Here is a 201,770-nt window from a genome sequence, read left to right as displayed (position 1 = left end):
CCAAATCAGAAAAGTTAACAGGCCAGGAATTTAATTTCGCAACAGCTTCTAAGCCTACGGCTCCACGGCGGCCTAATCATGAATTCTCATCGCCTGGAGGCGCCGTCCGAATGGGTAGATTGCCGCGTATCCCGGTGGACTGTCGATCTAAGCGCACACAACTTGTTCATACGCCCGGAAGCATCGTGACAGGCTGCATGAAACGTGGGGATTCGCCGTATCGGCGCGCGAGCGCCCCGGCAAGCTGTCGGTCAACGTCGCAATTCCGTGAAGAATCGGAAGCCATCTCGACCTCGCGCTCTTGAGCCGAACGTGGACCGGCGCGCATCGATCGTGGATGGGTTTCCTGTCACGGGCAGCGCAAGAGACTATGGGATACCGTACAGGTGAAGCTTTACCGGATCGCGGTGTGCTGCGATCGGACGACGCTGTTGAATCGCACCCGGGACGTACATTTTCGACCGTGGAACCACTGACGCTTCAAGTGCCAACACCGGCCCGTCTATAATCGAAGGTTCACAATGATCGCATGGAGCCCTACTTTATGAGTCAATCCCGCGGGCGATATGCGGGATCTCGGGACAGCGGCCAACGTCAACCTCGCCACGTAAAAAAATCCCCGTCCAATCGGCAGGGACAACCGTATGTGAAGACGCCTCCTCGAGATGCCGCCCAGACTGCCTCCATTTTCAAAACACGATCGTTTCAGTTTCTTGTCGATGCGGTAGGCGCAGAAAATATCGCGATAGCGCTTGAATCGAACATGGCGCGAGTCGGCGAACTGATGAAGGGCGAGAGGTTCACACCCGAGACCGCCTTTCACATGGAAACCACGCTTGGGTTGCCGCATGGTTTTTTTGACCATCCCAATCCTGCGCTCGCGGCCGAGACCATCGCTCGTCTGAAGTCACCGCTCGACTTCATTCAAACGGACGACGGACAAGGCGCGGAGTCTGAAGCACTTAAGCCGTCTTCGGCCCTAAGCGTCGATCAACAATCAGTTCTTAAAGATAGTTTGTCCGAGGAAGCGAAAATGCCAAAGAAAGCAGCTGGACGAGCGTCCAGGGCCGTCAAGAACCGTCAAAGCGAAATGGTCGAACAGCCTACGCCCCAGGCGCCGCAAAAAACTTCGCCTTCGAAATACAAGCGTTCTCCTAAAACGCCCGAACAGCAATCGCTGGCATTGAGCGACAGCGCCGAGGTAGAAAACATCCGACGCGCTAACCTCCACGTTCTCACCAGTCGCAACGGATCGAAGGTACGACTTGGTGTAGTCATGGCGATGAGTGGATCCAACATGGCCCATCGGCTACATGGCAAGAAGCGCATGGACAGTGTGGAAGCAAACCGGTTCACGGAGCGACTTGGATTGCCAAGTGGCTGGTTGGACACCCCGCGCTCCGAAGCCGAGATTCCGGAGTCGGTGTCGCGTATGCTTACGCCTGCACCGCGCGGTCGCGTATCCGTTCAACACGAGCCGCCGGCAGTCGTAACAAGCGATGGCGTGCCAGGGACGCTCGCCGATGAGAAAGCGCACATGGGGCGCGCGCGGACGGGCGCCCTGGGCGATTCGGAAAGCCCCTCACCTGTTTCAGCGGACGTCACAGGAGAAAAAGAGACGGCCGTCGTCAGCCCGCAAGATCATATAAGCGATTTCTCCGACGACCTTGCCGGTCGCACACTTGAAGTAAGTGATGGCGAGGCGCCGGCTGCCACACCGGCAACCCTTGAGTCGCTCCCCGCCTCCGCAATACCGCAGCGAAACCCTGTACCGCCCCCCGTCCCTTCCGTGACCAGCCTGGACAATCTTGATGGTATTGCACCGATTGCGGAAGCATTGATCAAGACGCTAGCAGGTAAAGCCCGTACGGGTCGACTCGACGAATTGAAAGCGCTGGAGCTTTTGCAGCAAGCGGTCCTGTTGTGAGTCGGCGGTAGCGTGCCAAGCCCCCTCGTGCCATGACGAATAAGCGCAACGAGGTGGGCTGGGCCCGGCGCGCTATGCAACGTCCCAACACGATCGACCGCCCATGTGCCCGGGTGCATGATCCGGTGACGGAGGTTCGTGCGATCGCGCGCAGCTGCAGCTCAACTCCCTCGCAATCGCATCAATGCGGGTTCGCTGCAATATCGAGTTCGCGCCGCCACGCACCATACTCATATCCTCGCGCAGCATCGATACCGGAGGAATGCCATGCCGACCTACCAATACCGTTGCGAGAAGTGCGGCAAAACGTTCGGGAGCGTCGAGCATCTCGCCGAACATGCATCGGCTCATCCGCCTTGCCCTCATTGCGGAAGCGAACAGGTTCAACACGTACCGACGCCATTTTTCGCGAAGACGTCAAGAAAGAGTTGATCCAGGCTGTCGAGGCTATTTTCCCGTTCGCCAGGCGCTAACGCTGAAATCGCTTATGAGGCAGCGCGTCTGGTTCAACCAAGATTCTGAGGGGGTTGCATCGGCTATGCCGGCGTGGCTTACAAGAAATCTGGATTGTCAGTGACAGCCCCCTCGTGATACAAGGTAGCCGCTGTCTGGCGCACGCCAGGCGCATCATTTACAACCGATTTCCTTGGAGCGTTCAGAGTATGGCAACGGGTACCGTCAAATGGTTTAACGATACGAAGGGGTTTGGATTCATCACGCCGGATGACGGCGGCGAAGACCTGTTTGCGCACTTCTCCGAGGTTCAGGGAAGTGGCTTCAAATCGCTTCAGGAGGGCCAGAAGGTCAGCTTCGAGGTCAAGCAGGGCCCCAAGGGGAAGCAGGCTGCCAGCATCAAGCCGCTGTAAGTTTTCCCGCAGCGAACACGTCCGGTCAGGACAACGATCAGGCCGACGCGTGATCGCTGCCAGTCTGGAGTCGGGCGTCGAAGGGATACCACGCCCGGCTTGCCTCAGCGCTCGAGAAAGGGCCTGAGCTTGTCCGCACGGCTGGGATGCATCAGCTTGCGCATCGCCTTGCTCTCAATCTGACGGATCCGCTCGCGGGTCACGTCGAACTGCTTGCCGACCTCTTCAAGCGTGTGATCGGAGTTTGTGTCGAGCCCGAATCGCATCCGCAGAACCTTGGCCTCGCGCGGCGACAAACCGGCGAGTGCCTCGTCGATCGCCGCGCGCATGTTCGCGTGAATCGCCGCCTCAGCCGGCGAACTCGCCGAGACATCCTCGATCATGTCGCCGAGCGTTGCATCGGCGTCGTCACCCACCGGGGTTTCGAGCGAGACAGGTTGCTTGGCGATCTTGAGGATACTGAGCACTTTCTCCTCGGACATCTCCATGCGCTTTGCCAGCACGGCGGGATGCGCCTCCTGCCCTGTCTGTTGCAGGATTTCGCGTGATATCCGGTTCAGCTTGTTGATCGTCTCGATCATGTGGACCGGCACGCGAATGGTCCGCGCCTGATCGGCGAGCGCACGCGTGACAGCCTGCCGGACCCACCAGGTCGCGTAGGTCGAGAACTTCCAGCCGCGCCGGTATTCGAACTTGTCCACGGCCTTCATCAGGCCGATATTGCCCTCCTGGATCAAATCCAGGAACTGCATGCCGCGGTTCACGTATTTCTTGGCGATCGAAATGACAAGACGAAGGTTCGCCTCGATCATCTCGCGCTTGGCCTGCCGCATTTTCAGTTCCGCGGCACTCATCTGGCGGTTGATCTGCTTGAGCTGCTGGAGCGGCAACGAGACCCGGGACTCGATGTCGACGAGTTTCTGCTGCGCCGCCTGAATCGCCGGCTGATGTCGCTCGAGCGCCGCGCCAAACTGCTGCGAGCTCGCCGCCGTGCGGTTCGTCCATTCGAGGTCGGTCTCGTGACCCGGGAACGACTCGACAAACGCGTCGCGCGGCATGCCGCAACGGTCGACCGCAATCGCCAGGATGCTGCGCTCGATCGCGCGAACCTCAGTCACTTGCCCATGCACGATGGCGCACAGGCGGTCGATGGTCTTGGCGGTAAAGCGGATCGGCGCGAGTTCACGCTGGATCGCCGTGCGCACTTGCGCAGCGGCCGCGGAACGGGCATCGCCGGTGACAGGCACATCCGGCAACTGCTCGAACAGTGCACGCACGCGCGCGAAAATCACGAGACTGTCGTTGGTGAGCTCCTCGAGGCGTGCCGCGTTCACCTTCTCGGAATCCCCGTCGTCCGTTTCGACGTCGTCTTCGTCCACTTCATCGTCGGCGGCGACTGCTTCCGCCTCCTCTTCCTGGGACTCCGGCGTCATTTCGCTTTCATCGGCGTCGACACTGATGCCATCGACCAGTTCGTCGATGCGCAGTTCGCCGGCAACGATGCGGTCGACATCGGCAAGAATCGTGGACACGATCGACGGACACGCGGCAATCGCTTGAATCATGTCCTGCAGACCATCTTCGATCCGTTTCGCGACCTCGATTTCACCGGCGCGGGTCAGCAGTTCGCTGGCCCCCATCTCACGCATGTACATCCGAACCGGATCCGTGGTGCGGCCGAATTCGGAATCGACGGTCGATAACGCAGCTTCCGCCTCCTCGTCCGCCTGATCGTCGGATGCCACGGCCGGCGCGGCGTCGGTCAACAGGAGCGCTTCGGCGTCCGGCGCTTGTTCGTACACGGCCACGCCCATGTCGCTGAACGTGCTGACGATAGTGTCCATCGCCGCCGTTTGGGCAAAGTTGTCGGGCAGGTGATCGTTGATGTCCGCGTGGGCGAGATAGCCGCGCTCGCGACCGAGCGCGATCAACGCGCGCATCTGGTGCTGGCGCTCCTCATTCTGACGTGCCAGTGACGCGACGTCCGTCGGTGTCAGGGCCTGGGCCTTTCCCTTTGACACACGGCGGCCGGCTTTTGCCGTGGCTGTGATTTCAGGGGATGTGGAATCGTTCCGATCAGAAATTGCCAATACATGCTCCTCGACAGATGAGCCGACGATCGTCGCGAGCATGACGCCAGAATGGGTTGCCTGCCGGGATGCGAACGGAATCGTGTACGCACAGATAGTCGAGGGCGGGATGCCTCGTGCGAAATCCGTATGCGCAGCTTGTGGGGGGCGTGAATGGTACCGGAATGTATTGTGCGGTGCAACACGGGGGCTTGGATTTCCATTCTCTTTACCGGTGTAACCCGCTCCAGCCGTGACAAGGGCGTAGCAGTCGTCGCCCTATCTCTGCCAGTGAATGCGTGTGTCAACCCAAAACTGCCTTTCGATGCCGCGCCCCCGGAACGGTGGCTTCCAAGATTCAACGGCCGTTGCAGCAGTCATGTCGCTCGGCCAGTCCTCGCCCAATCAACAGTGGGACGGGTTGGTTTCTACGACAGGAATATGGCAGACTGCCGACGTAGTTGCATCGAGCAGGCAGACGGGATTTTGCTCGTTCAGCACAGTTACAGCCGCGGCGCATTGTTGCCGCTAAGTTTTTCGCAAGCACGACGACGGGCTCCACGGGAGTTGATCCGGCAGGTATCCCGGGAAGATCTCCAAGCACGAGAAGATTTTCGCAATAGCTGAGCGGCATGAGAAATCGCCTGTTCGAGTCACCGAAAAAGTGATGTCATATCTGCCGTCGATCGTTGGTTGGATCGCTTTACTGAAACGATCGACAATGACGCACATGTGAGGGCTACCTGTTTCGATAGGTCAGGCAACTAACAGAAGAATGACGGACCAACGGGGGCAAAATGAATGACACGGTGGAACGGGTTGTTCCAGAACCGCTCGCTGCGGATTACAGCGGAATACTGGTTCACCGCCGACCCGGCGATGCGAGATGGAAGGCGCTCTCAGAAACCGCATATCGAGTGATCCATCAGATCGAAAATTTGGAAACGGATGCGCGCACCCAGATTGCAGAAAACCGGCAGTCGGTGACCGATTTGTTGTCAGGAGCACTGCAGTACACCAATCTAGGCTTTTTCGCGGGAAGCGGCACTTCGCTTGGTGCGGCAAACGGCCCAAGCATGTGGAAATTGTGGACGAGCGCAATGTGCACCGATGCCAGTGGAAAACAGCTATCTGCGCAAGGGGAGCAGGTCTGCAGCAAGATCCGCTATGGTGAACGCGAGAACCCCAACATCGAGCATTTTCTGTCCCAGTGTGATGCCTATCTTTCATTCTCGGTCGATGCGGAGGTTCAGTCGTTCGTCACCGGCGTGAAGGCTCAGATACTCGAACTGTGCAGCGTGTTTCTCACCAAAGCGGGATCGGATATTTCGGCTTACCGGTATCTGTTGCAGAAGCTCGCGCGTCGGAGGGTACGTGATCCGCGCCTGAAAGTGTTCACGACCAACTACGACATGTGCTTCGAGGCGGCTGCCTCGGATCTCGGAATCACAGTCATAGATGGCTTCTCCTACACGCGCAATCGCCGATTCGACGGCCGGCACTTCAGTTATGACGTAGTGCGTCGCGACGCGGAGCGGCAGGACTTTGTGGAAGGAGTCTTTCATCTCCACAAGCTACACGGGTCTGTTAGCTGGCAGCGCGATGGCAATGAGGTCTTCGAAGTCGCCAGCCCGACGGCCGATAAGGCCTGCCTGATTTATCCGGCCAAGGGGAAATACCAGCAGGCGTTCTTGCAGCCGCATCTGGAGCTTTTATCGCGCTTCCTAGACTTTTTGCGCCAGCCGAACACTTGCCTGATTACCGCTGGGTTCGGCTTCAATGATGATCACCTTTCCGAGCCTATTTACTCGGCGGTGCAGGCAAACCCAAGCCTCAAACTGATTCTGACAGACCATCGCTGTATCGAACATGTCCATAACGAGGGGTATCACGGGTCGAGCCCTTACTGGCACCGGTTTGCGGATCTGGCCGCGCGTGGATTTGATATTCATTTCATTGGCGGCTCGTTCGCCGACGTCGTCGACATAATTCCGTCGCTTCGTGCCGTCTCGCCTGCCGAACAGCTTGCTGAGGCCGTTCGCAGAGTAGGAGTGCGTACATGACAGGCGACGATTTGGGGAAATACGGGGCGCTTCGCGCCGAACTGCGAGTGGGCGTTGTGTCGAGCGTGCAGGCTCAGTCGGTCAAAGTCAATCTCGCCCATGCCGGGGACGTCGGCGGCCAGTACATTCGTTCCCAGCGCTACGGCCGCGGAGAAGTTGGCGAACTGGTGTTGATTGAGGCACAGCAAGGGCTTCTCTTGGGCCGCCTCACGGAAGTCTCTCTTCCCGACCGTGATCGCACCGAGATAACGCAGGATTTCGAAGGATCACGTCACGTCGATGCGATCGGTTTTATCCGGCTTTTGGGCTCCGTGCACGCTGTTACGTTGAGAATTCAGGCGGGTATAGCTACATATCCGAGACTTGGCGATCGAGTCTTTTCCGCACCGGGTGCATTTGTCGCCCGAATCCCGGATCTGACCGACGCGGGACTCGATACGGATCCGCCCGCTGTTTCCTTGAATCTGGGGCTGGTGTCCGGAGAATCGGGATTTTCAATCGCTGTAACGCCGGAAAAATTGTTCGGGCGACACTGCGCGATCCTTGGATCTACTGGCGGTGGAAAAAGCTGGACCACTGCCCGAATTCTGGAGGAATGCCGCCGATACAAGTCCAAGGTAATCCTTCTGGACGCAACGAGTGAATATCGATCGCTTTTAGGCAACGACATGTTTCACTGTCACGTGGGAACGCCTATCCATATCGCAAATGGCTCCAGGGAGGTGAGCATCCCGCCCACGGATTTTTCGGAGGGCGATCTAATTGCTCTTTTTCAGCCCTCGGGAAAGACGCAGGGACCGAAGTTACGGGAGGCAATGAAAAGCCTTCGGCTCGCCCGCCTGGTCCCCACCATCGCCACAAACGGTATTGTCAGAAAAATCAATCAACCCAAGGCCGCGTATCGCCAAGCGCTGAACGAGGGGAACAACGCGGCTCTGGTGGACGATCCAAATCAGCCGTTCGACGTTACCGTCCTGCACCGCCAGATAGTGCAGGAATGTTGCTACCCGGATGCAACAAATGGCTCTGAGGCATGGGGCGCGCCTTCGAATGAACTGTCGTACTGTTCGTCGCTGCTGACCCGTATCATCGGGGTAGTTAACTCGTCGTCGATGGTCTGCGTGTTTCGTCCGTCACCGGGTACATTGATGCTTTCGGATGCACTCAACTCCTTCTTCTCGGACGAAAACAAAACGATCTTCCGGTTGTGCCTTAGTTCGATCGGTTACGAGTTCAGTGCGCGAGAGGTAATCACAAACGCGATTGGCCGTATGCTGCTTCTAAAGGCGCGACGTGAAGAGTTCCGTGAGCGTCCTATCCTTGTTGTCCTAGACGAAGCTCATAATTTCCTTGGCAAGTCAGTTGGCACTGAAGATTACGCGATGAACCTCGATGCGTTCGAGCTTATTGCAAAAGAAGGCCGGAAATACGGCCTCAACGTCTGCCTTGCGACGCAACGCCCCCGAGACATAACGGAAGGAGTCCTCAGCCAGATGGGAACGTTACTGGTTCATCGTCTGACTAACGATCGCGACAGAGAAGTCGTTGAGCGGGCATGTGGCGAAATCGACAGGTCCGCTGCCGCGTTTATCCCGAATCTCAAACAGGGGGAAGTAGCGCTCGTCGGTGTCGATTTCCCGATTCCTGTCACAGTTCAGATCATCCCGCCGTCTCAACCACCTAAGTCCGATGGCCCGAGTTTCCAGAGGCTTTGGAGTCGGGGCGCTTGAACACTTGGTATGACATGGCGATTCGGCGTGGCGTTCAACATGGCGCAATGTCGGACGATACGTGCGGGACCACGCTTTCGCTACCATCGGCTGCACGACAGATGCTCATTGAGACGCGACTGCCGATCAAACGCATCGCAGCGCGTTGCGGGTTTGGATCGGAAGAAACCATGCGACGGACGTTTGCACGCGTTCAGCAAGTCAGCCCGAGCGACTATCGGGAACGGTTCGGACCTGTGTCGTGAGCCAGCGGCCAGCATGGCGGCTGTGATCACGCGATTAGGATCTCGTGGTGTGCCGGGTTAGGGAGACCGCGTGTATGTGTTCATGGCGCCTCATCGCCGTACCTTTGAAGGAACGTCTGCTTCGGCCGTTGTTCAGCGGCCTCAACGAGTAGGCTCCCCGCACGTCAGCACGTTCGTGTTGCGATGGTCAACTCCGGTTGCCCATGGTCGATAGCCGACCCCGCAGCCAGCTGCTAGCGGCCACATACGCAGTTGCCGCCCATCGGCCCTCGCCCGCCTTAAGGACCCTGCGCTCGCCCTCGCGTTGTTCATCTTCTGCCTATGCGTGCGACCGCCGTCATCCTAGGATCGATGCCACAAAAGATGAGTCGTTTGATATCTATATTGATAACCCTTCTTATCACAATAGATCTGATATGTACCTAAACTCGATGCAGGCGAAATGCTTCCCGCGCCGTTTGGTCATGAGCTGGGTCGCTGCGACGTAAGTGCTAGATTTCGTAACCTAGCTTCCGCGTTCGAGAAGGTCCACGTTTGCGTCTGCAACCCGAATTTGCGGACGCAATCGATGACCGAGAGTGACCTCATCTGTCGCACATCACGGCGCGTTCGCGTAAGCCTCGTCGGGTGCCCGCAATCGATCGCAACGCAATGCCTGGCGGCGGACCGATATAGACCCGCGACACGGGTTGGGGACTGTCGGGAATGGGGCCTGGCTCGCTTGACAGGGGAATCTCCCGGCTAGAATACGGATCAGGTGAGCACATTCAACGAGGAACCATGACGCCGCACGACGGTTTCCCCCCGCGGAACTCACGAACAAACCCACTCTTTGGTAGAGAAGCCCTGATGCGGACCAGCTTGCCACCGGACTATCAAATTGACGCTCCTGAAACGCGTGACAGAGTGATGCAATTCCTCAACGAAATCGGCGTTCCAGCTCGATACGAAGACGGCGCGACCGGGTTCTCCAAAGGATGCCGTATCGCGCACGGTGAGCTATATGTCGATCCTGCATGCCGGATTTCGACGATTTTGCACGAGGCGGGACATCTCGCAATTACACCACGTAGCTTCCGATCACTTATGAACGGAAACCTCTACGCAAGTCAGGGCGAAATGCCGAAGATCGTCGACGAGGCAGGCGTGTATCCCGACGATCCTCTTTACCGTGCAGTCATCCAATGATCGGACCCAGAAGCCACTGCATGGGCTTGGGCAGCGGGTACCGAATTGGGTCTACCCGGCGAAGAGATCGTTCGAGACGACGAATACAGTGGCGATGGTGAGGCAATCCGGCTCGCGCTACAGATACGCGCCTACATTGGAGCACATGGGCTCGCTCAGGCCGGCTTCTGTGCGATCCGCGTGTTGCATGATCTACACCGTCATCGAAACCCCGGTCTTTTAGCGGTATGCAGATGAAATCTGGCGCAACGACGAGCGAGAGCATTCATCAACTGGCTCGCGGACAATCCTCTCGCGGCGATGTGATTCCCGGCACGTCGGGGCTGCGCAAAGTGCGCTGGTCGCGCGCCGGGATGGGGAAACGCGGCGGTTCGCGCGTCATCTACTACAACCTGCTCGATGACGGCGAAATTTGGCTACTGATCGCGTCCACGAAAGCGAAGTTCGACAACCTGTCGACGAGCTTTCTTAATCAACTTCGGAGGAAATCGATCGTGGATAAAGACATTGAACAGTTTCAAGCGGAACTGCTGGAATCAGTCCGCCAAATGAAGGCTGGCGTCGCTGGCCGCGTGACGCGCGTACAGCCGACGGAAGCCTCCAGTGCGCGCGCCAAAGTTGGCATGGCGCAGTCAGAGTTTGCCGGCCTGCTTGGTGTATCGGTGCGTACCTGCCAACAGTGGGAACAGGGCCGCCACAATCCGACCGGTGCAGCGCAGACGCTGCTGCGTGTCGCCGTGCAACATCCTGAAGCACTGAAGGATCTCCGGCCGGCCGGCTGACCTCTGCATCGTGCCGCGCAGGCAATCCGATCGGATACCGGACTCCAGCACATCGGTCCCATCCCGCGCCCGCCCGGAAACGGCGGGACCGTCTCCCATTAACCGCAGCGAATTGCATCGCCGCCCTTCCCCGGTCCATGTATCAGGCCATGTCCGCCGGCGCTTCGCACCATAACTTTACAAGATCAACGCCCTCGCTGGCTGGTTGCTGGTCGCTTGGGAAGCGTCCACCTGGATGACCATCGGAAGCTCAAAGGGGGTTCCCGTGACCACGCAGCGCCCCTGGGACAGCCCAGGGATGAGACTGCATGATAAAGAGTCCAACGTAGAGATGGTGTTGTCGACGAGGAAGAGGTCCTATCGTTCACCAAGCGATGGATGAAGAAGTTGAGCAGCTGCGAGCCTATGGCACCCCCCTTCATCACCATTGCGATTACACCGCGAACAGCGCTACCAACACGTTCGGCCGATTTTCTTCTGCGGGAATCGAGAATTCAATTGTGTCTGGCACCAGCCTTCCAAAGCACGTCCTCATACTGCGCGAGCGCGAGCTTGAACGGCTCGAGCTTTGCAACGAGATCCTGCAGCTTCCCGTCGTTGCCCGTTTGTAGAACTTCATGAGCTGCTTTTTGGAGTTCGTCCATCGTTTGGCTCAGGCGCGGCGCCCAGGATGACTGGCTACGCGCGGAAATCGCCGTGCGCGCCTTTGTGAGCATGGTCAACTGGGTCTCAAAGTACCGCCCCAAGTACTTCCAGCCAGCCGTATCCAGCGTCGCAGCCCGCTCTTCAATCGTTCGTGCGGAATTGCGGAGGCCAGCATAGGCCTCTTCGGCTCCACGCAGTGCGTCGTACTTGGCACTCGCGACGGGCCCTCGCATCGAGGTCTTCAATGCGGGGTTGTGCCTTCCCGCACGTCTGAGTTCGTTGTCAGCGGCGCGCGCCAGTTGCCCGTTCATCGTCACGTGCCGGGGCCGATACGGCGCGCCGCGAATTTCGAACAGGATGAGCCCGTTACGCTCGTCGACCCCCATCGCGCCCATCCCGTAGTCGGTAGACAGGTCTCCACTATGCAACGGATACCCGACCGGCGGCGACAGCAAATCCTTCTGCCAGGGTCCCTCCTGCCGCCCCTCTATGATCGACGTCAACCACGCCTTAATGGTCGGGCCAGCTTGCCGGGGCTTAGGGTTTCGGTCCGCCAGGTTATAGGGCTTTGCGAACACCAACTGATCCGGGTCGCTCATGTGCAGCGCTTCCATCATCATCGGAACTCTCGTAGACGAGTCCTTCGACGGCACAAGGAGGGTGCGCAAGGCCGCCTGCTCGTGAGGCGATAGCAGTTTGGAGAACGCGGCACAAAAGTCGCTGCGCGCCATTATGCGAAAGAAGATGTGTACCGTACCGTCCGCGGGGAGCTTCGCTTGTGCGCGCGCGAGGTACATACTGATGAGCCGGACGAAGGCGCACGCTTTGGATGGCAAGGGCTCACCGGTGCGCGCCGCGTAAAAGTCGGCAACCGCCTTCGTGTGCTCATGGATCCCCTCTGCCTGTTTCTTCGGCAACAGTTCATCGATGAGCATCCCCACATGATCCAGGCCGACGCCATACGTAGCTTGTAAGCGTCCGGGCATGTGCGGATCATTCAACTGCAAGACGGCGTCGACCTTGGCGTCGCTCACGACGTCTTGCAGTCGAACGGTCATATCGCCGGCGAGCGCCCGCGAGCGAATCGCTGCCGTTAGCGCGGTAATCTCTCGTACAGCTGCGCGCACATCGTCTTCGCTCGCAAGCGGATTCGTTACGAACTCCAGGTCGTACTTGCCGCCGCCGTTGTCATCGCACTCCAGTTTCCAATGAGGACGGTCCAGAAGAATGACGCCGCGGCGAAGCGCGTCACTGACGCCCGCCGACACGTCGACGCTCGGAATCTCGATTTCGAGGCCGAATTTCGCCTCCAGCGACGGACTGAGTCGGGCGGGCAGTTCGCTCCGTCGCGCGCTTGATCCGGGTAACTGCACGCGCGGGCGATTCGCCTCCCCTTGCACGGTCTCCAGCCTGGGAACACCGGCAAGCTCGAGCAACTGCAGGCTTCCCGACGCGAGGCGTCGCCGCTTCGGCGATGGCGGCGACGCGCTACGCTCCCTGTCTGGCGAGGGTGAATTTTCGCCGGCCGGTTCGGCATAGCTGGGAATGGTGAGTTTCATCGCAGTGGTAGTTCGCGCCGGAGCGCGCCGTTCTCGTGGTGCCGCTCGAGTGTGGGCCCCGGATGCATCTGCTGCGGCCGTATCCGGCGAAAGGGAATCCCCCGAGACGAACAAATAGAGCGTCCTCGGGTGCCTGCGGAATGCGGAAAACATTCGACGCCAGCAACCGGGAAGCACTCGTCTGTCTTGCTTCGGCCAGACTGTTGCCTTGGACCGCCTTTGGCCGAGCGCCTGGCTTGCAGGCCATTGATCTCATTGACTGCGCACCACGCCAGGCGCGCGATCAAGCGCTTCCAGGGCGTGTCACCTCGGGCAATCAGCCCGCGTGCAGGTCCTTCCGGCGATAAGCCTCTCCGAAAACATGTCGAACGAGTTCCGGCGAATAGCGGTAGTTCCACCGCAACTCGGCACCCAATTCGATATCTTCGGTCGCAAAGAACGCGCGGATGGAGAAGCATCGGCCGCAGCGAGATCTCGCATCGAACGATGCGGCTTCGAGGTTGTAGCCGTGCTCCGCCTGTGCGATGGGGATGCCGTCTGCATCGTAGGCGAGCGACGTGTTCGCCATCGCCAGCACGTTCTCTCCGTCGACAAAGGCAACCGAGTTGCCCGAGTTCGCGCAGATCACGAACGAGTCCTCCACGCAGGTGAAGAACATCGCGGCGCTCATGAGCCGTCCGCCATACACGCCGATGCACTCGCCACGATGGATGTGCCGCGCGGCAAATGCACCGCGCTCGCCCACCAGCACGTGTTCGCGTGGATCGCGCAGGTCGTCGGGCTCGATCGGTCGACAATGTAAGGTGTTTCGATAAGCGTCCCCACGGTTCTGCTCGCTCAATGCAGCGTCGACGTAAGGCATCACGGCCTCGATGCGTGATGTTGCCCGCTCACTTGACGCCTGTGTCGGATCGCGCAACTCGACGATGAAGACCGGATTCAACGTCTCGTCGCGATACGGATAACGCGCATCGAGCCGCGGCGAATAAGGCAGACGCGCAATCGCGTGGACCCGCTTGAACGCCTCGAAAACTTCGCGCAGGCACGCGGTGGCTTCCTGGGCGTCGGGGGCCCCGTCCGTGAATGCCCCGTCGATCCGTGCCTTCAGCGCGGGGACCACATCGAAGATCGCCTCGTGCCGTGCGGCGAGTCCCGGAACGCGGGCGGCATCGGCCACGCGCTGCCTGATTGTGTCGAGAAGCGCCTGTGCGCTCGGTTCGTTCGCTAATGTCATCGGAGCTCGCTTTACCGTGTCCGGCTGCAATCGGATCGCTGTGTCGATGAAGCGACGTTACCCACTCGCGTTCGTGTCCGCGCGCGAACGCCGCGAAGCCGCGGCGACCGCAGCGAAGTCATCGCGAAGTTTCGCTACAGGCGTCAGCGTATCGCCGCGCCCGCGACAGATCCTGCTCGTATGACTCTATGCTGCGCCTATCCGCGCGAGCCGGCGCAGGGCCGTCACGGCCTCGCACATGCGCGATCCTCCGGTACAGGAGCATCCGATGCCCGATAGAATCTCGTCCCATCCGTTCATTTCGCCCATCGAGCGGCCCGACAACCAGCCGGCGCACAATCACGTGGCCGCGCCCGATCGTCAGCCCGCGCGCCCTTCGCGCACGCTCGAAGCCGGCACGCAGCACGGTCCGGGCAGCACATCCGCTTTACACAGGCGCACCCATGGCACGCCCGTCAGCGCGCTGCTGCGACGCACGTCCTCGCGCAGCGATCTGACCGATCGCGTCGCGGCGTTTTCGCGGCGCTTCCAGGAAGACCAGGACGCGCCGCCCGTGCCGCGGGTTACGTCCTTGCTCGGCCGCGATGCGGCGGAGCGTCCGGCTCAAACGTCGCCGGCCGCGCACGTGGAGCAGACTGCACCCAATGGCGGGCACGGCGTCGCCCGACAACCCCAAAATAGCGCCGGCACCGCGCAACCGTATCGATATCCCTATCCGGCACCCCACTTCGGCCCGTATCTCGCGCCGGCCTACGCGCCCTATTCCTGTATGCCGCAATCGCATTGGAGCCCGCACCTGGCAGCGCCTTACTACACGCCATATCACTGGAGCGCGCAGCATACGTATCCGGCAGGCAGCCCTGTCTTCTCGCCTCAGGGCTATACGGCCTATACGCGGCCGAGGCCCTGGCAACCGCTTTTGCCGGATTGGCTGGCGCCTTCCTGTCAAAGCCGGGTTGTCGGCGCGAACAGCCGGATCGGCTTTACGTACGGTTTCGGCGACGGCCCTAACGGCAAGCAGATGCACGTCGGCTTCCATTTCAACGGACGTTTTCACACGCTGCACTTCGGTCTCTATCCAAGCGCGACGCGGCCATTCTTCGTCCAGTCGCACCGTGGCTACATGCAGGCGGCGCCGACATGGCTACCCGCCGCGCCGTGGCACGGAAGCGTGCATGCGTACGAACCGGCAGCCGTCAGCGGACACGCAGGTGCAACAGCGGCCCACCGTCCGTGGCATGCCGTACTTGAAATCCCGGAGGACCGCGCGACGCTGGAACTGGTGACGCTGCGCTACAGGCTCAAGAAGCGGCGCCTCGAAGCGAACGGGGCTGGTAGCCGGCCGGCGATTCTAGAACTGCAGGCCGCCTATGAAAGCGCGCTGCAGGCGCTGTCTGCGCGTGCCCGCGGATAAACCGGCTGCGGCTGCGAGCCGCGCCCGAACGTCGTCATCTCGAAGGGTCCGGCTTCGCTTCCGTACTAGAAAACCGCCGCAATGAACTGCACACCGAACGCTGGTTGCAAATCCAATCTTTGGCGTGCCTTTCATGGCGACGTACGACGAGACATTCAAGCGGGAAGGGGTGACGCATTCCATTTGCGACTTTCAGCAGCAATGTCTGCGGGGCTCGACGAATCGCCCAGGTGCGGTCGCCTCACCATCTGGTCGAGACGATCACGTGCCGCACCCGATAGAGTGGCGAAGTTCAGCACGAGCGCGGTATCCGTCGACGTGCGTGTCCACATCAGATCCGCGCGCTTTGCGATTTCCGCTGCGACGATGATTGTCGACCTCGTCCATCATCTGATCCACACCAGATGCCCCAGCGCTCACGCTTTCGAGCGCATCAGCTCGCGTTGCGCGAGCACGCTCTCCGATGCGACGCCGCCGATCGGCAGGCGCAAGCCCGGTGTGCTGCGCACACGCCCCGTCACTTCGCTCACGGCAATGCGTTCCGGCAGCCACGACGCGCGCTCGCGCAACATCGCGTCGAGCGGACGCGACCAGTCTTCGCCCTTGCCGGGCGCGGCGTGGGCGGCGGCGTCATGCATGCGTTCGAGCGCGCGATAGACGTCGCCGCGCCGCGCCTGCGCCGGCTTCAGCCGGCGGCGCACGAGGAAGGTGTGATTGACGCGTTGATGGGCCTTCATCATCGTGAGGTCATGTTTGAGCTTCGCAGCCGCCTCGGGATAGTCGCAGCCGTGCGTGTGACAATACATCTCGATCCATTCCTCGCGCGAACTCTCGACGGCCGCCGCAAACGCATTGAACGACGCAAACTGCTGGTCCGCGTAGCAGCCGCGATTCAGAAGCCGCCCTTCGCGCTCCGGCAGCATCACGCGCGCGGCCACGAGCCGCTCGGGCCGTGCGCCGCCGACACCCAGTGGCGACGCACCCGGCAGGCCGCCCGTCAGTTCGCCCTTGTGCCAGCCCGGACTCGCGCCTGCCGTGCCCTGCACGGAGACGCGCATGCTCTGCGTCACGGCGCGACGGTCGTAGCGGATCGAACCGGTGTCTTCGTTGACGGCCGTTTCGTTGCGGCTGTTCAGATCCACCGTCACATTGCCGTCAAGGCCGTAGGAGCCACGGACCGACGAACTCGGCGCGGTCACCGACGCGCCCGCCGATGCATGAATGCCCTGGCGCGTTGCCTTCGTCCGGCCGTCCTGCCAGCCGATCGAGATATCCGTGCGCTCGCCGATGCGTGCGGCAAGGCGCTCGAACAGGGGCGCTTCGGCCCCCTTGTCACGCACCGGTTCGCGCGCTTCCTCGAACAGAAAATCGACCATGTCGAGTACGGTTTCGGTGGTGCGCGCATCGTCGTACTTCATCGCGACCCAGTCGAGATTCTCGTCAGTGAGACGCTCGCGCGCGACGCGGATCAGCACGCCGCGCGGCTCGCGCTGCTCGCGATCGAAGGGCGTGAGGCGCAGCGAACCGCCCAGCCGCAAGCCGCCAAGCCAGCTCATGTGCTTGCTGTAGCCGATGCGCGCGCCAAGCCTCCCCACCGAGCGCTTGCCATGTTCGGTGCCGATAAAGATATCGAAGCCCACGTTATTGCGCTGCAGGGTCACGACGGCCCTGCGGGTGTGGTAATGGGCTAGCGTGAGTTCGCCCCCGACCGGCAGGTGCTGATGCGGCCCACGGTTGACCGACAGCGAAAGACCGCGCGTGCTGAAGCCGAAACGCCCGCCATCCGCGAAAGCCACCTGCGTCGACTGCTGCAGGTCGGTGATCACCTGGCGCATCACGCTTCTGATTTCCTCACGGCCCAGGCGCTCGGGCTTGATCGCCTTCGCCTCGCCGACCTTGTCGACGTGCTCTAGCGCGGCCTTTACCGCTTCCCATCGATGCACATGAAAGCGCTTCGCACATTCGCGCAATGCACCGGCATCGAGCAGTGCTGGCGCGTCGTCGTGTTGCGCGACGCTCATCTCCGGCTCGCGATTTTCCATCGCTGCCATCATTGCTTCGTCCAGTTCAAGGTCGCCAATATGCGTCGCCGGCCTGGCGGCAATCGCCTCCAGTGCAGCGGCCGCAGCTTCGCGCGCGCGCGTCTCTTCCCCATCCGGTGCGCCTGTCGCGAGACGCGGGCTGCGCAGCGATGCGGCCAAAGTCGCGCTGGCCGTCTTGAGCGCATCCGCATAACGGGCCGCCTCCTTCGTGTAGGACGCGAGCGCAGCGCCCGACGAACCGAGCATCAAGCCGCGCAACGCCGACTTCTTCTTGCCGAACATGCGCTGAAAGAACCAGTTGCCCTTGTCGAGCCGCAACATCCCGCGCGTCACGAAACGATGCAGCCGCGTCTGCGCCTGCTTTAACGGACTACCCGGCGCGTCGCTTCGAAAGCCCTGGCGCCACGCGAAAAGCGCAGCTGCGTCGCGCGGCTGCGCAGAGCCCGACACGGCACGCAGCACGCGCGCAGCGAGATTGCCTTTGTCGTCGGTCGTGGCGTGCGCGGCGGCGAGCGCCGCATCGAGATCGGCGTGCCCCTCGGGCAACGCGGTCCACGCTTGCAGCACCGCGAGTGCGGTCGCACTGTCGGCCGTCGATGCAGCGCTGCCCGTGAGTTTCTTCAGCATGTCGAAGCCCAGGTGCGTGTTCGCGAGCGCACGAGCGATGCGCCATGCATCCGCGTGCGCCTGGTTGACGGGAACGGTAGACGACGTGCGGTTGAGCTGGTCTGTCGCGCGAACGTTGCCGTCGGGCTCCGCCGTGATTTCGTCGACCGGCGATTCACTCCCGTTGCCTCCCTGAACGGGATCGCCATTCTGTTGCGGCTGCTCCGCCGTCGTCGTGACGGACGGACGCACGGCATTCAGGTCGAACGTCGCGGCCCGCTGCACGATCCCTTCGATGTTCACGATCTCCGGCAATGCCTGCAATGCCGCTACCGCGCGCGCCGGTTCGTTCGCGCCGAGCGCGGAGAGCACGGCATAGCCGAGCATGAGCGATGGCGCAAAGCGGTGCGTGCTGTCCATAGCGGATGGATCAACCTGCGCAGAGGAGGATTCGCCCGTGACTCCGCGCGCGGCATCCGTCGCCTGCACCACTTGCGCGAGCAACGCGGATAGCGCGGTGACTTGATCCGCGGACGACGTGTGTCGGTTGGAGGTGAGCGCTGGATTTGCGTCGTTGTCGGTGCTTTCCATCTCGCCGACAGGGCTTCCGCCGTTGGCTTCATTCACGTGCCCTGCGTCACTGGCGTCGTTGGCCTCGCTCGCACCGCCCGCCCCGCTTCTGCCGTCCGCACTGAAATACTCCCGCACCCAGCTATCCAGCCCTTCGCGATGGTCCAGCCAATGCTCGAGTTCGGCCGCATCGCGCGGCCGTCTCGTTGTGCGCGTCGAGGCCGCATCCGACGATTCGCCCTTGCGCTTCTCCGTGAACTTGCCGACCGCCTTCGCCAGCATCCGGTGCGCCTTCGCCGCGCGATTCTGGGCCGACGCGCTCGAACCCGGCGCTGGCCTGGTCCTGCCTGCCTCGCTCCAGTCACCGGGCGGATCGACGGGACGAGCTGGTGTCTGCGCGGCAATGCGCACGTCGTGCGCCGGAAACGGTCGGCCGAACTTGTTCGCGCGCGCAAACGGCAGACGCCATTCGGTTTCCACCAGCGCCCGGCGATCGGCCGGAGCATCGCGCGTCGCATACGGCGGACGGCCGAACCCGAGCATGCTTTTGAAACGCTCGCGCGTCGCCGCGAAGCCGGCCTTTGCACCCGCACGCGCGCCTGGAGACGATCGTTGCGATGGCTGCACGCCCGCTCCCGTCGATGCAGCGGGACTGGCCGCCGGCGCAACTGTCGTCGACGCGCGCGGCGTGCCGCGCAACATCGACGCCGTATTCCTGATCATGTTGGTGAGCCGCATGTATCCTCCTCCGATTCCACCGATTATCTGGACTGCGTATGACATGAACAGCCAGGCGACGAAGCCTTGTCGACCGCGGCGAAACCTCCGCTCCTGCGTGGAGTCATGGGCACGCGCGATACGTTCGTCGATGCGCGGCGTGTTTTTCTGCAACGAAAACGCGGCGGACGGACGACGTTGTGCCGTTCGACACCTGCGGATGCGCCGCGGGGGGACGCATCCCGATCACCGTCAAGTGCGGTTGGCTTCCGGCTCTTTGGCAGCGGAAAGCACGGCCATTTCGCGCACGCCGGCTACGCTCTGCGCGCTTTGCGCGTTGAGCATGAATGACAGCCCGACTGTGCGTTGGGTACCGAGCGCTTCGAGGACGTACAGCGACTGCCTGCGCCAGCTATTCTCGTTGCCCAGCACTTTTCGGATGTCGGTGTCGATCCTCGCGAGCTCACGCGCCTGAGCTGGCGTCGGCTTCGTCAGGCGTTCCAGACGTTGCTTGCGATGCATGAGGAAATCGAGATTCCGTGCGGCTCCCTCGTGCATATCCAAGCGCTCGCCCATGACGAGGTTGCCGGCCGTTGCCCCTTCCTTGACTTGCGCCATCCACTTGTCGAGCTTGTCGCGAGCCGCGGCGTCGCCGCCGAGCGAGGTCATCCATTCGGCGCGGTGGGTGTCGACGTATTGCTTCAACTCGTCGAAGGTCCCGAACTCCGTATCCTTGTACGTGTGCTTGCCAACGGTACGGTCACCCTCGCGGCCGATTCGAAGGGCCGCATTCGTATTGGTGGAGAGGAGCGTCGTTCCAACCCCGAAGTAGGGCTGCGACGGAAACGATAGCGTGGCCAGATGTCCACTGTGATGCGGCATCGAAGCACTGGGAAGCCCTTCGACGAGCGTGGCCGAGACGGACACACCCCGGCCGCTGTTGTTCGTGGCGACATTGATCGCATGCGTGCCCGCGATGTCCTTCGTCCTGCTGAGCGCCTTCGAGACTTTTCTCAGGCTCGCGCCGAGCGACGGCCCCCAACTCGTCGAAGGTGTGCGCGAGGTGCCGATACGCGCAGTGATACCGGCGGTTGCCGTGGTTGCGTGCGTCTTGTTTCGGCTGTCGGTCCAGTTGATCGAGACAGCGGGATCCTTCCAGAAACGCTGGGTCAACCCACCCCACATTTCCTCGGCATTGCGCGGCGCTTCGTCGTTGGGCCCGGCGCGTCGCGCCGTATTCAACACATCGTGCATCGTGCTGCGCCATGCATCGGGGCTACCCGCTTGTTCGTTGTCCGAACGGCGCGTCCGAATCGTCACGCCGCGAGCGTCACCCGTGTCGTAGCTACGCCGAAGGCCGAGCGAACCACCGACGCTGAAGACGGGCTTGTGCTTTTTGCCGAACGACCACCCGGCGAAGCCTCCCAGGCCGCCATACAGTGAATTGCGCGAGTCCGAGCCGATGAAAACGTGGCCGAAGTGCGAATTCGAGCCGACATCGATGACCGCGTGACGTCCGCGGATGTAGCCCACGTCCGGCAGCACCGACACGTGCGGCACGCCGAGATGGTGCGAAAACGCAGTCAAGGATTCCGAGGGTATGCTCGCCAGCCCAAACATTCCGCCGCTACTGAAGCGGATGTCATAAGCGTCCGGCATTTGCCGGACGAGATCGTTGATGGCGTCGAGCTGGGTATTGGCTTCCCCCCGCTGCGGGCGAATGTCGCCACCTGCAAGACGCGTCCGGAATACGTCGATTTTCTCCGTGACGGACGCCGGCACCTGCTCGGAGGCACCCCATGATTCCGCCGCCCAGGTCTCCAGTTGCGCCGGAGACATCTTGTCTAGTGCTTTCACTTCGGCACTGATCGCCGCGATGTTGCGATCGCGATTGTGATTGAAGTCGAGCATGTGTCCTTCCAGGTTCGGCGCGGGCACGTCATTTTCGCGATCTCGCGCGGGCTGACTGGGTAGTGCAGCGCGGGCCCGCACCTCGATGGCCTTGCGATCGGACGACGAAAACTTGAACTTGCTGCGCAGCCCTTTCGTCGCCATGCGCTGTTCCCACTGCTCCAGCGCGGCGAGCCGGACGGCGAAGCGGATTTTCGACTCATGCGACGTGGCCGGACTTTTCAGTCCCTCGACCAGTCGTTCTTTGACGGGAGCGAGCGCACCGGTGAAGTGGGCGAACTCCTGCTCCGGATGGCCGAGCAGCATACCGGCCGTGCCGAAGTTCTGCAGCGCTGACAGCGGGGACTTCTGTTTGCCCAGAAAGCCCGACACGGCGCGCCGAGCTATCCCGGTCCTGGCGGCCCGTTCCGCGTATGTGAAAAGCTTGAAGAAACGTTGCTGCGTGTTGGCCAGATCCGTGCCCGGCCCTTCCCGGTCGAATCCATTGCGCCACGCCATGTATGCGGCTGCCTGATGCGGCGGGCAGTTCGCGGCCGGGTTGGCTCTCAGCACGTTCGCCGCCTGCAGCGCCTTGATCGCCAGCGTATTGGCCGGGTTGGCGAGCCACGCGGGGGTGACTTCGGACGCCGCCGGCTCCGCCGCAATATCGCTCACGCTGTCCGTTCGCACGCGCTCGGCGACCGGCAGCGCCTTGTCGGCCAGCGCCGCGAGTTCTTCAAGGCTTGCCGGACCCGCCTCATCCGCAGGCTTGTTGCGCAGCAATTGATCGGCGGCGCGCAACCCGTGCCGGAATGCCTCGCGGAGAATTTCCGATGCGTTCGCGTCACCCGCTGCTCCGTGGTCGTGCAGGACGTGCGGCGCAATAGCGAGCAAAGTCTCCATGCCGATGCCCGTTGCCCCGAGCGCGATCTGCAGCGCAAACACGTCGGCGCGTACGCGGGGGCTCTCGTGCTGCGTGTTGTCGAGCAGTGCCTCCAAAGCAGCACGTGCGCGGACCGGATCCCCGCCGGTAGCTTGCGCAAGCGCGTCCGAAACCAGGATCGCATGCGAGGCAGCCTGCTGGCCGCCATCGGCCGCGGCTCCGGCCGGCGTCTCGAGCTGATGGGCGCTTTGCGTGGCAACCACGTTGTCGATGGAAAGCAGACGCTCGCTGATCATGCTGGCTAACCGGTCGATATCGGCCGCCGTGAATTGCCCATCGGTTTCGACCTGCCGCCATTGGGTGCCGATGTAACGCTTTGCACCTTCCGGCGTTCGCATGTCTTCGGGCAGACCAAACCGGACCTCCGCGCGTGCCGAGATCGACTTTGCCTGCGGCACGATCGCGTCAATATTGCGCTCGTGCTTGTGGCCGAGTGACGGCAGCTGGCCCATACGGCGCGGGCGCGGTGCCTCGACCCGAACGACCTTGGGCTCAGGTTTGGCTCGCGTCGGTGTCGTAGAAGTTTTCGTGTAGAACGGAAAGGCGACCGTCTTCGACGTGGCCCTCAGCGCTCGGTTCAAACCGCTCAACACGCCACCACTACCGCGACTGCGACTGCGTGTCGCGCTCGAGCCGGGCGCGCCCGTCGATGGCGGGGTGGCGTGCTCGGACTCGCTTCCGGGCGAAGCCGCGCTGCTCGATGCTACGGGGGACGACGTGATTTTGCGTGGCATTTTTTCGCTCCGTGCTTTCAACGAAGAAAAGGCAGCTCAATCGACTTGACTGGGCTCGCGGGCAATCCGGACCGCTGTGGAAATGTGCAACAACGCGTCGCGACAAGGCATTGCTTCGACGAAACAATGCGCTCCTCCCTTCTCAACCGTTTTCTTTTGTTTGGATTGCGATTTGCATTACCGAACGGCTTTCACAACAAAACGTTGCCTGCGTTCCGGGTGAATGTGCATGTCATTCTCGTGAATGCTTCAGCTCGCAACTGATGGATCCGGCGAAAGAGCGGCGACGAGAGCGAAAGGCGCGGCGTTGAAAGAAAACACGAGACGGGCGCTATCGATGGACGAACCCGGGGCTGGGCCGCAGCGGCCCAACGACTTTCCGTGTCGATCGGGATCGGCTTTCGCTTCCCTCCATGAGCCGGCGAATTTCTCGAGTACGACAAGGCAGCAAGCCTCGACGATGGATCACCGGCGCGTAGTCGAGCGCGCTCCGATCGCCATTCTCTGGCGACCGATATGGCCTCTGGCCGCCCGACCGACGGGGCCGCTCGACAAGCTCATTCGCCGTTACACCAGCTGTTTCGTTTCCGGACACAGGACGGTCTGTCGGCTCTCTTACGCTTGATTCCGGGACGGTCGTCGCCAGGCGGCCGTCGCGCGGCCAACAGGATGGACATCGACACGCAGCGAGCCCGACGCCGCTGCGCATATCTCATCGCGTACGTTAAGAGGCTATTCATGAGCAAGATCAGCAACGACATCGGCAACACCAACATCCAGGCCGACCTCCAGCAACTGGAATCGGACCTGAAGCGCGGCGGCAAACTCGGCAACAACGACGTCGAAAAGCTGCTCGAAATGATTCTCGCGATCATCGAACAGAAGCTAGGCGGCGGTTCGCAGGGCGGCGGCGCATCCGGCAACAACGGCGGCGCCTCGACGCAAGCGCCGGGTTCCACGCAAGGCCCGGACTCCACCCAGGCGCCGTCGACCGACAACACCACCGCCCCATCCGGCAGCTCGAACGATCTGCAAAGTCAGATCGCGTCCCTGCTCCAACAGATTCTGCATACGCTGCAACAATCGTCGCAAAGCGGCCAGGGTCTCGACAAGCAGACGGGCCAACTCATCGACGATCTGCTCAAGCTGCTCCAGCAGATGGAGGGTGCGCAAGGCGGCAACCAGGCCGGCGGCGACAGCAAGGGCGGCGCAAACGGCGGCGCTCAGGCGTCGCAGATCCAGGCGCTGCTGTCCGACATCATCCAGCTTTTGCAGCAGCTTCATGGCTCGCAGACCGACGGTTCGAACGATACGGGCAACGATCCGAGCAACAACCCCGGCAGCACGGACGGCGCGAACAGCACCAACGGATCCAATAACGCGAACGGTTCGACCGACCCGAATACGCTCACGAGCGACTTGCTGAAACTGCTTTCGCAATTGCTGTCCATGCTCAACAAGCCGTCGAGCGAGCACAAGACGAAGGCCTGAAGCACGCCATCAACATCGCCGCACGCTCAGCCTCGCGGCCGTCGGAATCGCGCGGCTCGGGGCGGATCGTGCGCACTGAGGAGCAAGTAATGAGTATATTTTCGAAGATAAAGCATGCGTTCCAGAGTGTCGGTCACGACCTCGAGAAAGCCGCTAAAGCCGTCGTGCACGGCGTCGAGCACGTGGCCCATACGCTGGAAAAGGACCTGAAGAAGGTGCTGCAGGACGCACTGGCCATGACAGAGGCGCTGATGCAGGGCAATATGAAGCTGGCCATGCAGGACCTGCTGAAGACGGCCGATGATGTCGGCAAGACTGCGACGGACGCGGCCACCGCGAGCGCGGACGCCACGCTCGCAGGCTTGCAGAACATGCATCTCGGCAAGGGTTTCGATAAGGTGCTGAACAAGGTCGACAAGGGCGTCCAGACCGTCGAGAACGACGTCAACAAGGGCGTCGATGCGGCCGCCCAGGACCTCGTGTCGTCGGCCGAAGGCGTGGTCTCGGGCTCGGTCAACGCAATCAAGGATCTCGCGCATGGCAACTTCAAGGGAATGGTGAACGACCTGGCGACGGTCGGGGAGGACGCGCTCGAAGTCGCCGCCGATCTCACGCCGGAAGGGCTCACCGCGACCGTGGCGGCATCGACGCTCGCGGCCGCGCATATCGGCAGCGAGGCGCTGGACAACACGATCGCCGCCGCAATGCATGGTGGCATCGGCAAGGTCGTCAAGTCGGTCACGGAGATGGAGGCCGGCCAGGGCGCGCAGAAGTTGGCCGGCAAGGTGCTTGGCGGCGCAGGGGCAGGGGGCGGTGCCGACACCGTGATGGCAGCGGGCGGCGACGGGCTGATGCTGGCATCGCTTGCCCCCGCCGGCACGGGACGCCGTGGCGGCCACCGTGGCGCCGAAGGGCCGCATGAAACGCGTTCGATGGAAACCGCAACGACGAAGAACGCGGGCCCCGAAGGACACGGGCACGGCGACGGAAAGACCGATGGGGATAGCAGCAAGGCGAACGGCTCGAAAGAGAAGGAGGCCAAGTCGAAAGACAAGAAAGACGAGAACGACAAGGACGGGAAGACCCAGCAGGCGGGGCCGCCTCCCGGCGTGCTCGATACGCTGCTTCTCAGCTATCTCGCCGACAATCGCCGGCGCGTTGCCTGAGGCTGTGGCGCAAACAGCCCATCGCCGTCTCGTCGCTTTTTGCCTTTGGCTTTGCTTGCGCCTTCTGCTTTCGTTTGATTCATGAACATACGGCCCGCACATCGTGCGGGCCGCATTTCGTCGCGCAGGCAGTGGAAGATGGCCGCAGGCACTGGGCCCCGCATGGTTTCAGGGTTTGTCGTCGATGGCCGAGGTCGTCGGTTGCCGTGGCTGGAGCTGCGGCATCGGCAAGGTGGAGATCTGCGCGACACGAGTCATCGCGGGCACGCGCGGAAAGTTCATTGCATCGGGCGGCAGCGCCGCGGGGCCCATGCCATCGCCCACGCCTATGTTTGGGACAGTCCTTGTCCCATTCATGCCGCCGCTGGTGCCACCATTCTCGCCACCACTCGCCCTGCCACCCGCGGCCGCCGACAGCACACGCGGCGTGAGCAGGAACAGGCGCTGAAACCGCTGCCCCTGATGCTTGCGATACTTGAACAGCTCGCCGATGAGCGGAATCTTCGACAACACAGGCACGGCGATCTGCGTATGGTCGTCCTGATCCACCGAATAACCCGCAATCAGCAGACTGTCGCCCTCATTGATCAGCGCCTGCGTGTCAATCGTGCTGTTGCTGACCACGGGCAACTGCCCGACCTGCTGGTCGGTCAACTTGCCGTCCTCGATATGCACGTCCATGCGAATCTGCTCACCGTTGCCCGAGTTCACGATGGACGGCAGCACCCGCAGCGACACGCCCGCCGACACGCTGTAAAGATCCGCCGACTGGTAACCCGCCACCTGCACGTAGAACGTCTGCTTGTTGTCCATCAGTGCTTCAACGTTATCCAGCGTCTCGACCTTCGGGCTCGCCGTGATACGTGCCTGATCGGTCTGCTGCATCGCGCTGATACGGGTCAGCAGATAGCGCCCCGCTCCGCCGACCACCGCCGTCAGCACGCCGCCCGCCGGTGTAGCGAGCACGCCCGCGCTGGCGACGTCGAATGGATTACTGAAACCCTGCGGATTGAGCGAGCCCGGGTTGCTTGTCTGAGACTGCTGGCCGTTGCCTGTCTGGATATCGACGTGACCTGAGTGCAGCCGCCAGTCGACGCCGAGTTCCTGCAATGCGTTATCGGTGATCTCGATGATGCTGGCGTCGATCTCGAGGATGCCTGGACGCGTGTCCAGCGATTCGATCAGAGAGCCGAACGCGGCCATGTTCTCCGCGCGGTCCCGCACGAGAATCGAATTGCTGCGCGAATCTGCTTCGATCGTCGGCGCCGCCTGCGCCGCATGCTGTCTCGCGCGTCCCGCTGCGGGCGCAGCACCGCCGTCACGGGCCTGATTCGAGTCCATGCTTGCGTCCACCATGCCGCCTGACGGCGGCGGCGCCATGCCGTCGTCGCGAGCGCCGTATGACGAGCCGGCGCCGAGGCCCGGCAGCGTCGGCAACGGCGGCGGATGTCCGCCCGCCGATCGGGTCGCGCCCGTCGTCATGCCGTCGTCCTGCATCTCGCGCACGCTCGGCACGCGGTAGGCGTCGCGCCGTGCCGGCGGCGCATCGCCCGATGCATCGCCGCCGGCGGCCGGTACGCCCTGACCATACAGGGTGCGCAACAGCGACGCGACACCGCGCACGTTGACGCTGCGGCCATTGATCGCAATGCTACGGTCGGTCGCCCATGCGTAGCGCAGCGGAAAACGTTGCACAACGACCTTCGCACCAGGAATCGATTCGTGATCGATCAGATGCGCGACATCCGTCACGAGGTCGACGAAGCGCGGTGGACCGGAGACGACCGCCGTGCGCGATACGCTGTCGTAGCGCACCGGGAAACGCGGGTCCTCGATCTGCAGGCGGCCGAGTGCGCGCCGCAGATCCTCGGTGCTCGCATGGGTCAGGCCGAGCGTCGCGCTGCGGGCTTCGTTCGCCCCATAAATGCGCAGCACCGAGCCGTCGAAATACCACAGCACGCCGAACGATCCCGCCATCTGGTCGAGAAAGCGCTGCGGCGCAGCGTCGAAGCGCCCCGTCACCGTGCCCTCGACATGCGGCGAGATCCACGTCATTACATGCTGGCTCGCACCGAAATCGCGCAGCACGTCCTTGAGATCCTTATGATCCGCGACGTATTCGAAGCGAGTGCCCTGCCATGTGACAGTTTCGGCATGGGCCGGCAATGCGGCGGCTGCCATGAGGGCTGCGCACAGCATGCGCACCCGGAAAGCCGCGCCACGGCGGCCGAAAACGATTGCATTCATGGCAAGCCCTTAGCGTTGGATCGTCTCGGACGGCGACTCATTGAACTCGCGGCGATAGCCCTTGGCCAGCGCGGAGCGGCTCTTCAGGCCCCAGCGGCTCGCGGTATCGAAAATCGAGCCCTGCACGCGATCGTCGTTCAGCAGGTCGTTACGGATGCTTTCGAGCCGCAGCTTGCGAATCAGCGCATGCGGCGACATGCCGATCGAACGCTTGAACGCGAGTTGCAGCGCGCGCTCCGTCACGTCGATCTGCGAGGCGATTTCGCGCGTATTCAGATCGGCGCGTTCGAGATTCTCGACAATGTACCGATACGCGCGGCGATATTTCACCGTGAGACGTGACGAAATATCGTCGGCCGGCAGCGCGCGACTCGCGGCGGATTGCGTCGCCCCGAGGCCATGCGTCTCGCAGCGCAGGCAACGCAGCGCCTCGGACGCGTAGTTCGCATAGAGCCTGAGTGCCTCGGCCGGATTGCCCCGCCGCACCGCGAGCTTCGATACGCAGTACAGGTAGTCGAAATTGCAGCGGCGCGTGCCCGTATCGGCTTCCGCGCGGCTGACTTTTTCGAGCACCGTGTCGGCAACGTCGTCGAGTCCGCCTGCCAGGCTCGCCAGCACGATATCGATTTTAGCGAGAAACGCCTGGCCCGCACCGCGAAAGTGTTTTGGATGGCTTATCAGCTCGACGAGCGGTGCCACGGCAATGCGTTCGCCGCGCGCGAGCATCGCAAGGCGCTCCAGATACTCGTGCCGCTGCGCAAGAAGCGCAGGCATCGGCGACATCAACACCTTCGTTTCGGTGAGCTTGCGCGTCAGATCGGCGCGATCGCCCGCACTCTGCGCGCGCGCCAGATGCGCAGAACTCCAGAACGCGTGGTCACTCAGCGTGGTCGCCGTACGGATGCCCAACTGCACGTCAAACTCGCGGGCGAGCAGCGCGATTACGAGACGCCAGCCTGGTTCTTCCTGCGTGTCGGCGAGTTCCGCAGCGCGAAGTAGCGCGTCGTCGGCATCGCGCTGACGTCCCACCTGATGATGCACGAGCGCCGCGGCGATCAGTGCTTCGAGGACATCGGCCGGCGACGCGGCGTCGTCATCGACGATGCGCGCAAAACATTTTGCGGTCGCGCCGTAGCGGTCGCGCATCATCAGTTGCCAGCCCGCATTGCGGCACGACAGCACGCGCAGGCGATTGTCGTCACCTACGTTCATCTTCTGAGCACGGCGGTACATTTCTTCCGCATCCTGCTCGTAGCCGAGCAGAAGCGATGCGTCGGCGACCGCAACCAGCCGCGCGTCGTCCGCTTCCACCAGTTTGTGCGCCGGCCGCTCGAGCACATCGTCGACCAGGCAGTAAGCGCGTTCGGATGCGCCGTCGAGCATCGACGTCGCATACGCGGGCAGACGGCGCTTCTGTGCAAGACCTGAAAGCAAAGCAAAATAGATCGTCGAGAACATGATGGTTCCACCTCAGGATGTGTCCGATGCGGCGAACCCTACGATTCGCCCTGCGAGACCTGTGGTCCCGGCGGATTGCCGGGCACGGAAACCATGGTAGAGACATCACGCTCACGAAAACTCAACAATCGGCACGACACTTCACAACAATATTCAGCGTCTTCAGTGTACTGGATTGGACAGCATTCCTTTCGCCAATACAGCAGACAGATCGCCGAGCCGCACGTCGGTGACGACCTGTGAAGCGAATACCGCGACGAGTGCGATCAGCATCAGCACGCCGATCACGCCGCGCAGCGGCTGGCTGAGCGAAGTCGGTTCGAGCCGGTCCGCGGCGCGCGCGACGATGCCGAGACCGAGATCGACCAGCACCAGCACCAGCATCACGGGCGTGCCGAGTTTCGCGAGCGCGGTCCAGATCGAGTCGCTGCGCTGGATCAGAAATGTCAGCGCGGTGTCGGCAAGCGACGGATAAAGCACATATGTCGGCCACCATTTGAACGACTGGAACAGCGCGCCGAGAACGAACAGCATGCCCCCGCCGACATAGAACAGCGTCACGACGAGTTGCAGCAGCAGCGTCGACACCGGCGTGCTCTGGTCGCCTCGTAGCGGGTTGGTCATCTGCACGTTGTTGAACCCCGCGAGGTCGTCGATCAGCGTGCCGAGCGACTGCGCAATCCAGAACACCGTCGCCGCGCTATAACCGAATGCCAGACCGAGAAACGCCTCCTTGCAGGCGAGCACCAGCAGCATCGCGCTGCTGATCGACTCGAACGCCTGTGGGGCCTGCCCCGCGGCGACGAACAGGGTCAGCACGTAGACGACGCCGTTGCGTGCGGTGCCAGGCAACACGGTGTCGCTCGTCGCGGGCAGCAGGAGGAACGTCACCATGATGCGAATGCCCGTGAGCACCATCATGACGATGAAGTCGTGATACGCCTCGAACCAGCCGAGCAATGCCTCGGCCCACGTGTGAAAGTCATGCGTCATGGCGATCTCTCATGGCTACCGCGCATGGCGGCGGGCCAGCAGGTTTTCGGCGGCTTCCTCGTCGGCAGCGAGTTCGGCGGCCACGGCCGCGGCGCGCAGCAGCGTGTCGAGCTTGCGACGGCATTCATCGAACGAACCTTGGGCTTTGGACAGTGCAGCCGCCTGTTCGACCACCTGCGCCTGCTGACGCTCGAGCGCGGTACGCTTCTTGCGCTCGGCCGCGCGCGCCTCGTCGAGCGCTTCCTTCAGCGGCCCGCGCCACGCGTCGTGAAGCAGATAGTGGGACGTGGGCAGACGCATTGCGCCATCGAGCAGGGATACGATGCGGGCCTCGTGCTCCACCTGATTGTTCTGTGCTGCAGTGCGCGCCTGCACGGCTTCGTCGAGCAACGTCTGACGCTCCGCGAGCGCTTGCCGCTCACGCGCGAGATCGGCCTCGATGCGCTCGCATCGCCGTGCCTTCGCCGCGACGATGGTGCGCCACTTGCGGATCGCGGACGCCGTCATGAGTCGCCGAACTGGGCGAATTCGGCAACGAACGCATGCGTCGCGTCGCCGTCGGCCCATTCGTCAGTACGTTGTCCGAGGAACGCATCGATCGTCTCGTGCTGCGCCACGGCGTCGTCGGCAAGCGGGTCCGCGCCCGGCTGATATTCGCCCATCTGCAGCAGCAGCTCGACATCGACGTACTTCGCGATCAGCTTGCGCATGCGCGCTGCGCCGTCGCAATGCCCGGGGCTCGCGACCAGCGTCATCACGCGACTCAGGCTGTGCAACACGTCGATCGCGGGATAACGGTTACGCGCCGCGATCGCACGCGACAGCACGAGGTGTCCGTCGAGAATCCCGCGTACTTCCTCGCTGATCGGATCGTTGCCCTCTTCGTCTTCGGCGAGCACGGTGTAGAACGCGGTGATGGAACCTTGCTTGCCCATCCCGGCACGTTCGAGCAGGCGCGGCAGCTCAGCGAAAATCGAGGGCGGAAAGCCGCGCCGCGTGGGCGGCTCGCCGGCGGACAGACCGATCTCGCGCTGCGCGCGCGCGAAACGCGTCAACGAGTCCATCATCAGCAGCACGCGCAGCCCGCAATCGCGGAAGTACTCGGCAATCGCGGTGCCGACGTAAGCCGCCTTCGCGCGTTCAATCGACGATCGGTCGGAAGTCGCGCACACCACCACGCTGCGCGCCATGCCGTCTTCGCCGAGTATCAACTCGATGAACTCGCGCACCTCGCGGCCGCGCTCGCCGATGAGCACGATCACGTTGACGTCGCACTGCGCACCACGCGCAAGCATGCCGAGTAACGTGCTCTTGCCGACGCCCGCGGGCGCGAAGATGCCAACGCGCTGACCTTCACCCACCGTCATGAGGCCGTCGATCACGCGAACGCCAGTGTGCAGCGGCGTATCGACCATGCGCCGCGTCAGCGGATCCGGCGCCGCGGACATCACCGGACGCGGCGCATCGCAATGGATGGGACCCGCACCGTCGATCGGCTCACCGAGTCCGTCGAGCACGCGTCCGAGCAGCGCGTCGCCGACCGGCACCGACAGCGGACGTCCAAGCCCCGTCACGCGGGTGGTGCGCGACAGGCCCGCCACGCTGCCGAACGGCGCGAGCAGCGCGAACTGGCGTGTGAAACCCACCACTTCCGCGCGTTGCAGCAGCATACCTCGCGCGTCGCGCAGTTCGCACTGCTCGCCCAGCGTCGCGTCAAGTCCGCCAACCTTCAGCAGGGTGCCGACAGCCTCTACGACTTTGCCCTGCCGCGTGGCACCGTCGGCGACCAGAAGCTCCTCGCTCAGCGCATCGATGAAAGCGGTGACCTCGGTCATCGCGGGGCTCCGGCGGGGCGGGACGGGCCGACGTGCAGTTCGGTTTGCCAGTCGGGTTCGGCGTCCGGCCGCATGCCGTCCCGGGCGTCGCACGGGAAGTCGGCAAGCGCATCGCCGCTCGCGTCGGGCATCGTGCGTTCGGCAAACAGCGGCGCATCCGCAACGACTCGACTGCTCTCTACTTCCGTGCGCGCGACGCGCCGGATCGCGGCGGCAAGCGCGCGCAGTTGCGAAGGCAAGCCGGCCTCGATCAGACCATGGTCCCACTCGCACACACAGCTGCCGGGTTCCACCGCGCCATCACTCACCACGTCCGGATTGACCGGCCAGCGGTGTTCCTCGGACGCGCGTCGAAATGCGCGTGTCGCGTCCTCGACATCGCATGCGGCGACGCGCACCGTCAGAAACGACGTATCTTCAAGGCTGCGCGAGATACTCGCGGCAATCTGAGCGAACAGCGCGTCGCGGTCCGCTTCGCCGAGCACTCGCGTGATCGTGCCCATCACGACATCGGCGATGCGCTCGCGCAATGCCATCAGGAGATCGCGCTCGGTGGCCGCGCCGCGCAGCATCGCCTCATGTGCTTCGCACAACGCGCGGCGCCGGCCCGCTTCGTAGCCGAGCCGCGCAGCGTTATCGTATTTCGTCTGCGCCGCTTGCAGCATGCGCTCGCCCTCTTCGACCGCCTCCTGCCGGATCGCGTCGGCATCGCGTTGCGCGCTCGCGAGCAGTTCATCCGCGCGGCGCTCGAAATGAGCGGATGCCCGATCGAGTTCGATCAGCTGCGCGAGTTCCGGCGCGCGCAGCACATCGCGATCGATGCCAATGCCGCCTTGCGGCCCTCTCAGCCAAATAACCATGTCAACTCCGGGAACAGCGCGCCACACGCGAGAAGAAAGTCCGCGGACCCGTGAGGATCGATCGATGCGTTTGCGAACGCACCTTCGTCACCGGCGGCGTGATCCAACGCGACGCTGATCAATGTCCGCGCGGGCGCAAGCGTAAACGCGCCGTCGCGCTCAAAGAGCGCATGACCGGCGCGCGCGAGTGCATCGACGGCGAGATCGGCGGGAAGCACGGTACAAGCCGAAGGGATATTCAGGCCCAGTTGCATGAGCACGGTCAACGCGTGTTCACCCAATGCATCGCGCAACACGCGGCGTCTCGCGCCCGAAACGATCCGGCGCAATAGCCCACGCGACGGCCAGATCGCCCGCCCGGCGAGCACCCGGCGCGACCACGCGCCGTCGAGCAACGCAAGCCGGTTCGCACGCGCGGCGAACGCACTGACGGGCACGGCCGGTCCAAGCCATATATCCCGCGCGACATACCACGCGCGGCTCGCACCGTCCGTGAACGGTACGTTCAGGCGACTACACTGCTCTTGGCCGGAACGCGACGCCGCTTCCGCGATGCGCGCTTCGTAAGCAGTGAGCCATTGAAGCAGGCGCGATGCGTCCGGTATCTCGGCATCCAAAAACGCAAGTTCTTCCGCTTCCGCCCGGGCCGGCGTGTGCTCATTGGCCCTGAACGCATCGGCTCCCGCTCGCGCCACGCTCACGTCGGGGCTCCGTCTGCCCGCCGGCGAAAGCGCATGCCCACGCTCATCAATCCCGAACCGAACCGGCGCGCGAGCCACGCAAGCATCGCGGCGAGCAGGCCCACTGCAACGATTGCGCCCGCCCACAACCACTCCGGCGGCACGCGCGGCGCAACGGCAGCTGGCGCCTCGGGCGCGGCCGTGCCCGGCACCATCGTCACGCTGACGTTGTCGTAAGTGAGGCCCTCGACCGCATGCACGACGAGGTTCTTCAGATTCGGCGTGAGCGTCGAGACGTCCGTGCCCGGCAGATACTTGATGAACACCGCGGCCGATGACGGCTTGACCGTCGCAGCGAGCGGATCGTTGTTCGGCAGCACGATCTGTACGTTCGCATATGCCACTCCATCGATTCGCGACAGCACTTCGGACAGTTGCTGCGAAACGCCGTAGATGAAGCGCACACGTTCCTCGGTCGGCGTGGAGATCAGCCCGTCCTTCTTGAACATGTCGCCCAGATTCTGGAAGCGCTGATGCGGCAACCCATGCGCGCGCAGCACGTCCATCGCGCGGGCGAACTGCTCGCTCTGCACCGCCACGCTCCAGGTCTTGCCACCGTCGTCCGTTTGCTTGCTCGCATCCACGCGCGCGTCGAGCAGCACCGCCAGCATGTCGTTCGCGTCGCTCTCGGACAGTTGCGCAAAGAGCTGCTTGCTGCAACCGGTCATCAACACCGCGACGAAACACAGCAGCACGGCCCTGCGTGCCAGCTTGAGGTAGGAAGCCATCTTGGTCCGTCCTGTCGTTCTGATTCGGCTACTGGTTCTTCATCAATGTCTGCACGGAGCCCTTGGTGCCCTGCGCGACCGCCTCGCCGACATAGAGCTTGCCGACCATCTCTGACACCTGCATCTGCACCTTGATGGACTGCGCCACGGCCTCCTGCGGCGTCATCAACGGGGCCTCGCCGGCAAAACGGTCGACGTCGCCACGCAGGCTCGCGACTGCGTGGTCCTCCTCGGTAACGACTTCCGTCAGTGCCGAAGGACCATGCGAGCGCGAAGCGCTCGGCGGCGCGAGGCGTGCAGCATCGAGCTTGCTGCGAAACAGATCGACGAGTGCCGAGCCGGGCTCGGACAACGTGTTTGCGCCCGCTGCGCCGCCTGCCGCGGGCCGGCTCACGGCTTCCTCGCGCGTGACGGCGGACGTGGCCTCAAGCGGCGGCAACGGTGGAATCATGGGGTTCATCGCGATTCTCCGAGCCTATGCGCGCAGATGGCGGCGCTGCATCAACTGCTGCAACGCGCCGCGATCGATTTGCACCTCGGCCGCCGGCGCGGCTTTGTGCTTGCCCATTAGCGTCATCACAAGTTCGACGGAATCCGGGTCTTCATTTTTGTCCGCCACTTCGTTGGCATAGATGCGCCACGCCGGGTCGTCGAGTCCGCACAGCGATACCGCCAGCAGTGCCGCCACGTAAGGGCCGAAGGAGCCGCGCAGAGGGCGCTGCTCGAGCGTGCGCAAAAGGCGCACGGCTTCCGCGAAGTCGCGCCTGCGAATCATCAGCCATGCGTCGTACGCGTGCAGTTCGACGAACTCGGGACGCAAGACGTGCAGCGCGGCCAGCAGCCGCTCGGACTGTGCGATATGGCCGTGCTTCGCACCAAACATCAGCGCCTCGATCAATGCCGACACTAGCCGGTTACTGCATTTCGTCAGGGACATGGAGCACTCCTCTTGAGATCAAACGCCTGTGCCTGCGTGTCTGCCGACGTGGCAAACGGCTGCGCGGTGGCCGACGCTGGGGTGAACCGTAACGCCCACGTTCCGCGTCGGCCGCCCGTTGCGGCGAAACGTGAGCGCACTGAACGAAAGGCGGGGTTCGGCAGCGCCTGGCTTCGGTACGGGCTGCGTGCGGGCCCGCCCGGGCTCGCTCGAATTCGTGGCCGGCTTCGGTGCCGGACCCAACGATTCGCCGCGCACGTGAGTCGCAGCGACGCATGCCGCCGACAATCGACCGCAATTCCCCTCCCCGACGACTTCGCGATGGCCGACGAAAAAACTGAAGAGCCAACCGACAAGAAGCTGCGCGATGCGCGCCGCGACGGCGAGACCGTGAAGAGCACGGACCTGCCGTTCGCCGCAATCCTGCTTGTGGCATCAGTCGGCTTTACCGTTGCCGGGCCTCACATGGCCGAACAGTTGCACGTACTGATGCACCGCAGCCTCGACGTCGCCCGAATGGAGTCGCCCGGGGTGCAGTTGCGCGACCTGCTCGTCGAGGCCGGCACGTGCGCATTGATGCTGGTACTCCCTGTCGCGCTCGCCGCGTCGATCACGGGCATCGCCGCGCTTGCGGCGCAGGTAGGCCTGCAGATCTCGACCAAGCCGCTCGAGCCGAAGTTCGATGCGATCAACCCCGCGTCGGGTCTCAAGCGCATCTTCTCGCTGCGCTCGCTGATCGACCTCGCGAAGACCGTGATCAAGGCGGTCGTGATTTCCGCGGTTCTGTGGAAGGCGATCGTCCTCCTTACACCGTTGATGATCGGCGTCGTATACGAGCCGCTCGACAGCATCGACGGCATCGCGTGGGGCACGCTGTGCAAGCTGTTCGGCATTGCGGGCACGCTCTATCTGGTGATCGGCGCCGCCGACTACGGTGTGCAGCGGTGGCTCTTCATTCGCGATCACCGGATGAGCAAGGACGAAGTGAAGCGCGAGAACAAGAATTCGGAAGGCGATCCACATATCAAAAGCGAGCGCCGCAAGCTCTCGCGCGAATTCGCGTCGTCGGCACCGCAACAGCCCGTGAAGCACGCCAATGTGGTCATCGTGAATCCGACCCACTACGCGGTCGCGCTGCGCTACGTCCCCGCCGAATGCGGACTGCCGCGTGTGATCGCGAAGGGCGTCGATGCGGAGGCGCGCGTGATCCGCGAAGAGGCGGCACGGCGCGGCATTCCGGTCATCGGCAATCCCCCGCTCGCGCGGGCGCTCTATCGCGTCACGCTGGACGACTCCATTCCCGAACCGCTGTTCGATGCGGTCGCCGCAGTGCTCGCGTGGGTCGAAAACATCGGCGGACGGCGCAGCGACGCCGAGGCCACTACCTGACATTCACGGAGAAGCTCATGTTCAAGACAGTCCGCCTCAACGAGTTCGGCGGCGAAGTCGCGATCGCATCGCTGATCGTCGCGGTAATCTCGCTGATGATCCTGCCGCTGCCGCCGTTTCTGATCGATGCGCTGCTCGGCCTGAACATCACGATCAGCGTACTGCTGCTGATGGTCACGATGTACATACCGAACGCGAGCTCTCTGTATTCATTTCCGTCGCTGCTGCTTTTCACGACCCTGTTCCGTCTGTCGTTGAACATTGCGTCCACCAAGTCGATCCTGCTGCATGCGGAGGCGGGCCACATCATCGAGAGCTTCGGCGAACTGGTGGTAGGCGGCAACCTCGTGGTCGGGCTCGTGGTGTTCCTGATCATCGCGACCGTGCAGTTCATCGTGATCGCGAAAGGATCGGAACGGGTCGCCGAAGTCGGCGCGCGCTTCACACTCGACGCGATGCCCGGCAAGCAGATGAGTATCGACGCCGACGTACGCGCCGGCAACATCACGGCCGAAGACGCGCAGCGCCGCCGCGGCATGCTGGCAATCGAAAGCCAGCTGCATGGCGGCATGGACGGCGCGATGAAGTTCGTCAAGGGCGACGCCATCGCAGGTCTGGTGATCACGCTCGTGAACATTCTCGCAGGCATCGTGATCGGCGTGAGCTATCACGGGATGACCGCAGGCGAAGCAGCGAACCGCTTTTCTGTACTGTCGATCGGCGACGCGATGGTCTCGCAGATTCCGTCACTGCTGATCTCGGTCGCAGCGGGCATCCTCATCACGCGCGTCGCCGACGAACACAGCAAACCCAGTTCGCTCGGCACCGAGATCGTGCGTCAGCTCTCGACCAGTTCGCGCGCGCTCTATGGCGCCGCCGTGCTGCTGGGTGGCTTCGCACTCGTGCCGGGCTTTCCGTCGGCGCTTTTCGTGCTGCTGGCCGCTGCGCTGTTCGGCGGCGGCCATGTGCTGCGTAAGCAGACGAAAAGCAAGGAGCCGAATGCCGGCCCGGAACTGTCGTCGCTGCGCACCGACGGCTACAAAGGGCACCCACCGACCATCGCCGCGCATCCGCCCGCCTTCGCCGCCCCGCTCTCGGTATGTCTCGCGCCGCAGCTCGCGGCGCAATTCGACACGGCCACCTTGAATCGCGCATTCGACACGACGCGCAGGGCGCTCGTCAACGATCTCGGGTTGCCGTTTCCGCGCACCGCCGTGTGGACCAGCGCCGCCGTGCCGAACCCTTCGTATCAGATCCTGTTGCACGACGTGCCGCAACCACCGGTCGAACTACCGGCCGCGAAAGCCGGCCGTGAACAGGCGCTTGCCGATGCGGTCGGCGACATCGTCCGCCAGCACGCACATCTCTTTCTCGGCCTGCAGGAAACGCAATGGATACTGGAACGCGTCGGCGTCGAGTATCCCGGGCTCGTCGCCGAAGTACAGAAGGTCGTGCCCGTGCTGCGTATCGCCGAAGTGCTCAAGCGGCTGCTCGAGGAACACGTGCCGATCCGCAACCTGCGCGCAATCTTCGAGAGCCTCGTGAACTGGGGCGCGAAAGAGAAAGATCTGCTGCTGCTTACCGAATACGTGCGAGGCGATCTCGGCCGCTACATCGCGCACCGGGCGACGGGCGGCACCAGGCGGTTGGCCGCGATCGTACTCGACGTCGAGGTTGAACAGACCATCCGCCAGTCGATCAAGCAGACGCCGGCAGGCAACTTCCTGACGCTGGAACCGCAGCAGGTCGAGCAGTTGCTCGAAGCCGTCGAAGAGCTGGTGGGCCCGCAGCCACCAGATGGTCTCGCGGTCGTCACCTCGATGGACATCCGCCGCTACTTCCGGCGCATGATCGAGCAACGGTTAAAGGGGTTGGAGGTGTATTCGTTCCAGGAACTGGGCGAAGACGTCGATCTGCAGCCAGTCGGCCGCGTCGCGTTCTGACGGCGCCCTGCCGGAGATTTGACGGAATAGCACGCGATGACACGCATTCGATCCACCCGCGAGATACGCATCACGCCGCCTGTGCCACCACGCACCGACACCGCACCGCATACGGCGGACAGGTGCGTCAGGTCGTCTGTCTCCAGCGAAACCGATCCCGACGTTCAACGTTTCGGCTTACTTTACGACGCCGCACGTCAACGAAGCAGCAACGGCGAAGAAGACCAGACGTCGGGTCATGGTTCGCCGGATGACAACGCGCGTGACGACGGTTTCCATCAAGACGCTCACGCCGACACATCGTCGCTGGATGGTGCTGCGGCGCTGGATACGCCACCCTCGCCTCTCCCCGTGATGCCCCCGCTGCCGCCGTTGCATCCGCTTTCGGGTGCACTCATGGCGCTGCGCAAAGGTCGCCGCGCGTCGGTGGCGGATTCAGGCGGCACTGCAAACGCATCCGGCCGCCGGATGACGAGGGAACACCCACCCGATTCGCACGACGCAATCCCCGACGAACTATTTGGCATCCAGATGGTTCGCCGCTGCGCTCGGGCGGCCGAAGGCGATCTGCTCGCCCAGCATCTCGCGGAACAGGTAGCCGGATTTTGCACGAGCCCCGCAGTCAGGCGCACGGGACAGTGGGAGATCGCTGTCGAACTGGATCCCTCCATTCTTCCGCGCACGCAGCTGCATCTGAGCCTTTCGGGCTCGGCCCTAACGCTTCGTTTCGATAGCCGCGACCCCCGCGCCCGGCAGCTAATCTGTGACAACGGCAACGAGTTGAAAACCCGGCTCCAGGCCCGTCTCGACAGCCGGATCGCGGTGGAAGTCACTGTACTCTAAAGGAATCCGAATCATGTCATTGCCCCAAGGCTGCACCCGCGTCGCGGACAGGCTGCGCCACTACACGCCGGCGCTCGCCGGCGTGTCGCGCACGCTGTTTGATGCGCGCAGCCGGCTTGCCGGCCTTGCCTTCCGATTAGCGGCCGCACCTGCCGTGGGCGCCCAGACGCGCAGCGCTGCGGGTGCCGCTCATGCCGTGCGACTGCGAATCGGCAGCGCACAAGGCGAGCTATGCGTGAGCGTCGACGTGAGCCGTCATGCGGCGCTGCAAGCGATCGGGCTCGAACCGGATGCCGAGCGCCGCACCGCGCTTGCCAACCTGTGGCTCGCTGGGCCGCTCGGCATGCTGGCCGGACACGGCGTCGCACTGCCGTCCGTGCAGGACGTTTCATTTGACGCCGAACCGCGCGGCAGCGCGCACAGCGCCGGCGCACTACCTATCGGATACGAGCATGCGGGCGTCGCCCACACGGTCACACTGCTCGAAGCACCCGCCGCGCTCGCTGCTGCACTGGAGCGCCGACTGACGTCCAACACGTCCACGCGAACACCCGACATCGCGCTGCCCGATGCGCTCGCCGGCCTCGCCGTGCCGACCCGCGTCCGGCTGCGCAGCCGCCGCTGCGGCGCGGCGCTGCTGGCGTCGCTGCGCACCGGCGACGTGCTGCTCGGCTGGCCGCGTGCGCGCGATTATGCGCATGGTGCGCCACTCGAGCACGCGATCCTGCTATGGGGCGCGGCAACTGGCCGCGCCGCGTGTGCGCACGCGCGCATCGACGGACGCAACCTCATTCTTGACACGATTCCAGAGATGATGAGCCACGACCACGACCTTTCCCTCGACAGTTTGTCCGAACCCTCTTCCGAGTCTTCCGGCGACGCCTCGGCCACCGGCCATCCCGTCGATCTGAGCGATGTCGAGCTGCCGGTTCATATCGAGGTGGTGACCGTCAATCTCACGTTCGCACAGATCGCCGCATTGCAACCGGGTTACATCCTGACCTTGCCGCTTGCGCTTGCCGACGCGGAAATCCGCCTCGTCGCGCATGGGCAAACGCTCGCGCTCGGCGAACTCGTCGCGGTCGGGGACAACCTCGGCATCCAGATCCAGCACATTGCGAACTCCGATGAACGGCACACCTGAAATCGCGTCCCTGCTCGTCGCCGCGCTCGCGCTCGCTGTCCTGCCGTTCGCCGCGATGGTCGTCACGTCCTACACGAAGATCGTGGTCGTGCTCGGGCTGCTGCGCAACGCGCTCGGTCTGCAACAGGTGCCGCCCACCTCCGTCCTGAACGGCGTCGCGATCATGGTTTCGTGCTTCATCATGGCGCCCGTTGGCATGGAAGCGATGCACCGCGCCCAGCTTTCCGGCGAGGGCGGATCCGGCATGCAGGTGATGCCGCTCCTCGACGCCGCGCGCGAGCCGTTTCGTGTGTTCCTGAAGCGTCATGCGTCTGAGCGGGAAAAAGCCTTCTTTCTGCGCTCGGCCCGCGAGATTTGGCCGCCCGAGCGTGCCGCCGAACTCAAACCCGACGACCTTATCGTGCTTGCGCCCGCCTTCACGCTGAGCGAGCTGACTGCCGCGTTCAAGATGGGCTTCCTGCTGTACCTCGCCTTCATCGTGATGGACCTCGTGATCGCCAACGTGCTGATGGCGCTCGGACTATCGCAGGTCAATCCGACCAACGTCGCGATTCCGTTCAAGCTGCTGCTGTTCGTTTCATTGGACGGTTGGTCGACGCTGATCCACGGACTCATCTCTACTTACAGGTGACGCCTTGGAATACGACGCGATAACCCATCTCACCACGCAGGCGCTCACGCTGTGCCTGATGGTGTCGTTGCCGCCGGTCGTGGTGGCCGCGGTGACCGGCCTGTTGATTGCCTTTTTTCAGGCTGTTACGTCGCTGCAGGACTCCAGCATTTCGCAGAGCGTGAAGCTCGTCGTCGTCACGGTCGTCATCGTGATTGCCGCGCCCTGGGGCGCTGCCGCGATCCAGAACTTCGCTCGAACGGTTATGCAGGTGATGTTTCCATGAGCATCCCACGTATCGGCATCGGCTACACGCCGCCCGACCTCTTCACCGAAGCCGAGGCGGACGCGGCGCAACAGCAGGCCGTGCTGGCCACGCCGCAACCGCATCACCGCCATGCGCTCTCACGCGCAAAACGGCAATCGCTGAAGAAGCGGCGCAGCGCCGAGAGCCCTGACGCGAACGATCCTGCCTCCGAAAGCGAAGAGCTGCTGATGATGCTCGATCAGCATCTTCGAAGGGATCAAACAGGTGTGCTCAAAGTCGACGCGCGCGATTCGCGCGGCAGCCAGCACGGCTTCGATCACGACGATCATTGCGCCAGCCCGGAGACGGCAGGCAAGCGCTCGACTCACGACGACGATCTGAACCTGCCCGCGCGCGAGTTGCCGATGCATCTCGTGATGCGCGATTCACGCGATGAATCGGTGCTGTCGAAGCACTGGCGCACGACCGCGAATGATAGCGGCGACGACTCGACGTTCGCGTCTGGCGCACGCGCCGAAGCGGCGCTGCTCGGCATACGTGCGTCGCGGGCAGGGCCAGCCGGAGCGATGACAGCCAGGCCGGCAGCGACCACGAACGTGCCCCCACCGCGAACCGCATCGACGCATAGGGCTCCGGCGCATGCAAATGCGATGGATCCTGCACGTCAGGAAGCCATGCGTGGCAGTTCGACCTATCAGGTGCTCGCGATCGTCCGCGAGTTTATGCGGATGCCCGACGACTCACGAACGTCGCGGGCGACGCTCGCCCAGGTGCGCGAACGCCTCGTCGCCGCGGCCACGCAAAGCGGGCGCGATACGCAGACGACGGATGCCCGCAGCGCGGCGCGGCGACCGCTCTCGCCGGCGGAGGAGTCGATGAATCTGCTGTTGCCTATCGCGCTGCTCAACCTCGGTCGCAGCCGCACGCGTGCCGGCCGCGCGATGGGCATGTCCGCGCTTTCAGCCCTGATCCGCCGCGGCCGCGGATGGTGACGGCGGGCGCTATCCCGTCATTCTCACAGACAAGAGGTTTCGTTCATGTCCAAAGAAATTCGCGTACTCACCGGCTTCCATGCCGGTGCTCAGATAGAGTTGAGTACAACAACGATGTCGATCGGAGCACAGGCCGATGCTGATATCGTGATCAATGACTGGAGCGAAGGCACCATGCAGCTGTCAATAGATGCTAAGGATAACATAATGATAGGCATACCCGGAGATCTTTCGTCCGCAACCGTGATGGAGAACTTCGTGGCGCAGCGTTTCGGCGAGGTGGTGCTGTGCGCGGGTCCGCTCGACGCGCCCTGGCCGTCCGACCTGCAACTGATGGAACGGCTGCTGGCCCCGCATCACGAAGGCCGCAAGTACGACGGCGAGCAGAGCGATGGCGTGTTTCCCGCCGCCCCGCCGTCGCCGGTCGTGATGAAGCGTCGGCACCGCGCGCCGTGGGTCCATGCGAGCGTCGCCGCCCTGCTGGTCGGCTCGATGGGCGCGGCGGCCTTGGTCCTACCCGCCGGCAAGACCTCACAGGCAGCAGACCGGTCGCAAGCCAGAGCCACGCTCGCCGATGTTCAGCAGGCACTCGCGCAATTGCATCAGCCGGACCTTACGGTGGCGCCGCAGGCCGACGGCTTCGTCGTGACGGGCATCGCATCGAATACGGCGGACGCTCGCACCGCCCTTCAGGCACTGGCCGGCAAGCGCCTCAGCTGGAACGTGAAGCCCGGTGACGAGATTGCGGGTGCACTCGCGGAATCGCTGCACGAGCCGAACGTGCAGGTACGTTACGTCGGCGCGCGGCGCTTCGAGGTCAGCGGCACGGCGCGCCGGCCCGCCACGGTGCACGAAGTGGTCGAGCGCTTTCGCGCCGACATCGGTCCGCTTGTCGCGGGCATCGACGTGAACGTGACGCGCACCGACGATCTGGGCGTGGCAGGCGACATGGACTCGGCGTTATCGGCAGATGGCGTGAAATACGTGGAATCGAGCGACGGCACGAAAAACTTCGTCGCCGACATTCCTGGCAACACTACCATTCATTGAGGATGACGAACATGTACGAAGCGATGACCGACAAACTGATCGACGTGCTGGCTGACTTGCCGCAAGCAGCGACGCAGCGCCATCGCCACGGCGAAGTGCGCGAGGTAGCGGAGGCGCTGGACACAGTGGCCGGCACCGTGGCCTCGCAATCGACGGACACGGCAAGCGCCGAAGCACAGGCAGGACGTGTCGCTGCCGACGGATTTCGCGCTGCGGCTGAACTCTGCCGCATCGCAACGGAGTAGTACCACCTGCATCGCTGCTCATGCAGCCGGTGTGCAGCGATGCAGGCGAACCGTGCGCAACCCGAAAAGGGCCGCACGCTTTCCAGTGGCCCGCATGACGCGGAACACTTCCACGCAGCACCACGTTCTATCTTTTAGGAGATTCAACATGCCCGGTAAAATCACCCCGCCTACCGACGCAGGCGCAACTGGCAGCTCGATCGCTGAGATCTATAAGGCGATGGCTGAAGAAAACGAAATCAACAAGGCCAACACGACCGCGAAGCTGGCGACGATGGGCCTGAAGGCCGCGAAGGATATCGTCGGCTAAGCGCTCCGGCGCGCCATCCGGCCGCGCATGGTGCGCCGGTTGGAAGCCGTTCGCGGTTTCCAACCGGTTTCTTTTTTTAACGCCTGCGTGGGCCCCCCCGTGTGGCGGACAGACGCTCGTGAACCGATCCGGCCATAGCAATGAGCATCGAACGACGTGATGAGCTGATTCGTGAAATCTGCGCGCTCCGCGATATGCCGGCACCGGACACCGCGCTCGAACGCGGCGTACTGGAGATCGACGGCTTCGACGCTGCGATCGATCACTTCGAGGAAGACCAGGACGCGCTGTATGTCACGTTCCAGTTTGGCATCGTCACGGCGGGGCGCACGTTGCGCGTGTTTCGCCTGCTGCTCGAGGCGAACCTCGCTGTCTATGCACAAGACCAGGCGCAACTCGGCCTGGAGACCGACACCGGCGGCATCGTGCTGATCGCGCGCGTGGCATTGAGCGACGAGATCACGGGCCAATGGATGCTGGAGCTGATCGAGCACTATGTCGAGCACGGCCGCTACTGGCGCGACAACATCTTCGTGGCACGCGACGATCTTTTCGAGAACCTCGCGCGCGGCGACTATGTGTGGATTCGCGCCTGAACCCCTTATTTGGAGAATCAGATGACATCACGCGTCGGCAGTCACGGCAATACGACGGATCATCCGTCGACTCACGAGACAGGAACCACCAGCAAGGACAAGAGCAAGGACAAGAACGGGGACCCGGGCGGTAGTCAGGCCGATCTGGATGCGGCGATCCAGGCGTTCGGCAGCCAGGTCATGATGCAAATCTTTCAGGACCAGCAGGAACGTCGCGCCGAAGAACGGGAGGAAGATCCGGACAGCGCGTAAGCGACGCGAACGCGATCGGCTGGCCGCATGAGTCGGCCACGCAGCCGATGCATGTGGCTCGCCGGGCGAACGTTGTCCCGGCGAGCCGCAGTTGTCATGCTCCGTCTGACGCGCTGTTTCATGCCGCTGACTTACCCCGCTCTATCAGGCCGCTCCGTTACGCCATCGTGGGTGCGAGCGTCATCCGCGTGGCGCCGCGCGAATAGTCCTCTTCACGCCTGCCGCTCCGGTCGGGGGAGTTCGGCAGCGTGGCGAAGCTCGGCCCGGCGCTGGCATCGAATTCCGCTTGCGCCGCCTGAGCGACCTCGAGCTTGTAGCCGAGCGCATACACGGTCTTCAGACTCAGCTCCGAAGTGCGCGACAGGTCCAGCTTCTTGCGCAGCTTGTAGATGTGCTGCTCGAGCGTGCGCGCGGCAATCTGCTCGGTGGCGCCCCAGATGCTCGCCGCGATCTGCGCGCGGCTGTAGAACTTTCCGGGGTTCGAGAAGAATAGCCAGGCGATCGCAAACTCGCGCGCGGTCAGCGCAATTTCGACACCGTCGATCGCCGCGCGGCCGGTGTCCTTTTGCAGCAGATAGCGGCCAATCTGGATCTCACGTGTCACGGTGTTGCAGATGCTCCGTTGCAACGCAAGGTGCGCGCGAAAACGGATCTGCTCCATGTCGTAGCGATTGGCGACGTCGGTCGCGCCAGTGTCGATCCAGCGCAACAGGCTCGTCCAGCTCGACTGGTTCGTCAGCACGATGAGCGGCGTGCAGATGTCGGCATTGCAACTGCGCCATGACAGCAAGGCGCTCGTTGCTGTCGGTTCGGTCTTCGAATCGATCAGCACCAGGTCGTAGCGATTCGCACGCATCGCGCGCAACAGGTCGAGCTCACACGAGAACGACTCGACAACGATGCCATCTCCTGCGAATGATTCTTCAAGATTGCGTCGAAGCACCCGATCGTCGGTCGCGATTGCAAAGAGCAGGTCATTATTCACGGCGGTTCGCATCCAGATAAGTGACAATCTTTCCCATTACTGGCCGGCCCCCTCCTGCGATGCCGGCGGCTATCCCCGATACAGCTTGTTGTCCTCTCACTCGCGATATGTTGTCCGTCGTGCTGTCGTGGATCGCGGCAACAGAGCACCGAAAGGCGCGCTTCGTTGCGCGATCGTCGTTGACGTTATCGAGTGAGATCTCTCTGTCCGTTAGTGCATCGGGAGGGCACGACGGATGCGCGTCGCGTATTTATTTTGTTGCGCAGTGCACAACCGCTGTTGCGCGAAGCAGCGCTTCTTCTTTCAATTTTCAGCTATTGAATGCCATCGCCTGGCAAACGTCGATGAACCTCGCGATGTAGCAGCGTGCCCCTGACAAACTGCCCTGCGCGCGCATGTGAACGATTCGTGTCGCACTTCTGACGGCCAGCTTACGAATGCCGGCGCGTGAGCCCACGTATGCGCATGACGCGTTGTGGGCGCGACCGCATTAACGCATGTCGACGCGACGGGTGAAGCGGTTGATCGCCGCGAGATACAGATCCGGGTCGGCATGATAGCCCATGCCGGGCGGGCCGCTCGGCTGCGGAGGCAACGTCTCGATGTCGCCGTCTGCCGAGCGCCTCTTCCCGTCATAGTCGCTCAACGCGAGCTTGAGTCGCACGAGGCCCGGCGACTTGAAACCGAGCCCCTTCATGCGCCCCATCAGCCCCTTGCGCGGATTCGCCGGATAGTCAAGCGTGACGGCGACGCCTCGCAACTTCTCGTAATCGTATTCGAGCGTGCCGCCCTTGACTGCATGCCGCAACTGCACGGTGTTGGGCAATTTCGGATCGAGCAACACGAGCGGCGGCTGCGTCTGCAACCTCACGCGGCTTTGTAGCGCCGCGGCGAAGAGTTGTGCAGTCGCACCCCCCATTGACGCGCCCGCAATGTGTTCGAACTCGACCCGATAACCTTCGCGTTGGGCGTGATCGATCTTTTGCGCGATGATTTCCGCCGCGTCGCGCGCTGCGCCGAACACCTTGCCGACGCCGCCTGTCCCGGTGACAAGCGCCTGCCTCACGTCGCGCCAGTTCTCCATGCCTCCGAAGAACACGCGCAGCTTCACGCAGCGCGTGCCGTCCGCCGCAGTGGATCGTCGTTCCTCAAACTGGAGATGCGTGACGTTCGCCGCATCCACGAGTTTCTCCTTCTGCTCGGCCGTGAGTGCCGTGAACAGCCACGCGTTGCGGATGTTGGTCTCATTGAGGTGCGCGGGGACCAGTTCGATGCGCGGCGGACTCACCTGCGTGTGCTTTGCGAAGTGCTCGGCGAATACCTGCGAACTGCCGCCCTCCGTCACCCTTGCCGCGACGGATTCAATTGAAAAGCGCTGTCCGTCCTCACGATGCCCGGGCGCCGTGAGTTCGACCATCAGTTCGGCCAGCGCTTCCACGGCCTTGAAATTAGCCGAATCCGGCTGCGACGCGAGGGGCTCGACGCCATAGTCCACGGACGGCTTGAAGTGCAACTGCAACAGGTTCTGCGTCTCGCCGTTCCTGCCTCGCTGCCGGCGCTCGGTCATGAAGCAGCCGGCCCGATTGGCGGCGGCGACGAGTTGCTCCCGACGTCCGGGCGGCAAGCCGCGGCCGAACTGCAGCTGTCCGATTGAAGCGGCGTCGGGCATGGGTGGCCCCTGATAGACCGCGCCGCGCAGGATGCGCGCAAGCGCGGCCCGTTGCAGATTGCGCATGTGTTCATCCGGATGCGCGGGCCCGAGGCCGAGTGCTTCGGTGATGGAAGAGAGCTGCTCGTCGCCGAGGTTGTAGGTCGACATCAGCACGTTGTCCATGCCGTCGATCTTCGGCCCCGACGGCAACGCGCGAACGGATCTCGGCCTCGCTGCGCGCATCTGGGCGGTAGTGGATTCGCTCGCGGATCGCGGCGTCTCGTCGGCGGCGGCGCCGGGCGATGCCGCGCGCGTCGATGCTGGCGCCCGCGTTTGCGGCTGCGAGGACAGATCCGCATCGACGCCACCTTGCGTTCGCATCGACGGCGATCCACGCGATGGCGAGCGCATGTCGATCATACTGCCGCCGCTGCTCAACGAACGTTCGTGCGGCGCGCGATCCAGTTGCAGGCGCGCCATGTGCGCGGTCGTTTCGGTCGTGGGGCGTTCGCGGTGCATCAGCTCGCCGAGCGTTGTGCCCGGCGCCACTTCCTCGATTTCGTCGCCAGCGCTCCAGCGATGCAATCGCTCGACCGATGCGCGTGACGCACGTCGGTCGCCGGCCGCGGCCGGTTCATGCGATGGCGAGGGTGATGAAGAACGCGCGCCGAACGTGAGCAACGCGGAGTTGGTTGAACGAACGCGCGCGCGACGGCCTGCGTCGTCGCGATGTGTCGCGGTCTCTGGCGTCGAGCCAGGACCGGAAATCGAGCGTGCGTCGATCGTTGAACGGGTTTTCATGGCGCCTCCTCTGCGCGACAGACGGTTAAGCGAACGGTCGCAGTCGCGCGGCACGATGCGCCCCGCATCGCTCGAGCACGTATTGAACATTTGCGCTCAAGCACGTCCACCGAAGCCCAGCGAAAACTTGAGCGCCGGCGCGAACCATGCATGACGCCGCGTACCGTCGTGCGACAGGCTTCGTTCGCGCCTTCATTTTTTCGGGCTGTCACGCGCACGGTCATACGCGCGACGATCACAATCGCGCCGTCCAGCAGGATTCGCAGGAGTTCGTCATGCAGCACAACATGCATTGTTCACGGCTCGCCATCGCCGTCAGCGTGACCATCGCGCTCATGATGCAATCCGCGCACGCAGATTGCTTCGACGACGCCGCAGCCTACCAGCACGTCAATCCGCTGATTCTGCGGGCCATCGCGTGGCAGGAGTCGCACAACCGACCCAACGCGACGCACCTCAATGCAAACGGCTCGCTCGACTACGGCCTCATGCAGATCAACTCGATTCATCTGCGGGAGCTTGCGCGCTATCACATCGATCGCGATGCGCTGATGCACCCGTGCAAGAACGTGTATATCGCTGCATGGCATCTGCGCGGGAAGATGGAAAAGTACGGCAATACATGGGCTGCGGTCGGCGCTTATCATTCGGAGACGCCGGCCGAGCGCGATTTTTACGCGCGGCATATTGCGGCCATCGTGAGGCAATGGCGCGATATGCCGAACCCGTTGCCGAATGCAGCGCCGACTTCATCACAGGATCCGACACGGATCGTCAAAAAAAAGAATGCGTCGTGAAATGCTCGATCTGGGGCCACGCGGCGCCCGTTGACTGAGACGGCCGGCGGCTGACGGGTTCGCTCTCCCGCATAATGTTTCGCCGCGACCGCCCTATCCCGTACACCCGTTGCCCACAATATCGACACTACGCAACATTACCGGTGTGCTCATGTTCAATTCCCGAATCCAGAACCAGTCGTCCAGTCCGCTGCCCGTATCGAGCGTCCCGCCCGAATCGCCGAGCCGAGCGACCGCTTCGACCGCGTCGCCATCGCGGCGTGCCTCGTCATCCGACGCGGCGTTGGAACCGCTTGCGCATGCGCCCGTCAGGTCTGCCGTCGCCGGACACGCGCAGCGTGGCCACGCGCTCGCGCGGCTCAGGCTGATCGGGACCGCCGCGCCCTCGCCGCCCCCCGTCAATCCGTGGAACATGCTGCTGCACGGACTGAAGGCTGGCGACGCCGCAGCGGCCTATGCCGGCGCGCTGGCAGGCGCCGAATCGCCTGGTCCGCTGCCCGCTCCACATCGGACCGTTCTGCGCGAGCTCAAGGCACTGCGCCACTCCCCCGCCTGGCAAGACGTGAGCGCACGGATTCGGTCCCACGAAGGCTTCGAGCATCTCAGCCTGCGCGGCGTCTCCCGGATGATCGAGATCGCCAAGTCGTTCGGCACTTCCAGATCATGGGTGTGCGAAGCGACGACCAAAGGCGTGTTCGACGCAGCGTTCGCCAGCACGATCTTCGGCAGCGCGGAGCGCTATGCGTCGGCTATCGAAGCGGATCCCGAATTGAGCCAGTTGCGAGCGACGCCGCCATCGCAGTGGAACGCACGGCAGCGTGAGCAGGCGATCAACGCATTGGGCCGGCACGTCAACGATGCGTTCGGCGTCCGGAGCAAGGTGCGGTACGCGGGCGAGCAATCGGTCGCGGACGAAGGCTCGCTGATGAAAACCTACGACCGAAGCGCGCGCGTTGACGTGTTCGATCCCGCCTTCCGCCACGGCTTCCTGACGCTGGCAGAAGGCGTGTTTCACGAGGCTGTCCACGTTCGACAGCACACGCAAAACTTCGACGCCGATACGCTGCAACTGCTCAAGCTGTCGCCGAATCCCGCGACGCGCTACGAAGCCACGGTTGGACTGATCGAAAGCATGGCTTATCGCTCGGGACTGATCGCCGCGCTGAGCCTGATCCGGCGCTCGGACGACGGCTCCTTCTTGGCTCATGTCGCGTCGCAACTCGAGGCGGTGCCGCAGGATCCTTGGGTACTTCTGCGCACTGAACTCGCAGCCAGGACGGGGCAAACCCTGCACGGACTGATTGCGATGCACGACGGCCGCATCACGACGCGCGGCGATACCGCAGACGTGCTACAGGCCATTCACGAAATCTGTTCGCAAGGCCAGCACGGTAACCACGGCCGCCTCATCGCAAAAGCCCTGTGGGGCGCGTGGCCCGACGCCGCGAAAATGCTGGGAGAAGACCACCGAGACGCGAACGCGCTCAAGGATTTCGAGCGCACGCTGGATGCCGCGTGCGGAGGCCGTTTGCATATGTCGGGCCTGCAACTGCTCGGCCGGCACGGGATATCAGAGCAGATGATCCGCCCCGCGCATGAGAAAGGCACCTTGACCACGGGCCTGAAACTGGTCGCGCAGGTCTCCACCTCGTTAGAAATGCTGCGAATCCGGCACGCCCTGCGATTCGTGCTCGGTGAGGCGGGCATTCGCGCCTATGTGACAGTGCTTGGGCTGCCGCCGTGCGCGCCAGACACGGCAGAGCCCAGCTCATCTGGAGCGCCGGCTTGAGCAGCCCCTGCTGTGGTAGTGCAGACAGCGCGATCTCACCTGCGCTGTCCAGTTGCTCGACATGCCACCCGGAATTGATCGGCGAGCACGGATTGCTCAAGCGCCTGCAGGCGGCGATATCGCCCGCCCGGGGGAACGGCTGGTACGACGCCCAATTGCACCGGCATGGTGCTCGCCGTGTAGAGATTCAGGGCCCTTCGCGATCTGGCCAAGCATCATGGACTCATTGCTCCGCGACTTCCATCGCCGTGGCGAGCATGGTTTCGGACAACGCACGAGGACGACCACCGCCCTGGCCTGACAGCAGACCACACAAGCCAGCCCCAACGGCCGAGACCAGTTGTGGATCGACTGTGCGCTGACATTCGCGCCCGGCAACGGGCCTTGGGTGCACTCGATCCGCTGCCCAGCAGCAGGAGTCCCGCAGCTCGTGCGAAGATGTCGTTGCTTCAAGGACACTTGCTTCCAGGCATGCCTCTCTCTGCTTCGCTAAGCTTGATGATGCATTTCATCAGATATTATTTGAGTTGGACTCCTGAATCAAACGCACCAGCTTCAAAACCGTCTACCCAGAATACTTCCCCGCGATTCGGACGCCAATTAGGCGAATCATTCATCGCTGAGTCACATAGTTCCGATAAATGGGACAAGACGCTGCCGCCGCTCCCAACGGTCGCGCGATTCAATAATTTTCGTGCTGCCAGGCAGGTATGCTTGTAGCCGGGCAACGGTTTGAGGCACGGCTCACGCAACCTTCGCCAGCCGCATGGCTTAGCCGATCCGCGCCTCGCTTGTCCGTATGACCTGACGTGCCGCCGGCCTTGAGTTCGGTGTGCGAGTAATGTGGAGACCGTAAGGGAAGCGAATGGTGGCACATCCTGTCGACGAGACGCGCATTTTCTGGTCGAGTTCAGCCGGCCGTCCCGCGCCCGCAGTCATCAAGCGCCATGGAGCGCAAGCGCTGCAACAGCCGCATCGGATCGAGGACACGTCGCCGGCAGTCGTGTTCATCGATAGCGCGGGCACCGACGCGTGCGCCGAGATCGAGAAACTAAGGATCGAGAACGGCGATGAACATTATCTGATTCCCATGTTGCGCGAGTTCTCTGCCGAGCGTGTCGTCTCGCTCATCGCACGCGGCGCCAATGACGCCGTGCACGACGAAGACCTGCTGGACGCCGAGCCGGTCATTGCGCGTGCACGCGCGCAGACGAGGCTGCTGTCGGTCGCGCGCGGCGGCGTGGCCGAGTTCTCCGCATTGCAGAGTCACTCGGACGGCATGGTGTCGCCCGTTTTCTTCAAGGACGCGAACGGCCTCTACACCGGCTGCAACCGGGTCTTCGAGCACTTTCTGGGCATCGAGCGGGCCAGCATTCTCGGCAAAACCGTCTACGACGTGGCGCCTTCTGACCTCGCACTCACCTATCACAAGGCGGACCTGGATCTGGTGTTCGACGGCGGCGTCCAGACCTATACGGCCGGCGTGCGCAACGGGGCCGACGTCGTGCGCATGGTCCGCTTTTACAAAGGCGTCGTCTACGACCAATACGGCCGCATCACCGGCATTGTCGGCGCGATGCACGACATCGGCGATCTGCGCGGCCACGAGACCGCACGTCATGAAATCGACGAGGTCACGCGCCACATCTCCGGCAACCCTGGCACGCGCGAGGACTTCGCGTCGTCTGTCGATCACGACCGGCCATTGCTCGATCGCGTGGCGGTGGGCGACGCCTCCGCCCTCGCCGCCCTGTACCGGCTCTACCATCGGCGTCTCGCGCGCTTCCTGACCCGGCTCACGTGGAAAAATGAGGTGATCGAAGAAATCATCAACGACACCTTCATGGTGATCTGGAGGCGGGCCGGCGATTTCCGCGGCGAGGCCCGCGTCTCGACGTGGATCCTCGGCATTGCGTATCGCACGGCGCTGCGCGCGTTGCGCGATCTGCGCCGCGCGGAATTCGAGCCGCTCGATGTCGACCATATCGATATGATGGCCCAGTACTGGCATGATCATGAGCTGTCCGACCTGTTGTCGAAGGCGCTCGATCTGCTGCCCGTCGAGCAGCGTCTGGTGATGACGCTGGCATATGTGCTCGGACACTCCGCCGGAGAAATCGGGGAGATCACCGGGTGTCCGGTGACCACGGTCAAGGCGCGCATGCACCGGGCGCGCGGCAAGCTGCGTGAGACGCTGGCCGTGCTCGAACAGGCGAAGTGTGTTTGAAAGTGCTTCCAAGCGTTCTGAGGTACGCGTCAGGCGCACCGGCTTGAGTTGAGCTGTGGCGTTCGCGGCCGCTCGTGGGGCCGACATGGAGCCCATGAAGTGCGCCGCCCCTGCCCGCGATGTTGCCGCCAGATCCCGTCGCTCAACGCCACAGTTTTCGCGGCAGCTGGACTATACGGCCGAGCATCCTCGTGATACCGCCGCGGCGGGCTCGGTGAGCCGGCGCCGCTGTTGCTGCCGTCGTGGCAGAAGACGGGGACGATGCGCTTTCGCCCGGCTGCTCGCGGTGTGCCGTCGGCCGATCGGGCGTCGGCGCACCGGTCGCGCGTTGATTGACCTGCTTGCCGTCATCGTCGTCCCGGTCGACAGGCAACCTGCCGAATTCCTGAAGCACCTCGTTTTCTCTAGTCTTCGCCTGGATCTCGAGCAGCTCCGGGTCTGTCGTGCGGTGCCGTGGGCCGCCCTTTTCCTGTGCCGATGCGAATTTCGTGTCACGGACATCCGGGTGCCAGCTCACGCTGCGCCCATTGTCGCGGCGGGCCGCGTCCGGCTTGCGCAAGGTACTTTTCAACAAGGCTCGAGCCGCTGGGCCCGGCGCCCCCGCTGCGCGGGCGCCGACATCGATGCGCCCGCTACGCAGATCCACTTCGAACAGATCGTCGTCATCCACGCGAGCCGCCGCGATGTCTTGAGCTTGCATCCCGGCGGGTAAGTCTGAAGCGTGCTGAAAGGCGCGCTCTTCATCAAACAACTGAAGCAGCGTCTTTTGCGCCGCGCGCCGTGCGGCCGGTAGCGGCAGTTCGAACAGATCCTCGTCGGCGTCGATCACCGGATTAGCCGCAGTGTGCCCGGTCGAGCTCGTTTGCAGTTTCGCAGCGCCGTCACTCGTGTCCGACGGCGGCGGACGCCGATGATTGATCCACTGGACCGCGTCCGCGACAGGATTTTCCGTCGCCGCGACTTTCGCTGGCGCGGGCAAACGGTTCGCAACTGGCGCCAATGCGCTGCGGCGCGTCGCGGGACGCGAGCCGCCGATCGACTTCAACTGCGACAGAATGCCGTTTGCCGACCCGGAAAAGCGCGATTTTGTCCGTGACCGACCGACATTGCCGCTCGCCGGCCCGGGCGCGTGACGATCAGCAAGTTCGGTCGCGAGCGTGCTGGCTGTGCGTTGTGTGCGCATGACGTAGGGCTCCATTGGAACGTCGACGAGCCATCGAGTGTCGTTCGCTGGAATCGAACACGAGGCTTTCGGCTTTACTGGAGACAGCATGCGCCGACATCGGCGCGCGGTCTGGCCGAACATGCGAACCCGATCGTCCCGCAGCGAAAGCGGCAACAGCACTCGCCTGTCAGAACGCCCGGTCGGCGCACGGATGATGAAGCGCGGTGATCGCACGGCATGCATTGATAACGCGCGCATGCTGCCGGCTCGGGCCGCTCGTCTGGTCGAGCAGCGTCTGAATGGAATGCGCGTCGAGGTTCGGCTGCAAGCCGAGAAGCAACGCGATCGTGCCCGTCACATTCGCCGTCGCGTACGACGAGCCCGAAACGAAATCGTAGTGGCCACCCGGTGTGAGAGTGAGAATGTCGCGGCCCGGCGCATAAAGCACGTTAGAACCCGCCACGGATGGCGCGCTGCCCGTCGCGCGCGCCGAATCGACCGCAATCACGCCCGGCACGCCGACCGGAAATGCCTTCAGATCGCCATCCGGCAGTACTGCTCCGACCACGATCACACCTTTTTTCACTGACAGCTCGATCAGTTCTTTCAACAACGGATCGGCGGGGCCGCCCAGACTCATGTTGATGATCTGCGCATGCGCTTCGAGCGCCGCCTGCACCGCCTCGGCCAACGTGAACGAGTTGCACACCGAATGTCCGGTGTGATTGTCCCGCTGCCAGCATGCCTTGACCGCAATCAGTTTCGCATGCGGCGCGACGCCTTCGATGCCGCCTGGCTTGTCGTCCGCCGTGGCCGCGCGATCGGCTGCAATGACGCCGGCCACCGCCGTGCCGTGCAGATCGCGATTGAATTGCGTCCAGTCCTGGTCGACGAAATTGCGCGTCGCGACAATGCGGCCGTGCAGATCGGGATGGGTCGTATCAACGCCCGTGTCGATCACCGCCACGCGCACCGAATCGCCTCGCGAGACTTTTTGCGCGGCGTCCGCGCTGATTTCGCGAAAACCTTGCTGCAGGTCGGCGTAACCGTTGCCGTGCGGCGCGTCGCCAAGCAAATCGAAAGTCTGCAACGGCTGCGCGAGCCGCACGCGCGGATCGACGGCGAGCCGCGCGAGCACCTCGCTGCGGCGCGCGCCGTCGGCGATTTCGAGCATCGCGCAATGCACTTTCAGCGACGGGATCGGCCATGCCGACACCTCTCTCAGTCCATATTGCTTCGCGAGCGCGGCAACCTGAGCCCGGGCACTGCCGCCCGCCGAATAACCGCCCGGCGCGCCGTAGCCGCCCGCCGTCGTGCCCGCGCGCAGCATAAGCGTTTCCGGCGGATTCCTGACCGCCAACACGATCATCCGCTCGGGGTTCGCTTTCATTTGCTGGGTGGCGGCAACCGGGTCCGGCGTGGCGGGAACGAGCGCGCATCCGGACATGACCAGGGCCGCGCCCAACAGCAGCCGATGCGCGAGCCAGCGCACAAGTCGGCCCGCTCCGACCACGCGTGCCTTGCTGCGGTCGCTGCAATGCCGCACCGGAGCGGAGCTGGCGAGCTCATTGAAATGCCGGCGCTGCATGGGCTTCATGACAATCTGACTCAACATTGGGACAGCCGTAGGTGCGCGTCTGCGCAAGAAAAGTTGCCGCGCAACTCAGAAATGCCAGATCGCATCGGCAATCCACCGGTTTGACGCGCCCGGGCCAAGCGTCGTCTTCGCCTCGCTGTTCGTCGCGATATAGGACAGATCGAACTGCCACGCATTGAACTGCCAGGTCAACCCGACGTTGCCGTATACATAACCGATGCCGATCACCGAATGCAGATCGTAGTAGCCGATCCCCGCCGTCGCGGTCCAGCCGTGGACGAGCGGTAGGCGGCCCACCAGATCGTAGGAAATTGCGCGCGCGCTCGGCGACGGGCCAAACCCGGTATTCGGCGACAGCGCAACTGATGCGAACACCGAATCGCGCCAGCCCGCCGTCAGCACCAGTTCGTCGTAATTGAAACGGACCGCCGACGGCACGCGGGTGAACTGATAGTGCGACAGCATGGCCTGCGCAGTCCAGTCGCCCGACACGCGCCAGCCATACCCCGCGTTGGCGACGAATTCCACCCCCGTGGTCAGCGGGGCGCCCCATCTGATCGTGGAGGCCGACGCGCCCGCAAAGAAACCGTTGCCGGGATACCAGTTCCCCGCGAAGCTCGCCGACGGCTGGTGATAGCTGATGTCCATGCCACGCGTGACCTTGTCGGAAGCGATACCCGCCTCGAACTGCCAGTCTTCGCTCGCCGCCAGTGCGAGCCGCGGCGCAGCAATGAACCACGAGGCAAGTAGCGCGAACGACGCATACCATCGGACTCGACGCGCTGACGGGCGCGCCGCGCCGGCGCAAAGCGCGATTGAACGAAACCTCGACGCCATCTTGTCGTGCAGGAATCCGGGTGGGATGGAAAAGCAATGGCATTAATTCAAGCCATCCGGCGAGCCCGGGGCGCGCGAGCGCGACGACAGGGCTGCGCCGATCTTAACCGATAAACCCGAATGCAAAAAAATCGACAAGGAATTGTCAGGGACCGCTGGCGCCCTCCCCGACCGGCTCCGCGAAGCGCACCCCGGATGCGGCACGCAACACGCCTAGCTGTCTGGCGACGTCGCCCGCAACAACCGGCGTGAGCGGCGCAAGCGAGTAGACGCCGTTTTCGCTCGGCCCGCCGACGATCTGCAAATGTAGCTGCACCAGCAGCGCCTGCAGTCGGCCGACGGGCATGGCGGGATCGGCGACGAGCCGGATCGTCACGCGAGCGGCGCCCGCATTGACCTCAGACAGTGTGCGATAGTTTGCCGGCGTGCTGGCGCCACGGCTGAAGCCGAGCGTCGCCAGCGCGCCCGTCTCCAGCAGCGCGATGGCCGCGAGACCGCACGCGATCGCCGTCATGCGGCCGCGCCAGGGTGCCTTCGACGAGGTGCCGGTGCCAAGGGCCGGCTGCGCCGCTTCGTCAAAACGCTCCCACAGATGATCGAGACCGCGTTCGACGTCGGGGCCGGCCTCCTCGCGCGACGTCATCGCCGCGCACAGCTTGCGCTGCGACGCGAGTTCCGCCTGACATTGTTCGCAATCGCGCACATGCGCGTCGACCAGCTTGCGTTCAGCGTCGGACGCCCGGCCGTTGACGATCCACGGCAACAGCTCCCATACATGCAGATGAACGAGTTCGCTCTCAGGTGGATTGCTCATCGAGCGCTCCCATCAACGCCGGCAAGCGCCGGCAGCAGATTGCGCAGCTTGACCCGCGCATGAAACATTCTGGCCTTCACGGTACTGACAGGGCTTTCGGTTATCTCCGCAATTTCTTCGAGCGAGTGGCCCATCACATAGGCCAGCTCCATCACGATACGCTGCTCCGGGGAGAGCCTGGTCAGCCCCTTGGTCACCCAGTCGATCGTTTCGTGTTCGGCGAACGGCTCGACGCATGGCCCGTCGTACCCGTGCTGCTGCTCCGCCGGCAAGCCACCCTGGCGTAGCGCTTTCAACGTGACGCGATACGCAATGCCCATGAGCCACGTCGACACGCGTGATTGGCCGCGAAACTCGCCAGCTTTTTGCCAGACGATCATGAAAGTGTCGTTGATGACCTCTTCGATCACGTCGTCGCGCCGGGTGAAGCGACCGAGAAAACGGACCAGCCGCCGGTGATACGCGCGATAGAGCGCGGCCAGCGCAGACTTGTCCGCCGCTGAGATGCGCTGCAACAACGCGGCATCCTCCGCGTCGACGCTGCGCGCGGCATGACAGACGTTGCCTGAAACGATCGGTTCTGGTGACATGTCGCTGGAATCGCAATCCGCCAGATTGTGTGGATGACCGTAAGTGTCGCCGCCGGCACGAATAGTTGCGAGCGACGCAAAAAATTCTGGGCGCGCCGCGAGCGGTCAGGCGCGCCGCGGACGCACGGGACTCCCGCGTCCGGTGTCTTCGTCTCGTGGCGGTTCTACATTACGGTCAGCTTCCGCATGCATCCCGCAAGGCGGCGCAAAAGCCGCGCCGTCACGCCCGCACATTTCGAAGTACAGCATGCCGTGCGGATGGGCGTCGATGATCTGGAACGCGCCGGTACTGTTGAAAACGATCTCGTGCGCGATAAGGCAAACCTGCACCGAGCCGTCCGTGTAATGGACAGCGGATTCGCTGGTAAGTCCAGGCACGCGCCACGCGTCGAGATTCGCGCGCGCCATCGCCTTGATGATTTCGGCCCGCGCCTCGTCGATAGTGGACGGCGACGGACTGATCTTGCCCAGTTCTTGGCGCAGGCGATGCAGCCGCTCGCGCGTGAGCGGAGTGCGCATCATCGTCGGGCGATCCGTCGCAAGTTGCTTACCCTGCGCACCCGTTGACTTCAATTCCTCGAAGCCGCGACCTGACCTCGCGCTGGGATGCGCCGGCATTCGTATGATCTTTGCGGCACCGGTTGTGGACAATGTGAGATCAGGAAGCGCTTGGACACCGCTTTCCGCCGATACCTTCGACATGGTGGCTGATTCGGTTTCAACAGGAGGCACATACCGTACGCGAAGATTCGAGCCGCACGTCGCCGGATAATGAAGTCTCGAGTCCGAAACCGAAGGGTCGGCGCCAAATCGCCGACAACCGTCGGACGTCGTTCGTCCGGGACGGCCAGCAAAACCCGAGGGACTTGAATTACGCCGCAAGGCTCGATTTCCATGGCGGACACGGTTCTGTAGAGCATCACTCGCGAATCGTGGGCTGAGGTTGCGAAGCACGCGTGATCCACGAATTCCGACGGTGGCTCGGGAATAAAATTCTCGAGAGCGCGAACACAGGCACCGTACCAACCCATACAACCTGTAATCCTGCTTCGCATAATTAACACTAGAGCATCTTTAATGCAGTGTGTCGCTTTCACAGCCACCGCATACTGCGCAACCATCCCGAAAAGTGGCGATCGTCCGCTATCATCAGCCCTGATAATAAGAATTATCAGGGTTGTTTCAAAAGGCGGCACAACCTATATGCGCCGCGCGCAACCTTGCCACGTGTCCGTACCGATAGCCGGAGCCCGTGCGCAGCCTCCTGCAATACGGTCGCCGCAGATTCGTGCGCGCTGGCGCGGGCCGCCCCTGGCACCGTTGCCAGCGGAATTAATCGTCCGCCACGTGGACATTGCGCCGCGGCCGGCCGCTTACTTCTCCGCGGCCTCTCGGAAGCGCTTCGCCGATCGTGGCGGGCATCGTGTTCCGCAACCGCAGCATTAGGTAACCCATTGGGTGACGCAATCCGTCAAGCCATCGGCTATCGCCTGCCGTCGCTCGCCCCGTGCGGCACGATCAGCCGGCGCGCCTGGCGCTGTATCGCCTCGAACTGGCTGAGCTGGATCGATCGCGGTTTGGCTGGAAAACTGAAGGAGTGGATTGTTGGGGCTATCCGCCCCTTCGTTCGAGCACCGGAGGGAAATGGGAGTGCTTCGACGGTCGAGGCGCAGCGATCGCATGCCGCCCATCGTCCACGGTGCCAACATGAAGGGCATCGGCCAGGTCGAGCGATGCTTGCGCCGGTGCGCGAATTGGCGAGATACCCATGATTGGTCACGTGGAAGCTGCGTGGGAGCGCGTTCGAGCCGACGACGCGCGCCGCGTGGCACGCTCGAGGACGCAGGCGGTCACGGTCCGTCGCGGTTGTGCGGCGCCACCTCGTGTTCGTTCCGCCGAGAGGGTCCCGGATGTGCGCGATGAGAATATTGCGAAAAATGCGAATAATACGATACTTGAGAAAAATGAGAATTGTGCTATCGTTGCATATACCTGATTGAGGAGGACACCAATGTCCGGCCCATTGCATTACGTCTCGCTGTCCATCGATGATCTGGCACCGTCACGGTCACGTTCGACTACTGATCTGTCGGCCGCACCATATGGCGTGCGATCGACGCCTTCTCAACTGGCCGGAGAAATGTCGGCGGTCGAAAAATTCGTCCGCGAGTGGAAGCCAGTCGCGGAGAGGTTCACGGTTGACGAACTCGGCGCGAACTTCGAATTTTGCGACCCTGATCCGACGGCGACGACCGACGATGGTCTGCCGGAACTCTCATTGGGCGAGCGAGTACTCCTTGAGGAGCTGTCGCTCGATTCGATTTCGGCCTTGGAGCTGTGGCACCGGATCCTAGGAACGCCCGCGGCACTCACCCGCCGCGCCAACCGGACTGACCTGATGCTCGCGGTCGAGCAGTTCGCGGGTCGGCTGTTCAGGCAGCAGGTGACCTTTTATCCCAACGACGTGGTAATCACGTCGTCGCTCGTGCTTGTCAAGGAATTCGCCCGCGACACCTTGCGCGAAATGCTTGACCGGTGTCGTGACATCGCCAAGCAATGCGCGGCTGCGCGTGCATCGCTGCGTCGACGCATCATCAATCCCGCGCCGGAAACTGGCAGCGCGGCCGCGATCGCGAAGCGGTTGAATCCGCTTGGGGCGCCCCCGCAATTCGCCTGAAGGAGATTCACATGGCACAGGTTATTGACGAACGGAACAACGTGGCTGGCATCAAGATTCGTGCGGTACTAGCCGAAGGAAAGCCTCTCAGCTCGACACGCGCTGTGCGGGATGTGGCTGAGTTGTTTGCATCCGACATCGAAGGATCGCTCCGCGGGCGAGTTCCTCCGGAACTGGTGGACGAATCGTTTCATACACTCGTCCTCACCGTTCTGGAGCAGCGCCTGACCACGATGCTCGTCATCGAGGCGGGCGGCCCGGGAGCAACTTCCGAATCGTTGCCTGTTGCCAATCTGAAGCCTTCGGAGGTGATCGAGCAAGGATTGGTACAGCTTTCAATTGCGAGTTTGTACCGGTACGTGGACGCCAACAGGTTTTATTGTGTGAAGCCGCCTGGTCAGACCAACGGCCGCGCGTTCCCCGCATGGCAATTTGTCCAGCCCGTTCCGGAATTGCTGCCACGCATCCTTGAATTGCTCCGAGGTGCCCTGACAACGGAGGTTCACGCTTTCTTCGTGACGGCTCGCGACGAGTTGAACGAGCTTGCCCCAGCAGAGCTACTGGCCGGCAAGCCGTTCGCTGGCCGTGGCGAACTTCATGCAAGTCAGAAGCGACTTTTGCAACTGGCTGCGATGGAGCGTCAGCGTCTCATACTTGAGACGATTCCGCGCCGTGGAGAAAGCGTGGCTCATTGAGTGGCCACCGCAATGCATCAACAACTTAGTATCGAACCACCGGCCGGCATCGGCGAATTGCTGCCGTCGACTGCGCAACTGATTGCTGGCCTGTCCAACGAACTTGTCGTCATCGAAAGCGGCGCACCACTTTATCGCGCGGCCTATTCCCCGCTCGGTATCGTCCCGGATCGCGTGGCACGGGCGTATCGTTTCGGGCCGCCGAGCGCTCTGGTAGGGCCGGATGGAGTCATGCCCTTTTGGTGGCTCTATATGGCCTTTGAACCGGACACCACGGTCTGGGAGGCACGTTTTTGCCAAAACGATCTGACCCGTCCCGGGACGTTTTATATAGACCGAGACGCGGAGTGCCATGGCGTAATCGCGACGCTTCGCTTCCCGCGACCGCTGCGCCTCTGGAATTTGAACGGAGAGGCGTCGAGCCGGCTTGGCATCTTCGACATGCTGTCGAGTCCTGATTACCAATGGTGCCAATGGTTCGGGGCGCGAGTGCACGATGCCCTCAAAATGTGTTCACCAGCCTCACGTCCGGACGGTGTTGTGTATCCGTCGAGGCGGTATCGCGGCCAGGCGGCGATCATCCTTTCGTCGTCGGCGCTCGAGTCGATGCGAACGGACGTGCAGCGTGAACATGTGCGCTTTGTCGAGCACGCGGCGTATCGACGGCTCTTGGACGATCCGTTGCGCGTGCCACCCCCTCTGGCGACTGGCTAGGCGCCGGAGCAGACGGATGGCCCCGCTAACCCTAGGCGAAGTTTCCGTGGTCGCACGCGCTTAACGTGCGACCACGAAGCTCAGGATGGCCATCTCAACGGCGTTGCGTAAGCAGCCGCAGAAGCTCGTCACGTAGGTCCGAGACGTCGAGCAGATGCCTTGCGCGTGTCACCGCCACATACAGCAACCGCATTTCATCATCATCCAAGGTCAGGCACCCGTCGATCCGCTTGAAGCGGAAGTCGTTCGCGACCTTCACGCGTTTCCACTCGAGTCCTTTCGAGCGGTGGATGGTCGAGATCACGTAGTCAGCACCTGTCTCGGGCATGACACGTCGCGCCAGTGCGCGCAGATAACCGCAAATCGTGCGCTGCAGGATCGCGAGACCATCGCCTTCAGAGTCGATGGCGCAACCTGAACCATGTGTGAGTGCGACGACGCCATCGGACATTCGGGAACTCGGCCAATTCATCTGGATGAATGTCGCGGCGGAAATGATCCGCAATGGCTCGCGCAACCGTAGCCGAACAATTCACGGAGGTGAGGATGCCAATGTAGTTGCGTGTGGCGACACGGCCGTCTGCGCGGACAATTCCCTGGAATGTTGCGGGCTCGTTCGAGCGTACAGTGGGACGGGCAGCCTGACCAAATGCGTAGTCCCGCGCGAAATCACCCATCGCGAGGTTGTGAGTGTGCACGTGCTGCCCCGCGCGAATGGGCTGACTCGCAGAGCCGATCACCTGGCCGTAGCGGTGCACCGCCTCACCCTGAGCGATGTCACGTGTCGCCAGTTTGTGCCCGGGCGGAATCAGTCCCGAGACTGTCACCGCTTCCTTGTCGATCACTGTACCGGACACAAGCTGTTCAAGTGCGTTGACGACATCGTCGGCAGGATTGAGCCGTATGACACGAGCCGACATCGACGCGGTAGTTCGTGCAGACGTGTCGGCGATATTCAACGACATGGCATTACTCCTACGTTTCTTGGGGTAAGAGCCATGTGGGACTCGCGCGACGGGGCCGTCAAGCGGTACTTAGTCGCCTTATCCAGCGCTCCAGGGCGTCTTGCAGCGCGTGTACTCAAGTTGATAGAGACTCATATCTGGTGTTGTCGCGCCCGCTTCGGGCAATGCTGCAAGTCCCGAAACAAAACGGTCAGCCGCTGAACGGACATTGTCCGCCCGGCACCCTTCGACTAGCGCGATCCATGTCGGTACCTTGGTGCCTTCTGAACGCGCCTTCTTTTCCGCCGTTTCCACCTTGCTGATCGCTTCGTCGGCAAGACTCGGGGCACGCCCGTGATACCCAGTAGATCCATGAGGGGCGGCAGGACGCGCTGCGAGGGCTATCTGCTGAGACTTGCCGGATGAACTCACCATCTCAAGCCGCCTGGTTGACGTCCCTATCGACGCTCAGTCGCGGCCAGACCGCCCCCAGTTTCGCGGAGGCTTCGCGCAGTAACGCATGAAAGGAGCCGTAACGCTCCGGCGTTATGCGGAGGACCGGCCCGGCGATACTCAATGTTCCGACTACCGTTTTGTCAACCAACGAACGCACGGTCACGGCCATCGCGACCACACCTGGCTCGGCCTCCTCCACGACCAGACCATAGCCACGTTGCCTCGTCAGCTCGAGCTCCGGTATCAATCGGTCGACGCTGTTAATCGCCTTCGATGTCCCTGCGCGATTGGGCTGGCCGAGTCCGCCACGCAGTGCGAGACCGATGGCTTCGTCGTTTGACATGGCCGCCAACCACACCTTCCCGACCGATGTGGCGTGCAAGGCGATGGGGCTGTGCATGGACGGCGAATACATCAGCCCAGGCGCCGCGCCTTGAGACGCAGCGAACCAGGCGAGTGTCCCTTCGTTCACCACTGTTAGCCGCACGAGTTCATGGCACTGCGCTGCGACTTCATCGAGGATTGGCTGCACTAGGCCCGGCAATCCAAGTCCGTGCAGGTATCGCTGACCGAGTAAAGACAGTTTCAATGTCAAGCGGTACTGCGAAGTCTGCTCATCTTGCTCAGCCCAACCTTGCTCGCAAAGCTGCGCAAGCACTCGATGGGCGGGTCCTTTCTCGAGCTCGAGTTCAGCGGCGATATCGGACATTCGCATCCAGCGCGCCTCACGTGCGAGCAACTCGATCGCTTGAAGCGATCGGTCAACTGCTCCCTTGACAACTCTCATAATTTGCGTAATATGGTTCTTACTGGAACGTTGTTACAACTATAAACGATGACATCGAAAAGTCAATCTACTACGGAGACAAGTCATGAACGGAAGCACCCCGGCTGAGGCTGATCGTCAGCGCCAGTCCAGGATAGCCGCAGCTAGCGGCTGGATTGGCTCAGCGCTTGAGTACTACGACTTCTTCATTTATGCGACCGCAGCGTCGTTGCTCTTCCCGCAACTCTTCTTCCCCTCGGGGAACCCGACCGTTGCCATCATCGCATCACTGGCGACTTTCGGCGTTGGATACGTCGCCCGACCAATAGGCGCCATGGTACTCGGCCACGTCGGAGACCGGCACGGCCGGAAGACGGTGCTGATTTTCTGCATGTTCTTAATGGGTATTTCGACGATGGGCGTGGGACTCTTGCCTACCTATCAGCAGGTCGGCCTCTGGGCCCCCGTGATGCTCGTCGCCCTTCGGCTCATTCAAGGGTTCGCCGTCGCAGGAGAGGTTTCCGGCGCCAGCTCCATGATTCTTGAGCACGCACCGTTCGGTCGGCGTGGCTTCTTTGCAAGCTTCACCCTCCAAGGGGTGCAAGCCGGACAGCTGCTTGCGGCGGCGGTCTTCTTGCCGCTCGCGCATTTCATGTCGAAAGAACACTTCGCCTCCTGGGGATGGCGTATCCCGTTTCTCCTCAGCTTTGTCGTTATCGTCATGGGTTTCATCATTCGCCGTCAGGTCACCGAAACTCCCGCCTTCTCCAACGAGCAGGCTCACGGCGAAGTACCTTCTTCACCGGTTGTGGAGGTCCTCCGACAGAGTTGGGATGATGTCTTGCGCGTCATTTGCATGGCGCTCGTCGCGGTCATCGCGCTTCTTGCTACAGTGTTCGGCGCGGCGTATGCAGTGCAGCCGGCCTACGGTATCGGCTTTCCTGTTGGCGTCTTTCTTTGGATTCCGGTTCTTGGCAACATCTGCTCGGTCATACTGATTCCCTTCGTCGGCAATCTCTCTGACAAAATCGGTCGCCGGCCACCAGTTCTTGCCGGCGTGCTCAGCGCCGGGATGCTCTCTTTCGCATACCTGTACGCCATCAGCATCCATAACCTCTGGCTAACGGTTATTTTTTCGGTGCTGATGTGGGGCATCGCCTACCAAGGGTTCAACGGTGTGTTCCCGAGCCTTTTCCCAGAACTATTCCGCACGCGAGTCCGCGTGACGGGGATGGCCATCGGACAAAACGTTGGGACGACGCTTGCAGCATTGACGCCCACACTTTTTGTAGCCGTCGCGCCTCCCGGCACCGCCAACATTCCGCTGAAAATCGGCGCGCTCACGTTCAGCATCTGTCTTGTGGCTGCATTCGCCGCTTTCACAACGCGGGAAACGTATCGCATGCGCCTCAACGACCTTGGCGACCGCAATGCGATCCCGGTACCCAAAGCCGAATACGAGCGCTTGCGGGCCGAAGCGATAGCTGAATCAACCAAAACTGCCGATACGCAACATCTCGGAAATCAGGTTCGTTCCTAGCCGTTCCCGGCTTGGTGCAACGTGGCACCACCGAATAGAAACAATGCGCCCGCGGCGCTTGCGACTTCACTGACACGCAGACAGGAAATGCATATGCATAACGAAGACACACCCCGTTACGACGGCCCGCGCGAGCTCGCGCAATCTCTCAGCGCGTTTGCGCGCATCAGCGCGGCCGAGGCGCCCTGGAACCAGGAGGGTCTGCGCGCCGATTCCGAATATCGCGACCTCGGACTCGCCGCGGTGACCAACGGTCGCATTGGGGCGAAGCACATCCGCGCGTTGAAGCCGTTCACCGATCCTACTGGCTGGCACTGGCACGACATGACTGGGCACTACCTTTATGTGCTGCGCGGATCTGTGACGTTCCGCTTCGCGGGGGTTGAGGGCGACGTGACGCTCAGCGCAGGCGACGGCTTGTCGCAGCCTGCTGGTGTACCGCATAACGTGATGTGGCGCTCCGACGACCTCGAGGTTATCGAGATCAACGAGCCTGCTGTCTACGGGACTTGGGATCTTGAGGTACCCCCAGCACCCTGGAAGTGACTGTCACAACCATTTGCCGCTTTTATGACATAACGTGCTCCCGGCGCATCCGACCGTCGTGAATGGTCCAAAACCGCATGCAACGGATTGCATAAAAGAGATGCGGTACCCGTCGTCAAGTGGCTTACTACTTGAACGGACGTATCCGACACACCCGTAGTGCGCCACATTTCCGAGCAGTCAGGCAAGACTGCGCCATCAGCCAACATAGACGACCACGCAGCAATGGATCCACATATCACAGGAACAACGCGACTCTATGGGTTAGTGGGCGACCCACTGACGGTAGCTAAGTCGCCCCAATTGTTGAACCAACTCTTCACTGAACAGCGCGTGGATGCAGTTTGCGTTCCGTTCTGGGTGAAGGCCCAAAACCTTCCCGCCTTCGTTAGTGGTGCGCGAGCGACGGGTAATCTCTCGGGCATGCTGGTCACCATGCCTCATAAGCAACGGATGCTGGAATTTGTCGACGAGCTAGATTCAACTGCTCGTCAGGTCGGCGCACTCAACGTCATCCGGTGCGAGGCGGATGGACGTTGGGTTGGCGCGATATTCGATGGCGTTGGATGCGTTCTTGGAATGCACTGGGAAGGCAACCATCCTGCGAACAAGTCTGTGCTTCTCATCGGCTCGGGAGGCGCGGGAAGCGCCATTGCATTTGCAGTCGCGTCCGCAGGTGCGAGGAGGCTAACCATTTCCGATATCGATGAACATCGGGCGGCCGACCTCGCGGCAGCTGTTGCTGCCGAGACCGGCTGCGACGTACGTTCAGGGCCACCCGACCCGCAAGGATTCGAGGTCGTCATCAATGCCACGCCGCTTGGCATGAAAGTGGGTGATGCCATGCCGGTCGATCCGGAGCGGCTCGCGCCTGGCGCAATCGTCGTCGACATCATCAACGCGTGCGAGCCAACTCCGCTCCGACGCGCCGCGCAAGCACGCGGCTGCCGCACACAGGACGGAGGCCCGATGCATCGAGGGCAGGCTGTCTATGCACTTAAGTTTCTAGGATTCGATTACCGCCCCGAGGGACGATCAACACCGGATCCACGATGAATAGGTATTTCAAAGGAGAATACGCATGAGAGTTGCTTTGCTGGAGGTCAGCCATTGGCATGTCCCGCTCTATCTTGATGCGCTGGAAGCGCCCGGAATTCAAGTGGTCGCCGTGTCGGATGCGGAGCATGTCAAGGGCGAGGCGATTGCCGCACGATTCGGAAGCAAGCTGTACTCGTCGGCCTATGAATTGCTTGAGCGTGAAGAAGTCGATTTCGCATTTGTGTTCGGACGGCATTCTGAGATGCCGGCGCTCGCGGAGGCCGTGATCGCGCGTAACATTCCGTTCGCGCTCGAGAAACCTTGCGGCGTCAACATGTCGCAGGTCACCCGACTTCGCGAACTAACCGAGCAGGCCAATCTCTATTGCGCCGTGCCATTGATCTTTCGAATGAGCGAGTTGCTCAGGTCGCTCGAAGGTGCGGAGGGCCGCATACCGTCTGACTTCAACTACATGTCGTTTCGTTTCATTGTGGGGCCGCCCAACCGATACGAGGCGGCTGGCGCTGGCTGGGCGCTCGATCCCCTGTATTCGGGAGGCGGATCGACGATCAATGTGGCGACTCACTTCATCGACTTGTTTAGGTTGTTGACCGGGAAGGAGGTCGCGCGAGTCTCTGCCACGATGAACGCAAGGACGCATCGAGGGGCCGTTGAGGACTATTCGCTGCTGACCATGCAAACCGAAGATGGCGTGATCGGCCTGGTGGAAACGGGATATAGCTTTCCCAGTACCCCCGACGAGCAGCGCGAATTCTCGTTCACCCTTGCATCCGACCGCATTTACGCAAAATCCGGTCCGGACCGAATCGAGATTCGCGAAAGAAGCAACCTTTCCGCCGGCACGCGAAGCCGCCGCCTCCAGCTCGAGACGGACATTTACTATCCCTTGTTCGTGAAGCGGGTGCTCGCTGAATGCCAGACTGGCGCAAGGCCGATCGCGTCATTGCGCGACGCAGAGTTGATGATGCAAGTCATGGATGCCGCTTACGCCTCAGCTCGGCAGGGGGGAGCGCTTCAGTCTCTCGAGCCGATTTCCAAGTGACGGAACCGTCTGGATCACGCACTTATGCTGCAAACAAGCCATTGCAATGCGGCCGACTATCCTGCGCCGAAGGAAGGCGACTGGATCGCGCGAGATTTCCGTTTCAACACCGGTGAGGTGATGCCGACGGTACGGCTACATTACCGAACCATCGGCGACCCATCCGGTGAGCCGGTCCTAGTCCTACACGGCACGACGGGTACGGGCGCGAGCATGTTGACCCCTGGTTTCGCGGGAGAGTTGTTCGGCCCCGGGCAGCCGCTCGATGCCACGAAGTATTTCATCATCCTCCCGGACGCCCTAGGAGCCGGTGGATCATCCAAGCCGTCTGACGGGCTACGCACACGATTCCCGGCTTACAACTACGACGACATGGTGCTCGCGCAGCACCGACTACTGACCGAGCACCTGAATATCCGGCACTTGCGCCTGTTGATCGGTAATTCGATGGGCGGCATGCACGCATGGATTTGGGGTGTGCGGTATCCGGATTTCATGGATGCACTGGTGCCAATGGCGTCACAACCGACGGAAATGTCGGGCCGCAATTGGATGCTGCGCCGCATGCTCATTGAGATGATCCGAAACGACCCGGAGTACCAGACCGGCAATTACACGAGCCAGCCCAGTTCTTTGCGCCTTCTCAACGCGTTTTTTTCGCTGGCCACTAACGGCGGGACGCTGGCATGCCAAAAGGCGGCGTCTACGATGGAGCTAGCCGACAAGTACGTCGATGCCAAGTTGGTCCAGCCGTTCACGTTGGATGCCAACGATTATGTATATCAGTGGAATGCCGCGCGCGGCTATAACCCGGCACCAGGCCTGGAAGACATTGAAGCTGCCGTCCTCGCCATTAACGCCGCCGACGACGAACGCTATCCGCCGGAGACTGGCTTGATGGAGCGGGCAATGCAGCTTGTGCGCAACGGCCGGCTGTTTCTTATCGCTGCGAGCGAGGATACGTGCGGCCACGGCACCAATGGGCTCGCTCGGTTCTATAAGCGCGAGCTGCATGAATTGCTACGGACGGCCCCACGCACAGTCGAAGCATAACGCCTCTCCGACAGCAACACCGGCGGCGTCGCAACCGAAAGCCGTCGGATGCTTTCGCGCCCCGGCTTTCCATTCCACCACTGGCGTACTTGGTTTGAGTCAAAAAGCGTCCCGACTGAACTCTGCGTCGCAACGGACCGCAGTGGATTGGGCAGCGAGGCGGTACGTGGTTCTGAAGACAACCCAGCCTTTCTAACGGCTTCCGCCGAATGTCAGGTCCCAAACGACGCGTTGAGAACCGAGACGCAATCTCGAATGTAATGGTGTTCAACAACACGGTGCCGCCTAAGCGGCTGACGCACGCGCGTCAGGGGTTGCGCCAGCGCGTATCCCGGCGGAAATGAAAGTCACCAGATGCTCGGCCTTGCGCTTCAGGGCGCCGGCCTTGACCTTGCCGCCCGAGATACGCTCGATGCGGCTGTCAAACGCACTCATCACCAACGCGCCCACTGCGAACAAGTAGGCCCAGTGCGCATAGTTGGCGCTATGGCCCGGCAGCGTCTTCCTGATTGCGCTGATGAATTCCGCCGCGAACGGATCGAAATATTCAGCAACGATGCCGCGCTCGGCCTCGCGCGGATCGGAAGCTTCGCGCGCAACAAGTTTGGCATACGCAAGTCCGGACTCTGTATTCTGGATCTGCATCACCGGGAGCACGAAGGCGCGCACGATATGCTCGAGCGGGTCTTCCCCTGCAGCCACGGGCTCACGAAGCAAAGCCAACCGCGTGTCGAGCACGGTCTTGCGGCGCTCGAACAGGGCGCGGTACAGACCCATCTTGGTCTCGAAGTGATACACGATCAACGGTAAGCCGACCTCCGCCGCCGATGCAATATCCCGCATCGAAACGCCATCGAAACCGCCTTCGGCAAACAATCGCTCGGCCACGTCGAGCACCCGCTCACGCTTGCTCGTCTCGACCGTCCGTTGCGCTCCCTTCCCGCTCCGTACGCCGGCCGCCCTTACCGTGACTTCCTTCGCCTGCATGGTTTCTCCGCTGTCCTGTGGCTCGATTGCCCCGAATGCCATTCCGCTCATTACGCGGCGCCAGTTTACACCAACACAATACTGACTGTACGATCGTACAGTCTTAATAACGTGACCGCTGCTATGCGGCGTTGAAGGTAAGTCCCCAAATCAGGAGCAGCCGCACATGACACGACGCTTCATCGATCTATCAATCTATCTGGAAAACGACGTCATTTCCGATCCACCGGGTTACGGCCCCAAGATTCAGTATCTGACGCACCGGAATACGGCCAAAGCCGTTACGGCCTTCTTTCCCGGACTGCAGGAAACCGACCTGCCGGACAACGAAGGCTGGGCCATCGAACACATCCAGTTGAGCACACACAACGGGACGCACCTGGATGCGCCCTATCACTTCCACAGCACGATGAACGATTCGAATGGCGAGCGGGAGCGCTCGATCACCATCGACGAAGTGCCGCTCGATTGGTGCTTCCAGCCCGGCGTGAAGCTTGATTTCGCCGGTTTCGACGATGGCTACGTCGTGACTGCTGCCGACGTCGAAGTCGAGCTTGCGCGCATCGGCCACGAACTCAAGCCGCTTGAAATCGTCGTCATCAACACGCGTGCAGGCAAGCGCTACGGACAACCCGACTATGTTTCCTCGGGTTGCGGCATGGGCTTCGACGCGACCATGTACCTGCTCGAGCGAGGTGTTCGCCTGACTGGCACCGACGCGTGGAGCTGGGATGCGCCATTCGTACATACAGCGAAAAAATATGCCGAAACGCGTGATGCATCGCTGATCTGGGAAGGACACAAGGCCGGCCGCAAGATCGGTTATTGCCACCTGGAAAAACTCCACAATCTCGAGGTGCTGCCACCTCACGGCTTCTTCATCTCGTGCTTCCCGCACAAAATCCGGGGCGCCTCCGCCGGCTGGACTCGCGCAGTCGCGATTTTCGACGACGCCCTCAATGCAACAGCTTGCGACCCGCATCGCACCGCATAGGCAAGGAGCCTCGATGGAACTGAATCACACACACGACGTCACTCAACGCAGTTGGCTGGAAGCGGCCAACGTGGCAGGGACCGATTTTCCGTTGCAGAATCTGCCACTCAGCGTGTTTCGCCGCAGGGGCGTCGGCGAAACCTGGCGCGGCGGGATCGCGATCGGCGACCAGATCGTCGACCTCGCTGCGTTACAGCAGGCGGGCTGCATGGCCGGTCTGGCACTCGAGGCCGTGCGAGCGGCCACGGCAACCACACTGAATGCACTGCTCGATATGGGGCCGACTGCCTGGCGGGCACTGCGTCACGCACTTTTCGACCTGCTTCAAGCCGGCAGTCCGCATGAGCCGGGCGTACGGAAGACGCTGGTATCACAGGCGGAAGCCGAGTACGCCGTACCCGTGCGCATCGGCGACTACACCGACTTCTACACCTCTCTCGATCATGCGGTGAACTGCAGCCGCCCGCTCGGCATGGCGATCAGCCCGAATTTCGACTGGCTACCCATCGCTTATCATGGCCGCGTGTCGTCGATTGACGTCAGCGGTCAGCAGGTTTACCGGCCAATGGGGCAATACCGCCCGGATCCGTCCGCCCCGCCCGTTCACGACGCCTGTCGCCGGCTCGATTACGAGCTGGAACTGGGCGCCGTGATCGGGGTCGGCAATCCGCGCGGTCATTCGATCCCGTTGCGTGACGCTCAACAGCATATTTTCGGGCTCTGCCTGCTGAACGATTGGTCCGCGCGCGACGTCCAGTCGTGGGAAATGCAGCCGCTCGGGCCATTCCTCGCGAAGAATTTCGCGACGACGATATCGCCCTGGCTGGTCAGCCTCGAAGCATTGCTGCCGTACCGCACCACGTGGTCACGCGTCGCCGAACGCCCGCAGCCACTCGACTACCTGTCTTCACACGACAACAGCACGGTCGGTGCGTTCGACATCCAGCTCGAGGCGTCGATCCTCAGCGCGCGTCAACTCGCGCAAGGACGGCAACCGTGTACGTTGACGCGCACCAGTTTCCGGCACCAGTACTGGACGCTGGGGCAGATGATCGCGCACCACACAATGGGGGGCTGCAACCTTCAACCGGGTGACCTGCTGGGAAGCGGCACCATCTCCGGGCCGTCATCGGGAGAAGCCGGCGCGTTGATCGAACTCACGGCAGGCGGCGCGCAACCCGTGGATATCGGCAATGGTGAAAGCCGCACGTTCCTCGACGACGGCGATACCGTCATTTTCCGGGGCTGGTGCGAACGCGATGGTTTTGCTCGAATCGGTTTCGGCACCAACCACGGAACCGTTTTGCAGGTGCCGACCGCGGAAAGCGCTCATTGACCGCAAGTCATTTCGCAACCGGCCACTGATTCAATGCGAGGGCCGCGTTCGTGGTCCTCCGCTTTGAAGCGCCCCGCGGGTGGACTCGCGGTGTCCGCGCGCCGTGCTTGAACATCGCACCCCAAGGCCAGGACGCATTCGTGAAATCGCCGCCAGCAAATAGCGCTGGCGGCGATTTCACGGCATGTGTTTCGGGTGCGCTAGAAGAGGTGACGAACACCCACGACGATGCCCACACTGCTACCGGTTGGCTCATACAGCGCACCATTCACGGTGAACCCGGTGTGCATCAACCCGTGGTTGTTCACGCATGCCGCGGAGCCATACAAGGTCGTTCGTTTCGACAGAAAGTAGTCCAGCCCGACAGACGCCAGCAAAGAATGATTCCCGGAGTCGTTGCTGTCCCGCATGTACCAAACGCCTACGTCGGTGGACAGTACCGGCGTGATCAGATATTCGCCGCCCGCGGCGTACACTTTCTCGTTGAAGGAGCCTGCGATCTTGTAGCTTGTGTACGATCCCTTGAGTGTTGCGCCTCCCCAGCTATAGCTCGCGCCGACCGTTCGACCGCTGAATTCGATCGTTGACGGGAATGGTGTGGAAACGCTGGCTGAACCGCCGGGATTTCCACTGAAGAGGGCAGCGTTCACGACCAGGTCTTTCCATTCGTATCTCACGCGAGCCGCATACTGGCGCCCCGCCTGAAATCCCTTTGGATCGCCGCCCAGCGCAAGCAATGCACTCGCCTGCAAGCCGGCGATCGTCGGGCTCGTGTAGGACACGGCATTCGCGACGAAAATGCCGGTCGCAAAAAAATTGCCCATGTAGATTCCGGCCTGACTCCCGAAGAACGACGCATGCCGCGCGTCCGTGTCGACGATCGCAAGTCCGAACGGCGAGTACTGCAGGCCGGCCTTGACGGTACCGAAGTGTCCGGAGAGCCCGACGAAGGCTTGCCGCCCGAAGAGATTCCCGTTCGAGTTGCCCAGCGCCCCATTGTTCGTCGTAAAGCCGCTTTCGAGCGTAAAGATCGCCTTCGTACCTGCGCCCAAATCCTCGGCACCGGTGATACCGAAGTGAGAACCCGAGATCCCACCATCCGTTGCCGACACCTGATGCGGGCCGCTCGTACCCGTTGCGGCGTCGAAGGTACGGCTCGCGTACATCACGCCGGAGTCCAAGACACCATACAGCGTGACGTTACTTTGCGCATGCGCGATTGACGATAAGCCCGATACTGCGATCGAGAAAGGGATCAGCAGCATCGGAGGGATTTTTTGCATCTTGCTCACGTTTTAATGTCTCCTCCAGTCATGCAGTACTGCAAAATAATTGAATAAGAATCTGCCTCCGTGCGGCGTCCGACGTATGGCGATCAAATGAAGCCGGAAAGATGGCCGCTCCGGCTTCGGTCCTCGGTGTGCTGCCGGGCACGCACGCCGAAGCGTTGGTTTTTCTTGAACCGCCGCCGGCCAGGGAGTGATGTCCCTTGCGACGTTGCCGAGGGATCGGATCGCAAATTTGATCGCACATCCGCCGCAATCGGTTCACGGTATCGATGACGCGGCAAAGCGGTAGCGTGTTTCCGCTGCTGCTTTGCCGCTCCACCCAAGCGGCCCGCGCCGCACTGGCCCGCTCGAAGTACGCGAACCGATCGCGCGGTCATGTATTCACGGAAAGCGCCAACGGCATCAAGTCGCGTGCTTGCGTCCGCGAGAGGACGTACAGCTCGAACCAGTTGCACCACTCGACCATCAGGTGGTCCGAGTGGCCGTGAATGAGTTCTTCCGGCGCGGTCGATGGCCAGAAGATCTCCAGCCGCGCATCGAACCCCGGAAACGTGTCCCTGAATTGGTGCAGCAAGTAACCGACGATCACACCGTCAGGCGTCTCGACGCGCCCCATCATCCGGTTCGGCATATCGGGTGCCGGTTCGATCGGGATACCGCTCCAGTCATCCAGATGGCGGAGCTTCAGGAGGGCCGGCGACTTTGCATGGCCGGGTACTTCCAGAATGCCGACACGCCCGTCCGGGAGCGGTAGGGCACCGAGATGCTCAGGGTGAGCACGAAGCATTGCCGGGCTGTTCGGCCCGCCATATCCCTCCCAGAACCAGGCCACGAACTCCGCGCTGGTGCCCACCGCCACGTGCGCTTCGGCAACTGACGAACTGAAGCGGCCATTCGCACGCAGCGACCAATCCTTCTCGTTCGATTCGTGCTCCGCGATCTCCTGCGCGAATAGGCTGACCATGCCGTCTGCCCCCAGTTTTTCCATGAGCAAGGCCATCATGTAGCGCGCCCTTTTGACCTCCATTCTGAGGATGTCCTCGCAGGCCACCTCCGTACCTGACTTGAAAAACGTGACTGCTTTCACTTGAACCTCCGTCGCGCTGGTGAACGAGTTGCCATGTTTCCCGACTCGCGCCACTAACGCAAGTAAACTTGCGTTAGTGTTTACCGCATGCCTGTCGACCGTCGCTCATGGTCGGACAGCCGTGACGACGCGGGCAGTCGATGCAACGATGTGTAAAATCCGCTCATGCCAAAGTCAGCCGAACAAGAATCCCCGTCGCCTCGTCGCCGCCTGGGCGGTCGCAGCGCACGCGTCCGTGAAGCCGTGATCTCCGCAACGATTGCCCAATTGCAGGCAGCGGGTTTCGAGGGGCTCAACATCGGTGCCATCGCCGCGCTCGCGGGCGTGCATGAGAGTTCGATCTATCGCCGCTGGAAGAGCAAGGAAGGGCTGATGATGGAGGCCGTCTTCGAGCTTTTTGCCGAGCACATCGCGATACCGGATCGTGGTTCGCTGCACGCGGATCTCGTCGCACTGCTGTCGGCAACCGCGCGCTACTTGCGAACGGGCGTGGGCAGGTCTGCCATTCAGTTCGTGCTGGCGACGTACAACGATGCGACCTTGGCGGGCGAACTGCGCAGGTTGTGGGCGAACCGCTTTTCGGCGGTTCAGCAGATTTTCGATCGCGCCGCAAAAATGGGCGAGTGGCCGCAGGGGGCGGATCCAATGCCCCTGCTTCATTGCCTGATCGGTGCCGTTTATCTACGCACACTGATCCTGCACGAGCGCGTCACGACCGATCAGATTCGAGAACTGACGCGTTGGATGCTTCGCGGGCGAGACGCCTGAGCATCGGGCAATCTAAGAGATCAGACCATCGGGGCCGGCCAAGCGCTCGAAGAGACTCCGTCAATTGCGATTGGAACAGCCGATCGTGACATGGTGATAGGGTTCCTACGCCAACAGCCCTCAACCGAGCGCTTGGTGACCCTGAGAAACGGACGCGAGCACCGATGCTGGTTCATTGAGTTTGAGTGGTACTCGGGATGGAAGGTGAACCGCCCCGGGAATCGTGGAGGCTGGTTGATTTAAGTTGATGCGGGTTCAGCGGCAGCTGTTTCAAGTCGCCGATAGTAGCCTGCCTCAGCTTCGGCGGACGGGGTACAGCCGAGGGGTTCCGTCAACCGATGATGATTTACCCAAGTACTACTCGGATAGGCGTTGCCAATTCAACGGATAACTTCGTCAGGCAGCCCCACCGCGCATCTGCGAAACGGCCCGCGCGCGCGCCGTGAACGTCAGGATCACCGCACCGGCGAGCGCCGATGCGCCGGCGAGGGCGAACGCGCTCGCGTACCCGCCGCCATACTGAACAAGCCAGCCAGTCACGCTCGGCGACAGGATGCCCGCGAGATTTGCAAGCAGGTGAACGAACCCGCCCGCCGAGCCGACACGATCGCGCGGCACGATTTCCTGCAGCAGCGACCAGCACGCCTGCGGCGCCATGAACGCGAACAGGCTCGCGATCGCGATCAGCGTGACGGCCGCACCGAGCGAGCTCACGCGCGACGCCAGCAGCACGCAGGCCGCTGCCACCGCCAGCCCGACGACGATCACGATCTTGCGCGCGAACAGCACGTCGCCAGTGCGGCGGTAGATGCGGTCCGACACGGTGCCGCCAGCCACGAAGCCGACGGTCGCGCCAAGCCACGGAAGGATCCCGACGACGCTCATCTGCTTGATATTCAGATGCTGGTAGTCGGTCAGGTAGCTCGGCAGCCACGACAGGAAGAAGTACAGCACGTAGTTGAAGCTGAAGAACGCGAGCGCGACGCCGAGCACCGGCCGCGACAACAGATCGCGCAGTAGCGGACGCACGGCGTGGTCGTCCGCATGCGCATCGGGTGCGACGTCGATCATCCGGTCGGATGCGATCTCGCGCGCCTCTTCCGGCGACACGCGTGGATGGCTGGCCGGATCGTCGCGGAACAACGCCCACCACGCGGCGAGCCACACGAAGCCGAGCGCGGCGATCACGACGAACGACACGCGCCAGCCGAACTGCAGCGCGACCAGACCGACGATCGGCGCCGCGATCGCCGCGCCGAGCGGCTGCCCGGCATTGGTCCAGCCGACCGCGCGTCCCGCCTCACGGCGCGGGAACCAGTTCGAGATTGCCTTGTTGGTGGTCGTCCCCATCGGCCCTTCGCCGATCCCGAACGCGACACGTACCACGAGCAGGTGCGCGAACGATCCGGCCAGCGCGGTAGCGCCGCAGAACAGCGACCACACGCCGGCCGCACACGCGAACACGCGCCGGGGCCCGAACCGGTCCGCGGCCCAGCCGCCGACAAAGCAGAACACACAGTAGCCGATGAAGAAGCTGCTGAACAGGATGCCCATCTGCGCGTCGTCGATGCCGAGTTCACGCTTGATGATCGGCGCGACGACGGACAGCGCCGCGCGATCGAGATAATTCAGCATACCGGCGCCGAACAGCAGCGCGCCGATCCACCAGCGGTAACGCGTTTTCATGTTGTCTCCTGTCGAGCCGGGCAAGTGCCTGCGCATCCGCCCGGCTTCATGGTTTCCGATTGCGCCGCCACATCGGCGACGGCTTCAGATGCGTGCGCCATGCGCACGCTTCCTGCGTTCAACCGATGGTCGCGTGCGCGATCGTGTTGCGTGCCAGCACCGCTTCGTCTGGCAAGAAGCCAAGCCCGGGCACATCGGGCAAGCGCAGCCGCGCCCCGGGCCGCTGCGCGTCATGCAACCGCTCGGGCCAGTCGAGATAGGGAATTTCGAGCGCGACATCGTCGGGCAGCGCCGCGACCACGTGCGCGGTCGCCAGCAGCCCCGCTCCGTAGTAGAAACAGTGCGGCACAACGCGCACGCCGTGCTCCGCCGCAAGCGCGATCACTTCCGTGATGCCGGTCGGTCCGCCGATCTTCGCGATGCTTGGCTGCGCGACGTCGAGCGCCCCGTGTTCGAACAGGTCGCGAAAGCCCGCGACACCCGACGCGTTCTCGCCCGCCGCGACTGGCACGCCGGCGCCGCGCACGCGCGCGATGCCGCCCGCGTCGTCGCAAGGCCACACCGGTTCCTCGATCCAGCCGAGACGCAGGTCGGCCAGCTCGCTCACATGCCGCAGCGCGTCGCTCGCCGACCACGGGCAGTTCACGTCGACCATCAGTTCGCTGCCGGCCGGCAGTGCCGCGCGCGCGGCCGCGATGGCCGCACGTTGCGTCTCGTGCAGCTTGATGCGCCGGAACCCCTCGTCCGACGCCAGCCGCACGTGGCGCGCGACTTCGTCGGGGTCGTTGTCGTAGCTGACCAGGCTCGCATACACGTCGATCTCGTTGCGATGGCCGCCGAGCCAGCGATACAGCGGCACGCCGACCGCCTGCGCGGCGAGGTCGTGCAGCGCCGTGTCGATCGCGGACAACGCGTACAACACCGGTCCGGTGCGCCCGAACGCATGCAACGCGCGATCGGCCGCGTCACGCAATGCGGCGATCCCGTGCCGCGTAGGCTCGAATTCGGCGCCCTTGAACCAGCGGCCGACCGGGCCTTCGAGCGCGGCGAACGTGACGGGATTGACCATATGACCGAATGCTTCGCCCCAGCCGACGCGCCCTGCGACATCGGTGAGCCTGACCAGCAGCGACTCCATGCGGCGCAGCGAGCGGTCTGCGGCGTTATACGAGTCCGCGGCGGCCGGTTCAACTGCGGCGGCGGGACGGCGGCCCGCATCGAATGCGAGCGAAAGGCGAATGACTTCGATGGCGACGATTTTCACGAACGTATTCCCGGTGCGGAGGGTCGGGGGCATGGATGCGGCCGACGGCGGAAAATGCGATGTGACGGACGACGGCAGCAGTGCGAGACCGTTCGACTGCGTGCCGTCGGCCGCCAACATAGTCAGTCATCGTATAACTGTGGTCGTCGTTGTGCAACCTATCTCCAACTACTTTCCGCATGTTTACTAGGATGGCTCACATCCACATATTATGTGACATCTTATGACTTAATTCCAACGGGGAAGACGGAATTCAATGTTTCATGGAATCCAGAAGCGGAGGCGTGGAGTAGTCGCATCAGGCGAGTTCTAGGAGAAAGCACTGCAACCATCGACATTAGGGCGTCCGTCGTCCCTCCTCCCTTGACGAGACAAAAGCGACGCTCGTGCATGCGGCTGCTTATTCGGGCATTCCGCAGGGCCTCCGCCCGTTCAAGGCCGCGCACGAAGTGCTGATGGCGCAGCGATTGTTGAAGTAACGACGCGCCGACTGCCGGGGCTCCCGCGATCGGATACCCCGGCATGGACCGGCGCACGCGGCCGCCATCATCACAGCGCGTTCGGCGCTCTCCTCCCGTCAAGCACGGCCGCGACATTGTCGAGCGCGGTAAGCCCCATCTGGTCGCGCGTCTCGATGGTCGCACTCGCCATGTGCGGCGACAGAAACACATTGTCGAGTGTGGCAAAGCGCGGATCGATGTTGGGCTCGTTCCAATAAACATCAAGCCCCGCGGCGAACAGCCGATGCGAGGTCAACGCGTCGTAAAGCGCATCCTCGTCGACGAGACTTCCACGCGCCGCGTTGACGAACACCGCACCGTCGCGCATCAAACCGAACAAACCGAACTCGCGGCGCGTCATCAACGGCGTGCCGCCGCCCGGCACGTGCAGCGTGAGGATGTCGCACTGCGGCAGCAGCGTGTCGAGATCCCCGCAATAGCGCGCGCCGGCCTCGATCTCCGGCGGTGCCGGCCGCCGATCGGTATAGATGATCTTCATCCCGAACCCGCGTGCGCGCTGGGCGACCGCGCGGCCGATCCGGCCGAAACCGACGATCCCGAGCGTCTTGCCGTTCACGCGCGTGCCGAGCATGTCGGTCATGCCGAACGACTTGCCCCACCCCGCGCGCACGATGCGCTCGTATTCCGACGCACGCCGGCACGCGGCCAGAACGAGCAGCATCGTGAAATCGGCCGTGCAATCGGTCAGCGCGTCGGATGCGTTGCTGACCGTGATGCCGCGTGCGCGTGCGGCGGCGACATCCATGTGGTCGTACCCGGCGCTCGCATTCGCGATGATCTTCACGCTCGGCGGCAATGCCGCGATGTGCTCGGCTTGCAGCCCCGATTTCTTGCCGATCAGCACCGCCGGCGTCTCGTAGCGGTTGCAGAACTCGACGACGGACGGCGCGTCCATGTCGGCGTCCGTGACATACGCGTTGAATTCGGATTCGGCGCGTGCGGCCACCGCGGCGGGAACGCGTCGCGCAACCAGCAGGCGGGTGCGATTGTTGTCAGGCATGGTCTCGTCCTTGAGTCGGAAAACGGAACACAGCCTACGAACGGCAGTCGGCGCCGGTCAATATTGATTGATTCGATCAACATATCCGCGCGGCCGTGCGCGCCGCCGGATGACCCGAACGTCTCCGGGCATATCCCCGTCGTGCGAGGCCGCGGCAACACGCGCGCGGCACCGCTACGAACTCAGGAAAACCCTGACTTGCGCCCGTCAGGACGGGGCAGTTGATGTTGATTGAACGAATCAAGATTGCTGCGGCGTCGCCGCCGCGCAATGCTTTTCTCACGCTCAACGAACCGAACACGAGGTCGGGAAAATGCAGACAGGGAAGAAAATCGCGGCGGTGACGGGCGCAGGCACCGGCATCGGACAGACCGCTGCGGTAGCGCTCGCGCAAGCCGGTTTCAGCGTCGCGCTGCTCGGCCGGCGCATCGATCCGCTACTCGCGACGCAAGAGATCATCGAGCGGGCCGGGGGCGTGGCAGCGGCGATTCCGACCGACGTGTCCGACGAAGCATCGGTCGACGCGAGCTTCGCACAGATCGCGCATACGTTCGGGCGCCTCGACGTGCTGTTCAACAACGCGGGCCGCAACGCCGGCGCCGTGCCGATCGACGATTATACGGTGCAATTCTGGAACGACGTGGTCGCGACCAACCTGACTGGCGTGTTCCTGTGCGCACGCGCCGCGTGGCGCCAGATGAAGCGCCAGACGCCGCAAGGCGGGCGCATCATCAACAACGGCTCGATCTCCGCCCACACCCCGCGCCCGAACACGATCGCGTACACGGCCACGAAGCACGCCGTCCTCGGCATCACGCGCTCGCTTGCCCTCGATGGCCGGCCGTTCAACATCGCGTGCGGCCAGATCGATATCGGCAACGCCGCGACCTCGCTCACCGAACGCATGGACAGCGGCGTGCTGCAGGCCGACGGCCGCATCGCGCCCGAGCCGCGCGTCGACGTCGCGCATGTCGCGAGTGCGATCGTGCAGATGGCCAACCTGCCGCTTGAAGCCAACATTCTGAACATGACGATCATGGCGAGCGCGATGCCCTTCGTCGGACGCGGCTGACCGCACGCGCGCCCGAGCACGGCAAGTGCGCCGGCGCAACCCCCATAAAAATAGGAGACGACATTGAAAACCGCAGAAGAGCAGGTTTCGGCCATGCGCGAGTTCGACGCGCACGCGGGCATCGCAACACGATCCCGGGTGCGCTACGGCGTGCTGTCGATGTTGCTCGTGGCAACGATCCTCAACTACGTCGACCGCTCGGCGCTCGGCATCGTCGCGCCCGCGCTGTCGAAGGATCTCGCGCTCACCCGCGTGCAGATGGGCGAGCTGTTCGCGGTGTTCGGCCTCGCGTACTCAATCGCGCTGCTGCCGGCAGGCGTGCTCGCCGACCTGCTCGGCTCGCGCGTAGCGTATGCTCTGTCGCTCGTCGGCTGGTCGCTTGCGACGCTCACGCAAGGGCTCGCGCACGGCTATCACATGCTGCTCGGCTCGCGGCTCGCGATGGGCGCGCTCGAGGCGCCCGCGTTTCCGTCGAACGCGCGCGCGGTGACGATGTGGTTTCCGGTCCAGGAGCGCGGGTTTGCGACGAGTGTGTACGTGATGGGCCAGTACATCGGCACACCGCTCTTCACCGGCCTGCTGCTGTGGATCTCGTCGGCGTTCGGCTGGCGCACCGTGTTTTTCGCGACGGGCGCGTTCGGCGTTCTGTTCAGCGTCGTCTGGTACCGGCTCTATCGCGATCCGTCGCGCCATCGCGGAGTCAATGCGGCCGAGCTGCATTACATCACCGAAGGTCGCCCGGTGGTGACCGCGCGCGATCCATTCGACTGGCGCATGGCGCTGCGTCTGCTCGGCTACCGGCAGATCCTCGCGATCTGTCTCGGCAAGTTCTGCAACAACACGCTGCTGGTGTTCTTCACGACCTGGTTCATGACCTATCTGGTCGAGGATCGGCACATGTCGATGATCAAGGTCGGCTTCTTCCAGGCGATGCCGTTCATCGGCGCGACGCTGGGCATCCTGATCGCCGGCTATTTGTCCGATCTTTGCATCCGGCGCGGTGTGTCGATGTCGTCATCGCGCAAGGCGCCGCTCGTGATCGGCACCTTCCTCGGCGCATCGATCGTGCTCGTCAACTTCGTGCATTCGAACGCGCTGGTAATCGCGATCCTGACCGTCGCGTTCTTCGCGCAGGGAATCGGCTCGATGTCGTGGGCGGCCGTGTCCGAGATCGCGCCGAAACGCTATGTCGGGCTCACGAGCAGCATCACGAGCCTCGCCGCGAATATCGCCGCCGTGACCACGCCGCTGATGATCGGCTACGTGACACAGCACACCGGTAATTTTTTCTGGGCGCTGAACCTGATGGGTGCGATCTGCCTCGTCGGCACCCTGTCGTATTCGGTGCTGCTCGGCAAGCTGTCGCGTATCGAACTCTGAACTGCACTCCTGCTGCCACCTGCCCTTGCGCGGACTCCCCAACCTGACGCCCCACCATCATGATCGAATTCAAATGGGATCACCTGCAACTCTGCTCGGCCGATGTCGAAGCGACGGCCGCCTGGTTCGCGCGCTGTCTGAACGCCGAAATCGTGCGACGCCCCGGTCGCGTTGACCTGCGGATTGGTGACATCAACCTGTTCATCACGGCGCTGCCGCACGCGCATTCGGCGATCAAGCCGGACGGTGCCCGCGTGCAGGGGATCGATCACTTCGGTGTGCTGGTTGAGAACCTCGATGCGGCCTACGCCCACCTCGTCGACAACGGTGCCGAGATCGCCCAGCCCATCACGCGGGTCCGCGCCGGCGTGCGCTGCTGTTTCGTGCGCGCGCCTGGCGACATCCTCGTCGAAGTGCTCGAGCGGCGTCCGGCCGAGATGACATTCAACTGAACCCGGTCTATAGTCGGCGCACGCGGTCACGCACCAGCCGCATCCTCATCACGACCCCCATGCAGAACTGGATCACCCTGACGGAAGCGGCACGGCGGCTCGGCGTGCGGGCACAGACCGTCTATGCGTACGCGAGCCGCGGTAGCATCGCCGTGATGCAGGATCCGGACGATCCGCGCAGGAGCCTGTATCGCGCCGAGGACGTGGTCGCACTGTGCCGCAAGAAGCAAGTCGGCCGCAAACGTGCGGCGCTGGCGGCCGGCACGATCTTCGGCGCCGAGCCGTGCATCTATAGCGGCATCACCACGTTCTCGAAGGGTCGCGCGTGGTATCGCGGCCGCGACAGCATTCAGCTCGCGGATAGCGCCACGCTCGAGGAAACGGCTGCGCTGCTTTGGCAGGCCACCACGCCCGTGTCGTTCGATGCGCCGGCGATCGTACTGCCGGCCGGCGAGCGCGATCGGCAATGCGCGTTCACGACGCTCGCGACGCTCGCCGCACACGGCCATTCGACGCTCGGCCGGCTCGACAGCGCGCTCCACATCGAGGCCGGGCAGCTCGTCGCGATCGTGTCGCGCGCGTTCGGCGCACATGACGATGCCGGCGCAGGCACACTCTGCACCCATCAGCGGCTCGCAGCCGGCTGGACCCTCGACAGCCGTGGCGCAGACCTGCTGCGCCGCGCGATGGTGCTGGTCGCCGACCACGAGATCACGAGCTCGGCATTCGCCGCGCGCATCACGGCATCGACCGGTGCTTCCCTGGCCGGCTGCCTGCTGACAGGGCTCGCCACGCTGTCGGGCCCGCTGCACGGCGACGCGTCGGGACGCGTGCGAGCGATGTTCGACGACGTGCAACGATTGGGGGCCGAGCGCGTCGTCGATCATCACCTGAGGTCCGCGATCCCGCTTCCCGGTTTCGGTCATCATCTGTACCCCGACGGCGATCCGCGCGCGGCCGCGCTGCTCGCGCGACTCGACCCGCCGGCCGAGATCGCGCACTTCGTGGACAAGGTTACGGCGCTCACCGGCCTGCGGCCGACCATCGACGTAGCGCTTGCGATGCTGTCGGTGCAGCTTCGGTTGCCCCGCGATGCGGCGTTCGGGCTGTTCTCGATCGCGCGCAGCGTCGGGCTGCTCGCCCACTGCATCGAGCAGTTGCGCGTCGGCAAGGTGATCCGGCCGCGCAGCCGTTACACCGGGCCGGCGCTCGACGATCGGCATCTGCGGCCCGCCGCAGACGACGATGGCAAATTACCGAAAGCCGGCGTGATCGATAAGAATCGCGTGTTCAAGGTGGTGGAGTAACCCGCGTGACGCGCCGCAGACCAAATTGAACGTGTCACCGTTTGCGAGGCAAAGTTGTCATCTGCCGCGGCCTGCGAAGACCGGTGTCAACTCCCCTGCGACGCCGGCAGCGGCAATCACGCGTTGTGCGAAATCTGAGTTTGAACGGGCAATGACAGCATAGTGATAAGGTTCCCTATCCTGCTGTCGCGTGCAGTTCCCGACGACAAGATCGGCACGCGACAGCGAAAGGCGTTTCTGGGGCGACGCGAACGACGCTGAACGACCCGTCGCTGCCGGTCAAGCACTTGTCGTCAATGTCGCTTTTTCATCGATTGCTGCACCTCGGCCGACGTAGCGGGACTCTCGCTGTTGGCCGCTGACCTGTCGCTGGCACAGTCCGGCTCAGGAGCTGACGCGCGGCCGGTCTGAAGGGCGAATTGGCACCGTCCTGCAGCCAGCACGCTAAGGCATTTGCCATTCACGCACTAGCTTTGGCTCTGTGCCAAGGTTGCGTCGTACATCTTTCTAAGGAGCGGCGTCACTAGTGCCAGAGTGGCCTCCCAGTCTGTCTCGATGAGCATCCCATACTTCTGCGTGAGGATCACTTCGCGGTCGAAAGAGAAGTTGGTTGGCGTCTCTAGGCCGACGATGAGCTGCATGCCGGTAGGCAGATCCTTCGCGATGAAGCTTAGAACGGCCGGAAGGTTGAGATCGTCTTGAGCCTGCTGGTTGGGAGAATCAATAACCACCGGGACGTCGTACGTACCCGACTTTCCCTGCACGGTACGCCAGATGGCGGCGTAATAAGCCAGTATGGACCGCGGGCCGCCGCTGCCCGAAAGCGAAGGACGCGACGCCAGTTGCATGTTCTTGGTCGGCACGGGATGCAATTGCAATGCAATACGACTGGCTGCATAGTGCTCGCGGAAATCCGTAAGGATTGCCTTCGTTCGTTTGAGCGAGCGAAGCTCGTTCATCTTAGTCTCAAGCGCATCGATGGTGAGAACCACGGCATCGATGCCAGCTTGTATCTGCTTGCGCTCCTCTTCGAAGGCCGCGAATGCGGACTCGGCGCCAAGGCTGCCGACGACATCCTTGAATTTCAGCTCTCCCTTGCGCGAGTCCAACAGACGGGAAATGCGCAAGTAGTTCTCGTTCAGTGAATTCAGCTCAGAGAATGCCTTGTGCGTCCGAGTACGAACCTCCGCAGCATCCTCTCGGAGCCGTGCGGCAAGCTCCCGAAGCACCCGAGCATCCTCGGCGAACTCCAGCAGGTCAAGGAAGGGCTTCTCATGCTCGGCGTGGCACGTGGGGCAAATGAGTGGATCTGCGCCTTCCTTAAGAAGATACTTCGCATCGCTGTCGTATGCAGCCAAAGCTCTTTCGGCAAGATGTATCTGATGATCCAGACTCTTCACGAGCTCTTGCTCACGGACGATAATGCTCCTAAGGCGCTCCTGTCGAGTGTTGAGCTCATTGACCTCTTTGGTGAGTTGCTCGATCTCTGCAGCAAAGTTGTCGGCGTTGACTTTGGGGCCTGTCAGCGGGACAGACTTGCTGAAGCGCTCGATGGTGCGCTCTAGCAGTTTGTATTCCCGACGGTGCTCCTCGAGCGCCTTGGCATGTTGGGACTTCTCTGCGCTGGCTGCGTAGTATTCAGGCGGGCAGACGCCAGTGAAGTATTCGAGAATTGGCTTGAACGGTGCGCTAAAGCGCTTCATACCACCGAAAGTGTTCCATTCAGCCTGCCAACTTCCGTCTTGGTTCACGTAGAACGGAGCGAAGAAGCATGCTGGGTCAGCGGGGACAACCTCTGCCTGTCTCTTGTCAGAGAAGACTAGGTTGAAGTCAGTTGTCTCGCAGAAACGCTTAGACCATTCGCCGAACTTAGCCGTCGAAATGAGCAAGTTGAACGTAGCGTCAAAAAGCGCGCGCCGGCCGTCCTGATGAAGCGCGAAGTAGCGCTTGTCATCAACAGAGAACTCAAGCAGCGAGACAGCGTTCTGGTCCCATTGTTCGAGCTTCCCTTGCGGCGTGGCGCCGAGCGTCTCAAACAGGCTCCGAATCAGCGTCGTCTTGCCGGTATGATTTCTGCCCACCAGCAGGTTCTTGCTCGGATGAAACTCCACGTGTCGAGCCTTGTGCTCCTGATGTGAGAGCAGCCAGATGTTTTTGAATCGGAAGCGATGCATAGTCTTTAGTTCTCAGGCTTCGGACGAGGAGTCTCAGTTCGGGTCCACGCATTTTGTTATGGCTCTCATGACGAACCGGGCTATCAGGTCGTGGTCGCGATGGGCGCTGAACTGGACCTTGAGCTCGGCTAGCGCGGCCTCGACGAACGGCCGCAACTTCGATGTGGGCGGGTTGGCCGCAATCCAGACATCGCTGAAATCGTCGATTTCTCTGGAGACGTCAGTTCCTCCGGTGAGTCGCTCCTGCTGGGCGCGCGTGGCTGCGACGCGCACAGACGAGATGGTCATGAAGTCCAGCCCTTCTGTTTGAAGCTGGTTCATCCAATCATTGAATAACGCATTGCGGTCAGGCACGGTCTCCAGCGCCGCCAGAGCTGCGACAAATGCGCTTTTGGAAAACCCACGCTCCTTGACGAGTTCGTTGAACGACAAGCAGGTGTCGGTTCGCCGAGTAAGGGGCGATATTTTCATTAGGAGCGATTCGACGAAGGCCTTGGCTTGGCCAGCGTGCCCGGGACTACGCTCGTTTAGCAGATCCAGCGCAGCTTCAATTGCAGGCGCATTGAGGTTATCCGGGTGTATGGCGACCTTCTGGAGCTTCATGCGGGCTAGGTCCGGCGGTAAGCCGCCGGGTGACAGCGAAGCTAAGGCGTCGGTCAAAAGCTGCACATGGTCAGTTGCTAGGTCAGCGAGCGAGCAAGCCATCGCCGTGGCCGTCGCCCCCCCGGTTTTAAGCGGGAAGTCGCAACCCTGATTCGAGAGGAATACGCCCTCTACCGGCAGAGCCGTGAAAGCGTTCAAGCTTAGGTGCAGTTTACCGAGAACCGATTCGGGGACCTTTTTGAAGTCGGGGGCCTTCGCCAACTTGGGTGGCGCAGCGTTTGCCTTAGCCGCCTTCGTCGAGGGGGCCGGCGGAGCCTTGGGTTCGACGGTGCCGGTTAGCACAGACCATGTCCAAGTGCCGGAATCCTTCTTCTTGACCTGGTAGACCTTCACCCGAGTCGGGGCTGTCACGGAGTCAAGCTCGGCAACATCCTGAACGGATTCGAAGAGGAGTAAGAAGTCCGGCTCACTCGCCTTCTCCAACTCCATCATTCGGAAGACGGCCCAGATGCGCGAAAAGTCGACGCCCTTGGCCCCGTGCCCGCCACCGGCCTCTGAGTATTTGGGATTGTTTGCAACGGACAAAAGCTCCGCCGCGCCGTTGATACTGCTCAAGCCGTCCTCCCCATTCACCTCCATTTACGCGGAGGAATTCTTGTGTTTAGTGCGTGCCATGGTATCGATGACCGATAGGGACATCGTAACGCATTGAAACGTACATTGTATTTGCAAAATGCAGATTTTCCACGCCTTGATCGGGAGGCAGTGGCATGAACATGGATTCAAGCTCAGCTCACTCCGAGAGCTCTTCCAAAGAACCCTTGGGGCAGAAGGCACGGGCTTTCCCGAGCGTATTAGTAAGCAATTGAGGCATGTGTGCCACGCGAAACGCCAAGGCGATTTTTCGTCCCTGAGCAATGTCTGTTCGAGCGCTAATAGCGGTGGACGCGACACGCCCTTCTCCTCATATTCCTCTATGCGTAATACTTGAAATTGTGCCGCCACTTTTCTGGTGGCAGTCCCGGATTGGCGAGCAGGATTTCGCCAACCCTGTCGGAGTACTTTACCGTGATAGGCTGCCCTTCGCCCAACTGGCACGCGTTGTAGTTCAACTTCGTAAGTCCGAGAATGTCTTTGGCAACTTGCACAATATCGGCGCCGCCGTGCTGGATGCTGATTGCCAAAGGAACTGGCACCTCAAAGCCATCGTAAGTCGCGATCCGCGGCTTGAAGCCGTTCGTGAACAAGAGTCCGTATCGCTCAGAGCGCTGCCAGAACACCCCACGCTGAACCGGATGTTGACCCCGCTTCGACACGTTTGGGTGTTCATCGTATCGATAGAGTCGTAAGCCACCACGGTCCTGACGAACCCGTATTGCGGTCAGCTTGACGCCTGGCGGACACGCGCGAAGAAAGCCAGTGTATTCTTCCGTGTCGATTCCAGAACGGGCATGCAGGAATATCTCCTTCAAAGGACGTCCATCCTCCTGCTTGTACGTCTCGATTGTGCCGCGAAGCAGCGCTTCGGCCTTGTCGGGCGGCAGATGAAATTCGCCGCGCTCTTTTGAATACCACGGACCGAACTCTCCAACAAAAACCACGCCGTCGCCGCTGTCAAGAAACATCTGTGCGGCACAACACGCGTTGCGCCCATCCTCCGTCAGCTTGTATGCAAGGCCGACATAGCACACTCCCTCCCGCGCCCACGGCGTTTTCCACGGCTTGGCGCCGCATTTATAGAAAACTGCTGTACCGAAGTTCCAGAGCCGGTCCGACAGCGGATTGGTCCCAGGCTCACCGTTTCGGACCGGTGGCACGATTCGTAGCGTCGATTCCTTAATAATCTGAACCGGCAGCTCGTGTGCCATCATTCTCGCCTTAAGCTGACGTCGAAAGTCGGGCGACAAGCCGCGAGCTTCCTCAAACTCGTCCATTTCCTGCAGTACATCCAGAACGGCCGGATCCTCGTCGTCGAACATACGGGTCTGACCGCTGTTGCGATCGTCGATCGCATCCTTGAGAAATTTTTCCTCGCGCCTGCTTCGGGCGGTATCACTGCGCTTTGCTAGTGCAACCGATGATTTCGGTCGACAGTTTTCGTAAACCTCATCGGGGACGACGCATACGGCAAGCGCCGGCCTCGCGTCGAGCTTCGAAAGCCGGCCAGTTGGCGCCATATACAGTCCCGCAACCGCATAAGCGCGTTCATATTTGTCCGTCTTGCGCGAGGCGTCCGACAGACCGGCAGCATCTACAAGGTATCGGCGGACCGGATTCGGCCATCGTGCGCCAAACGCAACGTCGAAGCCTGGAAATGGAGGCCACGCCCGGTGGCGCGCCGGATCAACACACGCTACAGAGGTATTCAGCGCAGCGCACCAATCGTTCCAGAGTTCGACCCCTTGAGCCGTGCCGATGACAATGTGGTCGGGCAACTGTGTACGCGGCTCTGCCGGCCCAAAGAGTGCGAGACCATCATGCGGGTCTTCGGCGGTCTGGCCATAGCCGAACTGAAGCAGGGGCTCGCCAAGGAAGTGAAATACGTCCGTCATAGTGCGGAAGCTCCGTCGCTCGAGGATGACGCATCACCGCCTTCCCCATCATCGTCATCGTCTAGTCGCTCGCGATACTGAGCGATCTCTTGGCCAATATCCGACAAGCCGGACAGCGCTAATACATCGAGACCGACCGGACACTCCCAACTGAGCGGCCGGGTCTGCATGATTACCGTGCGCCTCCCTTCACCTACCATCACGTGACCGGGTGAGGTCTCAAGGCCCTGAACTACGCCCAGCAGGCGCGCAAGCCATTGCTGGTTCCACCACGCTCTTGTGACGATCTTTCGACGCCGCCCGATTTCTTTTCCCTCGAACAATTCACCATCGAGTGTTGTGACACGCACGTAGACTTTGACAACCACGTTCCATGACCCATCAACGTCAAGCTGCGGGCGAAAAATGGGAGCTAGCTGGTAAAGGAACCGTGACGCGCGCTCCCCCCAACCTTTCGTGCGCTCGCCCGTAAGCTGCACACTTGTTGCGCGCCCATCGACATGCCGTATGGCCTGATTCCACTCACCCGACTCGCGCTCGGGAAAATAGAAAACTTTGCGGTCGTGGCAAAATCTGAGGCCTTTCTGTGCGCAGACCACCTGCAGACTGCGCCAAGCCAGTTCCTTTGCGAGATCCTGAGTCCGCTTGCCATCCCGCTCCTTCACGTGATGCCACAGGAATTCAGGTGTACGGTTCACCTTTATCGCCGGGATGGCGTTTTCCGGGGGCGGAGTGAAAGCAACAAGTCGGGTCGCGCCAAGTTCGACAAATGCCCATCGACTGCGGAGATCAAGCACTTGTGCTTCCGTAAGCGACCTACGAAGATCGAAAAGTAGCATCGATTCCGGAAGCTGAAGGGCGAACACATTCGCATAAACTGGCTCAGGTTTCGCGACGATCACCCGCGTCGGCAGGTAATCACGAAGGGCAATCTGACGCCCTCTTTCGCGATCCAGGCTTGGCTTGCTACCCAACGTACTTAGTCGAGCAAGAACCTGGTCCAGGCCAACGTTCCATGAATCCGTGAAGACGGCCGGAACCAATTTCGTCAATCGCGAAGGCATGTGTAAATCAGATGCCACGGCGACCGTGCAAGGTAGAACGAAATCCGTCTTGCTCGTAGCGAGCGTGCATCGTTCGACGAAGATACTGTCTGACAGGCTGGCAGTCGACACCAGCGGCAAGTATTGAAGTGCGCGAGCCTCAAGTAACGTTCGCACAGCATCGTCGGGGTGCTCCCCGGCAAGCGGTGCACTGCCATGACACCATGTCCGATATCCCGCAAGCGTCAGTCGACGGGCTAGCCATGTGGCAACGGCGTGATCTTCCCTCACATGATCAATCAGCAACGTATCGCGGCTCTCAGCGATTGACTCTCCACCGCGTTGTGGAAAGAACGGAGGCGCGAAGATGCTCGGGTGCTGCGCTATCAGATGACGCTGCGGTCCAACAAGTTGTACGCGCAGTCGCTCAAGGTCGAAGAGGTCAAGCGACCAACCGTACGTGTCGTTGACAAACTGATGTGCGAAATCTTTGTCCGATGCAGACAGCGCCTCCGTACAAACAAACACGAAGACATCTGGCGCATGACCCGTATCATGAACCCGCTTGCAATCGCTGCGGAGCTTTGCACGCCAGTCAGACCGGACCGTGTAAGCAAAGCTGATTTTACGGCCCTGACTGTCACTTCGGATGAGCGCGTCCCGGCCTTCGTCACCCGTCCCGCCAAGCGGATCTATCTCCAAGTATCCCAACCCCGCCAAAATAGCCGAGCTCAGTCGTTCGAAATCTCTGTAATCCGAGATGCACTCAAGACAGTAGGTTATCGGGTCAGCGGACATGGTGAAGTGAAGTTAGAAGGACAGCCTCGTCAGGTTTTATGTGTACGCGGATAATCTTTCCTTCCCAGACTAGCGAACACTCTCGCATCTGCGTGCCCGGTGCGAGAGAGGCCGGGCGCTCGACTCGGAAATAGAGAACGGCGCGTCACCAAGCGATCGAATTACAGAGCCGGCCTCCCCAAGCAACATAAAGGTGTGGTCTGCACCCTGTAATAAATAGTACGTCGCGTCGGATTTCGACGACTCCGCTGAGTTGCTTAGGATCACTGCTCGATAATATGAAAGCATCGCGCGACCTTCACACGCCCAAGCTTGCAGCTCCTGCGCAGCACGAGGCTGATCGCCGTACTGGTATGGCACGCGACCAGTGACTGCTAGATAGATTTTCGCGAAATTTTCGCGCCCCAAGCGACGCGGTTCGTCCAGAAATGCGCTGACGAAGAATGTGTAGCCAAAAAGAGCCGACTCAGCGGTCACGACAGCAAGCAGCATCACGAATGTCACACGCCGCATCGCGCGTCGTGGGCGAACGACATGTTCTCGTTCGGCAGTACGGCCGTGCCGCGCGCCGAGCACCTTCCACCGCCACCACACTTCGGATGCTCGTCGCGCTTGCGGCTCGAGACCTCGCGTCGCGATATAAGCCGCGACCGCGTAGCGCTGCCTCAAACCAATCTGATCGATACCGCTGCGGTACACGCGTCGAGCCCGCCGGCACCACCGCTTGAGCGGCAGGAATGGCCATCGCGCCATCATCCATTCAGGCACCGTCGCCATGACCCACATAATCAAAAACGGCGCCACTGCCGACAGCACCGGCATCATCCAGACACGTGCCACGGTCGCGCCTGCAAGCATGACATCGGATAGATCGCGTCGAAACATCAGGCCGGGTACTCCGGCCGCCTCTTCCCAGCCGTTCAAGTAGGAGCGGCCAACCACGTAGGCGAGGCCTGTGACTAAGGTCAATGCTAGCGCGCTCGCTTCGAACAAGTGCGCCGCGACATAGTTGCCGACTCGCTGCCCGATCGATCGTATTGAATCAGCCGCATCGGGCGAAGTCGGGCTGGAAGTGCTGTCGATATTCAATGCTGGGGCGTCCTTCATCAAGACGCCCCCTTATCGTCGAGCCGGGCACGGGCCGCGGCAATCGATTGGTGCAGCTTCGCCTGCAGCGTCTCGCGTGGCGGCAACACGGTGAGATACTCGGCGACGTGAATGCCGCTTTTGCCGAGTTCAAGCAATTCGATCTGTTCCTGTTTTTTCCCAGCGCACAGAATAATGCCGATCGGCGGCGCTTCATCCGGCTCCTGCTCGTGCTTCGCGAGCCAGCGCAAGTACAGCTCCATCTGACTTTTATACTCGGCCTTGAAGGCGCCGAGCTTCAACTCGATGGCGACAAGGCGCTTGAGCTTGCGGTTGTAGAACAACAGATCGAGATAGAAGTCGTCGTCGTCGATTGGCAGCCGCTTCTGGCGCGCGACGAATGTAAAGCCGGCACCGAGCTCCAATAGGAACTGTTCGATCTCGCGCAGAATCGCATCCTCGAGGTCGCGCTCAAGATAGTGGTCGTTGAGTCCGAGAAAGTCGAGGATGTACGGATCTTTCAGCACGAGATCGGGCGTCATCTGCTGTGCGTCACGCAGGTGCGCCACTTCGCGCCGGATCACTTCGTTGGGTTGGCGCGATAGTGCGCTGCGCTCGAACAACATCGACTGCATCCGCTCCTGCAACTGCCGCGACGACCAGCGCTCCAGGCGAAAGAGTTCTATGTAGAAGTCGCGCTTGAGCGAGTCTTCGACGTACATCAACATCTTCAGATGGGTCCAGCTCAATTCTCTCCGCAGTGCGGAGAGAATTGACTCGTCCGAGAACACCTCCGCCGCGCGGATGCAGTGGCGCAATTGCTGCTCGCTCCAGCCCCGGCCGTATTCGGCTCTCAGTTGCCGGGCGAGCGCAGGGAGGATCTGTTGTCCATAACCCGCGCGCTCACCGCCCAGCACATCATCTCGAATGCGACAACCAACCTGCCAATAAAGTAGGGTCAGTTCGGCATTGACGGCCGCCGCCGCTCGGGCGCGCGCCGAATCAATCATGTGGCGGATGTCGGTCAATAGGGATGCGGGGACGAGTTCGGTCATCTGGTCTTGAATGGAGGACTCGGCGGGCCGGCGCGCGCCAATAGGGGCCACGTTACCGGAATCTCAGCCACGGCGGAACCCTGCTGGGCGCTCCCCCAATTCTCTCCGCACTGCGGAGAGAATTCAGCCGCCGGCGCGCCGAGGCCCTTCCCTTTCGCCACGCTAAATGTGGGCGCTCGCAATTGAGCTTCAGCACCGTCTGAGACGAAGTCGCCTCGCCAACAGCCCCGCCCGGATCGAAGAACCTCCCGGCCCGCGTGTGACGCAATGGCCAATGAACCCGCCCACCGGCGCGTCGTCGCCGGCGCCAGAAATACCGGGGCGCCGAAACGGTGACGGCACCGCTTTTCGATCGCCGCGGTGTGGCCGCGCAATTCCCTACAGGGAGTACCGCGCACGCCGCGGCTTCGTCCATGTCCCGAAATGAAGGGTAACATAGCCCTGAATATGTTCCCCTTCAGTTCTCGCGATTGAGTGCCTCGATGCCAACGAGGTGTTACACGCTCCAGCAGATCTGTCACCGCTCCGAGTTGATTGGCCCATGCAGATCGTTGATACGTATCAGTGATCTTCAGCGTGAGAGGTCCGCCCCGCACAGGAACGTGTTGGCGCTCACCGAGATAACCTGCGATAAGCATCCAACTAATAGCCGACCGAACGGCCGATTGTGCAGACGTCTGCACTTTCTTCCGTGCAATTCTCTCTACCCGTCTGGCTGGCCGACGCGGCTACTAATCAAGGTGCGTTCACTGCATCTTTGAACGCCTTGCCGACACTGAACTTTACCGTCTTCGCAGCCGCGATCGCTATCTCTGCGCCCGTCGTCGGATTTCTACCGGTCCAAGCGGCACGTTGCCCTTGCGAGAACGAGCCAAAGCCGACGAGCTGCACGCTGTCGCCTTCGCTAACGGCGCGCGTGATCAGATCCAGTATGGCCTGGATCGCCTCGCCGGCGGCAGATTTTGTTAGAAAGGCGTCTAGCCGTTAGGCGATTGGTCGCCGAATTCGACATTGCAGCGAGGGAGATCTACGGGCCGAGCCCTGGACACAAATGGCAGGCGCCACCGGCCCGCTACCGCGATCCCGAAACAGACGCGACGTGGAACGGCCGCGGCAGCCCACCGTCATGGATCAACTGCACGGATCAAGACTCGTTTGCCATCGACCGATAGGCCGGACTTGCGAGTCGATTCGGCACTGTATATATTTACAGTGCCGTTTTCTCTTTATGCCAGCGATCTCCCGATACTGGCTCGCCTCCGCCATGTACTCAGAACAGGACCAACCGGACGTTGATCTCGTGCAATACGAGCACGCCGTGCAGCGCGCGGCACACGATCTACAGCGCATCGTCGCCACGCTCGCGCAACGCTATCTCGATGCGTTCAGCCGCGCCGCCGACCCTCGCCTGCTCAGCTGGCACGCGTTGCTCGAAATCGAGGAGCAGGCGTTTTCCGATCTGGGCTTTCAGGGACGGCACGACCCGGCCGTCATCCGCGCGTTCGCTCGGTTGAGCGAGAGCCACCTACCGGGCGGCAATTCCGACGCCGCGGTCGACTGGGGCCGCGATGATTCGCACCTTCCCACCGTGTACGCAATCGTTCGGACGATGGTCCAGGCGAACTCGGGCAAGCGAGTATGAGCGACACGATGCTCGAGCGCTCAGCGCTGCACACCGCTCAGAAAGAAGACGAGTGGCGTGTAGCAGGGGACCATGGCTGGACCCACCCCGGTGGATGAACGATCGACCGAACCATAGTGTCGGGCGTTGACATTTTTCTGGTGCGGAACACGGACGGTAAGATGCACGGCCCGAACGGGAACACTGGCGCAGCAAAAATGGCGTTCCGCCGGCTTTGCATGTGACGAGGCATCCTCCCCTTCCGGTTGGACGCTCAGGCGCGAATCGCAGATTCGCGTCCGGTGGTGACGGGCAGACATTCAGTATATAAAGTACGTCATGAACCCAATCTCCGACTGGCTTTCCGCCCCGACCGATGCCTATCGGCAATGGCAGCACACCGAAGCCGCCGGCGCGGATCGACGCGCGTTCTCGCCCCGCTCGATCACTCAGCACGAAGCGATGTTCGAGCGCTTCATGCGACACCTCGCGGCCGCACGCAAAACGCTAGCCACCTTCGGCCCCGAGGATCTCGAATCGTTCTTTGTCGACCTCGACAACCGGTGCCAGCCCGGCACGACGACGCGCCTTCGGTACCAGAAGCTGATCGACCGCCTGTGTCGCCACCTGACTGACGTTGGCGTGCGGCAAACGAATCCCGCGTCCGCATTCGCGCTGGCTCAGGCCTGGCCCGAAGACGAACCGAATCCTGTGTATGTCCCCGAGGCCGACGACATTCGGCTGCAGGCGCACGTGCTCGACATCGACGGCATGGACGCCCGCGTACTGCGCAACCGTGCGATCGTCGCCTTACTGCTTGCCACCGGCATCACGGCGCAAGAGATCCGTTTGGCGAAGGCCGCCGAGGTCGACCTGTCACCTGTCCGTCCAAACATCGAAATCCCGAAGCGCGGCGCGCGCGATGCGCGTCGCATCGGTATTGCCGAGTTCGCCCTGCCAGCCCTGTCCCGTTGGTACACGCAGCTGGCGGCAACGGATGATGGCCTTCTCTTTCCATCACCTCGCGCCGGCGGTCCGATGAACGACGCGCTGCTCGGACTCGCCGTGCGCGACGAGCTGCTCGCAATCGATATCCGCCTGCCCGACATGAGTCCGCGGACCTTGCGCAACACTTACGCTCGCCGCCTGCTCATCGCGGGCCGCAGCAACGAGGATACGAGCCGGTTGTTGGGTCTCACTAGCCAGCGTACTGTTGTGCGACTGCGATCGACGATTCCCTCGTCCGGCGACGGCACCTGACCTTGACTTCGTCGGCCACTCGGTACGTTGAAGGGACCACCCATCGCGCTGGCTTTTCTTTCGATCGGAGATGCCGGATGCACCACAAGACGCCATACAGCGAACTCGACGACCTGCCCGCGGGCAAGGCGCTTGCCGATTTCGATTGATCGTCTCCGACGGCGACCAGCCGATCGTCGTCGTGCACATCGGTATATGCGCGACAATGGGTTTCTGGTCGGCGAGATTCTATGCGGTCTGATGATGGGTCGACGCAACCGTCACTTCCGAATTCCAGCCCAATCCAATACACGTTGGGAAGTCGTGGCCGGCACTGACGAGGATGCCACAGTGCACATGCGCGTCGCCCGCAGGCTCGCAAGCAATGTCCGACCCTGCCCGAGCTATGGAATGCACTGGTGATCCTCACGACTAACGCTCGCGGGCGAGTCCGGATTCTGTTGACTCCGCTCGTTGATCGCCGGCGCTTCAAACCTGCCAACATCGTCCGCTCGTGAAAGAATGCGGACCACACGCCTGACCTGCATGCGGCGGACCGTTTCCAAGATGAACGGAAAAACGAGGTCGAGTCATTGAGCGCCGTCTCGCCTTGCTCAACGTCGGCGCCGGTGAGAGGCCATGAAAAATGTCCGCTGTCAAGCTGCTTTTAAAGCTACGTGGTGAATGAATAGTCCAAGCTCGACAATGGCTTAGGCCACGTTCCCAACGTTTTGAGCCATTTGTCGCAAATGCCCTGGGTGCCGCATAGGTGCATCGCGACGGGAAGATTGGAAGTAATGGAGCCCACTCCTGCGTGAGCTATAAAGGGCTTCAGCGTCTCGAAATCGCGCTGGAGCACCTGCGGCGACCACCGATCATGCCGGCTTGCAGATACGCACGGTCATGCCCGCTAAGCGATACTGGACTGACGGATGGAAGTCGATCGGATGCCGTGATGGGCGTAGTCAAATAACAGTTGAAGTAGAAGCGCGCCGCGGCTGCGCGAAAGCTAGACATCGCGGACATGATGCCCCGCCGACTCTCTGGCAATCAAGATGAATTCACCGAGCGCTTACGCAGGAATTCATCACGCTCAACTGCCCCCAGTAAAACGGAGTGGTCGAGCGTGTGATCCGTACATTGAAGGAGCAATGTATGCGTCCGGCCAACACACTCGGAACCCTCGGGCTAAGGTGGCCAGGATGGAGTCCCGGCATTCGTCGCCAACGTGCTGCTGTCGGTGGCCGTCTTCACCGCGATGTTCACCGGCTACACCTACCTGGCCGATCTGCTGGAGCGGGTGGCCAACGTGCCGCCGGCACACGTGGGCTGGTGGTTGATGGGCTTCGGCGCCGTTGGCTTGGTTGGGAACTGGCTTGGTGGCCTTTGGGCGGACCGCTGGCGACGACTGCCGCATTCAGCGTGGTGCTGGCGGTCGGCATGCTGGCCACCTTGGCACTCGCAGCGCAACACGTCGGCTTGGCGATCGCCCTAGGCGTGTGGGGCATCGCGAACACGGCGCTGTACCCCATCTGCCAGATTCGGGTGATGAAGGCTGCGCCGCAGGCGCAGGCCCTGGCGGGCACGATCAACGTGTCTGCCGCCAATGGCGGGATCGCGCTGGGCGCGGTGATCGGCGGTGCCAGCATCGCAGCGTGGGAAGCCACAGCATGGCCCTGGTCGGCGCGGCGATTGCTGTGATTGCAGCCATCGCAGCGTTGGCACTGAGCCACTGGTTACGGCGGAGGCCAGCAGCGTCCAGCGTCCCCTGAATGCGGTCGGCATTTGCGAGTGTGCGTTGCTATCCCATACCTTCCAACTGAGCGCACGACCGCAAGTGAGCACGGTTTGAGGTCTCAGTAGCGGCACCGATGCGGATACAACCGGCCTTGCTGCGAGCCTAACTCTGACCAAACCCTACGAACCTACTCGCTGCTTTGTTTAGGCTTTGCGGAGACCGACCTGTTGTTGTTCCGCTGCTTCGACAAGTTGCGCCACACCGTTGGCTCGAAGTGCAGGCCGCGTTGGTCAGCCTCACGCATTCCTGCCGCCGCCACATCGCCAGGCAGGCGCACGGGCAGTGCTGGATCAACCGGCGGGTTGGCCAGGTAGTTATTTCCCAAGAACTCAGTCTGGTGCTCAAACGCAACGCGGCCGGCGAAGAATTCGGGGTTTAGCAGTTGCAGAAAGACGTTGCTGCCGCTCCATTGCTGCGGGCGATCAATTTGAAACTCAACCCGCCCGGCAGGTTGGCTTGATTTGAAGCGTTTCGATGGTCCAGCCCGAAGTCTCACTTCATAGGCGGCTCATATACGGGTGGAAACCAACAGCCCGCCGGCTGATACCAAATCTTTAACGTCATCCACGTCTATCAAGGCAGCCTTGCCAATATCCACCATTCGGACCGGTATCGATGTTTGCTGCAGCATTCCCTTGGCCCCCTGATCACCATCCAGATTCCGCATTTGAGAGAACAAAGCAGATGGCACGATGACTGGATGTCCGGGCTCCTCCCCGTCCGATCCTCGCACCACCACACCTTCGCTCGCCTGAAAAGCGGACAAGAGCTCATTGAGATGAGAGAGGTGGCCGCGCTCGTTCGGACAGGTTTTCGATATTTTTAAGTGGAATGTCCGAGGCAGTCATGCTGCCGATTTGATCGCAGGCAGCGTCGCGAAGTATGCCTCATCCGGCGTCTGATCCGCCAGGCTCGAATGGGGCCGTTTCCGGTTGTACAACTCGATGTATTCGCCGATGGAACGCCGGGCATGGCTGACCGACTCGTACGCTTTCAAGTAGACCTCCTCGTACTTGACGCTGCGCCATACTCGCTCGACGAACACGTTATCGCGCCAACTTCCCTTGCCGTCCATCGACAGCCGGATGCCCCGACCCAGCACGGCCTCGGTGAACGCACCCGCCGTGAACTGGCTACCCTGATCGGTGTTCACGATGTCCGGCAGCCCGTAACGGGCGAACGCTTCTTCCAGTGCTTCGACGGCGTGCACGGCTTCCAGCGTGATGGCGACCCGATGCGAGAGTACCTTGTGGCTCGCCCAGTCCACCGCCGCCGTCAGATACACGAAGCCGCGCGCCATCGGAATGTACGTCGTGTCGAGTGCCCACGCCTGATTGGCCCGCTCGATCTTCAGGCCGCGCAGCAGATATGGCCAGATCTTGTGCTGCGCGTTGCGGCGGCTTGTGTTCGGCTTGCAGTACAGCGCCTCCACGCCCATGCGCTTCATCAGTGTGCGCACGCGACGGCGACCAACTTCATGGCCTTCCCGGCGCAACAGGCGCGCCAGCATCCGTGCTCCGGCAAACGGAAACTCCATATGCAGTTCGTCGATTCGTCGCATCAGCAACAGATCGGCCTCGCTGACCGGCTGTGGTCGGTAATATGCGCTCGATCTCGCGATGCCAACCAGCCGCGTCTGATGCGAAACCGGCAGCGCATGCCTACGATCGATCATCGCTTTGCGCTCAGCAATCCCGACTTGGTGAGCGCGCCGCTTAAAAAATCATTCTCCAGCGTCAATTGGCCAATCTTCGCATGCAGCGTTTTCACATCCACCGGTGGCTCGCTCGACGGCGTGCCCGGCGAGCCGAACACATCGGCCGCGCGCTCCTGCAACTGCCGCTTCCTTTCCGTGATCTGGTTCGGATGCACATCGAACTGCTGCGCCAGTTCACCCAGCGTCCGCTCGCCCTTGACCGCTGCCAGCGCCACCTTCGCTTTGAACGCCGCTGAGTGCGTCCGTCGAGTTCTCTTCGTCATTTCCTCGGTTCCTTTGCCGGCATTATCGCTGGCTCAGGCCCCGGCCAAACCACTTATCCGACTGTCCGAATTTGCGCGGCCACCTCTCTTTCGTAAGGGCTGAATCTAGCTCACAGGTTTTAAAGGACAGCGTTCCGGAATTGTCTTGGAAGCGAATTCCAAGACTGACTCCGGCCACTGCGTGTGCCTCTCAAACTGCGAGTTAAGCTTTAACTTAAATGGATTTAAAGTTAATTTCGCGCACGAACAGCAACCGACTCTAGATGGGTGAGCAGATGCTGCCCGGCGCTAAAACCAACCGGGTTTCGGCGTAAATTTAGATCCAGTTCGGGGTGGATTCTTTGGAGTAGCGTTCGCCAAACGCGCCTTCGGGGAGAATTTCCCTGACTCTGGAGAGGTCCTCCTGCGTGAGCAAGAGGTTTGCAGCACCCACATTTTCCGCAACACGTTCCGGCTTGCGAGACCCCGGGATCGGGACAATGTCCTCGCCCTGAGCCAGCAGCCAGGCAAGCGCGAGCTGCGAGACCGTTGCACCCTTTGTGGCTGCCAACTCGGTCAACTGGCGGACAGCATCGACATTCTTCTCAAAGTTGCCTGGTTGCCAGTGAGCAGCGGTGCGACGGTAGTCATCCTCCTCGTATTCGGCGGCCGGTTTCGCTGCGCCAGTCAGGAAGCCGCGACCGAGCGGTGAATAAGGGACGAGCCCGATGCCAAGTTCGCGTAAGGTCGGGAACAAAACTTCGACGCCTCGTTCGAACACCGAATACTCCGTCTGAAGCATCGCCACCTCCTGCACCGCATGGGCCCTCTTCATGGTCTGTACGCCAACTTCGCTTAGACCAAAGTGCTTGACCTTGCCCTCGGCAATCAGATCCTTGACAGTACCGGCGACATCTTCGATGGGCACATTCGGATCTAGCCGATGCTGATAAAAGACATCGATGTGATCGACGCCGAGATACCGCAAACTGTTCTCGGCGACTTCGCGGATATGCTCCGGTCGGCTATCGACACCCCAAGAGCGGGTGAACCCAAACTTAGTCGCCAACACGACATCGTCTCTGAAGCCCTTGACCGCACGTCCGATGAATTTCTCGTTTTCGCCCCAGCCGTAAACTTCTGCGGTGTCGAAAAATGTCACGCCTAAATCGTAGGCTTTGCGGATCGTGGCAAGCCCGGCGTTTTCGTCAGCGGCTCCATATGCAAGATGAAAGCCCATGGCGCCGTAGCCGATGGCGGAGACTTCGGGGCCGTTCGTACCCAGTTTGCGCTTTTGCATGCTGTACCTCATTTGTGTGTAATCAGTCTAGAGCACGAGCAGACCTTGCCAGTTGTCTGAAGGTCCTGAAAAGTTGCCCATTCCTATCGATCTACTGTTTTTTTAGGCAGTTGGTATCATTCGGAAATGGAAAATCTCGACGAAATCTGCGGGCTTGCTCAGCGACATGCCGGTCAACCGCAACCTAGCCTGCCTAGGTTGAACATCCATCGCTTTTCCGAGCCAACCCCGCTCACCCTCCGGGTGTACAAGCCGATGGCGTTGATCGTGTTGCAGGGCACTAAGAAGTCGATCATTGGTGGTCAAGTCTTTGATTACGGGCCAGGCGAGACAATGGTGGTTTCAGCGGAAATCACTGTGATGGGTCAGATCGTCCAGGCCTCTCCAGAAAAGCCTTTTCTTGCGGTTAGCCTTGACCTTGATCCTGCTGTGATAATGAATGTGGTCCGTTATCTCTCGGAGACGCGAGAGTTCCAAATGCAGCCTGGCTTCGCGTTTAGCTTGCCGAACGCTGAATTGATTGGCGCTTGGCAGAGGTTGCTTGCCATGTATGAGCGGATGCGCGAAATTCCGGTGATGGCGTTGCAACTTGAGCACGAACTGATTTCCCGGCTGATGTTGAGTCCGCACGCTGAAATGCTGCGGCAGATCGCCGGAGCGGACTCACGCCTGTCTCACATTCGCCGGGCTATGGCCTGGATTCGAGAGCACTATATGGATCAGCTCACCGTTGAGGATATGGCAGCAGTCGCGGGCATGAGCGAGTCCGTCTTTCATCGGCGGTTTAGAGCAGTCACCGCATTGAGTCCCTTGCAATACCAGAAGCAGATTCGATTGCATGAAGCCCGTCGCCGCATGTTTGCCAAAGAGGCCGACGCTGCGACCATAGCGTTCGCAGTGGGCTACAAAAGTACGTCGCAATTTAGTAGAGAGTACAAGCGACTATTCGGAGAACCACCGCACAGAGATGTGGCGACTTTTACCGGGCTTGCTTGCAAGGAAAGCATCGGCTAATCGCTGCGCAGCGACGGGGAACGGGAAGCGAATCGGGATGCGAGTTGCATGGCATTTCTCCTGACGAAAAGGGTTTGCTGTTCAAACCGCACACCGGATTCCTAGATTCGGAGCCCAGCCTTTCGGCTGTTCTGTGCGGTTGGCACGAGGAACCCAGTTCGTGCAAAGCTCCTTGACCGTGGGCGCCTTGCGCGTCTGCGCCTTGTCTGCGGCCGGGTCGCCGCCCCGGCGCACCTGGGCCAGCCATTCCTGAGCCAGCGAGCGGGCCTGTTCGACGGTCAGTTCTCCGTATTGACCCAAGGCGGGCTTGCGGCGCTCGCCGGCGTTCGTCCGGTACTGGAGCGTGAACACCTTGCGGTTCGATGGGGTAATCTTGCACAAGAAGCCGGGCACCAGGGTATCCCTGAGTTCGACGGACTGCGCTTGGGGTTGTGCCGCATCGACTGCGGACTTGGTGAGCTTGATCTTTGCCATGATGACTCCTCGGAAAGACCCAATTCCCAAAAGCCTCATAGGGGCCACCAGCAGGGAAGTTGGGTCAGGTTTCGGAAAGCACCGGCATATGTTGAACTCGCCTAAGTTATTGATAAACCTGCTGTATCGGGCTTGGGCGTAGTCCAGCGAAGTTCGGTGCTGGAGTCATGGTGAAATGAAAAATATCATCGCACCCTACTATTTGCCACCGCACTTCGGTTGTTTTACACAGTGGTACTCGTCCACCCTCATCTGTCTGCCGGTCCTAGAAACGACAGTTCAATCACGCCATCCATAGCGCCCCGATGTGCCGAACCTTAGTACCAACTGGGCTCTGGCTATCCTGGCAAAATCCTAGTGGCATTGCCAGGCAAGATAGTAGTGATATCGAATAGCACAAAAGTAGTGTCATCCAATAACGCGATTTTAGTGATATTCTGAGACAGAAAAGTAGTGAACTCACCTAGGTCAACAAAATGGCGGCACCCAACGAAAAACTGGCGGACTCTCTGAACGTACTTAAGGCGTTGCAGGACCAAGGCTTCCGGGTATTCCAGCCTTCGGTCATACCGTCGCTCACTCGCACTCATCGAGAACGACTGGTTAGGGCCGGGTTCCTGAAGCAGGTCATCCAGGGATGGTATCTCGCGAACAATCCAGAAGATGCTGACGGCGATTCGACACACTGGTACGCCAACATGGAGGTCTTTGTCGCGGCGTACGCCAACTCGCGCTTCGATGACGACTGGCAACTCAGCGCCGAACTGTCGCTTCTGAAACACAACGGTCACACCAGCATTGCGAAACAGCTACAGTTGCAGTCGCCGAAAGCCAACAACCAGATGCAGGCGCTGCCGCACGACTGCTCCCTGTTTCTCTACCGCATTCCGGAATCCCAACTCGTCGCCTCGCGAGCCCCGGACGCCAGTGGGCTAATACTTATGCCGTTGCCCGACGCGCTGATTCGCGTCAGCCCGACGTTCTTCACTCAGCATGAGATGGCCGCCCAGATTGCGATGCGACAAGTCGACATCTCGCTGCTCATCGCACGCCTGCTCGAGGGAGGGCACAGCCTGGTTGCTGGCCGACTGGCCGGCGCCCTCAGGGCCGTAGGACGTACGGCCGATGCAAACCAGTTGCTAACCACCATGAAGGCCGCAATGTACACGACAACGGAGAACAATCCGTTCGAGCGGCCTCTTGCGCAAATCAACGGACGACGCAACGAATCCCCCTACGTCCTACGCATCAAGGCGATGTGGTCAACCATGCGCGAGACTGTCCTCAAGCGGTTTGAGAACGTTCCGAGGCGGGGATTAACTGATGCAAACAGCCTACTCTCGGACATCGCCGCCCGGTACGTCGCGGACGCATACCATTCGCTGTCCATCGAAGGGTACCGGGTCGGCGCTGAGCTCATAGAAAAGGTCCGCAATGGCCAGTGGAGCCCGCTCACGCCCCCTGAAGACCGGCAGACCCGAGACGCCATGGCAGCAAAGGGGTACGCAGAAACGCACAGTCACGTCAAGGCGCTCATCGGCCGCGTGGTGAATGAAGGGCTGAAACCGGCTGAAGTCTTCAGCGCAGATTTTTTCCAATGGTACGTGACGCTTTTTTCGCCGAGTGTGCAGGCCGGTATTCTCAAGGCAGGAGACTTGGCTGGTTTTCGCAACAATCAGGTTTTCATCCGTAACGCCCTCCACGTGCCCCCCTCTCCAGAGGCCGTACGCGAATGCATGCCAGCTTTGATGGACCTGCTGGAAAGCGAAGAGCACGCCGGCGTCAGAGCAGTGCTGGGCCACTTCATTTTCGTTTTCATTCACCCGTACATGGACGGTAACGGACGCCTGTCACGATTCGTCATGAACTTCATGCTGACCACGGGCGGCTACCCATGGACAATCGTGACCGTCCAGTCGCGCAAGGCTTACCTGGACGCGCTCGAACAAGCCAGTACCTATGGCAACATCGAACCGTTCGCCGACCTGCTTTGCAGTCTGATATCAGAACAAGCAGTGACACCCGTCGAGCGTATTACTCAGCGCCCAGAAGCAGGGGATTGGACAGTGCCTCCGGTCTGACGGCCTCACCTTCCACCGACTGGCTTCAAGCGCAATAGCGTCGTTCGAGAACTTGGGGGTATCGTAGCGCTTCGGCTGCCCGACAGGAAAGACGAGGACTCGACCATCCTTGAAGGTGATGAAATCCGACTCCTCTTCGATCCAACGCTACACACTGATCGTCGGGCGCCGGACCAGCCGCTGAAGCTCCGGCTGGGCGGCCGGAAGCGGTCCTTAACCCGCGATCAGGAGCATGATCAAATTTGACCTCACTGACCTCCGGCGCTCAGACAACTTGGGATGGTACCGCCGTCGCGGAGACGGTGACCCACTGACCGTCGATCAACATGTCGCGTAGTTCCGAGCCATTCAGGGTGTAGACGTGCTCGACACCCACGCGCGGACGCGCCCGGCGAATCGCCAACGTGATCGCCATCGCCGTGTTCGATTGAACGGATTTCAGTTGCATTGCGTTCCTCACAAAAAAGAAAGGCGAGGAACGCCCCTGCGGGGACATTCCCCGCCAGGGTTCAAAGAAATGGCCGCCGCCCTACTGGGCAAGCGCTGCTACATTAATCACTGCATCGGCTTCGGCGATCAACTCGGGCGTCTGCGAGATGAAGAACTCCCGCTCGTAACCGCCCTGTTTCAACACCTCCCGCTTCATACGCATGAACTGCACCTTGCGCTGCGGATCCAGCGGCCCATCCGACTCGTCGCTGAACAGCGACTGGTATGGCTGGCTCGCATTCCCCGCGATATACAACGCAATACCGCGCGTCAGGCACTCGTTGATCCAGACCTTCTGCCCACCGGACATGACCCCGACCGACTTGCTGCTGTCGCTGTCGGCGTCGTGCACGAGGATTTCGAAGCCCTCACGCAGTTCGCCGTTCGCGAGCGCCCGCTGTGTCTGGATCTCGACCGTGAATCGCATGCCGTAGCACGCAAGCAGCAGGTCGTTCACCGTCTTCGTCAGGGCGGGACCGGCATCGTCGATCGTCAGCGCAATTACGCCGTCGTTGCCGAGGGCTTTCGCCACCAGCTTCCAGTGCGCGATCTCGTCCGAGATGCGCGCCGCCAGCGACTGCGTTGCCGCCAGGCCGCCTAGTTCACGCTCCAGCGAACCGAGCTCGGTTTCGCGTGTCGCCTGACTGCGGATCAACGCTTCGATCCGCGCGTCGAGCGCCGTGCCTGCGTCGCGGTGCGATGCAATCTGCCGGTCCACATCCGCGATTGCCTGCGTGACGTCGACTGCGACGAGACGAGCAATTTCCGTCTCGATCTCACGCGACAGTGCAGCCAGCCGGCCCATTTCCGTCTCACGACGTTTCTGGGCTTCACTGTCTTCGACATCGAGGGTGGCAAGCTCAGCGCACGACGTCGCCAGCCCCGCATCTGCCGCATCCAGCAACGGCTTGCGAGCCGCCAGGTCCGTCGCACGCTGTAATGCCTGTCGTGCCGCCGCGATACTGGCGTTCACCTGCTGAAGTTCAGCGCGCTTCGCGGACAGCGATGCGATTGCCGGCGCGAGCACATCCCGTTCGTCTCTCTGCGCCTTGTAGCGGGTGCGGAGATCCTTCAGGGAAACGGTCTGAACTTGCGCCTGTTGTGCTGCGTTGCGCGCTTGCACGAGCAACGGACACGTGGCGTGAATCTCCATCCCGGCGCACGGCACCGACTCAACGACAGCCGCTTGCCCCTGCAGGTTCTTCAGTAACTCGGCTTTGGTCGCGCCTTCCGATTCGAGACCGGTCATCGCAGACTGAACCGTCGCCAGCCGAAGCTGCTTCGCATCCATGTCGGCGATGGCCTGCTGCAATGGCCCGATCTGCGCTTCCAGTTGTGAGACGCGAAGCTGCGCTTCGTCCCTCGCGGCAGCGGCACCAAGAATGGCGTCACGTTGCTTCACCACCGCTTCGTGGCCCGTCATCGTCGTGCGAATCGCGGCGCGGCGTTGCGTGAAACGTTGCCGATCCGCGGCCGTATCCCGTTCGACGCCCTGTAGGGACGTGGCCACCTCGTTACGCCGCACGTTGAGTTCGCGCAGTCGTGCTTCGACACCCGCATTCTCGCCCTGCTTCGCCACGAGCGTCGCCCGCTGCTGCATCAGGCCGGCGAGCACGGTTTGCACCGACTCCCGTTCAGCGCGCGCCGAGACAATTGCCGCGGCATCCGCTTCGATCGCCTTACGCGTCGCGTCGGCACGTTCACGCTTCCCGGCAAACGCCACAATGTCCTGCTGCACGGCATCCAGACGCCTGGTCAACACTTTAATGACGTCGGCCGCCTTCGCAGCCAGCGCACGCAGATGGTCGATCTTGAGCAACTCGGCGAGCAGCGTCTTGATCTCGTTCGCGCCGTAGGACGCGAGTGGCCGCCGGTTCTGCGCGGAAAACACGCTGGTAAAGAACGATTCCAGCGAGCCACAGATCGCTTCGACACAACGGTCGTAGGTCTCGCCCTTGCCGTCCGAAACCGTGCCCTCCGGCAACGTCACCGGGCGCCACTCCCCGTCCATCGAGCGGTAGAACAGGAAGTAGTCCGCCTTGCCGGCTTTACCCGGTTTGCGAAACGCGAAGGTTGAGCGATAACGGATACCGTCGTGCTCCCACTCGAACTCCTTGCGCGCCTGTACACCGCAGATGTGATCCCAATAGGAAAACGCATCGATGGACAGCTTCGATGCGCGCGACGGCATGATCCGATACGGATGCAAGTTGTCCATGATCGTTGTTTTCCCGGCGCCATTCGGGCCGGTTAACGCAATCAGCCCGCGAGGCAAGGATTCGAGATCGAGTTCGACGCTGTCGCGCTTCATTCCGTCTCGTACCCCATAGAACCCCTCGAGGAACAATCTCAACGGACGCATGATTCCGCCTCCAAAAAAGAGATCTCCTGCAGGTATTCCGACGGCAGGAACGGGATGTCCTCGTCGTCGATCGGCAGCACCGGCTCCGGCCGGATGACCTTGGTGCCAAGCGTGCCAGCCACGGCTTGCCGAACCGTGTCGCAAAGCTGCGCGAACGACGCGGAAGCCTGCTTGATCAGCGCGTCCCAATCGGTACAGCCGGTCAGGACCTGAAGCTCGCGCCCCGACCACTGACTGGCGTATCCCGAATTGAACGACCAAAGCAGGTTCTGCATCTGGACGTCGGGCACCACGGCGACTTCCGGGGATTCTACGTCGGTCGCATGCACGAGCACGAGGAAACAGTCGCGCTGCGCAATCGTGAAGCCGCGACCTGAGCCGAAGGGCTGATGAAATAGCGCAGCTGTGCATCCGCCGTGGTCAACGAGACGCTTCTGCAACGCCTTTGCGTCGTTCGACGCGGAAAGCTGCTGGACCCAACGGGCACCTGCGGGATAAAGGCCAAACATAGACACGCTCCTGTGAAATGGACGGAGTGCGCCCGGTAGGGATCGCTCCCCGCCAGGGTAGATAAGAAAATGGATGCAGCGGTGCTGCGATCGATGCGCCTGACGGCGCGGGGTGAACCTCGTTTCGATAGCCACGTGGGCTATCGGAACACGGCTGTGTCCAACTCTCGGTGTCGTGCTGACCGTCGAGACAGGCAGCGCTCAGGCTGCGAACAGATCATCGTTGAGCCATGACAGCGACGGCTTTGATTCAGGCTCCGGCGCAGCTTCGAGACTGGCGGCGACCAGCGGGACGACGTTCGCGGTGCCGCCAGGAATCTCCAGCACCTCGATCGAATCGCCAACCTGCGCAATTCGATCAAGCACCGACGCCGCGATCGCTTCCGCGTCGCCCGTCTCGAGCAGCTGCAGCCGCTCAAGAAGCGGGTCGGGGTCGACCGAAGTGAGCTCGCACCAGCGCGCGACCTTCGCATCGACCGTCACCGCCTTGCTGATCCCCTCCGCGCGGCTTCTCATCACCGGCAGGATGCGCGGCTCGAGCTTCAGGCCAGCGGTCGACGCAAACATCGATTCGATTGCCTTCCGGTCGACGAGCTGCTTGTGCTCCTCGTCGATCTGCCAGCGAATCCGGACGAATTTCCCGGCCGAGTCCGCGGCAAGCGCCGCAAGCTGCGCTTCGTCGGGCGGACCGTCGAACGAAATGCATACCATCTCGCGCGACGGCGTCGTCACCAGCTCGGCACGTGCTTCAGCCGCCAGCACGTCCCATAACAGGTAACCTTTGTCGCCTTCTTCGCCGTAGTGGAATCGCCCAATCGAGCCGGGATATCCCACCGCGCGCCCTTCGCGCAACCAGATCTGGTGCTTATGGATGTGACCCAGCATGAACGCGGCACACTCCGCGGCGAACAGCGTGCCGAGGCTGAACTCGTGATCGAATCCCGCCATCGTCACACCATGCTCGGTTGTGCATCCAGCCACCGTGCCGTGCGAGAGGCCAATTGTCGGCACGCCGATCGCGCGCAAGCGGGCGTTATTCCTGCCAGCCGCAGCGAGGTATGTTCCGAGCACGTCGCCGAGCTCGGTCGACGCTGACAACGCACCGACCTTCAGTGCGAGATCGGCCTTGTTCATCGTCGGCAGACAGGTGAACACCGCGTCCGGATAGAGTCCGTCGAACGCAAGCATCTCTGCGTCGTCAAACACCGGACCGTCGGACGCTCGGAACTGCGTGCCGATCAGCGCAACCTGACCAATCCGATCTGCAACGAACACGGGATGCCGCGCGCCCATCAACGCAAAGTTGTCGAGCGTGCCTGGCGGCTCATGCGAGAACGTGCCCTGCAACATGATGACGGGCATCGCTTCGGCCAATCGGTGCACCTGTGTCGCGAGCGCATGCAGCGACGGCGCGTGTGCGTCGAGGCGATGATCGGTCGAGTCGCCCGAGATCACCGCCACCCGCGCCCCGCGCGAGATCGCGTCGTCGACTGCGAACGCGAAACAGCGATCGGCCTCGTCTGCGTTCTCCGGCGAGTAATGCAAGTCAGAAAAATGCGCGATTTTCATCGCCGCCTCCAAAATTAAAAAGGCCGCCTCTCGGCAGCCGACAATGGATAGTCAAGGAATGGCCGCTTGCGCGGACGGTTTCGATGCGTGAATGACGCGGTCGAAAGCACTTGAGCAAAGGGGCTTTGCTGAAATGCTCTCGCAGTCACTTGAAAGAAAGGACGCCAGCCCCGCGGGGCTGGCTAATGGGGAACACCGTTATCGGCCGTTGAGCGATTCGACTGCCTCGCTGATCTCGCGGGCGAGAACATCCGGCGCATCGAGGGCACCGGTCAGCCGTCCGATCATCTTGTCGACGTCTGCGGGCCGTTCCGTCCAGCCGCGCCCGAACTTGACATGGCCGTAGACGCGAAACTGCTCGCGGCGCGCGTCTGCGTTGAGGCGAAGACGCAGGAGCAGATCCTGCAGGCGATGCCGCTTCTCTTCGATCGACTCCGGGGGCGGGTCGTCGTGTTCATCGCGTTGAGCATTGCCAGCGTGCGTCGCCGGTTGGGTGTCACCCGACCCGACCCCGCCGCCTCCTTCAGTCGAATGGAGCGGAATCACCGTGCCGCCCGCACCGAGAAGTGCGGCCGCACCTTGCGCGACCTCGATCGCCGGCGCCGCTTCGTCCGCGCCATCCAGCAGCGCTCCGATGTCGATATCCGCGTCGAGAACCGTCAACATCTGGGGCTGACGCACGGCCTCACCATTCTCGTTGATCCGCGTGATGTCGAATTCCCGCTTCGAGAGCCAGAAGCGCGTGCCGGTGAGCCTGCCACGCGCCAACTGCACCGTCTGCATCGCGGCGTAGGCTTTCTGGAGCACGTAGATCGAGTTCGTCGGCAGCTCGACCAAGCCGAGCCCCTTGATGTCGGGGACCGCGAACACGAAATGCGCGGAGAGATTGCACTGCCGGCTCTGATACTGCGGGCATTGCTCGGGATCGCAGACGCCGTCCGGGATTGCGTCGTCCTGGCGGAAGATCACGTCGCGACCACCGAAATGGCGCGTGGCTCGTTGGGCGCGCGGATCGCGCTCGACCTTTGCGTAGGTCTTGCAGTACCGGATGCCGTCGGGACCATACTGCGAGAAGAACTTCCGACCGGTGGTGCCCCATGCGGCCATTTCGTTCGGGAGGTTCTGCATCCAGTCGTCGAAGGCGAACAGCACCGGGAAACGGTACAGCCGCACTCCGTGCCCGCGATCCTCGCCGTACAGCTTGAGAATCTCGTCGGCCACGTCCGGGTTGTTAAAGTCCGATCGGCGGCACGTGAAGTAGGCGACGTTCTTCGGCGCCAGTGCGTTCCGGAGCTGGCAGCGTGATTCGATCGCTTTGCCAATCGTCTCGGATGAGTCGCCGGCGGCGACCATCGTTTCGTACAGCCTCACCGCCTCCTGATTGGCGCGCGCCTTGGACGTCAGCACCTTGATACCGGGCCGGATACGTCCTATCACCGGAGGGCGCATTGCACGCTCTTCGACCAGGCTGCGCACAGGGCCGCCCAGCATAGGGACTACAGCATTCATGAAGGTTTCCTCGCAAGATAGAAAATCGCCTGAGTGCGCATCGCGCTCGCTGACTGCTCGAGCGTGCTGGCGGCCGCCTCTCCTCGGCGTTCGGCGATGTGGGACAGAAAGATGCGGCGGTCGGGATCGCTGTACATCGCGACCTGAGCCACCTCGCACCGCGCGCGCCAGGCTGGCGACGCGGTATCGGCAGTTGCGCGCTCGTCGGCAATCGTGTTGCTGATAACGTTGGCGATGCGCGCGTCGAGACGGTTGGGAAGCATGTGAACCTCCGGGACAGGAACAAACGACGAAAAAAAAGCGCGTCCCTCGGCAAGAGGAACGCGCTTTTCGGATTCGTGGAAATGACCCAAGCGCCACGTCCCTTCCGGGGACGTGGCGCTCAGGGAGCCGGTCGGCTCATATCGAGGACGTTAGGTCGTCCTCGCGCAGCATGGTCACGCCGCGCAACAGCCCATTTTCGGAAATACCACTCCGCCGCAGGATCACGGCTCAGTCGACTACGATCGTTTTACCCAGACTCTGGTCTGGAGAGAGACACCCGATGTCCGGGCTCGAACGATGTCGCGGCGCAAATACATGCGGCCGGCGACGAGTTTTATGACTGAAAGATGGGAAGTGCTGGCTAGGCACTCATCAGCAGAAGATTCCACACCAGTTGCCGGCTGGTCGGAGCATGCCCATTGGCACGGCTTGTACAGAAGATGGACTTCGGGTTACGAAGTCTAGGTCGATGCGTCGTGGACGCGAGAAGTAGAGTCAGTATTGCGGAAATTTGCGACCGGAAAGGGTGGAAAGCTCACGAAAACAGGCCCGCTTTTGCCTGAATTGTTAAATCGGGTTAACCCAAAATCATTGGTGAGAGAGACCACCCGTAAACATCATGTCCGCCGTTCTCGAACCACCGCACGACCCGCAGCGGGACGCGCCCCTGCTCGACCCGATCGCCGTCGATGCCAACACGCGCCCGTCGAACGATTCGCTGTCCCCGTCGTCAACGGGACTCAAGCCGATCCAACGTCTGACGAGCGACAGCCGCATCGATCGAATCATCCCCGATTCCGACGCGGTCACCGTGCTGCGCTATAGCTCGCAGTTCGCCCGCAATTTCATTCGCGGCGACTACAACTTCTGCGCGTCGAAAATCACCGTCGCGCGCGGGGGAAAAACGCATGCGCTCGAGTCCGCGCTGCGTGATACGTCGGACTGGCTGCGCAAGGCGCTGGTGTGGGTCGAAAAGCACGAAGCCCGGACGATCGCTTTCCCCGCCGAGCATATCGAACTGAAGGTCACGCGACCGCTCGCGGGTCTGCTGGTCCGTTGCCTCACCCAATACGACAAGCTCTTTGTGGCGACGATGGAAGCCGTGCTCGCCGAAAAAATCACCGCGCAGGACCGGGCCACCATCCTCGCGAACGCCGAGGGGCGGATCAAGCACATCTCGCTCGTCTGCGTGCCCGACAACGATCGCTACCAGGTAGACGGGACGCTGCGCGATTGAAGGTTCATCGCCCGATGAACTTGACTAGCTGCCGGAATAGCTACGCTGGCAAAGACTACGTGCCGGGTGCGACGCACGGGCAAGCGCTCGCTCGTCGAACGACCGCGCACGCGTGAGCAATCTCGCAATCTCGTATATGCGTCCGCAACCGAGACGCCTTCACACGCGGAGAACTATGGACATCCGAGAAATTCAGGCGCTGCACGCCCAGTACGCCGCCCACCCGGTCGTGATCGACATCAACGGCCACGTCCAAGCCATGCCGGCACTCCCGGCTCCCGAAGGAAATCGCAGTCGGATCGCGCTACCCCGCCTCGGCCGGTTCAAGCGTCTGGTCAGGCCCGTGGCCATTGCCGTGGCAGTTGCCGCGCTCGCTGCGGGCGGCGGTGTGAGTGCCGCCAAGCTGTGGCGGGTACTGCGCGTACCATCGCGCGCCGAGGCGACGCACGAAGCCACCACGCCAGCTCCCCGCCCTGCGTCGGCCGCCGCTTCCGCTCTCGCCGGCCCCCGCTCCCTGATAGCGGCCGACTTCGCCGGTTCGAACAGCGCCCCAACGGGAGTGCTGGCAAGCGTCGATCCGCGCTCGTTGACCGCCCGTCACGATCCGCCACCCACCGATTCATCGCCGCGAGAGCAGGCCGCGCCGAGCGACTTCGACAAGGCCGCAGCAGCACCGATCCGTGCGCCGCGGACCGCACCCATCGCGCAGGCCGCCGCGCAGACCGTGGCTCCCGCAACGACCGAACCGGCACCGCCACCGGCTGCCCCACCTGCTGCACCACCGAAGGCCGCTCCCCGGCATATCCACCGCGCCACCGCGCGCCCGCATGCCGCACCGGCAGAAAATACCGAACTCGCCGCACCTGCGCCCACGCCGGCGCCTGCCGCCAAAGCGCCCGCAGCGGGCAAGTCCGGCGACGTCCAACTGTTCTAACGAGGCGACCATGAAAGCAAAAACCATCAACGTGACGCTGCTGGCCACGGGCCTGGTCGTCCAGGGCGATCTGATCCTCGACCACGGGATGAGCGCGTTCGCACTCGTGAGCGGCAGCATCATCTCGACGGCCGGCCTGCTGCATATCGGCCAAGGTGGAATGATCAAGGGCAAGGTGCAAGGCGAGATCGTACGCATCGACGGCGTCGTGGAAGGCGATGTGCATGCCCGTGACATGCTCGAGATCAACGGCGTAGTGAAGGGCAACGTCTATTACTGCGGCACGATCCGGCTTGGGCCACAAGCCGCGCTCAACGGTCAGCTCAAACGCGTCCCGCGCGAATTGATCATTGAAGCGCCGACGGCCGGCGCACCACTCAGCGACAACGCCAATACCACGGCACTGACCACGTCATGAAGAACGTGCGTAAACTCCTCGGCTCGATTGTCCAGCGGGCGGTACCTATGGCAATCATCATCTCGTCGCTGGCTGCTTCGGCGGCCATTGCTGTCAGCGGTCTAGCGCGGTTATGGGGATCCCCCGGCAATATCACTACCGAGGCGATTGGGAACACTGTCCATTTCGTTGCTTACGTGCTCGCCTGGCGCAACGAAGGCGTAGCCGACATCTGGCTTCTCCAGGCTCCTATCGCGCTCATCACCTACCTCCTGATGACCACGGTCCCGCTGTTCATCGGATGTTTAGCTGTTGAACTGTGGGAGCTGTGCCACGAAAAAGCCGAAGCAGACGACGTAAACACGGCGCCATAAGGCTTCGAATTTCTCCGCAGGTCGGCCACCTCACGTGGCCGATTTTTACTCGATTCCGGACTCGATCACGAACCGCGAAACGGCGTTCTTCTGGATCGACGTGATGACAAGAGTCTCCCGCGCGCGCGTCATCGCCACATAGAAAAGCCGGCGCTCCTCGGATTCCGGGCTCTTGTCGTCCGGCACGACGCCCTCCTCCGCGCGACTGATCCATACGTAATCCCACTCCAGCCCCTTGGAGCCGTGCATCGTCGTGAGCACCAACACACCGTCCCCGGGCTTGTTGTTATCCCGCTGCAAGAACTCGATGCGATTGGTAAAGGGGCCGTTCAGGCGGCTGATCACGTCGTAGGTGCACTGGAGCGCCCGGATGGCCGCATCCCCTTTCGCGTACCCCATCATCCATTCGAACACCCCTTCGAGCGCAAGCGAGTGGAATTCCCGCTCGCAGAGCGACTGCCATTCGGCCAGACGCTTCATGAACGCTCGATACGCGGTCGCCGTGTCCTCGGTCAGGCCGAGCGCAACCAGATCCTGTTTCTGACGCTGAACGAACTCGGCGCCCATGTCCCGATGGAGTGCGCGCAGATCATGCGAACTGATCCCCATGTATCCGAGCACCGCGTCGACACCGTTCTGCTTCCGACCTTCGACGATCTGGAGGAGATTGCACATCAGTGCCGCCTGCGGCCGGTTGAGCACAGAACCGCCGGACGCGCGGTAGTACGGCACGCCGTGCGACCGGCAGACCGATTCGATCGGATCGAGGTTGCGGTTGGTGCGCGCGAGGATCGCACACGTCCGGCCTGCTGCCAGTTGCGCCTGCAGCGCATCGACTGCAGCAATGGCGTCTCCGTATTCGTCCTCGAAGCGCTGCGACGACACTGCGCCGCCGCCGCCGCGGTCGGCGTGCAACACCTTCGGAATACGGTCGACGTTGTTGCGAATGACGCGGTCGGCCGCCGACAGAATCTCCGATCGGCAACGGTAATTGCTGCCGAGCACGATCTTCTGCGCGTCAAACGTCCCGGAGAAGCTCTCCATGCCTCGGACGCCCAAGGCCGAGCGGAAACCGTAGATGCTCTGGTCGTCATCACCGACAACGGTGACCTGCGCGCCGGCGCGCGCGTGCAGCTCGACCCACCGATATTGAAGCGGATCCGTGTCCTGAAACTCGTCGACGAGCAGATCCGTGAAGCGATATGGACGGATATCGCCACTTTCCATGCCGGCCACGGCCAGCCGCAGCATGTCCTGGAAATCGATCTTGCCGTTGCGCTCGAGCGCTTCCTGATAGGCGGCATAGAGCCTTGCTTCAGCCGATCCGGATTCAGCCCGACCGAAGTTCGTCTTGATGCGTTCGATGATCGGCACCGCTTCCTCGACTTTCCACTCGAAGCCGAGCTCCGCGATCACGCGACCCAGCATCCCGAACCGGTCGCCGTCGGACGCAATATCGTGGCGTGCACGGCCGGGCCGACCGATCTGCTTGAACGCCAACGAGTGGAACGTCCCGGCTATTAGCCGCCGCTTCGCGTCCGGCACGGCGATCGCCAGGATCCGCTCGCGCAGCTCGAGGGCCGCGTCCTTACTGAACGTCACCGCACCTACCACCGCGGCCGGATCCTCTAGTAAGCGCGCGGCCTTGGTCGCGATCGTCTTGGTTTTCCCTGCGCCAGGACACGCGATCGCGACGCAGTGGCGGCGCAGGAGTGCCACCTCGCGCTGTTGGGGGTTCAGCTCGTCGAGCATGGCACTCACCGCGCCCCCTTATCGACCGCGGACGGTCGTCATCAGACGCAGGTGCGTCATGTAGCCCCGCACGCCGATCGGATGGAACTTGCGCAGGAAGCGCGACGTTTCCTCGTCGGCGTCCGACTGATCACGCACGCCGTTCCAGACCAGAAAGTCGAAGTGGTCCATCACCTGATCGTACCTCAGCATCACCGACAGCAACCGCATCGAGAAACGCGAATACGCCTCGACCGTGATGTCCAGGGACGGCTTCGTCACCGTCGGCGAGAACACGATGTCGCCGCGCTCGCGCATCTCGGTCTCGGTTCGCTCCCGAAAGCCGTGCGCCACTTCAAGCTGCTCATTGACGTACGCTTCGAGGTCGTTCAGCTGCTTATCAAAAAAGGTCGTCACCGTCTCCTGATCGTCGGCGCCGAACGTCGCCCGGCCAAACCGCTGCATGTTGATGCTCATCCGGTTCAGATACGGCCACCATTGCTCAAACAGCGGCTTGAGCCGAGTGTGCTTCAGTCGAACATCAGTCGACACGACCGCCGCGCCGGACAGTTGCTTGTTCATCAGCTCGCGGCCGATTTCGCGGCGGCGCTGAATGATGCGGACCCGCTCGGCCGGCGGCAGCTCGCGGAACAGCTTGCGCGTGCGCGCGACCTGCTCGCGCTTCTCGTCGGCCTCGGCGGCACTGATCATGCCTTCCTTCTGCAGCGTGGACGCATCCTCCTCCATTCGCGCCAGCTCGTTCTCGAGTTCGGCATCGTCGGAGCCGTCCGTCGTCGGCCGCGTCGCCGGGTCGATGGCGGCGTCCTCGGCTCCGCCGGCGGCCGCAGTCAGGACCGGCCCGGTCGTCGGATGCTCTGCCGTCTTCTCTCGTGCCTCGTCATCGAGGACGTGCGTCTCGTTGTCAATGGTGGTCATCATGGTCCTTTGGATGGGGTGAGTAACCGCACGCGCGGCATGCGTCTATTCTTGCGAGGTGGCGGCCCGGAATCGCCCCGAAACATGGACGATTTCTGCACGCTTTTGCCCGAGGTCGACGCGAAGGCAACTCGAGCCATACAAAGGACCAAATGAAAATGCCCCTCAACCGGTTGAGGGGCATTTGGCGGAAAGCTCCACAAATTCGTATCGCTTTCTGTCCTATTTCGTCGTGGCCGCCCGCGCGTGTGGGCGGAAAACTGTCTTACCCGCACGAACGGAGCCAATCACCAACGTGTGGCCCGCGTCGGCCGTGTGAGCAACGATTCGAAACGGTGCAACTGGCTTCACCTCCGGAGCCGTCCACGACGGGACGTCGGCGGCAACACACACGTCGACCGGTGCGTACTCAACGTCGGTATCGACCTGAACAAATGAGAGATCGGTCGGAAACAATTCTTCGGAATCGGCGTTCGAGACGCGGTCAATTCGGTCGATGAACGCGCGCGCATCAGGCTCGTCGACGAACGTCCGAGCAGTTTGCTTGGCCTTCACATGGGCCAAGACATCGCCCGAATCATGAGAAAAGAATGCCCAGCCGAAGAAGCCGTTGTAGTCGAGTAACGTGCCTCTCGACGTCGAATGAATGATGACTCGCATGGTTCTCCTTTTCGAGGAACGACGTTACTGGTAAGACGATGCCGCCTTCCAGAGCAGCACACCAAGGCAACCGGCGATCGCGATCCAGTAAGGTGCCAGCAACGGGATTGGCGCGATCAACACCGTGAACGCGACTCCGAACACCAGCAGAATGCCGTGACCCGCCAGGTGGAACGCAACCGGGCTCACATAGCCCGCAGCAGCAGCCCGAATCTTCCGACGCACTGTCCCGTCGACGAACATGGCAACGCAGAAGGCCAACGTACCGAATAGCCAAAGCTTCATGATCGTGAGCCGGTACACCACGCGATAAACCAGCCGCCAGAAGTTGTGAACCCACGTGCTGGCCAGATTGGTCATCCCGCCATCATCTGCGTCCGAGCCTCGCGTCGTTTCGAGCGATGCCGCCACCACCCCAGTGTCCACGAAGTACCGCCTGAACAACCGGTTCGTGGTCGCCACAGCCCGATCCGCCCGATCCTCGCCGATCGTCGCCACCACCGAGCGAGTTTCCGCTTCCGGGATTTCGAATAACGATCGATTCGGCACGACCGGCATGATCGCGACGGCCACCAGTGGCACGAAGAAGAACCAGACCTTCACATGCCGGACAAACCGACTATCCGCCATGGCTGCCTCCCATCAGCGTCAGCAGGGATGCAATCGCCCGACAGGCCAGGTAGCTCGGAAACGCGACGAGACCAAACAGCCCCACGTAGAAGTGAAGTGGGCGGCGACCGATGAACATCGCGAGCGCGTAGGCCATAGCGTTCCGCCCACGCGCGAACTCGGCCGGTACCGGCGCGTTCGCATCATCTTGGGCGGACGCGGTCGATATCACTCGGCGCGCAACATCGTCGTCAACCCTGGCCAGCGTCCGAATCAGAAAACGCGTGAGCGACATCGTATCCCTCGAAGTAGAGTCGGAAGTTCTCGCCCGTCAGCGCACGCGCGGCGAGCTGGAATGCGGCGGAGCGCTGGCTGATGTTCTCCGGGCAGCGTTCGTCGACCACCTCGGTCGGCAGATGTGCATGACGCGCCTCGAACACCGTGACCGGCTCGAACATCGGTGACCATACATGGCAGCGCTCGCCGTCACGGGCAACGTAGCGTCGGGCATAGAGCAGGTGCGCCGACGCGAACAGACCCTGCATGAACGCAACATGCGGATCGCCGGTTTTTCGTACGCGCCTGACCCCATCGAGTCCCTCCGTGAGCATCTCCTTGACGAGCGGACCAGACTTGCCGACGAATTTCTCACCGATGAAGTCGGCCACGCGCGTGCACGCGAGCTCCAGTTCCGGCGCCAGCGTGAACACCGGGATCAGGCGGGCCGAAAGCTTATGGTCGCGGATGATTTTTTTGAAGACGACAGACATGCTTTGGTTTTCAGCCATTTAGGATTGGAATGCGTCCCTGATACACCGCGCCGCCCGAAATCCGCATGAAGTACTGCAGGTTCGGAAGGCTCTGTATCAGGCGGGATGGAATCAGCGGTACTTTCTCCAGTTGGAGCGAGCGAGACACCGATCCCGTAAATTCACCAACGTGCGACTCGCTACCCGTGCTGGTCGAACTCGACATCACCAGGTTGCGGATCGCCGTCTCCCCGACCTTGTCGGAGAACCAGTCCGCCGTGTCGGTGTCCTCCAAGCGTAAGATGATCTGGTTGTTCAAATTGCCCAAAACCTGCAGCATTTTTGCGGCATTTCCGAGCTTCGCCTCAATGTCCGAGCGCGTCTGGAATGCGACGAACGCCTTGAAGCCCGCGCCACGCCCCTTGTTCAGGATCTGGATCACCTGTTCGTTGATCGCCTCCGCGACCTCGTCGATGATCAGCACGACTTCAGGCGGGGTCTCGTAGAAGTTGTAGATCGAGCCGCACACCGCCGACACGTCGGCGAGAAGCATCGACATGATCGCCTTCGCCACGATGCTGTTCGACAGCGAGTCGGCCCCCACGTGAAGCACCGCCTTCTGGCGAATGATCTTCTCAATGGTCCAGATTTCGCGCTCGTCCTCGAAGTCGTCGACCTTCGGCGCCAGCATCAGGCCGGTTTCGCCGGTTGCGAGCATCTGCAGCAGGGGGAGCGCCGACGCGATGATCCGCATGTAGTGTTCGCGGTCGTGCGTGTGCGTCGAGATCAGACCATCGATCGCCTCGTGGCCGCGGTCGAGTGCCGCGAACCGTGCCTGGTACAGCGCGACCATGCCGTCCACTTTGGAGACGCCGGGCTTGTTGGCCATCTTCACGGTGTCGGCTGCTACCTGCGTTTCCCAATCCGTCAGGCCCTGTTCGAGGAAGAAGCGCTTCAGCGCCTTCTCCAGCAGCGTCGCGATGCCCGACTGGGCATACTTGAGAATCGACCGCAGGTTCGGCTTGTCGCCGATGTACAGCTCGCCGTTTACCGAGCGGCTGATGAACAGGTACGCAAAGTCGCGGAACGGCCCCTCCTCCATCAGCTGCGCGATCCGGCTCGGGATCTCCGAAGGTTGCGACCAACTATCGAGCGGCTCCAGGCGAATCGACTCCGACGGCTTTGCCTGATTGAAGTACAGGAACTTCCGGCCCGCCCGCTTGCACTCCCGCTCCACCCGGAGCTTCCATTCCTTGTCGTTTTTCGGATCGAAGTCGAGCAGCACATCGCCGAGATGGATCACCTGAGTCGAAATGCACTCGTAGGTACGCGTCTTCCCGGCACCGGTCGTGCCGCCCACCGCGGTGTGGCCGCCCATCGCCTTGTAGTGGAATGGCACGTAGCCCTTCGCCGGCTCAAGCCCGTGGATCCACGAGACCCCTTGCGGCATGCGGTCCCTGATACTGTCCTTCGGGGCAAAGAGCCGCTCGATCATCTCCTCGAACTGACGTCCTGTTTTGGTCTTCGGCAGCCACTTCGGAAGGCCCGGGATATCCGTCGACGGCATCCGAAGAATGTCATGCGCAATCTGGCAGTGCTTCTGTGTCCACTCGAAGCCCGTGCCGAGAAACATCGCATTCGCTTCCGCTTTCATGCGCGACTGGATCGCGAGCAGCTTGGGCACCGCGAGCGTCGTCAGCCATTTCGTCGAGATGGCCATGCGGAATTTCAGCGCGCGCCAGACCTGCCCCGATCGAATCGCAAACGCCACCAGGGCGATCAGCGCGAATGCCCACGCATGCGGCATCCCGGACAGGGGCAACATGACGAGCGCGAGCAGCCATGCGAGCGCGGCCCTGAGCTCGTAGATCGGCCGGAAATGGTTGATGTAGCCGTTCATAGGCCGCGCGCCTGAATCAACTCACCCGCGCGCGGTGCTAGCGTGACTTCCATCGGCTCGTTGGCGAGCAACAGACCGCGGCGACGCATGTGCTCGATCAGGGTGTCGCTTGCGATGCCGTAGCTGCCGATCAGGCGCTTGGGCAGAACCAGCCCCAACTCGCTCCACCGCACCTTGGCCTTGCCCGCGTGAACATCCTGACCGAGCGCGCGGAAGAAATCCACAATCATGCGTGGCGCGCCCTTGAGCACCGCGTCGAAGGCTTCCGGGGACGACTCGACGCGACGCTCCGAAGCCGGGCGCATCTCGGCCGGATCGATCACGGCTGACGGTGCGCCGGATTGTGCCGGCTGCGCGACCATCACGCGTGACTCAGCAGGCGTCGGCGCGCCCAGTCGAGGTGGGCTCGACGGCGTCGTCGCCGCGGAAGACACGCCGACCGAGCTTGTCGTCACCACTTCCGCGGCGGTTGCCGCTGGAGGGGTGGGCGTCATCGGTGACGGCGCACGTCCTGCCGCCGTCGGAGCAGCGGGAGCCGGCGCGGCAACCGTCGACGAGGCAGGTGTGACGGACGGCGTCACCACCGGCTCGAGCTCGCCCGCAACGTGGATCGCAGACGGCACGGCAAACTTCACCGGTTCGAACACGCCGCGCTGCGCTTTCCGGTCGAACTCGGCCGCCGTCGAAATCGCCTGCCGGACCACTCGATGGGTCAACGATTCCACACCGACCGGACTTGCGGTCGGGTTGATCGACCCGAACACCTCGGCCAGCACCTCCGCATCCAGGCCCGCGAGCAGTTCGCTTCCGACCAGCGCCTGCGCGAGCATGCCCGTGCGCATCCGCTCGACCGCAAGCGGTGCCGGTCGGCGCGATACACGGTAAGGACGATCCCCCAGCCACGGCCCGGCCGGCCCGTGAATCGACGGATTCCAGACCAGCTGATCGGCCTCGCGCACCACCTCGAAATGCCGATAGGGCTCATCCAGCCACGAGCAAATTGCGGCAAGGAACACGCCATAGTTGTATTGCGGCTCAACGCGCCGCCGGCGTTCCGACGGGAGGTTTGTGCCGAACTTCTGCCCGCCGGCCAGCCGCATCGCGTAGAAGGCCGTCTCGATCGTGCACCGGAATGCACCTCCAGGCTCCCGGTACAGCTCCGGATTGAGCGGGACGGACGAGAACCAATCGGCGCACCGATGCACGAGCGTCACCCACTTGCGGTTGAATTCCGCCTTGCTGACTTCGTTTGCGCATTGCGCGATCAGATCGATCCGCCGTTCGTTGTTCGCGACAAGTACGCTACGATCGACCGACTGAAAAAGACGTGGCTCGATCATCATGCCAAGCCCTTCGTCGCAAGCTTCGTCAGACTCTTGAACGCCCCACCGCTCGCATTCGCGCCACCGCCGAACATGGAGGCGAACTTCGGAACCTCGAACGACAGAATCAGGACGAAGATCGACAGATCGAGCGTCAGCGATCCGGCATACGGTGTGGTCAGGCCCTTCGAGATCGCGTTGGTAAACGCGCTCGTAATCGTGGTCGTCACCAACCGCTGAAGGATCGCCGCGACGACCATATACATGCCCGCACTGATCATGTAATCAAGCCAGGTCTTAAAGTAGCCGCGCGTGAACTCCGACATACCCAACGCCAAGGCGATCTTGCCCATCACGATGCCGACGGCCATCTGAATGGTGCCGAGCGAAATGAAGAAGAGGAATACGAGAGACGCGATCATCAGAAAGCCCCAGGCGAACAACAATGGCATCAGGTTGATCGCCAGCGCGACGTAGCTCCACCAATGCGCGGCCTGGAAAGCCTCGATAACCGCATCGAAGATCGAACCCGCCGATTTGACCATCGCGGACGGAAGCGACTGTGCATCGGTGCCGGACACCGCGACCGCCATGTCGTTAAACCATTTATAGAACCCGGGCGCCCAGGTGGCGTACATCAGGAAGATCGAACCGAAGATGCCGAGAATCGCCAGGTCCTCAAGCAGCGACTGCCACGCCGCCACGGGATCCCTGGTTGCGGCATACCGAACGCCTGCGAGTGCGATCGTGATGCCTGCCAGCCCGCCAGCCATCTTGTTCGCGTACTGATCGAGCGGTTGACTCAGCGTCACCGCGAGGTCGATCAGATCCTTCATGATCTTCGCGATCTCCTCGATCGCTGCCATTGCACCCTTGGCCACCTCGCCCGGTTGGTAGCTCGAGCTCCATCCCGTGGTGATCGGCGGCCAATCGGCGGCGTACGCGCTCGAAGCCGCGACGACCCCGACCAGCATCACCACGAGCACGGCCACGGCACCGCGGCGCAGCCACTTCGCAGAATCGTTTGCCATTGCCGCCTCAGAACCCATATGCGGACCGCTCGGCCTGCTGCTTCGAAATGAAGCGGTTCGCGTCAGCCGCCTTCTCCTTGTCGTCTTCAACCTGCTGCGCATCTTTCTGCGAGTCGCGTTGCGCCTTCGCCGCGTTGAGTTGAAGAATGTCGGCGTTCTGGCTCGTCACGATGTCGAGATAGTGCGTCGTAATCTCCGCCGTCGCCTGCGCGGTCGGCGACAACGACAGTTGAGACTGCAACTCTTGTCTGCGCTTCGCCAGATCGTTCGTGTGCTGCATGATGTCCGATCCCATCTGGAACAGGTTGCGCACCACCTTGTCGTTCTGCTGATACAGCGTGTTCATGTCGGCGAACCACTGCTCATTGGTCTTGCCAGAACGGCTCACCAACGTCTGCACCTGCGAAACCCATTGGCCACCCTGCTTGAGGTCACCGTACAGGCCGTTGAGGGTGCCGACCAGATTCTTCACTTTGTTGATGTCGCCGCTGATCTGGTCATACGCAGCCTTCCACGCGGCTGGATCGAGATTCTTCGCCTGCAGCAGCTGGTTCGCCATCATCTGGTACTGGTAGATGATGTTGGTGTTCTGGTAGATCTCACCACGCACCGCCTTCGCGGCAGTAATGATGTTCTGCGCGAAGTTGGTCGGGTCGAACACGATCATGGCCGAAGCATGCTGGGCCGAGAAAAGGGAGGCTGCGACGATGGCGGCACGGAGGAGGCGCATTTTCAAGGGATCACCTATCAGTCGAGAGTCAACATTTCTTGGAGGTACTCTTCACGCCAGTGCGGCGAGCCAGAGTCGTGGTGTTTGTCGAGCACCCGTTGGGCGGCGCCGTCGGCGCGCAACACGGCGAGGGCTTCTTTCGGGAATTGCGCCTGGAGCATCCGTGCGTGGTCAGGCGTCACCCACAGGTAATCGCGGTTCGGTACCGCGTCGGCAATCATGTCGATCAGGTCGTCGGTCAGGCCGAACACATCCCGATACAGGTGCTTGTTGTTGCGTGCGTCCCGGTTCGGCAGGAAGAAGAAGTTCGGGATGTTCTCCTTCAGAATCTCGAAGTTCTTCACGCGGGCAAGCTGCCCGAGCGACTGGGTCGCCATCACGAGGGTCCCGTTCAAGCCGCGGATCGTGACGGCCCACAGTTCCAGGCGGGCATAGAAGCGTTCATACTGGAAGAAGAAGCCGCACTCTTCGACTTCAATGATCGTGAAGCGCTTCCCGTCCAGCCATTGCGAGATGCGATAGAACGCATAGTCCATGAACAGCGCGGCGGCGACCGGGTACTTCTCGAACAGGTCACCCATCTCGATCGCGATATCGTCCGACAGCGAGAACGCATCCTCGACGTGATCGAAGAAGCGGCCGTTCTTCTCGCCCTGCGTCCAGATCTGAAGCCGCTCACGCAGCTCCATCGGCAACAACGTGTTCAGCATCGACAACGTCCAGAGTTCGCGGTCGTACTCGCCGCCGCCGAGCGTCGCGACAGCCTGATAGATATCGGTCTGCTGCTGCGGCGTGCAGTGGAAGTCCTCATCCTCGATCGCCATCTGCACCCATTCCGCCACATAGGTCCAGTGCCGCTTGTCCGCCAGCAGCGAAAGCGGATTGACCGGCGTGGCCGCGCCGAACCGGCCTGTCGCATCGACAAAGCGACCGTTCGCCATCACGGTAGGAATCCGCGTCGACCGATTCTTGTCGAACTTGATCCGGCGCGGGTTGTGGCGCCCGGACTGCGACACGAGAAAGTTCAGGAAGATCGTCTTGCCCGCCCCGATCGGCCCGACCACGAGCGTGTGCGACTTGCCGCCCGGTTGGTGCAGCGTCACGCGCTGCAGCGTTCGATGACGCGTGGGCAGAACGGTAAGCGGCCCCGTCTGCTCGCCGGTCTGTTGGGTCAGCCATTGGTTGACCGGACTGCCTTCCTCGACCCCGCGCAACGGCGCAATGTCGGAAACGCACGGTGTTTCGACGAATTGCAGGCGCTTTTGCTGATCCCACCGTCCGGGCAACGTGGTCGCCCATGCCGCCGGGATGTTGCGGGTCTCAAGGATGACGCCGAACCCCGCATTGCCGATGCGGCCGACGACTTCACGCGCGTTGTCGTCGCACTCCTCGACCGTGTCCCCATAGACGACCACCGAGATGTTGGCGAACCCATACTGCGTCCCATCGGCCACCAGCTTCGCGAGTGCGTTCTCGGCCTCTTCGGCGAGGATTTCACGCCCCTTGTCGTTCTTTTCCGCTTCCTGCTTTTCATCCTTCGAGAAGAAACTCTTCAGGATCGCAAGCGGGTTGAACGCCGCGACCTTGTAGAACTTGCGCATCTTCTCGATGTAGACCCGCGCCTTGTGGGTCGACAGGAAGCGGAACATCACACAGATGTCGAGCTCTGCGTCGACGTCCGCCAAGACATCCAGTGCGGCCTCCTGAAACCCCATCCATTCCTTCACGGACACGATTTTCGCGTACCGTTTTCCGTACGCTGACTCGAACATCAGATGTTCCGTGCCGTACGTCACGAACGTCTCGGTCAAATGGGTGTCAAGCATCGTGACCGGGTAGCGGACGCGGCGCGGCGGAACGGAAGGGTTCGCCGTCTGGTGCAGGAACGCCATGGCATTCTGCAGTTGCAGACGCTTCATCTTGAGACGCGTCACGCCCCCCTTGAAAGCGTCGATTACCCCCTCGAACCGCTTGATGTCCGACGTGATCCGCTCCATGTCGAACGCGAAGGCACTGCGCGCAAAAAGCACGTCCCGGAGGGTTTCCCACAGAGCGATCGGCACCGACTTGCCGCCGACCGTCATGTGGTACGCGACCTTCTCGAAGATCTTGTTGATCCCTGTTTCGGGCGTGTAAGCGAGCGCCAGCGAATGGGTGTTGCGAAAGAACTTGCCGCTGCCGACATGCGCGCGGTTGATGGCATCGATGCGCTCGTCGATCCGGGACGAGAATCCCCCCTGTATTTCCCCACGGACACGCCGATGCGACAGTCGCCACCACGCCGTGACCCGGTGGTCGAAGTTCTTGCACGCATGATCGAGGCTGTCTCGCGCTGCCGATATGTCAGCTTTGTTCGGCGAGTCGGCGTCGATCCCGTCGAACGTGAATACCGTCAGCAACGACCCATCCTTGTCCAGGATCAGCTCCGGGGTGACCATCGTCGCCCACGGCGCGATCTCCTGCACCGGGCCGCGCTTGATTTTCGAATTCAACATTGCAGATCCTGATCGAATCCGTAGGGACGCTTAAAGCGAACCGAAAACTTCGTCGTGGGGAGTGGCTCGTGCACGTCCGGATAGCGGTTGTAGACGATGAGCACCTCCTTCCACCACGGATCGGTCGACGACAGCCATCGGAGCACCCAATGGATGCCAATTCCGACGACCAGGAACGCGGGCGTCATCGCGCTGTAGCAGAGCAGCGTCGTGATCGTCCCGTTCGCGATGGCGAGTCCGCGCTCCGCCCCGCCCAGCTGGCGGGGCAGCGACAGCGAACGGCTGACCTTTTTCGGCTTACGCACAGGTGTAGTCGATGTGCATGCGGTTCTTCACGATCGGAATCGCACACGCCGCGACACCGAGGCCGATGAAGACGGTCGCGAGAAACTTGACGATGTTGCTCTCGGAGTTCGCGATCATGATCGCGGCCATGATGATCACCACGATGCCGATACAGAACAGCACCGGGCCGCTCACATAACCCTGAATCAGACAGATCATCGACGCCGCGTTGCCGAGATCGCTCAGATCCACTGCATGCGCCGCCGGCGTGGCAAACGCGATCGCAGCTGCGATCAACGTGGAGCGGATCTGGCCGCGACCGAACAGGTACTGCGCAGCGCTGCGTACTTTGGCGGTCGCCGGCCGAAGGAAGGCGCCGACAATTTTGGCGAGCGCCGAATGAGCAAAAGCATTGAACAACTTCTTCATAGGTAACCCCGTATGGTTAGAAAACGCGCTCGAGGACGTAGTCCCCGTTTTTGAAACCCTTGATGGCGAGCACTTCCGACACGTGGCGGAGCTCGCCCGTGCGACGCAGGTGCACGACGTAGTGAAAGCAATCCGCGATGGCCTTGCGCATGTCGGCAAGCTCCCAGCGGCTCCCCGTGGGGATACCGAGCATCGCCAGGCTCTCGAGACGACTCAGCGCGCCGCGCGCATCGTTCGAGTGGATCGAGCCCATGCCACCGTCGTGGCCGGTGCTCAGTGCCTGAATAAAGTCGTAGGCTTCGCCCCCCCGAACCTCACCGACGATGATTCGGTCGGGCCGGAAGCGCAGACACAGGGCGACGAGGACCTGCGTGGTCACGCCCTTGTCGGGGTTCGACAGCAGCCGCACACGATTCGGCGCTGACAGCTTGAGTTCCATCGTGTCTTCGATCGTGATGACACGCTCCTCTGGCGGAATCTCCGCATTCAGCGCGTTCAGGAACGTCGTCTTGCCGGTCGACGTGCCGCCGGCAACGAGAACGTTCGCTCGCGATCGAACCAGCGCCCGGAATGCTTCTCCCAGGGCCTCGTCATGCGCATCTGGCGGAAAGATCGCGCGCTCGACCTCGCGGCGCGCGTGAACGAGCGAGAACGCGCCCATGCCGACGTAGTCCGACAACGACAGGTTGGATTCCCGATGTTTCCGGATCGCAAGCGCATGCCCGTCAATCGCGGTCGGCCGCATCACGGAGGCGATCCGGAGATTCTTGTGGCCGCCGTTGATGATCCCCTGCGCAGTACCAGCTTTCGCGGACTTTTCGACCGACGACGCGAGCGACAGAATGGCGCCCTGCAGCTTCGCGGGATTGAAGCGCAGGTCCAGCTTGTGCATCTCACCTCGCCGCTCGATCCAGACGTTGTCGTAATCGTTGATCATGATTTCGGCAACGTCGGGCGCCTCAAGCGGACCGGTCAGTTGGTCGAGCGACGCGAAGAACAGCTTCACCGCGTTGTCTTCGAGCGGACGGACCTTGAGCAACTCTTCCGCAGTGATCTGCGCGCTCGGGCGAGACGCCGGCACATCAGCCACCGGACGTTCGACTGGCGCCTGATTCGGGATTGGCGGATTCTGGGCAATTTCGGACATGCAGCTATTGTTCAAGCTGCGCGCGCCGCCGGCGGACCGAAAGAACGGCGAAATTCAGCAGCTTTCGTCGCACCCCAAACGGCCGCGTTTGCGACTGTTCAGGCCTGCGTTCGCGTCAACCGGTTGAGGGGGCTAACCGAGAAAGCTCCAGAAAAACCTATAGCTTTCGCCCACAACGTCAAGCACCGACCTGTTACGCGGTTCGAACGGACAAAAAGGCGGTTCATCGCGGATTTCCGGGGAAACACCGGGGAGGAACGTCGGCGTACGGCCATTTGCTGTCATGCGCCTGCGCACGCCGGCTGACACTCGAGCGGCCTTTCCGCAGCAGACATCGGACGTTTAACCCTGTCCCGTTCGCCGGACGTCTAGCACGCGGGCACGACTCGTGAGACGTAGGAGTGGATTGGAAGCGCCGTATACTGTCGCCTCGCAAGCACTGGCCTTTGATAACGACGGCACGACTTTTTCCAGGAAGCGGACAATATGAATGGCTCGAATCCAAACACTGCTGGCACGGGAAGCGCGCCGCAGGGAGGCGCAGCAATGCAAGGTGCAGCTGCCCAGGCAGCTGCTACCGGGCAGCCGCCTGCCTTTTTGGGTTTGTCTGTCGATCAGTTGGCGGGTCTGTCGGTAGACGAGATCAAGGGAAATAAAGTTGCCATCACAATGCTCCTGCACTACTACAAGCAGATGCAGGAAGAGAACACCGCGCTGAAGAACGAACGGAACACTTTGTCGACTTACGTTGACGGCTACAAGCAGAAGAAGTCGGACGCTAGAATGGGTGCAGCACTCTTGACCCTGAGCAACGTTTTCATGGGCTTTGGCATAAATTTACTTACTAGCGACGCGCCCAAGATGTACGGAGTTGGACTGTTCGTGCCTGCGGTCATCATGATGATCGTCGGGCTTTACTTCTCGGTTCGTGAGGATTGAGCATGAGCACCCGCTACATCTTCAATACTTCAGGGGATTATGTTGCGTTTGTCCAGGGTGGAAACCTGTGGAGTCCCAATAGCGATTGGCTGGGGTTCATTGTGGATGGCAATGAAGTAATCGACCCACATGGCAAGTATATGGGCGTGATCACGAACGATGACAGAGTGGTAAGGAACCGTTTGGCGCCAGCGCGCCCAGCCTTACCGAGAAGGATGAGGCCACTTAAGCCTTTGAAGCCGTTCAAGCCGTTCAAGCGACTGCGCATGACAGCGGTTCCACAGCCCTTTTACGATGTTTTTGAGCGAAAACGCCGCGAGGAATCACCACCTCGATCGCAGGCATTCTTGGAATCTGCGAGGGGCGACTTTAGCCACCTTCTGGATTCAACGCTGGTTGCTTTTGATGGTGTCTCGCTAGGGAAGGTGAACCGCAATCCGTTTGACAGCGAGTCCATGGTCAACGAGTTTGGCCCTCACGGAAGTCAATTCGAGACAAGATCAATCTTCAATCAGTTCGGCACCTATGGTAACCCGTTCAGTCCCTTGTCACCGTACAATGAGTTTTCCCAACAGGCTCCTCGATTCGTCAAGAATGGGAGCGTGCTGGGGACGCTTACAGCAAATACGTTTGTTCAAAACAGGATTGACCCTGAGAAATTCGTCGAATGGCTCAAAAGCGGCTCATGAGCCTTATCGATCGAATCGATGGAGAAAACATCGTTCAAACGATTGGAACTGGAGGTGAGGAGTGGGAAAATTCAGCAAAGAAGAATGCGAGGTTTTGGAGGCGACAATCGATCGGCTACACCGCGCCCCTAATCTAAATGCACGCGACGCAGAATTGATTTTGGGACGCGTTCTTGAGCCTCTACTACAAGACGAAGGCTACGATCTAGAACATACGGGTGGCCCCGGAGACAATGGAATTGACTTCAAGGCAACTCGGTGCGCAGGTAGTGGCGCATTGACGACGGTCGAAACAGTAGGGATTCAAGCGAAGCTCTACCGTAATTCGCGTCGTGTGCCGATGAGCGATGTTCAATCTTTGATCGGCGCTGCCCTGTTACAAGATCTCAATCGCGTAGTGCTTGTTAGCAACGGCGAATTCTCCGAGGCCGCTCGCAATGCGGTGGGTAGAGAGCTCCCACTTCGTATAGAGCTACTCGACATTGAAGGACTGCGCAGCTGGGTTAGTCGACTTCGAAATGATAACGTCGATGTTGAAACTGAAGTGCGCGTAATGATGCGTGACCTTAGCGGTCAGTTGGCTCGATTGATTGCGAGCCAACCGGCTGCTTTGATGCATCTGGAGTGGCGGGACGTCGAGCGTGTAGTGGCAGAAGTCTTCGATGGTTTAGGTTTCGGCGTTGAGCTCACGCCCGGCTCAAAGGATGGAGGGAAAGATGTAATCTTGACATGTACGGTGAACGGAAAACGCGCAGAATACTACGTCGAGATTAAGCATTGGCGGTCAGCAACACGATTCGGATCAGCTGCAATCGAGAGGCTTTTAAAAGTAATTGTCAAGGAGAGGAAGGACGGTGGTCTGTTTCTATCCACCTATGGATTTACGGAAAACGCGTTCGAGCAACTCACGGCAATTGAAAAACAGAAACTGAAATTCGGTGACAAGGAAAAAATTGTCGCTTTCTGCCAGAGCTACATAAAGGCAAAGTCTGGACTTTGGTCTCCGCCAGAGGATCTAACCGATATACTCCTTTCGAGCCCCGGGATCGCCGCATGAAATGGACAAATGCCATCCGAAAACGTTTCATATGGCGAGATTCTAATGGCCTATGTCGCCTGCGCTCGATCTGGCTGCAAACGCCACTAAGCAATTGACGGCAATTGCGGCAAAGTGGCGCCCCGCTGTCCCCTAAGGCGCAATGGCTGTTCCGCTCTCTAAGTCGGTCATAATCGCAACCGTATGGCGAAGGACAGCAATGGGTCGGGTTGAGCCGGTCACGGGCCGCCGGGACCGTGGCTTGCCGAGTCTGGCTGCGGATTCAACCGGTCAACGCAACAGCGTGATGGAATGCGGTCGAACGTCGATCAATTCCCCCGGTGTCGCCCGTGGCATTGCCATAACAGTATCCCAGTGTCAGGTTGCGTCACTCAGATCGTCCGGCGCGCGAGCATGGTGCGGATCTCCCCGATCGCCTTGGCCGGATTCAGGCCTTTGGGGCAGACGTCCGTACAGTTCAGTATCGTCCGACACCGGAAGAGGCGATACGGATCGTCAAGATTGTCCAGCCGCTCACCCGTACCCTCGTCGCAGGAATCGACCAGAAAGCGATAGGCCTGCAGGAGCCCGGCAGGACCGACATATTTATCGGGATTCCACCAGTACGAGGGACATGCGCTGGAACAGCACGCGCACAAGATGCACTCGTACAGACCGTCCAGCTGATCGCGTTCCTCGGGCGTCTGGCGCCTTTCCCTCTCCGGCGGGGGCGTGTCGTTGATCAGGTAGGGCTTGATCGAGTGGTATTGCTTGAAGGACGCGGTCATGTCCACGATCAGGTCGCGAACGACCGGCAACCCGGGCAGCGGACGCAGGACCGTGTGGCGGGGAAGGTCGTTGAGGTTGGCGATGCAGGCGAGCCCGTTCTTGCGGTTGATGTTCATTGCATCCGAGCCGCACACGCCTTCACGGCACGAACGCCGAAAGCTGAGCGCCTCGTCCCGTGCCTTGAGCCGGACAAGGACATCCAGCAACATCCTGTCAGTAGAGGGCACCTCGATCTCGTAGTTTGCATGTACGGCTTGGGATCCCGGTCTGGATCGTAGCGGAATATTTCAAACGTCCTTGTTTCACTCACGATGTTCCTCCTTTGTGGAACGGATCGCGTATCCGGCGCGCGCTCGCTATCTCCCCGTCACTTCGTTCCTGTCGATTGAAGACCGACGGCATTCCAGACGGAGCATCCGGTCACCCGCGCGCCCCATTCATTGTTCGTCTTGGTCGGGCGCCCCAACACTAGCAACCATGGCCGTTCTGCGAAAAATTGGGCGCAATGTGGAAAACGGGTCGGATCTATTTCGCCGGAGGTGCTGCGGCAGTCACATCGCGTCATAGATCACTCGCTCTCGCTGTATCGAGAGGAAATCGGAGGGATTTGCTCCACGTCGACATACTCATATATATCACGCCATGATATAAATAGATACTTGCGATGATGGCTTGGAGCCGGCTGGGCCGTGCTCCTTGAATCTTTGAGTAGTCGACGAGTGCGGTAATGGCGTTGCGAGTTTGTACCGGCTCGATATGGAAAAAGCAGGCGTAATGGTGCGGCCCGCATGACATTCACGAGGAGGACACGTGACATCACCGGAAAATTCCTCGCTTGCGAGTCCTTTAAGAACCGACGTGCTGATTGTCGGTGCAGGTCCCGTGGGCCTTTTCGCTGCGTTCGAGGCAGGCGTGATCGGCCTCTCGTGCCGGATCGTTGACGGGATCGAGCGCCCCGGTGGCCAGTGCATCGCATTATATCCGGACAAGCCGATCTACGATATCCCCGGCATACCATCGTGCACTGCACGCGATCTTGTCGATCGCCTCGTCGAGCAATGCCGGCCCTTCGATCCTCCGATGCATCTCGGTCAGCGTATTGAGACGCTGGATCCGCTCGAGGGCGGTCGATGGCTTGCTCGCACCGACAAAGGGTATGCGTTTGACACCGCGGCGATCTTGATTGCTGCAGGCAACGGAGAGTTTGTGCCGCAACGGCTGGCACTCGATGAGGCGGCGCTCCTTGAAGGCCGGTATATCCATTACAGCGTTTCCGACGTGAACGGCTTTGCCGGAAAAACCGTCGTGGTCGCGGGCGGTGGCGACTCGGCGCTCGACTGGGCGCTGGCGCTGCGCTCGGTCGCGCGGCGCGTCACGCTCGTTCATCGACGGAACGGCTTCAGCGCGACGGACTCGAGCATCGCTCGGTTACAGCAGGCGGTCGCGGCGGGCGAGATGGATTTCGTGGTTGGCACGATTGCTGGGCTGAATGCGCCCGGGGGGACACTCGAATCGATCGAGGTTCGCAAGATTGGTGGCTCGGTGTGCCTCGACGCAGATCAATTGCTCGTGCTCTACGGACTTGTTGCGGATCTCGGTCCGATCGCCAACTGGGGGATCGCCGTACAGGCCGGACGGATCGTCGTTGATACGTCGTACTACGAAAGCTCACGGCCAGGCATCTTCGCGGCAGGCGACATCGCCAGCTACCCGAACAAGCAGAAGTTGATCCTATCCGGGTTTCATGAGGCATCGCTCGCGCTGCGCAAAGCATACGTCTATGCGTTTCCCGACAAGAAGCGTGTGCATGTGCACTCGAGCTACGATGCAAAGCTCGCCGAGCGTGTGGCCGCCGTTCATCCCTCGCGGGGCGCCCGGGATTTCACCGCGCTTTAGAGACATGGATCGACCTAGGCGCGACGGGGAAGGCGACGAATCAAGCATCGTGTCGGCGGTGTTAAACGTGTCGTCACTCGTCCAAAGCAGGACGCAATAGGCCTCGAATGACAACAACGGTGCCCAGCCGCCGCGGATGTTTTGCTTGGTTGAGCGAGAGGCCGGAGTACCTTGGAAGCTGCCGTTGAGGTTTCGCCGGGTCGAGGGGCTGAAATGGGTCGGCAAGCGACGTCAACGGAAATCCACGAGGAATCAAAAAAACGCCCGGTCACAGGGACCGGGCGGGCTACAGAATGAAAGCGCGATCGCGCAGTCAGCAGATGACCTCGACCATCTCACCGAACGGCGCGCGCCTCGCGCGCTTGAGCGGCGTGGTCGACGCCCAAAGCACCGGATAGGACGGCGCTTCCTTCGGAAACGCGCCGTCCATATCGGTCAGGTAGACGAGAAACGCGGGATCGATTCCCTCCGCCAAAATGCGACGGAAGGGGTCGACAAACGACGTACCCCCGCCGCCTTTCAACGGAGCCAGGTCGACCGGTTCGCCTCTCTCGAACACCTGCACCTGCGTGACGCGCGTGTCGCAGTCCATGACAACCAGACGTCGAGGCCGAACCGCATCGAACATGGACTCGATCTCGGCGGCAAACTGCGCCTGCGTCGCGTCCCACACCGACCCGCTGGCGTCGCGCACGAACACCGCGTCGCCTACCGCCGGCTCATTCAACGACGGCAGATACAACCCGGCGTGAAGGTAGCGGCGATTCGGCTGCGCCCACGTGTAGTCGGTCGGTGCGGCTTCCTGCGCAAACCGGTGCAGGAGCGAGCGCCAATCGACCACCGGTGCAACGGCTTGCTCGACGGCGGCTTGCAGCCCGCCGCCGAGCCTGCCAGCGGCCCGGGCAGCTTTCGCCGCCTGCAGGACCGCGACCGTCCACTCGGCTTCCTTCGCCGCCTTGTCGGGCCCCGCATACTGGCGGACCTCGCCGCACGAAGGACCTGCATCGGGTTGAGCATCAGGCGCAGCGCCCGCGGACGGTGGGTTTGCACCGTTCGCGGGTTGAGGCAGACGAGAGCCGCCGGGATCGGCCGACGGCTGATTCCCGTCTGCCTTACCCGATTGCCCGTCGCCTTGCTTCCCTGCGCCTTGCCGGGCCTTCTGCCGCGCCTCGTTCTGCCGCACACCGTAGATTTCCTCGGCCGACCGTCCCTTGAAGCGCGGGTCGACGAGTCCACCAGGCGGCAACTGCAGCCCGGCATCGAGCACGATCGGATTCACGGCGTAATCGCATGCCTCGTTCCAACCCTCGTGCTCGCGGTAGCCCTGACGCCAACAATGCCCGTTCGCGACGTGCCACACCTCGTGGGCAAGCACGCCGCGAACCTGCAGGTCGTTCAGGCCGGCCGCATACACCGGGTTGTAGCCCAGCGATTCGCTGTCCGTCCAGAACGTTTTGCAGCCCGGATCCTCGACAACCTTGAGCCGAAGCGCCAACGCCCCGATGAACGGGTGGTCGAGGACAAGCGCCGTGCGCTGCTTCGCGATGCGTTCATAAAGTCGCGCGTCCATGGCGACCTCATGCGGCAAAGCGCAGCGGCGGAAGCTGGATCGCCTGATCGGTCACCTGATCCGCGATCGGCGCCGGTGCGCCTCCCATGAAGGCCGCCATCAACCCTTCGATCTCGGTCGCCTTGGCAGCGACTTGCGAACGCAGCACGTTGGATTCCTTCAGTTCCGCGCCGGTGTGTGTGGCCAGATGCGTCTTGGCCTGCTCGAGAATGTGCGCCAGCTTCGGATCGTTGCTGAAATTCAGCTTCGGCAACAGCTCGCAGAGCTCACGGACATGGTTGGCGACGTCCATCCGAACGTTGCTGGATGCGTACAGACGGTTCGCCATCGTCGACACGGCCTCGTACAGCCGGCCGACCAGATCGTTGTTCGCCGTCTTGATCGACTCGAATACGTGCTGGTCGATCTCGGTACGCAGGTTCGTCAGCACATCGTTCGGCAGATCGACGCCGAACTGGCTCGCGTCCGGGAATGGCAGCACCGACAGCTTGATGCCGAATTTGCCGGACAGCTCGGCCAGCGACGGATAGTCGGCCTCGTTGTACAGGCCGTTCATCTCGGCGCGCGCCTGTTCCTTCAGATCCAGGTAGTTCGTCAGGAACACGGACACTGCGAGATCGAACTCGTCCTTCATCGCGCGCATGCGCTCGGCCACATCCATGTAGATCATGGTCGGCAGCAGGCGCACGCCCAGTTGGTCGTACTTCAGCGTCCGGCCGTAGTAGTAGGAACGGATCCGGTTGCCGATCGATACCACCTCGGCATAGCTCGGCGCGTGCTCGGGCAGCAGCCGCTTGTTGAATCGGCCAATACCGCGCGCGTGGTGGTTCTTCTCGACCTCCTCGGTGACCTTGCCGTCGTAGCGACGGGCGACCCACGTGGAAATCGTGACGGACGACAGCATGACCTTGGACTTCAGATCGGTGATGTTCATGGAATGACTCCAGATAGAAAGTGAATGGATGAGGCGAAAAAAAGGCCACGGCGCGCGAGCGGGCCGTGGCAACAGGCACTGCGATGGAAGGAAGGTGGCGATCAGTCTTCGCCGCGGATGATCTTGCCGATCTCCCCGCCTTGCGCGCGGACGAAGGCAGGATGGCTCTGCAGCTCCGGCTTGCGCACGGTCGCGTCGCGAACCAGGACCGCCGTGAATTCGCGGTGGCCGGCGTCGACGAGGCGATCCGCGTACCTCAGGACGCGCTCGACGTTGCCTTCGCCGGCCTGGCAGGCAAGCGCCGTCGTCAGCGCATACAGCACGCTCGGCTCGCCCGGAATCGGCCCGAGATCGGGGTTCATCAGAATCGCGTCGACCGACGGCAGCGTCCTGTAAATCGAGAGGAAGCTGATGAACTCGGTCGCCGCACCCTCGCCCACCGCGCCACTAACCGCATGGGTCAGCAAGTGCGCGGGAACGCACGGGAACACCTTGGCAACGAAGCCCCAGCTGCGCGGGCTCGGCGATGCCTCGATGTCCCGGCTCGTCTTAACAACCGACAGCAGATCGGGCCGGAACCGGAGAAATGCGATCAGCTCCGGCGGCACGTTGTGCGCAACCGCCCACCGCGTCCAGTCGTTGATCGTCGGCTCCAGCTCGACCACCGCGGCGAAGCGCGAGATCACCGGATCGAGAATCCCGGCCACACCGGCGTTATCGCCGCGCCGGTTGGTAGCGGCCACGAACGTGACGTGTTCTGGCAGCTTGTGCTCGCCGATGCGACGGGCAAGCAGCAATTGCATCTTGGCGGCCTGCACGGCCGGCGACGCCTGGCCAAGATCGTCGAGAAACCAGAGCAGCGGCCGGCGCGCGCTCAAAGCGCGCTCGAGATCGCCGAACGGTAGGAAGCGCGCACGTTCGCCATCGGAGGATGGGAACGGCAGGCCCTTCGAGTCCGTCGGGTCTTCGACCACCGGATGGCTGATGAGCAGATCGTGGTCGGTCGCGGCCGCAGCAGCTTCAACGATGTCGGATTTGCCGATGCCAGGTCGGCCACTAATCAGCACCGGGAAGCGCTTCGGAATGTAGATGCTGAGCAGCTCGGTGAGCTGCGCGGGGGAGAGTTTCATGGGGTTCCTTGAAAAAGAAAGCCCCACGGAATCGCGCCCGGCAGGGACGTGACCCTGCGGGGCAATTGGAGATGCCGTGATACGGCGTGTCGATGCGTCCGAAGACGCTGTTTGATGCTTAGGCGTGCGCGCGCGCGAGCGCGGCGGCCTGTTTTTCCGTCAACGATGACCGCGGCACGCTTTTCGCGCGCGTCACGATCATCACGCCGTAGACGTCCGCGAGCACGCGGGCTTCCGGGCAAAGTACGAGCAGCTCGTCGGGGCCGTTCGGCGCCGACGAGCGATTGCGCCAGACGTTAATCGCGCCTTCGATCTCAGCGATCGAGACGACGTCCGGTGGTAGGCGGGTCGATACGTCGAGTAGTTTCATGGGTGACCTAGAAAGTGTCGCCCCGTGAACAACGCCCTGCGGGACGTGATCCCCTGGGGCAGGAAAAGGCCGCTTCGCGGCGGGTTCGATGCGTCGATGACGCGGTAAGTAAAGCCAGTGTAGGCGTCCCGGCGCCACACGCCGGCCGGAAAGGTCGGGAAAAGCGAGCGGCTTTGGATCTGCCACGCCGCGAATGGACGAAAAAAAACCGGCGCACGAGGCGCCGGTTGTTCAATATCGACTGACGGAAGACCGCTCATGTGCGAAGCAGGTCGCCTTGGGCATCTGACATCGGCAGAAGCTGCTCGCGGAGTTCGGCGTCGCGTGCACGCATTCTGCGCGTGCGCTCGTCGCCAACCCCATTGTGCTTCTCGACGACGTAGATAAAGTACAGAGGCTTCGCCGGCCCCGTCCACGCTCGCCACTCCGCCATGATCCGTACGCGCGTCTCCCGATCGCACGCGAAGTACGACGCACGACCTGCGCGCCATTGACTTGCGTCGAGGTCGCGCATTCTTTGCTCGCTCTTCCGGGCCCTGTCGATGCGCAACGCCTTCTCGGCATCGATGTCCGTCTCGGCCGCAGGCGCGAGTTGGTCGGCGAACAGTGGATAGTCGCGCTCCAGCTTATGCGCGACTCGCTTGTGCCGATTCAGGAACGCCAGTTCCTTACGACGCGTCCAGATGTAATCCTCGTAACGCACGGATCGATCAAATCGCATGGTCAACACCTCGTGTGCGCCTGGCCGCCTTTCGGCGGCCAGGAAGTAGTCACGCCGCAAGCGGCTCCAGGAGCGAACGTGCGTACTGCAGCGTTCCATCGTTCGCACGGAGGTTGCGCGCTTCGCGGGACGTGGGATTCACCATCGCGTAACGGGTCGACGCACCGCGCCGGTAGCTGCGAATTTCCGAGAAACCCGCGGCTACGGCTCGCTCCACGTGCTCGGCACCGGTGATGATCGTCCGGTCCGGGCATTGGTAATGCACCCGCGACGCACGTTCCTTCGCGTCATTCGCTGCTTCGTGTGCTTTGTCATGAGCACGCTTCACTTCGCGCTCCGCTTCCCATTTCGCCTGAGCGGCCTCGTCGTAACCGCAACACGCGAAAATCACGCGCCGGCGGCCTTTCGAGTTCAACCCACGAAGCGACACACCGAACGCCTCGCAAATCACCTGCTTGCTCGACTCGTTCTGGCCATCCGGATGGTCCAGCACCTGCAATAGCTTGGGCATGTCGCGCAACTCAACCGCTGTCGCAAACTCGTTGGGCCAGTGGAACGTGTACCGGCCCGGCCCCAACGTCGCGATTTCCAGTTTCAATGCACGCTTTCGCGTCGAGAGCTTGCCATCTCCGAAATCCGTTTCGATCGCTTTCAGCTCGCGCTCAAGGATCTTCTTCGCGACGATGGTCCTGAGCCGCTCGGCAAGGGGCGATACCGGCGTGCCGAGATCGACTGGCTGCTGGTAAGTGTCCGGAAGGGCCAGCCGGCCGACGACGCCCGCCTCGTAGAGACGGTCGTCGACTTGCACCGACGTTGCCGTTGCCAACAGCTCGCGCAACGCCGCGACCAGATCGGCACCGAGTTGGCCGTCGATCACTCGCTTCTCGTCGTGCATGATCCGAATCGCCGCGCGCAATACGTCGTACGGCAACGCGTTACGCAGCACCGGTACATTGAGCACCGCCGCCGCCCACTCCAGATCGAAACCGAACAGCTTCGGATCCGCGCGGTATGGGTCCAGCACCGCGTCGGGAATCGGCTTGTCGAGCAACAGCGCCTGAACCACGTGAACTTCGTGCCGGCCGTTGACGGTACCAGACATAGATCGCGGCCCCTCTGAGCCAAAGCCGAACATATCGTCGGATGCACGTCGACAAACTTCGGACAGGGAAAATCTAACGCCCATCGCGCGAGCGGCTTCGACTTCGGCCTCGAGTTGCTCGCCCGACAGCATCCAGGCCGGCTTGATGCCGAGGTTGAAGACAAACCTGAAGACCTCCCACTGCTTGCGGGTGACCTGCCAGACCTGCCGCATGGCCCCACCGGCTGTGAACCACTGGTCGCGAATCTCCTCGAACATCGCATTGAAGATGGATTCGGCCGAGCCTTGCTGCCGGACCGTCAGAATCCCGTTGTACCGCAGGATCGGCAGGGGGACGCCCGATTTCGTCAGCGAGAAATCGCGTGTCTCGTACGCGCTCATGCGCGCGTCGTGGAAGAAGATATGGAAGACTTGGGCCAGCGTGTCGGCAAGGATGGTCTCGCCCGGAATGTGGATTGCGTACATGGATGGTGTCCTTGAAGAAGGGGCGACCACCCATCGGGGCAGTCGCCCCAGATCGGGAAGGGAAAGAAACTCGGTTTAGTCGATATCGAGCATGCGCGACACGACCGCTGCGACCGCCCACGCCTGAGAGCGGGACAGCGTCTTGATGCGCATGACCGGCTGGCTGGTCCAGTGTCCGCCCTCGCCCGCTTCATGGAAGCTAACGAAGTCGACCTGCACGATCCAGCCTTCCGATGAGCCGCGCTCGACCGACAGACTCACGCGCCGCCGCCGCCCGCCGGCATCAGGCCAATTGGACGTTGGCTTGAGGCCGTAGACCGCTTCATTGGGATCTGCGAAATGGTTGGCCAGCGACACCCATTCGGGCTCGATCTCAGTCTTACGCAGGGCCAATTCGATCTGCTCGACAACCGCAGCGACGGTCCTGCCCACGGGGTCGAACGGACTGTTCACCCGCACGACCGGTAGATCCAGTACTTGGTGCATCGGAACTCCCAAAAAGCAAAAGGCCGCCCCGGTGTGGGGGCGGCCTTAGATGGTTTTGAAGACCCGCTCAAGCGGGCCTAAGTCAGTAGCGCGGAACGCGATGCAAGCGTGCGTGGCGACGTGCACGGTCAGCTTTCAGACCGCGATTGCTCATGTAGTTGCCATAGGCGCTCACTATCAACGCCATGGCCAATGCAAAAATTGCGAAACCCATAGTCACTCTCCGTTCATGGACTTCATACCTTGAACAAACAATATCACACAGGCAACGATCAGAAACGCGACGCTCAGGCTCGCATGGAGATTCCAGTCGTCCGTTGAGTGCCAGTAACCTATCGCGCCAACGAGCGATGCCGCCGACAGCGTGTGGGCAAACCTTCCAAACTGCTGACGCTGGTCCTTGGTCCAAGCGCGTGCCAGCAGCGTGGCGATAAACCCGGTCTCCACGAGCACGGTCTCCGGCACCTCGCCGGTCACCTGAAACGTACCGTCGAGTTGGGCCTCCAGTTCTACCTCCCCGCCATCGAACACCGCGAACGCGGTAGGCGGCGCTTCCGTGGCGTCGAGTTCCAGTAGGATCATGGCAAGACGCATCGAGGGGTGCACGATCTTCAGATCCGCGACATACGTCGCACGATCGCTAATCGACAGACCCGACGGATACTCGACAACGAGATCGACGATTTCCATTCGACCTCCTATCGCCGCTCGTGATCCAAACCGTCAGCGAGCCGCAGCCCGCTCAGGAATTCATCGTAGCCATCCTTCGACGCCAACTGGTCTAGCGAAACGGCGTTGTCGCCACCGCCGGAGAGATCCGAGCGGCCGCGCCGGGTGCGGAAGTCGACGGCAACCGCTCGCCGGCTCGGCGAGTCGGCCACCTCGAGCATCATCGCTGGCGTGCGCAACGTGACACGACAGCCACGGCCCCGTCGAGCCGGTTCCGCGACGATTTCATGGTCACTACGGCGCAGCCGGAGGTCGATCGCGACGCGCCGAAGCATTTGCGTCGCCTGGTGGGTCAGGGCGGCGTCCGACGCCGCGCCAGCACTACGCCGATCGGCGTAGAACATCTTCGGTACTTTCAACATCACAACCTCGAAAAGAAAAAAGCGAGGCCCCCTTTCGGAGTGCCTCGCTATGCATGGGAAAGCCGGCGATCGCCGGAACTGAAAATGGGCTCAGCGCGTGACGCGCAGCCCCGAATTGCTGCTGACCAGCATCACCCGGTCGCCCGTGGTGAAGCGCTGGTCGTCCGATTGCACGACGACCAGCACTCGGCCGGCGCCGGTACGGACAACGATCTCGACGCCTGCGTGACGCTGCAGGACCGCCGATACCTTCTGCGTGATAAACCCGGCGCCCGCGCCGGCGATGGCACCAGCGATATAGCGGCCATTACCGCCACCGATCGTGCGGGAGCCGAGGAAGGCGCTCACGCCTGCGCTGAGCAGCGACGACAGACCCGTGTTGTCGGATCCGCTGTCCATCGTGACGCCGCGGACGCTGATGACGGTGGCCTGTTCAATGGAGCCTGCGTGCTGGACGTCGTAGCGCTGGTAGATGTCCGGCGAACCGAAGTCAACCGACGCGCACGCGGTCAGGCAGGACAGAACCACGATTGAGATAAAGAGCTTGAACATGCGGGTTGCCTCTTGAAGGAAATGGCAACCGGCCCGATAGGGCAGTTGCCCTAGCGGGAGAAATGGGTAGGTGACAGCGCCTACCCGACTACATACGTGCGTTGGACCGCACGCTCACGAATTGCGGACCGGCGGGAACCGATCAGTGGAAGCGTCGACGATATTCGTCGAGCAACGGGACGAGGCGCTGGTAGCGCGCATTGGCTTCGTCATCCAGGTCGTTACGACCCACCTCTGCGAAGAAGCGGGGCCGTGCACCGATCGGATCAAATGCCGGGTTGTTCATGATCGCGCGAAACTCGTCAACGTCCTCCGCTTGCGCCGCGACTTCGATCGGGAGCATCTGGAAGGCGTTACGCGTGTTCACGTCGTTGCACGTGGGGTTCCAGCCATTCGTTTGGCCGCGTGCGGCAAGTTGGTAAGTGTTCAAGAAGGCTCCAAGTTGAGTGAGGGAGCCTGATCCTGACGGGATGGACTCCCGAACGGGTTGAAACGTAGGAACGTGCCGATTGAGTCGGTACGGTTAGGTCGATGCGCAAATGCGCGAGAAGTAGATCCAGTTTAGGGGCGTGGCCGTGCGCCGGTAAGCGAAATCATCGGGAAAACCGCCCCGCTTTCCTCTGGACGAAAAGAAAGCGCCTGCCCGATCCCTCGGGAGGCGCTGGTATCAGAACAATGCAGTCTGCCTAGAATAGCGTGCGATCGTGCATCCGAAGGTTGCGGGTTTCATGCGAAGCAAGATTCAGCGTCAAATATCCCGATGACGCACCACGCCGGTCGCTCTCGATTTTCGAAAAGCCGGTGGCAAGCGCACATTCAATGTGCTCCCCAACTTTGGTAATCGACCGGTCCGAGCGTCAGAACTGATGCCACTCACGCCGCGGGAAGCCGAAGTTCTTGAACTACTACGTCGGGGGCTCAGCAACTCCGAGATCGCTGCGCGACTCGGCATCGGTCTCGGCACGTCACGCCGCCACGTCAGCCGCGCGATGTTGAAAGCGGGCACCACTTCGACCGGTGTTCCGTTTCTTGGTGTCCCAGCACCGTCAGGCTGGATCGCGAGACTTGGACTCGCATCGCTCGGCCTGAGCCCAGCCGAGATTCGCGTTTTAGAACTGCTCTGCCTGGGCGGGAGCAGCAAATGCATCGCTCGAGTGATCGGCATAAGCCCACGGACTGTCGACAAGCATAGAGAGCGCCTACGTCAAAAAATGGGATTTAGCTCAACTCGTACCCTGGTCGCCTGGGTTGCATCTCAATACGCAAAATGTGGCATCGACTAGCCCAGCAATTCGATCCTAATCTGGCATCGCAGTACCGTCTGTTGTTTCAAAACGCCGACGGGAGATTTACATATTCATGAATTCCACCGGCGTTCCTAATTCAAACAAACCGGAGCAACAAATGAATACCACCGTGACAAGTAACCGTGAATCGATCAACGAGAAGATCGCCGCCCTCAAATACGATCCGAGGACCGTGATGGTTTTCAACGGGACGCGGATTGCCAACATCGATCACCCTGCAGAAGACCGCTTCGACGGATCCACCTATCTGGTCGTAACGCGCGAAAAATGCAGCTACGACGCGAATTTCGACATCGCCGTTCCGAGTGCCTACGACGACGTCACCTATCCGGGGGCGTTGCTCTTTGCCAGCAACGATCTGCTCGACGGCAAGCCACAGGAGCTCGCGTGCAAGAAAGCCCCGCTCAATTTCACCATCAACCTGCCGGGTACCAGCGACGGCTCGTTCACGACCGTGCCGACATATGCCAACGTACAGGCCGGGATCAACGCCGTCCTGGCGAAATGGTTTGGCAGTCACGGCGGCGAGTGGAGCCTGCCAGCAAACTTTCAGTACCGCAGCAGCCTCGTCTACGACGAGAACGAGCTCGCGCTCAAGTTCGGCTGCGACGTGACCTATCTGAAGCAGAAGATGGGGATCGACTTCTCTCGCAAGAGCGTCGAGAAGAAGTCGGTCTATCTCGTTCAGTTCAAGCAGATTTTCTACACGGTGTCCGTTGAACGGCCGCGTGCCCCCGCGGACGTCTTCGACGAGGAAACGTCGTGGGATGATCTGTCGCAGGCGGGTGTCAGTGCCACTCACCCGCCGTTGCTGGTCAAGAACGTGCAATATGGGCGCCAGATCTTTCTCAAGTTCGAGTCGTCATTGTCCTCGACTGAGCTCGAAGCGACGGTGAAGGCCAGCGTCACGGCCAACGGTGTTCAAACAGACACCCGCGGCTCCACGGAGTACAAAGCGAAGCTCAGCCAAATCAACGTGAGCCTCGTTGCGCTCGGCGGGTCGGAAGCAATCTACTCGGGCCTGAGTCTGGCGGGCGTGGAGGATGCACAAAAGATCAACAAGATCATCTTCGAGAATACGAAGCTTTCGCCGGCCAACCCGGCCGCGCCTCTGAACTACACCACCGTCTACCTGAAGGATGGCATGTCCGCCGGCGTGCATGGCAAGACCGAGTATGTCGCCGAGAAGACGGAGTGCTATTCCGGCGGGCAGATCAAATTCGAGCATACCGGTGGCTATGTCGCTCGCTTTACGGTGTCGTGGGACGAAATCAGCTACGACAACGGCTCCAAGGTCACCCGTCGGGTAACGTGGGACGGAAGCGGTCGTGACCGAACCGCACCCTTCGCAACGGAGATCCCGCTTCGCGGTAACGCGCGGATGATCGACATCAAGGCGGAGGGCTGTACGGGTCTCGCCTGGGAATGGTGGCGGACATCCGGGGACAAGCGCGGCATGCCTCTCGTGCCAAATCGGACTGTGAAGATCGGTGGCACGACGCTTAGCCAAACCTTCTCGATGCAGCCCGATGCATAGTGCCCTCCCCAAAGTCGGCATCTAGTTGGAATTGCCCCTGGCCGGCGCGAATCGGTACCGCGCCGCCGCCTTCTGATGGCTGAACACCCGCGACGGTGCCGCTTCTCATCAATCAAACCGATTTAAGGAGTTTTCCATGAGCACAACATTACTTTGCTGGTGTCGCGACGACGAAGAAGTAACCGAAGCAGCCAAGAAATTCAAGGCTGAACGTCGCTATAGCGGATGTCGCCGCGCAGCCCTCCAACAGGTCTTCGGGCCTTTGACCGGTGACGACATTCTGGTGGTCACCGCGCATGGCACGCCGCTGGTGTTTGGGGAAGAAGACGACTCATTCACCGACTTCACCGCCCAGCAATTTTCTGACGCGCTGATCAGAATGGTGCAAGGCGACTGGAAAGGAAAGCTCTACATGGACATATGCGATGGCTACAATTTCGCAAAGAATCTGCGAAAGAGTCTATCCGCGCGGTTTCCAATGCTTCAACTTTTCGGTTGCGATGGGCAGACCGACATGAGCGTCGATCTGACGAAACACAAGCAGGTCAGCTGACAAGATCGTCGCGAGGGACCGTCCCGGTCCCTTCCGACCATTCGAGACCGCTCGATGCCCTCATAGCCCTGCAGCTTTGGCGATATCGAGCGCACCCGCTATCGCGGAGATCCTCGGGCGGACACTATCTGTTGACACTGCCCGAGAATATGCCCATCGACGTGCTGGCTCGCGTTGTCCATCAGCGCTCGCACATCGCGCGTAACTGTCAGGACTCGAAGCAGAACTTCGGTCTGGGGCACTACGAAGGGCGCGGCTAGCGAGGGTTCATCATCACGCAAGCTTTAGTATCGTCGCTTACGGCTTCGTAATGACCGACCGCCTCATCGCCGAATAGTCCGGCCGCAGAAAAAAGCTTCGTCGCAAAATTACCTGCCGTTCCCGGCGTTTACGTCCCACGCGGCAGTCCTGCGCGCGCAGCGTTATGTGCGGACTTCGGTCAAAAACCTGCGTCATGCCGGAGCTATCATCTGCTCGCCCGTATGGAGTTATGCCCTTGTTGCGGGCGTGCCAGCGACGCGCCACTTTCGTGACGCAGTAAGACTAGATGTATCCTGCGCCCCGACTGAAATCGAGGTTGCCAGGTCCTTCGTAGATGATTTCGACGTCGATCGCAAGACACTTGCCGCCCGCGAAATCGAACCGATCTCCCGCTTTGATCACAGCGATTCGGTCCGCTGTCTTACCGTAGACGGCGCCCCCCCACCGTTCGCCTTTGGCCATGCTGAACCGTGGAAACTGAACTGAACGTTTGAACCGGATTACTGCATGCGGCAAGTCAGCATCGCGAACCGCTTTCGCTGTATCCCGAACATCCTTCATGTTTGCTCCAATGTTGCGCGCGCCGCCCCACCGGGCAGCCACCCGCTGGGTAAAAGAAAAGCCGCCTCGAAATGAGGCGGCCAAGTCAATCTGTTGCAGTCGGCTTCCGGCTCTTGCGAGCATTCGGCTTTTTCGGCGCGGGCGCGTCGTAGCCGAAGCGCGCCCACGCGGCAGGATCGATCGGTATCGGGCTTGTGCGCCCCGTCTCCAGGTTCACAAAGCTGCCGGAATACTTCAGCGATCCCGTCCGATACAGCGTCCAGAGCAGGTTGTAGGCCTGCACCGAGATCGCCTGATTGATGACCAGAGACTGCTTGCGCAGCGCATCGGCCATTGAGCAGGACGGTGTGTCGTCGCCCTTGTCATTCTTAGCGTTCAGCAGTTCCGGGAACAGATCGCCCACGTGGGGCAACCGGTCATGCCGGGCCTTGCCAAACTCCCCGAGAATGACCTGACCACGATCCGTCTCATTGCCGCAGTCGAGGTAGTAGTGACACTTCCCCCGCTTCGCTGCCTGCACAATGGCGTGCCGCGCGCGACGTGAGTCGACGCATCCCACCACGATGTCGGCGACGATCCGCACCGATGAATCGACGCGCCGCGGCTCCGCAACCCAGTTGGTCCCCATCAGGTTGTTGAGCCGATTCACGAGCAGCAGCGCCTTGTAATGCCCGACGTCATTGGGATAGAACCCCTGCCGCCCGACATTTGTCTCGCTGACGGTGTCGTCGTCGTACACCGTGCACTCGATCCCGCCAGGATGGCCGAGCTCGATCATGGCGTAATGCAACCGCGCGAGACTAGGAAGAAATGCGCTCCCGGTCCCGCCGGCTCCAACCACGACGACGCGCCACGGCCGGCGGATCATCTCGGCCAGAATACTGTGTGTGATCACCTCGCTCATCACATCACCTCCATCGTCCACGCGGCCGCCCACGACTCGGGCGCGCGCTCGAACTTCTCGAAGATCCCCTTCGCGCAAAGCCGCAGCGCGACGGACGGCGTACGATCGCAATGGCCCAGCACGAGCGCAAACTTCACGTCATGCTGGTCATCCTTGTTGTCCGTGCGCGAGAAGAACGCCGGGCCAGCGCCATGGGAATGGCAATCGACCACCAACCATTCGCCTTCTGCCAGTCGCGGCCGCTCATAGACCAGATGCCCTGGCCCGTGCGACAGCAAAGGTAACGCAACGATGCGGAAGGTAAAGGTCACGCTGTTCCAGACGATCCACGCACCGACCTCGTTCGGCAATGCCGCCCGAGCCATCGCATGAAACTCCGCGACGAGCGCGGCCGGAATCTGCCCGCACAAGAGCGCCGTCGTCTCTTCGACCTTCCCGTACGGGACAGCTGTCGAGACTTCGTACTGCGCGATGCGACGCACCACGTTCACCCAAGGACGCAGGACTTCGAGATAGACGCCATCCGATGCAATGAGCAGGCGCTCACCCCACCGCGTCATCGGCGCAACCGACTCCCGCGAGGGAACCATCACCGACGGGAACGACTGCTGGAGAACGGTATCGAGCGGATTCATGCGCCCCTCCCGATTTGGCCGTTCACCAGCTGCTCGACCGTCCGTTTCATCGGCACAAGCGCGTTTAGCGGAAACGTCTCGCCGAACTTGCCGTCGAGCATGTCGCGCCAGAATGCGTATTCGCCGTCCTTGTACTCGATCCGTTTGCCGCCGGCGTTCGGATGCGTGAACGCCGAGTCGAAGAAGCCGGCTTCCCAACCATCGATCGACGCGACATCAACCCGCTTCGGTACGCGTGCGCTGCCGATACAGATCGCGCCAACATCCCACGTGTTGAAGTAAGGCGGTTCGAACAACGGCGTCTCGCGAACGGGGCGAACACTGCCTGCCACCGCGAACACGCGGAAGCCCTGATTCGAGGCCTGGAACACCAGCCCCGGATGCGGCACCACAGCACTTCGCTTACCCAGGCTCTCGCATTCGAAGAACACTCGACGCATCGCTGGCGGACACCACCACGTGACTGCATCAGGCGAGACCCCGAGCACCGTTGCAGGCAAAAACTCCGCCCGCGGTGCGACGTGCTCCGCGAGCTGCTGAAGCGTTTGAACAAGCACCTTCCGGTCGAGCGGCCGACCGGCGCCAATGATGGGCCGACCGCTTTGGCGGTCAGCAATGACAGCGTGGGCTGTTGCAAAGTGCGCACCGTCCTTGCCGGTATAGAGCAACAACGCTTGCGACAACGCGACATCCGAACCGGTGCGACCGGCCGAGATACCAGACATATGAAAACTCCTTTAAGTGGGATGACTCACCAGCGCAAGAAGCCGGTCAAGGTGAGTGATAATTCGGAACGCCAGTGCCAGGTCGGCGTACTGGCGGCGGATAGCTTTCGGGGTCGACGCCAAACGGGAAAATCCGCTGTAGGTGGTCGCATCACCGGATTGGGCTTCATTGTCGAAATGGCAATCGAGAAGGTCACCGACAAACTGGTTGTCCTCGACGATCACCGAGCAAAGCGCGTAAGCCGGATTTGCGGCGTAGCTCACGTGAAACAGATTTCGTGTTCGGCTACGGCGCATGAGTGCCCGCAGCTTGAGCACCTCGGTGCAGACGCGCCGTGGCATACCCGTGTTGCAAGCGCGGAGCCGAAGTAGCTCCGGGCCCGTCAGGGCGCGTCGATTACGCCATCTACCGCCGCTAAACACACACGGATCGGCGTCGTCCGGACAAAGCTGTGGCCGAACAACCGACGGCAGATATGCAGAACGAGTTACGGTGTCGTCCTCGAAGCGTTCCTTCAGCGCTTCGTCCGCATCCTTGTCCGAAATGTTCGGATCGCCGTCCCAGTACCAGCACGAAAATTCGTACATGAACCAGTCTGGCGTCCGGATGAACATCGTCCGAGCTGATGCGCTGTACAACTCGGCCATCACCGTCCGGAAGAGCAACGGGTGGACCGACCGCAGTGTCTCGATCGCCCCTTCAAGCGAGTACACCCACTCATCTTCAAGGCCGAACCCGAAGAACAGCGGCGTCGGGTCGTCCCCGTTGTTCTCGTTACCGATGCAATCAAGAACATCACGAACCGCATGCGCATCGAACAGACGCGGCCTGAATCTGAGCCGGGAAAGAGGCCCATACTGGCGTTGCGCCCACGCATGAAACGCCTGCTGGAACGCGTCGCCTGCGTCGGCCGGATCATGAACGTCCCCTGCGCGCAGCGGCCCGTACTGGAAATGCTTCAGCACCAGCTCCGACAAGTGCACGTCTTCACGCCACTTCAACCGCACCGCCCCCGGCACCTCCGCCGAGAAGGACGGAAGCGTCAGAAGATCAGCGCCAGGTCGACGTCGGGCAGCGGCAGCGCGTGGCGGTTGCCAGGGCGCGGCTGAGCCAGCTGCGATGCTTGAATCAGGGAGTGCAGGATCGAAGAACATTTCCGCATTTCCTCGTCATATAAAAAAACCGGCCTTTCGGCCGGTTCCTGTTGGTTGAAGCCACCATCCGGATCGGACAGGGCTTTGAGCAGAGGGTCCTTACGCATGGGCGCCTTTGGCGCCAGCCGCGCGAACGAACGTGTAGGACATGACCTCGCCCTTGATTTGCGGGCCGTCGACGGCGGCCGTCGTCAGCTCCGGATACTGGGCGGTGTACAGATCCCGCACCTGATCGGGAGAGAACGCCACACCGGGATCCATCAAGGCCATGCCGTTGTAGAGGAATTCGCGAACGACCGCTGCGATGCTGATCGACATGAGATATCTCCTTAAATGAGCAAGGACGCGAGATCAGTGCCTGCCGGCTTCGACTCAGCCACGGAATCCTGCAGCACGGACGGTGCCGGCTGATCGCCGTCGTCGTCGTTGTCGTCGTCATTAGCACCGCCTGCTGCGCCGGCCGTCGGCACCTTCGAACCCTTGGTCAGGGCCTTCTGCGCCTTCGTCACCTCCGTAGCCTTCTGCTCGTCCAGGATCGCGTTCGTTGCCGCCACCTGCTCCTCGAGCGACTTGTGCGCCGTCGAGTAGGAGGTGACCGCCGCGGCGAACCCTTCGTCCAGCTCCGCAGCCGGCGCCTTCAGGATGAGCGGTTGACGCAGCGTGGCGTCCTTCCCGCCTTGCGGCGTCAGGAACACCACCACGTTGTCGCCGTCCATCGCGAGTGACAACGTCAACGTCCCAGCCGAACGAATCAGCGGTTCAAGTGCTTGAAACATGGAAATCTCCGGAAAATGAAAAAGCGCCGCACGATGGCGGCACAAATGAAGGACGGGAACGGCGCACGGCCGCCCCGCATGTCAGAACTTGAGGACCTTCGGAATCTTGCCGGCGTAGTCGAAACCGCTGACGTTAAGCAGCGCCTCGATTACTTCCGACTTCGACTTCGAAAACACCTTCTTGAAGTCGTCGCCCATCGCAATGCGCAGACCGATTTCGTCAGCCACGACCATCATCTCGGCCTTGGTCAACAGTTCGAGGAAGGTCTTGTCGAGCTTCCAATGCTTCGCCAGATCCAGTTTGTGTTGCTTGCAAAGCTGGGTCAGGTACAGCACGTCGAGACCTTCGATCGCGGAAAGCAGCATGCCGGTCACGAGATCCACCTGTTGCCGCTCGCTCGTCGCTTGCACCAGATCGATCGCCTTCGCGAGATCACCAGACTGCACCTTCTCCTCGGTCATCTTCTCGAACACGAGTCGGAAGGTGTCATCCTTGATCTGCCGGGCGTATCCGGCCAGGACGATCGCGATCAGGTACTGGCGTGCGAGCAAGCCGTTTGTCCCGATATCGCGGCGAAGTGCCTTGCGCCAGACGGCGACACGGTATTGCTTCACCTTGTCGGATTCCGCGACGACCGTGACGGCTGCCGGCTCGGACTTGGAGCCGCTCGCCTTCGCGGCGCCCTTCTCGGGCGCGGCTCCCGCTTTCGCGGTTGCCGCAGGCTGCTTCGCCGCCTTCGCCGCTTGAATCCGTGCCGCAACCTTCTTCATGTTGCACACGGTATCGAAGCATTGGCCGCGAAACACCTTGCCGATCGAATCCGGCAACGCGCTCACCGCGGCGCCATAGTTCTGGCACGAGTGACAAGCCTTCGCCTGGTCTTCGCCCACACCGTTGGGTCCATCGACCGCAATTTGCACGCGGGTGTGGTTGTCGCCGGGACGCACGATCCGAACGAGCGGAAACTCGTCGCGAACGCCGGTGGCGATCACTTCGAGTTGCTTCTCGGTCTTTTCGTTGTAGCAGCCGCGGTTGGTGCAGTTGCCGTCCGCGATCGACTCGCCAAACAGTGCAGACTGCGTGGACGAGTTGTGCGGGCAGCTGGTGCACTGTTCCTTGTCGAAGATCGCCGCGTTCAGCGAGCACGACACGGACTCGACCAGCTTCTTCACGTCGGCGACCGTCCGCTTCTCATCGACAATGACGGGCAACACCTTGTCCTGATTTTCTTTCGAAATGGCCGCGAGCAGCTCGGCGTGGCCGAGATTGATCTTCCGCGTATTGAGCGCTTCCAACACGCTCGCGCTGCAGTTCATGAGCGCGAGCCGGCTGTTGAGCGTCGGAAGGCTCCAGCCGATGCGACGGGCGGCGTCTTCCCGGTCGCCCTTGCAGCGGCCTACCATCTTGGCCGCGGCGACCGCCTCTTCGCCAGGTGACATGTCCGCACGCTGGATGTTTTCCACCAGCGCGATTTCCTCGGCCTCGATCTCGTCGACGTACTTGATCGACACCGGCATGTCATAGGTCTCGCCGTGAACGTCCATCGCGGCCTTGTACCTGCGTCCGCCGGCGATCAGCTGAAACGTATCGTCGTCGAGCGGACGCACGAGCACGGGTGTATCGACGCCGCGCGCGCGGATGGACGCTCGCATCTCGTCCATCTCGGCGTCATCGAAGTAGGTTCGAGGGTTCGGACCGAGGACGATGCGACCGAGGGGAACGGTGGGTTGTTGAAGGTTGGCGTGTTGCATGACAGGTTCTCCAGAGTGGGAACCTGCCCCCCGTCGGGAGTGGTTCCCGATGGGGTTGATAGGCAATGGATTGCCGGCGGAGCCGGCGGGGTCGATGCGTCAGTGACGCGATAGATGGGACAACGATACCGCGCGAAATTTCAGCCGGAGACGAGAAAGCCCGGAGGTTCGGCTCAGCTTTCAAAAAAAATGCCCGATCACGAGGATCGGGCTGGGTTCAAGAGATAGCCGCTAGAACAACGTCATCTGGTCGATCGCTGCAAAGATCGCGGCGGGACTCGTCAGCTCGACAGCGTCCTCGAACAGGTCGAAGATCGTTCCCCGGTCGTCCGGCCGTGCTGAGATCACTTCCGGCTCGGCGATGGCGACATCACCGTCTTCGTCATCGACCAGAGGCGTCGAGACGGACGACTCGATCGTGTCGATAGCCTCCGGCTCAGGCTCGGGCACGCCGTCGGCGGGCGGGGTGCCCCCCATCTCCGCCCCGACGGCACGCGCCGCTTCGGCCAGCTCGCGCTCGCGTCGACGCAGTTTCCATCGCCAGCCGCCCATGACGTGAGCTGGCGTATACCAGACGCCCCATACCTCGCCAGTGAGCGTGTTTCCGTGCACGACGATCGCGGGGATATGCAGCAACGACAGCTGCAGATAGGCCATGTGTACGCAGACCGGGTCGATGTCGACGCAGGTCGCATGCATCGTCTGCTGATAGTTGTGACCAGCGGCCGCCAGCGACTCGGCCGTCGCGATGACCATGCCGCCGGCACCACACGCCGGCTCCTGCATCCGCAGGAATCCGTGCTGCCGGACGTGCGGCTGACCGTCGCCGGTCGTCATCATCGCCATCAGGCGCGACACGTGGTACGGGGTGAAGAACTGCCCTGCCCGGGCATTCCCCAGCTCCAGCATCATGTAGGTCTCGCCGAGCACGTCGGTCATACCTTCAAAGACAGGTATCTCGTCCGTCCCGGCTTTCTCCGACACCTGCATCCGATGCTCGAATGACAGCGTCAGCGCACCGAGCATGCGGGGAAACCGCTCGACGTCTTCGCGCTTGTACTTCCCGACGATTTCCAGGTAACGCTTCTCGCGCGCCTCAAACTGCGTGCGATCGACGCTGTTGCTGATCGACAGCGCGGCCAACTCGACGAAGTCGGCAAACACCGTATGCGTGTGCTGGCCGTACGAGAAAGCCTTAATCATTTGCACAAACTCGCGCTGATACGGGTCCGCGGTCTGGTCGTGCTTGCGTTCTGCGCTCTTGCGGCTCATGCGAGCACCTCGCGGGCGCAGATATACAGATGGGACATGGTGCTCTCCAGGATCAACGGGAGTGCACGCCCGACGGGAGTGGTCCCGTCTGGGTGATATGGAAGGCCGCCGGCGGCGGACTTTGGTCGATGCGTCAATGACGCGGTAGGTGGATGGATCGTATCGCGTGGTCGCCCGCCACTGGCCGGGCAATGGGCGGGATATCACATGGGCTTTTGCCAGCCGCGCGTAGGGGAACGCGAGCAAGATACTCACAATTTCCCTGAACAACGTTGTGGAAAAGTCCCGGAAGACCGCACCGGGCGTGACGGAGAGCCCCCTGCACACTTTTTAGGCAAGACGCCATCCAGCTCAACCGGTTGAGGGGGCAAACCCAGAAAGCTCGAGAAAAACGTATAGCTTTCGCAGCTTCGACGCCCTCCTATGACGGTTCCGAGAAAGCTGACCGAATTGACGTGTCTTTCCGACTGAGCACGTGGTGGCCACTGGCCACAATCGAACTGGCGGGCTGTTGGCCCAGCGTCTCGTTCTCAGGAGCAGCCACGTTCCGTTCGATGTCGCATAGCAGGTCAACTGCGCGGTCGACGGCACGATGCAGGAGTGCAACCGCTAGACACGCAAAGACACCACATTCCTAAGCCCGGCTGGTCCTCACGCCAACCGGCTTGCCTTTGGGAACTTCCAATCCGAGCCCAAAACCTTCATGCAACGTCTTGTTCCAATCACGATCATCGTCATGCTAATCGTTGACCTTCTGATGGTCTTCACTCGGCTCAGCCCCCACACCAGGATGATCTGCGGACGCGCATTGGCAGGATTGTTCGCCTGCGGGTGGGGGATCGGGGAAATTCTTCGACTCATTGGACATTGGCGCGACCAACGCGACGCCAACGAGAAAATGCTGATGGAGCAGCGTTTCCCTTTTTGCCACGTCACCCGCCTGTCGAGCGGCCAATGGTTTCTGACCGAGAAGGCGACCGGTCGCGAATACAACCCGTCCGAGCCGGCCAAGCGCAATGCGCGATGACCGATTGAACTGGAGCTAAAAAAGAACCCCGCCTTGGATACCAAGTGCGGGGCGAGGTGGAGTACAACGAGGAGAAAAAATCCAATTTTCCAACCGGGTTTACGGCCCGGTATCCGGGACCTTGAGCATGCGGAACCACCGCGCGTCGCCCCGTCATTGTTCTGCCTAGGCCGCGAGCCGCTCCTGCTCACTCGGCGCCCCGGACGATTTTCGCCAATATGCATTCACCTGCGCAACGATCCGGGCCACCGTCGCGCGCGGCGCCCGTCTCAGCTGCCGATCGTAGAGCGCCAGCAACCCACCGATCGCGCCTGCCGAGGAACCCGGTGTCACCGCACCTCGTCCTGCGATCACCGCATCCGAGTCGATTTCGTTGATCGCGTCCTGCGCGCCCGCTAACGTCGCCCGACTCTCGCTTTCATCACCTACCCCCGCCTCCAACAGGAAATACGCCGCGACAAGCGCATTGGTCAGCAAGGCCAGCGTATGGCGACCTCCCTGACCGGCCCGGAGCGTGCTCAGCGCGAGATAGCACTCGAGTGCGATCCCGTCACGATCCGCGGCAGGGATGGGCAACAGATCGGACTTGGATCGAATCGCGGACTTCGGCGGCTTCATGTAGGAGGCTCAAGCGGTTGTAATGTCCAGTGATTACGGCATCGCGGAGCGCCCCCTTTAGGCTACCGGCGGCGATGCACCTTGACATTGCGTAGCGGCCGGCATGATGGATGCATGCTCAATGCCCATGGAGGCCAATATGCAAGGCAAATCACTCTTTCTCGACCGCGCCGTCTCCCGTTCCCACGACTGGGCGCCGCGCTTTCCCGCCCTGTCGATGGCATGCCGCGAACCCGGCTCGATCTCGCGTGGCCGCCAGGTGGTAGTTGCGGCCGCCGACGATGTCGGCATTCGATGCACCTTTTTCACGAACCTCGGCGCGGTGCTGGAGTTCAGTGCGACGTGGGCCGAGTTGGAGAGGGCGCGCACCTGGTGGCATTTTGTCCGCCAGTGGAATTTCTGGATCGTCGATCAGCCGGACTCGATCCGCCGGATTTTTGCTCGCGCGACGAGCGACGAGCACACCGTGGCCATCATTCCGATGACCGTTACCCGACGCGATACCGACGATTATCTTCGGTACCTGGAGCGCGTCGAAGCTGCCGCGCGCAGCGCGGCCGTCTGGTCGCCCGCAACCGCCTCAGAGTGCAAGTTACCGAGTCGTGAATCTAATAATGGGGACATTCTCCGTTTAATTCCCCTTTGTCTGTCACAAAAAAGCGGCAATAATGCGCCGGTCTCTACCTTATTTTTATATTACAAATGTTGGAGCAGCTTTATCCCTGCGACCACTGCGGAGGGCGGCCGACGATCGGGCGATCGCAACGGCTGATCGATTGCCGAGAGAACCGCGCGTTTGATTTCAGCCAGTTCGGGCGCTTTGGCGGGCCGCCATGCCTGGGGGACGTGCTGCCGCGCCCACCCGAAGCACCGCTGACCGAAAAGCTCGTCTGCATCCATTGCACCGGGTGCGGCTTGTCGACACAGTGGGAACCGATCGGCGATGACGAGCTCACCGCCAAGACCCGCTGCGCGGAAACGTGGAACCGGCGCCTGAGCCGTCCAAAGGCGTGCGAGAAAGACCTGCAAACGCTTGTCGAACGCGAGCTCGGCGCATGCGATGCGCAGTTGATCCTCGATCTGTTGTCTCGTGCTGAGGGTGACTGGGCCACGCTCGGCCCCGTCTTCAAGATGCTCGCGCAACGCATCGTCGACGCTGCCGTCGTCACCATCGACACGTGGCCGATTTCCCCGGTCCTCGAAGACGCCGCGCGATACCGGAAGCTCGTCCAGCTCGCGAAATGGGTGGAAATCGACGGCCACGACTACGTGCAGTTCCCGAAGATTGCGTCGCCGACCGAACACATGGACTTCCTGTTCGAAGACCGGATCGCGATGGCCGTCGACGCGATGCCCGATCGGGATCGCTGGTGAAAAAAAAGCCGGCGCGAGCCGGCTTCGAAAGAGTTCTAGCCATATCCGAGGGCCGAGCTAGAACCTGAGAGACAAGTCCATCTTACCGAACGTGCCATCCGCCCAGCAGGCATAACACGCCCTATTTCACCCGTCATTTCTCGGGCAGCGCCGCCGATTGCGGCGCTCGAAACGCCCTCGCTCCACACGTTTCCCGAGAGGGAGCTTCGGCCTCGGCCCGACCACATGCCGATCCGATTTCCACCGCATTGAGGCGCCGGCGCACCTTGTATACGTGCGCCGACGCTCTCGGCAGAACTCCCTGCAGACGGATATCTCGTCGACTGTCAGAGCGACGCGCACGCGATCCTTCCCAACCGTGCCCTCTTCGACGCTTACTTCCGATCCTGAGTCGATGCGAGCAACCGATAGAGCGCTGCCCTCGAAATCCCGAGCGCTGCCGCTGCATGACTTTTGTTGCCGGCGGCGGCCCGCAGGGCGGCCTCAACCGCCTCCACGGTCGGCAGTTGCTTGCGCATTGCCTCCTGCCGCGCGAACGTCGACAGATAGGCATTCGCCTTCGATTCGCGGCTGTGCCCCGCGGCCGCCACGACGCGGCGCTTCGCCTCTTCGTGCGCTTGCGGATCTGGCCGGACCGACGCCCCCTTGATCGGCGCCGGGACCTCGGCAACCTGTTCGTATAGCGTCTGCAGGTATTCATGGCGCAAGCCGTGACTCGTAATCCCTAGCCCGTTCTTCGTCACCCCATGCTTGCCGAGCACGTAGTAGTACCAGTCTCGCCATTGCTTGAGCGTGCGACCAGCCGGAATCGTCGACCCCGATGAACCATTGCTGAGTCGAGCCGCCTCTTCCAGAATCGAGATCTTCCGCTCGATCGGCACTTCACGTGGGCGACCACCCTTCGTGCCTCGCGTAACGGCCAGTGTCTGCGGATTGCGCACCGCCTCGAGCGGCCGCAGCATGAAACTCTCCTCAACCCGCAGCCCGAACGCCGCCTGCAGTTTGAGTTGCACCGCCGTATACGGACAGGTCGACGCGATTTCATCGATCTTCCCTGCAGCGTCTACATCATGCGCCACCCATGACTTGTCCTCAGTCGCCACGTAGCTACGCACCAGGCCCGCCGCTTGCCGGTCCACGTAATCGCCGAGCGTGCCGACCAGATTGGTCTTGCCCATCCACAGTGCGATTGCGCGCAGGTAGGTGAGCTTGTTCTCGATCCGACCGCCCGACTGCCCCGCATCGACCCACCGCGTGACGAGATACTTCACGTGCTTCTCCTTCAGCGACCACGGGGTCTGCAACGCGAAGCCGCCTCCGCGCAGCTCAACAAACGCCTTGCAGAGCGCGGTCGCGCGGTTTTCCTGGGTCCTGATCGAGAGCGTCCGGGTGCTGATGCGTGTGGAGCTATGGATATCTGCGACGTGCGCATTAAACAGCGCGAGCAGCGCGTCCCGAAACTCGGCCGACAACCGATAGCGGCCCACGACCGCACGCACGTTGAGAATCACAGCCATGCATTTGCTCCTTGCGGCCCACGCCGCGCCTTCGTTAATTCGTTACCGCAGCGCGTTCGCGACGCCCCTACCTGGCGCCGTGCCCCGAACCCGTGGCAGCTCAACCCGCTTCGCGCAATGCGCGGTTGCCGGATTCCGCCGGCTCGGTATTGCGTCTTCCTGTCCTTTAGCGATTTCCATCCGATCAGCCCGGTGCATGGGAAGTACATGCACGCCGACTGTCCAACCTGCTGCCTGAACAACTCGCCTCGCGCTTCGCGCAAGACGTCGCCATTCGTGCGCTCCCTCATCGGTCGCGCTGCGCCGAGAAGCTCCGCGCGGGTACAGCTTCGTGGCTACCCTGCAAGCCGACTCGCTCGCGTCGCGACACCCGCCGCTTTCGCGAATGCGGACGCCGGGTTGTATGCCGGGTAATTCCTGTTGAGACCTTTCGGGTACGGCGGCTCAGACCGTTTTTTCTTCCTGTCAGGGAATCGCGATACCGGGCCTTTGCCGGTCGCATGATTTCCCCCGCCCCCAAGCACACTCATGTCGGCCGCGGTGTATCGGGCTTCCTGAGTGCACCCAGCATTGATCGCTGAAAAGGCGTGTTCAGACGCGCATGAGAGCTCGTAAAGCGTCCGGTGTCCGGGGCTCCACTTGTTCTCGTGCTGTCCTGTGGCGACAAACCGTCGCCGATCGTATGGATATCGCACTGTCCAGCGGTCCTCACTGTTGACCGCTGTGTACTTGATCTGATTCACAAAAAGGCCGCTTCGTTGTGCGGCCCGAACACTTGACTGCTTTTTGGGGCCCGTTGCGGGCCAAGAGGACGAGCGAGTGCCTTGCACTCGGTTTCGATGCGTCGATGACGCGGTAGGTGAGAAGAAGAATAGAGCGATTTGCGCCGACTCGCCGGCCGAAAGCTGACGGGAACCGGCGCGCTTTGCGCAACTTGACTTCGCGCATCGCTCGATAGACTGGGTTCAGCAATCTCGGACTTCAACTCGGAGTTGTGCGGGGCTCACTGCGCAAACTTCCAGATCAAGTCGGACTTTGGCGACGCTCATTCGACAAAGTCCGACTTCATGTCCGACTTCGCTTTCTCGCTGCGCTCAATGTCCGACTTCAAGTCCGACTTTGATTTGTGGCACCGTCCCATTCGATCCCATAGGAGTCGCCTTTGAAAACCGCAGTCTTCGCCGTCGATGTCGGCTATGGCAACACGAAATACGCTCACCGCGCCGCAAGTGGAACGATCGCGACCGGCATGTTCCCGTCGCTGACTCCCCTCGCCGCGAGCCGCACGCTATCCGGATACGGCGAGAGCGTGCTAACCGCGCGTAAGGTCTCGACGATCGTCATCGACCAAGTCGAATACGAAGTCGGGCCCGACGTGCCGCTCACCGCAGCCTATGGCAATACTGGCCGAGCGCTGGCAGACGACTACGTGCTGTCCGACAACTATGCCGCCCTCCTGTTTGGCGCGATCCACATTTCTGGCGTCACGCACATTGAACGGCTGGTGCTCGGCCTGCCTGTCCACAACATGAAAAAGTACTCAACCGACCTGAAGGAACGGTTCGCCGGGGAACTGGATTTCGGGGCGGGCCGGGTCACGGTCGACAAGGTCGTGGTGATCCCACAGCCGCTCGGCTCGCTGGTACTGGCGTCGAGCAACCGCCAGCACGAGTTCGGGCGAGACGTCGCCCACCTCGTTGTCGACGTCGGCTACTTCACGACCGACTGGGTGTATGCGAATGGCTTCACGATGGATGACAACCGCAGCGGCGGCATGCCGGGCGGCGCATCGCAGATTTACCAGCGCATCGCCAGCCTCGTCGCGCGCGACCAGGGCGACGCAGTCGAAGACATCGAACGTATCGATAAGGCCTTGCGGGAGCAGACACCGTTCTTCTTCTACGGAACCAACATTGATCTTGCGCCGTACCTCGAGCAGGCCCAACCGCTCATTTCGGGCGTCGTCAAGGAAATGCAGAACAACGTAGGCCGCTTGCCGAACGTGCGGTCGATCATTCTTTCCGGCGGCGGCGCAGCGCTCTATGCGGCGGTCATCCGACGCGCGTTTCCGCGCGTTCTCATTGAGGTGATCGACGCACCGTGCCTCGCCAACGTGCGCGGCTTCCTGATGGTCGGGGAAGCGGGCCTTGCTCGCGAACGTCGCTAAGGAGACGGCATGAGCGACAAGATCGAGATGACTGTCACGATCAATCCGCTCGTGTCGCCGCTGCTCTTCGAGCGACTGAGCGCGTGTACATCAGCCCGCCATCGCGCCACGATTCTGCGGTCGTTGGCGGAGGCAACGCTCCGTCAGGAGCTGACCGGATACGCACGCGCGCCTGCTCAGGCGACGACGCAAACGTATTCGCCTCCTCCGGCGGCAGCGGCGCGCACGCCGGCGGCGGTCGACAACGAGGGATTCCAGGTGCTTCGGGTGGATGACTCGGGTCACGAAAGTAGTGGCTTCGGTGACGAGCTAGGCGGACAACTTGCGGGCTACTTCGAATGACAGGGCCGCCGCAGCACGCTATCGCAGCTTGACTTTGGATTGGAACTGCGAAGATGGATACATAACACCGGTGTTCATGGCGCGCATCGCGCTATGCACCGGTGCATATAGGATGCACACCATGCTGGAACTCATCGACTGGATTCGCCACGGCGAACTGATCCACAAGCTGTCGTCGCCGTACCTCTGGCTCAGCTTTGTTGCGATGCGCATCGCGATCGAATACTTCTTCGCGGGGCTCGCCAAGATCGAACATGTCTCTGGAGATCACGAATGAACAACAAGGTAATAGCGATCGCGACGGAAGCTCACCAGTTGTACAAGCGCCTGCCGTTCCTGGTCCGACGCTTCATCCTGGCATACGCCTTCGCCTTCGTCTGGCTCTTCGGCATCGTTCTGCATGCGCACCACTATGGGAGTCTGGCCGAGCCGTTTCTCATCGGTGGAGCGATTGGCGCGGTGTGGGCTTCGGGCGCCTATAAGCTTTTCTTGCTGATCCTGCGGATCGTGCTGTAGGCTCCGGGGCCGTTGCCGATGCAGAATCCATGGACAAAAAAAAAGCGGCTCACCAAATGGTGAGCCGCTTCGCTTCAAGTTCAATGTCTACGACTGGCCGCCTTTTGCGCGAGCCATGCCATACAGAAGTCCACAGCCGGTTCGAATGGCTCGTCCCGCAACACATAACGGGCCTCGCCCTCGCACTTCCGGTCGATGACGTCGAACGCCTGCGCTTTCGACAACACCGTCGGCTGCCTGCCATTCTCCGCACCCGTGGTCGCGACGATCTCGAACTCTCCCAGCAACATACGAAAGGCCATCATCAGTCTCCGAATGAGGCCCGGCGCAATACGGCCCGGCGGGGACGTATCCCCACCGGGCAAACAAAGCAATGCCGGCGATCGCCGGCGTTCAAGTCAAACTACACGGCACCCTCTGCTGCCATGCACGAGCGCAAGATTCCGCCGGCGCGCTTCATCACGCATCGCCCGTCTCGCGGACGCTCGCTCGTAGCGCTGCGTCCTGCGCTTGTACTGCTGAGCCCACACGTCGCAGAAGTCCACGCCTTCGACCACCGAACGGACGATAGAGACGCGCTTTCCGAGGCGACGAAGGCGATCGGCCAGGATTTGGGCGTGATGCTCGCCGGGCCGATAGCCATGGCGGGCATCGACCCGATCACGGTCAGCGTAGATGATCACGTGGTCGTAATCGTCCCAACGGATATCGGCACGCTCGAGGCCGCCGCAATTCAGCAGGCTGCGAACCTCGATACGATTCTGATACCGCGCAACCACCGCGAACCCCGTCTCCGAACCCTCGACCAGCGCGAGGCTCCGCGATCGGGTCGTGTTGAGCAGCACGGACGAACCAAAACTTCCGTCCGGCGCGCTCATCTCCAGCTTGGCGCGCGGCTTCCCCTTCTTCGTCAGGAAGGGAACCTTCGTGCCATCAGCCGTCAGGTAGGTTCGATGAAGGCGACGCGGCTTTCCGGCCGGCGACCGTGCACGCAGCAGCATGACGGGAAACTTTCCTAGCTTCTTTCCCCATGCATCGACGTACTCCATACCAGGGTGGTAGCGCACATCCTTCCCGATCCATTCGATTTGCAGCCCGGGGATTCGCGTCGACAGATACGTCCATACCGGCGACTCCGCCGTGACCGGCCCGGCGCCATCCCACGCGACCTGCATCTCGCGACACTTCTGCTCGTCGCTTTTCTCAGGCCGGACCGGGACAGGTTTCACCTTGCGCGCCACCTCGACGGGAATGCCGCCGTTGTAGTTGCCGGTCTCGAGCTCGTAGTAGATCTCGCGATACGGCTTGCCTGTCACCTCACGAATGAGCTGCACCCCCGTGCCGCCCTTCGCACAGCGGGCGCAGTACCAGCCGCCCTTCGGATCCTTCTCGGGCGAATAGAGCCGAAACGTCTCCTCGCCATCACACAGCGGGCACGCCCACCAACGCTTCTTGGCGTCCCCCAGATAACGGCTATCGAGATAATGCGGAAAGATGTCTGACCAGTTCAGGTCCTCGAGAACCAGCTTCTTCAGCTCTCGCATGATTCAGCCTCCTTTTGCGCTGTGGCAAAAACGTACGAAGCAGCTGCCGCATCAATCGATGCGGTAGCCAGCACCGGTGGATCGAACGCCCTCTCGCTTTTCACGCCCCCGGCCGTCGCGTCGAATCGACGTGACATGGAGAGCACTGCGCTGCGCGAAAGGTGAAACCACTTCACATTCATCAGTTGCTCTCCTGTTTGGATTGCGGTTTTGGTCGATGCCTGAGACAGGCGTGGAAACGCTTGCTCAACCAAGCCGCGCGGGCGCGTCGGCTTGGTTCAGCAACGTCGTGGGATGAACAGAGGGGAGGAGAAGGTCCGCGTGTGACGTGCCGCGAGGCACATCACACGCGAAGGTGAGAAGAAACGGGAGACGCGAAGAGGATCGGTGAGGGTTTCCGGGATCAGATCGCGGCCCACGCTTTGCGCGGGTACCACGATTCGAACGGAATATCGTCGTCCATCTCGTCGAAGCCGCCACCACCACCGTACGACCTCGTCTGATCCGGCGCAGGGGCCGCAGGCCGCGGGCCCGAGCCATTCGTGCGAGCCGGCGCGCGCGCCGTATTGGCCGGTGCCGGTCGGCTTGCGCCCTGCTCGAACCCGTCGTCGCCGCCGTCACGCTGCGTGTTTCCGCCGCGGCCGCCAAGCATCTGCATCTGGTCGGCAACAATCTCGGTCGAGTAACGGTCCTGACCGTCCTGGCCTTGCCACTTGCGCGTGCGGATGCGGCCTTCGATATAGATCGACGAACCTTTCTTCAGGTACTCGCTGACGATTTCGGCGAGACGGCCGAAGAAAGCGACCCGGTGCCACTCGGTCATTTCCTTGAAATCGCCGCTCGCCTTGTCCTTGTAGCGATCGGTCGTCGCGAGACGGATGTTCGCCACGGCGTCGCCGCTCGGCAGATAACGGACTTCCGGGTCAGCGCCGAGATTGCCGACGAGGATGACCTTGTTGACAGATGCCATGTACAACTCCTTTATTGAGTAATCGACCAGAGCCACTTGTCCCACATGACTTGCTGGCCATTCACGATCTTGGGTGAACCATCCGACCGCATGGCCGGCACCTTGATCTTCCTGAGACGTTTGACGCTCACGGTGTCGCCAAGGCGACAACCGCATTCCGAGATCGCCTCCTTCAAGCCTTCGCCTTGCAGCGTGCGTTCGCCATACGACGTATCGAGACGGATCGCAAAGGACTTGTAGAAGCGTGAGCCGTTCGAACGCCGGTCGGGGAATTCGTCCTCGCCCCACCAGGTGATGCGACCGACCACGGCCGCAGACTTGGTAGATTCGTCTCGGCGCGGTCGCGCCGGACGTCGAGACGAGTCGCGTGCGCGCTCGAGCTCATCGGCCGGTGCCACTTCCATCGGCGCCGCCTCGGCCGACGCCACATTGGAGACGGTTGGCATTTGGACACCGCTCGCACGCCGAATGGCGGTTGCGATCGCATCCTTCAGCGCAGACCGGTGCTCAGCACGCATCGCCCAGTGCGGTTCAAGGTCCGGCAGGATCTTGAGACCGAACATCGTGTCGCCGGCGTGATCGTCGAAAGCCGGTTCGAATTCGACGATACAGTCGCCCTCGTCAACGAACAGGTGGGGAATGCCGTCGATCGTGACGTGGGTCTCGTTCGACGCACCCTTTCCGACCACGCGCTCGCGATCCGGTGTGCACGCACCCGGAGACGGCTGGTTGGTCGACTTGCGCCCTTCGCCGGGGAACGCATTTGTGAGCACGCGCGTGATGAACATCGCTACGCTTGCCATTGCGCCTCCAGGGACAGTTGTCCGCTACACCAGCGGTTAAGCCGCATGTAGTCGAAGTTGAGCAACGGGTTATCGCGGATCCCGTCTTGCATCGAGCGCGACCGAATCCGGCCGAGCGCACAGACGAGCGGATACGGGATCGCACCGGACCAGAGTTCCATGATCCATCCGAGCGTCGCGTAGTAGTCGGCCGTGTCGACGGGACGATTGCACAGTCGATCCCGCAGGATCTCCGCACAGTCCATCAGTGCTTCCGGCACGCTGTCACCGTGGCGGCTGTCGACCGCGAGGAAGAACACCGCTTCGGCGAGCTGCTCGCGAACGTGAGGTGCCCACTGGGATGGGTCGGGAAGCGGGTCGGGTTTCAGTGGGGGAATAACGATCGGCGACGCGTCGCCGAACATGTCGAGCTGCCAGGCAGCCACATGCGGTTCCATGAGAATGCTCCGGTCGTGCCGGGCAACCTCATCTCCGGAAACCGGGAACGGGGTTCCCGGCGGGGGTGAGGCGTTGACCGCGCGAATTGCTTCGCACGGTCAACGGGATGGCAGGCGCCTTACTTACTTGGTGCCCGTCTTGATGGGAATGACGACAGCCGATTTCGCGTACTGCCGCTTCGGTGTCGATTCGGTTGCGTCGTTCGCCGCAGGTACTTTTGCGGCGCGATGCAACTGTTGAGCAGCGTCCGACCCAGCCGGACGTTCGGCAGGTTCAGGCGTTTGCGGCGCGCGGCGACGTTTGTCGAATTCCGTCTTCGCCCAATGGGCAACGACCAGCATCAGAATGCCGGCGACGAAGAACGACATGGTCGCGATATACAGCACCAGGCAAAGCGCCAGCAACTTGAACGGCGATTTGAATGCGCCCTTGAACAGTAGCGTCAACATCTATCTCTCCAGAAAGATCATTTACAGAAGGATGTCCGGACAACGTCCGGCGGTTTCGATGCTCGAGACGAGCAAGGAAATCGGCGCGAAGCGCTTTCGTCCGCGGCCGTCGGGCCCGCGCACGAAAATGCTCGGCGTCGATCAGGAAAGATGCGGGCAGGCCGCAAGGGGCGAGACCGTTAGGTCTGGGAGGTCGATGCGTTGGGGAAACGCGTAATAGGCCTAGCGTATCGGGTTCGTACGCGGCGGGCCGCCCGAATGCTCGGCAATCGCGTACAGCTTTGGCGGACCGCGTCCAGTTCAACCGGTTGAGGGGCTTAACCCGGAAAGCTCCAGAAAATCGTATAGCTTTTGCCGGTTCCGAGGACTTGACTTCGCAAATCGCGCGGCAAACTGAAAGTGTCACTTCACTTCAAGGCGCTCATCATGTCTTCGATTCTGATCTTCGCGTTCATCGGCGGCTCGCTCTACATGGCGTTTCGCAAGCGGCGCACCACTCAACCGAGCAAGCCGCCCGTGTCGCGCAGCCATGCATCGGGCGACGCCGGCGAAGCGCGCGTGCGCACGGAACTCGAACGCGTGCTCTCGTGGCTCTGCGGCGACGATTACTACGTTTATCCGACGGCCCTGCTGCTGCATCACGCGCCGGGTACGGACTTTCCGACCGCCGAGGTCGACCATCTCGTCATCGCGCTATTCGGAATTTTCGTAGTCGAAACTAAACACTGGTCTGCTCATATCGTACCCGGCAGCGACGCAACCAAGTTGTTGTGCCATCTGCCCGGCGGCAGGCTCGAGGAACGGCGCTCGCCGCTGAACCAGAACCGGTCAAAGGTTGCGTTCCTGCGCGGAATGCTTCCCGATATTTGGGACGTTCACGGTGTCGGCGTGTTTTCCAGCGACGTCTGCACGCTGTCGCCGGTGCTGCCCATCGATCTCATTCGTGCGCAGGACTTGGGTCACTGGCTGCGCGAAAAGAAGAATCGTCATGCGCTCGCCGGCCGGCCTTCGGTCAAGGTCCAGCTTGCCCTGGACGCGATTCGCCGCCTCTGCGTTGACGATCCAACGGGGGCCGCCATCGAAATCCATCGCCGCAAAATTCAGCAATCTTTACCTATTTGAGGAGGTCCTCCTAATGTTTCGGTCAATCCTGCCGACAAATTCATAATCCGTAACAATTCGAGTCCGCTTAAAAGCGGGGTGGTTTCGTGCAGCTTTTCGCCGGGACCACGTGAAAACGCGGCGTATGCTGGGTTCGCCACCCCCCAAACTACTTGTCTCCATTGACGCGCAGCCGAGGAATCCGACCTGCGCGGGCAATGGCTCCAACCGGACATTTCGGAGAGGAAACGTGTCCAACCATCCGTCCAAGAAACCCCGCCTCGACGAGGCACCTGCATCGACCGGAGATGAGCGCAGTCCTCTCGACCGTCAATCGGCTCGTGACGCGACTGTACCGCTCGCCCAGAACCCGGGACAGCACGAACTGCAAGAGGCCGCCGGCCTGTCATTCGGCCATCTCTGCAACGATATCCTCAGCGGCGTAATCCGCAACAGCGAGGATGTGGCGTCGAACCAGAGCAACAGGCTGCAAGAGCATCTGCGCATCGGCCACCACTTCTCCTCCATCCGCGATGCCGTCGTCAGTGCCTACGTGGCCGAGCATGGCGACACCCCAACGACGCGCAAAAGCGCGCTGAAAGTCGCCTACGACTTTCTGACGAGGGAATTCCACAAGTCCAAGGCTACCGTGCGGCTCTATATCCGCTGCTACGAGAAGCTGGCAAGCAACATCGCATTGGGGTGAACACGTGTCCAAGAATCTGCCCAAACCCATCCGGTCTGACGACGAATTCAACCCGACCGTTCCAGACGACGGTCGCACTCCGGCCGACGATGCCGAATCGAGTGCCGATCTGACAGCGAACTTCGCCCACATTCCGACCCAGCTCGAGCTCGGCGCCGCCGCACGCGAGATGTTCGCCGGCCTGCCCGACTCGCTGATCCGCACGATCATCGAGGAAAGCGAGGAAGTCGCGCACTCGACACGCAAGATCCTGCTTGAGCACATGCGGATCGGCGGCAACTTCGTGCACATTCTCACGGGCGTTGTCGGTCATGAGGTGACGCACAAAGGCGACACTGTCGCCGTGCGGAACCGCGCGAAGGAACTCGTCTACGACTACCTGACGAAATTGTTTCGCAAGTCGAAGTCGTCGGTGCGGCTGTACATCCGCTGTTACGAGAAGTTCGCAAACAACATGCGCGCCGTCGAGATCCTCTCGCACAGCGACATGGCGCTGCTGGTCGGTAACGACATTGGCGACGACGTCGTCGACATGGTCATCGACGCCAGAAGCGAGAACCCGAACCTGAGCAAGCGACAAGTCGAGCAGCTGATCGCGAACTACCAGGACAAGCTCGCCGAGAAGGCCAACCAGGTTGAAATGGTCACGACCGACCTGGCGAATACCGTCGGCCGGCTTGATGACGCCCAGGCGGAAATCGATCGCCTTGCGGCGGAACTTGATCGAACCCGGCAAGAGCAGGCCCGCGAGCGAGAGAGCTCGCAAGCCACCTCCGTCGAGTTGGCAAACGTAAGCAAGCAGGTCAGCACGCTGCAACACGAACTGGCGAAGCGAGAGCATGAAGTCAAACAGATCACACACGATCTTGCCCACCTGAAGGCCAATCCGTTGAAGGAACAGGTCCCGGTCCCCACGGTTCCTGACGGATTCACGAATCTCGAAGATGCGCTCGCAACCAAGCTCGCTGAAGTGAAGGAAGCCCGCGCCAGTCTCGAATCCATTCAGGCGGAAAAGCAGGCGCTCGAAGGCGAACTTCAGCAGCAAAAAGCGGCGCTCGAGGCTGGTGAGGCATTGGAAAAGAAGATCCGGGCGCTGATCGAGAAGTTCGGTGCATTCACCCAGGACTATCACAGCGCGCAGTTGCTGGCGACCGCGGACGGCCGTCCCGCGCGCTTCCAGCCGCTGTTTGTGGCGCTCGGCGACCTGATCGGCAAGTTTCACGGGGAAGTGATGGCTGCGACACGCGCGGCATGATGGTTCGGGAGCGGCCGCTCCCGAATTGGCAGGGAAACGAGAGAACTACAAATGGAAAAAAAGAATGCCCGGGAGACCTACCGGTCCGTCGAACGCCTTTACGTGCCTCAATGGCTGACGGAACGGATCCAGGTCACCAATTTCGATCTGGTCGATCACATGAAGTGGCTGCTCCAGAAAGACGGTCGGTTTAACGAGATCCTCGCGGTCGAGCGGAAGGAAATCGAGCACTTCAAGCACAACGAGTCGTCGCTGCGCAACTTGCTCCACACGCCGTTCCTGATGGTCGCGCCGACGCTGCAAACGGTGGAGGACTGGCGCTGCTTCATCGACGAGACCGCGACGACCGTCGCCGTCGACGAGCTGCGCCGCAAACTTCCAGAGTTGGATGCGCTGTCGACGTACTCGGTGCAACAGCACAACCGCATGTTCCTGGACCTCGTCACGAGCGTGATCCACATGAGTGTGCTCGCGGCGCCCCTGCTCGGCATTACGACCGAGCTGGCTGCCTACCTCGTGTCGGTGCCGACTTACAAGCTGCGCCTTGCACTTGGGCGTATGCGTGGCTTGCCACTCTTCCGCTGGCGTTTCAATGCGCCGACCTTCTGGTACCAGTTCACGGCAAGCACGTTGACGGACGAAATGGTCGCGCACCTGATAATGGAAACCTCGCCGATTCGCGTCGGGGAACTGCCCAGCAAGGCGGGTTGGAGCGAGCTGCGCCTGCCGCGCGAACGGAACGAGACCTATGCATACGCGATGATGGCCTACCGGTGCCGGGCATCGACGGCCGCGGCCCTGTTTCGCCTGAACCAGAACGCGATGCGCCAGCGCTACGTCGAGATGCACGGCGTCAGCTCTCCTTGCGGGAACGTGCCGACGTCGCTGACGTGGTTCGTCGAGACGCCGCACAACCGGCTGCATGCCACGTTCTACACGTGGCTGTACCGCGCGGGGCTCGCCGCGGGTGGGAACGCGCCGGAGGCGCTGATCGCGACAAACGACATCTACCAGCAACTGTTCGGCGGCAAGCCGGATATTTCAGCGGATCGCGGCTGCAACCTGACCCGTTCGATGGCGGCCGATTCGCGTCTCACGATTGCCCCGTGCCGCACGTGCCGAACCCACTATGTGGTCAGCAACAACGACGCCAAGATCGAGATGCACCAGAGCTTCGACTGCCCGGCCTGCAACCGGCAACTCGGCGAGAAGAAGCGTCACGCACGTGCGCGGGCCGGCCATGGAAAGTCTTGAGCAGGAACCGACGCTGCCTGCCGGCCTCGTCGTGTTCAGTGCGGACGGCCGTGCCGAGTTCGGTTGGCTGAATCCTGAAACAGAGCAGTACTTCTCCGAGGCAACCGGTGAGGTGATACGGGATGCGGTCGGCGCGGTGCCGTGGGTGGCGAATCGCGCGCACTGAAGGAGCTCTGCGATGGACGATTACGCTTATCTCGTGGCCGAAAGCAACGCCGCGTGGCTTTCCGGGCGAGGCGACGGGCGCTTCGAGCGCTACGAGCAGTTCTATCGGGCGCAGGGCGGCGGAGCCGCCGACGGGTTCGATCTCGAACGAACCAACGAGGAATATGGCGAATGGGTCCACCACCAGCCTACGCGTCTGCTCGCGTTATTGGCCAAACCCGTGATCGGTAAAGTGTTCGTCGCGTTTTTCTGCGTGTACAAGGCCGCACAACTCGTCCCAATGATGGCGGGACAGGCCCCGCGCGCCAGCGGCGTACTACTCGGCGCGACCTTTGTCGGTCTTCGGATCTTCCACTGGCGACACCGCAAACGAAGGTGACCGATCCGGCTGACGCCCGCCCTCGTGGCTGGCTTTTTTCTGATCGTCGAACCGGTCCCGGCCAGCCCCCATGCAGATCGAGGCGAACTTCAGCCGGAAAACGCGTATATGCCGGAGGGTCTGCCGATACCACGGCGGACGCAGTTCTACTGAAACGTTGGAGACCAAAAAATTGAATCGAAAACTCACGTACTTGGCATTGGGAGTCTGCCTGTTTGCAGCGCTGTCCGGCTGCAAACAGTCATCCGTCGATTCGCTTGAAGGCGAATACGGCGTCGCTGAAAACGGAAAGATCGTTCCGTTAATCAAGGTGGAGAAGACCGACAAGGGGTACGTATTCGACGACTATCAGGCCGGCAAGTGGCGTACCGGCACTGAAGTCGCGCGGCCCCTGAAACCTGAGGAATTCGAGCAGATCATGGGCGCAAAACTCCAGGGCCCGTTCGATGGACTGCAGACAAATATGGCGATGTTCGCGAAAGTCCAACCGGGTTTCACCGCCGGCGACTTCAAAACGTCGACCGGGTACATGATGGCTTTTATGCTCGGGCCGATCGAACTCACGAAGATGTGACCGCATCCTGCAGCCGGGCGGGCGACTGGATACCACGGTGCCCGCCGTCAGCCCCACCGTACCCGCGATTCAAGTCCTAACCAAAAGCGACCGATATCAGGAACTGGCGATCTTTTGGCTCGGCCCGGCCGCACCAAGGACCGACGATCGGCGGCGCAGGCTTGACTTCGTCGAGCGGTCGATAAGATGAAATTAAGGGTGTGCAAGGGGCGCACCCAACAAACGAGGAAAAAATGAAGAACAATTCACGCATCGGTCTCACGGCCCTGTCGTTGGCCGTAATCCTGGCGCTCACTGCCTGTGGCGGCGGTGGTAGCGACGGCGGGGCGTCGAACAATAACTCGGGATCCGCGGGTGGCAGCAACTCGCCGTCAGACACACTCCCGCCCGGAACCCAATCGACCGCTCAATATGCGTCAGGCAGCATCGAACTCGCCGCCTTTAATCGCGTGAACCAATACCGGATTCAGTGCGGATTTCCGGCCGTCCAGCAGAACACGCTCCTCGATCAGGCGGCCGCCGCTCATGCAGCGTACGGCCTTCAGAACAATGTGATCGGCGACACCGAATCGTCCACAAACCCCGGCTTCACAGGTGCGACCTATGCCGATCGGGCGACGCATTTCGGATTCCCGCAGTCGGTTTACTCTACCGGCGAAAGCGTCGGCTACTATACGGGCGCTACTCTTTCGAACGACCAATATGGCAATGCACTGATCGATGCGCTCGTCTCTGGGGTCTATCACGTTGCGATCGCCACATGGCCGATCACGGTTGCGGGAGTAGGCGTAGCCAAAACCACATTCAACGGCTACCCACAAATTTCGGCGTCCCTCGGCATCGGAGGCTTCCGGTCTACTCCGGGGACCATGCCGCTTACGTTTCCCTGCCAGGGGGTGACCGGCGTGCCGTACTCGTCGTTTGGCGAGAGCCCGACCCCGCCGAACACATCGGGCCCGTGGGGAACACCGGTTGCGGTAGCTGGCAATCCGACCGATACGATTCTGATGCAATCGGGTACGATGACCGATACGTCGGGCAACGTCATCAGCCTCAAGGTGCTCGACTCGGCCACTGACCCGAACAAGCTTCTGCCGAAGTTTGAAGGTGTCGCCTATCCGACTTCGCCACTTCAGCCGAACACCACGTATTCGGTATCGATCACCGGCACGGTGAACGGCACAGCGTTCTCGCGCAACTTCACCTTTACGACCGGCAACGTCATCGGTTAAGTGACCTCGGCGAAGCCCGCCACAGCATCGTGTGGCGGGTTTGCAATTACGCGCTCAATGTCCGCCTCCGCCTCCGCACGGCCCTCCTGATGCGTTTTGAGACTGAGAAAGTATGAATCCAACAACCTGTGTCGTCCCCGCGTTTAGCATGCAGGCAAACACCTGGGTGCTCGAACCATAGCCGTTACTGTTCGTGCCGAAGCCGAGTTTGTATACATCGTATGGTCCATTGGTCGGGGGCCAAGTTCCGTAAGCTGAACTGCCAAAGCTAGTACCCGGTGCCTCACAAATTAGCGGAGGAGGCTGCGTGTTGATGTCGTTGGCAACTTGATTAGTTGTCTCGGACTGCGGGCCGATAAACGCTGACACCGGGCTAATGAACTTTCCATAGCCTGCCGCTGCATTGGCGCAAGCCTGCTGTTGATCGGCCGGCATAGTCGGGGGCGCGCTCGGGATACAAGTTGGGGGAATCCAACTCGTACCAGTCCACGATGGTGGGGCGACTTGAACGTAACCAATGGGGCAAGACGGCGGTGCCTGATAATTGCACGACGGCGCGCTCCAGCGTGACCCCTGCCAAACAGCAGCAGCCGTGGTCGTCCAACCCGCTCCCGTCGAGCACTGCGGTTGCGGAATCGGCGCCGACGAGATGGGCGTCGTGCAGGTCGAATCCTGGTTCCCGTATGAACAACGGGCCGGCCCTGCGAAAGCCGTACTCATGCTCACTGCCGCCGCAGACAACAGCGCAGCACGTACCCCTGTAAGCGATACTCCCAATTTCCGCTCCTAGTATGCGCAGTACGTCGTCGCGACGGCGGTGACCCAAATGGGACTGCCGCTACCATCGGTAACGACAACCGTCCAAGGTCCCGCGCCGTCCACATTGAAGTTCAAAGCGGCGGTCGGATCGATCTGGACGCCCTGCGGAGCGAGCAAAATCTCCGGCGTCCCGCCAGCGTTACAACTGGGCGCTGGCACCCACGTTCCAAACGTGACCACATATCGCGCGTACTGTTGCCATGAGCCGCCGATCGGCAGCCACACGCGCGCGCCGCTGATCGGATCTCGTTGACAGGCAAACGGCATCCCCGACCCGTCATACGCCGATGCAAAGCCGGTGCCCACGCACGCGGCCCGCGGCACCGCTACGTTCCCCGCCGTCACCGTGCCGGTGACGGTCGCGTTGCCATTGACGCTCGCCGCCCCGGTGTTGATCGGCGCTGGCGCCGTACCCGCCGCGTTCTGGACATTCAGCGTCCCCGGCGTGCGCACCGCGTTGCTGACCGCGACGTTCGAGGCCGAAAGCGTCGGTGCTGCGATCGTTCCCGTCGCGTCGATGCTGTTGACGTTGTGGAGGCTGACACCATTGACGTTCTGATCGCCCGTCCACGTCAGCGAGCCATCACGCCGGATGTAGACCGCATTGCCATCCGTCGCCGGTCCATTCGTGGCCATCACGACGGCAGCCGGTGCGCCGGCTAAGGGATTCGATGCATTCCACGCGCCATTCAACCCATAGACCGTCGACGAGTTCTGTGTCTTCGAAAAACCGAACCCGTTGCCGGCTGCCTGCGCGACAACACCTGCGCCCGCGACATCGGGCTGCCCTTTCTTCGTGACCGGCTTGGACGGGTAAAACAGATACGAAACCTGACACGACGATCCGCCCGTCGAGCAGCCGGCCGGCCCGACGCTCATCTGGACCATGTAGGTTCCGCCCCAGATCGGGCCCGCCGCGTAGTTGGCCTTCAGATAGCCGCCCGAATGCAGTTGCGCCAAAGTCGGCGGCGTTACTGGCGTCGGCCCCGGCGCGACCAGCTGGGCAACGAGTGCACCGTAGTTGTCCGTCACCCAGCTTCCAAGTGCGGAGTTAATGACCGCCTCATTCTGGCCTTCGGCCGTCAGCATCCCTGTTCGGCGCTTCGCCACGTCGTCCTTGATGCCCTGAATGGTCAGAAGCGCCATCGCAACGAGGACGATCGCCATCTCGATGATGCTGAACATGGGCGGTCCTTAATTGTCGTGGGTCGCGTACATCGCGATGCTCGCCGTCGTGCCAGCGGATGCACACGCCTGTCCGGCCGTCGTCCCGTTGAACGTGGTCGATGGGCCGGAGACCGTCGTGTTGTTGACCTTGACCATCGTGTACGCCCCCGCGATCGCTCCCGCCGCGAGCGTACACACGGTCGCCGGCACCGGATACGTCAGCACCATTGCGTCGTTGGACGACGCGACCGTGCCAGGTGCCGCGCTCACCGAACCACCAAAGATGCCCGTCAAGGTTCCGGACGCCACATTGATCCGCGACCCTGCTGCATCAAATGCGTGGTTTTGCGCGAGCGTCGTCAGCGACTCGCCCGAAAAATCGATGTCGCCCGAGGTCGCGTCCTGAATGCCGCTGCGGAACAGTTGGGCCTCGCTCTTGAACTGGTGCGCGTGGATGCGATCCATCACATAGCCTCGCCCCTGATAGACGATCAAGGCAAGCAGTGCCGCGCCGGCCATCACGGCAGCGGCTTCGATCATCGACAGCTCGCCCTTCTCCTTGCGGCGGCGGACGATTCGGGTATAGGGATTCGTTCGTTTAATCGGCATGTTCTTGTTCATGATCTTCCTCAGAAAGATTTCGCAGCAGTTGATGGAGCACTGTCGAAACTCACCGCACCGGTAGCGACATACGAGCCGAGGCCGAGGGTGAGAAACGCGAGCGCGGCAAAGCCAAGCAGCACGTAGTGGGTGATCTTCGCGTTACGGCGCACGGTCGCGACCACCCGGTTGAGCGAGTTCTGGCCGAGATCCTTGATCGACTCGACGAACTGGTCGCGCCCAGCCGCGTCGGTCATGATGTCGATCGTCGCTTCCGAGAAGATCCCGGTGTCCAGCGCGCGCATGGGCTGATCAGGATTCGCGGTGAGCCGCGCGCTCATGCGGCGCAGATGCCACCGTAGCCACGGGTCGGCCGACTTCGTCAGCCTGTCGAGCGCGGCGCGCAGCGTGAGGTTCGAATCGAACAGGCCCGCCAACGATACGATCAACAGCGCCGCACGCAGGTCGCGCCGATTGCGCCACATCAAGGGCATCGCATCGATCCGGTTGCGGACATGACCGACCCAACGCTTGAGCGTGTGGAAATAAGCAACCACCATCCCAGCCACGATCGCACCCGTGAACCACCAGTACTGCGCGCAGAACGTATCAATCGCGTAGATGATCTGGCCCGCGTCGGACCATTGTTCCAGCGGCTTCACGTCGCGCGCTTCCGGCAGAATTTCGGAGCCGAACAACACGCAGAACGCGTACAGATAAACAAGCAGAAAGGCGGGATACGCCATCTGCAACGACGTGGTAGCCGCCAGCACGCCTTTCGCGTGTGCCGCCATCTCGGCCAATTCGAGCCCGCGTACCGCCGCGTCGTCGCGCGGCGATTGGCCGGCCAGGTCCAGCAACACATATTCGTCGTTCGGGATAAACGACTTGATCGCGGTCGCGAAATCGTCGCCCGCCCGCATGCGCTGCGCGATCTTCTGGAACACCGGCCACACCCAGTTCTTTCGCGCGCGGTGGCGATGTTCGAGCGTCATCAGGCGCTCCAGCAAGGTCTCGCTGTTGCGCAGCCCTTTCTTTGCAACGTCCAGCCGCGTTTCCCGATAGAACATCTCGCGCATCTTCTTGAAGCGCCATGTCGCCAGCTTCATCCGTTCACTGGCGGGCAATGCCATGAACATCGAATAGGTGATTGACCTGATCATGACGGCAGTACCCCGTCTTGATCCGCGAACACGCGGTATGTGTCGAACGCGCACATCGATTCGTCGATGAAGCGCGGATCGATGAGGCCGCACGCGGCCTTGTACAGCGCATGCTCGTAGACCGTCTTGCCGGCCATGTCCGCGTCGCCGAACTCCGTCTTCCGGCTCGTCCGGAACACTCGCTCCGCCCCGCGCCAGTCCCGCTCGACCACGCGATCGAGGAACTCGGGCGTCGGCTGATACAACTCCATCGCAAGCGTCTGCCCCTTGATCCCGGCCGCCACCTTGCCCGCGCGCGTGAGCAACCCCGGTCGGCGGCAATGCTGGCACCCCTCTTCGTCGCGGCAGGCCATGTTCGACGTGTCGAGCCCGAACTTCGTCTCGAGCGTCGCGAGCTGCCGTGGAGACAGCACGTCGCGCGCCGGCCGCTTGCAGTGCGGGCACAACTTCGGAATCAGCTTCTGGTTACCGACGGCATTGAGAAACTTCCCGGACGCCACCTCATCCATCGGCAGGTTCAGGCGCCCGCCCACCAACCGCATGACCGCGCCAATGATGTTGTCCCCGTGCAGCGTCGCGCGCACCGGGTGGCCCGTCAGCGCGAGTTCGGCAACGAGGCCAGCGAGTACCGCGTCGCGCACCTCGCCGATCGTCAGATCGTCGGGATCCATGCGCATCAGCGTGCGAATCACTTCCACGATCTTGCGGTTCGCGTCTGCGTCCGTCTCGCCCGAACGCCGCTGGAGCGAAATATCGGACAACCACGGCGCCGGCACTTCAGACGGCTCGTTGACGGCGAACTGCTTTTTCAGATCCCGATTGGGCAACAGATACGACAGCGCACGCAGCAGCGTCGTCTTACCGGAGCCCGTTTCCCCGGTCAGGAACGTCGCTCCACCGCTGACCTTGCCGAGCATCTCGATGATCGCCAGCTGACTCGGCTCCAGTCCCATGTCTTCCGGGAGCAGAACCTTGTAGTTCTTGAAATTGCCGTCGAGCAGGCGCAGCGCGACATCGAACCCGCCGACGAGCGGCGCGCTCTGCCAGCGAATGTTCACGATATCCATGTGTGCCACGAGCGGAATCATCGCGGACTGCGGCGCGGTCGGCTGGAACGTCTCGCCCGAATTGGTATTGCGCTGGACCAGGTCCTGATATGCGGCCGACAGTGCGCGGCGCACCAGTGCCTTTGGCATCTTGCGGTACGAGTAAAGATCACCGTCGACGCGCAGGCGCAGCTCCACATCGTCCGCGTAGTCCCGGTACTCCCAGTGAACGTCACTCGCGTCGTAGGCGTGCGCGGCCTCCAGCACATCGCGGAACGTGCCGATCGCGCGGGATGACTCGGGAACCACGTTGGCCGCGCGCTGCCTCTCCTTGTCGTAGAGGGCCGCGATGACGTCCTCGTCCGCGACCATCTCTTCGTGGACGGCAATATCCGCGCGCGCGAGATCCCTCAGGTAGGTCGAATATAGCTGGCTCTCATGGAAACGCTGCGTCGTCACGACGATCGAGATCCCTGCCTGCAGTTCGACGGCAATGAACTCACGACGCGCCGCATCGGTGATCCGGAGCGCTGCGTTCGGATCACGCTGGCAGAGAATCCGCTTGAACGTGAGCGCCTCGGCGGAAACCAACCGGGGCAGGCCACTCGCAAGCTCCATCGCGGGGGAGTCGACCAGCTCGACGCCGATGCGACGAATCGTCGGCGGCTCGTCGGCGGCGGACGTTTGGCGCTCCATCCCCCCTTCACCCGTGCGAACAGCCGCGTCTGGCGAAGCCTCCGTTACACGGTCGGTCGCGTCCACCCGATCGGCTTCGCGCGAGGCCGCTGTAGTGTCGACGGCGGCTGGCTGCGACTCCGGCGGATTGACATTGATCGACGAAGCGCCTTCAACAGCATCGGCGCCCGCGACCTCCGGGGCGCAATTCGGCTGCCCGCCATCACGAGCCGGCGCAATCGGCGCGTCTTCGACCGATATGACGTCCTCGATTTCCGCCTGCGCCATCCTCAGGCGCATGCCCATCGTCATCGGCTGACCTTCCGCCGCCTGACGCGGATTGACTGGCTTGCTGGTCGACTTGAACCGGGGTTCCCGCGGTTCGAACGAACGCGGCGGTTCGTCGGCATCCATGGGAACCTTGCCCACGATTGGCATCGCGGCAGCCGAGTTGTCCACGAAGCCAGCCTTCAACTCCTTGAGCCGACCGAACAGGCCCCGCTTGGCCGGTTCCGGCGAGTCGAGATTCCCGAACATGCTCATTGCGCACCCCCGATCGGCGTACCGGGGATCGGGCCGCCAGACGGCAACGGTGAGGCAAGTTCGATCAACGATCGGACCGAGTTCGTCGACGCGGACGGTACCGGGGCGGCGGCACGGATCGGCTCTTTCCAGGTGTGCTTGCCTTCGGCGACCGTAACGGCGTAGCCATCAACAGCTTTCACGTTCCAGCCGTTGAGCAGCGTCGCGCCGACGCGCGCGGAGTAGATCGCGTCCTGAAAGAGATACAAGACGTAGGATCCCGATTCGTCGCGAGATGCACCGAGAAACGAGACCGGCTCGACTCGCGCATGCGTCGGGGCGGTCGATTTCACCGCCGGCTTCGCAGGTCCCGAAGCAACAGCACCGCTCGCCACGACGCCGGGTTGGGGCGCTGTCATCCCGCCGACGTTCGGCGACAGCGTCGAGGAGCCCGTTGCCCCACCCGACAGCTGGCGCACGACATTGGCTCGCGCCACTTGATCGATGTCATCGATCGACAGTCGAGACGCCACCGGATCCGCATAAGCGGTCAGCGCCAGCCCGGCGCCCGCCGCGACGAGTGCATGCTTAATCAAAAACAAAATATTTCCCCTTCGCGGTGAAATGGACGCCATACGGCGCATCGCCCGTGTCGCTGTTCGTCGTTGCCCCTGCACCCTGGTTGAGGCGCAGTTCGACCTTGAGTGATTCGAGCGTCATGTTGGGCGGCAGCTTCGCGAGCAACGGTGCTTGCCATCGAAAGCCCTCGATCGTCCAGTCGCCCTGCTTGATGATCCGGGCGATGTGGCCACCCCCTTCTCCCGCTACGGGAGCCGGGATGAGCGGACGCGTTTCTCCAAGCGTGACGGTGTAGCCGTAGGCGCGGATTTCGAACGGCTGGGATGACATGCGCTGCGGCGGCGTTTGCACCGCCTCGATGAATGTCTGTTCAGACGGCCATTGGGACGATTCCTTCGCCGAAAGCACGTCCACCTTCGGAATGGCCGGCCCTCGCGCAGTGGACGTGAGTCCGTCGCGCGAGAATGTCACCGGCCGCATTGCCTCGGTCGCCGCACTTTCAAAATCGGCAAACGTGCCACCCTGCCGCCGGAACGTCATCGTGCAATAGCCGGACGTCGGGCAGTTCGCTTCCTTGAAGACCCATCCCTTGCGCACCGATTCATTGCTGCCAACCACCGTGAGCAATGCGGGCCCCAGTGCGGACGCACGCGGCAATGCGCGAGAGAACGTGCTGCGCACGGCTGCCGCGTAGCGTTGCGCATACGTCGGTACGCGCGGCGGCGGAGGCGGAGGCGACAGCACATCCATCAGCTTCACGCCACCAAAGATAGTCGCGCCCGCGATGAACAGCAGCGGAATCGCAGCCGGGATGGAGACGGGTACTTTCGTGATGCGGCCGGCCTTGCGGTTCGCGAGTAGCTCGCTCGCCTGAAACGGCTCGTCAATGTCGCCGATCCGGTCTCCAGCGCCGAGGGTCTCGAGCGCCAGGTTGCCTTTAAGACATTCCTGCTCGATCTCGAGACGTCGCGCCTGCGCGGTTTCCGGGGACAACACCTCGTCGCTGCGCACCGCGCCGCGCACCACGAACACGGCGTGCACGCGCAGACCATCCTGCAGCAGCACCAATGCCGCGGGCCGGTTCTTGATTCGGTCATGCAGTGCGACGCGTGCCGCGCCCGAATACAGTCGCGCGCCCTTGACGTCGGCCGACTCGGGCATCGCGAAGCCGCCGATCAGCTCATCGCCGACCTTGTACTCGACGAAATGCGTCGCGCCGAATGCGTCAGCGTAGCGGCGGCGCTCGACCCGGCCGCCTTTGACCGGATAGGCCCGCCAGTCGAGGCCGAAGACGAGCCGCGCGCGCTTGTCGGTCGGCAGGGGTTCCGTGATGTGCATCATCGCGTCACATCGACGGAACGACCGTCGCCTTGAGCATGATGATCTGGAACGTCTTCGACTTGTTCCATGACCCGGTGAGCCCACCGATGCCCGCATTCGTCGTGCTGTCGGCGTGATCCGTCATCGCGCCGTACAGGACAACCGTCTGCCCATCAGACAACGCGATCGTCTGATCGTCCTTGGTGCCGATGGTGTGCGCCAGCTCGATCTGTTGCTGTGTCTGGCCCGAACCTACCCCCGCGCTGGTGAAGGGGCCGTTCAGCTTCGAGCTGTCTGCCCAGTACGCGAGCACGATCTGGTTGTGGTCGTTGACCGCCGGCAGCACGTTGACGAAATCGCCGGTGGTGATCGTGCCAGGCGTCAAGCCCGGAACACCACCCGATGTCGCGTTCAGGGTACCGGCTGACGGCGACGTCGAGCGCAGGTAGTCATCGCTCTGGAACGACGCGACCGATACCGGCAGCCCGTTGAGCGTCATCTTGGTCATCGTGTTGTCCTGCACGGTGCGGCCGTACTTGTTCAGCGCATTGACCGCTGCGTTCGTGCCAGTGAACGGGGCATCCGGCCGCAACACCGAGACGCCCACCGAGCCACCGCCCGTTGCCAGCGACGTGGGAGACGCGAAGCTGATCGCGTAGCGCGCGAGACCTGCATGCATCGCGTTGAATACGACATCCGCGTTCGCGCCCGCCTCACTGCCTTTGCTCAGCGAAATCTGGATCGTGCGCACCGTGACCGCGACCTGACGCGTGGAGATTGCGTTCTCGTGCTGCAACAACTTGCCGATGTTGTCCGCCGCCTCTTTCGTGTCATACACCATCACGAGGCGACTCTGCGGGTTCACACTGACGCGGCCCATCGGCGACTTCAGCTTGTCGATCTCGGCGGTTATCGAGGCAATCTGATCGAAGTCACCCTCGCGACCGGTCGATGTCTGCGCAGAGAACGATCCGGTATTGCCGCCCGAACTGCCGCCGCCGCCACCCGATTGATTACCAGTCGACGTGTCCATGCCTTTGCTCATCGTCGACTTGATCGAGACTTTGCCGGGGATCGCGGCAATCTGATACATCCGCGTCACGAATCGGGACACGTTGATTGACCCGCCATCGAACGACCAGTCCAGGCCGAGATCGGTGGTCATATTGCGCATGTACAGGCCGACCTTGCCTGTGAAGGGCTGTTGATAGACAGGCTCTTCGGTCTTCGCTGCGACGTTGCGGGTCTGGGCCTTTCCGTCCCCCTGACCGGGCACCAGCGAGTCACGCGGGACGAAGACGTCCGGGCTCAGATGGACCGGATAGCCCGTCGCCGTCGAGATCAGCGTCGCGATCTGCCTGATGCCGAGGTTCGCCGGAAGCGTGACGCTTTTCTCGCGGAACACGGCCGGCAGCGTGGCCTCGTAGGCGAGCGGCACGAGCCGGTCGCCGAGGAACGCGGTCGGCACGTCTTCAACGAGTGCCATCGACTCCGGGCCCTTGGCCAGCGCGTCAGAAATCGTGCGGTGCGCGGCGTCGTAGCTGCCGTTCACGTCCTGCTGCGTCACGGCACAGCCCGAGGCCAGCACGGCGGCCGCAATCGCCACGGCGGATTTCAATGGGTGCATGCGCATGGTTCTCAATCCTGGCAATTGCCCGCGCGCACGATCACGCGGATGACTTGATTGGTATGGCGGCACGCGCGCGTCGGCGTGCGCATGTGGTTCGTCGCCTTCATGACCTGTTGCAGCACGGAAGTGAAGTCGCCGGTGAACGTCGCGTTGAATTCGAGCGGCAAGTCGTCGTCGATCTTCCATGCGAGCTGCCAGCCCTGCTGTTGCAACCAACGATCGAGGGCGTCACGCAGGTTCACGTCCTGGGGCGTCACTGAAAACGTCAGCGTGCTAGGCATCGATGGTGTGCTGGCACCGGGCAAAACTACGGCGGCGACGTCAGCCGAACCCGAGGCGGCAGCAGGCGCTGCACTGGCCACGGACGGACTCGGTTGGGGGTTGCCGGCCGCCGGCGCCTGCGGCGTGGCCTTCGGAACGGAAGCAAGGATCTGCCACCCGTCGGGATCGACGGCTGCGCGGACATTCATGGTCATCGCGACCAAGGTCGCGGCAACAAGGGCGCGCGTCAGCGCGCGGGATCGGTGGGTAATCAGCATGGTTATTGGCCCTGCATGAGGCGGCGGTAAATCGCGCTCGCATAGACGAGCTGCTTCGAAGGAGTGACCGCGTTGTACGCACCGACCGCCTTCCAGTTCGGCCCGAATTGCTTGATGTTCGCGGCGAGGATCCATGCGCCGACGTACGCGCTCACGCAGGCGTTGAACAGGTGTTCGCGTCGAATCCCGTACTGCGCGAGCTTCGGCAGCCAGGACGAATTGATCTGCATCAGGCCGATGTCCTCGCTGCCATTGGAATTGCGGTTGATTGCGTCGGGACGCATGCCAGACTCGTGCTGGGCGATCGCGCGCAGTAGCCGCGGATTCAGCCGGTGGTACATGGCCGCGTCGTCGATGCAGTCGGCGCGGCACACCGCGGCTGCGCCAAGCAGCACGCACGCGAGAATCGAACGCAGGCCGATCACGATGCTGCCCCTCCCTTCGATTGCGCGACATTCGGGGCCGGTGCCGGTGTTGGAGCCGGAGCCGCCGACGGCACCTCCCGATAGGTCACTTCGCGACGACGCTTCACGTTGACCACATTGCCGTCGGCAGTGACGACGAACTGGCCGTCCGTGCCTTCGAACATGTAGTAGCGACCCTTCTGCTCCCCCATGCCGAGATGCCGCGAGTCGGTCACGCCGACCTTCACCACGGATTGCGCGAACTTGAAGTACGTGCGCCCTTCCCGATCGAACACGGCTTCGAGGCGTGCACGGTTTGGCTGGTCGAAGTCATAGACGGTCTTCGCGTCGCGGCTGACTTCGACGCGATTGGATGCGTCAGCCACGACGATTCGCTCGGCGCGATCGATCGTCATCACGTTCGTCGTGGGATCCCAGCCCGGGTGCAATGACTTGCCGCCCGGGCTCAGGAAGGTCACGTCCTTGCCCGGCCGTGCGGCGAATCGAATCTGCGTGTGCGTATCGTCGCCATCGCGAATCGCCTGCGCGCCGAATCGTTCGGCCAGCTGCGATACCGGCGCCGGTTGCGCAGAGACGCTCGCGACGACCGCTTCCAGCCCGGCCTCGTCGGGCCGGCGCTCGCTCGCCGCATAGTTCAGTGCAGCGGACTTCGGCACGTCGCGATGCAACCGAATATGGCGCGCACCGAAATCGACGTCGGCGTACAGACCGGTCTGTGTCAGCAGTCGATCCAGCGCCTGCAGCCAGTTTTCGCCGTCATGCGTATCGAACGCTGCCGCATTCGTCAGATCCACATCCTTTTGCGCGGCACCGGTCCACCCTTGCGGGACCAGCGCCTTCACGACGTTCCCCACGGGTGTTGACGTGTGCAGAGGACGAACGGGCTCGAGCGCACCGCGCGTGCCAATAATCGTCAGCCTGTTGGTAAATCCGTCAAAGCCGGCCGGCTGGTCGTCGTGCAACGCGGCGAGCGTGCCCGTCCCGCCGATGAACGTGTTCGCTTTCTTCCAGCGCGCGGTCGCCGCGCGCCCCGCGACCTTGTAGCTGATTGTCTGCGGCGTGCCCTCGACCACCACGTACGGTCCTTCGTTGTGGCCGCCGTCGGCGGTGATGATCTGACCGGCGCGGGGCTGGATATACGTCTTTGCGCCGTCGTTGAAGATCAATGCCGGACGCTCGGCGATGCCGCCCATGATCTCGTAATCGAAATCGAACGGATCGGTGTTTGCCCCGTGAGCGATCCCGTAGAAGAGCGCGGCGCATGCGCAGACGAGGCGTGTGAGCGCGAGCTTCATCGGCTTGCCTCGATCATCGAGAGATGACGCACGAATCGCGCGAGATAGGCTCGGCCCGGCGTCGGGTTCGCGCTGTGGTAATAGGCAATCGCCTTCTCCACGGAACCGGTGCGTGCGTAGTTGTCGTTCAGGATCTGCTCGGCCACACGCACATTGGTCGCCGGCGCGAGCGCGTCCCAGGCTGAGGCGAAGCGCTTGCCATGAAAGCACCAGTTCACTTGCATCAAGCCGACGTCGAAATCGCACCGGCCGCGCGCGATGAGCATTTCGATCGCCTTGTAGGCGTCCGTCCGCGACTTGAAGAACAGTCCCTGACCGGCAACGTTCAGCGTCCACGGCCAGGGCCGGCCGTTGTAGGCCGATTCGTTCAAAGCAATGCCTGCCAGTACCTTCGGATCAACACTCGTTCGCAGCAGCTCGAACGGGGCCACGGCCGGCGCACATGCCCAGCCGCCGCGCCGCTCGGTCATGGCGGCTTGTGCGTCGTCCGACAGCACGGGCGGCTGCAACCAGCCTCGGTCGGCCAGCAGTTGCTCGAGCGAGACATCGCGGCCGTCGATCGTGACGGTGATGCCCGTGTCCGGGGCGCTGCGCACCGGTTGCCCGACAAGGGGCGCCGCCCAATCGGCGAACGGTTCGAGGCCGCAGAAGAACACTGGCTTACCGGGCAACGCGACTACCTCGCGGGCCTTCCCACTCGAGATGACGACGCTCACCGGACTGATGACCTGCGAAATCGTGGTTGCTGCGTGCGCGCTCGCGACGCCGAGCGCCAGCGATGCAATGAAAAGGAGTCGCTTCATCATGGGCGGTACGGCTCCAGGACCATGTCGCGGTTGACTTTGAGCATGAAGTGGCGCTCGCCCGGGTCGGAGCTGATGGTGGGCGGGATGTTCTGGTAGCGGCCCAGCACGGATTGCGCGGTCTGCGCGGCGACCTGACCGGCCGTACTGCCGACTTGGGTGACACCAAGCGGGCCGGTGGTCGTGGCGCTATCGCCCCCATCGAAGCCACGTAGCAGGATGGCGGTCAGGAACGACGCCCCGTAGATCTTGAGGAAGTGGTTGTTGACATGCCCGGAGAACCCGGCAGCCCCATTGCCGTCAGCCCCCTGCGCGCCAAAAAGCGGCACGTGCTTGCCGTTCGGCAGGCGCATTTCAGCGCCGGCGACGAGGATCGACTCCTGGCCGGGTTGGACGTCCGAGCTGTATGGCGCGGTAATGGTCGTGCCCCACGGGATCACGAGGCAGGTGCCGGTGATGCTGTCATAGACGTTGCGCTCGACGACGAGCGAAGCCGTGCCGGGACGATCGGAGTTGAGCGCCTCGGCCGACAGCACGGGGATTTTGGCGGGCGGCGACAACGTACAGCCGCGCGACTGGCCCACGAAGCCCGTACGGGGAAAATCGCGACCGTTTTCGCTTTGCAAGGCGACGCTGTGCATGAACTCGTTGTCGCGTTGCTGCGTCGTCATGGCACCGGGCGCTTGTCCGCCCTTGGCGGCGGCCGTAGCCTGAGCGATCGCAGCGTTCGTCGCTGCCTCTTGCGCGGCCGCTTGCTGCAGCGTCTGCTGCGGTGTCACCACACCGTTCGGCATTTGCTGTTGCTGCTGTTGCGCATTGGCGGACGGTGTTTTCAGGCCGTCCTTGAAAATGGGCGACGCGTAGATATTGTCCTCAGCCGTTTTCGCCTTGAGGTCCGTGTTTCCCTGATCCGGAACGAGCGAATCCGCCGAGAGATTCGGCTTCTTGTCGGCGACGGGCGCGGAAGCGGCACGCGCGGCCGCTTCGGAGGCAGCGCGTCGTGCAGCGGCCTGCTGATCGGCAATGATCTTGTCGACGTCTTCCGGACGATTGCTCTTGTCGATGCCCTCAGCTGCGCGCTCCTTCTTGAGCCGCAGCGCCTCTTCGTCCGCCTTTCGACTGTCCTGCGTCTGGTAGTAGAAGCCGATCGCGCCAATTGCGATGGCTGCGATGCTGCCCACCGCGATCAGCGCGTTACGCGGCACCTTGCCCTTGACGAGCGAGGCTTGTTCCGGCGACAAAGTGTCGGTCTGTTTGGTCATGTTGCGCGCTCAGAAACCGAACAGGCCGCGGCGGCTACGCTTGATAGCGACCACTTCACCCGCGCGCGTCAGCGTGATTTCATCCGCCAGCTGCTGGACAACGATGTACGGCCCACGCCGGATAAAGTTGGGGCTGACGATGTCTCCGCCCTCTCTTACCGTGGGCACCGCGAACGGCGCGTTTTGCGGCAAGCGAATCCAGACGAACCTGCCGTCGTCGAACACGGTCTCTGGCTTGATCACGCCGGATCCGGACACGGTGTACTCGAAATTCAGCTTGTCGGGCGTCACGCCGATCGGGCCGGAATCGGTTTGCGAAGCGACACCGGACAGGCTGCCTTCCGCGCCGTCACTGCCGCCGCCCTCCCGCGCACGAACCTTCGCCATCAGCGAATTCGGATAGTTGAAGCGGACTGACTGGTAGAACAGGCCGCCGACCGGCGACGACACTAGCGTCATGTCGTACTCGCGCATGTTGGTGGTCAAATGCAGCGTGTTCACGAGCCCCGGTTTGGTCGGCTTCACGAACACGTGATTCGCGCCGTCGGTATCGATCATCCATTGGATGGAGTCACCAAGCGCGGGCTCCGCGTTCAGCACCTCGCCGCGTGCGAGCTCGATCGTTGTGACCTTGAGCGGTGCCGTCATGACGCGGAAAATCTGGTCGCGACTGTACGGAAACACGGCCATGCGCGCATCGCCGGGCATGGTGATCGGATCGGTGCCCGAGTTGTATGGATTCACTGGACTCATCGGATCACCGATGATCGTCGCTAGATCGAAGTTCGGGGTTGGCGGGACCACTGGCGACGCGGGCTTTGCGGCAAGAGCGCTGGCCGTCGCGATCATTGCGAACGCGCCGCACGCAGCAAGGGTACGGAATCGTTTCATGCGGCGGTCTTCTGCAGGGTCCAGAACGGGTAGTAGAGACCGAACGGGTTGGTGCCCAGTGCGTCCTCCTGGGTCGGCGCAACGATCTGGTACCGGAACGTGACCGCGTAACGCACAACCACCGGCTTGTCGGAAGGCGTTTGGGTGGTGGACGTGGTGAATTCCACGATCGCGGTGGAGTCCTCGAGCAGCGAAACGTTGGTCACGCGAGGTTCACGCACGAGCTTCGGGTTTGTCGTGATTTGCTGGAACGGCGCATCCTGCTTCAACCAGTCAGCAAACTGATTGCGGGCGTTGCCAGTCATCTGCTGCTTGACCGCGTTGATGTTCCTGGCCATGCGCGACGACTGGATGTCATCGGTCAACACCGGCTCAATCGTGAACCAGCGTTCGACGGTTTCGCGCAGGGCCTTCCGCTTTGCCTGGTCGTCTGGCTTGTACGAGGTCAGTTGCGTCACGATGGGGTTGCCACCGGCATCTGACGAAACGCCGTAAGCCTTGACCACGGAAGGTGCAGGATTGCGGGTGTACACGGCACCGCCCGCTACGATCGCGAGGACGAAACAGAAGGTTTTCCAATGGTTGGCCTCCACGCGCAGGCGCGTGGACTGATCGAAAATGATCTGCTCAGGATCTTCGTTCGAGTAGAAGCCGGGCGCAGGCGACAAGGCGACCTGCTTCTTGCTTCGTGGGAAGAGTCGAGGGAAACGCATCGCGGAGATTCCAATTGGGCCGGTTCAATTGGAACAGCCGGGCCAGCAGCGCAACGCGGCAAAAGAGATGCGATTTGGGAGACCTTTTTTACTTGCCCGCAATCTCACCGCGAATTCGATACGCGCACGTCAACCGGTTGAGGGGGGCAACCCGAAATGATGTGCAAAAACACCCCTCTTTTGATCCTTTCCGTCGCATCGAAGTGCAATAGACTATTTGCGAGTCGTTTCACAAATTTCACGGCAGATGAGCGTTGGCCTCCAATAACTTGATCCGAATCGACATGGAACGCGAAGAACAGCAAGCAGCTGCAATGGAGACCCATTCGACGCTTCGCAAGGGTGGTGTTTCGCCTGTAGAGCTGGGCCGGTTCTATCGAACGACCCTTGACGATGGAATCTGCTCGAATCAAGTTGAACTTGCCCGGTTGTTCTCTACGTCGACGGGAGTTGTATCGAAGGCCCTACGCGCATCTACCTTGCCTGAGCCTGTTATCACCGCTTTGGGTGGCTCCGACCGAGTTACCTTCCGTGTCGCCGAGACGCTCGCAAAACTCTTGACTTCGCTCGGCAACGACGTTGTCTGCCGAAATGCCGAGAAGATTGTCGACGGCAGAACGCTCCCGATTGCGGTAGTCCTCGCTGCGCTCGCCGATGAAAGCGCGAACGTACACGGTGGCCGCCTCGTATCGGTCTCGGTCGCGGCCACCGGGAGGTATTTGAAGCTCGACGTCGAACCGAGAGCTATGGCGCGGATCCTGAGCCGCTTCGCCGAGTTCTCCGAGGCGATCGACACGTCGGCACGAAAGATATGTACGGTGAGCCGCTCATAACGGCTCGATAGCTTGTGTTGCAGAAATTTCGCACGGCACAGAACGATGTCGTGCGAAATACATTGTTAATTCAGCGGCTTGCAGGGGGGTATTTTTAGTACTCCCCTCAACCGGTTGAGCGGCAGAGAGTTAGTCGCGACAAAGCAGGCTACATTCGTACGGCCCGGACGACAGCTCGATCTTCATCGTGCTATCGCAATTTTCCAACGTGACTCAGCATGGACAAAGTCGAAATTTCAACCTTCCCGGATCTGAATACAGCGATGGCAGCGCATAAAGCGCTTACGGCCACTTGCGCCTCACCGGTGAGAATGGGACGGTTCTATCTGGCGGTGCTGGAACGGAAGCTGTGGCTGACGCAAGCGGCGCTTTCCAACGATCTCAAAGTCTCACCGTCGAAGGTCTCCCGATCAATCGCGGCTGCGTTGCTTCCCGCGCCAATTCTTCGATCGTTCAGTGACGAAGATCACATCACGTTCGAGACTGCCGGTGCAATCTCGAAGTTGATTCGACAGTGCGGTAAACAGTTGGTGACGAGCCGTGCTCGATCCGTGCCGCTGGGCTCATCGCCCGACGTTGTGAGGTCAATATTGTTGTCGGGGAATGGTCCGGTTGAGAGCACTCGGAATGAGGACGCGATCTCGGTCAACCTGTCAGTCTGTCGAGGTCATGGTCGGCGGTATGTGCGAATGGACTCTCCGAACATTGATCGAATCGTCCCATATCTCAGGGATCTGGAAATCCTTGTCAACACCTTCCTTCCGTCGCTACTGAAATGTTGACAAAGTGTCGCGGGAGGAAGTATCCGGTGCACGAACGATTGGTTTGCGCCTGTGGTTCGATTGAACCTTTGCCCGCGCATTCCCCTTCCTAGTGCGGCCGGTTCGCTTGCGAACCTATAGGCGAAGCCGATCGGACAGGAAGGGGGGGCTAGCGGGCAGGTTTGCCTTTTGCCTTCTTTGCGGCCGACTCCCGTGCTTGCTCCTTCGTGCCCTGCGCTTCGACCTACGTGTTGGCCTCGCATCATGGAACGCCGCAAGGTCACCATCAAGCTGTCTCCGAATGCTCGTGAGGCAGAACGCCTGACGGGCTGGATTCGCTTGCACTGCGAGCTATACAACGCGGCGCTCGAGGAGCGTATCGACGCCTACCGCAAGCACGGTAAGCCAGTCGGCTACTACGAGCAGCAAAACGTGCTGCCCGAGATCAAGGCGGCCCGCCCGGAGTTCGTCGATCTGGACTCTCACGCGTTGCAGCAGACGTTACGCAAGCTCGATCCGGCGTTTCAGGCCTTCTTCCGGCGGGTCAAGGTAGGACAGACGCCGGGTTTACCGAGGTTCAAGGCCAGCAAGCGGTTCGCTGGCTTCTGCTATCCCGATCCCGCTGGCTGGAAACTCATGCAGCACGGCGGACGCGGTGCAACGCTGCGAATCGGTAGCGGCAAGGCAGCCATGTCGATCCGCGCGCGCGGCCAGCATCGGTTCGGTAATGGCGCAAAGCCCAACGATCTGACCATTACGCGCAAGCATGGGGAGTGGTTCGCCTCCGTGACGTTACGAGTCTCGAAGGATGCATGTGCGCGCGCCCGTAGCGATGACGCGCATCGCGGCGTGGACTTCGGCCTCAATGATTGGGCCACGTTCGACGACTGCGAGACGATCGCCAATCCGAGATTCGTTCGCAACGAGATGCCACGCATGGCCGACCTTCAGCGCCAACAGGCACGCAAGAAACGCAGCTCCATTCGGTACAGGCGCCTCGGCGCACAGGTAGCGAAGCTGCACGAGCGCATCGGCAACCTGCGTCGCGAGTTCCTGCACAAGGAAACGACGCGCATGGTGACGGCGTGTGCAGTGCTTGCCACGGAGGAACTGCGCACGCAGAACATGAGCCGTTCGGCCAAAGGCACGCAGGACAAGCCCGGCCGGATGGTCAAACATAAAGCTGGGCTGAATCGCGAGATTCTGTCCGCGGGATTGAGCATGGCGCATCAGATGCTCGCGTACAAAGTGGTGGAGACTGGTACGCGACTGCACGTGGCGAACACGCGTCAGTTAAAACCATCGCAGCGTTGCGCCGCGTGCTGGGAGATCGTTCACAAGACGCTCAGCCACCGCAGGCATGTGTGCCCGTATTGCGGGCACACCGCGCAACGCGATCAGAAGGCAGCGTCGGTCGTCCTGATCGATGCGCACACGCCTGGAACGGGCGTGGCGGCGAGACGGAAACCTCTGTCGAGGCAACGCGCCAAGTCCAAGTCTGTGACCCGCGAAACCCCCACTACAGCGTCGTAAGACGCTTAGCGGTGGGAGAGTTCATTCTTAAGGTTCACGTTTGTGGTTCTCCGATAGGACTGCAGTGGCTGCGACGTCACCCCGAGTCTTGAGGCAATGGCTGGTTCCACATGAGCAAGGCTCCGTAGGTGAACGTCAACGGATCCATATAGTGGCGGGGCACAATGGGTGAATATCTATGGTTCCGTCTGCCAGCCACGCGCGATGGGTGAACATCCATGGTTCCGTATGCTAGCCGCGCTCAGTGGGTGAACGTCTATGGTTCCGCATGCTAGCCGAGCTCAGTAGGGTGAACGTCTATGGTTCCGTATGCCAGCCGAGCTCAGTGGGTGAACGTCTATGGTTCTGTATGCCAGCCGAGCTTAGTGGGTGAACATCTATGGTTCCGTGCGCCAGCTGCGTCCGACGGGTAAACGTCTATGGTTCTATGTATCAGTCGCTCGCCATGGGTAAAAGGCTCTGGTTCTCTATCTTGGAGCACGGGGACGTTTACGTGTTTTCGATAAACACTTTCAACCTTTTAACTACGTTTACGTTGGACGAAATCCTTACCCGATAAGGCTTTCAAGAGGGTCGGGTCTATCGTTATGGTTCCTTGGGTATATTCCTGTGGTTCTATAGGTCGAAGGATATGGTTCCGACCGGTCATACCTATGGTTCCAGAGGTAAATGGATATGGGGCATGGGTGCATCTATATGGTCCATCCGTCAAAGTTGCCCGTGCTGACATCGCCCGATGGCTGTTGGTAGACGTCTATGGTTCCCCATGTATCTGAGGAGTCACTTGATGTTCTGTCTACAAGTGTATGATTTAAAACAGTTTTGATTCAGGATTGCCCGGCGCGGGTTCATGTTTATGGTACCCATCTAGCCCTCGAAAACGGGGACTGGTCATGGCTCCTGAGCCGAGGCCTGTAGACCTGGGCGATCAAGAACAGCCTTAAGGTGCATATCTATGGTTCGAACAGCAGGCGAATGCTGCGTGATTTTGGGGGCCTTTCGCGATCGAAGGTCAACGCCCATGGTTCTCTGGTTGAAAGTGAGTGTGTGCTCACACCTGCATAGTGCTTTGATTATTAAATGGATTTCCATTGGCCTAACAAGAATGCCAGTGATCTTATGAGAATGGTGCATGGCTATGGTTCTGATGGACTTGTAGAGGCGCATCTTCTAAGAGAGCGCATCTCCTGAGCGCTTGAAGGTGAATGCGGAACAGGGTATTGTTACCTTTCGTTCATCTTGGCTCCGGACTTGACGTGCCCAAAAAGAAAATCACCGTCCCAACAGACACGAGTCAGATCACGCTGTTCCCGTTGGCGGATCTACCGGAGCCTTTTCGGAAAGCGGTTCCTGCAGTACATGTCGCGCCGCAATCCGGCGCCATTTCGCTACAGCAAGGCAAGATGTTCAACGCCCTGATCAAGAACGCCATCGAGCAAAACAAGCAGGGTGAACGTGTATGGTTCGAGTACCAGATCTTGGATCTGATAGAGGACGTCGGCCTGAATACAAAGAACCGCGACTATGTTAAAGCGACAGTCAACTCGTTAGTTGGCTTTGTGGTCAACTGGGACCATCTGTCCGGGAAGTCCGAGTGGAACGCGAGTGGTCTGATTGCCGGTGCAAAGATGTCGGGCTCGACGCTGAAGTATCAGTTCTCGGACAACATGCGCGAACTCTTGATGAACCCGCAGACCTATGCGCGTATCGACATGCGGATCGCACGGTCGTTTAAGCGTGGACATGCTCTAACCCTTTGGGAGAACGTGGTTCGCTACGAAGGAGTCGGCCGGACTCCCAAACTTAGCGTTGAATCCATTAGGGATCTGCTTCTGGGCCTCGACTGGCGGGAAGGCTCGTACTCGCAGTACAAGATTTTCAAGAGCCGTGTCCTTCAGCCAGCTCTCATCGAGATCAACGAGGTTTCTGACCACGAGATCGAGATGGCTGAATTTAAGAATGGGCGCGCGATTGCGGCTGTCCAGTTTTCGATCACGCCTAAGCGCAAGCCCGAAATCACGCAGGAGGCGGATCTGGATCTCGTTGGCGGCATGACGAAGCTTGGAATTCCACTGGCCGAGGCACGCAAGCTCGCATCGACACATAGTAACGATGCGATCCGTAAAGCGATCGATTACACCGAGCAACGCGTTAAGAAAACTGGCGTCGAGCCTGTCGCTCAAGTTGGCGCATATTTCCGAAAGGCCGTTGAGGGTGGCTGGGAAGTGGCCAATTCGACACCCGCCGAAAAGCCGCCGAAAGCACCGATCGAGTCAGGCGATGAGTTGAAGATCAAACTGCACGCTCAGTATGCGGCTCATCGGACCGAGCAGATTCGTGGCTTCTTCAATGAATTGGATGCCACGGAGCAGAAGAAGTATGTATCGCAGTACAACGAGCAGCAGCCATCGGAGATCCTCCGGCTGTCAGATTCCAAGAAGGGGAAGAAATCGGCAGAGGCGGCTTTCTTCGGGTGGCTTGCCACTGCTGTTTGGGGAGAGCCCACGGACGCCGACCTCTTGAGCTTCGTGCTTCAGGGCGCCAAGTCAATCGCGTAAGCCGGGTTCCGGCATGCGAGTAGCGTGGCTATTTGTTCGCTTTGCGCGAACTATCGCGCTGCCCTAATGCGAAGAGGCCAGTTCTTAGCTGGCCAGCCTTGTGTCTGTGCGCACAAACGCACGAATCAGGCGTTTGTGCGGCATTGTTCCGTTAGGTGCTCTCCCCCGCCTGCTCTTCAGCGAGGTGGGTCGCGACGAAATCGCGCACGACTTTCTCCAATTGTGCGACGAGGATGGTCTGCTGATCTTCGTTGAGACTCGTCAGTTTCAGTTCGGTACGTCCATCGCGATAACGCTTGAGCGCACCGATGTCCCGGCCGCTTGCCGTATGAAAAGGAACGTTGCTGCTGTAGTGCGTTTTCGCGGCGCGTGGAGGCGAAGTGCCATCGAGCTTCTTCACATACTCCTCGAGTCGACGTACCGAGTACTCTCCGGCGAGTACTCGCTCGAGGATGGACTCGGCCGTAGCGTGGTCGGCACGCTCGAGGATAAGTTTGATGTTATAGGCGTGGGCGAGGCCAACCTCTTCCGCATTCGCCAATCGTTGAAGAAAGTGCTTCGGCAGTTTGCCGACGTGTAGCGTTTTCGAAACCAGCGATTTGTTGATACTGAGGTGTTCCGCGAGCGCTTCCTGGCTCTCAAAGATATCTTGATCAAGGAGGCGTTCCCATGCAACGGCATCATCGAACACGGTTTGTTTGGTTCGATTCTTGTTGATGCTGCTTGCCATGAGATAGAGATCCTTGTCGGACAGATCAGGGACGATCTCTGCATCGATCGACTGCTCGCCAAGGCTCTTTTTTGCGCGGAAACGGAATTCGCCATCGACAATCACGTACTTGCCGGGGAAGCGATGATTGCGTGTGACGGTGATCGCGACATGCTGCCCTTCCCGCCTCATTCGGACAGCCAGGTCATCGATCGCGATCGGGCTATAGAACTCACGCGGATTGAACGGGTTCGAAACGAGTTCATTCAGCAGAATCCGCACGCGAGGTAATACAGCGGACGCATTAGTGCGGCTGCCATACGTGCTCGCGAGCGGATCACCCGACACGGCTGCACCGGCAGGCGCAGGGGCTCGCTCCTCTACGGAGGTCACGCCAGTCGCATCGAGGCGCCCGTCCACATCAGCCTTTTCGTTGGCAATGCCCTTGCGAATGGAGGCACCCAACAGTCCCTGCTTCGGTTTAGCTTGATCCTTGTTCGACATTTCACGCCTCCAGCAGGCCCTTGATACCGAGAATTTCCCTTGCAACGGCCATGATCTCCTCTTTGGCTTGCTTGGCAGTTCGTTGTCCCTTCACGGAGAACACCGTCGCACCGATGCCGATCGAAGTTTTGTAGATTTCGCGCAGGGCGATCGTACTTTCGAGAATCGGATATGGATTGTCCTCACCCATTGCGGCGCGGACTTCCGCATAGCCGGTAGTCTTGGTGTTCACGCGATTGAACACAATGCCGCATCCCGTCGGGTCGCTACCGATCGTTCGGCGGACCAGCTGCAGCATGCCGATCGTGCTCCACGCGTCGAGAGCCGAGGCATCCATGGGAACAAGCACAAAGTCTGAAGCGGCGATTGCAATCTCGGTGTTCTTGTCGTGAACGCTGGGCGGACAGTCAACGAGGACAAGGTCATAATCCTGCGCCATCCGCTTGATCTCGCGGCTGAGATTCGATCCCGCCGCGGCCATGTTCACTACGGTGAAGGGATATGGAACATCACCGGCTCCGGTCGCTCGAACGGCTGAGCTCTGGGAATCGGCGTCGATCACGAGGACGCGCAGGTCGGGGGCGTCGTCGCAGTACGCGCCTGCCAGGTTGAGGGTGATCGTGGTTTTCCCGCTCCCGCCCTTCTGGTTGGCAACGGCGATAACTATTCCCATGTCGTCCTCTCTATAAAAGATGATTGCCAAAAATAAATTATTTTGACGAAAAATGCAATAAAAATATGTAAAATATTTCGCTCCAATCACGATGACATTTGTATTTTTCCGTGAAGATCTTCAATGGAATCGAGAGAGTCCATCTCGCTTGTGATCGCTCTGGTCACGGGTTGATTGAGCAAATAGCACCATGATCGTTCCCGTCGATTGCTCTTGAATGATCAGGTTTCCACGTGGAATCCGATTGCCGATCGCTGTATTCGGTGACGCTATTGATCTCACGTGGCGTCCTACGTTCCGCAATTTTCGAAACTTGCCGACTCCGGTGTGTAGCGGAGCGCCGTACCTTCCGCAGAGATCTATGTTCCAGATCACATCGACCAGTTCAGCTCTTGGGGAATCCTCTGAGGGTTGGCTGTTGCGAGATTGTGGATGCGTCTGCGGCGTGACGTGGCCACATATGCTGAAATTAAGTACGGCGGACAAATGTTCCTCGACGCAGAACGTTCGACTTACCGGGAGGTTTCCACGTGGAAACATCGCGAATATCCGGTTGAATAAGTACACCCCAGCCATATTCAATACGGGTTCATCGTCACGTTCGGACCGGCCACTCGTTCGGCTTCAGGCTAGGTTTCCACGTGGAAACTTCCTGTGCATTTGGGTGGGTGCTTCCGGCCGACTGCAACGTATGTGTCCGAATGCGTTGGGGTGTCACCACTTTCTGTTCTCCGGCGGGTTTCCACGTGGAAACATCGTAGACTTCGGGGTGACTAGTGCATCCCGGTCACATTCAATACGGGTTCGTCCGCGCGTTCGCGCCGCCCATTCGTTCGGCTCCGGGGTGAGTTTCCACGTGGAAACTCACCCCCATTTTTCTGCTTTGACTGTGCAGGGCTTTCTGCTGGCTCAGCCAAATGTGCTCGCCATATCGCAAGACAATGATAAGCATCTGACCTTGAACGCATTCACTCAAAACCAGTTCGGCCCCTGCCATGGCGACAGCATCGCCACGGCGAGAAGTGGCTGAAACGTTGCTGTTTCGTTGCAGGTACGGCAAGATTCGCGTCGATCGTAGGCGCCACTATTGTGGTGATATATCGAGGTGGAACGGGCGTCGAGAAGGCCGCATGGGTACTGGCCAGCATTGTTCTTCTTCTTGATGCGCAACTGTTGCCAGCAATATCGAAGCCTCTAGGCGAAATCCTCAAAGTTGCTGCGCTACTCTTTTGGGTGCTTTGTCTGGCGGCGACAGCATAGGACCACGCTATCGTCTTTCTTCTCGCTCAGAATCATGCGCGACAACTCCGTGCGTCGACGATCAAAGGCCCTCGCAGGGCATGGTTGCCCCACTCGCAGGGTCGAGATCCGACGAAATTGCCAGTGACAAGGCGTTGGGGCAGCGCGAACGGGCATGGATTGGTTTGCAACATTGCCACTAGAGCTGCGACCGCTGGCGTTACTGCCGCGGCGCGGCGTCGGCAGGTTTGGTAGCGCTGAATGTCGAGCTAGCACAATCTGAGCGTGGGCAACGCCCTGCCCATGCCCTAGCATCGGAGCGAACGGAGATAAGCGTCAATTGCGCCGCTACCGCGGCTGATCCCGTGACGATACGCTTAGCCCGTCTGATCGGCGCGGACGTCGGTGTTTAAACTTTGTGTGGCGGTTGCGTTGGGATTGTTTTTCCGAGGGAATTGGGAGCCTGTCATGGACAATCGCATTGACGGATCGGGACTTCCGGTCAGCTTGTCCAAAACGAGGCCGGTAGAGTTGGGCGAAGTCCGCGCGACGGTGACCGCTATTCAGAAGTTTTTTCGTTGCTCTCAGAAACGCGCGATGTACATCAATCGCGTGTATGCAAGGTGGAAAGCATCATGAATTGATCCGCGAGATTCGATCAGGCCGGGCGAAAGTCACGCCACTGCGACAGTTTTGACGAGTGTCGTGACCAATCAAAGTTTCCACGTGGAAACCCAACGACAGGGTGCCATTACGCCGGCTGTCTACTTCTATGATTAATTTTATTTTTGAGTTTCTATATATCGCTTGTCGAGAGAGCAGGGCAGCCGCCGACATACTTCCTAGCGCGAGTACGAAAGCTGTCTCAGGTGGTAGCCACGCGAAGGATTTTCTCGGCCTCGCAGACCTACCAGCTAATCTTCGCGGTCGCATAGGTCGAAATGGTGTCAAGTGAGTTGTAGGCTGCAAAAAGCTGAGCACTCTCGAGGTTCATGCAGTGGGAGAGGGCGTGTGAGACAAACCTATGCTGGAGCGAATGCATGCTCGTTACGCTGACTGTGCGGGCGTGCTGTGAGCCTTTGTGCAAGGCGCCGCGTTTGCCATGGCGAAGAAATGCTGCACTTTATGCGTGTCTAGATGGATCGGCCTCACGTAGCGAGCGAAGAACGGCAAGCGTCGCGTCGGCGCATCCGCCGTTTTCAGTCGCTTCGTAAGTATGCCGTGCTTATCGAGCAGTGCTGATAGCGGAATGCCGACCGGGCGGATCAGTGGTTCATGCAAGCTGCGCGTGTCGCGGTAGTCGGCGATGGGCTCGAGAACTACCGGGACGAGGGAAGCGTTCCGTCGCAATTTTACCGACCACGCGCAGCAAGTAAAAGGTTGCGAATAAGCATGGCGCTTGGTTCTGGCGGTCGCGAAGGCGCTAACAGTCGGGTGATGTGGGCAAAGACGAGCAAACGCATGGCTTTCTGCGCCCCGACGGGACCGCATTTGCGTCCGACTCGAATCCGGACGCCGTCCGTGGATGTTCCTCTGTAGGTACGCTATTTCGCAACTAACAGTCATGTCCGTGGGGCCACATGTTGCGCCCTGCGGCGCCACATGGCGAGCAGACCGCCTATGACGATGCTCGCAGACTGACGCCCCAGTGGGACCGGCTCCGCAATTCTGCGCGTGGTCTTTTTTGGCGATCTGGCTCGAATCGTTCGTTGGTTTGCAGCTGTGAGCTGAAGGGAAAGTTGCAGTACTTTCAGGTGTCAGTTGTTGACGCAGCGAGGGTTCATGTAGGGACCATCATAACTTTCGCTTCATGGCCCACAGAAGCAAGATTCGGAAATGTCGAGTGACGGAAGAGAAAGTCTGAAACGCCACGTGTTATGGGCACCGAGTCGTTCCGTGAAACACTCGGGAGAAACTGCCACAAGCCTGAAATTCAAGCCCAGCAAGGGACTGCGACGATTTGGCGGCATTTTTCGCTGTTGTTTCACAACGCGTGGAGCCCGAGGACAGAAAATTCTCTCAAAACCGGCACGTGTCGACTTGCACAGCCACAAACACGATAGACTGTATCAAATGATACGTATTTTGTAGTGATGATCCGCGCGCCAAATTTCAACCGCGCGGCGGTCAGGGTCGGATGGCCCGATGCTTTGTACTAAAGCATGATTGTTGGGCAAAACCGAAACCTTGGCCATGATCCCACCACGTTTTGTGCGCGCGGTCACCAGCACCCGTCCATACGGCGCGCACCGACATGATTTGTTCGGATCAAAGATCGGCCGCCGGCTGACTCTGTTCGGGCGGCCCGCGCTGGATCTGCGGCTCCGCCTCGAATCGGATTCTCACGTGCTCGCATACTGCGAGCGGCCCCCGTGTATTCCAGACGCGAATCCATCACGGCCCGTCGACTTTTGGATCCGCACGCCCGATGGCGAGAAATTTTGCGTCGTGTGGCGTTCCGCGGAGTCGACTGCGGTTGCGCTGGGAGGCAGCCTGTTTCCGGCATTCGTGGAGCAGGGCGTCTTCGTTGCAGCTCGACCTGATTCATCCACATCATCTCGACGATTCGCCGGCCCTGCGCGAGAACAGGAAGACAATGCTGCATCACCTCGCAGCCACTCATTCGATTCCTGTCGGGCAACTGATGCGATGTATGCCCGACTAGGAACGTGAAGAGCTTGATCTGCTGGCGATCGAGTGCGTCGTGAACGTCGCGGGGCCATTCGTATTTGTTCTCGTTGTAGCGTTGAGTCTCGTTGGAAAAGAGCCGCGCCGTACCGCTGCCGGCGCGGGCGGCGGCCTCGCGAATGCGTAGCGACAGGCGCGTGCGTTTGGCCGAAGTCGTACCGGCATTGGGCGCATGATCGCCTACCGCCTCCAGCAGATGTGCGAAGAACGGCCCTTCGGCATGCCGCGGCTTGTGTTCGCACTCCGCATGGTTTTCGTCATCTTCGGTTAGTGAGGCTGACGGCAGGGCAAGTATCGTGCTGCGCACGACGCCATCTTGCGGGCCATCGAGGAAGGCATCGCGCAAGGGCCACGCACGCCGGATTTGGGCGGAACCGCAAATACGACTCAGGTGGGTGTCGACGTCAGTGAGCGTGTATGTCAGTGAGCGCGTAAGGCAAGCGTAACGGCATAAGAACGGCTCGGAGACGTCAGGCGGCGACATAGGGAAACTCCTATGTTGCCGCTAAGCTTTGATGGGTCTGGCTCTCGCCGCTCGGTAGCCGTAGCCGGACACAAAGCCCTTGTTTCAAAAAACTCAACGTACTAAAGTTTCGACATACCAGTCGTTCTTCTAATTTGACTGGATAGTATGAGTGGCTTCGGTGCAGCAGGCGGTATAAAGCCGGCGCAATGCACGGAAGCACACTATGTCGCGGTGCGTAGCCCCGCGCTTCCCGCCACGAACCATCGAGGAGTTGGTGGAAGTATGGAAACGTTGAGTAACAGTGCGAATGGCATGGCGGGCAGTTCCGAACCTGGAGGGATGGCGGATGGCGCTCGGCCCGTTACGCTATCAGGGCATCTGGGAACGTTCGACATTGTGTTTACGGTGCTGGCATATAACGCGCCGCTCACGGTCGTCACCGGCTTTATCGGGCTGATGTTGTCGATGGGGAATGGCTTGGGCGCGCCCGCGACGTTTTTGATCACCGGCAGCCTCATGTTGTTGTTCTCCGTCGGCTTTACGACGATGTCGAAGCACGTGCGCAACGCAGGGGCATTCTACGCGTATATCACTGCAGGACTGGGCCGTCCTATCGGATTCGGCGCCGCGTTGATGGCAATGCTGGCATATGGCTTCATGATGGTCGGCATTTATCTGTATGCCGGGGTGGCCTACACCTCATTGTTCAAGCATCTTTTCAATAGCTCCCCGCTTGTCTGGTGGGGGTACTCGCTTATTTTGCTCGGCATCGTTGCGGTCTTTGGCTACCTGCGCATCACCTTCTCCGCAAAGGTGCTCACGCTTGCACTGATTTGCGAGGTCGTGCTCGTATTCGTGTGGGAGATAGCAGTTGCCTTGACTAAAGGGCTGCACGGAATCTCACCTGTTTGGCTGACGCCGAGTGCGGTGACATCCGGCTCTATTGGGCTCGGTTTGCTTTTCGGTGTGACCAGTTTCGCTGGTTTCGAGGCGACGGCCGTTTTTCGCGAAGAGGCTCGAAGCCCAGAGGTAACTGTTCCTCGC

General features: G+C 61.5%; 186 protein-coding genes and 6 pseudogenes. 80 read left to right on the top strand and 112 right to left on the bottom strand.

What is annotated here, in order from left to right; translation table 11 throughout:
• Positions 1-544: 544 nt before the first annotated feature.
• The 3 genes from U5A56_RS23685 (at position 545) to U5A56_RS23675 (ending at position 2,793) form a co-directional block, all read left to right on the top strand.
• A complete protein-coding gene (locus tag U5A56_RS23685; protein ID WP_257776130.1) occupies positions 545-1,927 on the top strand; it encodes a hypothetical protein in 1,383 nt (460 codons plus the stop codon).
• A gap of 267 nt (positions 1,928-2,194) precedes the next feature.
• Positions 2,195-2,359: an FmdB family zinc ribbon protein gene (locus tag U5A56_RS23680; RefSeq protein WP_257776131.1), complete on the top strand. Its 165-nt coding sequence runs from the start codon at positions 2,195-2,197 to the stop codon at positions 2,357-2,359.
• Positions 2,360-2,589: 230 nt separating this feature from the next.
• A complete protein-coding gene (locus tag U5A56_RS23675; protein WP_057926883.1) occupies positions 2,590-2,793 on the top strand; it encodes a cold-shock protein in 204 nt (67 codons plus the stop codon).
• Between the two features lie 104 nt (positions 2,794-2,897).
• Here U5A56_RS23675 and rpoD read toward each other — a convergent pair whose 3' ends face one another.
• Positions 2,898-4,925: an RNA polymerase sigma factor RpoD gene (gene rpoD, locus U5A56_RS23670; RefSeq protein WP_321924814.1), complete on the bottom strand. Its 2,028-nt coding sequence runs from the start codon at positions 4,923-4,925 to the stop codon at positions 2,898-2,900.
• A 734-nt stretch (positions 4,926-5,659) separates the two neighbouring features.
• On the opposite strand from rpoD, the gene U5A56_RS23665 reads away from it, so the two are divergent.
• The 5 genes and pseudogenes from U5A56_RS23665 to U5A56_RS23640 all read left to right on the top strand — a co-directional run bounded on the left by U5A56_RS23665 (position 5,660) and on the right by U5A56_RS23640 (position 10,870).
• Positions 5,660-6,925 (top strand): SIR2 family protein, encoded by a 1,266-nt coding sequence (locus tag U5A56_RS23665; protein ID WP_257774456.1) that lies wholly within the window; start codon positions 5,660-5,662, stop codon positions 6,923-6,925.
• Positions 6,922-8,655 carry an ATP-binding protein gene (locus U5A56_RS23660; RefSeq protein WP_257774457.1) on the top strand — a complete coding sequence of 578 codons (1,734 nt, stop codon included), beginning with the start codon at positions 6,922-6,924 and terminating at the stop codon, positions 8,653-8,655. The genes U5A56_RS23665 and U5A56_RS23660 overlap by 4 nt, the downstream gene beginning before the upstream one ends.
• An 89-nt stretch (positions 8,656-8,744) precedes the next feature.
• Positions 8,745-8,900, top strand: a pseudogene (locus tag U5A56_RS23655) (helix-turn-helix domain-containing protein); the annotation flags it as partial.
• A gap of 780 nt (positions 8,901-9,680) precedes the next feature.
• On the top strand, positions 9,681-10,088 hold the full coding sequence (locus U5A56_RS23650) for a hypothetical protein (protein ID WP_257774458.1): 408 nt from the start codon (positions 9,681-9,683) through the stop codon (positions 10,086-10,088).
• Between the two features lie 494 nt (positions 10,089-10,582).
• Entirely contained in the window at positions 10,583-10,870 is a 288-nt protein-coding gene (locus U5A56_RS23640; protein WP_257774578.1) for a helix-turn-helix domain-containing protein, read from the top strand.
• Positions 10,871-11,364: 494 nt separating this feature from the next.
• Here the strand turns inward: U5A56_RS23640 and U5A56_RS23635 are convergent, their stop codons facing one another.
• Positions 11,365-13,074 (bottom strand): hypothetical protein, encoded by a 1,710-nt coding sequence (locus tag U5A56_RS23635; protein WP_257774459.1) that lies wholly within the window; start codon positions 13,072-13,074, stop codon positions 11,365-11,367.
• A gap of 316 nt (positions 13,075-13,390) precedes the next feature.
• Positions 13,391-14,308 carry a type III effector protein gene (locus U5A56_RS23630; protein ID WP_257774460.1) on the bottom strand — a complete coding sequence of 306 codons (918 nt, stop codon included), beginning with the start codon at positions 14,306-14,308 and terminating at the stop codon, positions 13,391-13,393.
• 268 nt (positions 14,309-14,576) lie between these two features.
• Between U5A56_RS23630 and U5A56_RS23625 the strand changes: the two genes are divergently transcribed.
• Entirely contained in the window at positions 14,577-15,722 is a 1,146-nt protein-coding gene (locus U5A56_RS23625; protein ID WP_257774461.1) for a hypothetical protein, read from the top strand.
• A 416-nt stretch (positions 15,723-16,138) separates the two neighbouring features.
• On the opposite strand, the gene U5A56_RS23620 is transcribed toward U5A56_RS23625, so the two are convergent.
• Positions 16,139-19,678 (bottom strand): hypothetical protein, encoded by a 3,540-nt coding sequence (locus tag U5A56_RS23620; RefSeq protein ID WP_257774462.1) that lies wholly within the window; start codon positions 19,676-19,678, stop codon positions 16,139-16,141.
• A gap of 231 nt (positions 19,679-19,909) precedes the next feature.
• Positions 19,910-22,942 (bottom strand): hypothetical protein, encoded by a 3,033-nt coding sequence (locus U5A56_RS23615; RefSeq protein WP_257774463.1) that lies wholly within the window; start codon positions 22,940-22,942, stop codon positions 19,910-19,912.
• 951 nt (positions 22,943-23,893) lie between these two features.
• Here U5A56_RS23615 and U5A56_RS23610 point away from each other — a divergent pair.
• Both U5A56_RS23610 and U5A56_RS23605 read left to right on the top strand, forming a co-directional pair.
• Positions 23,894-24,715, top strand: coding sequence for a hypothetical protein (locus tag U5A56_RS23610; protein ID WP_257774464.1), 822 nt, complete (start codon positions 23,894-23,896; stop codon positions 24,713-24,715).
• A gap of 89 nt (positions 24,716-24,804) precedes the next feature.
• Entirely contained in the window at positions 24,805-25,881 is a 1,077-nt protein-coding gene (locus U5A56_RS23605) for a hypothetical protein (RefSeq protein WP_257774465.1), read from the top strand.
• 168 nt (positions 25,882-26,049) lie between these two features.
• Here U5A56_RS23605 and sctC read toward each other — a convergent pair whose 3' ends face one another.
• The 10 genes from sctC to U5A56_RS23555 all read right to left on the bottom strand — a co-directional run bounded on the left by sctC (position 26,050) and on the right by U5A56_RS23555 (position 35,679).
• The gene (sctC, locus tag U5A56_RS23600; protein ID WP_257774466.1) at positions 26,050-28,128 is read right to left on the bottom strand and encodes a type III secretion system outer membrane ring subunit SctC; all 2,079 of its coding nucleotides are present in this window, start codon (positions 28,126-28,128) and stop codon (positions 26,050-26,052) included.
• A gap of 9 nt (positions 28,129-28,137) precedes the next feature.
• Positions 28,138-29,586, bottom strand: a complete 1,449-nt coding sequence (locus tag U5A56_RS23595) for a helix-turn-helix transcriptional regulator (protein WP_257774467.1) — start codon at positions 29,584-29,586, stop codon at positions 28,138-28,140.
• A 162-nt stretch (positions 29,587-29,748) separates the two neighbouring features.
• Positions 29,749-30,579, bottom strand: a complete 831-nt coding sequence (sctT, locus tag U5A56_RS23590; RefSeq protein WP_257774468.1) for a type III secretion system export apparatus subunit SctT — start codon at positions 30,577-30,579, stop codon at positions 29,749-29,751.
• Positions 30,580-30,594: 15 nt separating this feature from the next.
• Complete coding sequence (locus U5A56_RS23585; RefSeq protein WP_257774469.1) at positions 30,595-31,086, bottom strand: hypothetical protein; 492 nt, start codon at positions 31,084-31,086, stop codon at positions 30,595-30,597.
• The gene (gene sctN / locus U5A56_RS23580) at positions 31,083-32,414 is read right to left on the bottom strand and encodes a type III secretion system ATPase SctN (RefSeq protein WP_257774470.1); all 1,332 of its coding nucleotides are present in this window, start codon (positions 32,412-32,414) and stop codon (positions 31,083-31,085) included. Before sctN ends, U5A56_RS23585 begins: the two co-directional genes overlap by 4 nt.
• Positions 32,411-33,301, bottom strand: a complete 891-nt coding sequence (sctL, locus tag U5A56_RS23575; RefSeq protein ID WP_321924805.1) for a type III secretion system stator protein SctL — start codon at positions 33,299-33,301, stop codon at positions 32,411-32,413. Before sctL ends, sctN begins: the two co-directional genes overlap by 4 nt.
• A complete protein-coding gene (locus tag U5A56_RS23570) occupies positions 33,259-33,975 on the bottom strand; it encodes a type III secretion protein HrpB4 (protein ID WP_257774473.1) in 717 nt (238 codons plus the stop codon). The genes sctL and U5A56_RS23570 overlap by 43 nt, the downstream gene beginning before the upstream one ends.
• Positions 33,972-34,742: a type III secretion system inner membrane ring lipoprotein SctJ gene (gene sctJ / locus U5A56_RS23565; protein WP_257774474.1), complete on the bottom strand. Its 771-nt coding sequence runs from the start codon at positions 34,740-34,742 to the stop codon at positions 33,972-33,974. Before sctJ ends, U5A56_RS23570 begins: the two co-directional genes overlap by 4 nt.
• A 28-nt stretch (positions 34,743-34,770) precedes the next feature.
• Positions 34,771-35,202, bottom strand: a complete 432-nt coding sequence (locus tag U5A56_RS23560) for a hypothetical protein (RefSeq protein ID WP_257774475.1) — start codon at positions 35,200-35,202, stop codon at positions 34,771-34,773.
• Positions 35,203-35,217: 15 nt separating this feature from the next.
• A complete protein-coding gene (locus tag U5A56_RS23555; RefSeq protein WP_257774476.1) occupies positions 35,218-35,679 on the bottom strand; it encodes an HrpB1 family type III secretion system apparatus protein in 462 nt (153 codons plus the stop codon).
• A 36-nt stretch (positions 35,680-35,715) separates the two neighbouring features.
• Between U5A56_RS23555 and sctU the strand changes: the two genes are divergently transcribed.
• The 12 genes from sctU (at position 35,716) to U5A56_RS23495 (ending at position 45,321) form a co-directional block, all read left to right on the top strand.
• A complete protein-coding gene (sctU, locus tag U5A56_RS23550) occupies positions 35,716-37,068 on the top strand; it encodes a type III secretion system export apparatus subunit SctU (RefSeq protein WP_257774478.1) in 1,353 nt (450 codons plus the stop codon).
• Between the two features lie 17 nt (positions 37,069-37,085).
• A complete protein-coding gene (locus U5A56_RS23545; RefSeq protein ID WP_257774479.1) occupies positions 37,086-39,011 on the top strand; it encodes an FHIPEP family type III secretion protein in 1,926 nt (641 codons plus the stop codon).
• Between the two features lie 36 nt (positions 39,012-39,047).
• On the top strand, positions 39,048-39,854 hold the full coding sequence (sctP, locus tag U5A56_RS23540; RefSeq protein WP_257774480.1) for a type III secretion system protein SctP: 807 nt from the start codon (positions 39,048-39,050) through the stop codon (positions 39,852-39,854).
• Between the two features lie 82 nt (positions 39,855-39,936).
• Entirely contained in the window at positions 39,937-40,998 is a 1,062-nt protein-coding gene (sctQ, locus tag U5A56_RS23535) for a type III secretion system cytoplasmic ring protein SctQ (RefSeq protein ID WP_321924798.1), read from the top strand.
• Complete coding sequence (gene sctR / locus U5A56_RS23530) at positions 40,982-41,629, top strand: type III secretion system export apparatus subunit SctR (RefSeq protein ID WP_257774579.1); 648 nt, start codon at positions 40,982-40,984, stop codon at positions 41,627-41,629. The genes sctQ and sctR overlap by 17 nt, the downstream gene beginning before the upstream one ends.
• A 4-nt stretch (positions 41,630-41,633) precedes the next feature.
• Positions 41,634-41,894, top strand: a complete 261-nt coding sequence (gene sctS / locus U5A56_RS23525) for a type III secretion system export apparatus subunit SctS (protein ID WP_257774482.1) — start codon at positions 41,634-41,636, stop codon at positions 41,892-41,894.
• Positions 41,891-42,868, top strand: a complete 978-nt coding sequence (locus tag U5A56_RS23520) for a hypothetical protein (RefSeq protein ID WP_257774483.1) — start codon at positions 41,891-41,893, stop codon at positions 42,866-42,868. Before sctS ends, U5A56_RS23520 begins: the two co-directional genes overlap by 4 nt.
• A gap of 45 nt (positions 42,869-42,913) precedes the next feature.
• Positions 42,914-43,918 (top strand): HrpD5 family protein, encoded by a 1,005-nt coding sequence (gene hrpD5 / locus U5A56_RS23515; protein WP_257774484.1) that lies wholly within the window; start codon positions 42,914-42,916, stop codon positions 43,916-43,918.
• Between the two features lie 11 nt (positions 43,919-43,929).
• Entirely contained in the window at positions 43,930-44,163 is a 234-nt protein-coding gene (locus U5A56_RS23510) for a hypothetical protein (RefSeq protein WP_257774485.1), read from the top strand.
• A gap of 148 nt (positions 44,164-44,311) precedes the next feature.
• On the top strand, positions 44,312-44,473 hold the full coding sequence (locus tag U5A56_RS23505; protein WP_257774486.1) for a hypothetical protein: 162 nt from the start codon (positions 44,312-44,314) through the stop codon (positions 44,471-44,473).
• A 140-nt stretch (positions 44,474-44,613) separates the two neighbouring features.
• Entirely contained in the window at positions 44,614-45,069 is a 456-nt protein-coding gene (locus U5A56_RS23500; protein WP_257774487.1) for a CesT family type III secretion system chaperone, read from the top strand.
• Positions 45,070-45,090: 21 nt separating this feature from the next.
• On the top strand, positions 45,091-45,321 hold the full coding sequence (locus U5A56_RS23495) for a hypothetical protein (protein WP_257774488.1): 231 nt from the start codon (positions 45,091-45,093) through the stop codon (positions 45,319-45,321).
• Between the two features lie 157 nt (positions 45,322-45,478).
• Here U5A56_RS23495 and U5A56_RS23490 read toward each other — a convergent pair whose 3' ends face one another.
• Both U5A56_RS23490 and U5A56_RS23485 read right to left on the bottom strand, forming a co-directional pair.
• Positions 45,479-46,306 carry a response regulator transcription factor gene (locus tag U5A56_RS23490; protein WP_257774489.1) on the bottom strand — a complete coding sequence of 276 codons (828 nt, stop codon included), beginning with the start codon at positions 46,304-46,306 and terminating at the stop codon, positions 45,479-45,481.
• 490 nt (positions 46,307-46,796) lie between these two features.
• Positions 46,797-48,758, bottom strand: coding sequence for a type III effector protein (locus tag U5A56_RS23485; protein WP_321924793.1), 1,962 nt, complete (start codon positions 48,756-48,758; stop codon positions 46,797-46,799).
• A 287-nt stretch (positions 48,759-49,045) separates the two neighbouring features.
• Here U5A56_RS23485 and U5A56_RS23480 point away from each other — a divergent pair, with 287 nt between their 5' ends.
• From U5A56_RS23480 to U5A56_RS23470, 3 genes are all read left to right on the top strand, one after another.
• Positions 49,046-49,555, top strand: coding sequence for a lytic transglycosylase domain-containing protein (locus U5A56_RS23480; RefSeq protein ID WP_257774580.1), 510 nt, complete (start codon positions 49,046-49,048; stop codon positions 49,553-49,555).
• 151 nt (positions 49,556-49,706) lie between these two features.
• Positions 49,707-51,344 (top strand): hypothetical protein, encoded by a 1,638-nt coding sequence (locus U5A56_RS23475; RefSeq protein ID WP_257774491.1) that lies wholly within the window; start codon positions 49,707-49,709, stop codon positions 51,342-51,344.
• An 865-nt stretch (positions 51,345-52,209) separates the two neighbouring features.
• Positions 52,210-53,571: an RNA polymerase sigma factor gene (locus U5A56_RS23470; protein ID WP_257774492.1), complete on the top strand. Its 1,362-nt coding sequence runs from the start codon at positions 52,210-52,212 to the stop codon at positions 53,569-53,571.
• A gap of 142 nt (positions 53,572-53,713) precedes the next feature.
• Here U5A56_RS23470 and U5A56_RS23465 read toward each other — a convergent pair whose 3' ends face one another.
• The 6 genes from U5A56_RS23465 to U5A56_RS23440 form a co-directional block, all read right to left on the bottom strand.
• Positions 53,714-54,877, bottom strand: a complete 1,164-nt coding sequence (locus tag U5A56_RS23465; RefSeq protein ID WP_257774493.1) for a hypothetical protein — start codon at positions 54,875-54,877, stop codon at positions 53,714-53,716.
• 46 nt (positions 54,878-54,923) lie between these two features.
• The gene (locus U5A56_RS23460; protein WP_257774494.1) at positions 54,924-56,333 is read right to left on the bottom strand and encodes a S8 family peptidase; all 1,410 of its coding nucleotides are present in this window, start codon (positions 56,331-56,333) and stop codon (positions 54,924-54,926) included.
• Positions 56,334-56,399: 66 nt separating this feature from the next.
• A complete protein-coding gene (locus U5A56_RS23455) occupies positions 56,400-57,170 on the bottom strand; it encodes a TorF family putative porin (protein ID WP_257774495.1) in 771 nt (256 codons plus the stop codon).
• Positions 57,171-57,315: 145 nt separating this feature from the next.
• Positions 57,316-57,984, bottom strand: coding sequence for a zf-HC2 domain-containing protein (locus tag U5A56_RS23450; protein ID WP_321924788.1), 669 nt, complete (start codon positions 57,982-57,984; stop codon positions 57,316-57,318).
• Positions 57,981-58,574 carry an RNA polymerase sigma factor gene (locus U5A56_RS23445; protein ID WP_257774497.1) on the bottom strand — a complete coding sequence of 198 codons (594 nt, stop codon included), beginning with the start codon at positions 58,572-58,574 and terminating at the stop codon, positions 57,981-57,983. Before U5A56_RS23445 ends, U5A56_RS23450 begins: the two co-directional genes overlap by 4 nt.
• 105 nt (positions 58,575-58,679) lie before the next feature.
• Positions 58,680-59,276 carry a hypothetical protein gene (locus U5A56_RS23440; RefSeq protein WP_257774498.1) on the bottom strand — a complete coding sequence of 199 codons (597 nt, stop codon included), beginning with the start codon at positions 59,274-59,276 and terminating at the stop codon, positions 58,680-58,682.
• A 1,309-nt stretch (positions 59,277-60,585) separates the two neighbouring features.
• Between U5A56_RS23440 and U5A56_RS23435 the strand changes: the two genes are divergently transcribed.
• Genes U5A56_RS23435 through U5A56_RS23425 form a run of 3 tightly spaced genes read left to right on the top strand, consistent with a single transcriptional unit; the run spans position 60,586 to position 62,660 of the window.
• Positions 60,586-61,251 carry a hypothetical protein gene (locus tag U5A56_RS23435; RefSeq protein WP_257774499.1) on the top strand — a complete coding sequence of 222 codons (666 nt, stop codon included), beginning with the start codon at positions 60,586-60,588 and terminating at the stop codon, positions 61,249-61,251.
• An 11-nt stretch (positions 61,252-61,262) separates the two neighbouring features.
• Entirely contained in the window at positions 61,263-61,946 is a 684-nt protein-coding gene (locus U5A56_RS23430; protein WP_257774500.1) for a hypothetical protein, read from the top strand.
• A 12-nt stretch (positions 61,947-61,958) separates the two neighbouring features.
• On the top strand, positions 61,959-62,660 hold the full coding sequence (locus U5A56_RS23425; protein ID WP_257774501.1) for an RES family NAD+ phosphorylase: 702 nt from the start codon (positions 61,959-61,961) through the stop codon (positions 62,658-62,660).
• 94 nt (positions 62,661-62,754) lie between these two features.
• Here the strand turns inward: U5A56_RS23425 and U5A56_RS23420 are convergent, their stop codons facing one another.
• The 3 genes and pseudogenes from U5A56_RS23420 to U5A56_RS23410 form a co-directional block, all read right to left on the bottom strand.
• Positions 62,755-62,988, bottom strand: a complete 234-nt coding sequence (locus tag U5A56_RS23420) for an ATP-binding domain-containing protein (RefSeq protein WP_374692753.1) — start codon at positions 62,986-62,988, stop codon at positions 62,755-62,757.
• 24 nt (positions 62,989-63,012) lie between these two features.
• Positions 63,013-63,625, bottom strand: a pseudogene (locus U5A56_RS23415) (UxaA family hydrolase); the annotation flags it as partial.
• Between the two features lie 415 nt (positions 63,626-64,040).
• On the bottom strand, positions 64,041-64,847 hold the full coding sequence (locus tag U5A56_RS23410; RefSeq protein ID WP_257774502.1) for an IclR family transcriptional regulator: 807 nt from the start codon (positions 64,845-64,847) through the stop codon (positions 64,041-64,043).
• 85 nt (positions 64,848-64,932) lie between these two features.
• On the opposite strand from U5A56_RS23410, the gene U5A56_RS23405 reads away from it, so the two are divergent.
• From U5A56_RS23405 to U5A56_RS23385, 5 genes are all read left to right on the top strand, one after another.
• On the top strand, positions 64,933-66,366 hold the full coding sequence (locus U5A56_RS23405) for an MFS transporter (protein WP_257774503.1): 1,434 nt from the start codon (positions 64,933-64,935) through the stop codon (positions 66,364-66,366).
• A gap of 93 nt (positions 66,367-66,459) precedes the next feature.
• A complete protein-coding gene (locus tag U5A56_RS23400) occupies positions 66,460-66,912 on the top strand; it encodes a cupin domain-containing protein (protein WP_257774504.1) in 453 nt (150 codons plus the stop codon).
• Between the two features lie 225 nt (positions 66,913-67,137).
• Positions 67,138-67,968, top strand: coding sequence for a shikimate dehydrogenase family protein (locus U5A56_RS23395; RefSeq protein ID WP_257774505.1), 831 nt, complete (start codon positions 67,138-67,140; stop codon positions 67,966-67,968).
• A gap of 25 nt (positions 67,969-67,993) precedes the next feature.
• Entirely contained in the window at positions 67,994-69,013 is a 1,020-nt protein-coding gene (locus tag U5A56_RS23390; RefSeq protein WP_257774506.1) for a Gfo/Idh/MocA family protein, read from the top strand.
• 24 nt (positions 69,014-69,037) lie between these two features.
• Positions 69,038-70,066, top strand: coding sequence for an alpha/beta fold hydrolase (locus tag U5A56_RS23385; RefSeq protein ID WP_257774507.1), 1,029 nt, complete (start codon positions 69,038-69,040; stop codon positions 70,064-70,066).
• 285 nt (positions 70,067-70,351) lie between these two features.
• On the opposite strand, the gene U5A56_RS23380 is transcribed toward U5A56_RS23385, so the two are convergent.
• Positions 70,352-71,053 (bottom strand): TetR/AcrR family transcriptional regulator, encoded by a 702-nt coding sequence (locus U5A56_RS23380; protein WP_257774508.1) that lies wholly within the window; start codon positions 71,051-71,053, stop codon positions 70,352-70,354.
• A gap of 166 nt (positions 71,054-71,219) precedes the next feature.
• Here U5A56_RS23380 and U5A56_RS23375 point away from each other — a divergent pair, with 166 nt between their 5' ends.
• Together U5A56_RS23375 and fahA are read left to right on the top strand one after the other, a co-directional pair.
• The gene (locus U5A56_RS23375) at positions 71,220-72,047 is read left to right on the top strand and encodes a cyclase family protein (protein WP_257774509.1); all 828 of its coding nucleotides are present in this window, start codon (positions 71,220-71,222) and stop codon (positions 72,045-72,047) included.
• A gap of 13 nt (positions 72,048-72,060) precedes the next feature.
• On the top strand, positions 72,061-73,383 hold the full coding sequence (gene fahA / locus U5A56_RS23370; RefSeq protein ID WP_257774510.1) for a fumarylacetoacetase: 1,323 nt from the start codon (positions 72,061-72,063) through the stop codon (positions 73,381-73,383).
• Positions 73,384-73,583: 200 nt separating this feature from the next.
• On the opposite strand, the gene U5A56_RS23365 is transcribed toward fahA, so the two are convergent.
• Both U5A56_RS23365 and U5A56_RS23360 read right to left on the bottom strand, forming a co-directional pair.
• Entirely contained in the window at positions 73,584-74,666 is a 1,083-nt protein-coding gene (locus tag U5A56_RS23365; RefSeq protein ID WP_257774581.1) for a porin, read from the bottom strand.
• 379 nt (positions 74,667-75,045) lie between these two features.
• Entirely contained in the window at positions 75,046-75,759 is a 714-nt protein-coding gene (locus U5A56_RS23360; protein ID WP_257774511.1) for a hypothetical protein, read from the bottom strand.
• A gap of 243 nt (positions 75,760-76,002) precedes the next feature.
• On the opposite strand from U5A56_RS23360, the gene U5A56_RS23355 reads away from it, so the two are divergent.
• On the top strand, positions 76,003-76,527 hold the full coding sequence (locus tag U5A56_RS23355; protein WP_257774512.1) for a TetR/AcrR family transcriptional regulator: 525 nt from the start codon (positions 76,003-76,005) through the stop codon (positions 76,525-76,527).
• A gap of 396 nt (positions 76,528-76,923) precedes the next feature.
• Here the strand turns inward: U5A56_RS23355 and U5A56_RS23345 are convergent, their stop codons facing one another.
• From U5A56_RS23345 to U5A56_RS23335, 3 genes are all read right to left on the bottom strand, one after another.
• Complete coding sequence (locus U5A56_RS23345; RefSeq protein ID WP_257774513.1) at positions 76,924-78,213, bottom strand: MFS transporter; 1,290 nt, start codon at positions 78,211-78,213, stop codon at positions 76,924-76,926.
• Between the two features lie 118 nt (positions 78,214-78,331).
• A complete protein-coding gene (locus U5A56_RS23340) occupies positions 78,332-79,477 on the bottom strand; it encodes a mandelate racemase/muconate lactonizing enzyme family protein (RefSeq protein ID WP_257774514.1) in 1,146 nt (381 codons plus the stop codon).
• Between the two features lie 549 nt (positions 79,478-80,026).
• A complete protein-coding gene (locus tag U5A56_RS23335) occupies positions 80,027-80,998 on the bottom strand; it encodes a 2-hydroxyacid dehydrogenase (protein WP_257774515.1) in 972 nt (323 codons plus the stop codon).
• A 313-nt stretch (positions 80,999-81,311) separates the two neighbouring features.
• On the opposite strand from U5A56_RS23335, the gene U5A56_RS23330 reads away from it, so the two are divergent.
• The 4 genes from U5A56_RS23330 to U5A56_RS23315 all read left to right on the top strand — a co-directional run bounded on the left by U5A56_RS23330 (position 81,312) and on the right by U5A56_RS23315 (position 85,209).
• Positions 81,312-82,070, top strand: a complete 759-nt coding sequence (locus tag U5A56_RS23330) for an SDR family oxidoreductase (RefSeq protein WP_257774516.1) — start codon at positions 81,312-81,314, stop codon at positions 82,068-82,070.
• 93 nt (positions 82,071-82,163) lie between these two features.
• Positions 82,164-83,450: an MFS transporter gene (locus U5A56_RS23325; RefSeq protein WP_257774582.1), complete on the top strand. Its 1,287-nt coding sequence runs from the start codon at positions 82,164-82,166 to the stop codon at positions 83,448-83,450.
• A 59-nt stretch (positions 83,451-83,509) separates the two neighbouring features.
• Entirely contained in the window at positions 83,510-83,902 is a 393-nt protein-coding gene (locus U5A56_RS23320) for a VOC family protein (RefSeq protein ID WP_257774517.1), read from the top strand.
• A 59-nt stretch (positions 83,903-83,961) separates the two neighbouring features.
• Positions 83,962-85,209, top strand: coding sequence for a citrate synthase family protein (locus U5A56_RS23315; RefSeq protein WP_257774518.1), 1,248 nt, complete (start codon positions 83,962-83,964; stop codon positions 85,207-85,209).
• A 467-nt stretch (positions 85,210-85,676) separates the two neighbouring features.
• Here U5A56_RS23315 and U5A56_RS23310 read toward each other — a convergent pair whose 3' ends face one another.
• The 7 genes and pseudogenes from U5A56_RS23310 to U5A56_RS23280 all read right to left on the bottom strand — a co-directional run.
• Positions 85,677-87,383 (bottom strand): hypothetical protein, encoded by a 1,707-nt coding sequence (locus tag U5A56_RS23310; RefSeq protein WP_257774519.1) that lies wholly within the window; start codon positions 87,381-87,383, stop codon positions 85,677-85,679.
• Positions 87,384-87,416: 33 nt separating this feature from the next.
• Positions 87,417-88,601, bottom strand: a complete 1,185-nt coding sequence (locus U5A56_RS23305) for a DUF4297 domain-containing protein (protein WP_257774520.1) — start codon at positions 88,599-88,601, stop codon at positions 87,417-87,419.
• Between the two features lie 359 nt (positions 88,602-88,960).
• Complete coding sequence (locus tag U5A56_RS23300; protein ID WP_257774521.1) at positions 88,961-90,538, bottom strand: hypothetical protein; 1,578 nt, start codon at positions 90,536-90,538, stop codon at positions 88,961-88,963.
• Positions 90,535-92,379 (bottom strand): hypothetical protein, encoded by a 1,845-nt coding sequence (locus tag U5A56_RS23295; RefSeq protein ID WP_257774522.1) that lies wholly within the window; start codon positions 92,377-92,379, stop codon positions 90,535-90,537. Before U5A56_RS23295 ends, U5A56_RS23300 begins: the two co-directional genes overlap by 4 nt.
• A 69-nt stretch (positions 92,380-92,448) precedes the next feature.
• On the bottom strand, positions 92,449-93,486 hold the full coding sequence (locus U5A56_RS23290) for a hypothetical protein (protein ID WP_257774583.1): 1,038 nt from the start codon (positions 93,484-93,486) through the stop codon (positions 92,449-92,451).
• Positions 93,486-94,520: a PDDEXK nuclease domain-containing protein gene (locus tag U5A56_RS23285; protein WP_257774523.1), complete on the bottom strand. Its 1,035-nt coding sequence runs from the start codon at positions 94,518-94,520 to the stop codon at positions 93,486-93,488. The genes U5A56_RS23290 and U5A56_RS23285 overlap by 1 nt, the downstream gene beginning before the upstream one ends.
• 735 nt (positions 94,521-95,255) lie before the next feature.
• Positions 95,256-95,486 (bottom strand): annotated as a pseudogene (locus U5A56_RS23280) (HU family DNA-binding protein); the annotation flags it as partial.
• Here U5A56_RS23280 and U5A56_RS37200 point away from each other — a divergent pair.
• The 4 genes from U5A56_RS37200 to U5A56_RS23260 all read left to right on the top strand — a co-directional run bounded on the left by U5A56_RS37200 (position 95,483) and on the right by U5A56_RS23260 (position 99,081).
• On the top strand, positions 95,483-95,692 hold the full coding sequence (locus tag U5A56_RS37200; protein WP_415749233.1) for an H-NS histone family protein: 210 nt from the start codon (positions 95,483-95,485) through the stop codon (positions 95,690-95,692). The pseudogene U5A56_RS23280 and the gene U5A56_RS37200 overlap by 4 nt on opposite strands.
• A 92-nt stretch (positions 95,693-95,784) precedes the next feature.
• On the top strand, positions 95,785-96,162 hold the full coding sequence (locus U5A56_RS23275) for a DUF2471 family protein (protein WP_321924768.1): 378 nt from the start codon (positions 95,785-95,787) through the stop codon (positions 96,160-96,162).
• Between the two features lie 318 nt (positions 96,163-96,480).
• Entirely contained in the window at positions 96,481-97,401 is a 921-nt protein-coding gene (locus tag U5A56_RS23270) for a tyrosine-type recombinase/integrase (protein WP_257774525.1), read from the top strand.
• Between the two features lie 1,419 nt (positions 97,402-98,820).
• Positions 98,821-99,081 (top strand): hypothetical protein, encoded by a 261-nt coding sequence (locus U5A56_RS23260; protein ID WP_321924766.1) that lies wholly within the window; start codon positions 98,821-98,823, stop codon positions 99,079-99,081.
• Positions 99,082-99,305: 224 nt separating this feature from the next.
• Here the strand turns inward: U5A56_RS23260 and U5A56_RS23255 are convergent, their stop codons facing one another.
• From U5A56_RS23255 to U5A56_RS23240, 4 genes are all read right to left on the bottom strand, one after another.
• Positions 99,306-99,674, bottom strand: coding sequence for a hypothetical protein (locus U5A56_RS23255; protein WP_257774526.1), 369 nt, complete (start codon positions 99,672-99,674; stop codon positions 99,306-99,308).
• A 12-nt stretch (positions 99,675-99,686) separates the two neighbouring features.
• On the bottom strand, positions 99,687-99,944 hold the full coding sequence (locus U5A56_RS23250) for a hypothetical protein (RefSeq protein ID WP_257774527.1): 258 nt from the start codon (positions 99,942-99,944) through the stop codon (positions 99,687-99,689).
• 78 nt (positions 99,945-100,022) lie between these two features.
• A protein-coding gene (locus U5A56_RS23245; RefSeq protein WP_374692752.1) for an IS3 family transposase occupies positions 100,023-101,158 on the bottom strand; the annotation gives its coding sequence in 2 pieces (ribosomal slippage) (positions 100,023-100,894 and positions 100,894-101,158; 1,137 coding nt in all).
• 316 nt (positions 101,159-101,474) lie between these two features.
• The gene (locus U5A56_RS23240) at positions 101,475-102,437 is read right to left on the bottom strand and encodes an aldo/keto reductase (RefSeq protein WP_257774529.1); all 963 of its coding nucleotides are present in this window, start codon (positions 102,435-102,437) and stop codon (positions 101,475-101,477) included.
• 126 nt (positions 102,438-102,563) lie between these two features.
• On the opposite strand from U5A56_RS23240, the gene U5A56_RS23235 reads away from it, so the two are divergent.
• A complete protein-coding gene (locus tag U5A56_RS23235; protein ID WP_257774530.1) occupies positions 102,564-103,451 on the top strand; it encodes an AraC family transcriptional regulator in 888 nt (295 codons plus the stop codon).
• A gap of 150 nt (positions 103,452-103,601) precedes the next feature.
• On the opposite strand, the pseudogene U5A56_RS23230 reads toward U5A56_RS23235, so the two are convergent.
• Positions 103,602-103,925 (bottom strand): annotated as a pseudogene (locus U5A56_RS23230) (Arm DNA-binding domain-containing protein); the annotation flags it as partial.
• Between the two features lie 476 nt (positions 103,926-104,401).
• Here U5A56_RS23230 and U5A56_RS23225 point away from each other — a divergent pair.
• Positions 104,402-106,006, top strand: a complete 1,605-nt coding sequence (locus U5A56_RS23225) for a Fic family protein (protein ID WP_257774531.1) — start codon at positions 104,402-104,404, stop codon at positions 106,004-106,006.
• Positions 106,007-106,271: 265 nt separating this feature from the next.
• Here U5A56_RS23225 and U5A56_RS23220 read toward each other — a convergent pair whose 3' ends face one another.
• The 6 genes from U5A56_RS23220 to U5A56_RS23195 form a co-directional block, all read right to left on the bottom strand.
• Positions 106,272-106,454 carry a hypothetical protein gene (locus U5A56_RS23220; RefSeq protein WP_257774532.1) on the bottom strand — a complete coding sequence of 61 codons (183 nt, stop codon included), beginning with the start codon at positions 106,452-106,454 and terminating at the stop codon, positions 106,272-106,274.
• 81 nt (positions 106,455-106,535) lie between these two features.
• Positions 106,536-108,857, bottom strand: a complete 2,322-nt coding sequence (locus U5A56_RS23215; RefSeq protein WP_257774533.1) for an AAA family ATPase — start codon at positions 108,855-108,857, stop codon at positions 106,536-106,538.
• Positions 108,845-109,366 (bottom strand): hypothetical protein, encoded by a 522-nt coding sequence (locus U5A56_RS23210; protein WP_257774534.1) that lies wholly within the window; start codon positions 109,364-109,366, stop codon positions 108,845-108,847. Before U5A56_RS23210 ends, U5A56_RS23215 begins: the two co-directional genes overlap by 13 nt.
• 201 nt (positions 109,367-109,567) lie before the next feature.
• A complete protein-coding gene (locus U5A56_RS23205) occupies positions 109,568-110,935 on the bottom strand; it encodes a metallophosphoesterase family protein (protein ID WP_257774535.1) in 1,368 nt (455 codons plus the stop codon).
• 198 nt (positions 110,936-111,133) lie between these two features.
• Positions 111,134-112,444 (bottom strand): hypothetical protein, encoded by a 1,311-nt coding sequence (locus U5A56_RS23200; protein ID WP_257774536.1) that lies wholly within the window; start codon positions 112,442-112,444, stop codon positions 111,134-111,136.
• Positions 112,441-112,707, bottom strand: coding sequence for a hypothetical protein (locus tag U5A56_RS23195; protein WP_057929848.1), 267 nt, complete (start codon positions 112,705-112,707; stop codon positions 112,441-112,443). The genes U5A56_RS23200 and U5A56_RS23195 overlap by 4 nt, the downstream gene beginning before the upstream one ends.
• Before the next feature lie 620 nt (positions 112,708-113,327).
• Between U5A56_RS23195 and U5A56_RS23190 the strand changes: the two genes are divergently transcribed.
• The 4 genes from U5A56_RS23190 (at position 113,328) to U5A56_RS23175 (ending at position 115,650) form a co-directional block, all read left to right on the top strand.
• On the top strand, positions 113,328-113,945 hold the full coding sequence (locus tag U5A56_RS23190) for a DUF1845 domain-containing protein (protein ID WP_257774537.1): 618 nt from the start codon (positions 113,328-113,330) through the stop codon (positions 113,943-113,945).
• Between the two features lie 175 nt (positions 113,946-114,120).
• The gene (locus U5A56_RS23185; RefSeq protein WP_257774538.1) at positions 114,121-114,879 is read left to right on the top strand and encodes a hypothetical protein; all 759 of its coding nucleotides are present in this window, start codon (positions 114,121-114,123) and stop codon (positions 114,877-114,879) included.
• Between the two features lie 10 nt (positions 114,880-114,889).
• Complete coding sequence (locus U5A56_RS23180) at positions 114,890-115,297, top strand: bactofilin family protein (protein ID WP_257774539.1); 408 nt, start codon at positions 114,890-114,892, stop codon at positions 115,295-115,297.
• Positions 115,294-115,650, top strand: coding sequence for a hypothetical protein (locus U5A56_RS23175; RefSeq protein ID WP_257774540.1), 357 nt, complete (start codon positions 115,294-115,296; stop codon positions 115,648-115,650). The genes U5A56_RS23180 and U5A56_RS23175 overlap by 4 nt, the downstream gene beginning before the upstream one ends.
• 45 nt (positions 115,651-115,695) lie before the next feature.
• Here U5A56_RS23175 and U5A56_RS23170 read toward each other — a convergent pair whose 3' ends face one another.
• The 13 genes from U5A56_RS23170 to U5A56_RS23110 form a co-directional block, all read right to left on the bottom strand.
• Positions 115,696-117,402: an ATP-dependent helicase gene (locus U5A56_RS23170; RefSeq protein ID WP_257774541.1), complete on the bottom strand. Its 1,707-nt coding sequence runs from the start codon at positions 117,400-117,402 to the stop codon at positions 115,696-115,698.
• Between the two features lie 18 nt (positions 117,403-117,420).
• Positions 117,421-118,317, bottom strand: a complete 897-nt coding sequence (locus U5A56_RS23165) for an ATPase (protein ID WP_257774584.1) — start codon at positions 118,315-118,317, stop codon at positions 117,421-117,423.
• Positions 118,318-118,539: 222 nt separating this feature from the next.
• On the bottom strand, positions 118,540-118,977 hold the full coding sequence (locus tag U5A56_RS23160) for a hypothetical protein (RefSeq protein WP_257774542.1): 438 nt from the start codon (positions 118,975-118,977) through the stop codon (positions 118,540-118,542).
• Between the two features lie 24 nt (positions 118,978-119,001).
• Positions 119,002-119,607 carry a DUF4400 domain-containing protein gene (locus tag U5A56_RS23155; protein ID WP_257774543.1) on the bottom strand — a complete coding sequence of 202 codons (606 nt, stop codon included), beginning with the start codon at positions 119,605-119,607 and terminating at the stop codon, positions 119,002-119,004.
• A 230-nt stretch (positions 119,608-119,837) separates the two neighbouring features.
• A complete protein-coding gene (locus U5A56_RS23150; RefSeq protein WP_257774544.1) occupies positions 119,838-120,356 on the bottom strand; it encodes a hypothetical protein in 519 nt (172 codons plus the stop codon).
• A 10-nt stretch (positions 120,357-120,366) separates the two neighbouring features.
• A complete protein-coding gene (traD, locus tag U5A56_RS23145) occupies positions 120,367-122,235 on the bottom strand; it encodes a conjugative transfer system coupling protein TraD (RefSeq protein WP_257774545.1) in 1,869 nt (622 codons plus the stop codon).
• The gene (locus U5A56_RS23140; protein WP_257774585.1) at positions 122,232-123,575 is read right to left on the bottom strand and encodes a TraI domain-containing protein; all 1,344 of its coding nucleotides are present in this window, start codon (positions 123,573-123,575) and stop codon (positions 122,232-122,234) included. The genes traD and U5A56_RS23140 overlap by 4 nt, the downstream gene beginning before the upstream one ends.
• Complete coding sequence (locus U5A56_RS23135) at positions 123,575-124,588, bottom strand: type IV secretion system protein (protein WP_257774546.1); 1,014 nt, start codon at positions 124,586-124,588, stop codon at positions 123,575-123,577. The genes U5A56_RS23140 and U5A56_RS23135 overlap by 1 nt, the downstream gene beginning before the upstream one ends.
• Before the next feature lie 7 nt (positions 124,589-124,595).
• Positions 124,596-125,318 carry a type VI secretion protein gene (locus U5A56_RS23130; protein ID WP_257774586.1) on the bottom strand — a complete coding sequence of 241 codons (723 nt, stop codon included), beginning with the start codon at positions 125,316-125,318 and terminating at the stop codon, positions 124,596-124,598.
• 17 nt (positions 125,319-125,335) lie between these two features.
• Complete coding sequence (locus tag U5A56_RS23125) at positions 125,336-127,813, bottom strand: VirB4 family type IV secretion system protein (RefSeq protein WP_257774547.1); 2,478 nt, start codon at positions 127,811-127,813, stop codon at positions 125,336-125,338.
• On the bottom strand, positions 127,807-128,070 hold the full coding sequence (locus U5A56_RS23120; RefSeq protein ID WP_041490372.1) for a conjugal transfer protein: 264 nt from the start codon (positions 128,068-128,070) through the stop codon (positions 127,807-127,809). The genes U5A56_RS23125 and U5A56_RS23120 overlap by 7 nt, the downstream gene beginning before the upstream one ends.
• Before the next feature lie 40 nt (positions 128,071-128,110).
• A complete protein-coding gene (locus tag U5A56_RS23115; RefSeq protein WP_257774548.1) occupies positions 128,111-128,527 on the bottom strand; it encodes a TrbC/VirB2 family protein in 417 nt (138 codons plus the stop codon).
• A 16-nt stretch (positions 128,528-128,543) separates the two neighbouring features.
• Positions 128,544-129,674: a CpaF family protein gene (locus U5A56_RS23110; protein ID WP_257774549.1), complete on the bottom strand. Its 1,131-nt coding sequence runs from the start codon at positions 129,672-129,674 to the stop codon at positions 128,544-128,546.
• Between the two features lie 486 nt (positions 129,675-130,160).
• Here U5A56_RS23110 and U5A56_RS23105 point away from each other — a divergent pair, with 486 nt between their 5' ends.
• From U5A56_RS23105 to U5A56_RS23095, 3 genes are all read left to right on the top strand, one after another.
• On the top strand, positions 130,161-130,613 hold the full coding sequence (locus tag U5A56_RS23105; RefSeq protein WP_257774550.1) for a hypothetical protein: 453 nt from the start codon (positions 130,161-130,163) through the stop codon (positions 130,611-130,613).
• A gap of 2 nt (positions 130,614-130,615) precedes the next feature.
• Positions 130,616-131,302 (top strand): 4-fold beta flower protein, encoded by a 687-nt coding sequence (locus U5A56_RS23100; RefSeq protein ID WP_257774551.1) that lies wholly within the window; start codon positions 130,616-130,618, stop codon positions 131,300-131,302.
• A gap of 61 nt (positions 131,303-131,363) precedes the next feature.
• Positions 131,364-132,359 (top strand): restriction endonuclease, encoded by a 996-nt coding sequence (locus tag U5A56_RS23095; protein WP_257774552.1) that lies wholly within the window; start codon positions 131,364-131,366, stop codon positions 132,357-132,359.
• 371 nt (positions 132,360-132,730) lie between these two features.
• Here U5A56_RS23095 and U5A56_RS23090 read toward each other — a convergent pair.
• Positions 132,731-133,374, bottom strand: a pseudogene (locus tag U5A56_RS23090) (succinate dehydrogenase iron-sulfur subunit).
• A 563-nt stretch (positions 133,375-133,937) separates the two neighbouring features.
• On the opposite strand from U5A56_RS23090, the gene U5A56_RS23085 reads away from it, so the two are divergent.
• A complete protein-coding gene (locus U5A56_RS23085) occupies positions 133,938-135,023 on the top strand; it encodes an NAD(P)/FAD-dependent oxidoreductase (RefSeq protein ID WP_257774553.1) in 1,086 nt (361 codons plus the stop codon).
• 313 nt (positions 135,024-135,336) lie between these two features.
• Here the strand turns inward: U5A56_RS23085 and U5A56_RS23080 are convergent, their stop codons facing one another.
• The 12 genes from U5A56_RS23080 to U5A56_RS23025 form a co-directional block, all read right to left on the bottom strand.
• A complete protein-coding gene (locus U5A56_RS23080; protein ID WP_257774554.1) occupies positions 135,337-136,593 on the bottom strand; it encodes a DUF2201 family putative metallopeptidase in 1,257 nt (418 codons plus the stop codon).
• A 7-nt stretch (positions 136,594-136,600) separates the two neighbouring features.
• Entirely contained in the window at positions 136,601-137,527 is a 927-nt protein-coding gene (locus U5A56_RS23075) for a hypothetical protein (protein WP_257774555.1), read from the bottom strand.
• 101 nt (positions 137,528-137,628) lie between these two features.
• Positions 137,629-138,657, bottom strand: a complete 1,029-nt coding sequence (locus U5A56_RS23070; protein ID WP_257774556.1) for an ATP-binding protein — start codon at positions 138,655-138,657, stop codon at positions 137,629-137,631.
• A gap of 118 nt (positions 138,658-138,775) precedes the next feature.
• Positions 138,776-139,027, bottom strand: coding sequence for a DUF3717 domain-containing protein (locus U5A56_RS23065; RefSeq protein WP_257774557.1), 252 nt, complete (start codon positions 139,025-139,027; stop codon positions 138,776-138,778).
• A 256-nt stretch (positions 139,028-139,283) separates the two neighbouring features.
• Positions 139,284-139,748, bottom strand: a complete 465-nt coding sequence (locus U5A56_RS23060; RefSeq protein WP_257774558.1) for a hypothetical protein — start codon at positions 139,746-139,748, stop codon at positions 139,284-139,286.
• Positions 139,749-139,797: 49 nt separating this feature from the next.
• On the bottom strand, positions 139,798-141,315 hold the full coding sequence (locus U5A56_RS23055) for a hypothetical protein (RefSeq protein WP_257774559.1): 1,518 nt from the start codon (positions 141,313-141,315) through the stop codon (positions 139,798-139,800).
• Between the two features lie 75 nt (positions 141,316-141,390).
• Entirely contained in the window at positions 141,391-141,801 is a 411-nt protein-coding gene (locus U5A56_RS23050; protein WP_257774560.1) for a hypothetical protein, read from the bottom strand.
• 82 nt (positions 141,802-141,883) lie between these two features.
• Complete coding sequence (locus U5A56_RS23045; protein WP_257774561.1) at positions 141,884-142,015, bottom strand: hypothetical protein; 132 nt, start codon at positions 142,013-142,015, stop codon at positions 141,884-141,886.
• A 2-nt stretch (positions 142,016-142,017) separates the two neighbouring features.
• Positions 142,018-142,491: a hypothetical protein gene (locus U5A56_RS23040; RefSeq protein ID WP_257774562.1), complete on the bottom strand. Its 474-nt coding sequence runs from the start codon at positions 142,489-142,491 to the stop codon at positions 142,018-142,020.
• Between the two features lie 8 nt (positions 142,492-142,499).
• Positions 142,500-142,892 carry a hypothetical protein gene (locus U5A56_RS23035; protein WP_257774563.1) on the bottom strand — a complete coding sequence of 131 codons (393 nt, stop codon included), beginning with the start codon at positions 142,890-142,892 and terminating at the stop codon, positions 142,500-142,502.
• Between the two features lie 90 nt (positions 142,893-142,982).
• Positions 142,983-143,444, bottom strand: coding sequence for a hypothetical protein (locus tag U5A56_RS23030; RefSeq protein ID WP_257774564.1), 462 nt, complete (start codon positions 143,442-143,444; stop codon positions 142,983-142,985).
• Positions 143,445-143,586: 142 nt separating this feature from the next.
• A complete protein-coding gene (locus tag U5A56_RS23025; protein ID WP_257774565.1) occupies positions 143,587-143,874 on the bottom strand; it encodes a hypothetical protein in 288 nt (95 codons plus the stop codon).
• A gap of 436 nt (positions 143,875-144,310) precedes the next feature.
• On the opposite strand from U5A56_RS23025, the gene U5A56_RS23020 reads away from it, so the two are divergent.
• The 3 genes from U5A56_RS23020 (at position 144,311) to U5A56_RS23010 (ending at position 146,841) form a co-directional block, all read left to right on the top strand.
• Positions 144,311-144,727 carry a LuxR family transcriptional regulator gene (locus U5A56_RS23020; RefSeq protein ID WP_257774566.1) on the top strand — a complete coding sequence of 139 codons (417 nt, stop codon included), beginning with the start codon at positions 144,311-144,313 and terminating at the stop codon, positions 144,725-144,727.
• A gap of 121 nt (positions 144,728-144,848) precedes the next feature.
• Complete coding sequence (locus U5A56_RS23015) at positions 144,849-146,288, top strand: thiol-activated cytolysin family protein (protein WP_257774567.1); 1,440 nt, start codon at positions 144,849-144,851, stop codon at positions 146,286-146,288.
• 136 nt (positions 146,289-146,424) lie between these two features.
• On the top strand, positions 146,425-146,841 hold the full coding sequence (locus U5A56_RS23010) for a hypothetical protein (RefSeq protein WP_257774568.1): 417 nt from the start codon (positions 146,425-146,427) through the stop codon (positions 146,839-146,841).
• A gap of 543 nt (positions 146,842-147,384) precedes the next feature.
• On the opposite strand, the gene U5A56_RS23005 is transcribed toward U5A56_RS23010, so the two are convergent.
• The 10 genes from U5A56_RS23005 to U5A56_RS22960 form a co-directional block, all read right to left on the bottom strand.
• Complete coding sequence (locus U5A56_RS23005; RefSeq protein ID WP_257774569.1) at positions 147,385-147,663, bottom strand: hypothetical protein; 279 nt, start codon at positions 147,661-147,663, stop codon at positions 147,385-147,387.
• An 85-nt stretch (positions 147,664-147,748) separates the two neighbouring features.
• Positions 147,749-148,567, bottom strand: a complete 819-nt coding sequence (locus tag U5A56_RS23000; protein ID WP_257774570.1) for a PRTRC system ThiF family protein — start codon at positions 148,565-148,567, stop codon at positions 147,749-147,751.
• On the bottom strand, positions 148,567-149,202 hold the full coding sequence (locus tag U5A56_RS22995) for a PRTRC system protein A (protein ID WP_257774571.1): 636 nt from the start codon (positions 149,200-149,202) through the stop codon (positions 148,567-148,569). Before U5A56_RS22995 ends, U5A56_RS23000 begins: the two co-directional genes overlap by 1 nt.
• Positions 149,199-149,927 (bottom strand): PRTRC system protein B, encoded by a 729-nt coding sequence (locus tag U5A56_RS22990; RefSeq protein WP_257774572.1) that lies wholly within the window; start codon positions 149,925-149,927, stop codon positions 149,199-149,201. The genes U5A56_RS22995 and U5A56_RS22990 overlap by 4 nt, the downstream gene beginning before the upstream one ends.
• Before the next feature lie 12 nt (positions 149,928-149,939).
• Complete coding sequence (locus U5A56_RS22985) at positions 149,940-151,049, bottom strand: PRTRC system protein F (protein WP_257774587.1); 1,110 nt, start codon at positions 151,047-151,049, stop codon at positions 149,940-149,942.
• Positions 150,971-151,189 (bottom strand): hypothetical protein, encoded by a 219-nt coding sequence (locus tag U5A56_RS22980; RefSeq protein WP_257774573.1) that lies wholly within the window; start codon positions 151,187-151,189, stop codon positions 150,971-150,973. Before U5A56_RS22980 ends, U5A56_RS22985 begins: the two co-directional genes overlap by 79 nt.
• On the bottom strand, positions 151,182-151,400 hold the full coding sequence (locus U5A56_RS22975; protein WP_226117973.1) for a PRTRC system protein C: 219 nt from the start codon (positions 151,398-151,400) through the stop codon (positions 151,182-151,184). The genes U5A56_RS22980 and U5A56_RS22975 overlap by 8 nt, the downstream gene beginning before the upstream one ends.
• Before the next feature lie 11 nt (positions 151,401-151,411).
• Positions 151,412-151,858 carry a PRTRC system protein E gene (locus U5A56_RS22970; protein WP_257774574.1) on the bottom strand — a complete coding sequence of 149 codons (447 nt, stop codon included), beginning with the start codon at positions 151,856-151,858 and terminating at the stop codon, positions 151,412-151,414.
• A gap of 81 nt (positions 151,859-151,939) precedes the next feature.
• Positions 151,940-153,610, bottom strand: coding sequence for a PRTRC system ParB family protein (locus U5A56_RS22965; protein ID WP_257774575.1), 1,671 nt, complete (start codon positions 153,608-153,610; stop codon positions 151,940-151,942).
• 231 nt (positions 153,611-153,841) lie between these two features.
• Positions 153,842-154,882: an N-6 DNA methylase gene (locus tag U5A56_RS22960; protein ID WP_257774576.1), complete on the bottom strand. Its 1,041-nt coding sequence runs from the start codon at positions 154,880-154,882 to the stop codon at positions 153,842-153,844.
• Between the two features lie 703 nt (positions 154,883-155,585).
• Here U5A56_RS22960 and U5A56_RS22955 point away from each other — a divergent pair.
• A complete protein-coding gene (locus U5A56_RS22955; RefSeq protein WP_257774577.1) occupies positions 155,586-155,909 on the top strand; it encodes a hypothetical protein in 324 nt (107 codons plus the stop codon).
• Between the two features lie 165 nt (positions 155,910-156,074).
• Here U5A56_RS22955 and U5A56_RS22950 read toward each other — a convergent pair whose 3' ends face one another.
• Positions 156,075-156,527, bottom strand: coding sequence for a hypothetical protein (locus tag U5A56_RS22950; RefSeq protein WP_321924736.1), 453 nt, complete (start codon positions 156,525-156,527; stop codon positions 156,075-156,077).
• 139 nt (positions 156,528-156,666) lie between these two features.
• Between U5A56_RS22950 and U5A56_RS22945 the strand changes: the two genes are divergently transcribed.
• Together U5A56_RS22945 and U5A56_RS22940 are read left to right on the top strand one after the other, a co-directional pair.
• Positions 156,667-157,299, top strand: coding sequence for a hypothetical protein (locus U5A56_RS22945; RefSeq protein WP_257775979.1), 633 nt, complete (start codon positions 156,667-156,669; stop codon positions 157,297-157,299).
• Positions 157,230-157,901: a Lar family restriction alleviation protein gene (locus tag U5A56_RS22940; RefSeq protein WP_257775980.1), complete on the top strand. Its 672-nt coding sequence runs from the start codon at positions 157,230-157,232 to the stop codon at positions 157,899-157,901. Before U5A56_RS22945 ends, U5A56_RS22940 begins: the two co-directional genes overlap by 70 nt.
• A gap of 374 nt (positions 157,902-158,275) precedes the next feature.
• On the opposite strand, the gene U5A56_RS22935 is transcribed toward U5A56_RS22940, so the two are convergent.
• The gene (locus U5A56_RS22935; RefSeq protein WP_257775981.1) at positions 158,276-159,418 is read right to left on the bottom strand and encodes an integrase domain-containing protein; all 1,143 of its coding nucleotides are present in this window, start codon (positions 159,416-159,418) and stop codon (positions 158,276-158,278) included.
• A gap of 1,162 nt (positions 159,419-160,580) precedes the next feature.
• On the opposite strand from U5A56_RS22935, the gene U5A56_RS22930 reads away from it, so the two are divergent.
• From U5A56_RS22930 to U5A56_RS22915, 4 genes are all read left to right on the top strand, one after another.
• Positions 160,581-161,585 carry a PRTRC system protein D gene (locus tag U5A56_RS22930; protein WP_257775982.1) on the top strand — a complete coding sequence of 335 codons (1,005 nt, stop codon included), beginning with the start codon at positions 160,581-160,583 and terminating at the stop codon, positions 161,583-161,585.
• A gap of 9 nt (positions 161,586-161,594) precedes the next feature.
• Positions 161,595-161,927, top strand: coding sequence for a hypothetical protein (locus U5A56_RS22925; RefSeq protein WP_257775983.1), 333 nt, complete (start codon positions 161,595-161,597; stop codon positions 161,925-161,927).
• Positions 161,928-162,048: 121 nt separating this feature from the next.
• The gene (locus U5A56_RS22920; RefSeq protein WP_257775984.1) at positions 162,049-162,204 is read left to right on the top strand and encodes a hypothetical protein; all 156 of its coding nucleotides are present in this window, start codon (positions 162,049-162,051) and stop codon (positions 162,202-162,204) included.
• On the top strand, positions 162,201-162,443 hold the full coding sequence (locus U5A56_RS22915; RefSeq protein ID WP_124615433.1) for a hypothetical protein: 243 nt from the start codon (positions 162,201-162,203) through the stop codon (positions 162,441-162,443). Before U5A56_RS22920 ends, U5A56_RS22915 begins: the two co-directional genes overlap by 4 nt.
• Before the next feature lie 80 nt (positions 162,444-162,523).
• Here U5A56_RS22915 and U5A56_RS22910 read toward each other — a convergent pair whose 3' ends face one another.
• The 7 genes from U5A56_RS22910 to U5A56_RS22880 form a co-directional block, all read right to left on the bottom strand.
• The gene (locus U5A56_RS22910; RefSeq protein WP_257775985.1) at positions 162,524-162,748 is read right to left on the bottom strand and encodes a hypothetical protein; all 225 of its coding nucleotides are present in this window, start codon (positions 162,746-162,748) and stop codon (positions 162,524-162,526) included.
• A 93-nt stretch (positions 162,749-162,841) separates the two neighbouring features.
• Positions 162,842-163,987, bottom strand: a complete 1,146-nt coding sequence (locus U5A56_RS22905; protein WP_257775986.1) for a primase-helicase zinc-binding domain-containing protein — start codon at positions 163,985-163,987, stop codon at positions 162,842-162,844.
• The gene (locus U5A56_RS22900; RefSeq protein ID WP_257775987.1) at positions 163,975-164,169 is read right to left on the bottom strand and encodes a hypothetical protein; all 195 of its coding nucleotides are present in this window, start codon (positions 164,167-164,169) and stop codon (positions 163,975-163,977) included. Before U5A56_RS22900 ends, U5A56_RS22905 begins: the two co-directional genes overlap by 13 nt.
• A 221-nt stretch (positions 164,170-164,390) precedes the next feature.
• Entirely contained in the window at positions 164,391-164,957 is a 567-nt protein-coding gene (locus tag U5A56_RS22895; protein WP_257775988.1) for a single-stranded DNA-binding protein, read from the bottom strand.
• Between the two features lie 11 nt (positions 164,958-164,968).
• Positions 164,969-165,760: a hypothetical protein gene (locus tag U5A56_RS22890; RefSeq protein WP_257775989.1), complete on the bottom strand. Its 792-nt coding sequence runs from the start codon at positions 165,758-165,760 to the stop codon at positions 164,969-164,971.
• Positions 165,748-166,197 carry a hypothetical protein gene (locus U5A56_RS22885; protein ID WP_257775990.1) on the bottom strand — a complete coding sequence of 150 codons (450 nt, stop codon included), beginning with the start codon at positions 166,195-166,197 and terminating at the stop codon, positions 165,748-165,750. The genes U5A56_RS22890 and U5A56_RS22885 overlap by 13 nt, the downstream gene beginning before the upstream one ends.
• 123 nt (positions 166,198-166,320) lie before the next feature.
• Entirely contained in the window at positions 166,321-166,647 is a 327-nt protein-coding gene (locus U5A56_RS22880) for a hypothetical protein (protein ID WP_257775991.1), read from the bottom strand.
• 426 nt (positions 166,648-167,073) lie between these two features.
• On the opposite strand from U5A56_RS22880, the gene U5A56_RS22875 reads away from it, so the two are divergent.
• The 8 genes from U5A56_RS22875 (at position 167,074) to U5A56_RS22840 (ending at position 173,313) form a co-directional block, all read left to right on the top strand.
• Positions 167,074-167,769, top strand: a complete 696-nt coding sequence (locus tag U5A56_RS22875) for a nuclease-related domain-containing protein (protein WP_257775992.1) — start codon at positions 167,074-167,076, stop codon at positions 167,767-167,769.
• A gap of 229 nt (positions 167,770-167,998) precedes the next feature.
• Positions 167,999-168,454, top strand: a complete 456-nt coding sequence (locus U5A56_RS22870) for a hypothetical protein (RefSeq protein ID WP_257775993.1) — start codon at positions 167,999-168,001, stop codon at positions 168,452-168,454.
• Positions 168,455-168,458: 4 nt separating this feature from the next.
• Entirely contained in the window at positions 168,459-169,709 is a 1,251-nt protein-coding gene (locus U5A56_RS22865; RefSeq protein WP_257775994.1) for a hypothetical protein, read from the top strand.
• A 51-nt stretch (positions 169,710-169,760) separates the two neighbouring features.
• A complete protein-coding gene (locus U5A56_RS22860) occupies positions 169,761-170,963 on the top strand; it encodes a FlhC family transcriptional regulator (RefSeq protein ID WP_124664121.1) in 1,203 nt (400 codons plus the stop codon).
• Entirely contained in the window at positions 170,950-171,129 is a 180-nt protein-coding gene (locus U5A56_RS22855) for a hypothetical protein (RefSeq protein ID WP_124664120.1), read from the top strand. Before U5A56_RS22860 ends, U5A56_RS22855 begins: the two co-directional genes overlap by 14 nt.
• Before the next feature lie 12 nt (positions 171,130-171,141).
• Positions 171,142-171,507, top strand: coding sequence for a hypothetical protein (locus U5A56_RS22850; protein ID WP_257775995.1), 366 nt, complete (start codon positions 171,142-171,144; stop codon positions 171,505-171,507).
• A 172-nt stretch (positions 171,508-171,679) separates the two neighbouring features.
• Positions 171,680-172,081: a hypothetical protein gene (locus tag U5A56_RS22845; protein ID WP_257775996.1), complete on the top strand. Its 402-nt coding sequence runs from the start codon at positions 171,680-171,682 to the stop codon at positions 172,079-172,081.
• 233 nt (positions 172,082-172,314) lie between these two features.
• Positions 172,315-173,313 (top strand): CAP domain-containing protein, encoded by a 999-nt coding sequence (locus U5A56_RS22840; RefSeq protein ID WP_257775997.1) that lies wholly within the window; start codon positions 172,315-172,317, stop codon positions 173,311-173,313.
• Between the two features lie 786 nt (positions 173,314-174,099).
• Here the strand turns inward: U5A56_RS22840 and U5A56_RS22835 are convergent.
• The 14 genes from U5A56_RS22835 to U5A56_RS22770 are packed head-to-tail and all read right to left on the bottom strand — an operon-like array spanning position 174,100 to position 188,762.
• Positions 174,100-175,317: a hypothetical protein gene (locus tag U5A56_RS22835; RefSeq protein WP_257775998.1), complete on the bottom strand. Its 1,218-nt coding sequence runs from the start codon at positions 175,315-175,317 to the stop codon at positions 174,100-174,102.
• A gap of 9 nt (positions 175,318-175,326) precedes the next feature.
• Positions 175,327-175,920, bottom strand: coding sequence for a type 4 pilus major pilin (locus U5A56_RS22830; protein ID WP_257775999.1), 594 nt, complete (start codon positions 175,918-175,920; stop codon positions 175,327-175,329).
• An 8-nt stretch (positions 175,921-175,928) separates the two neighbouring features.
• Entirely contained in the window at positions 175,929-177,062 is a 1,134-nt protein-coding gene (locus tag U5A56_RS22825) for a type II secretion system protein (protein WP_321924722.1), read from the bottom strand.
• Entirely contained in the window at positions 177,059-179,326 is a 2,268-nt protein-coding gene (locus tag U5A56_RS22820; RefSeq protein WP_257775951.1) for an ATPase, T2SS/T4P/T4SS family, read from the bottom strand. Before U5A56_RS22820 ends, U5A56_RS22825 begins: the two co-directional genes overlap by 4 nt.
• The gene (locus U5A56_RS22815; RefSeq protein WP_321924719.1) at positions 179,323-179,940 is read right to left on the bottom strand and encodes a hypothetical protein; all 618 of its coding nucleotides are present in this window, start codon (positions 179,938-179,940) and stop codon (positions 179,323-179,325) included. The genes U5A56_RS22820 and U5A56_RS22815 overlap by 4 nt, the downstream gene beginning before the upstream one ends.
• Complete coding sequence (locus U5A56_RS22810) at positions 179,894-181,225, bottom strand: hypothetical protein (protein ID WP_257775949.1); 1,332 nt, start codon at positions 181,223-181,225, stop codon at positions 179,894-179,896. The genes U5A56_RS22815 and U5A56_RS22810 overlap by 47 nt, the downstream gene beginning before the upstream one ends.
• Positions 181,226-181,229: 4 nt before the next feature.
• Positions 181,230-182,837, bottom strand: a complete 1,608-nt coding sequence (locus U5A56_RS22805; protein ID WP_257775948.1) for a type II secretory pathway protein — start codon at positions 182,835-182,837, stop codon at positions 181,230-181,232.
• Positions 182,838-182,842: 5 nt separating this feature from the next.
• Positions 182,843-183,373: a toxin co-regulated pilus biosynthesis Q family protein gene (locus tag U5A56_RS22800; RefSeq protein WP_257775947.1), complete on the bottom strand. Its 531-nt coding sequence runs from the start codon at positions 183,371-183,373 to the stop codon at positions 182,843-182,845.
• Positions 183,374-183,375: 2 nt separating this feature from the next.
• Positions 183,376-183,798, bottom strand: a complete 423-nt coding sequence (locus U5A56_RS22795) for a lytic transglycosylase domain-containing protein (protein ID WP_257775946.1) — start codon at positions 183,796-183,798, stop codon at positions 183,376-183,378.
• Complete coding sequence (locus tag U5A56_RS22790) at positions 183,795-185,093, bottom strand: hypothetical protein (protein ID WP_257775952.1); 1,299 nt, start codon at positions 185,091-185,093, stop codon at positions 183,795-183,797. The genes U5A56_RS22795 and U5A56_RS22790 overlap by 4 nt, the downstream gene beginning before the upstream one ends.
• Positions 185,090-185,899: a transglycosylase SLT domain-containing protein gene (locus U5A56_RS22785; RefSeq protein WP_257775945.1), complete on the bottom strand. Its 810-nt coding sequence runs from the start codon at positions 185,897-185,899 to the stop codon at positions 185,090-185,092. Before U5A56_RS22785 ends, U5A56_RS22790 begins: the two co-directional genes overlap by 4 nt.
• Positions 185,896-187,158, bottom strand: coding sequence for a TrbI/VirB10 family protein (locus U5A56_RS22780; protein ID WP_257775944.1), 1,263 nt, complete (start codon positions 187,156-187,158; stop codon positions 185,896-185,898). Before U5A56_RS22780 ends, U5A56_RS22785 begins: the two co-directional genes overlap by 4 nt.
• A 9-nt stretch (positions 187,159-187,167) precedes the next feature.
• Complete coding sequence (locus U5A56_RS22775) at positions 187,168-188,049, bottom strand: TrbG/VirB9 family P-type conjugative transfer protein (RefSeq protein WP_257775943.1); 882 nt, start codon at positions 188,047-188,049, stop codon at positions 187,168-187,170.
• Positions 188,046-188,762: a type IV secretion system protein gene (locus tag U5A56_RS22770; protein WP_257775942.1), complete on the bottom strand. Its 717-nt coding sequence runs from the start codon at positions 188,760-188,762 to the stop codon at positions 188,046-188,048. Before U5A56_RS22770 ends, U5A56_RS22775 begins: the two co-directional genes overlap by 4 nt.
• 284 nt (positions 188,763-189,046) lie before the next feature.
• Here U5A56_RS22770 and U5A56_RS22765 point away from each other — a divergent pair, with 284 nt between their 5' ends.
• The 4 genes from U5A56_RS22765 (at position 189,047) to U5A56_RS22750 (ending at position 194,447) form a co-directional block, all read left to right on the top strand.
• Entirely contained in the window at positions 189,047-189,595 is a 549-nt protein-coding gene (locus U5A56_RS22765) for a hypothetical protein (RefSeq protein ID WP_257775941.1), read from the top strand.
• A gap of 218 nt (positions 189,596-189,813) precedes the next feature.
• Complete coding sequence (locus U5A56_RS22760; protein ID WP_124664103.1) at positions 189,814-190,377, top strand: hypothetical protein; 564 nt, start codon at positions 189,814-189,816, stop codon at positions 190,375-190,377.
• Between the two features lie 243 nt (positions 190,378-190,620).
• Complete coding sequence (locus tag U5A56_RS22755; protein WP_257775940.1) at positions 190,621-191,889, top strand: RNA-guided endonuclease InsQ/TnpB family protein; 1,269 nt, start codon at positions 190,621-190,623, stop codon at positions 191,887-191,889.
• Between the two features lie 1,256 nt (positions 191,890-193,145).
• Positions 193,146-194,447: a replication initiation protein gene (locus tag U5A56_RS22750; protein WP_257775939.1), complete on the top strand. Its 1,302-nt coding sequence runs from the start codon at positions 193,146-193,148 to the stop codon at positions 194,445-194,447.
• 151 nt (positions 194,448-194,598) lie between these two features.
• On the opposite strand, the gene U5A56_RS22745 is transcribed toward U5A56_RS22750, so the two are convergent.
• On the bottom strand, positions 194,599-195,660 hold the full coding sequence (locus U5A56_RS22745; protein WP_124664101.1) for a ParB/RepB/Spo0J family partition protein: 1,062 nt from the start codon (positions 195,658-195,660) through the stop codon (positions 194,599-194,601).
• Between the two features lies 1 nt (position 195,661).
• Positions 195,662-196,423, bottom strand: coding sequence for a ParA family protein (locus U5A56_RS22740; RefSeq protein WP_257775938.1), 762 nt, complete (start codon positions 196,421-196,423; stop codon positions 195,662-195,664).
• 766 nt (positions 196,424-197,189) lie between these two features.
• On the opposite strand from U5A56_RS22740, the gene U5A56_RS22735 reads away from it, so the two are divergent.
• Complete coding sequence (locus tag U5A56_RS22735) at positions 197,190-197,363, top strand: hypothetical protein (RefSeq protein WP_185733492.1); 174 nt, start codon at positions 197,190-197,192, stop codon at positions 197,361-197,363.
• 2,430 nt (positions 197,364-199,793) lie between these two features.
• Here U5A56_RS22735 and U5A56_RS22730 read toward each other — a convergent pair.
• Complete coding sequence (locus U5A56_RS22730; RefSeq protein ID WP_415749234.1) at positions 199,794-200,567, bottom strand: hypothetical protein; 774 nt, start codon at positions 200,565-200,567, stop codon at positions 199,794-199,796.
• Between U5A56_RS22730 and U5A56_RS22725 the strand changes: the two are divergent.
• Together U5A56_RS22725 and U5A56_RS22720 are read left to right on the top strand one after the other, a co-directional pair.
• Positions 200,544-200,687: pseudogene (locus tag U5A56_RS22725) on the top strand (tartrate dehydrogenase); the annotation flags it as partial. The gene U5A56_RS22730 and the pseudogene U5A56_RS22725 sit on opposite strands and share 24 nt — an antisense overlap.
• A gap of 321 nt (positions 200,688-201,008) precedes the next feature.
• Positions 201,009-201,770 (top strand): APC family permease (locus U5A56_RS22720; RefSeq protein WP_257775936.1); only part of this gene is annotated, 762 nt, incomplete at its 3' end.

This window comes from Burkholderia sp. BCC1998 (assembly GCF_905339875.1).
Classification (GTDB): domain Bacteria; phylum Pseudomonadota; class Gammaproteobacteria; order Burkholderiales; family Burkholderiaceae; genus Burkholderia.
This window is presented reverse-complemented; position numbering and strand designations above follow the sequence as displayed.

Coding starts and splice junctions, on each gene's coding strand:
- U5A56_RS23685 (WP_257776130.1), top strand. CDS start 545: ATGAGTCAATCCCGCGGGCGATATGCGGGATCTCGGGACAGCGGCCAA.
- U5A56_RS23680 (WP_257776131.1), top strand. CDS start 2,195: ATGCCGACCTACCAATACCGTTGCGAGAAGTGCGGCAAAACGTTCGGG.
- U5A56_RS23675 (WP_057926883.1), top strand. CDS start 2,590: ATGGCAACGGGTACCGTCAAATGGTTTAACGATACGAAGGGGTTTGGA.
- rpoD (WP_321924814.1), bottom strand. CDS start 4,925: ATGCTCGCGACGATCGTCGGCTCATCTGTCGAGGAGCATGTATTGGCA.
- U5A56_RS23665 (WP_257774456.1), top strand. CDS start 5,660: ATGAATGACACGGTGGAACGGGTTGTTCCAGAACCGCTCGCTGCGGAT.
- U5A56_RS23660 (WP_257774457.1), top strand. CDS start 6,922: ATGACAGGCGACGATTTGGGGAAATACGGGGCGCTTCGCGCCGAACTG.
- U5A56_RS23650 (WP_257774458.1), top strand. CDS start 9,681: ATGACGCCGCACGACGGTTTCCCCCCGCGGAACTCACGAACAAACCCA.
- U5A56_RS23635 (WP_257774459.1), bottom strand. CDS start 13,074: ATGAAACTCACCATTCCCAGCTATGCCGAACCGGCCGGCGAAAATTCA.
- U5A56_RS23630 (WP_257774460.1), bottom strand. CDS start 14,308: ATGACATTAGCGAACGAACCGAGCGCACAGGCGCTTCTCGACACAATC.
- U5A56_RS23625 (WP_257774461.1), top strand. CDS start 14,577: ATGCCCGATAGAATCTCGTCCCATCCGTTCATTTCGCCCATCGAGCGG.
- U5A56_RS23620 (WP_257774462.1), bottom strand. CDS start 19,678: ATGCGGCTCACCAACATGATCAGGAATACGGCGTCGATGTTGCGCGGC.
- U5A56_RS23615 (WP_257774463.1), bottom strand. CDS start 22,942: ATGGGCCAGCTGCCGTCACTCGGCCACAAGCACGAGCGCAATATTGAC.
- U5A56_RS23610 (WP_257774464.1), top strand. CDS start 23,894: ATGGACATCGACACGCAGCGAGCCCGACGCCGCTGCGCATATCTCATC.
- U5A56_RS23605 (WP_257774465.1), top strand. CDS start 24,805: ATGAGTATATTTTCGAAGATAAAGCATGCGTTCCAGAGTGTCGGTCAC.
- sctC (WP_257774466.1), bottom strand. CDS start 28,128: ATGAATGCAATCGTTTTCGGCCGCCGTGGCGCGGCTTTCCGGGTGCGC.
- U5A56_RS23595 (WP_257774467.1), bottom strand. CDS start 29,586: ATGTTCTCGACGATCTATTTTGCTTTGCTTTCAGGTCTTGCACAGAAG.
- sctT (WP_257774468.1), bottom strand. CDS start 30,579: ATGACGCATGACTTTCACACGTGGGCCGAGGCATTGCTCGGCTGGTTC.
- U5A56_RS23585 (WP_257774469.1), bottom strand. CDS start 31,086: ATGACGGCGTCCGCGATCCGCAAGTGGCGCACCATCGTCGCGGCGAAG.
- sctN (WP_257774470.1), bottom strand. CDS start 32,414: ATGACCGAGGTCACCGCTTTCATCGATGCGCTGAGCGAGGAGCTTCTG.
- sctJ (WP_257774474.1), bottom strand. CDS start 34,742: ATGGCTTCCTACCTCAAGCTGGCACGCAGGGCCGTGCTGCTGTGTTTC.
- U5A56_RS23560 (WP_257774475.1), bottom strand. CDS start 35,202: ATGAACCCCATGATTCCACCGTTGCCGCCGCTTGAGGCCACGTCCGCC.
- U5A56_RS23555 (WP_257774476.1), bottom strand. CDS start 35,679: ATGTCCCTGACGAAATGCAGTAACCGGCTAGTGTCGGCATTGATCGAG.
- U5A56_RS23545 (WP_257774479.1), top strand. CDS start 37,086: ATGTTCAAGACAGTCCGCCTCAACGAGTTCGGCGGCGAAGTCGCGATC.
- sctP (WP_257774480.1), top strand. CDS start 39,048: ATGACACGCATTCGATCCACCCGCGAGATACGCATCACGCCGCCTGTG.
- sctR (WP_257774579.1), top strand. CDS start 40,982: ATGAACGGCACACCTGAAATCGCGTCCCTGCTCGTCGCCGCGCTCGCG.
- U5A56_RS23520 (WP_257774483.1), top strand. CDS start 41,891: ATGAGCATCCCACGTATCGGCATCGGCTACACGCCGCCCGACCTCTTC.
- hrpD5 (WP_257774484.1), top strand. CDS start 42,914: ATGTCCAAAGAAATTCGCGTACTCACCGGCTTCCATGCCGGTGCTCAG.
- U5A56_RS23510 (WP_257774485.1), top strand. CDS start 43,930: ATGTACGAAGCGATGACCGACAAACTGATCGACGTGCTGGCTGACTTG.
- U5A56_RS23505 (WP_257774486.1), top strand. CDS start 44,312: ATGCCCGGTAAAATCACCCCGCCTACCGACGCAGGCGCAACTGGCAGC.
- U5A56_RS23500 (WP_257774487.1), top strand. CDS start 44,614: ATGAGCATCGAACGACGTGATGAGCTGATTCGTGAAATCTGCGCGCTC.
- U5A56_RS23495 (WP_257774488.1), top strand. CDS start 45,091: ATGACATCACGCGTCGGCAGTCACGGCAATACGACGGATCATCCGTCG.
- U5A56_RS23485 (WP_321924793.1), bottom strand. CDS start 48,758: ATGAAAACCCGTTCAACGATCGACGCACGCTCGATTTCCGGTCCTGGC.
- U5A56_RS23480 (WP_257774580.1), top strand. CDS start 49,046: ATGCATTGTTCACGGCTCGCCATCGCCGTCAGCGTGACCATCGCGCTC.
- U5A56_RS23475 (WP_257774491.1), top strand. CDS start 49,707: ATGTTCAATTCCCGAATCCAGAACCAGTCGTCCAGTCCGCTGCCCGTA.
- U5A56_RS23470 (WP_257774492.1), top strand. CDS start 52,210: ATGGTGGCACATCCTGTCGACGAGACGCGCATTTTCTGGTCGAGTTCA.
- U5A56_RS23465 (WP_257774493.1), bottom strand. CDS start 54,877: ATGTTCGGCCAGACCGCGCGCCGATGTCGGCGCATGCTGTCTCCAGTA.
- U5A56_RS23460 (WP_257774494.1), bottom strand. CDS start 56,333: ATGAAGCCCATGCAGCGCCGGCATTTCAATGAGCTCGCCAGCTCCGCT.
- U5A56_RS23455 (WP_257774495.1), bottom strand. CDS start 57,170: ATGGCGTCGAGGTTTCGTTCAATCGCGCTTTGCGCCGGCGCGGCGCGC.
- U5A56_RS23450 (WP_321924788.1), bottom strand. CDS start 57,984: ATGAGCAATCCACCTGAGAGCGAACTCGTTCATCTGCATGTATGGGAG.
- U5A56_RS23445 (WP_257774497.1), bottom strand. CDS start 58,574: ATGTCACCAGAACCGATCGTTTCAGGCAACGTCTGTCATGCCGCGCGC.
- U5A56_RS23440 (WP_257774498.1), bottom strand. CDS start 59,276: ATGTCGAAGGTATCGGCGGAAAGCGGTGTCCAAGCGCTTCCTGATCTC.
- U5A56_RS23435 (WP_257774499.1), top strand. CDS start 60,586: ATGTCCGGCCCATTGCATTACGTCTCGCTGTCCATCGATGATCTGGCA.
- U5A56_RS23430 (WP_257774500.1), top strand. CDS start 61,263: ATGGCACAGGTTATTGACGAACGGAACAACGTGGCTGGCATCAAGATT.
- U5A56_RS23425 (WP_257774501.1), top strand. CDS start 61,959: ATGCATCAACAACTTAGTATCGAACCACCGGCCGGCATCGGCGAATTG.
- U5A56_RS23420 (WP_374692753.1), bottom strand. CDS start 62,988: ATGCCCGAGACAGGTGCTGACTACGTGATCTCGACCATCCACCGCTCG.
- U5A56_RS23410 (WP_257774502.1), bottom strand. CDS start 64,847: ATGAGAGTTGTCAAGGGAGCAGTTGACCGATCGCTTCAAGCGATCGAG.
- U5A56_RS23405 (WP_257774503.1), top strand. CDS start 64,933: ATGAACGGAAGCACCCCGGCTGAGGCTGATCGTCAGCGCCAGTCCAGG.
- U5A56_RS23400 (WP_257774504.1), top strand. CDS start 66,460: ATGCATAACGAAGACACACCCCGTTACGACGGCCCGCGCGAGCTCGCG.
- U5A56_RS23395 (WP_257774505.1), top strand. CDS start 67,138: ATGGATCCACATATCACAGGAACAACGCGACTCTATGGGTTAGTGGGC.
- U5A56_RS23390 (WP_257774506.1), top strand. CDS start 67,994: ATGAGAGTTGCTTTGCTGGAGGTCAGCCATTGGCATGTCCCGCTCTAT.
- U5A56_RS23385 (WP_257774507.1), top strand. CDS start 69,038: ATGCTGCAAACAAGCCATTGCAATGCGGCCGACTATCCTGCGCCGAAG.
- U5A56_RS23380 (WP_257774508.1), bottom strand. CDS start 71,053: ATGCAGGCGAAGGAAGTCACGGTAAGGGCGGCCGGCGTACGGAGCGGG.
- U5A56_RS23375 (WP_257774509.1), top strand. CDS start 71,220: ATGACACGACGCTTCATCGATCTATCAATCTATCTGGAAAACGACGTC.
- fahA (WP_257774510.1), top strand. CDS start 72,061: ATGGAACTGAATCACACACACGACGTCACTCAACGCAGTTGGCTGGAA.
- U5A56_RS23365 (WP_257774581.1), bottom strand. CDS start 74,666: ATGCAAAAAATCCCTCCGATGCTGCTGATCCCTTTCTCGATCGCAGTA.
- U5A56_RS23345 (WP_257774513.1), bottom strand. CDS start 78,213: ATGAAAACGCGTTACCGCTGGTGGATCGGCGCGCTGCTGTTCGGCGCC.
- U5A56_RS23335 (WP_257774515.1), bottom strand. CDS start 80,998: ATGCCTGACAACAATCGCACCCGCCTGCTGGTTGCGCGACGCGTTCCC.
- U5A56_RS23330 (WP_257774516.1), top strand. CDS start 81,312: ATGCAGACAGGGAAGAAAATCGCGGCGGTGACGGGCGCAGGCACCGGC.
- U5A56_RS23325 (WP_257774582.1), top strand. CDS start 82,164: ATGCGCGAGTTCGACGCGCACGCGGGCATCGCAACACGATCCCGGGTG.
- U5A56_RS23320 (WP_257774517.1), top strand. CDS start 83,510: ATGATCGAATTCAAATGGGATCACCTGCAACTCTGCTCGGCCGATGTC.
- U5A56_RS23315 (WP_257774518.1), top strand. CDS start 83,962: ATGCAGAACTGGATCACCCTGACGGAAGCGGCACGGCGGCTCGGCGTG.
- U5A56_RS23310 (WP_257774519.1), bottom strand. CDS start 87,383: ATGCATCGCTTCCGATTCAAAAACATCTGGCTGCTCTCACATCAGGAG.
- U5A56_RS23300 (WP_257774521.1), bottom strand. CDS start 90,538: ATGACGGACGTATTTCACTTCCTTGGCGAGCCCCTGCTTCAGTTCGGC.
- U5A56_RS23295 (WP_257774522.1), bottom strand. CDS start 92,379: ATGTCCGCTGACCCGATAACCTACTGTCTTGAGTGCATCTCGGATTAC.
- U5A56_RS23290 (WP_257774583.1), bottom strand. CDS start 93,486: ATGAAGGACGCCCCAGCATTGAATATCGACAGCACTTCCAGCCCGACT.
- U5A56_RS23285 (WP_257774523.1), bottom strand. CDS start 94,520: ATGACCGAACTCGTCCCCGCATCCCTATTGACCGACATCCGCCACATG.
- U5A56_RS23275 (WP_321924768.1), top strand. CDS start 95,785: ATGTACTCAGAACAGGACCAACCGGACGTTGATCTCGTGCAATACGAG.
- U5A56_RS23270 (WP_257774525.1), top strand. CDS start 96,481: ATGAACCCAATCTCCGACTGGCTTTCCGCCCCGACCGATGCCTATCGG.
- U5A56_RS23260 (WP_321924766.1), top strand. CDS start 98,821: ATGCTGGCCACCTTGGCACTCGCAGCGCAACACGTCGGCTTGGCGATC.
- U5A56_RS23240 (WP_257774529.1), bottom strand. CDS start 102,437: ATGCAAAAGCGCAAACTGGGTACGAACGGCCCCGAAGTCTCCGCCATC.
- U5A56_RS23235 (WP_257774530.1), top strand. CDS start 102,564: ATGGAAAATCTCGACGAAATCTGCGGGCTTGCTCAGCGACATGCCGGT.
- U5A56_RS23225 (WP_257774531.1), top strand. CDS start 104,402: ATGGCGGCACCCAACGAAAAACTGGCGGACTCTCTGAACGTACTTAAG.
- U5A56_RS23220 (WP_257774532.1), bottom strand. CDS start 106,454: ATGCAACTGAAATCCGTTCAATCGAACACGGCGATGGCGATCACGTTG.
- U5A56_RS23215 (WP_257774533.1), bottom strand. CDS start 108,857: ATGCGTCCGTTGAGATTGTTCCTCGAGGGGTTCTATGGGGTACGAGAC.
- U5A56_RS23210 (WP_257774534.1), bottom strand. CDS start 109,366: ATGTTTGGCCTTTATCCCGCAGGTGCCCGTTGGGTCCAGCAGCTTTCC.
- U5A56_RS23205 (WP_257774535.1), bottom strand. CDS start 110,935: ATGAAAATCGCGCATTTTTCTGACTTGCATTACTCGCCGGAGAACGCA.
- U5A56_RS23200 (WP_257774536.1), bottom strand. CDS start 112,444: ATGAATGCTGTAGTCCCTATGCTGGGCGGCCCTGTGCGCAGCCTGGTC.
- U5A56_RS23195 (WP_057929848.1), bottom strand. CDS start 112,707: ATGCTTCCCAACCGTCTCGACGCGCGCATCGCCAACGTTATCAGCAAC.
- U5A56_RS23190 (WP_257774537.1), top strand. CDS start 113,328: ATGTCCGCCGTTCTCGAACCACCGCACGACCCGCAGCGGGACGCGCCC.
- U5A56_RS23185 (WP_257774538.1), top strand. CDS start 114,121: ATGGACATCCGAGAAATTCAGGCGCTGCACGCCCAGTACGCCGCCCAC.
- U5A56_RS23180 (WP_257774539.1), top strand. CDS start 114,890: ATGAAAGCAAAAACCATCAACGTGACGCTGCTGGCCACGGGCCTGGTC.
- U5A56_RS23175 (WP_257774540.1), top strand. CDS start 115,294: ATGAAGAACGTGCGTAAACTCCTCGGCTCGATTGTCCAGCGGGCGGTA.
- U5A56_RS23170 (WP_257774541.1), bottom strand. CDS start 117,402: ATGCTCGACGAGCTGAACCCCCAACAGCGCGAGGTGGCACTCCTGCGC.
- U5A56_RS23165 (WP_257774584.1), bottom strand. CDS start 118,317: ATGACCACCATTGACAACGAGACGCACGTCCTCGATGACGAGGCACGA.
- U5A56_RS23160 (WP_257774542.1), bottom strand. CDS start 118,977: ATGCGAGTCATCATTCATTCGACGTCGAGAGGCACGTTACTCGACTAC.
- U5A56_RS23155 (WP_257774543.1), bottom strand. CDS start 119,607: ATGGCGGATAGTCGGTTTGTCCGGCATGTGAAGGTCTGGTTCTTCTTC.
- U5A56_RS23150 (WP_257774544.1), bottom strand. CDS start 120,356: ATGTCTGTCGTCTTCAAAAAAATCATCCGCGACCATAAGCTTTCGGCC.
- traD (WP_257774545.1), bottom strand. CDS start 122,235: ATGAACGGCTACATCAACCATTTCCGGCCGATCTACGAGCTCAGGGCC.
- U5A56_RS23140 (WP_257774585.1), bottom strand. CDS start 123,575: ATGATCGAGCCACGTCTTTTTCAGTCGGTCGATCGTAGCGTACTTGTC.
- U5A56_RS23135 (WP_257774546.1), bottom strand. CDS start 124,588: ATGGCAAACGATTCTGCGAAGTGGCTGCGCCGCGGTGCCGTGGCCGTG.
- U5A56_RS23130 (WP_257774586.1), bottom strand. CDS start 125,318: ATGCGCCTCCTCCGTGCCGCCATCGTCGCAGCCTCCCTTTTCTCGGCC.
- U5A56_RS23125 (WP_257774547.1), bottom strand. CDS start 127,813: ATGTTGAATTCGAAAATCAAGCGCGGCCCGGTGCAGGAGATCGCGCCG.
- U5A56_RS23115 (WP_257774548.1), bottom strand. CDS start 128,527: ATGAAGAAGTTGTTCAATGCTTTTGCTCATTCGGCGCTCGCCAAAATT.
- U5A56_RS23110 (WP_257774549.1), bottom strand. CDS start 129,674: ATGTCCGAAATTGCCCAGAATCCGCCAATCCCGAATCAGGCGCCAGTC.
- U5A56_RS23105 (WP_257774550.1), top strand. CDS start 130,161: ATGAATGGCTCGAATCCAAACACTGCTGGCACGGGAAGCGCGCCGCAG.
- U5A56_RS23100 (WP_257774551.1), top strand. CDS start 130,616: ATGAGCACCCGCTACATCTTCAATACTTCAGGGGATTATGTTGCGTTT.
- U5A56_RS23080 (WP_257774554.1), bottom strand. CDS start 136,593: ATGGACGCGCGACTTTATGAACGCATCGCGAAGCAGCGCACGGCGCTT.
- U5A56_RS23075 (WP_257774555.1), bottom strand. CDS start 137,527: ATGAACATCACCGATCTGAAGTCCAAGGTCATGCTGTCGTCCGTCACG.
- U5A56_RS23070 (WP_257774556.1), bottom strand. CDS start 138,657: ATGAAACTCTCCCCCGCGCAGCTCACCGAGCTGCTCAGCATCTACATT.
- U5A56_RS23065 (WP_257774557.1), bottom strand. CDS start 139,027: ATGAAACTACTCGACGTATCGACCCGCCTACCACCGGACGTCGTCTCG.
- U5A56_RS23060 (WP_257774558.1), bottom strand. CDS start 139,748: ATGCGATTTGATCGATCCGTGCGTTACGAGGATTACATCTGGACGCGT.
- U5A56_RS23055 (WP_257774559.1), bottom strand. CDS start 141,315: ATGTACGCAATCCACATTCCGGGCGAGACCATCCTTGCCGACACGCTG.
- U5A56_RS23050 (WP_257774560.1), bottom strand. CDS start 141,801: ATGCACCAAGTACTGGATCTACCGGTCGTGCGGGTGAACAGTCCGTTC.
- U5A56_RS23045 (WP_257774561.1), bottom strand. CDS start 142,015: ATGGGTTTCGCAATTTTTGCATTGGCCATGGCGTTGATAGTGAGCGCC.
- U5A56_RS23040 (WP_257774562.1), bottom strand. CDS start 142,491: ATGGAAATCGTCGATCTCGTTGTCGAGTATCCGTCGGGTCTGTCGATT.
- U5A56_RS23035 (WP_257774563.1), bottom strand. CDS start 142,892: ATGTTGAAAGTACCGAAGATGTTCTACGCCGATCGGCGTAGTGCTGGC.
- U5A56_RS23030 (WP_257774564.1), bottom strand. CDS start 143,444: ATGTTCAAGCTCTTTATCTCAATCGTGGTTCTGTCCTGCCTGACCGCG.
- U5A56_RS23020 (WP_257774566.1), top strand. CDS start 144,311: ATGCCACTCACGCCGCGGGAAGCCGAAGTTCTTGAACTACTACGTCGG.
- U5A56_RS23015 (WP_257774567.1), top strand. CDS start 144,849: ATGAATACCACCGTGACAAGTAACCGTGAATCGATCAACGAGAAGATC.
- U5A56_RS23010 (WP_257774568.1), top strand. CDS start 146,425: ATGAGCACAACATTACTTTGCTGGTGTCGCGACGACGAAGAAGTAACC.
- U5A56_RS23005 (WP_257774569.1), bottom strand. CDS start 147,663: ATGAAGGATGTTCGGGATACAGCGAAAGCGGTTCGCGATGCTGACTTG.
- U5A56_RS23000 (WP_257774570.1), bottom strand. CDS start 148,567: ATGAGCGAGGTGATCACACACAGTATTCTGGCCGAGATGATCCGCCGG.
- U5A56_RS22995 (WP_257774571.1), bottom strand. CDS start 149,202: ATGAATCCGCTCGATACCGTTCTCCAGCAGTCGTTCCCGTCGGTGATG.
- U5A56_RS22990 (WP_257774572.1), bottom strand. CDS start 149,927: ATGTCTGGTATCTCGGCCGGTCGCACCGGTTCGGATGTCGCGTTGTCG.
- U5A56_RS22980 (WP_257774573.1), bottom strand. CDS start 151,189: ATGCGTAAGGACCCTCTGCTCAAAGCCCTGTCCGATCCGGATGGTGGC.
- U5A56_RS22975 (WP_226117973.1), bottom strand. CDS start 151,400: ATGTCGATCAGCATCGCAGCGGTCGTTCGCGAATTCCTCTACAACGGC.
- U5A56_RS22970 (WP_257774574.1), bottom strand. CDS start 151,858: ATGTTTCAAGCACTTGAACCGCTGATTCGTTCGGCTGGGACGTTGACG.
- U5A56_RS22965 (WP_257774575.1), bottom strand. CDS start 153,610: ATGCAACACGCCAACCTTCAACAACCCACCGTTCCCCTCGGTCGCATC.
- U5A56_RS22960 (WP_257774576.1), bottom strand. CDS start 154,882: ATGAGCCGCAAGAGCGCAGAACGCAAGCACGACCAGACCGCGGACCCG.
- U5A56_RS22955 (WP_257774577.1), top strand. CDS start 155,586: ATGCAACGTCTTGTTCCAATCACGATCATCGTCATGCTAATCGTTGAC.
- U5A56_RS22950 (WP_321924736.1), bottom strand. CDS start 156,527: ATGAAGCCGCCGAAGTCCGCGATTCGATCCAAGTCCGATCTGTTGCCC.
- U5A56_RS22945 (WP_257775979.1), top strand. CDS start 156,667: ATGCAAGGCAAATCACTCTTTCTCGACCGCGCCGTCTCCCGTTCCCAC.
- U5A56_RS22940 (WP_257775980.1), top strand. CDS start 157,230: ATGTTGGAGCAGCTTTATCCCTGCGACCACTGCGGAGGGCGGCCGACG.
- U5A56_RS22935 (WP_257775981.1), bottom strand. CDS start 159,418: ATGGCTGTGATTCTCAACGTGCGTGCGGTCGTGGGCCGCTATCGGTTG.
- U5A56_RS22925 (WP_257775983.1), top strand. CDS start 161,595: ATGAGCGACAAGATCGAGATGACTGTCACGATCAATCCGCTCGTGTCG.
- U5A56_RS22920 (WP_257775984.1), top strand. CDS start 162,049: ATGCTGGAACTCATCGACTGGATTCGCCACGGCGAACTGATCCACAAG.
- U5A56_RS22915 (WP_124615433.1), top strand. CDS start 162,201: ATGAACAACAAGGTAATAGCGATCGCGACGGAAGCTCACCAGTTGTAC.
- U5A56_RS22910 (WP_257775985.1), bottom strand. CDS start 162,748: ATGATGGCCTTTCGTATGTTGCTGGGAGAGTTCGAGATCGTCGCGACC.
- U5A56_RS22905 (WP_257775986.1), bottom strand. CDS start 163,987: ATGCGAGAGCTGAAGAAGCTGGTTCTCGAGGACCTGAACTGGTCAGAC.
- U5A56_RS22900 (WP_257775987.1), bottom strand. CDS start 164,169: ATGAATGTGAAGTGGTTTCACCTTTCGCGCAGCGCAGTGCTCTCCATG.
- U5A56_RS22895 (WP_257775988.1), bottom strand. CDS start 164,957: ATGGCATCTGTCAACAAGGTCATCCTCGTCGGCAATCTCGGCGCTGAC.
- U5A56_RS22890 (WP_257775989.1), bottom strand. CDS start 165,760: ATGGCAAGCGTAGCGATGTTCATCACGCGCGTGCTCACAAATGCGTTC.
- U5A56_RS22885 (WP_257775990.1), bottom strand. CDS start 166,197: ATGGAACCGCATGTGGCTGCCTGGCAGCTCGACATGTTCGGCGACGCG.
- U5A56_RS22880 (WP_257775991.1), bottom strand. CDS start 166,647: ATGTTGACGCTACTGTTCAAGGGCGCATTCAAATCGCCGTTCAAGTTG.
- U5A56_RS22875 (WP_257775992.1), top strand. CDS start 167,074: ATGTCTTCGATTCTGATCTTCGCGTTCATCGGCGGCTCGCTCTACATG.
- U5A56_RS22860 (WP_124664121.1), top strand. CDS start 169,761: ATGGAAAAAAAGAATGCCCGGGAGACCTACCGGTCCGTCGAACGCCTT.
- U5A56_RS22855 (WP_124664120.1), top strand. CDS start 170,950: ATGGAAAGTCTTGAGCAGGAACCGACGCTGCCTGCCGGCCTCGTCGTG.
- U5A56_RS22850 (WP_257775995.1), top strand. CDS start 171,142: ATGGACGATTACGCTTATCTCGTGGCCGAAAGCAACGCCGCGTGGCTT.
- U5A56_RS22840 (WP_257775997.1), top strand. CDS start 172,315: ATGAAGAACAATTCACGCATCGGTCTCACGGCCCTGTCGTTGGCCGTA.
- U5A56_RS22835 (WP_257775998.1), bottom strand. CDS start 175,317: ATGTTCAGCATCATCGAGATGGCGATCGTCCTCGTTGCGATGGCGCTT.
- U5A56_RS22830 (WP_257775999.1), bottom strand. CDS start 175,920: ATGAACAAGAACATGCCGATTAAACGAACGAATCCCTATACCCGAATC.
- U5A56_RS22825 (WP_321924722.1), bottom strand. CDS start 177,062: ATGATCAGGTCAATCACCTATTCGATGTTCATGGCATTGCCCGCCAGT.
- U5A56_RS22820 (WP_257775951.1), bottom strand. CDS start 179,326: ATGAGCATGTTCGGGAATCTCGACTCGCCGGAACCGGCCAAGCGGGGC.
- U5A56_RS22815 (WP_321924719.1), bottom strand. CDS start 179,940: ATGGCGTCCATTTCACCGCGAAGGGGAAATATTTTGTTTTTGATTAAG.
- U5A56_RS22810 (WP_257775949.1), bottom strand. CDS start 181,225: ATGATGCACATCACGGAACCCCTGCCGACCGACAAGCGCGCGCGGCTC.
- U5A56_RS22805 (WP_257775948.1), bottom strand. CDS start 182,837: ATGCGCATGCACCCATTGAAATCCGCCGTGGCGATTGCGGCCGCCGTG.
- U5A56_RS22800 (WP_257775947.1), bottom strand. CDS start 183,373: ATGCTGATTACCCACCGATCCCGCGCGCTGACGCGCGCCCTTGTTGCC.
- U5A56_RS22790 (WP_257775952.1), bottom strand. CDS start 185,093: ATGAAGCTCGCGCTCACACGCCTCGTCTGCGCATGCGCCGCGCTCTTC.
- U5A56_RS22785 (WP_257775945.1), bottom strand. CDS start 185,899: ATGATGAAGCGACTCCTTTTCATTGCATCGCTGGCGCTCGGCGTCGCG.
- U5A56_RS22780 (WP_257775944.1), bottom strand. CDS start 187,158: ATGACCAAACAGACCGACACTTTGTCGCCGGAACAAGCCTCGCTCGTC.
- U5A56_RS22775 (WP_257775943.1), bottom strand. CDS start 188,049: ATGAAACGATTCCGTACCCTTGCTGCGTGCGGCGCGTTCGCAATGATC.
- U5A56_RS22770 (WP_257775942.1), bottom strand. CDS start 188,762: ATGCGTTTCCCTCGACTCTTCCCACGAAGCAAGAAGCAGGTCGCCTTG.
- U5A56_RS22765 (WP_257775941.1), top strand. CDS start 189,047: ATGGAACGCGAAGAACAGCAAGCAGCTGCAATGGAGACCCATTCGACG.
- U5A56_RS22760 (WP_124664103.1), top strand. CDS start 189,814: ATGGACAAAGTCGAAATTTCAACCTTCCCGGATCTGAATACAGCGATG.
- U5A56_RS22755 (WP_257775940.1), top strand. CDS start 190,621: ATGGAACGCCGCAAGGTCACCATCAAGCTGTCTCCGAATGCTCGTGAG.
- U5A56_RS22745 (WP_124664101.1), bottom strand. CDS start 195,660: ATGTCGAACAAGGATCAAGCTAAACCGAAGCAGGGACTGTTGGGTGCC.